Origin of the sequence: Vibrio sinensis, from assembly GCF_003605645.1 — a bacterium.
Taxonomy (GTDB): Bacteria; Pseudomonadota; Gammaproteobacteria; order Enterobacterales; family Vibrionaceae; genus Vibrio; species Vibrio sinensis.
The window spans coordinates 1-230,686 of record NZ_QVMU01000001.1 but is presented as its reverse complement, the minus strand read 5'-3'; the positions used below and the strand labels follow the sequence as shown (position 1 = coordinate 230,686).

The 230,686-nt window shown below is 41.6% G+C and carries 178 protein-coding genes, 2 pseudogenes and 1 riboswitch; of the genes and pseudogenes, 80 read left to right on the top strand and 100 right to left on the bottom strand.

Features of this window, described 5'->3' with window-relative positions:
* Positions 1 to 11: 11 nt before the first annotated feature.
* The 10 genes from DZ860_RS00900 to DZ860_RS24345 all read right to left on the bottom strand — a co-directional run bounded on the left by DZ860_RS00900 (position 12) and on the right by DZ860_RS24345 (position 13,256).
* Entirely contained in the window at positions 12 to 1,193 is a 1,182-nt protein-coding gene (locus DZ860_RS00900) for an MFS transporter (protein WP_120029031.1), read from the bottom strand.
* A gap of 98 nt (positions 1,194 to 1,291) precedes the next feature.
* The gene (ptsP, locus tag DZ860_RS00895; RefSeq protein ID WP_120029030.1) at positions 1,292 to 3,850 is read right to left on the bottom strand and encodes a phosphoenolpyruvate--protein phosphotransferase; all 2,559 of its coding nucleotides are present in this window, start codon (positions 3,848 to 3,850) and stop codon (positions 1,292 to 1,294) included.
* A gap of 80 nt (positions 3,851 to 3,930) precedes the next feature.
* Positions 3,931 to 6,561: a glycoside hydrolase family 38 N-terminal domain-containing protein gene (locus tag DZ860_RS00890; RefSeq protein WP_120029029.1), complete on the bottom strand. Its 2,631-nt coding sequence runs from the start codon at positions 6,559 to 6,561 to the stop codon at positions 3,931 to 3,933.
* A gap of 125 nt (positions 6,562 to 6,686) precedes the next feature.
* Positions 6,687 to 7,799 carry a PTS fructose transporter subunit IIC gene (locus DZ860_RS00885; RefSeq protein ID WP_120029028.1) on the bottom strand — a complete coding sequence of 371 codons (1,113 nt, stop codon included), beginning with the start codon at positions 7,797 to 7,799 and terminating at the stop codon, positions 6,687 to 6,689.
* A complete protein-coding gene (locus tag DZ860_RS00880) occupies positions 7,799 to 8,107 on the bottom strand; it encodes a PTS fructose transporter subunit IIB (protein ID WP_120029027.1) in 309 nt (102 codons plus the stop codon). Before DZ860_RS00880 ends, DZ860_RS00885 begins: the two co-directional genes overlap by 1 nt.
* Positions 8,089 to 8,580 carry a hypothetical protein gene (locus DZ860_RS00875; RefSeq protein ID WP_120029026.1) on the bottom strand — a complete coding sequence of 164 codons (492 nt, stop codon included), beginning with the start codon at positions 8,578 to 8,580 and terminating at the stop codon, positions 8,089 to 8,091. The genes DZ860_RS00880 and DZ860_RS00875 overlap by 19 nt, the downstream gene beginning before the upstream one ends.
* A gap of 326 nt (positions 8,581 to 8,906) precedes the next feature.
* Positions 8,907 to 9,782 carry an endonuclease/exonuclease/phosphatase family protein gene (locus DZ860_RS00870; RefSeq protein ID WP_120029025.1) on the bottom strand — a complete coding sequence of 292 codons (876 nt, stop codon included), beginning with the start codon at positions 9,780 to 9,782 and terminating at the stop codon, positions 8,907 to 8,909.
* An 85-nt stretch (positions 9,783 to 9,867) separates the two neighbouring features.
* Positions 9,868 to 11,943, bottom strand: coding sequence for a metallophosphoesterase family protein (locus DZ860_RS00865; RefSeq protein ID WP_120029024.1), 2,076 nt, complete (start codon positions 11,941 to 11,943; stop codon positions 9,868 to 9,870).
* A gap of 168 nt (positions 11,944 to 12,111) precedes the next feature.
* Positions 12,112 to 12,654, bottom strand: a complete 543-nt coding sequence (locus DZ860_RS00860; protein ID WP_133305426.1) for a hypothetical protein — start codon at positions 12,652 to 12,654, stop codon at positions 12,112 to 12,114.
* A gap of 455 nt (positions 12,655 to 13,109) precedes the next feature.
* Positions 13,110 to 13,256: a hypothetical protein gene (locus DZ860_RS24345; protein ID WP_165862824.1), complete on the bottom strand. Its 147-nt coding sequence runs from the start codon at positions 13,254 to 13,256 to the stop codon at positions 13,110 to 13,112.
* Between the two features lie 370 nt (positions 13,257 to 13,626).
* Between DZ860_RS24345 and DZ860_RS00855 the strand changes: the two genes are divergently transcribed.
* From DZ860_RS00855 to DZ860_RS00785, 15 genes are all read left to right on the top strand, one after another.
* The gene (locus tag DZ860_RS00855) at positions 13,627 to 14,577 is read left to right on the top strand and encodes a hypothetical protein (RefSeq protein WP_120029022.1); all 951 of its coding nucleotides are present in this window, start codon (positions 13,627 to 13,629) and stop codon (positions 14,575 to 14,577) included.
* Entirely contained in the window at positions 14,567 to 16,942 is a 2,376-nt protein-coding gene (locus DZ860_RS00850) for a polysaccharide lyase 8 family protein (protein WP_120029021.1), read from the top strand. The genes DZ860_RS00855 and DZ860_RS00850 overlap by 11 nt, the downstream gene beginning before the upstream one ends.
* Positions 16,943 to 16,947: 5 nt before the next feature.
* Positions 16,948 to 19,311, top strand: coding sequence for a polysaccharide lyase 8 family protein (locus DZ860_RS00845; RefSeq protein ID WP_120029020.1), 2,364 nt, complete (start codon positions 16,948 to 16,950; stop codon positions 19,309 to 19,311).
* A complete protein-coding gene (locus tag DZ860_RS00840) occupies positions 19,308 to 21,434 on the top strand; it encodes a cadherin repeat domain-containing protein (protein WP_120029019.1) in 2,127 nt (708 codons plus the stop codon). Before DZ860_RS00845 ends, DZ860_RS00840 begins: the two co-directional genes overlap by 4 nt.
* A gap of 1,104 nt (positions 21,435 to 22,538) precedes the next feature.
* Positions 22,539 to 23,318, top strand: a complete 780-nt coding sequence (locus tag DZ860_RS00835; protein ID WP_120029018.1) for a DeoR/GlpR family DNA-binding transcription regulator — start codon at positions 22,539 to 22,541, stop codon at positions 23,316 to 23,318.
* A 29-nt stretch (positions 23,319 to 23,347) separates the two neighbouring features.
* Complete coding sequence (locus DZ860_RS00830) at positions 23,348 to 23,833, top strand: PTS sugar transporter subunit IIB (RefSeq protein WP_120029017.1); 486 nt, start codon at positions 23,348 to 23,350, stop codon at positions 23,831 to 23,833.
* A gap of 10 nt (positions 23,834 to 23,843) precedes the next feature.
* Entirely contained in the window at positions 23,844 to 24,617 is a 774-nt protein-coding gene (gene agaW, locus DZ860_RS00825) for a PTS N-acetylgalactosamine transporter subunit IIC (protein WP_120029016.1), read from the top strand.
* Positions 24,607 to 25,482 carry a PTS system mannose/fructose/sorbose family transporter subunit IID gene (locus tag DZ860_RS00820; RefSeq protein ID WP_120029015.1) on the top strand — a complete coding sequence of 292 codons (876 nt, stop codon included), beginning with the start codon at positions 24,607 to 24,609 and terminating at the stop codon, positions 25,480 to 25,482. The genes agaW and DZ860_RS00820 overlap by 11 nt, the downstream gene beginning before the upstream one ends.
* 11 nt (positions 25,483 to 25,493) lie before the next feature.
* The gene (agaF, locus tag DZ860_RS00815) at positions 25,494 to 25,931 is read left to right on the top strand and encodes a PTS galactosamine/N-acetylgalactosamine transporter subunit IIA (protein ID WP_120029014.1); all 438 of its coding nucleotides are present in this window, start codon (positions 25,494 to 25,496) and stop codon (positions 25,929 to 25,931) included.
* A 51-nt stretch (positions 25,932 to 25,982) separates the two neighbouring features.
* Positions 25,983 to 27,017, top strand: a complete 1,035-nt coding sequence (locus DZ860_RS00810; protein WP_120029013.1) for a glycoside hydrolase family 88/105 protein — start codon at positions 25,983 to 25,985, stop codon at positions 27,015 to 27,017.
* Positions 27,018 to 27,031: 14 nt separating this feature from the next.
* Entirely contained in the window at positions 27,032 to 27,793 is a 762-nt protein-coding gene (gene kduD, locus DZ860_RS00805) for a 2-dehydro-3-deoxy-D-gluconate 5-dehydrogenase KduD (protein ID WP_120029012.1), read from the top strand.
* Positions 27,790 to 28,329: a YgjV family protein gene (locus tag DZ860_RS00800; RefSeq protein WP_165862823.1), complete on the top strand. Its 540-nt coding sequence runs from the start codon at positions 27,790 to 27,792 to the stop codon at positions 28,327 to 28,329. Before kduD ends, DZ860_RS00800 begins: the two co-directional genes overlap by 4 nt.
* Positions 28,326 to 28,970, top strand: coding sequence for an RpiB/LacA/LacB family sugar-phosphate isomerase (locus tag DZ860_RS00795; RefSeq protein ID WP_120029011.1), 645 nt, complete (start codon positions 28,326 to 28,328; stop codon positions 28,968 to 28,970). Before DZ860_RS00800 ends, DZ860_RS00795 begins: the two co-directional genes overlap by 4 nt.
* 59 nt (positions 28,971 to 29,029) lie before the next feature.
* Positions 29,030 to 30,586: a 2-dehydro-3-deoxygluconokinase gene (kdgK, locus tag DZ860_RS24900; protein WP_120029010.1), complete on the top strand. Its 1,557-nt coding sequence runs from the start codon at positions 29,030 to 29,032 to the stop codon at positions 30,584 to 30,586.
* Between the two features lie 286 nt (positions 30,587 to 30,872).
* The gene (locus DZ860_RS00785) at positions 30,873 to 31,529 is read left to right on the top strand and encodes a CatA-like O-acetyltransferase (protein ID WP_120029009.1); all 657 of its coding nucleotides are present in this window, start codon (positions 30,873 to 30,875) and stop codon (positions 31,527 to 31,529) included.
* Positions 31,530 to 31,725: 196 nt separating this feature from the next.
* Here the strand turns inward: DZ860_RS00785 and DZ860_RS00780 are convergent, their stop codons facing one another.
* The 3 genes from DZ860_RS00780 to DZ860_RS00770 form a co-directional block, all read right to left on the bottom strand.
* Positions 31,726 to 32,040, bottom strand: a complete 315-nt coding sequence (locus tag DZ860_RS00780; protein WP_120029008.1) for a DUF202 domain-containing protein — start codon at positions 32,038 to 32,040, stop codon at positions 31,726 to 31,728.
* Complete coding sequence (locus DZ860_RS00775) at positions 32,021 to 32,377, bottom strand: YidH family protein (RefSeq protein ID WP_120029007.1); 357 nt, start codon at positions 32,375 to 32,377, stop codon at positions 32,021 to 32,023. Before DZ860_RS00775 ends, DZ860_RS00780 begins: the two co-directional genes overlap by 20 nt.
* 72 nt (positions 32,378 to 32,449) lie before the next feature.
* A complete protein-coding gene (locus DZ860_RS00770; protein ID WP_243641781.1) occupies positions 32,450 to 32,668 on the bottom strand; it encodes a hypothetical protein in 219 nt (72 codons plus the stop codon).
* Positions 32,669 to 32,926: 258 nt separating this feature from the next.
* On the opposite strand from DZ860_RS00770, the gene DZ860_RS00765 reads away from it, so the two are divergent.
* Positions 32,927 to 33,187 (top strand): HP1242/YdcH family protein, encoded by a 261-nt coding sequence (locus tag DZ860_RS00765; RefSeq protein ID WP_120029006.1) that lies wholly within the window; start codon positions 32,927 to 32,929, stop codon positions 33,185 to 33,187.
* A gap of 131 nt (positions 33,188 to 33,318) precedes the next feature.
* On the opposite strand, the gene cspE is transcribed toward DZ860_RS00765, so the two are convergent.
* The gene (cspE, locus tag DZ860_RS00760) at positions 33,319 to 33,531 is read right to left on the bottom strand and encodes a transcription antiterminator/RNA stability regulator CspE (RefSeq protein WP_120029005.1); all 213 of its coding nucleotides are present in this window, start codon (positions 33,529 to 33,531) and stop codon (positions 33,319 to 33,321) included.
* A 433-nt stretch (positions 33,532 to 33,964) separates the two neighbouring features.
* The gene (locus tag DZ860_RS00755; protein ID WP_120029004.1) at positions 33,965 to 34,834 is read right to left on the bottom strand and encodes an AraC family transcriptional regulator; all 870 of its coding nucleotides are present in this window, start codon (positions 34,832 to 34,834) and stop codon (positions 33,965 to 33,967) included.
* A gap of 212 nt (positions 34,835 to 35,046) precedes the next feature.
* Here DZ860_RS00755 and DZ860_RS00750 point away from each other — a divergent pair, with 212 nt between their 5' ends.
* The gene (locus DZ860_RS00750) at positions 35,047 to 36,198 is read left to right on the top strand and encodes an aminotransferase-like domain-containing protein (RefSeq protein WP_120029003.1); all 1,152 of its coding nucleotides are present in this window, start codon (positions 35,047 to 35,049) and stop codon (positions 36,196 to 36,198) included.
* Positions 36,199 to 36,286: 88 nt separating this feature from the next.
* Here the strand turns inward: DZ860_RS00750 and DZ860_RS00745 are convergent, their stop codons facing one another.
* The 6 genes from DZ860_RS00745 to DZ860_RS24330 form a co-directional block, all read right to left on the bottom strand.
* Positions 36,287 to 36,550 carry a hypothetical protein gene (locus DZ860_RS00745; protein ID WP_120029002.1) on the bottom strand — a complete coding sequence of 88 codons (264 nt, stop codon included), beginning with the start codon at positions 36,548 to 36,550 and terminating at the stop codon, positions 36,287 to 36,289.
* Between the two features lie 253 nt (positions 36,551 to 36,803).
* Complete coding sequence (locus tag DZ860_RS00740) at positions 36,804 to 37,205, bottom strand: DUF4156 domain-containing protein (RefSeq protein ID WP_120029001.1); 402 nt, start codon at positions 37,203 to 37,205, stop codon at positions 36,804 to 36,806.
* A 276-nt stretch (positions 37,206 to 37,481) separates the two neighbouring features.
* A complete protein-coding gene (locus DZ860_RS00735; protein ID WP_120029000.1) occupies positions 37,482 to 37,871 on the bottom strand; it encodes a ribosome recycling factor family protein in 390 nt (129 codons plus the stop codon).
* Between the two features lie 110 nt (positions 37,872 to 37,981).
* Positions 37,982 to 39,859, bottom strand: a complete 1,878-nt coding sequence (locus tag DZ860_RS00730) for a putative bifunctional diguanylate cyclase/phosphodiesterase (protein WP_120028999.1) — start codon at positions 39,857 to 39,859, stop codon at positions 37,982 to 37,984.
* A 200-nt stretch (positions 39,860 to 40,059) separates the two neighbouring features.
* Entirely contained in the window at positions 40,060 to 40,794 is a 735-nt protein-coding gene (locus DZ860_RS00725) for a chromosome partitioning protein ParA (protein ID WP_120028998.1), read from the bottom strand.
* A gap of 19 nt (positions 40,795 to 40,813) precedes the next feature.
* Entirely contained in the window at positions 40,814 to 40,972 is a 159-nt protein-coding gene (locus DZ860_RS24330) for a hypothetical protein (protein ID WP_165862822.1), read from the bottom strand.
* A gap of 618 nt (positions 40,973 to 41,590) precedes the next feature.
* Positions 41,591 to 41,688: riboswitch (glycine riboswitch) on the top strand.
* A 126-nt stretch (positions 41,689 to 41,814) separates the two neighbouring features.
* Here DZ860_RS24330 and DZ860_RS00720 point away from each other — a divergent pair.
* Complete coding sequence (locus tag DZ860_RS00720) at positions 41,815 to 43,188, top strand: alanine/glycine:cation symporter family protein (protein WP_120028997.1); 1,374 nt, start codon at positions 41,815 to 41,817, stop codon at positions 43,186 to 43,188.
* A 124-nt stretch (positions 43,189 to 43,312) separates the two neighbouring features.
* Here DZ860_RS00720 and DZ860_RS00715 read toward each other — a convergent pair whose 3' ends face one another.
* Positions 43,313 to 43,942 carry a LysE family translocator gene (locus tag DZ860_RS00715; RefSeq protein ID WP_120029516.1) on the bottom strand — a complete coding sequence of 210 codons (630 nt, stop codon included), beginning with the start codon at positions 43,940 to 43,942 and terminating at the stop codon, positions 43,313 to 43,315.
* Positions 43,943 to 44,167: 225 nt separating this feature from the next.
* Here DZ860_RS00715 and DZ860_RS24325 point away from each other — a divergent pair, with 225 nt between their 5' ends.
* Together DZ860_RS24325 and DZ860_RS00710 are read left to right on the top strand one after the other, a co-directional pair.
* The gene (locus DZ860_RS24325) at positions 44,168 to 44,332 is read left to right on the top strand and encodes a hypothetical protein (RefSeq protein ID WP_165862821.1); all 165 of its coding nucleotides are present in this window, start codon (positions 44,168 to 44,170) and stop codon (positions 44,330 to 44,332) included.
* A 156-nt stretch (positions 44,333 to 44,488) separates the two neighbouring features.
* A complete protein-coding gene (locus tag DZ860_RS00710; protein WP_120028996.1) occupies positions 44,489 to 45,976 on the top strand; it encodes a carboxypeptidase M32 in 1,488 nt (495 codons plus the stop codon).
* A 99-nt stretch (positions 45,977 to 46,075) separates the two neighbouring features.
* Here the strand turns inward: DZ860_RS00710 and bla are convergent, their stop codons facing one another.
* The 5 genes from bla to DZ860_RS00680 form a co-directional block, all read right to left on the bottom strand.
* A complete protein-coding gene (gene bla, locus DZ860_RS00705) occupies positions 46,076 to 46,945 on the bottom strand; it encodes a class A beta-lactamase (protein ID WP_165862838.1) in 870 nt (289 codons plus the stop codon).
* 281 nt (positions 46,946 to 47,226) lie between these two features.
* Positions 47,227 to 47,607, bottom strand: coding sequence for a cyclic-phosphate processing receiver domain-containing protein (locus DZ860_RS00700; protein ID WP_207890573.1), 381 nt, complete (start codon positions 47,605 to 47,607; stop codon positions 47,227 to 47,229).
* 253 nt (positions 47,608 to 47,860) lie between these two features.
* On the bottom strand, positions 47,861 to 48,295 hold the full coding sequence (locus DZ860_RS00690; RefSeq protein ID WP_120028993.1) for a hypothetical protein: 435 nt from the start codon (positions 48,293 to 48,295) through the stop codon (positions 47,861 to 47,863).
* A 67-nt stretch (positions 48,296 to 48,362) separates the two neighbouring features.
* Entirely contained in the window at positions 48,363 to 48,890 is a 528-nt protein-coding gene (locus tag DZ860_RS00685; protein WP_120028992.1) for a hypothetical protein, read from the bottom strand.
* 2 nt (positions 48,891 to 48,892) lie between these two features.
* Positions 48,893 to 49,873 (bottom strand): helix-turn-helix transcriptional regulator, encoded by a 981-nt coding sequence (locus DZ860_RS00680; RefSeq protein WP_120028991.1) that lies wholly within the window; start codon positions 49,871 to 49,873, stop codon positions 48,893 to 48,895.
* A 619-nt stretch (positions 49,874 to 50,492) separates the two neighbouring features.
* On the opposite strand from DZ860_RS00680, the gene DZ860_RS00670 reads away from it, so the two are divergent.
* The gene (locus tag DZ860_RS00670; protein ID WP_120028989.1) at positions 50,493 to 51,188 is read left to right on the top strand and encodes an SIR2 family NAD-dependent protein deacylase; all 696 of its coding nucleotides are present in this window, start codon (positions 50,493 to 50,495) and stop codon (positions 51,186 to 51,188) included.
* A 1,075-nt stretch (positions 51,189 to 52,263) separates the two neighbouring features.
* Here the strand turns inward: DZ860_RS00670 and DZ860_RS00660 are convergent.
* The 3 genes from DZ860_RS00660 to DZ860_RS00650 all read right to left on the bottom strand — a co-directional run bounded on the left by DZ860_RS00660 (position 52,264) and on the right by DZ860_RS00650 (position 54,839).
* Positions 52,264 to 52,911 (bottom strand): hypothetical protein, encoded by a 648-nt coding sequence (locus tag DZ860_RS00660; RefSeq protein ID WP_120028987.1) that lies wholly within the window; start codon positions 52,909 to 52,911, stop codon positions 52,264 to 52,266.
* Between the two features lie 542 nt (positions 52,912 to 53,453).
* Complete coding sequence (locus DZ860_RS00655; RefSeq protein WP_120028986.1) at positions 53,454 to 54,317, bottom strand: alpha/beta hydrolase; 864 nt, start codon at positions 54,315 to 54,317, stop codon at positions 53,454 to 53,456.
* A gap of 330 nt (positions 54,318 to 54,647) precedes the next feature.
* The gene (locus DZ860_RS00650) at positions 54,648 to 54,839 is read right to left on the bottom strand and encodes a hypothetical protein (protein WP_120028985.1); all 192 of its coding nucleotides are present in this window, start codon (positions 54,837 to 54,839) and stop codon (positions 54,648 to 54,650) included.
* Positions 54,840 to 55,240: 401 nt separating this feature from the next.
* Here DZ860_RS00650 and DZ860_RS00645 point away from each other — a divergent pair, with 401 nt between their 5' ends.
* Positions 55,241 to 56,572 carry an MFS transporter gene (locus DZ860_RS00645; RefSeq protein WP_120028984.1) on the top strand — a complete coding sequence of 444 codons (1,332 nt, stop codon included), beginning with the start codon at positions 55,241 to 55,243 and terminating at the stop codon, positions 56,570 to 56,572.
* A gap of 214 nt (positions 56,573 to 56,786) precedes the next feature.
* Here DZ860_RS00645 and DZ860_RS00640 read toward each other — a convergent pair whose 3' ends face one another.
* The 4 genes from DZ860_RS00640 to treR form a co-directional block, all read right to left on the bottom strand.
* Positions 56,787 to 57,632, bottom strand: coding sequence for an endonuclease/exonuclease/phosphatase family protein (locus DZ860_RS00640; RefSeq protein WP_120028983.1), 846 nt, complete (start codon positions 57,630 to 57,632; stop codon positions 56,787 to 56,789).
* A gap of 407 nt (positions 57,633 to 58,039) precedes the next feature.
* The gene (treC, locus tag DZ860_RS00635) at positions 58,040 to 59,719 is read right to left on the bottom strand and encodes an alpha,alpha-phosphotrehalase (RefSeq protein ID WP_120028982.1); all 1,680 of its coding nucleotides are present in this window, start codon (positions 59,717 to 59,719) and stop codon (positions 58,040 to 58,042) included.
* A 79-nt stretch (positions 59,720 to 59,798) separates the two neighbouring features.
* Positions 59,799 to 61,223 (bottom strand): PTS trehalose transporter subunit IIBC, encoded by a 1,425-nt coding sequence (gene treB, locus DZ860_RS00630; RefSeq protein WP_120028981.1) that lies wholly within the window; start codon positions 61,221 to 61,223, stop codon positions 59,799 to 59,801.
* A 157-nt stretch (positions 61,224 to 61,380) separates the two neighbouring features.
* Positions 61,381 to 62,325 carry a trehalose operon repressor TreR gene (treR, locus tag DZ860_RS00625; RefSeq protein ID WP_120028980.1) on the bottom strand — a complete coding sequence of 315 codons (945 nt, stop codon included), beginning with the start codon at positions 62,323 to 62,325 and terminating at the stop codon, positions 61,381 to 61,383.
* Between the two features lie 613 nt (positions 62,326 to 62,938).
* Here treR and DZ860_RS00620 point away from each other — a divergent pair.
* The 4 genes from DZ860_RS00620 (at position 62,939) to DZ860_RS00605 (ending at position 68,303) form a co-directional block, all read left to right on the top strand.
* Complete coding sequence (locus DZ860_RS00620) at positions 62,939 to 64,042, top strand: efflux RND transporter periplasmic adaptor subunit (protein WP_207890572.1); 1,104 nt, start codon at positions 62,939 to 62,941, stop codon at positions 64,040 to 64,042.
* Positions 64,043 to 64,052: 10 nt separating this feature from the next.
* Positions 64,053 to 67,208, top strand: a complete 3,156-nt coding sequence (locus DZ860_RS00615; protein WP_120028979.1) for an efflux RND transporter permease subunit — start codon at positions 64,053 to 64,055, stop codon at positions 67,206 to 67,208.
* A 216-nt stretch (positions 67,209 to 67,424) separates the two neighbouring features.
* Positions 67,425 to 67,718 (top strand): SemiSWEET transporter, encoded by a 294-nt coding sequence (locus tag DZ860_RS00610; protein ID WP_120028978.1) that lies wholly within the window; start codon positions 67,425 to 67,427, stop codon positions 67,716 to 67,718.
* 21 nt (positions 67,719 to 67,739) lie between these two features.
* A complete protein-coding gene (locus DZ860_RS00605) occupies positions 67,740 to 68,303 on the top strand; it encodes a cysteine hydrolase family protein (protein WP_120028977.1) in 564 nt (187 codons plus the stop codon).
* Positions 68,304 to 68,512: 209 nt separating this feature from the next.
* Here the strand turns inward: DZ860_RS00605 and DZ860_RS00600 are convergent, their stop codons facing one another.
* From DZ860_RS00600 to dsrO, 3 genes are read right to left on the bottom strand one after another with little or no spacing between them, the layout of a single operon-like run.
* The gene (locus tag DZ860_RS00600; protein ID WP_120028976.1) at positions 68,513 to 71,608 is read right to left on the bottom strand and encodes a tetrathionate reductase subunit A; all 3,096 of its coding nucleotides are present in this window, start codon (positions 71,606 to 71,608) and stop codon (positions 68,513 to 68,515) included.
* Positions 71,609 to 71,625: 17 nt separating this feature from the next.
* Entirely contained in the window at positions 71,626 to 72,753 is a 1,128-nt protein-coding gene (gene nrfD, locus DZ860_RS00595; RefSeq protein WP_120028975.1) for an NrfD/PsrC family molybdoenzyme membrane anchor subunit, read from the bottom strand.
* Entirely contained in the window at positions 72,750 to 73,517 is a 768-nt protein-coding gene (dsrO, locus tag DZ860_RS00590; protein ID WP_120028974.1) for a sulfate reduction electron transfer complex DsrMKJOP subunit DsrO, read from the bottom strand. Before dsrO ends, nrfD begins: the two co-directional genes overlap by 4 nt.
* A gap of 171 nt (positions 73,518 to 73,688) precedes the next feature.
* Here dsrO and DZ860_RS00585 point away from each other — a divergent pair, with 171 nt between their 5' ends.
* Positions 73,689 to 75,671, top strand: coding sequence for a sensor histidine kinase (locus DZ860_RS00585; protein WP_120028973.1), 1,983 nt, complete (start codon positions 73,689 to 73,691; stop codon positions 75,669 to 75,671).
* Complete coding sequence (locus tag DZ860_RS00580) at positions 75,672 to 76,292, top strand: response regulator transcription factor (protein WP_120028972.1); 621 nt, start codon at positions 75,672 to 75,674, stop codon at positions 76,290 to 76,292.
* A gap of 135 nt (positions 76,293 to 76,427) precedes the next feature.
* Here DZ860_RS00580 and DZ860_RS00575 read toward each other — a convergent pair whose 3' ends face one another.
* From DZ860_RS00575 to DZ860_RS00565, 3 genes are read right to left on the bottom strand one after another with little or no spacing between them, the layout of a single operon-like run.
* Complete coding sequence (locus tag DZ860_RS00575) at positions 76,428 to 79,487, bottom strand: efflux RND transporter permease subunit (protein ID WP_120028971.1); 3,060 nt, start codon at positions 79,485 to 79,487, stop codon at positions 76,428 to 76,430.
* A complete protein-coding gene (locus DZ860_RS00570) occupies positions 79,487 to 80,548 on the bottom strand; it encodes an efflux RND transporter periplasmic adaptor subunit (RefSeq protein WP_120028970.1) in 1,062 nt (353 codons plus the stop codon). The genes DZ860_RS00575 and DZ860_RS00570 overlap by 1 nt, the downstream gene beginning before the upstream one ends.
* A complete protein-coding gene (locus DZ860_RS00565) occupies positions 80,548 to 81,621 on the bottom strand; it encodes an efflux RND transporter periplasmic adaptor subunit (protein WP_120028969.1) in 1,074 nt (357 codons plus the stop codon). Before DZ860_RS00565 ends, DZ860_RS00570 begins: the two co-directional genes overlap by 1 nt.
* A gap of 162 nt (positions 81,622 to 81,783) precedes the next feature.
* On the opposite strand from DZ860_RS00565, the gene DZ860_RS00560 reads away from it, so the two are divergent.
* The gene (locus DZ860_RS00560; RefSeq protein ID WP_120028968.1) at positions 81,784 to 82,515 is read left to right on the top strand and encodes a TetR/AcrR family transcriptional regulator; all 732 of its coding nucleotides are present in this window, start codon (positions 81,784 to 81,786) and stop codon (positions 82,513 to 82,515) included.
* 393 nt (positions 82,516 to 82,908) lie between these two features.
* Here the strand turns inward: DZ860_RS00560 and DZ860_RS00555 are convergent, their stop codons facing one another.
* From DZ860_RS00555 to DZ860_RS00505, 11 genes are all read right to left on the bottom strand, one after another.
* Entirely contained in the window at positions 82,909 to 85,533 is a 2,625-nt protein-coding gene (locus DZ860_RS00555; RefSeq protein WP_120028967.1) for an ATP-binding protein, read from the bottom strand.
* Positions 85,534 to 85,543: 10 nt separating this feature from the next.
* Positions 85,544 to 86,287: a phosphate/phosphite/phosphonate ABC transporter substrate-binding protein gene (locus DZ860_RS00550; RefSeq protein WP_243641798.1), complete on the bottom strand. Its 744-nt coding sequence runs from the start codon at positions 86,285 to 86,287 to the stop codon at positions 85,544 to 85,546.
* A 415-nt stretch (positions 86,288 to 86,702) separates the two neighbouring features.
* Positions 86,703 to 87,371, bottom strand: coding sequence for a TorD/DmsD family molecular chaperone (locus DZ860_RS00545; protein WP_120028965.1), 669 nt, complete (start codon positions 87,369 to 87,371; stop codon positions 86,703 to 86,705).
* 48 nt (positions 87,372 to 87,419) lie between these two features.
* Positions 87,420 to 89,843, bottom strand: coding sequence for a DMSO/selenate family reductase complex A subunit (locus DZ860_RS00540; protein ID WP_207890571.1), 2,424 nt, complete (start codon positions 89,841 to 89,843; stop codon positions 87,420 to 87,422).
* Positions 89,844 to 89,874: 31 nt separating this feature from the next.
* A complete protein-coding gene (locus DZ860_RS00535; protein ID WP_120028964.1) occupies positions 89,875 to 90,717 on the bottom strand; it encodes a dimethyl sulfoxide reductase anchor subunit family protein in 843 nt (280 codons plus the stop codon).
* Between the two features lie 2 nt (positions 90,718 to 90,719).
* A complete protein-coding gene (locus DZ860_RS00530; protein ID WP_207890570.1) occupies positions 90,720 to 91,349 on the bottom strand; it encodes a DMSO/selenate family reductase complex B subunit in 630 nt (209 codons plus the stop codon).
* A 91-nt stretch (positions 91,350 to 91,440) separates the two neighbouring features.
* The gene (locus DZ860_RS00525) at positions 91,441 to 92,091 is read right to left on the bottom strand and encodes a response regulator transcription factor (protein ID WP_120028962.1); all 651 of its coding nucleotides are present in this window, start codon (positions 92,089 to 92,091) and stop codon (positions 91,441 to 91,443) included.
* A 10-nt stretch (positions 92,092 to 92,101) separates the two neighbouring features.
* Positions 92,102 to 93,844 carry a sensor histidine kinase gene (locus tag DZ860_RS00520; RefSeq protein WP_120029513.1) on the bottom strand — a complete coding sequence of 581 codons (1,743 nt, stop codon included), beginning with the start codon at positions 93,842 to 93,844 and terminating at the stop codon, positions 92,102 to 92,104.
* Between the two features lie 461 nt (positions 93,845 to 94,305).
* Complete coding sequence (mtnK, locus tag DZ860_RS00515) at positions 94,306 to 95,508, bottom strand: S-methyl-5-thioribose kinase (RefSeq protein WP_120028961.1); 1,203 nt, start codon at positions 95,506 to 95,508, stop codon at positions 94,306 to 94,308.
* Positions 95,509 to 95,514: 6 nt separating this feature from the next.
* A complete protein-coding gene (locus tag DZ860_RS00510) occupies positions 95,515 to 96,567 on the bottom strand; it encodes an S-methyl-5-thioribose-1-phosphate isomerase (RefSeq protein ID WP_120028960.1) in 1,053 nt (350 codons plus the stop codon).
* A gap of 14 nt (positions 96,568 to 96,581) precedes the next feature.
* On the bottom strand, positions 96,582 to 97,889 hold the full coding sequence (locus tag DZ860_RS00505; RefSeq protein WP_120028959.1) for a Na+/H+ antiporter NhaC family protein: 1,308 nt from the start codon (positions 97,887 to 97,889) through the stop codon (positions 96,582 to 96,584).
* Between the two features lie 908 nt (positions 97,890 to 98,797).
* Here DZ860_RS00505 and DZ860_RS00500 point away from each other — a divergent pair.
* A complete protein-coding gene (locus DZ860_RS00500) occupies positions 98,798 to 100,033 on the top strand; it encodes an ROK family protein (protein ID WP_120028958.1) in 1,236 nt (411 codons plus the stop codon).
* A gap of 163 nt (positions 100,034 to 100,196) precedes the next feature.
* Here DZ860_RS00500 and DZ860_RS00495 read toward each other — a convergent pair whose 3' ends face one another.
* From DZ860_RS00495 to pduA, 21 genes are all read right to left on the bottom strand, one after another.
* Positions 100,197 to 100,826 (bottom strand): class II aldolase/adducin family protein, encoded by a 630-nt coding sequence (locus DZ860_RS00495; protein WP_120028957.1) that lies wholly within the window; start codon positions 100,824 to 100,826, stop codon positions 100,197 to 100,199.
* A gap of 2 nt (positions 100,827 to 100,828) precedes the next feature.
* Positions 100,829 to 102,004, bottom strand: a complete 1,176-nt coding sequence (locus DZ860_RS00490; protein ID WP_120028956.1) for an iron-containing alcohol dehydrogenase — start codon at positions 102,002 to 102,004, stop codon at positions 100,829 to 100,831.
* Positions 101,991 to 103,526, bottom strand: coding sequence for an FGGY-family carbohydrate kinase (locus tag DZ860_RS00485; RefSeq protein WP_120028955.1), 1,536 nt, complete (start codon positions 103,524 to 103,526; stop codon positions 101,991 to 101,993). Before DZ860_RS00485 ends, DZ860_RS00490 begins: the two co-directional genes overlap by 14 nt.
* Positions 103,527 to 103,600: 74 nt before the next feature.
* Positions 103,601 to 104,929 (bottom strand): Na+/H+ antiporter NhaC family protein, encoded by a 1,329-nt coding sequence (locus DZ860_RS00480; RefSeq protein WP_120028954.1) that lies wholly within the window; start codon positions 104,927 to 104,929, stop codon positions 103,601 to 103,603.
* A 21-nt stretch (positions 104,930 to 104,950) separates the two neighbouring features.
* A complete protein-coding gene (locus DZ860_RS00475; protein WP_120028953.1) occupies positions 104,951 to 105,988 on the bottom strand; it encodes an NAD(P)-dependent oxidoreductase in 1,038 nt (345 codons plus the stop codon).
* Positions 105,989 to 106,538: 550 nt separating this feature from the next.
* Positions 106,539 to 109,637, bottom strand: a complete 3,099-nt coding sequence (locus DZ860_RS00470) for a DUF748 domain-containing protein (protein WP_120028952.1) — start codon at positions 109,635 to 109,637, stop codon at positions 106,539 to 106,541.
* Between the two features lie 490 nt (positions 109,638 to 110,127).
* Positions 110,128 to 110,379 carry a DUF2999 family protein gene (locus tag DZ860_RS00465; RefSeq protein WP_120028951.1) on the bottom strand — a complete coding sequence of 84 codons (252 nt, stop codon included), beginning with the start codon at positions 110,377 to 110,379 and terminating at the stop codon, positions 110,128 to 110,130.
* 55 nt (positions 110,380 to 110,434) lie between these two features.
* The gene (locus tag DZ860_RS00460; protein ID WP_120028950.1) at positions 110,435 to 110,989 is read right to left on the bottom strand and encodes a BMC domain-containing protein; all 555 of its coding nucleotides are present in this window, start codon (positions 110,987 to 110,989) and stop codon (positions 110,435 to 110,437) included.
* A 23-nt stretch (positions 110,990 to 111,012) separates the two neighbouring features.
* Positions 111,013 to 112,197, bottom strand: a complete 1,185-nt coding sequence (locus DZ860_RS00455) for an acetate/propionate family kinase (RefSeq protein ID WP_165862820.1) — start codon at positions 112,195 to 112,197, stop codon at positions 111,013 to 111,015.
* Positions 112,198 to 112,208: 11 nt separating this feature from the next.
* Positions 112,209 to 112,571, bottom strand: a complete 363-nt coding sequence (locus DZ860_RS00450) for a BMC domain-containing protein (RefSeq protein ID WP_120028948.1) — start codon at positions 112,569 to 112,571, stop codon at positions 112,209 to 112,211.
* A 27-nt stretch (positions 112,572 to 112,598) separates the two neighbouring features.
* Entirely contained in the window at positions 112,599 to 113,696 is a 1,098-nt protein-coding gene (locus DZ860_RS00445) for an iron-containing alcohol dehydrogenase (protein ID WP_120028947.1), read from the bottom strand.
* Positions 113,697 to 113,708: 12 nt separating this feature from the next.
* Complete coding sequence (locus DZ860_RS00440) at positions 113,709 to 115,109, bottom strand: aldehyde dehydrogenase family protein (protein WP_120028946.1); 1,401 nt, start codon at positions 115,107 to 115,109, stop codon at positions 113,709 to 113,711.
* A 26-nt stretch (positions 115,110 to 115,135) separates the two neighbouring features.
* A complete protein-coding gene (locus tag DZ860_RS00435) occupies positions 115,136 to 115,420 on the bottom strand; it encodes a EutN/CcmL family microcompartment protein (RefSeq protein ID WP_120028945.1) in 285 nt (94 codons plus the stop codon).
* Positions 115,371 to 115,910, bottom strand: coding sequence for a PduM family microcompartment protein (gene pduM, locus DZ860_RS00430; RefSeq protein ID WP_120028944.1), 540 nt, complete (start codon positions 115,908 to 115,910; stop codon positions 115,371 to 115,373). Before pduM ends, DZ860_RS00435 begins: the two co-directional genes overlap by 50 nt.
* Positions 115,911 to 115,913: 3 nt before the next feature.
* Entirely contained in the window at positions 115,914 to 116,543 is a 630-nt protein-coding gene (gene pduL, locus DZ860_RS00425; RefSeq protein ID WP_207890568.1) for a phosphate propanoyltransferase, read from the bottom strand.
* On the bottom strand, positions 116,540 to 117,049 hold the full coding sequence (locus DZ860_RS00420; protein ID WP_120028943.1) for a BMC domain-containing protein: 510 nt from the start codon (positions 117,047 to 117,049) through the stop codon (positions 116,540 to 116,542). The genes pduL and DZ860_RS00420 overlap by 4 nt, the downstream gene beginning before the upstream one ends.
* Before the next feature lie 19 nt (positions 117,050 to 117,068).
* A complete protein-coding gene (locus tag DZ860_RS00415) occupies positions 117,069 to 117,905 on the bottom strand; it encodes an MIP/aquaporin family protein (RefSeq protein WP_120028942.1) in 837 nt (278 codons plus the stop codon).
* A gap of 13 nt (positions 117,906 to 117,918) precedes the next feature.
* A complete protein-coding gene (locus tag DZ860_RS00410) occupies positions 117,919 to 118,833 on the bottom strand; it encodes a glycyl-radical enzyme activating protein (RefSeq protein WP_120028941.1) in 915 nt (304 codons plus the stop codon).
* 109 nt (positions 118,834 to 118,942) lie between these two features.
* Positions 118,943 to 121,471 carry a glycyl radical protein gene (locus DZ860_RS00405; protein ID WP_120028940.1) on the bottom strand — a complete coding sequence of 843 codons (2,529 nt, stop codon included), beginning with the start codon at positions 121,469 to 121,471 and terminating at the stop codon, positions 118,943 to 118,945.
* A 14-nt stretch (positions 121,472 to 121,485) separates the two neighbouring features.
* The gene (pduB, locus tag DZ860_RS00400; protein WP_120028939.1) at positions 121,486 to 122,322 is read right to left on the bottom strand and encodes a propanediol utilization microcompartment protein PduB; all 837 of its coding nucleotides are present in this window, start codon (positions 122,320 to 122,322) and stop codon (positions 121,486 to 121,488) included.
* Positions 122,322 to 122,612, bottom strand: coding sequence for a propanediol utilization microcompartment protein PduA (gene pduA / locus DZ860_RS00395; RefSeq protein ID WP_120028938.1), 291 nt, complete (start codon positions 122,610 to 122,612; stop codon positions 122,322 to 122,324). Before pduA ends, pduB begins: the two co-directional genes overlap by 1 nt.
* 318 nt (positions 122,613 to 122,930) lie before the next feature.
* Between pduA and DZ860_RS00390 the strand changes: the two genes are divergently transcribed.
* Complete coding sequence (locus DZ860_RS00390) at positions 122,931 to 123,815, top strand: PocR ligand-binding domain-containing protein (RefSeq protein ID WP_165862819.1); 885 nt, start codon at positions 122,931 to 122,933, stop codon at positions 123,813 to 123,815.
* A gap of 722 nt (positions 123,816 to 124,537) precedes the next feature.
* Complete coding sequence (locus DZ860_RS00385) at positions 124,538 to 125,800, top strand: hydroxymethylglutaryl-CoA reductase (protein WP_120028936.1); 1,263 nt, start codon at positions 124,538 to 124,540, stop codon at positions 125,798 to 125,800.
* A gap of 63 nt (positions 125,801 to 125,863) precedes the next feature.
* Here the strand turns inward: DZ860_RS00385 and DZ860_RS00380 are convergent, their stop codons facing one another.
* From DZ860_RS00380 to DZ860_RS00370, 3 genes are all read right to left on the bottom strand, one after another.
* Entirely contained in the window at positions 125,864 to 126,649 is a 786-nt protein-coding gene (locus DZ860_RS00380) for a class I SAM-dependent DNA methyltransferase (protein ID WP_120028935.1), read from the bottom strand.
* A gap of 212 nt (positions 126,650 to 126,861) precedes the next feature.
* Positions 126,862 to 128,070, bottom strand: a complete 1,209-nt coding sequence (locus DZ860_RS00375; protein WP_120028934.1) for a NupC/NupG family nucleoside CNT transporter — start codon at positions 128,068 to 128,070, stop codon at positions 126,862 to 126,864.
* 418 nt (positions 128,071 to 128,488) lie between these two features.
* The gene (locus tag DZ860_RS00370; protein WP_120028933.1) at positions 128,489 to 130,564 is read right to left on the bottom strand and encodes an alkyl/aryl-sulfatase; all 2,076 of its coding nucleotides are present in this window, start codon (positions 130,562 to 130,564) and stop codon (positions 128,489 to 128,491) included.
* Positions 130,565 to 130,727: 163 nt separating this feature from the next.
* Here DZ860_RS00370 and DZ860_RS00365 point away from each other — a divergent pair, with 163 nt between their 5' ends.
* The gene (locus tag DZ860_RS00365) at positions 130,728 to 131,636 is read left to right on the top strand and encodes a LysR family transcriptional regulator (RefSeq protein WP_120028932.1); all 909 of its coding nucleotides are present in this window, start codon (positions 130,728 to 130,730) and stop codon (positions 131,634 to 131,636) included.
* Positions 131,637 to 131,752: 116 nt separating this feature from the next.
* Here DZ860_RS00365 and DZ860_RS00360 read toward each other — a convergent pair whose 3' ends face one another.
* Complete coding sequence (locus DZ860_RS00360) at positions 131,753 to 132,103, bottom strand: hypothetical protein (RefSeq protein ID WP_120028931.1); 351 nt, start codon at positions 132,101 to 132,103, stop codon at positions 131,753 to 131,755.
* Positions 132,104 to 132,454: 351 nt separating this feature from the next.
* On the opposite strand from DZ860_RS00360, the gene DZ860_RS00355 reads away from it, so the two are divergent.
* Together DZ860_RS00355 and DZ860_RS00350 are read left to right on the top strand one after the other, a co-directional pair.
* Positions 132,455 to 133,300, top strand: coding sequence for a helix-turn-helix domain-containing protein (locus tag DZ860_RS00355; RefSeq protein ID WP_120028930.1), 846 nt, complete (start codon positions 132,455 to 132,457; stop codon positions 133,298 to 133,300).
* Between the two features lie 173 nt (positions 133,301 to 133,473).
* Positions 133,474 to 134,082: a GNAT family N-acetyltransferase gene (locus DZ860_RS00350; protein ID WP_120028929.1), complete on the top strand. Its 609-nt coding sequence runs from the start codon at positions 133,474 to 133,476 to the stop codon at positions 134,080 to 134,082.
* Between the two features lie 27 nt (positions 134,083 to 134,109).
* Here DZ860_RS00350 and DZ860_RS00345 read toward each other — a convergent pair whose 3' ends face one another.
* The 6 genes from DZ860_RS00345 to DZ860_RS00320 all read right to left on the bottom strand — a co-directional run bounded on the left by DZ860_RS00345 (position 134,110) and on the right by DZ860_RS00320 (position 146,011).
* Positions 134,110 to 135,651 carry a response regulator gene (locus DZ860_RS00345; RefSeq protein WP_120028928.1) on the bottom strand — a complete coding sequence of 514 codons (1,542 nt, stop codon included), beginning with the start codon at positions 135,649 to 135,651 and terminating at the stop codon, positions 134,110 to 134,112.
* A gap of 2 nt (positions 135,652 to 135,653) precedes the next feature.
* Entirely contained in the window at positions 135,654 to 136,775 is a 1,122-nt protein-coding gene (locus tag DZ860_RS00340; RefSeq protein WP_120028927.1) for an HD-GYP domain-containing protein, read from the bottom strand.
* A gap of 155 nt (positions 136,776 to 136,930) precedes the next feature.
* Positions 136,931 to 142,258 carry a response regulator gene (locus DZ860_RS00335; protein WP_120028926.1) on the bottom strand — a complete coding sequence of 1,776 codons (5,328 nt, stop codon included), beginning with the start codon at positions 142,256 to 142,258 and terminating at the stop codon, positions 136,931 to 136,933.
* A 261-nt stretch (positions 142,259 to 142,519) separates the two neighbouring features.
* Positions 142,520 to 143,356 carry an SDR family NAD(P)-dependent oxidoreductase gene (locus tag DZ860_RS00330; protein ID WP_120028925.1) on the bottom strand — a complete coding sequence of 279 codons (837 nt, stop codon included), beginning with the start codon at positions 143,354 to 143,356 and terminating at the stop codon, positions 142,520 to 142,522.
* 110 nt (positions 143,357 to 143,466) lie between these two features.
* Entirely contained in the window at positions 143,467 to 144,885 is a 1,419-nt protein-coding gene (locus DZ860_RS00325) for a permease (RefSeq protein ID WP_120028924.1), read from the bottom strand.
* A gap of 238 nt (positions 144,886 to 145,123) precedes the next feature.
* A complete protein-coding gene (locus DZ860_RS00320) occupies positions 145,124 to 146,011 on the bottom strand; it encodes a PA4780 family RIO1-like protein kinase (protein ID WP_120029511.1) in 888 nt (295 codons plus the stop codon).
* Between the two features lie 482 nt (positions 146,012 to 146,493).
* On the opposite strand from DZ860_RS00320, the gene DZ860_RS00315 reads away from it, so the two are divergent.
* The 17 genes from DZ860_RS00315 (at position 146,494) to DZ860_RS00235 (ending at position 178,370) form a co-directional block, all read left to right on the top strand.
* The gene (locus tag DZ860_RS00315) at positions 146,494 to 146,913 is read left to right on the top strand and encodes an Hsp20 family protein (RefSeq protein ID WP_120028923.1); all 420 of its coding nucleotides are present in this window, start codon (positions 146,494 to 146,496) and stop codon (positions 146,911 to 146,913) included.
* 258 nt (positions 146,914 to 147,171) lie between these two features.
* A complete protein-coding gene (dnaK, locus tag DZ860_RS00310) occupies positions 147,172 to 149,064 on the top strand; it encodes a molecular chaperone DnaK (RefSeq protein ID WP_120029510.1) in 1,893 nt (630 codons plus the stop codon).
* Between the two features lie 133 nt (positions 149,065 to 149,197).
* On the top strand, positions 149,198 to 150,097 hold the full coding sequence (locus tag DZ860_RS00305; RefSeq protein ID WP_120028922.1) for a DnaJ C-terminal domain-containing protein: 900 nt from the start codon (positions 149,198 to 149,200) through the stop codon (positions 150,095 to 150,097).
* Between the two features lie 577 nt (positions 150,098 to 150,674).
* Complete coding sequence (locus DZ860_RS00300) at positions 150,675 to 153,191, top strand: DNRLRE domain-containing protein (protein ID WP_120028921.1); 2,517 nt, start codon at positions 150,675 to 150,677, stop codon at positions 153,189 to 153,191.
* Positions 153,192 to 153,546: 355 nt separating this feature from the next.
* Positions 153,547 to 156,258, top strand: coding sequence for an endo alpha-1,4 polygalactosaminidase (locus DZ860_RS00295; RefSeq protein ID WP_120028920.1), 2,712 nt, complete (start codon positions 153,547 to 153,549; stop codon positions 156,256 to 156,258).
* A gap of 53 nt (positions 156,259 to 156,311) precedes the next feature.
* Positions 156,312 to 159,824 carry a tetratricopeptide repeat protein gene (locus tag DZ860_RS00290; protein WP_120028919.1) on the top strand — a complete coding sequence of 1,171 codons (3,513 nt, stop codon included), beginning with the start codon at positions 156,312 to 156,314 and terminating at the stop codon, positions 159,822 to 159,824.
* Positions 159,825 to 159,837: 13 nt separating this feature from the next.
* On the top strand, positions 159,838 to 160,368 hold the full coding sequence (locus tag DZ860_RS00285) for a hypothetical protein (protein WP_165862818.1): 531 nt from the start codon (positions 159,838 to 159,840) through the stop codon (positions 160,366 to 160,368).
* 51 nt (positions 160,369 to 160,419) lie between these two features.
* Entirely contained in the window at positions 160,420 to 161,811 is a 1,392-nt protein-coding gene (locus tag DZ860_RS00280; RefSeq protein WP_120028917.1) for a PelD GGDEF domain-containing protein, read from the top strand.
* A complete protein-coding gene (locus DZ860_RS00275; RefSeq protein WP_120028916.1) occupies positions 161,747 to 162,715 on the top strand; it encodes a HEAT repeat domain-containing protein in 969 nt (322 codons plus the stop codon). Before DZ860_RS00280 ends, DZ860_RS00275 begins: the two co-directional genes overlap by 65 nt.
* Positions 162,712 to 164,256 (top strand): GT4 family glycosyltransferase PelF, encoded by a 1,545-nt coding sequence (pelF, locus tag DZ860_RS00270; protein WP_120028915.1) that lies wholly within the window; start codon positions 162,712 to 162,714, stop codon positions 164,254 to 164,256. The genes DZ860_RS00275 and pelF overlap by 4 nt, the downstream gene beginning before the upstream one ends.
* Complete coding sequence (gene pelG / locus DZ860_RS00265; RefSeq protein WP_120028914.1) at positions 164,237 to 165,607, top strand: exopolysaccharide Pel transporter PelG; 1,371 nt, start codon at positions 164,237 to 164,239, stop codon at positions 165,605 to 165,607. The genes pelF and pelG overlap by 20 nt, the downstream gene beginning before the upstream one ends.
* A 501-nt stretch (positions 165,608 to 166,108) precedes the next feature.
* Positions 166,109 to 168,694, top strand: coding sequence for an Agd3-related carbohydrate deacetylase (locus DZ860_RS00260; RefSeq protein ID WP_165862817.1), 2,586 nt, complete (start codon positions 166,109 to 166,111; stop codon positions 168,692 to 168,694).
* 411 nt (positions 168,695 to 169,105) lie between these two features.
* On the top strand, positions 169,106 to 171,850 hold the full coding sequence (locus DZ860_RS00255; protein ID WP_120028912.1) for an endo alpha-1,4 polygalactosaminidase: 2,745 nt from the start codon (positions 169,106 to 169,108) through the stop codon (positions 171,848 to 171,850).
* Positions 171,851 to 171,890: 40 nt separating this feature from the next.
* Entirely contained in the window at positions 171,891 to 175,445 is a 3,555-nt protein-coding gene (locus tag DZ860_RS00250) for a tetratricopeptide repeat protein (protein ID WP_120028911.1), read from the top strand.
* Between the two features lie 14 nt (positions 175,446 to 175,459).
* The gene (locus tag DZ860_RS00245; protein ID WP_243641780.1) at positions 175,460 to 175,990 is read left to right on the top strand and encodes a hypothetical protein; all 531 of its coding nucleotides are present in this window, start codon (positions 175,460 to 175,462) and stop codon (positions 175,988 to 175,990) included.
* A gap of 42 nt (positions 175,991 to 176,032) precedes the next feature.
* Entirely contained in the window at positions 176,033 to 177,421 is a 1,389-nt protein-coding gene (locus DZ860_RS00240; protein WP_120028909.1) for a PelD GGDEF domain-containing protein, read from the top strand.
* Positions 177,357 to 178,370, top strand: a complete 1,014-nt coding sequence (locus DZ860_RS00235; protein WP_120028908.1) for a HEAT repeat domain-containing protein — start codon at positions 177,357 to 177,359, stop codon at positions 178,368 to 178,370. The genes DZ860_RS00240 and DZ860_RS00235 overlap by 65 nt, the downstream gene beginning before the upstream one ends.
* 139 nt (positions 178,371 to 178,509) lie before the next feature.
* On the opposite strand, the gene DZ860_RS00230 is transcribed toward DZ860_RS00235, so the two are convergent.
* From DZ860_RS00230 to DZ860_RS00215, 4 genes are all read right to left on the bottom strand, one after another.
* Positions 178,510 to 179,178: a hypothetical protein gene (locus DZ860_RS00230; protein WP_120028907.1), complete on the bottom strand. Its 669-nt coding sequence runs from the start codon at positions 179,176 to 179,178 to the stop codon at positions 178,510 to 178,512.
* Positions 179,178 to 180,101 carry a hypothetical protein gene (locus tag DZ860_RS00225; protein ID WP_120028906.1) on the bottom strand — a complete coding sequence of 308 codons (924 nt, stop codon included), beginning with the start codon at positions 180,099 to 180,101 and terminating at the stop codon, positions 179,178 to 179,180. Before DZ860_RS00225 ends, DZ860_RS00230 begins: the two co-directional genes overlap by 1 nt.
* Before the next feature lie 60 nt (positions 180,102 to 180,161).
* A complete protein-coding gene (locus DZ860_RS00220) occupies positions 180,162 to 180,914 on the bottom strand; it encodes a hypothetical protein (protein WP_120028905.1) in 753 nt (250 codons plus the stop codon).
* A gap of 178 nt (positions 180,915 to 181,092) precedes the next feature.
* On the bottom strand, positions 181,093 to 181,995 hold the full coding sequence (locus DZ860_RS00215; RefSeq protein ID WP_120028904.1) for a LysR family transcriptional regulator: 903 nt from the start codon (positions 181,993 to 181,995) through the stop codon (positions 181,093 to 181,095).
* A gap of 125 nt (positions 181,996 to 182,120) precedes the next feature.
* Here DZ860_RS00215 and DZ860_RS00210 point away from each other — a divergent pair, with 125 nt between their 5' ends.
* Entirely contained in the window at positions 182,121 to 182,642 is a 522-nt protein-coding gene (locus DZ860_RS00210; protein WP_120028903.1) for an NADPH-dependent FMN reductase, read from the top strand.
* A 131-nt stretch (positions 182,643 to 182,773) separates the two neighbouring features.
* On the opposite strand, the gene cra is transcribed toward DZ860_RS00210, so the two are convergent.
* Positions 182,774 to 183,754, bottom strand: coding sequence for a catabolite repressor/activator (gene cra / locus DZ860_RS00205; RefSeq protein ID WP_120028902.1), 981 nt, complete (start codon positions 183,752 to 183,754; stop codon positions 182,774 to 182,776).
* Positions 183,755 to 183,995: 241 nt separating this feature from the next.
* Between cra and fruB the strand changes: the two genes are divergently transcribed.
* Genes fruB through fruA form a run of 3 tightly spaced genes read left to right on the top strand, consistent with a single transcriptional unit; the run spans position 183,996 to position 187,868 of the window.
* Entirely contained in the window at positions 183,996 to 185,156 is a 1,161-nt protein-coding gene (gene fruB / locus DZ860_RS00200; protein ID WP_120028901.1) for a fused PTS fructose transporter subunit IIA/HPr protein, read from the top strand.
* A 9-nt stretch (positions 185,157 to 185,165) separates the two neighbouring features.
* Positions 185,166 to 186,107 (top strand): 1-phosphofructokinase, encoded by a 942-nt coding sequence (pfkB, locus tag DZ860_RS00195; RefSeq protein WP_120028900.1) that lies wholly within the window; start codon positions 185,166 to 185,168, stop codon positions 186,105 to 186,107.
* A gap of 39 nt (positions 186,108 to 186,146) precedes the next feature.
* Positions 186,147 to 187,868, top strand: a complete 1,722-nt coding sequence (gene fruA / locus DZ860_RS00190) for a PTS fructose transporter subunit IIBC (protein WP_120028899.1) — start codon at positions 186,147 to 186,149, stop codon at positions 187,866 to 187,868.
* A 107-nt stretch (positions 187,869 to 187,975) separates the two neighbouring features.
* Here fruA and hmpA read toward each other — a convergent pair whose 3' ends face one another.
* On the bottom strand, positions 187,976 to 189,160 hold the full coding sequence (hmpA, locus tag DZ860_RS00185) for an NO-inducible flavohemoprotein (protein WP_120028898.1): 1,185 nt from the start codon (positions 189,158 to 189,160) through the stop codon (positions 187,976 to 187,978).
* Positions 189,161 to 189,281: 121 nt separating this feature from the next.
* On the opposite strand from hmpA, the gene nsrR reads away from it, so the two are divergent.
* From nsrR to DZ860_RS24935, 9 genes and pseudogenes are all read left to right on the top strand, one after another.
* A complete protein-coding gene (nsrR, locus tag DZ860_RS00180; RefSeq protein WP_120028897.1) occupies positions 189,282 to 189,707 on the top strand; it encodes a nitric oxide-sensing transcriptional repressor NsrR in 426 nt (141 codons plus the stop codon).
* Positions 189,708 to 190,062: 355 nt separating this feature from the next.
* Complete coding sequence (gene arsB / locus DZ860_RS00175) at positions 190,063 to 191,118, top strand: ACR3 family arsenite efflux transporter (RefSeq protein WP_120028896.1); 1,056 nt, start codon at positions 190,063 to 190,065, stop codon at positions 191,116 to 191,118.
* Between the two features lie 753 nt (positions 191,119 to 191,871).
* Entirely contained in the window at positions 191,872 to 195,507 is a 3,636-nt protein-coding gene (locus DZ860_RS00170) for an Ig-like domain-containing protein (protein WP_439333088.1), read from the top strand.
* A 457-nt stretch (positions 195,508 to 195,964) separates the two neighbouring features.
* A complete protein-coding gene (locus DZ860_RS00165; RefSeq protein WP_120028894.1) occupies positions 195,965 to 197,113 on the top strand; it encodes a sugar diacid recognition domain-containing protein in 1,149 nt (382 codons plus the stop codon).
* Positions 197,114 to 197,317: 204 nt separating this feature from the next.
* Complete coding sequence (locus DZ860_RS00160) at positions 197,318 to 198,481, top strand: M20 aminoacylase family protein (RefSeq protein WP_120028893.1); 1,164 nt, start codon at positions 197,318 to 197,320, stop codon at positions 198,479 to 198,481.
* A 58-nt stretch (positions 198,482 to 198,539) separates the two neighbouring features.
* Complete coding sequence (locus DZ860_RS00155; protein WP_120028892.1) at positions 198,540 to 199,688, top strand: glycerate kinase; 1,149 nt, start codon at positions 198,540 to 198,542, stop codon at positions 199,686 to 199,688.
* Between the two features lies 1 nt (position 199,689).
* A complete protein-coding gene (locus DZ860_RS00150) occupies positions 199,690 to 200,907 on the top strand; it encodes an MFS transporter (RefSeq protein ID WP_120028891.1) in 1,218 nt (405 codons plus the stop codon).
* A gap of 55 nt (positions 200,908 to 200,962) precedes the next feature.
* Positions 200,963 to 201,583 (top strand): trimeric intracellular cation channel family protein, encoded by a 621-nt coding sequence (locus tag DZ860_RS00145; protein WP_120028890.1) that lies wholly within the window; start codon positions 200,963 to 200,965, stop codon positions 201,581 to 201,583.
* A 342-nt stretch (positions 201,584 to 201,925) separates the two neighbouring features.
* Positions 201,926 to 202,183 (top strand): annotated as a pseudogene (locus DZ860_RS24935) (LysR substrate-binding domain-containing protein); the annotation flags it as partial.
* Positions 202,184 to 202,278: 95 nt separating this feature from the next.
* On the opposite strand, the gene DZ860_RS00135 reads toward DZ860_RS24935, so the two are convergent.
* The gene (locus tag DZ860_RS00135; RefSeq protein WP_120028889.1) at positions 202,279 to 203,166 is read right to left on the bottom strand and encodes a LysR family transcriptional regulator; all 888 of its coding nucleotides are present in this window, start codon (positions 203,164 to 203,166) and stop codon (positions 202,279 to 202,281) included.
* A gap of 104 nt (positions 203,167 to 203,270) precedes the next feature.
* On the opposite strand from DZ860_RS00135, the gene DZ860_RS00130 reads away from it, so the two are divergent.
* Entirely contained in the window at positions 203,271 to 204,572 is a 1,302-nt protein-coding gene (locus DZ860_RS00130) for a serine hydrolase domain-containing protein (protein WP_120028888.1), read from the top strand.
* A gap of 389 nt (positions 204,573 to 204,961) precedes the next feature.
* Entirely contained in the window at positions 204,962 to 205,588 is a 627-nt protein-coding gene (locus DZ860_RS00125) for a cytochrome b/b6 domain-containing protein (RefSeq protein WP_120028887.1), read from the top strand.
* Between the two features lie 98 nt (positions 205,589 to 205,686).
* Here the strand turns inward: DZ860_RS00125 and DZ860_RS00120 are convergent, their stop codons facing one another.
* The 7 genes from DZ860_RS00120 to DZ860_RS00090 all read right to left on the bottom strand — a co-directional run bounded on the left by DZ860_RS00120 (position 205,687) and on the right by DZ860_RS00090 (position 213,700).
* On the bottom strand, positions 205,687 to 207,747 hold the full coding sequence (locus DZ860_RS00120; protein ID WP_120028886.1) for a sialidase family protein: 2,061 nt from the start codon (positions 207,745 to 207,747) through the stop codon (positions 205,687 to 205,689).
* A gap of 261 nt (positions 207,748 to 208,008) precedes the next feature.
* Positions 208,009 to 208,689 carry a porin gene (locus tag DZ860_RS00115; RefSeq protein WP_120028885.1) on the bottom strand — a complete coding sequence of 227 codons (681 nt, stop codon included), beginning with the start codon at positions 208,687 to 208,689 and terminating at the stop codon, positions 208,009 to 208,011.
* Between the two features lie 106 nt (positions 208,690 to 208,795).
* Positions 208,796 to 209,902, bottom strand: a complete 1,107-nt coding sequence (locus DZ860_RS00110; protein ID WP_120028884.1) for a Gfo/Idh/MocA family protein — start codon at positions 209,900 to 209,902, stop codon at positions 208,796 to 208,798.
* Positions 209,903 to 209,975: 73 nt separating this feature from the next.
* Entirely contained in the window at positions 209,976 to 211,298 is a 1,323-nt protein-coding gene (locus tag DZ860_RS00105) for an MFS transporter (protein WP_120028883.1), read from the bottom strand.
* A gap of 11 nt (positions 211,299 to 211,309) precedes the next feature.
* Positions 211,310 to 211,789 (bottom strand): N-acetylneuraminate anomerase, encoded by a 480-nt coding sequence (nanQ, locus tag DZ860_RS00100; protein WP_120028882.1) that lies wholly within the window; start codon positions 211,787 to 211,789, stop codon positions 211,310 to 211,312.
* Positions 211,790 to 211,925: 136 nt separating this feature from the next.
* Positions 211,926 to 212,621 (bottom strand): N-acetylmannosamine-6-phosphate 2-epimerase, encoded by a 696-nt coding sequence (locus DZ860_RS00095; RefSeq protein ID WP_120028881.1) that lies wholly within the window; start codon positions 212,619 to 212,621, stop codon positions 211,926 to 211,928.
* Positions 212,622 to 212,830: 209 nt separating this feature from the next.
* A complete protein-coding gene (locus DZ860_RS00090) occupies positions 212,831 to 213,700 on the bottom strand; it encodes a MurR/RpiR family transcriptional regulator (RefSeq protein ID WP_120028880.1) in 870 nt (289 codons plus the stop codon).
* Between the two features lie 235 nt (positions 213,701 to 213,935).
* Here DZ860_RS00090 and DZ860_RS00085 point away from each other — a divergent pair, with 235 nt between their 5' ends.
* The 11 genes from DZ860_RS00085 to DZ860_RS00035 all read left to right on the top strand — a co-directional run bounded on the left by DZ860_RS00085 (position 213,936) and on the right by DZ860_RS00035 (position 225,180).
* Entirely contained in the window at positions 213,936 to 214,829 is an 894-nt protein-coding gene (locus DZ860_RS00085) for a dihydrodipicolinate synthase family protein (protein ID WP_120028879.1), read from the top strand.
* 190 nt (positions 214,830 to 215,019) lie between these two features.
* Positions 215,020 to 215,733 (top strand): alpha/beta hydrolase family protein, encoded by a 714-nt coding sequence (locus DZ860_RS00080; protein WP_120028878.1) that lies wholly within the window; start codon positions 215,020 to 215,022, stop codon positions 215,731 to 215,733.
* 383 nt (positions 215,734 to 216,116) lie between these two features.
* Positions 216,117 to 216,623, top strand: a complete 507-nt coding sequence (locus tag DZ860_RS00075) for a general stress protein (protein ID WP_120028877.1) — start codon at positions 216,117 to 216,119, stop codon at positions 216,621 to 216,623.
* A 298-nt stretch (positions 216,624 to 216,921) separates the two neighbouring features.
* Positions 216,922 to 218,028, top strand: a complete 1,107-nt coding sequence (locus DZ860_RS00070; RefSeq protein WP_120028876.1) for a tetratricopeptide repeat protein — start codon at positions 216,922 to 216,924, stop codon at positions 218,026 to 218,028.
* A 19-nt stretch (positions 218,029 to 218,047) separates the two neighbouring features.
* The gene (locus DZ860_RS00065; protein WP_120028875.1) at positions 218,048 to 219,562 is read left to right on the top strand and encodes a 4Fe-4S dicluster domain-containing protein; all 1,515 of its coding nucleotides are present in this window, start codon (positions 218,048 to 218,050) and stop codon (positions 219,560 to 219,562) included.
* Entirely contained in the window at positions 219,562 to 219,873 is a 312-nt protein-coding gene (locus DZ860_RS00060) for a VcrB family reductive dehalogenase putative membrane anchor (RefSeq protein WP_120028874.1), read from the top strand. The genes DZ860_RS00065 and DZ860_RS00060 overlap by 1 nt, the downstream gene beginning before the upstream one ends.
* A gap of 76 nt (positions 219,874 to 219,949) precedes the next feature.
* Entirely contained in the window at positions 219,950 to 221,224 is a 1,275-nt protein-coding gene (locus tag DZ860_RS00055; protein ID WP_120028873.1) for an FMN-binding protein, read from the top strand.
* A gap of 2 nt (positions 221,225 to 221,226) precedes the next feature.
* On the top strand, positions 221,227 to 221,445 hold the full coding sequence (locus tag DZ860_RS00050; protein WP_120028872.1) for a hypothetical protein: 219 nt from the start codon (positions 221,227 to 221,229) through the stop codon (positions 221,443 to 221,445).
* Positions 221,446 to 221,510: 65 nt separating this feature from the next.
* Positions 221,511 to 222,389, top strand: coding sequence for an AraC family transcriptional regulator (locus DZ860_RS00045; RefSeq protein WP_243641779.1), 879 nt, complete (start codon positions 221,511 to 221,513; stop codon positions 222,387 to 222,389).
* 207 nt (positions 222,390 to 222,596) lie between these two features.
* Positions 222,597 to 223,640 carry an HlyD family secretion protein gene (locus DZ860_RS00040; RefSeq protein ID WP_120028871.1) on the top strand — a complete coding sequence of 348 codons (1,044 nt, stop codon included), beginning with the start codon at positions 222,597 to 222,599 and terminating at the stop codon, positions 223,638 to 223,640.
* A 1-nt stretch (position 223,641) separates the two neighbouring features.
* Positions 223,642 to 225,180, top strand: a complete 1,539-nt coding sequence (locus DZ860_RS00035; protein ID WP_120028870.1) for a DHA2 family efflux MFS transporter permease subunit — start codon at positions 223,642 to 223,644, stop codon at positions 225,178 to 225,180.
* A gap of 101 nt (positions 225,181 to 225,281) precedes the next feature.
* Here the strand turns inward: DZ860_RS00035 and DZ860_RS00030 are convergent, their stop codons facing one another.
* Positions 225,282 to 226,052: a phospholipase A gene (locus tag DZ860_RS00030; protein ID WP_120028869.1), complete on the bottom strand. Its 771-nt coding sequence runs from the start codon at positions 226,050 to 226,052 to the stop codon at positions 225,282 to 225,284.
* A 172-nt stretch (positions 226,053 to 226,224) separates the two neighbouring features.
* Positions 226,225 to 226,602 carry a PH domain-containing protein gene (locus DZ860_RS00025; protein WP_120028868.1) on the bottom strand — a complete coding sequence of 126 codons (378 nt, stop codon included), beginning with the start codon at positions 226,600 to 226,602 and terminating at the stop codon, positions 226,225 to 226,227.
* A gap of 209 nt (positions 226,603 to 226,811) precedes the next feature.
* Between DZ860_RS00025 and DZ860_RS00020 the strand changes: the two genes are divergently transcribed.
* Complete coding sequence (locus tag DZ860_RS00020; protein WP_120028867.1) at positions 226,812 to 227,762, top strand: endonuclease/exonuclease/phosphatase family protein; 951 nt, start codon at positions 226,812 to 226,814, stop codon at positions 227,760 to 227,762.
* 499 nt (positions 227,763 to 228,261) lie between these two features.
* Positions 228,262 to 229,041: a hypothetical protein gene (locus tag DZ860_RS00015; protein WP_120028866.1), complete on the top strand. Its 780-nt coding sequence runs from the start codon at positions 228,262 to 228,264 to the stop codon at positions 229,039 to 229,041.
* A 292-nt stretch (positions 229,042 to 229,333) separates the two neighbouring features.
* Here DZ860_RS00015 and DZ860_RS00010 read toward each other — a convergent pair whose 3' ends face one another.
* Both DZ860_RS00010 and DZ860_RS24595 read right to left on the bottom strand, forming a co-directional pair.
* Positions 229,334 to 230,296 (bottom strand): transposase, encoded by a 963-nt coding sequence (locus DZ860_RS00010; RefSeq protein ID WP_207890585.1) that lies wholly within the window; start codon positions 230,294 to 230,296, stop codon positions 229,334 to 229,336.
* Positions 230,297 to 230,445: 149 nt separating this feature from the next.
* Positions 230,446 to 230,686: pseudogene (locus DZ860_RS24595) on the bottom strand (hypothetical protein); the annotation flags it as partial.

The window sequence follows — 230,686 nt, the reverse complement described above, 5'->3', positions numbered from 1 at the left end:
TTGTTCTCAGATTACGCTTGGGTCATTTCTCGAGTCATCGATGAACTCGATAGCCACGCAAACCCTGCGATTGCCATGTACCCGAACATTGGAACGACATAACTATACACGACTCCCAACGACGCAATGGTACTGGCTTGCAACATAGGAACCACCCCACCACCAATACCGCACATAATTAAGATTGCCGAGGCTGCCGCGGTAGATTCACCCAAATTTTCAATCGCGCGAGAAAAAATGATTGGATACATAAACGAATTACATAATCCTACCATGACCAAGGCGATGCCTCCGCTAAAGGAACCACTGCACATCGCGAACACAATTAAACTCATCGCACACAGCGCTCCAAATAATAGTGTTCTAAGTGGTTGATAACGATTTGCCAACCAACTGTATGCCATTCTTCCGACTAACGAACCAGCCCAATACAAACTCATTAACGTCGTCGCTGTTGCTGCGCTTAAGCCTGCAATATTAGAATCCGATAGATAGCTAATAGTGACTGTCCCGACAGCCACCTCGACGCCCACATAGGTAAAGATCATCAACGCGCCAAACAAAAACTGCGGCTGTTTAGCTAAATTACCTAAATGTGCCGACACTTTCATTTGCTGCTTCGGTGTAACATCCACCAGCGCAGAGCGATAAATCAACAGTGCGATGGTCGCTATCACCAAAGCCAACAGAAGATAAATATTCGCCACACCAACGGTAACCATCGCAATAGCCAGCAATACGGGTCCCAATGTTGTACCCGTAGAGTTGAGCGTTGATGCTATTGTCAAACGACGCGTTGCTGCATGGCTTTCACCAGTGATTGTTACATAAGGATTCGCCACCACTTGTAATGCTGCGACTCCCATCGCCACCACAAATACAGAGACTAAAGCCCCGGTAAAACTTAATACGGAGAGCGTGGTATAGAGACTGAGGCACCCCATAACTGTCAGGCCCAATGCGCCACCTAAGCTAAATTTATAGCCTCGCTTAGCCATACAAATAGAAGTAGGAATACTGACTGTAAATGGCGCAATATAGAATGCCAACTGCACTAACATGGATTGCTGATAAGTCAGAGAAAAGAGAGCCTGAAAATGAGGTACTAGAATACTGTTGGCTGATGTAAGTACACCCCAACTAAAAAACACTAATGAGAGCAGTATCAGTGAACGCGTTGATTGATTTTTCATATTAAAATAGGCTCACATTTCTATGAGCCTCCTTAATAACAGTGCGATTGAAGAACAAAACCGCCATCAATTGTTAAAGATGACGGCAAAAGTAGCGTTTAAGCCTCTAATGTCTTGGTCAAAATATCGATAACCTCTGACGGCTCTTTGGCTTGTTTTAACGACTGTCTAAACTCTTCATGCATTAGTTTTCTCGCAATCTTAGAAAACACTTTCATGTGGGTATCTTTACCCTCATCCGTGACAGTCAACATAATGATCAAATCTACGTCGACGTCATCACCCCACGCAATTTTTTCATTTAAAGTAACAACCGAAACGCTGTTGTGACTCACATGTGATGATTTACAGTGAGGAATCGCAACCGAAAACCCTAGCGCTGTCGAGAAGACCGCTTCTCGGTCCCAAATAGCCTGTTCGACCGCTTGCGCGTTCGGGGCTCGCTCGTTGACTTCTAAATTATCCGTTAACAGTTTAATTGCTTCGGCTTTACTGCTTACATCACGTTGTGTGAAGACCAAACTCGTATCTAACGTCGGTAATGCTTGGCCCTGATTAAGGAACGCTTCGACTGAAGAAGCCACTTGCACACCACTTTCTAGCTCCACGACTTCATTTAGTAGTGTTTCGCAATGTCTGGTATTTAACTGGGCTAAACGGCGTTTGCTCGAGGCCACTTTTGATGCCGCCATTGAGAATTGGCGAAGCCCTGCCCCAAGTAACAAAGGTTGCGCTTTTGCATCGGCTGCCATTTCACCACATAAGCTCACAGCAATACCTGCTTGTTGTGCCCTTGTAATAATGTCGCGCACAAAAGCTAAAAAAGCAGGGTTAAGATGGTCGTATAGATGAGCAATAGCTTGATTGCCTCGATCACAAGCAAAGAAGTATTGAGTTAAGTCATTACTGCCAATCGAAATAAAATCAATATAGTGACTCGCTTGCTTAAGCAAATAAGCAATAGATGGTACTTCAGCCATCACACCCAACTTCACGCAACCAAGTTGATGCCCCTCATTAAGTAAGTCAGACGTAACTTTCATCAGTAGTTCATGGCACCAACGAACTTCATCAAGGTTCGCAATCATAGGCACCATAATGGACACTTCACCAGCACTGCTCGCACGAACTAGTGCTCGAAACTGTGATTCAATGATCGACAGATACTCTGGATACATGCGAATTGCGCGATAACCAAGAAATGGGTTCTCTTCCTGTGGGAAGCCCATATATTCACAAGGCTTATCTCCTCCAATATCCAGTGTTCTAATGACGACTTTTTTGCCCGCGCTGGCTTGAACAACGCTTACATAGTGCTGGAATTGTTCCTCTTCACTTGGTGGCGTCGCTCGCTCACAAAACAACATTTCGGTGCGAAATAAGCCCACACCATCAGCGCCAGCGTTAAGTGTGCCAGCAATTTCCTCACTGGTGACAATATTAGCAAGCACATCCAACGTTTGGCCGTCTTCGGTCGTGACCGCTGTGTGTTTAAACGCAGCATTTTTGGCTTCAATACGAGCGAGCTTATCTTGTTCCAGTCGGTAAAAAGTTTCTGTTTGCGAATTAGACTCTAAAATCAATACACCATGAATGGCATCGACCACTAAATCTTGATTTGAAACGACATGTTCTGTCAGTGATTCAATGCCCACTAATGTAGGAATAGCAAAAGAACGAGCAAGAATAATCGTATGCGAGGTTGTGCCGCCCTCCCCCATGATCAAACCTTTAATGCTCTCTTTTGGCAATGCCAGTAACTGGCTCGGGGTTAACAATGTCGGTGAGACAATCACACTGTCGCTTTCAATTTTAGGTGTCGTGACGAGTTCAACCCCATAGCAAATCGATGCCAACTGTAAGCAGATATCTTTAATATCGAGCGCACGCTCTCTTAGATATTCACTGCTGCTTGCTTCTAATGGTTCGCAAAGGTCACAACATGCCAAAGCGATTGATCGCATTGCATTATTTCCATTCATCACAGTTTGTGCATGCTTGAGCAAAGCATGGGCTAGCTCGCTGTCTTGGGTGATTTTTAAATGAGCCTCAACAATATTACAAGCATCACTATCACCAGCATCGCTCGAATCTAACTGACTCTGTAAGCGGTCCGCTAGCGTTTTCAATCCAAAATCGAGCTTAGTTTGAATCTCACTTGCTGATTCAGTCCCATAGTTTGGAGCAAGTGTGAGTAAATCAACCTGCTGTATCACCACCGCTTTTCCTGCTCCTATTCCTGTAGATGCCGCGGTGCCGCGTAGAAGTTTCGGCGCTGATTGTTCAAGAAAGACTGGAAGTGCCTTAGCTTGCTTACCGTGAGCGTGACCAGAAAACTCATTCGTTTCATCGTTCTTTCCATCAACGCCACCTTCAACGTCTCCATCAATCCCCGCCAATTCATCTTCAATGAATGCGCTAAAAAAGGCCTGTGCACTCTCTGCATCTACTCCTGTAAACTCCAAGCAGCATTCATCATTTAATAAAATATCAGCACTGATCAATGACAATACACTTTTTGCGTTTGCGACCTTATTTTTGGTTTTATTTAGCAGTCTAATATCCGCAGCAAACTGACTTGCTCGCAGTTCAATCTCTTTTGCTGGTCTTGCGTGTATCCCATTCGCTAGAGGGCAAATAAATTCAATCTTGTTCATGGCTATTTCTCAATACTTTAGTGTTTGGCTTTATTATTTACGGCTTATAATTACGTTGAGTAAGGTGTTTAAGCTATGTATCAATGATCGCTGTCAGCCAATACGGAAATACTCACAGAGAGTGGACTGCTTGGTTGTACCTTATCGCTGAATGGCGTTTTATCACTTGATAGCACCGGCGTTGTTTCATCTAATTGAACTCGGCGGGTTTCATATTTGCAGTTCAACTCACCAACTATTTGTACTGTTGGTGTCGGGTTATAAGCACGAAGAATTAATGCATCGCTTTCTTCTGCTTTTTTCAAAGTACTGAAATGGAGGGAGCTCTCCCAACTCAATAGGCTTTGAGAAGCCGGGAAGTGGGTATCTTGTTTATTCAAACGAAATCGCGCCCAATCGGTCCCAACATGCGCAATAACAGGTGTATTGATCATTTCAATCGTACGCCAGAAAGACTCTTCATTACCCATATCAAAAGGAACCAGCGACAATTCAAAGCAATGTTCGCCTTGAATTTGAGAATCAGGAGATGGCAAAACCATACCTGATGCTCGCCCTGGACGATAAGTAAGGTTAGGTTGCCCTAGCCAACCAACGCTACGCATCAAAGTAATCGCTAACACTTGAGGTTTAGCACGATCAATTTCATATTCACGCAACCCCTTGGTGACAATACCTAGACCACGCTCGTCGTCTCGCTGCAGCACCATTGACTGCATTGGGTAGTTAGCAATTGGAGCTTCTGTCCACCCCTCTTGCTCCCACAGTTCTAATTCTTGCGGAATGGTTTGTCTTTCAATCAAACCGAATGGTTGATCGGCAAAGTGGGTTTCTTTAACAATACCCGTAGGGAAATGCATCTGAATGCGGTGATCGCAAACGGTATTATCCAACTCAACTTTGACATCAATACTTGGTCTGTCATTACGCAAAGTAAGATGCAGCGATACTGGCAGTTTGACCGATGTAATCCCTTGCTGACGCTCATTCAAATCGGCAGGCAAAGAAAATTCAAACGCGACAGTTAGCGAACTGAACAACTCTCCTTGAACCGTTGTGACGAAATGCTCACACTCTCGGTTACTGATTATCCAGTCGTCTGCCAACGGGGAGAAGTTGTAATTATCACCTTGATCTGAACCATCTGTGAGTTCAAATACGTTATGGTATTGATGACCATTTCGACGATCTATCAATGAGATTGAGTTATCGGCCAAGTGTTCAATGTCGAACCATTGATTTGCAATGTGTTTTGTATCAGACGGCGATGTAGTCGCTTGACTGCACACACCCATCCCCTCTTGTAAATAAATAGTCGTGTATCCACATGCAGGGATTGCTTTTAGCTCAACCGCTAGTACTAGTTTGCGATACCATGTCGTTGTGGTGTCGTTAGACAGCTCTTGGATAATAGTCGACATGTCCTGTTGTGACTCATGAACGATCTGATAAGGAAGTAATGATCCTGTTCCATCCACAAATGCAATCGTGTCAGCCGCCGTATAAATCGTCAGCTCAACTAAACTGTCGCGCAACTTAGGAACACTGTTAAAGACCACCACTTTGGTGCCATCAACTTGCGCTTCGATACCCTCAGCCAGTTTGCGGAAATTGAGTTCTAATAGCTGCTCTGCCATTTCAATTCCTGACTCTAAGCGATTCAAGACCATGACATTCACACGGTCAGAATTGCAGCCGCCAATACTATCGTGAGCATGGCTCTTCATTGCAGAACGCCAAATCGAATTAATTGCACTTTGTGGGTACGGCAATCCATTGGCAAAGTTAAGGGCTGCCAAAGGCTCTAAGTGACGGCTAAGTAGTTGTTCTAAACGCGCATTGGCGAGCTTAATATCCATACGTGTTGAGAAAATTCCACGATGAATGCGCATGTATTTAGGGTCGAGCATCTCTCCGCTAAAACGAGGCAATTTATCTTGCTCATGTTCCAACGATTTAAAATAGTTATCGAATGAACTATTTACGAAATGAAACTCATCCTGGCTCTGATTTACATGATCGAGTAAACCTGGAATTTGATATTCAAAAGGCGATTGATCATTACCATTTGGTAGCATGACAGACTGAGTAGCAGCAAACTGGCACTGCTTACGTGCCCGCTCAACGATTGCATCTGTGATGACATTTTTATCGGTTGGTAGCCATTTAGCACAACCATACCCCCAAGGGAAAACTGCCGTCGTCACTTCGCTGCCATCTTGGCTCTGCCAAGTAAATTCCGTATTAGCCACTAAACGCTCTGACCAGCCACGCCAAATAACCGCTTTATTGATGTTAAATTGCGTCAGCAACATAGGCAGTTGTGCCATCTGACCAAACGAATCCGGTACGTAACCGACTTCCAAGGTTTCACCCATACGACGGCAGTCAGCCAAACCCAATAACAAATTGCGTGCAATCGACTCAGCACTAACGGTTAGAAAATCCGTTTGCGTATACCAAGGCCCAATCAAAATACGGCGACTTTTAATTAGTTTTTCTAATCTATTTTTATTTTCAGGCGCCACTTCAAAATAATCATCAAGCATCACTGTTTGGGCGTCTAAAATAAAAGGACCAATCGTTTTATCTGATTCCATTCTAGACATTAAATCGTCCATAAAATAATAAAGAAGTGCTTTTGAATCATTCTCGGTAAAATACCACTCACGGTCCCAATGAGTGTGTTGAATTAAATGTATCGTTTTCATAAGACGTCATAACCCCTGAAGCAAAGTGCTCCATGTATAAATTTGAGTGGTAATTGGGCTATTCCCGTTCTACTCCAAGTTCTTTGGATTTAGAGATATAGCCCTGTAGTTAGATAGGCTGAAGATTAACGAGAAACGGTGAATTTTGGTGCGTTCTCTTTCTTCACTTCTTTTTTAGTTTCTTCACCATTGAAGACCAGCAATGAGCCCACTGCAATAATAGCGGAGCCTGTTGCAATGGCGAGCACATAAACAAACCAACTTTCCACTGCTAGCCAGCCATAGAAGCCTGAAATAGGCGCCTTATTTACAGCACCTAGGCCAACTGCCATTGCCGCTCCAACTGCAGAACCAACAACGTTTACTGCGATGATTTTAGGGTTAGCCAATGCAAATGGAATCGCACCTTCAGAAACACCGATCAAACCCATCAATGTTGATGCCTTACCCGCTTCTTGAAGTGATTCTGGGAAACGTGATTTCCAAATCAGGGTCGCCATACCAATACCAATTGGTGGGATGATGATCGCCACTTGCGCTGCGGTATTAGGATCGTAAATACCCGATGCTAATAACGCCATTGCAGTGGTTACGGCCGCTTTGTTGATCGGGCCACCAAGGTCGAAACCAACCATGCCACCCACTACCGCTGCCAATACAACTTTGTTGCCATCAGACATAGACAATAGCCATGTTTCAAGTCCACGGTTAAGCGCGGCCATCGGGTCGCCGATAACGTAAGACATCAATGCACAAACGATTAGCGTGCCGCCAACAGGGATAATAAAAATTGGACCTGCAGACGCTAATGCTTTCGGCAGTTTAATATTGTTTGCTAGGTAACGAACGATGTAACCTGCAATCAGACCCGCGGCCAAGGCACCAAGGAAACCAGTACCCAGTTTTCCGGCCAATAAACCACCAATCATACCCGGAGCAATCGCTGGTTTATTTGCAATCGCAAAACCAATGTAACCAGCCACTATAGGAAGCATTAGTGATAGCGCTAAACCACCAAATCCATCGAAGTCATGAAAGATTTGCACCAAGCTATGTACAGATTCAGCGTGGCTTGAATCCCATATATTATCAACGCCATAAAACGATGCACCAATACGTGCAATCCCCATCAACACCGCGCCTGCGATAATGAAAGGAAGCATGTACGACACGCCAGTCATAATGGCATTTTTCACTTCGGTGCCGACCGATTTTTTCCCTGCGTTAAATTGAGTCATTATTGAACCTCCGCGGTCAGTGCCTCAAATAGTGCATCCCCATGTTTAATTGGATCGGCAACTTTACATTCGATTTTTGGTAATGAAGAGAATCGCTCAAGCCCTGTAATAGCGACGTCAGCTGCAATGATCGCTGCATCTGCACGAGCAATGTCTTCAGCGGTAATTTCATTTTCTACGCCCATACTACCCTGAGTTTCAACTTTAACTTCGATCCCCAGTTCTTTGCCTTTAACTTCTAGTGCTTCAGCAGCCATATAAGTGTGTGCAACGCCTGTAGGGCAAGCAGCTACGCATACGATGTACATAGTGTGTTCCTCTTTTTATTGTAAAAAAAAACACACAACAGCGGGAACGCTTGTTGTGTGTTTTTGATATATCTATTGATAAATTTAACGAAAGTTGACGCTTTATCCAGCACTGAATACTGACATGCTTTTAAAACCTCTGTAAAACAAACCATTGCAATGAAACTCAATGCATTCAACGTTAATGATGCATGTTTTACAGCAACAGAATGATCATGATGAACATTGACATCAATCAGAGATCGGAATAGATGACGGAATGGTGGAATCAGTTCTGCACTTTTGTTCCAGAGATTTGCGTATTGTTCCGCTAAGTTAAGTTCGTCTTGCTCCATCTCAGAGACTGGAGCAACTGACAGTTTTTCGACAGATTCAATCGATTGAGGAATAAAAAACAAACAAATAGCACGAAGCACAAGCGAAAACTGCTTGAGAACCTCCATGGCTACTTCTTTGTTGATCATATTATTCATCGATTTATCTACCTATTAAAATTACTGTTTCAATATATATTGAAAAATAAATTAAATCCGTGATTCAATTCTCATTGTTAATTTAACAAAACAATAATTCCTAATTATTTCCAATTAAAACCCATCGCAAGTAGTCATTATAAAAACTAATTTGAGTTTCACCTGTTGTTTTATTCGCACTTGTTAAGCATCAGAGTATAAAAGATGCCATACAAAGCCAGATTACTACCACCATCATTACACTATCTGCATTACAGTTTGCGCATTTATCTCCATGACTTTAGGTTGTAGGCCGACGACATCTTTTAGACAAATCGCAACAAAGACTACTTATCCTCAAATGACAGGTTTGCCATCACAACAAGGTGATCCGATGCATAAATGCCATCTTTAATCACATTCTTATACTCAAAAGTATTTACGGCCAGCTTGTCGTTAACGAAGATGTAATCGATATCTTCTGTTTTAGCATTATCATAGCCATGGTAGGTATAAACTGCATTTGCATCACCATTAACCCCATTAAAAGGTTGCTTGGTAATCACTCGTGCATCTTTGTAGTAAGTAGAAATTGCGTTGTAAGAAGCTGTATCTGCGCGTTCAAAGTTCAAATCACCAAGAACTATCACCGCATCACCATCTCCGCCAGTAATTTGCTTCGCTTTTTCACTGAGTAGTTTTGCACTCTCTTGGCGAGCAAGTTTTCCCATGTGGTCAAAGTGTGCATTAAATACGAGAACTCGTTTACCCGTGTTAATTTCTTCTAAACGAACCCAAGTGGTAATGCGGGTCAGCTCTGCATCCCAACCGACGCTGGCAACCACTTGCGGGGTTTCTGACAACCAAAACGTTCCGCCCGCCAGTTTTACGTATTTATCGTTGAGGTAGAAAATCGGTACGGCTTCGCCTAAAGCGTTACCATCATCACGCCCTACGCCCTCCCAACTGTATTGTGGTAAGTGACGCGCCAAATATTCAATTTGGTCACTAAATGGTTCTTGTAAGCCGGCGATATCTATCTCTTTATCGGCAAAAATGTTAGTGACAATCTCCTTTCGATTCTGCCAGGTGTTTTTACCGTCATATTCACTACCAGCGACGCTATCTTTGCTATTTCTCACATTGAAAGACATCACGTTAAAGTCAGCCGCAATAACTGGTGCACACAAGACACAAGAAACCATTAATGCTAATTTTTTCATAATATTAACTCCATTTATTTTTGTTTGATGAGCGGGTAGCTCCCCGCTCATTTATTTTCCAAGCTAGTTCTGTTTACTTTCAGGGTTACTTTTTCAAATCTGCAATCGTGCCTTTTTCAAGATCGAGCTTAAAGTGATAGCTAGGCTGACCATTAGCAAACTTAGTTAAGATGCCAAATAAGCCACCAAAACGTTGTTTAAACACATCGCCAAACTCAGTTGAAGTCGGGTTGTTAAGAGCTTCTGCTGCAAGCGTGCTCGCAATCAATTCGTATTGAGGCATGCGATTACGATCAATATCTTTAAATGCCAATTCATCGGCATTACGAAGACGATAAAAATCAACCGCAAGGTCAAAGCCGTTCCAAGCAGCAAAATCATCGAGCTTCATGCCATTTTCGGCTGCCAATTTGGTGGCCTGACTTTCAGCCTGTTGCCATGCTTTGGCAAACTTCGTATCTGCAATCTCTGATGGTTTAAATTCAACAGGTTGTTCTTGGCATATCTCGATAGACTGGCGTCCTTGCGTTAGCTGCGCGACTTGCTCTTGCGTTAACCCTGTTTCCAATTGACTTAGAATCATCATTTGACGGCCATCCAACGCAAATACCATCTGTTTCAAGTCACACGGCCATTCGCTTGGTAAGAAGCGCATACGTGTGAGTTCAGTGATGTGCCAGTTGGTAAACTCGTAATAATCTTTCGACGATAGTACCGCTTTGTTCCAAATGTCTTGTTTGCCTGTCGCATTGAGATGCTGCCACTCTTGCTCGTAGTGTTCGAACAACTCGTTGAAGCGAGGCACATCATCCAAAATGACCGTTTCGACTTCGACCTTGTGCTCTGGACTAAAAGTCAGAAGCTTATACGCAGGTACATATGCCGCCATTGACGGCGCTTGGATATTAAATAAGAACGAACCATCCTCGTAATGCTTCACTCCGGTATCGTTGAAGTGCATATGGCCACCAACATGGAGCTTGATCCCGGTTTTTGCTAGCGCTTCACTGACATCTTCTTTTGGTGAGCGAGCAAGTTGGAAATTGCCTGCCCCGAAAATATCTTCAATTGTTTCAGCCGCGCCGTTATAGAATTCCGTCATTGGGAAATGGCTAAACGCTACCAAGGTTTTTCCTTGTTCATCAGCGCGCTTCACTACTGTTTTCATCCAATCGATGACTTGTTCTTTATGGGTCAACATTTTGTTATAGCCAGAATTACCCGAACCACCGAAGTTCGCGGCCAATTCAGGTTGTTGGGTGTCTGCATCTGCATTTGGGATGTACACGTTGGCATCAATTGCGAGTAACCAAAGCCCTTCGACTGGCTCAACTAGGTAAGTGGTATCTGGAACCATGAAGCATGAGGAATAATCTGCTTTTTTATACTCACCTCCAGTCCCTTCATGGCAGATTTCATACTGACGTTGTTGGTACTTTGATTGCTCTTTGGCTAAGTCAAACTGGTAATTTTTTTGATTGTAAGATGAGTATGGAGTTTCCCAATACACATTGCCTTTTTGTGGGAAGAAACCAAAATCACTCAAGTCAGCCATTAGGCCTTGGTAGCCAAGCTCACGAATATCTTCAGTACAAATGGTTGGCAACTCATACCCAGCGTCAATAACCGCTGTCGCGCCTTGATAATTTTGACACTCCTGCGCCCCTTTGCTGTATATGCGTTGAATCTTGCCATCTTTTCCTAAGAAATCTCCCTCACCACTTGGACGGTCAAACGGGCGGACAGGATCGTGGTTACCCGGTGCAGCAAAGAATTCAATGTCATGTTTCTGAGCGTATTGATCCAATATTGCTCTCAAGCCGCGGATATGTACTGGTTGACCGTCATCACTAAAATCCCCCGGGAGAGCGATATATTTCACGCCACGTGCAACGGCATCATCGAGCGCAGCCAACAAGGCAAAATAGTTTTCGTTAAAAAGGCGGGTTGACGTCAACTGCGCATGCATTGAGCGAATGGTGGCATTCTCACCACTCTTACTATTTTTTATTCCCTCGAAACTGCCATCCTGAAAGTCTCCATAGACATCATGGAAGTGAATATCAGGCATAAATGCGACCTGAACCTGATCTGCCGCTAATGCTGTGCCAAAGCAACTAGAAAGCACCAGAGCCATCGTGCTCAATTTAAATTTATTCATAGTGTAAATCCCCAGTTATTGAATAATTAAAATAAAAGTAAAATCAAAATAAACATATTTACCACCATTAACTTCAACAATAAATAGATGCAAAAATCCCTTAGCAACAATATATTTAAGCTAATTAAAATTTTGTTTAAATAATGGGGGCAATTATATTTAGATCATTTATGGAGGGCGCAGAAGTAAACGTTCACTACAAACCATAGAGCTTGAGTGATTAGTAGATGTGATGAATTGTAAGGTGACGAACGAAACGAAAAAGGAAGAAACTGATACAGATAAACGAGAAAGTAGTGTCAAATGAACTGGACGATATGTAAACGAAACCCAAGCAGCAGGATCACCAAGTTTACGCTGACAAGAAAGCATTCGACTAATTGACGACCCTTGCTGAATATGTGAAAGCATCTTAAAATCAGCAACTTGAGCCTTAGACAAGGCAACTAACTGAGCTTGAACCATCAAGGTTCGTGCGGATTTCTTCGTTGGTTTTCGATGAGAACGAATAACGACCGCACGGCTCCATAATTGTGCCCACTGTTGTGCATATAGATCTAAGATATCTAATTCAGCATGATCTGATTCATTAAGGTTAGCGGTTTCAGGGACTAATGACACACCTGCAGATTCCAGCAACGCAAGCGTAGAAAAGAACAATGTCTTCCCTTGCGCTAAAGCTGAACTGAAAATGGGTGTCATTCGAATCAAAACGAGTTCCTAAATGAATTAAAGTAACGGATAGATATTATCAGTAATTTTAATAATTAATCTAATAACTAGATCACATTCGTGTTTTATTTTTAAAAACAATATAAACATGAAATATAAATAATCTTGACGAATATGGATATTAAACTTGTCGAATCAAATAACCATAAACTATCAAGTATCTGTACCCATACGGCTTAGAGATACAGGCAAGCTGAAAGCGAATACAGCTTTTGAGAATCAACGACCCACGCGCTAACGGTTGTGAGTCCCCCATTCAAGGTCATGAGCAGCAATAGACGAATCTCGCCACTTAAAGTTAATGTAAGAACACTCAACGAGGCCGTAAGCATCAATAGTTACACCGTAACCTAACTCAAGCATTTACCCGCAGGCAAGTTTGCTGAAAAACCGTAGCCCTCATCGGTTAAGTCACTATCAATTATAGGGGGTTCTTAAAACAATCTAAACTCAGCACGAGTTCTTGATCCTATCAAACCGAACTCAATCGCCCACTCGTCAGCATGTGCTTTACTGTTCACACCCACAAGATTGGTAATTTCGAATCTACACTCTAACTCCACTTTCACGTTAATTTTCATTTTGTTTTGCTTTTTGTTTGAAATTTTTACTAACGCCCAAGATGGCTATAGATTTTTTCATTTTCAATCATGAATCAGCATCACGATTATTGACTGACACGGACAATAAATAGGGTTTAACTAGTAGTTTGGCGCCTATTAATTTCAATTTTTCAGCGACACTTCCATTATTTTTCGCCCTTTTGTATGAAGCATCACAAACTTCATGACTGAAATGTAATTGTGACAAAGGTCATTAATTTTTCATTTTAATGCATGGATTTTCATTTTTTATCGAAAATTGTGATGTAAATGAAAGCATTTGAACGAGATTGATAATATAAAGAGCACCCCCGTTGATTTGTAATCAGCAATTTTTGAAGGATTGAGAATGAAGCGAAACGCTTTGGCTTTAGCAATGTTAGGTGTGCTTTTCACAGCGCCAACGATTGCACGAACTATCGTCGAGGTTGGTACGGAATATGACCATTATTTCAACGAAGTAGACATTAACGGTAAGCCTCAAAACTATGCAATGAATAATGCAGTTGTGCCTTACATTCGTTTTACACACGCTCCAAATGATCAAAGTTGGAACATGTGGGGTCGTTATTTTAAAAAGATTTACACTGAGGAAAATTTATTTCCAACAGGTGTGACTAGTGGTATGACCGATCGTTACGAGTTACATGCGTTTAAGGTTGACCGTTCAGGTGACTTACGCACTCGTTTTGGTGTCGGTGTACGTCACAACGATTATGAATCTGATCGTCGGGAAACAGAGTATCGTTTTTATCCCCAGTTTGACTACTTTGTAAATTCGACTAACCAATTTTTCTTGAATGGCCACGTTTATTTTGGTGATTCAAAAGGTAAACGTTCAACAGATAAAGTTGAAGAAGATTACGTCGATTGGGGTTATGAAGCTGAGTTTGGTTTAATTCACAGACTAAGTCCAACTGCGTTAATTAAACCGACTTTCTTTACTGAGTTTGATTCGTTTGAAAATAACTACGACGTTGATTACTGGCAATTCCGATTGGTGTACACACAAAAAATTGGTCGTGCAACTATCAACCCGTTTGTTCGTGTTGGCTTAGGGCGAGATGTTCAAGAAAAGTCTCACTACGATTACAGTCGTTGGGGCACAACGATGGACAAAAACTACAGTCGTGCGGGTATTTACGGAAATATTGGCATTTCAGGTAAGTTGAATTTTATCTACGAAACTTATTGGCAGGTCGAAGATAACAGTTATTACGATGCCAACGCTGGCGAAATAAAATCGTTGCCAGATCGTGACAAGTTCTTTGCTAAAGTGGGTATGCAATATGTATTCTAAAAAGCTTTTCAAAACATCTTTAATTGCAACTTCAATTGCATTAAGTATTGCATCAACAACTGCAATCGCGACTGAATTAGTTCAACAAGTCGAAGTAAAGCAAAGCGTTAATGAAATTAATTCCATACGTGAAAAATGGGCTTCATATTTCTTGGGTGATGTAAATCAACCGATTACCGAAAACATGAAAACTCAAATCATTGAAATCAACACTCAAGCAAAAGAGTTGTTGAACACAATGACACTTGATAAAAATGGTTTATGGGAAGAACTACCATTACATAAAGATAGTGCAGCTGAAAAACAAAAACTAGGCGTGAATCTTTATGCTACGTACAACAATATTTTTACTCTTGCTCGTGCTTATAAACTGCAAGGTGGAGAATTGTATCACGACAGTGATGTACGTGAAGCGATCACCGAAAGCTTAGTATTGTTGAACGAACATCATTACCATGTGGGCACGCCGGAATATGGCAACTGGTGGCATTGGGAATTAGGTATCAGCCGTACAGCGCAAAATACATTAGTGGTAATGTACAATGATATTCCGTATGAAATCGTTAACAACTATGTTGATGCAAGTCGTTATTTTGTACCTGTTCCAACACATTTAAGTGTGGGTTATGGCGCGCCTTATTCGAGTGCTCCTTTAGCATGGGAATCGACTGGCGGCAACCGTACTGACAATGCACAAGTTGTTTTAGTTCGTGGTTTGTTAGAAAACAACAAAGATGAAATCAAGAGTGCTATTGCAGCATTACCAAGTGTGATTCCTTACGTTGAATCAGGAGATGGTTTCTACAGCGATGGCTCATACATCCAACACAAAGATTTACCATATTCAGGTACTTACGGCCAAGTAATGCTTGAGGGTTTAGGCATGTTGTTAGGTGCAGTGGCAAACACTGAATATCAAGCGACCGACCCTGAACTACAAAAAATCTATCCATTGATGCTGGAAACGTTCGCTCCGTTACTTATTGATGGTCGCATGTCTGACATGGTGAATGGCCGTGCCATTAGCCGTATGACAGGTCAAAACGATGAAATCGGTGAATCTGTACTTAGTGCGATGTTGCTCTATGTTGACGGCGCCCCTTTAGAATATAAAGAACAGTTAACATCATTTTTGAAGCATCATTTCGATGCGAAAGGTGGGTTAGAAAAAACTCGTCTAATCAACAATCACCAAATTGCTGATCGTATGATGATGACTCGTGAAGTCAAAGAACAAAGCACAGTATCACATAAACAATTCCCAAACATGGACCGTGTGATTCACCATCGTGATGATTGGTCGTTTGGCATTGCAATGCACAGTGACCGTGTAGGTAACTATGAGTCAATCAACGGCGAAAACCTAAAAGGTTGGCATACGGCTGATGGTATGACTTACCTCTACAACCAACAAAAGCATTACAGCAATGGTTACTGGGTTGCAGGTGACGCATTCAAACATGCTGGTACTACAGTGTTATTGACTGAACGTGAGAATGCAACTGGACAATTATCAGCACAGCGCAACGGTCGTAATGGTGCAATGGATTGGACAGGTGGTGCATCGCTTGGCGATTATGGCGTAGCCGGAATGAAGTTTGTAAACTTCAATAGTGATTTGTCAGCAAACAAATCATGGTTTATGTTCGACAACGAAATTGTAGCATTAGGCTCAGACATCAAAAACAGTAGTAGCGATCAAGCAATCACGACTGTTGAAAACCGTCAAGTAGAGCAAGCGGCATCGTTGATGGTCGATGGATTGACGGTTGAGAAATTCAATGGCAATCCAAAATCATTTGAAATCACATACAACACAGACGCCCCTGTTAACGAACATTCAACTATTCAATACAGTATCTTAGATGATTCTGTAGTTGATATTCAAAAACAATGCCGTTCTGGTGATTGGTCTGATATTGGTACTAGTCAAGGCTCAGTCACTGCGTGTTTCTATGAAGCAGTTATCAATCATGATGATAACGATAGCTACGCATATATGGTTACACCAAACCGCACCGAAATCAGTGACAGTGTAACTATTGTAAAAAACAGCAATGGCGTTCATGCAGTTGAGCATAAAGAACTAGGTATCTTTGCGGCTAACTTCTTTGAAGATGGTAAAGCTGGGTTCATCACTGCTGATGACCAAATGTCTATTATGACTCAAGAAAAAGATGGCTTGCTTTATGTAGCAGTATCTAATCCAACTCGTTCTTGGTTTGATATTGATTTCACTGTTGATGGTTCAATTGAATTGGTTGAAGACTCTGACAAACGTGTTGAACTTAACGACAACAAACTTTCAATTGATATGAATGGTTTGGCTGGTTCTAGTTACAAATTCGTTATTAAGCGCAAGTAATCAATATGAAAACCTTTAAATTTAGCTTAATCGCTATTGCTTTAACTAGCATTGTCGCTTGCGGTGGCAGCGGTGATAATCCAAGCGCAACTCTACCCGATGTTGGTGTGACACCGGATACAGGCAATCAATACCAACAAATTATTGCGCACTGGAACAGTTATTTTATTGGTGACTCATCAACATATGATTCTGAACTACAAAACATTGTTGATTCGAAAGATTCTCAAGTAAAAGAGTGGCTGAAAAGCCACTCTCTATCTGAATCTGGTTTGTGGTCGGATATCAAAATTGATGTGACTAATGAAAGTACTTTAGGTTCATCACTTCGCCAAACGTACCAACGTTTGTTCACAATGGCTATGATGTATAAAACACCTACAGCTAGTGTTTATAATAATAATGATGTTAAGAAAACCATAATTGAAAGTATGGATTTTCTTAATAGAAATTATTACAACACAGAAACTGAACAAGTCGGTAACTGGCACAACTGGCAGATTGGTATTCCAAAAGAAGCGAATAACATTCTTATATTAATGAATAGTGATTTTGACACTGATAATAACAAACATATCATTCAAAATTATGTTAATGCAACTCGTTATTTTGTACCGAGTCCTAGCGAAATCATTATCCAAGGAAAACCACAGAGTGCGACTGGTGCAAATTTAATTGATGTTGCTCAAGTTGTATTAATTCGCAGTATGTTGTCCAACAACGCTGATGAATTTTCAACGGTCATCGATGCACTTGTCCCAGTAATTCAACACGTTGAAAATGGTGATGGTTTTTATCAGGATGGTTCATTTATTCAACATAAAGATATCGCATATACCGGAACTTACGGCAATGAATTGCTGAAAGGTTTAGGTATGATTATCGGGTCATTAAATGCCAATGATGATGTTGATGTCACTGAACTTAACAAAATATATCCTATTTTGTTGCAGTCATTTAAACCATTATTTACTGATGGCCGAATGATGGATTTTGTAAACGGCCGTGCTATTAGTCGTGCATCAGGTCAAAATCACAAAGTTGGACATTCGCTTCTCAACTCTATCGTTTCATTTGTGGAAAGTGCTCCTAATAAATATAAACAAGAGTTAAAGTCATTTATCAAAACCAACATTGTGAATGATGCTGAACAAGATTATTTTGATGTTGTTCTGACAACTAAAAATTATCAGACAGCAAGACAGATCGTGGCTGATGTGGATATTCCAGTTATTAATAATATCGAATATCACAAACAGTTTATTAATATGGATCGCGTCGTACATGCACGCAACAATTACACATTTGGCATTGCTATGCACAGCAACCGAGTAGGTAATTATGAATGCATCAACGGTGAAAACCTAAAAGGTTGGTATACCGGCGATGGTATGACTTATCTTTACAACAGTGATGACCAATACACTAATTATTGGGTAAATGCTGATCCTTATTTAATGGCTGGCACAACCGTTGTTGCAAGTGATTACAATCAACTGCAAGATTGTTCAAACCAACGTAGCGAACAAAAAAAGAGCACTCAACAGCTAATTGAATTTGCTGGTGGTGTTTCCCAAAATCAATATGGCGTAGCCGGATTTGATTTTTGGAATGCTGCGGATACGTTAAATGCAAAAAAATCATGGTTCATGTTTGATAATGAAATTGTGGCTTTAGGTTCTGCAATTGATAATAGTGATTCTTATACTGTTATTGAAAACAGAAAATTAATCGGTGAACAAGCATTTTCTACTGAAACAAGTTTAGATAAGTTTGGCATTCGCGGCGAATTAACACATATCAGTATTGATGCGAACAACAATTATGGATCAATTAATTATTTGGTTTTAGGTGCAGATCAACCGACACTAGAAAAAAAATGTCGCAATAATAATTGGTCAGACATCGGAACTGGAAATGGAAATGTAGGAAACACTTGTTTTGTTGAGTCAAAAATAAGTCATAACATTCGTGATAATTATGCTTACATAATTATTCCAGATAGCGACATGACCAATTATACAAATCAAGTTGATGTTTTAATGAATAGTCGCACAGCTCATGTAGTGCGTCACAATGATTTAAATATCTTATCAGGAAATTTCTTTGATGCAACGAACATAGAAAATGTGATTCAAACATATACGCCTATGTCGATTTTCATTAAAGAAACAAATGATGAGTTAATTATTTCAGTTTCAGACCCATTAAGAACTGCAACACCAATTAAATTCGAATTAACAAATGCATCAGATATCTCGGAAGATATCGATCGTCTTGTTTCAATAAATAACAGTCAAATCATGGTGAATACCACAAATCTTGATGGTATGACGTACACATTTAAATTAGTTAAGGTAACACAATGAAATCAAAACATTTATTAGCACTGAGCATTGTATTTGCTCTTGTTGGTTGTGGTAATGATAGCGATGACAAACCATTACCACCAGTTGTGACTGAACCTGACAACCGCCCTACTATTGACGGCTTTGAAAATAACTCAAGCATTAATCTTAATAGTGAAATGGTTGGCTTAGAGGGGCAAGAACTAATTGATGCTCTTACCGTCGAACTTAATAAAGGTTTGACAGCAAGAACAGGTTCGTTCCGTATTTTACCTAAATGGGGTATGGGTGAAGAGTCATGGGACAACTTGAATTTCACAGTTGTTCAAGATGGTGAAGATTTTGTTTTCAAAACAACTGTTGACCAAAGTATTTTTAATATGCCGTCGGCAGAAAATCCGAACATCAACAACGGTTTCAGTTTCCTTATTGAACTTCCTAATGGCTTAGTTAGAGAAGCAGCCATGAAGTATCAGGTAAAGTGGGAACATAGTTTCAAACAGTCACCTGATTACACTTTTTTTGGTGGCTTTACATCTGGCGATCCTTTAGTTGAAAACAAACCAACTGTTAATGGTGCTGGTTTTACTTATAAGTTAAACCTAGACAAATACGGTTACATGAATACTCGATTTGCTGACGCAACTGACGATGGTAAGCAAGGCAAATTCTTTAACACCCAACTGCAAATGAATGATTTGGGATTACGTGTTGATAGTGCGAAATGGCATCAATTTCAGATTGATATGATCACTAACAATTACGTTGGCAACGCAAACACGAAAGATGGGGCTGTCAATATATCGTATAACGGAGTACCAACGACAAACACCAAGGGTGCAGTTACTGACCGTACTATGATTGATTTTACGCATAACTACAAACTCGCTGCGTTGTTCGAGTTCTATCGTCACTACAAACATACAAATGACACATCAGACCAATTAAAACAGCAAACCATTTACGTTAAAGACTTAGTGATCGCATGGTCGACCGATAAAGTCACGTTGCCGGATCAAACAATTCCACCTGTGGTTGAAGCGGAAGCTCCAGAAGTTACACCAATAGGTTTGATCACTATCGAAGATTACGGACATATTGATTACCAAGTTGTGGCTGATGATCCAAATGGGCTCGTTATGACATTTTCTATTGAAAACGCGCCAAGTTGGGTAACCATTGATACAAACACTGGTTTGATCTCGCTTGCACCTACGGGTGACGTAAAACTCGGTTTACATTCGTTTAACGTTAAAGTAGCTAACGAAAATCTATCCACCACTGTTTTAGCTCAAGTTATGTTAACCGAAGCCGGAAGTGTTGTACCGACGCCAAACGCATGTTCTGATACAGGTGAAAAAAGCCGCGTGTTAGACTTAGAGAAAGTGAAAGGTTTGACTGGTCAGGGCCTTATTGATGCTATTGCTTACCAGTTAAATGGCGCAAAAAATGGTTCAACTCATTATGATGAAAATCGTGTCAACATGGCGGTTGTTACTCTTCCTGATGGTGAACTAGTTCTTGAAGTTAACTTTCCACAAAATGTTCGTGGTAATTCGACTCCAGACAATGGTACGAGTTTTAAATTACCATTCCCGGCACAAGATATTGCACCGACAAATGCATGCATCGCGTATGATGTTATGTTTAAGAAAAGTACCGCAACAGCAGCTAACTTTGATGAAATTTATGTACCGAACCTAATCATTGCACATGGTTCAAGGGTTTTCCGTACATTGCAATACACATCAAACAAGTACGAGCGTATGTCTGCTAACTTTGGTAATGCACCTCATTCACACATGGGATGGTTAGATAACAGCAGTAACACACAATTTAAGGCAGGTAGCTGGTATACAACCAAACAAACGGTAACTGCTGACGACACCGGTAAAGGGTACATCGACTTGATGAAGAAAGACGCTGCTGAATCTAACAATGCTTTCGCGTCTTATTTCAACGCAGACCCAGGCAAGTTTGATGGTAAGCCAATGAATGAAGTCCAAGTTCAACTATCAGATGTCAAAGCTGCAGAACCTATGTCATTTATGGCAAACTTCGATATCTACCGTCGTCCTACAGCTGGTACAGGTAAAGAAGATCAGTCGTTCTACTTCAAAAACATTGCTATTGGTTGGAATTAATTCAACAAAAAAGAGAATCGTTTGATTTTATGTTAATGAGCTATATGTTCAAAAACTGATTGAGCATTCCCCTGATAATGTCAAAGTCCGAGTGTTACATTAACACTCGGACTTTTTCTATTTCTTTAGATAAGGCTTTATTAACAGCAAAACAGTTGAGCCAATCACCCAGAATTAAGACGTATATTGGTTACCAAGGATTCCCTAGAGTTATTAATATAACTGCATGCAGTGCATACAAGCACAACTCCGCTATCCCGAATCACATAGACTTAGAACCCATTGCTAGTGCGACAGGCTCTGTTACGAGCTAGTGTAGCGTTAGGGTGTATTCCAGAGGCTGTATTGGATATATCTGAGAGAAAGATGTGAACTAGCCGCTGCTATTCCCTCAAATCACGGCATCAGCTATCAGCGTAGCCGGTTACTTTGTTGTTATGTACAAGTCTTAATTAGAGGGTGATCTAGGGTGGGATATTGAATATCAGAGTTTTCTACGAACTATAAACGAAACACTACGTGAACTTTGTGGGTTAAGCCAAATTCTGCATTGTATCGAATCACATAACCTTAAGCGGGTTCGGCACCTGAGCAACGACCTCCTGTATCATTCAAAATAACAACTGTCATTTAGACACAACTGACCGGACACACAAATAGTATGGCTATATATGCCTAGACTGCCGATAGACTACCCTACCGCTTACGACTGCCGCGCTTAGCTCCATTGCCTCATCGTTTAAAAGAGGACGTGAGGTTTCCACTACTTTATCTATTTTCATTATAGGCACATTCATTTTCACTTAATTTTAAGTAAAATCGCAAAATGAAAATAACAATTTCAATACGTGTACATATTTGTGAAGCTGATCACTTTTGTTCTCATACGTATTCTTACTGCAAATCATTGAAATAAAATATAATTAAAACTTACATGTGTCACATAAATGTTGTTTTTTGGTTCTTATTTTTATTTAAACAGTATGAAAAGCACCCAAGTTGACAAGCATAAGTGAAAATGTTGTGATTTACCCCACGCTTATACATAAAAGCAATTGAAAAAATATCGCACTCAAACCAAAATTTAAAAAGAAGTGAAAAGACATGAAAAACGATATGAAAACCTCACTAGAGAGAAGATTAGAAATTGCTAACCTAGTGGGCCTAAATGGAAAGATGCACGTTGACCAATTAGCTGAAACTTTCAACGTGACGGGTGCGACAATCCGTGCAGATTTAAGATTCCTAGAACAGAACAATTACATTATTCGTTCACATGGTTATGCATTGGTTAATAAGGTTGCATTTGCAAAATTAGCAAGCAACAAAGGTGCTGAAGAAAATAACGGCTACTCCATCGTAGATTTTATGGGAAATGCCATCAGCAATTTCATTCAGCCTAACGATAGTATTTTCATTCATAGTAACAAGTTTATTCGTCAGGCTTTAGAAACGATTCAGGATTTTAAAAACACAACGGTATTGAGTAATGACTTACGGTTGGTAAATAAATTTATAAATGTTGACACAGCGAAGTTTTTTATGACTGGAGGATGTTTGGGAAGTGAGATGAAGTTCATCGGAACCCAAATGATAAACAGCCTAAGACAGCATAGATTTAATACTTCTTTCATATTTATAGATGGGTTTAATAGCAAGTTAGGCATATTTTCCAAAAGTGAAAATGATGCAGAACTAATTAAAATTTTATGTGAAATTTCAGAGCGAATCGTTGTTGTTTCTGATTCGGCTTGTTTTTCATCTAATAGCCCTTTTTGGGTTTGTGAAACGAATTCAATTGATGCAGTGATCACTGAAGGACAGATTCCTCAAGAGGTCATTGATGCCATGGAATTAAATAACGTAAAAATTATTAAACAATAAAAATATTCATATTTATAAGGAAAATTAAAATGGCTATTGTTTTAGCTAGAATCGACGAACGCTTGTTACACGGTCAAATCCGCCTTCAATGGGGTAAACAATCGGGTGCGAATACTGTGCTACTTGCTAATGATGAGCTTTCTGAACAAGTTGCGTTACAAGCCCCATTTAAAGCAGCTGCAGGTGGTGAGTTTGCTGTTGTATGTCGTTCGATTGAACAGACTATTTCTAACCTACCAAAAGCAGGTCCAGATCGTAAGATTTGCCTTATTTGTAAAACACCAATGGACTTTGCTCGCATCGTTCAAGGTGGCGTAAAGCTGCCTGAAATCAACATCGGCAACATGCACTTCCACCCAGGTCGTGTGATGGTCGATAAAAATGTGAACGTAAACAAAGAAGACATGAAAGCGTTTGAAATTTTGCGTGACCATGGCTCAGTTTGTACAGTTCAACATGCTCCAGAAAGTGCAAAACAATGCATTTTCGAAATGACCAAATCGTTAGATATCTAAGGTGATTTAAATGTTAATGGAAGCAATTTTAGTAGGCGCTTGGGCGTTCCTATGCGGTATTGATAAATTTGATATATTTACGGGTATTCACCGTCCGCTTATTACTGGTACGGTTGTTGGCCTAATCATGGGTGACTTACAAACAGGTCTAATCGCAGGTGCTACATTTGAACTTGCATGGCTTGGTTTGATGTCTAACGCGGGTATTCAGCCACCTGATACAACCATCGGTGCTATCGTAGGTACTATGTTTGCAATCAAGCTAAACATGTCTCCTGAAGCAGCACTTGGTTTTGCAGTACCTTTCGCTCTTGCGATGCAAACTTTAGTAATCTTCCTTTTCACATCTTGCGCTCCTTTAATGGCGAAAGCGGATGAATATGCTGACAATGGCGATTTAAAAGGTATTGACCGTTTACTTTACATTGGCTTATCTGCTCGTGGCATGCTTTACGCTGTCGTTGGTTTCAGCTCTATTTACTTCGGCGTCTCTGGTGCTCAGTTTATCGAAGCTAACCTACCAGAAAACATCGTTAAAGGGATGTCTATTGCCGGCGGTATGATGTCAGCAGTTGGTTTTGCAATGCTACTTCGTGCAATGTTCAACGTGACAATTTTGCCTTACTTCTTCTTAGGTTTTGTTCTAGCTACATACTTCAACATGCCGATTCTTGGTGTTGCCCTAGTGTTCACCTGTATCGCGGTTCTTGATTACATGAACAACAACAAAAACTCTGGTCCAACTCAAACTTCTAACGCACAGGTATTCGACGATGAGCTCTAGTACTGCAATCCCTATGGATGAAGATTATTCAAATGATCACACTATCAATTTAAATACTGATCATTATCAAGATCAATCAGTTAAAAAAGTTATCACTAAGAAAGATTTATGGAAAATTGGTTTCCGTGGTCTTTTGATGGAAGGCAACTTTAACTACGCGAGAATGCAAGCCGGTGGTTTCTGTTACTCAATCAGCCCTGCGCTGAAGAAGATTCACCAGAACCCTGAAGATTTAAAGAAAGCTTTGAAGAACAACCTTCAGTTCTACAACGCAAACCCTAAATTATTCACTCTTCCACTTGGTCTTGCTATCGCAATGGAAGAGAACAAAGAGAAGCCATCGACCATCGCATCGATTAAAGCGGCAACAATGGGATCGGTTTCAGGCGTGGGTGATGCACTGGATCACTCGGTAATGATGCCACTAACTTTGGCTATTGGTTGTTCAATTGCACTGCAAGGCAACCCACTAGGTATCTTAGTGTTCTTCGTTTTGTACCAAGGTTACCGTATCCCGATGTACTTCTGGTTACTGTTCTTCGGTTACAACGCTGGTGTGGCAGCCCTTGAGAAGCTTTCTGACCAAGCTGAAAAAGTCGGTCGTGCTGCAAACCTTATCGGTTTGGGCGTAATTGGCTCAATGACTGCGAAGTTCGTTAAGTTAAAAACCGCATTAGTGGTTGAAGCAGGTGCAGCGTCAATCAGCATCCAAACTGACATGCTTGATAAAATCATGCCGAACCTATTACCAATGCTCCTTGTTTGGTTGATGTACTACCTGGTTAAGAAAGGTAAATCACCAACAGCACTTATTTTCGGATGTTTGTTTGCCGGTGTTGGCGGCCACTTAATCGGTCTTCTATAAGGATTTAAACCATGATTGGTATCATCGTTTCAGGACACATTAACTTCGCGACAGGCATTAAATCAGCTGTAGACGCGATTGTTGGTGAACAAAGCTCTATTGAATTCATTGACTTTGTTCCGACCATTACCACTGAGCAACTTGAGCTTCAAATGCGTGACGCAATTGAGCGAGTGAATACAGGTTCAGGTGTTCTATTTCTGACTGATGTTGTAGGTGGTACACCTTGTAATCGTGCAGTGGCTATCATGCTTGAGCGCGACGACATCAAAGTGATTGGCGGCACAAACTTAGCCATGATCACAAACGCATGTTTTGAACGCGATGGAGTTTCATTGGAAGAACTGGCTGAAATCGTATTAGAGATTGGTCAATCAACAATGAAAGACATGCACGCTGAACTGAAAGCACTGGAATCAAACTCAGACGAGTTCGAAGACTGCCTTTAACAAAAATCAAAGGTGCGTGGAAACGCGCACCTTTCGACATGAGATTTTGAAATGACTCAAGACCACATCAAACAACTAATGAAACGCGTGTACACGTGGCAATTTAATAACCGCACTCGTTTTGTTATCCGTAGCACTGGTAAAAAACGCTTTTTACGTGCAACAGATTGGGAGCGCGGCGTTTTCTGGTTATCTGTTGCTGATGCATGGCAAGCAACCGACGATCAGGAATACCTAGACGGTTTGATGGACTGGACTCTTCATACGGGTTTCCGCGCTGGCCACTTACCTCGATTCGCTGATGACCATGTTTGTATGCAAGCATACATTCCTATGTATCCACTAATGGATTCACCTGAGCTCATCGAATACGCACAAAAAGCGTTAGAAGTTATGATTGATGCACCAAAACCAGGTCGTGAAGATTGGTGGTGGTGTGATTCACTATTTATGGCTCCACCAGTGTTCGCTGCAATCTCTTCAGTCACTGGCGATAGCAAATATATTGACTACATGGACACGGCATTTTGGGATGCAGTAGACAACCTATATGACGCAGAAACAGGCTTGTACTACCGTGACCAACGTTACATTCCAAATGCAGAACAAACAGAGTTCCGTGAAGCAAACGGCGAGAAAGTTATGTGGTCTCGTGGCCTTGGTTGGGTGTTAGGCTGTGTGCCACGCATTCTTGACCACATGCCAGAAGACTACCCTACTCGTCACAAGTACATTGAGATGTTCCAAGCGCTTGCTAAAGAAGTCATCAAGTACCAACAAGAAGATGGTTTCTGGCGTGTATCGCTACTCGATCCAGAAAGCTTCCCAATGCCAGAATCCAGTGCAACATCACTGTTTGTTTATGGCCTAGCATGGGGTCTAAACCAAGGATTGCTTGACCAAGAAACTTACATGCCAGTTGTGACTAAAGCATGGTCATCACTGGAAACATGTATTCACGAAGACGGCATGATCGGTTGGGTTCAACTTCCAGCGTATAACCCACGTAAAGTCGAATTTGACCACAATATTGATTACGGTGCAGGCGCATTTTTACTTGCAGCAACCCAAATGATGAAACTTTAATAAGGTATATAACAATGATTTTAAATACATTCGATTTAAGCGGTAAGATTGCGATTGTAACGGGTTGTGATACCGGTTTAGGCCAAGGTATGGCTCTGGGTTTAGCAGAAGCGGGTTGTGATATTGTTGGCGTAAACATTGTTGAACCAACTGAAACTATTGAAAAAATCAAAGCAACAGGTCGCAAGTTCTTAGACGTTCGAGCAAACCTAATGGCGATGGATGATATTTCATCTATCGTTGAGCAAGCTGTTGCTGAGTTTGGTCGTATCGACATTCTTGTAAACAACGCAGGTATTATTCGCCGTAACGATGCTATCGAGTTCAGTGAGCAAGATTGGGATGATGTAATGAACATCAACTCAAAAACTGTATTCTTCCTATCTCAAGCTGTTGCGAAGCAATTCATTGCTCAAGGCAATGGCGGTAAGATCATTAACGTTGCATCAATGCTTTCTTTCCAAGGCGGTATTCGCGTTCCATCTTACACCGCTTCAAAATCAGCGGTACAAGGCATCACTCGTGCAATGGCTAACGAATGGGCACAACACGGTATCAACGTGAACGCAATCGCACCAGGTTATTTCGCTACCAACAACACTGCACAACTGCGTGCTGATGAACAGCGTAATGCTGCTATTGTAGAGCGTATTCCTGCTCAACGTTGGGGTAACCCAGAAGACCTACAAGGCCCTGTTGTTTTCCTAGCATCACAAGCATCTGATTACGTGAATGGTTATACTGTTGCTGTCGATGGCGGCTGGTTAGCTCGTTGATCGAAAACAATTGGGTTGATGTTTTTTCTGTTACTCAACTACTTGGCATTCTCAGTTTCGTTATTGGCATTGCCGCGTTTTATCAAAAAGACGATAAACGTTTAAAAGTTTTAGTATTAGTTTTAAACATCAACCATATGGTCCACTACTTATTACTCGGGTCAGTTGTTTCTGCAATGAGTTCATTGCTCTCAGCAATTAGAACCACGACGGCCATTTTTGTCCGAAATGCTTATGTTGCTTGGGGATTTGTTTCCGCGAGTTTAATCATTGGTTATGTTACCTCTGATCACTTATGGCAACTATTTCCTATTTTTGGAACAGCTATCGGAAGCTACGCCATATTTATGCTTGAGGGCATTAAAATGCGTTGCTGGTTTTTTGTCGGTGCGACCTGTTGGCTAATAAATAATATCTTAATTGGCTCCATTGGTGGGGTTCTTCTAGAAATCACCTCCATCTCTGTGAACCTAATTACCATAATTCGCTTGTATAAAGACCAGCGAAAATTAGAAATGAATTTGGAATTAAAATGAAAATTGCATTAACTCTAGAAAACAGCCAAGCAGCTAAAAACGCTGTTGTACTTAACGAACTAATGACAGTTGCAGCACAAAGCGGCGATGAAATCTTTAACGTTGGTATGTGTGATGCAGAAGATCACCACCTAACTTACATCCACCTAGGTATTCAAGCATCTATCCTACTTGCTTCTAAAGCGGTTGATTTTGTTTTCACTGGTTGTGGTACTGGTCAAGGCGCACTAATGAGCTGTAACGCTCACCCGAACGTAGTTTGTGGTTACGCACTAGAGCCATCTGATGCTTTCCTATTTACTCAAATCAACAACGGTAACGCACTATCTTTAGCATTCGCGAAAGGTTTTGGTTGGGCTGCTGAATTGAACATCCGTAACATCTTCGAAAAAGTGATGATGTCTGGCTGTGAAGGTGGTCAAGGTTACCCAGTTGAGCGTGCTATCCCACAACAACAAAACGCTGCGATCTTAAACGACGTGAAACGCGCTGTAGCAAAAGACAACTACATCGACACGCTAAAAGCGATCGACCCTGAGTTGGTAAAAACAGCAGTAACTGGCGAACGTTTCCAACAGTGTTTCTTCGAACATTGTCAAGTTCCTGAAATCGCAGACTACGTGCGCTCTATCCTAAACTAATGCATGCACTCTAATTCAAATGACCGCCTTAGGGCGGTCTTTTTTTTGAAGGCAACAAAATGAACAAAATCAAAGTGGCGATCATCGGTGAATGTATGGTCGAGTTAAAAGAAATCGATGATGTCATCTATCAAAGTTTCGGTGGTGACACCCTTAATACCGCCATTTATCTCTCGCGCTTAACACCGAAAATAACCGTTTCTTATCTCACAGGTGTTGGCAAAGATCACTTCACAACAAAAATGCTTTCACAGTGGCAAAGTGCGGGGATCTGCATCGATTATGTTCGCCACTCCACCAACAAGCAAAATGGCATTTATTCAATACAAACTCGTGACAATGGCGAACACTTTTTCAATTATTGGCGCAACGACTCTGCCGCCAAATATTGGGTCCAAAAAGAAGATATCGACCATTTAATCGCTGAACTCTGTTCTTTCGACCTGATTTACCTAAGCGGTATAAGCCTTGCGATACTCACCACAGAAAGCCGCAACAAACTATTTTCAGCCTTGTCAGTTTGTCAATTAAAGGGAATAAAAATTGCCTTTGATAACAACTATCGCCCCACTCTCTGGGATGACGATATTGAAACAAGAAATGTGTACAGTGCGATGTTAAAGCTCACTGACATTGCATTTCTTACCTTTGATGACGAACGTAAACTTTGGGGCGATACAACGAAACAGCAAGCGATTGAGCGCACTCAGGGTTTTGGTGTAAATGAAATTATTGTACGCCAAGGAAAACATGATTGCTTTGTTGTCGCGGATAACGCCATGTACACAATCCCAGCGCAGCGCGTAAGCAAAGTAATCGACACCACAGCTGCCGGAGATGCATTCAGCGCCGGATATTTAGCTAAACGTCTCACAGGCGGTGAATACGAACAATGTGCAGCAATGGGGCACCTATTAGCCAGTAAAGTCATTCAGCATCATGGTGCCATTATTCCTGAAACAGAAATGCCCATCATGCACAACGCGATGACTGAGTTAGTCAATCAACTCGCTAACTGCCAAATTGTGCCTATTGCTGTTGTCGATGACCCTAAAAAAGCCATTAAGGTTGCACAAATATTGATTGAAAATGAGCTGCCTTGTATTGAAGTCGCATTTCGATCAAATAAAACGCCAAATATCATCAAACAACTTCGTGATACCTATCCACAGATGCTCATTGGGGCAGGGTCAATCACCAAAATAGAACAAGTAGATTTAGCGATTGAAGCCGGTGCAAATTTCTTGGTAAGCCCATCAATCAATCCCAATGTTGTTCATTATTGCCAGGAAAAAGGAATTGATCTGATTGTCAGTATCAATAGCCCCTACCTCATCGAAAAAGCAATGGAAGTTGGGGTCATGACGATGAAGTTTTTCCCAGCCGAAGCATCAGGTGGTGCGCCAATGTTAAAAGCCATTTCTGCTGTTTACCCTGACGTTAAATTCATACCTTCAGGTGGTATTAATCCATTTAACTTAGTTAACTACCTCTCCATTTCTAATGTTGCCTGTGTAAGCGGAACTTGGCTCATTCCCCCAGCTTTAATAGAAGCTGAAGAGTGGCAACAAATAGCGGAATTTATCGAAGACGAACTCAGATTTGTACGTGAATAACACTCAAAGAAATCGCGACCATTGAGGAAACGAGCTATTTGCATCACCAAAGCGGCTGCTGAGGTGATGCCATAAAAGGCAAATTAAGCCGATTAGAGATAAAACCGACTCAAACATCTATTTTCATAAGATAAATGCGTCAAATTGATCAAAAACTATCAATTAAATTTTTAATGCGTTCAAATAAACACCACTCTCCTTAGGCTCACCAAATCCTCCTTGAAGATGACCTCATAACTCCATAGAATCAGCCGTTATCGCGCTTAATGGTTGATATGGAAATTCAATGAGCTATCACGTTTTAAACACTAATACTTGGTCACGAGCAGAACATTTCAAATTTTATCAAGGCTTTAGCCACCCTTGGTTTAACATCTGTTCAAACATCGATGTCACAGCGCTTTATCAGTACTGTAAACAACACAACCATCGTTTCTTCCATGCTTATCTTTATCTTACGCAACAGGCTCTCAACCAGTCTCAGACAATGGCTTATCGGTTAGTTGATAACCAAATTCGGGTCTACTCTCCCATTTGTGTCAGTATTGCTATTCTTGCTCAGGATGACACTGTTCGATTTTGTGACCTCGATTATTGTGTCCCTTTCTCTTGTTTCAATGATATGGCACAAGAGACACAGCAGCGTATAAAAGCAACACCATTCATCTTGGAAAAGTTCATTGGCCAAGAAATGAAACAGAACACCATCCATTTAACAGTATTACCTTGGGTGGACTTCACCAGTATGACTCATGCGCGTGACACGCAGTTTCCCGATAGTGTCCCTAAAATGGCATTTGGTAAGTTAACGCAAGAAGACGACCGTTGGCGCATGCCGATGTCTATCGAAGTTCATCACGGACTGATGGATGGGCTCCATGTTGGCCAGTTTATTCAAACCTTGCAGAGTTTGTTTAATCAACCCGAACTTTTAGATGCCTAAATAAGCGGTCAGTTAAGCGTCTATATATTTAAAAGACTCGATTTTTTAAGTGACTTGGTATTTAGCTTGGTATTTAGATAGCTGAATATTGAACACGCTAGATGCGAGGCTTGGAATAACGGACACATTGGGCTGTCCGTTATTAATATTGAATAAATACGATAATCGTTAAGTAGAAATTAGAGCTAAAAGTAGCTCAGAAAAACAGTTCTAAACCATAGAAAATTGCCGAACTAGCCAACGAAACCACGATAGTGCAATAACGCCTTGCTTTGCATGAAATGCTCAACGTCGCAACACCGATCCCTGACATGTTAATAGCGATGCACGCAACAACAGCGAAAAATAGCGCCATTAGTAACCAAATAGAATGGGTATCGAGCAGTAACTTTGCTATAGCCAACGTAATAAGAACTGAAACAAACAGTGTTCGGATCCAAGATAAGGTCGTTCTTTCTACTTGTAACCCTGAATCACTTTTTAAAACGCGCTCAACCGATGAGTATGTCATTGTAAATACTACTCAATAAGACAGCGATAACTAATACCATTAGCACCGGTATCACTTTAATCGCATTGGAATAAGTTAAATTCGTGTTCAGTCGCATCGCAATTTCATTGCCGCGCCAATTAGCATAAGCAAAAACAGAACAAAGTACTGAAATAACGAGCAGTGCAATACAAATTAATGGCTTATAAAATGCCCCATCAAGGCTACTGGCCAGTTGATCAACCGCAATCGCTGCGGTAAAAAAGCCCAGAGCAGTCCGCACCCAAGCTAAGAAAGTTCTTTCGTTTGCCAATGTAAATCGGTAATCCGGATCATCTCCCTGTTTTTTCCAGGACATGGATACAACTCCCGTTAAAAAGCGGGATAATCCCGCTTTCTTTATTCAATAACTATACCAGACAGGCCAAACCTAAGCTGGTTTCAACATCTGCATATCGCCATTTTCAACTGGTAAATAGCGCGCATTGTGCAGACGATATGAGCTCCAATACCCCATCCAACGAGGATCGGATTGCAGCAATTTAGCCGCCTGTGCAACAATGGTTTCTTTGTACACTAGGTAAGCATCCAACTCCAACAAATTTGTTTGATCGTCTTGATCTAAAACTACCCCAGTTCTGGCATGCACTCATTCTATCAGCACGCAGTTCCCAAACTGCGGCAACTCATTACAAAAATGTATGGATAGATTACGGGAGTTAATTAAATGGCGATAGTTAATTAGAAGAAAATAGTTAATTAGAAGGAAATAGTTAAAAGGACGTTCGATAAATTCTGCGCTCTGTGTCTGTATCTGTCCCTATAGTTGTGGCTTTGTGTTTTGAGCCACATTTATCCTCTTGGATTACTTCTATACTGATGAAAGTCCGACAAAAGAGGAACTGCAATGCTAAATGAAAATCATGCCCTTATCTTAGATTTTCCTGATCTAAAATTAGACATAGTGCAGCTTAATCACGATGACCCAACATTCAAAAGTGATCTTCAGAAATACCACCAATTGGATTATGACATTCGCCAACTGGAGATTTTAGGCAGTCCAATCGATGACGAAAACATGCATAGCCTTAAGTTTCAGCGTATGGAATTAAAAGACAGGCTACATCAGCAGTTAGTCCAACATCACGAGGTAAACGGGACAAAATAGCTGAGTTTTAGAATATAAAAAAAGAATATAAAAAAGGCCGCTAGAAACTAGCGACCTTTAAGTATTTGAAAGAGCTTACGCTGCTATCATCTCATTAATAATAACGGTTTAGCTAAAAACCGATAAATTAATTAAAGAGCGATAACGTTGTTTGCTTGTAGGCCTTTTTGGCCTTGCTCTACTTCGAAAGACACTTTTTGGCCTTCGTTAAGAGTTTTAAAGCCCTCAGATGCGATAGCACGGAAGTGTACGAATACGTCTGCGCCGCCGTTATCTTGAGTTAGGAAACCGAAACCTTTAGTTTCGTTGAACCATTTAACAGTACCAGTAGTTGTGTTAGACATTTGATGCCCCTTGTTTATTTAATTTAAGAAAAGTTCAATATTAACGCTATGTTAAATCGTTGAATTATATCATGTTACGCTAAAATAAAAGGGAAACGCCTAACTACAAAACGGCTGTTGAGTAGTTGAAGTTTTACTTTGTACTTGATGCTGCATTTAATAACTCTCTGAACAACAGGCGACATAATAACGACTGTTTATTTTTTGTACAACTATTTTTTTGCTTTCGTTATTTTTCTTATGACGACGAGCATAAATTTACACACAAGCTACTGTTTTAACTCATTATACTCTAGATTTTTCGTTCATATTTTGCACTGACTTTTCAAAAAATTCATACTATAAAATCAGCAAAAATTTAGAAAAATGCTGACCTAATAGGGAGTTATAACTTTTCAAGACGCTGCCTCTTTTCATCGAATGATGACATCTGCTAGAAAAAACCAATTGGCAGGAAAAAATCCAATTCAAACTGCTCAGTATCATTTAAAAAGTGATTGTTGTAGTAGTGAGCATATGCTGGGGTTGAACGCAGCTTAAAACCTGAATCAGGCAACCACTTTTCTAGAATCATACTAATTTGTGGTAGTAACTCACCATAGACCCCCTCAAGACGAAATACAGCATGTAGACCACCGGGGATCACCAATTGATTTACAATGCCACGAACCTTAACGGGTTTATCTATCTCTAAACAAGCAACATAGCGGCATTGATTTAACTCGACCCATGCGGGATTTGAATGGTGAACGCCAAACTGATTCGAGAATGCTCTGCCCTCGGCATTGGCCCACGCTCGAAGAACCAACCAAGCCTGACGGATAGAACGGTTATAGCCGACGTGACGCACATAAGCAGCCAGACGTTGCGGAACTTCGATTATTTTTGGCTGCGGCAACGGATATTGAGCCACACGACGATAACCAGCTGCGACCTCAGGATCTTTCAAGTAAGGCTTTTCAGCCACTTGTAAGTCTTGTTTTCTCCACTCACCAGGCGCCATATTAAATGTCGCTTTAAAAGCCCGGCTAAATGATGAAAGAGAGCTAAAACCACATTTATGTGCAATTTCTTCCACTGATGCTTTGGTATCAAACATTAACTGGTTAGCGGCGTATTCCATGCGTGTCCTGCGAATGTATTGATGAATAGACTCTCCCACCACCTGCTTAAAAATCCGATGGAAGTGTTGCTCTGAATACGCTGCAATCTTCGCTAACTCTCGTCCGGCGAGCGGTTGGCTGATATCTTGATGAATATAAAAAAGCACATCATTAATTCTGGATATGTGGTGTTGGCTCATCAATCAAATTCGCATAAATGGACATATTAGACAGCATAAACGGACAAATATTTTGATACAACAACAAGTACTATCAAAAGACACAACAAAATGGTTCTACTTCCCAATAAACCGTTCTCCAATAAGGGAAGAGAGCCACGATAACAAAAATATTAAATAGAAAAATACTCACTATCAAAATAATAATTAATCGAAGAACAGACAGGTAATCAATGGAAATCGCGCAGTCATTACAACAAGTAAAATCTTCCTACATCCGAGAGATCCTTGCCGCTGCTTGTGACAAAAATGTCATTTCGCTAGCAGGTGGATTACCCGATGAGAGCACTTTTCCCATCGAATTGATGAAACCGATGCTCAATAGCCTTGCTACCATGCCGGAGGTTTTTCAGTATGGTTCTACTGCGGGCTATCAACCATTACTGGATCATTTACGTAGCGTTTATGAGCTAAAAGATTCTCACCAAATTATGATTACTACCGGTTCACAGCAAGGCTTAGATCTTATTGCCCGCGCTTATATAAACCCCGGAGAAAGTGTCGTGATGGAAGCGCCAAGCTACCTTGGAGCGATGCAAGTTTTTGGGCTAGTGCAAGCCAACTTACTCACCGTATCACAAACTGAATTTGGCCCTAATCTCGCAGAGCTTGAGCAATGCTTCGCCCAGCATAAACCGAAAATGTTTTACGCTGTGCCTGATTTTCACAACCCAACAGGAGTATGTTGGACATTAGAAACCAGACAGAAAGTCGCCGAGTTGTGTTTACAGTATCAGGTGACGTTTATTGAAGATGCGCCTTATCGTGAATTGCGATTTGAGGGAGAAGCTTTACCTATGGTCTCAACATTTTGTCCAGACCAATCCATTGTATTGCGCTCTTTCTCTAAGATCGCATCGCCAGGTTTACGTATTGGTGTTGTGACTGGCAAACAAAGCTTGATTGAACCATTAATTAAGATTAAACAAGGTGCCGATCTGCATTCAAGCGTCCCGATGCAAGCTTTACTACTCGGCCTACTACAACATGATGGTTTTGAGGCTCACATCGATTCAATTCGCTCGCTGTACAAAAACCGCTATGAAACACTCTATCGTGAACTAAAGTGCCAACTACCAAGTCATTGCCGCATTCAATCAGTTGATGGGGGGATGTTTATATGGGTGACGTTACCTGAGTGCGACACTTTCGAACTCGCCAAGCAACTGTTAGCGAATGGCGTTGCCGTTGTGCCCAGCCCAGTATTTTACCCAGAACAGGATCAGTCAACGGCAGCACTGAGACTCAATTTTACCAATGCAAATCCTGAAGAATTAACCGAAGCGGTCAAGCGCTTAGCGCAAGGTCTCACGGCTTTCATTTAATGAAACAAAAAGGTCGCGATAGCGACCTTCTTGTTTACACATCTCATTTAAATCTAAACTAAACGCTCGATTAAAGCTGAATTATTGCTTATCGGTATCGGCTTAACCAACGTGAAATGATCTTTCCCAGCAGGTAACCTGAAACCGTAACCGCTATGAAAGTAATGATCGATAACACATAAGCTAAAGACTTCGATGCGCCAAAACCCCAAGCGAATGTGAAAGCCGCGCCATGCAATGCTTCTAATGGCCATTGCCATAATGGATGTGATGATCCGTGTCCCAACAGGTAGATATAGCTAAGCAAACTACATACCGCACCTAAGAGATCTAAGCGTAAAAACTTCTTCATATAAATTCAGTTAAGAAAGGGCCGTTAGAATTTTAGCTCTGAACCGAACACTAAGCCAGATAATAGTCTTGATGATGCATGCTATTAACAATGCAGAGTCATGATCAAGCATAGGCAGAATTCGATATATAAGAGCTTAAATTGATATATCCAACTAAAGCACTAACTAAAGGGAATGCATCAGAAATTGGTTATATCCTAACAATTTGGAGTTATAGGTTGGCTACAACTCCAAATTGAACAAATACATTAACTAATTACTTGTCGATACGGTTAGCGCTTGTGTCGTTTCTGCTTGGATTTTTTCAGCCACGACGGAGTTTTTCACACTGCAGTCGTAAGCGTTACCAAACATAGTCATTGATGATAAGAAACCAAGAGGCTGGTATAAATACAACGTATCTGCACCTTGTTCTGCTGCTTTAATGCGCATTTGGTTCAGCGTTCCCCAAACCATATCTTTGTCTGCGTGTAACCAGTAATCGTAAAAGTGTCCTTCAGAGCCAATTACAGTGCCCTTGTGTTCACATCCTTGAAGTGCAGCAGTATCATCCCAAATAACATCCACTTGTTCTGATTCATCTGTCGGAAATGTCACACAGCCAGTTAACGTCGTTGCAGTAATCAGCATTACACCAGCCAATAAGCTCTTCATTCAAATACACCTTAGTAAAAATAAGCTGGCGAATTTTAGTCATAGTTTACGTAAAGGCAAGAAAAATCGTTTCTGAGCGGCTGATAGCTACATTGGGCTATACTCAGCACTATGCGATATCTAAGTACTTATGTTCAAGTAACCTCAAGGTACAGTTCAGCGGGCTTGGTAGAAGAAGAAGAAGAAGAAGAAGAAGAAATGGGTTGCACTGATCGTGCGTTATACAAAAGAGAGTGTATTTGACAATTTTAATTGACCACTACAAATCGAATGCGGTTAAAACTCCGCTTCATCACGCGCAATTCTCGCTTCTATAAGAGAGCAATGTGTCATTGACATCAATTCTGCTAACGTGATTGCTGGGTTATTTTCAATCAAACGTCTCAATTTTACATTCAAAGGCTCATGGGTTAATTCTATTTGATGAATATGCGCTTCCATTTTTGTATACACAAAACGAAAGTCATCATAGCTTTCCAATTTAAGCATAGCGAATAGCTGCTTTAAATCGTCAAATTCACCAGTGACTTGCCAATGTCTTGACCGACGAACTCGCTGCATCCGGCAATTGCATTGCTCTGCAAAAGCTCGCGCTATTTTAGTGTTATCTCCCCCAATACGATGAATCAATGAGGGTAACGAGATAGTAATAGGTTCTAGATTCATAAGATGCGGTGATGTTAGCGCTATTTCAATATCCCAAGCACTCTATTGTATACCTAAGCCGCATCAAGATGCTTGATTAAGTGACAATAGTTTTTAAATTCATTGAATGTTCAATGAACAAAATCTGGATACACCTCTTTAGGATAAGTTACGGCGTCAATAACAGACTCCGATTCGGTTTTTATCTCGGTTTGACGTGCGTTCTGCCGTTGTGGTTCTCTCTTTGGCTCCGGTAATAAACTCGTAAACTGAAGCGCTGAAATCGGTTTGGAAAATAGATACCCCTGAAACTCATCACACCCCTCTTGCTTCACAACATCAAGTTGAGCTTGGGTCTCTACCCCTTCAGCAATCACCGTTTTACTCAAATTTCGTCCCATCTGAATAATGGTTCGTACTAACATTTTATCTGTTAGTAACTCCACACAATCATCAATAAAGGTCTTATCTATTTTTAGAACATCCACAGGTAAATGTTTCAAATAATTCAACGAAGAATAGGCGACACCGAAGTCATCGATAGCAATGGATACACCCAATTCACGAAGTTTTTTACAGGCATCCGAGACTCGTTCAGGACGCTTCATCAAGGTCGTTTCTGTGATTTCAATTTGCAATAAATTCGCTGGTAGGTGATAGCGTTCCAAGGCTTCTCTAACGTAAGAATAGACATCATCGTGTGCAAACTGAACTGATGAAACATTAACCGCCACACAAATATGATGCCCTTGGCTGTACCACAATTTGGCTTGTTTACACGCTTCATTTATTACCCAACGACCAATAGGGATGATCTGCGCTGTTTTTTCAGCAATACCAATAAATTCTCTTGGAGAAATAACACCAAGTTGTGGATGAGGCCAACGAATTAATGCTTCTGCACCGACAATTTGATCGTTTTTAATTGAAACTTTAGGCTGATAAACCAATACAAATTGATTAGCAGCAATCGCTTGTTCTAATTCTATTTCAATCTGATTTTGGCGAATTGTTTCATTAAGTAAACTATCATCGTACCATTGTGCTGTCGCACATCCTGTGCTCCTCGCTTTACACAAAGCGATATCAGCATTCTTACCCCACAAAGTCGTGTTATAAGCCGCATCACTTAATACCGCGACACCAAGACTAAAATTCAACATCAATGAAGTATTGCTCACTCGATACATACCGTTATTTAATCGGGTAATTTTGCGAACTAAACGTTGAGCTTTCGCAACGACATTCGTGGTATCTGAAACCAATACGATAAATTCTGTTTCGGTGAGTCGGTATAAATGCCCTTGATCAATAATGATCATATTCAGTTGGCTCACGAACTTCTTTAGCAACTTATCGCCGTTATTATGACCAAAATTCTCGTTCACATTTTTTAGATCGTTGAGTCCAATTTGAATCGAGACATAGTCATAACCTCGTTTTAAGCCTATTTTCCTCAAATCAGAAAAAAAGGCTTTACGATTAGAAACATCAGTTAGGCAATCGGTCAAACTCGCTCGTTTATACAGGGCCGCTTGTAACGTTAACTTCTGCTGAAAATAACTCATTACAGAGGCAAACAAAGTAATTAAGCAAAGCTTTATTGCATCCCAACTAAAGTCCCCCATCCGTTCAAGAGGAAGATCAATATAACAACTAAGCAGTAAAGCGACCGAACCGGCCAAAGGCCAGAATGACCCAGGAAACAGAAAGATGTAACACAGAGGGAGAAGAATAAAAGTTTCTTCAATGACATCAAATTCTAACGGTTCAAATAAACCACCAATAAAGAGAACAGCAAATGAAATTTGTGCTGCTATTTGTTTTCTCTTCATCGTTTTACTCAGTAATGCCATTAACATAGCAACTGGAAATACGAGATAAAAACCTTTAATCAATTCATGCTCTGATATCAACGTATTGCTAATCAATAACACTGACAGCACATACAACAACATGATCAATTGACGCAGTTTAGACAGTAATCTCTCACCTTGAAATGCTAGCATTCCGTTTTCACCCTATAGTCCCTAAGTCAACCTCGAAAGATAGACCCAGTGAATTAACACTAATACTCAGTTCATCCTGACTTATGAGGTTAAGCTACTGAGAAATTTGTAAATTTCATCTAGAGGGTGCATTTGATGAGAGCGATTACACATTAAAAAGCCTCAATCGCTTGAGGCTTTGCATCAGGATCACAAAGAAATCACAAACCAATTTGCTCGGAAAGTGACTTAATTTGCTCTAAATCCATCTGATGGACACGGATCATTTGATCGATTTGACTTAAACGAGAGTTCGCTTCGTCTTGCTTATCACATGAATCTGATTTTACATCCCAAGACGTGCCATCTAAGAACAAGTCACACTCCTCCTTTAGTTTAGGCAGTTTAGGCTCTAGCAGATCCCGCTCTTTTTGGAGCGCTTCTAGCTGTTGCTTAACTTTTAACTCACGTTGGAATAACTCACGTGAACGCTCAAGCAATGTTGCTTGGACGTCTGCTTGATGATTCAATTTAGTATTTTGATTATTCGCGTCAGCAATCTGCTTTTTCTGAGCCGAAACCTGCTCTTCCAGAGACAAATTTACTTTTTCAAGCTCTTGCACTTGTGCTTGTAAACTTAGCATTTGTTTTTCATGCTCAGCTTTTGCATCCACCAGCGCCATATCAAGCTTATCCTGCACTTGCGAATGAACGGTTGCGAGCTCATCTTCAACGCGACTGGCCATTTGCTCTTTATCACGATGTGCTGATTGATATTGAGTTTCTAGCTTTTGGTAAGCCTCCTGCCACTGATTCGCCGTTAACGATGAACCAACTAAGCCACCAAGCGCCAACCCCAACACACCTGCTATAGCAATGTAGATGTAGGTTTTTTTATCGCGTTGTTCAATGACCACAACATCATCATTTTCATCATGATCTGTTACTTTATTCACTTACGTTACTCCAACTTGCCTAACGTATGATTTCGCTAAACATTAAGGTCGCGGTATAGATAAAAAAGGCAGAAATCAAAGTGACAATAACCCATTTCTGAACGGTCTGATTGGTGCGATAACGAAACAATAAAAAGGCCAATGCACCGAGCAAAACAATCGCAATTAATCTGGTCATAATCACTCCTTAACTTCTTCTTTTCTGTACCATCGAGGCGTTCACCGCCATCTCTGTATACATCCAAACTTATTCTAAGTTTAGCGACTTAAATCAATAGAACTCTCTGCTTAATATTCTATACCCAAACAACTTGGTGTTGCAGGTAAGCCAATAAATCCCAATCAAACTAAACAAACGCAGTAAAAAAGGAACACAACTTCAGCTTCGAGTATATGTAAATAGCAATACGTCGATTCTCACTCCAATTTATACCATTAAACGCGCTCAAAAGGTCAGAGTTAGGTCGTTTTCTTGTTTGAACGCTGAAGATTCATTCACTATCAGCGTCTTAAAAAAGGGCAGTGTTCTATAAAGCAGCAAATGCTTCTTCATAAAAGTGAACAAATAGCTCGAAAATCCGGTTGATTTCGTCAATAAACATGATATTGTTCACACTTCGTTAGTGACCAGCATTAACGACTTACTTTTACTCACTATGTGAGTAATCGTTCCGATGAAGACTGCAGGAGAGTGGATACGACCTAATTGTAACAATTTGGCAACGTATCCTACCGAAGAAGTAAATCTTTCAGGTGCCTATATCTAAAACTGTTTAGATGGGTGAGGACTGTAGTTGGAGGAACCTCTGGAGAGAACCGTTAAATCGGTCGCCGAAGGAGCAAGTTTCGCGCAAGCGAAGTGAAACTCTCAGGCAAAAGGACAGAGGAGTGGAAAGACTTTTATCCAGCTATGGACTTTGCTGCTATGGACCTCGTGCCTATAGCATTGCTATGAGATCCTTTTGATCTTAGCCCTTTCCCTCTTCTCCTTAGTATTGCTTTATCAATTAAGGGGAAACCATGAACAACGTTCAATCACTACTGACTACCATCGACAATTTTGTCTGGGGACCACCACTGCTTATCTTGTTAGTGGGTACCGGTGTCTACTTCACTTTTCGTCTCGGACTTATTCAATTTAGACACTTACCTAGCGCGTTAAAAATGGTCTTCAGCAAAGAAGACAATAACAAACAGGGTGATGTATCCAGCTTTGCTGCCTTATGTACTGCACTTTCTGCCACCATTGGTACGGGTAACATCGTAGGTGTTGCTACCGCGATCAAACTTGGTGGACCTGGCGCACTATTTTGGATGTGGCTTGCTGCCCTATTCGGCATGGCAACCAAGTACGCTGAATGTCTACTCGCCGTTAAATATCGCCGAGTTGATGACAATGGCCAGATGATTGGCGGACCAATGTACTATCTCCAATATGGTGTTGGCTCAAAAGCTCTCGCTATTATGTTTGCGATATTCGCGTTGGGCGTAGCTTGTTTTGGTATTGGCACTTTCCCTCAAGTCAATGCCATCTTAGACGCCAGCGAAATTTCATTCGGTGTATCTCGTGAACTGTCCGCTTTTGTACTCACAGCTTTAGTCGCTTTTGTCACTCTTGGTGGTATCCAATCTATCGCAAAAGTGGCAGGTAAAGTCGTTCCGACCATGGCGCTGTTCTATGTTCTTGCTTGTTTAAGCGTGATCATCATGAATGCCGATCAGCTTATCCCTGCCGTCGAATTAGTTCTGGTTTCAGCCTTTACTTCAACAGCAGCAACGGGCGGATTCCTAGGGGCTAGCATTATGTTGGCAATTCAATCAGGTATTGCTCGTGGTGTATTTTCAAATGAATCTGGCCTAGGTAGTGCACCGATGGCGGCGGCCGCTGCAAAAACGGACTCTTGTGTAAAACAAGGCCTGATCTCCATGACGGGGACGTTTTTCGACACCATCATCATCTGTACCATGACAGGCTTGACCTTGATTTTGACTGGCGCATGGCAAAGTGACCTTGCTGGTGCCGCGATGACCACTCACGCATTCGCCGTAGGTCTGAATGCGAACACTGTCGGTCCACTGATGGTTTCAATCGGTCTGATGTTCTTTGCATTTACTACGATTTTGGGCTGGAACTACTACGGTGAACGCTGTGTTGTTTACCTAATGGGTACCAAGGCTGTACTGCCTTACAAAATATTCTTCGTAGTTTTGGTTGCTTCAGGTGCTTTCTTACACCTTGATATGATTTGGTTAATTGCAGATATCGTGAATGGTTTGATGGCGATTCCAAACCTCATTGGTTTGATTGCATTACGCCACGTTGTGGTTGAAGAAACTAAACGTTATTTCGAATCTGCGGTGGAATTAACTCGCCAACCGGAATTACAAAACTAAACCGTTTCACTCTTTATGAATGAAGCAATAAAAAAGCAGCCCCTAAACCAAGGGGCTGCTTTTTTCATTTCTCATCGCTATGTCGTTCAAGAGAGCATTCGATAGACTGATTGTCTAAACAAACCTACTCTTTTTCAAATAACAATTTAAAGCCCAGTGCCACCATTACAACACCTGTAGTGCCTTCCATCCAAGTCATAAAGCGAGCACTTTTAAGTAACTTCTTGGCTGAATTTAACGCACCCGCCAAACTGCACTGCCAGATCATCGCAATCACAAAGTGAATCGAAGCCATTAAAAAAGACTGCGTAATCGCTGAACCTTCTGGATTAATAAATTGAGGTAAAAATGCTAAGTAAAAGACGGCAGTTTTCGGATTCAATACATTAGACAAAAAACCCTCTCGCAGCGAGCGACGCCAATCAAGCTTGTGTTCATTAGCAGTATTGACAGCAACACTAACGTCACCTCGAACAATGGCTCGTAAACTCGATACCCCCAACCAAATAAGATAAATCGCACCAACCATTTTCACTGCTTGAAAAGCTTCTGCCGATTGAGCCAATACTGCCGAAATACCCACCGCTGAAAACATAGCGTGAACAAACAAGCCTAAACAAATACCCAAACTGGTAGTGACCCCGTCCGGCATTCCACCCCGAGAAGAGTTACGCAGCACAAGTGCCGTATCCACACCCGGTGTTAGCGTCAAAATCGTAATCGCTATAATAAATGCTTCAAAATTAACAATCATAAGTACCGTGAAATAAATCATCCATTGATAGGGGCTATATTGGCACAATTCCTATAAAACCTAACAGCATTTTTATTTCTCAAAAAATGAGAATTAAAGCCGATATTCTACAAAATACCCGCTTTTACGTGCCTCTTTTGTTTATAAAATCACATACTGAATACAGGGTTTTTAGTATAGTCAGGGCAGATGATTATATAAACATATGCACCCAAAGGAATAAAAATGGAAATTGTAACTCTGCAGTATAGAGTGATGAATATTGGTAAATGGACCGAAGCTCGAGTGAGCCTCGATGTAGCAAATGTACTCGCTGAAGAATACAGCAGCTACGGTTGGTCTACTAAAATTATGTTCGAGCAAGCAGCTGCCCTCGAAGCTGAAATCTAAAATACACGGCTATTTTATCTAAATGGTCCAAGTAACGTCTCGATGTTAGTTCTTATTCCTTAATTCCTCATTTGCTAAAAACTAGCGTCTGTAGCTTGGTCTACCTTTCATTGATTGGTAGACTTTTATGACACTGACTCGCTAAGGCATTAAAATATGAGCGCATTCGAAAAACTTCTCTCTCATTCCAAAACCATTTCTCATTACAATCACCTTGCTGCTATTTGCGGTTGGGACCAAGCTTCCATGATGCCATCAGGTGGTAACCAAGCACGTTCTGAAGCTATGGCACAACTATCTGTTCATATTCACTCTTTACATACACAGCCTCAACTTACTGATTGGTTTGCACAAGCAGAGCAAGAAAGCCTCTCACCAGATCAAAACGCGAGCCTGCGTGAATTAAAGCGTCAATGGCAACAAGCCAACCTATTGCCAGAACAGTTAGTTCAAGCGAAATCACTCGCTGGTTCGAAGTGTGAACATGCTTGGCGTACTCAACGTAAAGAAAACGACTGGAAAGGTTTTGAGAAAAACTGGGCTGAAGTGGTAAAACTTTCGCAAGAAGAAGCTCAAATTCGCGCAGAAGCAAATAACCTAACACCTTACGATGCAATGCTCGATATCTATGAACCGGGCACCACTTCTGCATCACTTGATTGCTTATTCAGTGATGTAAAATCATGGCTACCAGACCTAATTGATCAAGTGATCAACAAGCAATCACAAGAACATGTGATTGAGCCTACAGGTCAATTTGCGACAGAAACGCAAAAAGCCCTTGGGTTAGAAGTGATGAAATTGCTGCAGTTTGATTTCAACCACGGTCGACTCGATGAGAGCGTACACCCGTTTTGTGGTGGTGTTCCAACAGATGTACGTATTACCACTCGCTACGATGAGAACGAGTTTGTTCAGTCGTTAATGGGGATTGTCCATGAAACGGGCCATGCTCGTTATGAACAGGGCTTACCAAAGGCACTCGCTGACACACCTGCAGGCGAAGCGCGTTCAATGGGCATTCATGAATCACAATCGCTCTTTTTTGAAATGCAAGTAGGTCGCAGCGATGCATTCATTGAACATTTAGCACGCCTAGCAGGCCAGCATTTCAATACAGCTAATTCCGAGCTATTTTCACAACAAAACTTCCAAAAACTTTACACACGAGTGAAGAAAGATTTTATCCGAGTTGATGCTGATGAGCTCACGTACCCTGCTCACGTCATCTTACGTTATGAGATTGAACGCGACCTCATCAATGGCAACATCAAGCACACAGATGTACCAGAGTTGTGGAACGTGAAGATGCAGCAATACCTTGGCCTTTCAACCAAAGACAACTTCAAAAGTGGTTGTATGCAAGACATTCACTGGACAGATGGCGCCTTTGGCTACTTCCCATCGTACACGTTGGGAGCAATGTACGCGGCGCAATATATGGCAACAATGAAGAGTACTGTTGATGTGGATGGCGCTATTCGCAGTGGCGACCTAACTCCTATCTTCACTTGGCTATCTGACAACATCTGGAGCAAAGGTAGTTTGCTGACCACTGATGAGTTAGTGAAGCAAGCAACAGGCGAAACACTGAACGCGGCCCACTTCAAAACACATTTGATGAGTCGTTATTTGAAAGGCTAATCAAGAGGCCAGCAGGCTTTAAAGCGATAGCCTGCTGGTCGTTTTGGGACATAGGTGATTTAGAGTTGGAGCACCAAAACCAATCTCTGAGTTTTATGATTATGGCTTGGTACTATCAGTGAAGAGGTCGAAAATCGATTTGCCTATTTCGACTATTGCCAGATTGCGCTGATCCATTGAAGCATCAGTCTGACTAACATAAATGCTAACAATGAGTGGCGATTGTTTGTCTCGCCAAACTACAGCAGTAATACTCCTTGAACCGAAACCACCAGCACCTGAGCGGTCTCCAATTTCCCAGCCAGAAGGTAATGCAGAACGCAGTAAGTTACCTGTCACTTCATTTCTCTTCATCCAATCGATTAATTGCACACGACTGTCTTGAGAAAGTACCGGCCCGAATAGCAGCTCACTTAAGGTTTTTGTCATAGAAATTGGTGTTGTCGTATCCCTTAGATCGTGTGGTAATGCTTCGTTCAGTTCTGGTTCAACACGATCTAAACGAGTATTCATATCGCCGATATCTCGTAAAAAACTTGTAATACTTTCTGTACCGCCGACTGACTCAATAATAATATTTGCTGCGGTGTTGTCACTTGTCAGCATCGTGGCCTGGCAAGAATCACCTAGTGTAATCTCCTTTTCGGCGTATGCTTCTAATATTGGAGAATAAGTAACAAGATCATCGCTGCTAACCGTCACTGTTTGGCTTAGTTCATTTCTTTCCTGATCAACATCATAGAGTAACTTTGCACAGGCAATAGATTTAAACGTGCTAGTTAATGGAAAGCGCTCATCACCTCTAAAACTATATAGTGCACCGCTTTCAACATTCAAAACAGCAACACCAATACGAGCGGAGAGGGTTTCTTCTTGCATCTTTATCGCTTTCTCGGCTTGAGAAAAATCTATGATGGCAGCAAACGAAAAAGAAGGAACGAGAAGATAAAGCGCTAAAAGCAGGATTATTGAATTTTTCATTTTGGGCATTCAGTAGAATTAAGGCGGGAGATTATAGTTATAGTGATTTCGAAGCGCCACACCTCACGAATTAAAAACCGTAGGTAGTAGTTAATGATAGTTGCTTTCGCCAACACAATTTGGGGCACTTACGAGTTACGAAGTGCCATCAGTGAAAGTTCTGGACAATTCCGAGTTAGGAGTTACTTTTATGAGCAATCAGTTCGAATAACTTCAAATAAGGGATATTCAGCAATTTATCTTCTATTGCACCACCAACTAACATTCTTCTACTCATCTTGGCTAGGCTTTGGATCGTACAAGGTGAAGTCCTCATTATCAGGGGTTACTACACAGATATGCCCTTTCACTACCTTTTCTCGGATTCTCTTTATCTGAAGAATGGCTGCATTCATCTTTTCTTTTGCGCAAGAATTTGAACTATGAAGCGCAATCACTTTTGGAGGAATAAAACCATACCAAAAGACTCTTTCTTCCAGCCATAACAAAACGTCATATCCCGTACCTATGCCATCATCATCGCCTAAGTCGTGATCTAGGCTTAGTATTTCTACATGACCTGTTTTAAGTAAATCAATGGTTTGCTGTGGCGTATACGTCCTCGTCCAGCCACTTGGTGTAGTTCGACAATCATCAAGAAAGACTTTCATAGGGGCACCGTATGGAATTTGAAATATCGAAAATTATGGCAGCTAAAGCCGCGGCTTGTGCTGATGAGTAACCACTCACTATTAGCCGCTTTTGGATACCATCAATATCTAACACAAATTCATTTTTTTGAATCAGATACAGCTCTCGTACCAGCGTAGCTGACTGCCTTTTGCTCAAGCCTGTTCGTCGCAGTCTTAGTATTTTTTCATAACGGATTACACCGCTATTGAACAGCGTCTTCATCCGAATTTCTCATAGACTCACGACTGAAAATACAAAATGTGATTGCTGATGAACACTGGGAAAAAGTGCATATTCTCTCCTTACCACAACGGTTAGCAGTAACTGCCATGTTGGAAATTGGTAGGAGGTAATTTTCACCACTAGGGCATTATCCGCGAAATAGACTATCTCTCCCTTGAAAAATCTCGGTCCGTCATAAAGTGGAATCAACTCAGGTGGTTGGAACTGCGGTAATTCGAAATCCAAAAGCTGGTGTGCAATCGTCAGTAAATTCTCGCAGCAAGAATGTGATTCAAGCTTTTCAACCAAATGGGACAAAAACAAGTATTCGGTAACGCACTCACCGAGTTCTGCGTACAGCGCGCTTATATCCCCATCATAGCCAATGATTTGGTGCTGAATGGGCAAGTAGTGTTCGGCTAAGCGAAAGGTGTTGTTGGACATAAAACTCTCTCCTGTTGGTTGGAGAGAGTATGCATTAAGGATGCGACAGAGGCTGTCGTATTTAATGCTAATCGGACTGTTCAAGTTCCACTGGCAGTGCTTGCTTACTATCAGAATAAAACTGTGTACTTACTTCTGGTAGCAACAATGCTCTTTTACCTGAATTAAACAGGCGAAATGGCTTCGCCGCAAAAGAAGTCGACTTTAAGCCTGCACTATTGTAGCTCGGCTGGTGCGCATAGATTAATAGTGATTCGATAGCTGACAGGGTAATGTTCTTGGATTCGTTACGGTCATATCGTTTTCTCCCATCCTTTCTCCAAGCTTCCCAGTTAGCAAAATTACCACAGGAAGCAATGTAAATTTGACAAAGATCAGCTTGGTTCTGAATCCAAGTGTGCTCCTCGAGTCGTTTAAATATTTCATCCCTATCTGACAAACCAATGTAAAGTAAACTATCACGACCATAGACAGGATGGCTGCCATAAATTTGATAGAGACAATGCCCCTTAATCCCCTCAAGTTTCTTTATTGCTGCTGATGAGTATGGTCCTTCCCAATAAGCATCAATAATAGGCACAACTTCACTACACATCTTTAATCCTCATACCACGAGAGACTATCTCTAAGGGTTTCTTTTATTTCTTCACGTAATGCCAACGGTTCTAAGACTGTCGCGTGGTTACACACAGACAGCAGCCAATGGCGTAATTCATCGGTGTCATCCACCCTTGCGTGAACGACAAAATCGTCATCTTTGGGTTCAATTAACTGATCTTCACACAGCGGTGTTTCATCAAGGATCTTTGCGAAAACAGGCGTGACCCATAGCTTAATCACCAGTTTATCTAAACTGCGGGTAACCCCCATTTCCCCCTGCTGGACGTACTTCTCCAGCGAGAAGTCTTCGTCAATCATCGCAGGGAAGTATGAGGACTCTGCGCTGATCACGCGGTTGAACGACAACTGGCGAACATCACTGTAGCCGTCAAATTTCCCGACCAGATAATTGCGCTCACTGCGCACAACGATGCCATAAGGATGAAACATGACACGCCGCTCTTTGTCAGAGGACATTGAGCGATAAACCAGTCTAATGCACTTTTCTTTAAGTACCGCTTTGTAAATTGTGTTTATCGTCTCTACATCAAGCTTTGAGGAAAGTAAAGGCATGCCTTTTTGATGCACATACACCTTACTTGGCCAGAGACCTTGAGGCGTTTTGTTTTCATAGCGGAGATAGTACCGAGCACCGTTAAAATGAGACTCCAAATTTCGGAACAATGCAGGAGGAAAAGCTTGTTCGAGGTATTTCTCTGCAAGGTTTAGCGTGATGGCGGTACTCAAGTCCATCTTCGTTAAGCCTAAATCAAGTCCTTGTTCTCGCGTCCATCCAATCGGTTTCCCTGTATCTGGTTCAACGCCGTATTGAGCTAAGCTATTCAGAATGCGTTGCACACTTCTTAGTGACAATTTCTTGCCTTCTACTTCCAGTTTTTCCTGAATTTTCTGCGCGGTGATTTTACCTTTGGTTGGTACTTTTGCGAGCACTGCCCGTTTGTTCTCGAAACTTTTCATCAAGATTTAATGCATAGATTCTAGTGAGAAATCGAATATATACGATTATTCATTTATTGACGACAGAAGCTGTCGTTATCAATGCGTAACATGAGTCCATCGTTACAAATTACGTAAAATAGGAAGCAAAATGACAGAGAAATACTCATCTGGGCCTTTTACAAAAAACGAAGTTATCGCACAGCTAGGAAAAGACTATGATGCTGACACTGACTGCTACGAATGGTATGGATTCAACTGTATTTTGGGCTTTTATGAAATGTCGAGTGGCTATTACTGTGCACATAATTATTGCTCTCCGTACTGTGAATATTGCCTGCACTATTGCTGCGCTACCTTCGGCTCTATCGAGGACCAGAGAAAATTTAATCGAAATGTAGTTTGGGCTGGAGAAATAGAACTTCGGTATCTGTTCGTAACCAACAAAAAGGAAAAAGCCGCATTAAACAAAATCTTGCGCAGAATTAAGAAATTTCCCCGCAGGAGACTGTTTAAATTCTCCAACCGCCGATCACTTAAGTGGTGGAGAAAAAATAAACGCACTTTCTAACTCAAACGACAACTGTTGTCGCAAACTCTGGATAACCTAATTTTATTGCGACGAATCAGGAAGATAAAAATGAAAGCAGATAAAAAGAAAATTGTGGTTTTTACTGGCGCAGGCATCAGTGCCGAAAGTGGCTTAGCAACTTACCGTGATAGCGACGGACTTTGGAATCAACTGCCTGTAGAGAGTTTGGCAACCAAACAAGCATGGCAGCAAAACCCAGAACTTGTATTGGCTTTTTATAACGACCGCATTGCTAAAGCTAATTCAGCGCAGCCAAATGCCGCCCATCTAGCGATAGCCGAGCTTGAGAGATCTTTTGATGTCACTGTCATCACTCAAAATGTCGATGACCTGCACGAAAGGGCTGGTAGCACAAACGTGATTCACTTACATGGCCGACTCAACTTTGTACAAAGTAGCTTAAATGCATCTATGGTGTACCCATGGCATGGAAAGCCTATTTTGATCGGGCAACAATGCGAGCTAAATAGCCAGCTTCGCCCCAACATTGTTTTGTTTGGTGAGCCTGTTTTGTATTTGGATGAAGCGAGAAAGATCATCAAAGAGGCTGATAAAATGCTCGCTATTGGTAGTTCATTGACGGTTCAGCCTGCTGCGAGATTGCTGAACAAAGCTCGCTTTCACGCAGAGAAAATCCTTATTTCAAAAGAGCTAAAGAAAAAACCATTTGGCTACCAATTTATTCGTGGCAATGCTAACGAGTTAGTGCCTTCCGTGTGCGCCAACTGGTTGCGTGAAAGCTGAACGAAACCCTGTAAATAATTCTTAATGTCAGAGCTGATTGTCTTGATTGAAGTGAAAGATTAGGAAAAGTATCGCAAATTACAAGCGAATTTGACGAACTTTCAGATTAAGCCGAACGACCCCTCCTAACCTCCCCTCATGGGGTTGTAAGATCCATTTGCTACAGCACTTGGGGAAGGACTCGATATCGAACGCTGAAAGTGCAGCGATAATTTTGTGTCTTAGATTAACAACACTAATTGAAGATGATGGGATATTGATTGTCGTAATTAGCAAAAGATAGCCACTACACAAGGTAAAAATTCATGGACGAATTTTTAAGGTTTTCGGCGTCGGGAACGCCTAAAACCGACCGGACAACGACGACCAAACCAAAGCGCCTTTCTGGTTACTCTTTGGCAAGACAAAGAGTAACTGGGCCGCTTACAGATAAGCTAATAAGATGCACATTAGTACATAAGCGGAACATACAGCAATGCTATTACTTTTTGAATAGAGAAAATAGCCGACTATCTGTAACGTATTTAAAGGCGTAACAAACTTTGGAGCATCGACTTCTCAGTCAGCAAAGTGCAATTCGCACATTACTGACTGCTGAATTTTTAAATCATGGGTAAGTGATTCATCCTAATTACTCATCCTTAGTGTTCCCCAACTTTTTATCGCACCAAGCTGTAATTCGCTCAGAATATAGTGTGAAAACACCTGCACAGAGCATTAGGATAATATAAAGCCACCCAAGCACGTAAAACAAAGTAGGTACATTGGGAGCAATTATCACGGCGATGCTGCCGAACGACATTAGTGAAAAAACCATTTCCCACAATACTTTCTTCATAGAAAACCTCTAACTTAAGCTAATCGAGTACCCAAGTTAGCATGTCTTTTTTATCTCCAAAGTCAGCACAGTAGACTAACAAAACTCATTTTTGGGCAGAAGTTTCTAGAACAATGCAATGTTTAAAAACAATGTCAATTAGCCCAAGATAAATATCACTCTAGGTGAAAATTCAGGACGAGACCGGGCCTAAATTATAAAAGACGCTAAAAGCGCCTTTTATTTTCTGTTCATCTATTAAAATCTAGATAGACTAAATTCAGATAAAAACCAATAGAAACTATCAAAGTATAGGGTGACCAAATATGTATGAGAAGCAGAAAACATAAAATAGACACCAACGGCCATGAATAGACGCCCATAGTAACCCATTGAGCGAACCATTAGATGGAATAAGTACGACCAAATACAAATTAGAACCAAACCTGAGATCGCAACGGCATCGTTCAAATAATCATCCCATCGGCCGAAAATAGTACCGCCATACATGAGGGCTCGATCCGCTCTCATTGGTAAAACAGGAATGAGCAGATGAGATATTACTAAAATCACAAATGGAAGCGCCATTATAGGAACGACAACTGGACTAAAAACTGCTTTTGAGTGATAGAAGCTCTCTAAACCATTAAGCCTTTTAGATAAGTAGTATTTTTCTCTGCGAAAGGTTTTTAGGCGAATGGCTAACCAAAACCAACTCCCCACAACGGCAGTAAGAGCAGGATAAAATAGATCAACATGATAATTAAAGAAGTATGATCTTAGCCTATGGGCCACCACATCTACACCAGTGGCATCTAAGTATAAAAACAGCAAGTATGGCGAAACAAAACCAAAAATAGCACCAGCGACTAACCCACACACAACTCTAGATAATGAGCTAAACATACACTCTATTCACTCTCGAATTTAGATAATAAGTGCGACACATCATGGGTAAGACAGAGGAATAAAGCCACTTGTTGAGATTGCTATACTCTTCTGACCAAACAAGTAGTTTCAACATGAAGCATCAACAGTTGACAAAGGGTGAAATGTACTTTATTTCAGTATGTTAGGGCAAGATGTATTAATGGAAAAAACGCCACAATGGCAAAGCTTTATCGTCATTGAATATACTTGTAGTACTGATAGCGTCTCTTAGAACTAAAGTGGGCAACGCACTCTGGTCAAACGGTTAAAGTTTATTGATGAAAATACGACTTAAATGCTCGCTAGCAAATGAAAAGAGGTACTTTCGACCGAGAAGCTATCAACTGTAACGATTCTGGACATTTTCGAATTGTGAAATACTATCTATGACGGGTTCGAGTAAGAGTCTTTCTACCAAAAATTACACATCATTTACTTTGATTTACATCACACACTTTACTATGCCCCAAGCTATCCCCCTCATAGCACTTCCATACCATGAGGGGCAAACCTAACAGTTATAGCTTTTCGTTAAACCACTGCACCGTTGCTGGCATCACCAATTCATCTAAGGTCGTTGAACCGGTAAAAACATCCCAAGTATGGTTAGTATCAAACTCAATTAGTTTGGTTTCACCAGGGTGGTATTTCACCCAACCCTCACCAGAACCATCAAGAACAAGATCATCTTTCTTGCCCATAATGACTAAAAGCGGAGACTCATAATGGCTAATTGCAGCGAGAGATTGCGTATTTAAAATGCCTTTGAAAAACTGGGCACGAAGTTCCGCATCAACACCCCATGATGTTGTAAAAGGAAAAACTTTATCATCAGCGCTAACTAGAGCCTCATCGATAAGCTGAGCACCAAATAGTTTAGAGTAAGTGATATAAGGCTGAGTTACTGGCGTCCAAAGTACGGTGGTTTTCACGTCATCATTGTCGCTAGCAACGTGACTTGCGACTAGCCCACCTTGACTCCAGCCTAATAAACCCAATGACTCCGCTTTGTACAGAGAATTGTGGCGCAACCAATCTAAAGAGACATTAGCATTGTCAATCAAGCGATTAAACGTCGTGTCTTTAAATTCACCGCTACTCTCGCCAGCACCTTGAAAGTCAATGCGCAGGCTCGCGATACCGTTTTGAGCCAATGTTGCAGCTGCTCGCTCTAATACACCCTCATTAGTATTTGCTATCTGAAGTTCATTTTTATTGCCCATAAAACCATGCAATATAAGTACGGCAGGTCCTTTATTCATCCCTTCCGGAGTTTCAAGAATGCCAACAATACTATTATCGATAACGACACGCTGCTCCTGTGCAATAGCATGACAACTTAATACCGCTAAGCTTGCACCGATAACATGTTTTAATTTCACTACGAACTATCCTCATACGGTTTAACTAATAGAGCATAAATACTCCTAAACCGAAGTTGTTCACAATGATAATTGCCATTCATGTAACGTAGCCGTCAGATACGTGATCGCGATCAACAATATTACTCCACCATTCGTTTGCTTCTTAAGCACATCAGCGATGTCACAAATATAAAAGGGATAGTGTTTGATGGTAATTTGCGACAGTGATTTGCGATAGTGATGTTAAATAGTGTCGCTAGGACTCACACTTACTGAAAGAGCAAGTAGTGTAAGGACACACACCACCATTGTATTGTTGGTGTGAATAGTATTATTTATAGCAGTGATCTAACTAGAAGCTTTGTTCTTTTTAAGGTATTTAAATGCTGCCCAGACGACGTAAATCGCTACGCCAACGATGAGTGCAGAGCGAATGAGAATAGGTGCATCATGCTCAAGTTGGGTAACATGAGGTCCAATACTAGCAAACAATCGAGTGGTAAAAAGCAGCCCCATAACTAACATAACAATTTTATTCATTTATTTTTACCATTCAAATAGATGCGTTGCACAGAACCAACCACGGTCAGATTACTCGATTAATAAGTAGCAAACTTTGTTCTGCTCAGGCCTAAAAGGATGCGCTTCTCGAACGTAGCCGTCAACGCTACTTCCATCTAAAGCGGGTAAGCTAAAATTGCATTTTTGAAATTGGTTCACTCAAAAATGGAAAGCGAATAGATACGGAATAGGAAAAACGGGGCGAGTAAAAAAATAGGGATTTCTGTGTTGCACGTATTAATAATGGAGCAAATATACTCACACTCCCCAAAACGGTTCTTTTTTACAAAAATCTTCTGATTTCAAATCACTAAACTATTACTATCAGACAAAAAAACGGTTATACATAATCTTATATAATTCAATGTACTGAATATTTCATGACGCTCAAAGAAATCCTACAAATTCGCAATGTCCGTTACTTCTTAATGTTTCGAAGTAGCTACTTTGCGCGCTTTTACTACCCGATCTTCACCCTACTCTATTTAGATTATGGCTTAACCCTTTCTCAATTCGCCATGCTCAATGTAGTTTGGGCGGCCACGATTGTACTTGCCGAAGTTCCCTCAGGAGCATTTGCAGATACATTAGGTCGCAAAAAGCTCGTCGTGCTTTCTTCGATTGTCATGTTTATTGAAATCGCAATGATAGCCGTTGTTCCTACCGGTAACCCAACGTTGGTGTTCAGTGTATTTTTGGTCAACCGAATATTAAGCGGCTTGGCGATGGCTTTAGCAAGCGGCGCAGATGAAGCCTTGGCATACGACACCTTAAAAGAGCAAGGTCAAGAAGATTTATGGCCGAGAGTTTTACAAATTCAGCTTCGTATTGCGTCTAGTGTCGGCATTGTTGTCACCTTAGTTGGTGCAGCTATGTATGACGTTAACTTTATGGCTAGCGTGTTCAACTTTCTAGGACTAGAAACGCCACAAAACACGCAAGACATTATGCGCATTCCTGTTTTTGCAACCCTGATTGTTGCAATGATTGCTATCTACTCTGCACTCAGTATGCGAGAAGCGAAAAAGATACTACCACCTAATACCACAAAATGGGCAACAACGGTTTCCAGCCTTAAGCTAACGTTAAATACGGGGAAGTGGGTACTTTCTACTCCTTATGTGCTGTTTATTTTGCTTTACTACAGTTTGTTTGAGCACACCTCACGAATGTTTTTAACGATGAGCAGCCAATATTATCTCGCGATTAATATCCCGATTATCTATTTCGGTTTTATTGGTGCCGGGATCAGTCTACTCAAAATCATTTTGGCTGGACAAAGCCGTCGACTCGCAGAAAGCCTGGCCCCGAAGCCATTTATTGCTGTCATGGGGATTGCAACTATAGCGACTTACTATTGGATTAGTCTCGGATGGTCAATTTACGGGGTGCTGCCAGCTCTGCTGCTCATTTTTATTATTATGACTATGAACATTTTTATTAGTTATCACCTTAATAAAAAGACAGAATCACACAATAGAGCAACGGTACTGAGCTTTAAAGGCTTGATGTTCAATCTCGGATACGGGCTAATTGGTATTTTATACGCCTACTACTATAAGTTGGTTTCTCAAAACTATACCGAGCAACAGATCGCAGAGCATGTCGACTTCATCGCTTCACTCTCTTCTTTTGTCTACTATTTCGCGTTTATATTTATCACGATCAGTGCTGCTTTCTATTTAAAGGAGAGGAAGTTGATGATTTTTTAAAATCACCTCAGGCTATGTATGCTACTACGCAAAAAAGTTAGCGTTTAAGTATCACGGACTTATTTCTAACAAAAATAAGTCCGTAACTTAGAGTACGTAGCACAAGATAGATGGGAGTATGAATAAAAATTGCACTCAATGACGATCGTGCCATAGTCGTTACATTTTTTAATTTACCAAAAGATCCTGAAGATATAGCTTAATAAATACCATGTTATTGCTCAAGCAAATCCATAGTAAGGACCACCGGAATATGATCGCTGACCTCATTCCAGTTTTTGTTATAACTACCATTTGGTTTATTTGGAATAAATACTTCTTTAACATCCCACTTTTGGGCCTTCGACGTAAAAATATAGTCTATCCCAATTTCTGGGTTATTAGCTGGCCACGTTCTAGTATCGACACTTTCGTCACTTGTAGCTGGTGAATCCCAATGGCGCATAATTTCATTAAACAATACGGAATTCTTCGTATCATTGAAATCACCTAACAAAAACTTAATGCCACGAATGTTAATAGCTTTCTCATTAATTGCTCTAACCTGCTTCATGCGTACAGTTGGATCTTCATGCCAATCAAGATGAGTTGCTATGAATGTTATTGGCTCTTCGAATCCGTCAATGCTAGCACTTACATACATCGCGATACGCTGCTCATAGTCATCTGATGGTAATTTTTGTATTTCCTGTAGTTTTATCGGATATTTAGACAAAACGGCCATGCCATACTGTCCATTATCAAAATCAATAGCCTTGCCATAAATGTAATTATAACCTGTCAAATCAGCTAGTATTTTTGCCTGATTTATTTTCCCACTACGATTTGTATCTACGTCAACCTCTTGCAGAGCAATAAAATCAACATCCATAGATCTAATCGTTTTTGCTGTCTCTTTTAAATCAATCTTAAATCCATTTGCAGCACCAGCAATATTATATGTCGCCACTTTAATTTCAGGTTTTACCTCATCATAGACCTTATTCAACAATTCAGCATTAATATTAAAAGATACAAAACTCACTAAGCATGCAAGACTAAGCATATATTTTTTACACATTTAAACATTCACCCTTGAAATGGGAACATTCCCAGCAAGTTTTAATATTACATAAGAGTAGGTAATATTAAACAAAATCAATCTATTTTATTGACCGAAGTCTCTATAATGTTATTCTTGCATTTCTAAATCCATGTTTTTGTTGATAACTACTGCGAAAGAATAAATATTACATATAATAATGGTAGATTTACATAAGCAAAACAGATTGAAACCATGTTAGTTATAATGCATGAAATACAAGCATTTCAATTTTATACCTAATTAAGAATTACTAAAAATGCTAAAGACCTCATTAACGAGGTCTTTAAAAAGAGGTTTTGGTTAATTATATAACAAATATTTTATCACACTCTATTTTCAAGATAGAGAAAGTTCTACATATCTAACTTTATAATTAAGCCACTTTATTTATCTATAAGGAGTATTCGTGTTTCATACGGCTTTAATAGTACAGATTCCTCTTCTACCTTGAATGCATGTTTATAATTACTTAACAAACACTGGGATTTATCCCACGAGATCTGCGTTGGCAATTTGCATTTTACGGTCTCTGCATAATAGTTACTAATTGAAATAAGTTGTTGGGTAGCTGTTTCTCGCAAATAAACATAGCAGTGTTTATCTAACGGTAACAAGTCACAAAATGAACCATGAGTAATTATCGACAGATTTTTACGAAGTTCGATGAGCTGTTTGTAAAAGTAAAATACAGAATTTACATCAGCAATAGCTGTTTGTGCATTTATATGTAAGTAATTACTTGCGACTTCCAACCATGGTTTTGCTTTAGAAAACCCAGCGTTCTCTGAACTATCCCACTGCATTGGAGAACGTGAATTATCTCGTGATTTTCGAGCTAAAATGGCCATCATTTCATTATGTCCAACGCCCTGCTTATTCACCATAATATCGTATATATTGATACTTTCTACATCCCGATATTGTTCAATATCTTGATAATTCGGGTTAGTCATACCAAGCTCTTCTCCTTGATAAATATAAGGTGTCCCCTGCATCATATGCAGAGAAGCTGCGAGCATCTTGGCTGATTCTATACGAAAACGTTTATCATCACCAAAACGACTGACGACGCGGGGTTGATCATGGTTACACCAAAATAGGGCGCCCCATCCGTTACCGCTTAGTCCTGTTTGCCAGTGATTGAATACTCTCTTTAGCTCAATGAAATCAAAGGGGGCTTGAGTCCACTTTTCGGCATTTGGATAATCGACTTTTAGATGATGAAAATTAAACACCATTGATAGTTCTTTACCATCTAATGATGAATATTTTTGACAATGTTCCAGAGTAGTAGAAGACATTTCTCCTACGGTAACACTGCCGTATTTTTGGAATACTCTCTTACTAATATCTTGTAAATACTCATGAACACGAGGGCCATCAGTATAAAAACGACGTCCATCGCCATTAGTGTCATTTGCAAAATCTTGCTGCTTTGAAATTAGATTAATCACATCTAAACGAAATCCATCTACACCTTTTTCTGCCCAAAAACTAATGATATTTTCTACTTCTTGGCGTACGACTGGATTCTCCCAATTTAAATCAGCTTGCTCAATAGCAAACAGGTGCAAATAATATTGATTCGTCGTTTCATCTAGTGCCCAAGCAGTACCTCCAAATTTAGATTGCCAGTTATTAGGAACCCCTTCATTCACGGGATCTTTCCAAATATAGTAGTCACGATAAGGGCTGCTTTTGTCACCCAATGCAGATTGAAACCACGCATGCTCTGTTGAAGTATGATTAACTACTATATCCATAATAATTCGGATATCACGCCGATGTGCTTCTACAAGTAACCGTTCAAAATCTGCCATTGTGCCGAATAAAGCATTAATCGTATAGTAATCAGAAATATCGTAACCATTATCTACCATTGGTGATTGATAGATTGGTGTCAACCAGATAGCCTCAATACCCAAATTTTTCAGGTAGTCGAGCTTCGAAATTATACCTAAAATATCGCCGGTACCTTTATTAGTCGAATCACAAAAGCTCTTAGGATAAATTTGGTAAATAGTGGCCGTTTTCCACCAATGCTGTTGTGTAGTTGTAGTCATTATTATCACTTACCTATATGGGCATCATTAGGCCCAAGAAAGCTCGCGGTAACAGTCTAGTTTACCGCGAGAAATTTAGTTACGCAGTTACTGTTTCTAATTTACCTGCCGTTTGTGCCCGCTTATAAAAGAACAACGTACAAAGGACTGGGATAACCATGGCAACTAACATTGCAATGGCATATACACTCCAATATTGTGGCTGAATCGACAAAATTCCAGGTAAACCACCTACACCAATACCGTTTGCCATGACACCAACCGACCCACAAATTGCTGCTGCCGCTGCTGACCCTATCATTGCACTTAGCATAGGAAACTTATATTTTAAGTTTATTCCATACATGGCTGGTTCCGTAACGCCGAGGTAAGCCGAGATTGCCGCTGGTACTGAAATATCTCTCTCACCATGCTTCTTACTTATCAGAATAATACCTACGACGGCCGAAGCTTGAGCGATATTCGATAACGCTATAAGAGGCCAAATTGGTGTTCCTCCCAACTCTTGCATCAATTGTAAATCGATAGCATTAGAGGTGTGGTGGATTCCAGTTATCACGAGTGGAGCATACAAAAAGCCGAAAATCACAGATCCAATAATCGCAAAATCTCCCATCATGGCGGCTTTAGCTGCAAGTGCAACGCCATCTCCCAACATACGTCCGAGTGGGCCAATAATAGAGTGTGCTAATATCACTGAAACAATAATTGAAATAAATGGCACAACGACTAAATATAGATAAGACGGAACGATACGTTTCAGATTGTTTTCAATAAAGGCTAACGCAACACCCGCTAACATTGCCGGAATCACCTGTGCTTGATAACCAACTTTTTCGATTACAAATAAGCCAAAATCCCAAACTTCAGGAGCTTGTTTACCTATAAGATAAGCGTTCATCAATTGAGGAGATACTAAAGTAATACCAAGCGTAATACCTAAAATTGGCGTACCACCAAGTTTTTTTACTGTTGACCAACACACTCCAACTGGTAGGAAAAAGAAAATAGCTTCGCCGATGAGCCAAAGGAAACTATGTACTGTTGCCCAGAATTGACTGATTTGGACAAGTGTTTGTCCATCAAACATCTTTATGTCACCAATGACATTTCTGAATCCAAGAATCAAACCACCTGTAATAATCGCCGGTAATAGAGGAACAAATATTTCAGCTAGATGAGAAATGCCACGTTCAAGAATATTCATATTTTGACGAGCGACACTTTTCGATTCTTCTTTCGATGATTCACTTTTTCCAGTAAGATCAATCAAAACTTTATATACATCATCTACTTCAGTACCAATCACAACTTGAAATTGACCTGCGTTTGTAAAGCATCCCTTTACCATCGCTAACGCTTCAAGCCCGGCTATATCGGCTTTTTTCGTATCATTCAATACAAAACGCAATCTCGTTAAGCAATGACTTACAGCGGCGATATTTTTCACTCCACCCACGAGTTCGATCAAATCCGCCACTTCTTGCTTGGCTATCTTACTCATAACTTTGTCAACCCTAATTGGAATTCAAACGTTATTGAACTAAAATGGGAACATTCCCATGAATTGTGCTTATATTGACAGAAGCCAGAGAACCATTAAATGGGAACAATCCCATAACTTGAATAAGATCACGCAAAATTCTGAATTGTGTAAAATCCTATGAAATAGGGGACTGAGTGATATGCGAACGTGACTCATCACCATTTATTTGAGATATCAGAAGCTTAGCTGCCTTTACCCCTGCTTGTGTATAACCAGGGTCAACACTAAATACTTTAGGAAACAAAAAAGATAATAATTCACTACCGCCAACGCCTGTCACCGAAATATCTTCACGGTCAAGCTCTTGTAGCCGTTTTATAACGCCAAGAGCTAAAGTATCACTTGCACAGACGATCGCTTGGGTTTTTGCAGTTAAAATTTGGTCCACCAATTGATAGGCACTTTCATGGTGTAAATCTCCAGTTTGATAATTAGGCTCAATGTCATGCTCGTGGCACCACTCTAAGTAAGCATCAAGACGCAACCTGCCTGTGGTACGGTCTCGCACATTTACACCAATATAAGCGATTGCTTGAATTGATTGTGCTTGTAAATAATCAAGAGCTTTGGTGATGACGCCTTTGTTATCATAATTAATTGAAGAAATCTTTTGCGTATCCATCGCTATCACAATCGCACGATTTTGCCACTGTGATAATTGACTCAAATCCAGTTCACTAAAACCAAATACAATAACACCATCAACATTGCGACGCTTAAGCACTGTAAGGTGTTCATTCGTCTTTTCTGAATCAAACTGGCTTTCCATAATTACTACGTCATACCCAGATTGGTAGAGAACTTGCAGCATACTTCCCACTGCTTTATTTTCCGATGGCGAATCTAACCGAGAAATGATAACTCCGACAACTCGCTGACTACCTCCTCGCATAGATTGCGCGGATTTTAACGGGACATAGCCAGAATCAGCTATCACTTTCTCCACTTTAGCACGAGTGTCAGGCTTTACTTTCGGATCGTTAGTTAACACACGTGATACCGTAGATTTTCCTACGCCAGCTAATCGTGCGATATCTAAAATGGTCAGTTTTTTATTCATATTACAAAAGCTTTCATGGTGTGAGAATGAGAGTGAGTGAGAAGCTAAACGTCGTAGCCAAATTTAGAGCTAACAGTATGTGGTTTCATCATTTTTGTAAATCAAAAAACTTTTCATTTGATTCATGATTAAAACACTTAATGCACAGATGAAAACGCATCACCATCGCCATAAAAATTACTGATAAAAACGAATGTCATTGATAGTATGGTTTCACTATTTTTAGCTTCAGAAATTAAACGTTACTTAGGCTACTTAAAATGAAAAGGCTAAAAAGGCACACTATAACGATTTTCAATCTATTTAGTTACTGGGGGTAACTAGTATATAATTTACTTAAGATACACTCTGGGCACTATCAAGAAGCCCCAAACGCGACCAATACACCTAGTCTCGTTGTTCAATTCTATTTTTCTATAGATTCAAATTTGCATTCTTATATTCGCTACCTAGACTTTTTAGATACCAGTCGCAAAATAATGCAACTAAATGCAATGCCCTGATTTAGGTTGCATTGACCGCAAAGGCCATTCCTAACCAGACCGCATTCCATTTCTCTCGTTGCTATACACATTATTGCGACACACTTTTCTAAAAATATGGAGAATTACCTGTGAATAAATGGGTTGTAGGAATGATCCTAGCCGTTCTTATCGCATTCGGATCAGTGATAGGATTTAACATCTTTGTTAATCATAAAATAGAAAATACCCTCGCAAATCTCCCTGAACCTAACTATCCAGTGACAGTCGAGAAACTCACCCCATCAACTTGGAAACAGAGTATCGACACCATCGGTGTTATTGAACCATTTCAAGGCGTAGCAGTTTCCAACAAAGTCGCTGGTACTGTTGACGCGATTCATTTTAAAAATGGTGCAGTGGTAAAAAGTGGTACATTGCTCGTCAATCTCGATAACGCAGTCGAACGTGCGCAACTGAAAGCACAGCAAGTTCAGTTGCCATCAGTACGTGACGACTACCAGCGTTTAAAAAAACTTTATGCTAAAAATTTAACTTCACAACAAAGCCTTGAAACCGCCCAATCAAAATATGAGACCTTAGTTGCGAATATAGCAATGCTGCAAGCGACGATTGAACAACGTCAAATTAAAGCGCCTTTTAGTGGTGTTTTGGGCATCAAGAATATCAATTTAGGCCAATACATCCCTGTTGGAACCAATATCGTTAGATTAGATGATCTTTCTGTTATGCGTGTTCGCTTTAACGTACCACAAGCACAATTTGGTCATCTCCATATCGACCAAGCTATCAATTTAACGGTTGAATCTTACCCTGGTCGTATTTATCAAGGTCACATCAATGCCATTGAACCTGTAATAAACGATCAAACGGGTCAGATTATGGTACAAGCTGAGATTCCAAATGATGACCGTTCACTACGTGGCGGTATGTTTGCAGATATTAGTGTTGAACTCCCATCACTTAATGATCAATTTGTCGTTCCACAAACAGCGATTGTTTTTGCGCTTTATGGCAACTCCATTTTCGTCGTCGATGAAAAAGACAATCAGACTCGCGTACGCCAAGTTTCCGTTGAAGTATTGAATCGTAGTGGTGCGAATGCGCTCATTAAAGGCAAAATTAACTTCAATGAACAAGTGGTGACAACTGGCACGCTTAACTTGAGTAATCATACACAAGTGACCGTCGTTGCCAACCCGCTAACTCTGCCTAAATCCATGCCAAAACTATAGGATGTGAACGATGAAATTCACTGATATTTTTATTCATCGCCCGGTCATGGCAGCATCGTTAAGTTTTTTGATTTTGTTACTTGGTCTGAATTCAATCAAAGACTTACAAGTTAGACAGTACCCTGAGATGACGAATACCGTAATTACGGTATCCACGGCTTACCCTGGTGCTGATGCCAACTTAATGGAAGGCTTTATCACCGAACCTCTCGAAAAAGCGTTATCCCAGGTGGATAACCTTGATTTTATGACCTCTGCAAGTGAACTGGGTACGTCGACGATAACGTTGAATATGTTACTTAATACCAAGCCTGAACAAGCACTGGCAAGCGTATTATCACAAATCAACTCGGTAACTAACCAGTTACCTAAAGAGGCTTATAACCCATCGGTGACATCATCGACCGGTGCTACCACTTCAATCATGTACTTATCGTTCTATAGTGACGAGTTAAATTCTAGTCAGATTGTTGATTACCTAGATCGTGTGGTGAGCCCACAGCTATCGACGGTAAATGGGGTATCAAGCATCGATATGATTGGCGGGGCTCCGTTTGCTCTGCGAATTTGGCCAGACCCTAAAAAACTGGGACAACTAAACATCTCAACGGCTGAGTTAAGCCAAGTATTGCAACAAAATAACTTCCAAGCGGCGGTAGGCCAATTCAATAGTTACTTCACTCAACTCAACGGCACCATCAATAGCCAAATCGATAACATTGAAGGTTTAAAAAATCTGGTCATCAAAAGTGACAAGGGCCAAGTTGTTCGTTTGGGCGATGTTGCCGATGTTACGATGAGCAAAAGTAACGATGCGACTCGCGCTCTTGCCAATGACCGTGAAGCGGTGATCATTGGTATTAATGCTACGCCAACCGCTAACCCTCTTAAAGTGGCGGAAGGCATTAGAACGCTCTATTCATCAATTCAAACTAACTTACCATCCAATATCCAAAGCAGTTTGCTCTATGATTCAACGTTAGCGATTACCGACTCAATTAATGAAGTAGTCAAAACCATTGCTGAAGCGGCTATTATCGTTATCGCGGTTATCTTGTTGTTTATGGGCTCGTTTCGAGCGGTACTCATTCCAGTCGTGACCATTCCGCTTTCTTTGATTGGTGTGGTTGCTGTCATGCAGGTGTTTGGCTTTACGTTAAACCTTATGACACTACTGGCGATGGTATTGGCCATCGGATTAGTCGTGGATGATGCGATCGTAGTCGTAGAAAACGTCGATAGGCACATCAAGCTTGGAGCGACGCCATTTCAGGCTGCCATCGAAGCCACCAGAGAAATAGCAATACCGATCATATCAATGACGATTACTCTCGCGGCGGTTTACACCCCTATCGCATTAATGGGAGGGGTGACCGGAGCGTTATTCAAAGAGTTTGCGTTAACCTTGGCTGGGGCCGTGGTTATTTCAGGCTTCATTGCTCTTACGCTTTCGCCAATGATGTGTTCTAAGTTACTCGTTCATAAAGCGCAGCCTAGCCGATTTGAAGCGACCGTTGATAACACACTAAATGCGCTAACCCAACGCTACCAGCAAGCGTTACACGCTATTCTTAACCATCGTAAAGTGGTCGTAGCATTCGCGTTAGCTGTGCTTGTGTCACTGCCAATTATTTTTAGTTTCATTCCATCACAACTTGCCCCAGATGAAGACCAAGGTGTGGTTGTGGTTATTGGTAGTACACCATCAACGTCTAATAATGACTATATTCAAGCCAATATGGCGTTAATTTCTAAGATCATTAAGAATCAACCTCAGGCTGAAGCTTCTTTAGCATTGATTGGTGTACCAAGTAGCAATCAAGGTATCGCTATTGGTCCGTTGGTACCTTGGAGCGATCGCAGTTTAAGCCAGAAAGAAATCTCTGCAAATATCAACGCACAGGCGAAGAAAATTCCAGGAATCAACGCGACAGCTTATCAAATGCCATCGCTTCCAGGCGCTTCTGGCGGCCTACCAGTGCAGTTCGTGATAACCAGTTCTGCGGATTTCCAATCACTGTATAAAATTGGACATAAGATCTTAGATAAAGTGAAAGCCAGTCCGCTTTTTGTTTATTCTGATCTTAACCTTAAATACGATTCAGGATTAGTAGAGCTAAAAATTAACCGCGAAGCGGCAGGCGCTTATGGCGTCACAATGCAAGCGATTGGCGAAACTCTTGGTAATATGATGAGTGGTGGTTACATCAATCGCGTCAATCTCGGTGGTCGAGCTTATGAAGTAATTCCCGAGGTAGAAAGAGTCTATAGAGCCAATCCTGACCTCATTAGCCAATTTTATGTTAACGCGCAAAATGGCAAAGCAATCCCTCTGTCTAGCTTAGTAAGCTATACCGTTGCAGGTCAGGCCAAATCATTGCCTCACTACAATCAAATGAACTCTATCTCGGTAGAAGTTGTTCCAGCGCCAAATGTGGCGATGGGTGATGCGATTAACTTCTTTGAACAAACAGCGAAAACGGATCTTCCTCGTGGCTACACCTATTCATTTATGGGTGAAGCACGCCAGTTTGTTGAAGAGGGAAGCTCACTATATATGACCTTCGGCTTAGCCCTAGCGATTATATTCCTAGTTTTAGCTTGTCAATTCGAGAGTGTACGCGATCCACTTGTGATCATGTTTACCGTACCACTGGCCATTAGCGGTGCGTTAATTGCGCTAGGCTGGACGCATATCTCAGGCGAAACTTCATTGAATATTTATACGCAGGTTGGGCTGATAACCCTGGTGGGCTTAATCACTAAACACGGTATTTTGATGTGTGAGGTGGCCAAAGAGGAACAAATAACTAAAGGTGTATCCAAAGCAGAAGCGATCATCGAAGCGGCGACGATTCGATTAAGACCAATCTTAATGACGACAGCGGCAATGATTGCAGGTTTAGTTCCATTGCTTATCGCGACCGGTGCAGGCGCCGTATCTCGCTATAACATTGGCCTTGTCATTGTTGCCGGTCTTTCTGTCGGTACGCTGTTTACCTTATTTGTACTGCCGGTAATGTATACCTATATTTCGGCAGGACATCACTACCATGAGGGAATGGACTCAGAAAGTTCAGTTAATGATTCAAATAACAATTCAGCTAGCCATTCAAATCAGAATGTACCGGCTGTAACCGATACGACCCAACATCGTTTAGATTAAACCCGAACGATATGTCTGCTAAAATCCCGATCTTTTTCAGGTCGGGATTTTTTTATTTTATAACAGCAATACCGAAATAACCGTATCCAAGTCACCTCGAGAAACTTGGATATTCTTGTCGCTAAAAGGCTTTAGAACAATAGCAGATAACCAGAATTACGTTTCACCACTTATCACTATACTTTTAGTCTAGTTAGGTAAGAATAAGGAATGCCAATGTCTCTTATAGAACGAATCGGTAAAGCACTCGAACCCCTAATGTTGTTCATGGGGTTAATCAGCCCAATCGCCACAATACCCCAACTCTATAAGCTGTATATTTCTCACAGTGAACACGCTGACGGGCTATCCATCACGACCTGGATACTCTATGCCTTTATTGCTCTACTCTGGAGCATCTACGGCCTCTACCACAAAAACCCAACTATTTGGGTGGGTAATGGTTTAGGGTTTCTCATGTATATCGCCATGGTCGTTGGCATCATTATTCATACCGGTGGGACTTACTAGAGATAGCGAGGAAAATAAAAAATGCCCATAACTCAACTTGATAATAAGACCGCACTAATTGTGATTGACCTGCAAAATGGCATCGTCGCTTTGCCAGAAAAGCAAACCGTGCAGACTATCATTAGAAATACCAATCAATTGATTGCAAAGTTCCACCAACGTAATTTGCCTGTGGTACTCGTTAATGTTTCAGGCCGCCCTATTGGGCGAACCGATCTCAAACCAACCACAGTAACGCCTCCCCTCGATTGGTCAATATTAGTCACTGATTTAATTCGCAATAACGAGGAGATCATCATCACGAAGCAAACTTGGGGCGCTTTTAGTCAAGACGAGTTGCAATCCCAACTTCAGAAGTTAAAAATCTCGCAAGTAGTTGTGGTCGGTATAGCGACCAGCATGGGCGTCATGTCAACGGCCATGCAAGCTTATGAACTTGGCTATAATGTCACGATATGCAGCGATACAATCACTGATGTCTCGGAGACTAATCATTTGCATACCCTTAATTTCGTTTTACCGAAAATTGCAGAAGTTGGTACCACTCAAGATTTGCTCCAGCTTTTAAACAATTATTCCCATTGAATATTTCCTACTCCCTATCAATATCGCTTACTGTATTCAGCATTTAACAAATCGACTCTTATGGCTAATTGTCGAGCGAAATAACAAAACCGGCGTTTCTATCTTTCGATTAAGAATCCGCCGGCTTTCAACAAGCTCGTTGCAGCTGTTGTTATATTGATTAAATATGGATGCAGCTAAGTTTGTAGCTATGTCTTACGACATATACCTTACGAAACCTTACGGATCTTCGCTGGAAGCGCTTGACGCGCAGCCGCACCCACAACCCAATCGAGCATCACCCCTTTGCCCTCACGAGTTGGATCGATCAAACCGATATCATTGATGTTCACACCGTCTTGTTCACTGATTTTGACTGGTTGCTGTTTGTTGCCAATCCAGTGTGCGCGCTGTCCAAGCTCTGTGTGCCCAAATCCATGCTCAAGGCCCAATGTCCCTTGACGAATACCAGATAAAACCATCGCCAAAGCCTTAGTGCTCGCACCTGGAGTTTCAATGATAAATTCATCACCAGTCTGAATATCGGCTTGCGCCGCATCATGAGGATGAATATAAACCGGGTTAACCCCTTTAATCGAATTCAACCGTGGCGATAGATTTGATACCGCGCTATGAATGTTGGATTTAAAGTTAGTTAAACTAAATGGCCATTCCGATTTCGGATATTGAGTATCCAGTAACGTACCATCCGCTAGCTTTTGAGGATGCCAAGTTGGGCAACCGCTATAGAACTCACCCGTCATGGTGTTTCTAGCACTGCCGACACGCTCGTTCCAAATGGCGATAGGACGCGTCCACCTGTACTTCATCTGTTCACCTTGGTAAGCCTCACTGGCATTTTCAAAACGCCCGCCACGGGCAAAAATAAATCCGACTCGTTTCACTTCATCCGGCGTCAGTGTTTTTTGCATACTAGGGAGCAGCCGTTCAAGTCCCGACCATGCGATATCTTCTGCGCTAACTTCAGGCACTCCGCCTTTCACGTAAGCTAGGTTAGCGGCAGAACGCAGGTAAAAATCTTCGGCAGAATGGATTCCATGCCATTGCCCTTTGGCATCTTTGATCACCTTGTCACCAAAGCCACCTAGTTGCATTTTCTTCGCGACATCAATCAGGAAGTTTTCTAAACAAATATTACGACCATCCGCTGTCTTTTCAGTACGTGCTTCCACGATTGGCCAACGTGCTGTCACTGTTTTGACCGGAACATCATGCCATGGTGTTGCCATTCCCCAGCTTTCATAAGTCACAGTATCCGGCACAATATAATCAGACAAAGCCGTGGTTTCATTAATGAACGCATCGATTGAAACGATCAAACCCAACTGTTTTGGATCTTGCAGCTTCGCTTCGAGTAGATTTCTCAACCCAGGAACACCGTAAATTGGGTTTGCCATATGGTTGATCCATGCTTTGACTCTGTATGGATAACCATCAATTGCAGCAGACAAATGCTCTGTCAGTAACGGAGCGGCAAATGGGTACCAAGGTGCGCGCGTTGGATATGGTGATTTCCCAGCAGCAACTAGTCGTTTGTACTCACTTGTTTTTTGATAAGGAAATTTACTCCGTGATAGGAACACACCTTTCGGCGCTGTTTTGCCAGCGAATTTTGTGAAGTCATAACGTGGTCCATTAGCCGATGTTGGATAACCACCCGCTTTTGCCATCGCTCCCCCTTTCATGTTGATATTACCAATCAGGGCATTGAGCATTAAGATAGTAAACGCATTATAAAAACCATTGGTGTGCATGTTACCACCATGAGTATCAACTACCGCTTTAGTCCCATAGCTAGTAAAACGTTGTGCTAACGAAATGATTTGCTCAACGGGTATTTCACACTGAGCGCTGTAGAAGTCTAAATCATACTTAAATGCTTCTTCTTTCAAACGTTGCAAAGAAGACTTCACACGAACAATACCGGTATTAAGTTCGACGTCGCGATCGACAAATAGCTGCGCTTCCCCAGTTTGGTTATGAACGCTGAAGTCGCCACTGATAGCATCGATAATAACGTACGGATCGGCTTCAGATAGAGCATCGCCGTTGAACGCTATATTCATATCAGAGGCGCGCAAGAAGCTACCATTGCGAGGGTGGTTTTCATCGCTTATCACTAGGTGAGTTGCGTTACACCAATGGGCTGTCCCCGCTCGTTCCATTGCTTTTTGTCCCGGTTGAGCGAGGAAAAGTTGGTTATAACGTTTATTGCTGATGATCCACTGAATCATGCCAAGTACTAATGCGGAATCCGTACCTGGTTTGATCGGTAGCCAATGGTTAGTATCACCCGCAGCAAGGCTTGATGAACCCGCTGGTAAACTTGGAGTAATAATGGTGTATTCCAACTTCCCCTCTGTACGAGCTTTCGCTAACTGACGCGCCTGACGTTTAAATGGATTACCGGCTTGAGCGGGAGACATACCGATAAAAATGATGTATTCCGCATTATCAAAATCCGGCTTCAAGTGTGCGTTTTTATCCAAGTCATTCATCAACGCGCCACTACCCGCTCGGAATGCATAACCGCAATAAGAACCATGATGACCAAAATTACGAGTACCAAAGCTATTAAATGCAAAACGCTTGAAGATATCGTCACGACCTTCATTGCCCGCGTTGGTCATCAAGAGTTGGTTAGCCTTAGGGCCGTATTCAGGGTTTTGTGGGTCTAGTGGTGTGGTGATGTCACGAATGGCTTTTAATCCCTCCACGTGGCCCTCACCAAACAGATCGCCGCCCTCGACAACCTCGTTGATCAACTGCTCGTAGCTAATAGGTTCCCATTTCCCTTCACCCCGTTTACCCACACGTTTAAGTGGTTGAGTAATTCGATATGGGCTGTTGCGGATTTCTAGCATACCGTTTCCACGAGCGCAGGCAGTCGAACGTCCCTCTAGGCCAGATTCACCAGCCATACTTAAATATGCCTCTTTTACTGGCGTTTTAAATGGAATGTGTTGTTGGTGAGACAATGGATGATATGGGTTACCCGCGATGCGTAAAATCTCATCGGTTCGATTATCAATTCGAACTCGCAAACCACACAAGCTCCAACAACCAAAGCACATGGACGGTGCAACACGTTGATTTGGGTTTGGGATTAAATTGCCTGTCCCTTTAACCGTATATTCTGGCTCAAGTGAGTTTCCGTGGTGAATATCACGAGTTTTCTCACCTGCCGTACCCTCGAGTGCACCTACAACAATGTGTTTTGTTGTTGTCGCATAGCCAGCGGCAAAGGCTCCTAGACCTCCCACTGCAAGGCCCGATTTCAACAACTGACGGCGTTTATTATCCATAATGAAATCCTCTTAAATCAGTGTTTGGTAACGGCTGTTTCATTAGCCAATGTGTTTGTATCGCGCTTTAGCTTTGACTTTAGTTTTGGTTTGACTAACTCAGAACCAAATAACGCTAGCGCAAGCCATAGGCCAAACATACCAATAATGCCGAGCAATCCATTCCCCCCAGAGGGTAAGTCATAGGGATACGGTCCAACATCAAATTTCGCGATGGTTTGTACTTCCATCATTGTTACCCAGCGCACTGCCCATGCAGTTGTAATCGCAATAAGGGATGTAATAAGGACACCTATCAAGTGACGTTTCGTATCGCGTAAGGTAAATAATGCCAACAATACACAACCTAATAAAAGCGTCGTGAGTAACGCAATGTGCTTGACCCATATCGGGCTACCATATAGCGCGAAGTTGGCGTTGTTTGAAGCCCAAATTGGAATAAGTAGCAAGGTTAACACGCCACTTATAGTGGTGGTTTGTCTTAGCAGGCGAGTATCACTCGAGGTCAATTTTTTTGACGTTGATGGAATCATTAACCATATCAGTAACGAAAAGCCTATCGCACCCAAAAATGCAGTAATGAACCAAATCACAGGTGATGCGGGTTGATTCCATAGTGAACGGGATTGTACTATCGCAATTTCAGCGCCAGTGTAGAGCGCGATAGAAAGACCTGAAAAAACAGTGATAACAGCACAACTCAACATCAGTTGACGACTTGTTTTCCAACGACCTAGCGACAGCTTAGATAATAATGGGAAAATCTTGCCTGATTGCGTTTCTAAACTCATCAGGTCATCACGCAAATACAACCACGCCGTCGCGACGGCTAAACCAGAAAATAACGGTAAGAAAAGTGACCCAAGTGACATCCATGACCACGGTGTCAAATGTGCGTAAAAATGCCAAGCACGTCCAGGCTGATGTAGATCACCCGTTAAAGCTAACGGACCAACTATTGATCCAATGGCGAGAGTCAGCACCAAGGCTGCGCGAAGTCGATGACTAGTGTGAGTATCAAATAGCAACGCAATCAAAAATAAAATAGCCGCCGCGTATGCTGAACCAATATATAAAAAGTATTGAACGGCCCACGGTAGCCAAGCAATCGCCTCAGGTTGTACGAGTACTTCGGTTATATTCATGCTTTTTCTCCTTGCGGATCATAAATAGCAGCCTGCCCCTCAATATGCTGAGTAAAGCGTTCATTCATGCCGATATAGAACACATGGGGTTTAGTCCCCTCATTAGGTTTGAGTACTTTAATATCGGCGTGGTGCAGACTCATTAGACGACGAATTTCACTGTTAGGATCGTTGATGTCTCCAATGACTCGCGCCCCTCCAACACAAGTTTCTACGCAAGCGGGCAATAAGCCCTCTTCAAGACGATGAGCACAGAAAGTGCATTTGTCTGCAGTTAAGGTTTCTTCATTGATAAAACGCGCGTCGTACGGACAAGCTTGCACGCAATAAGCACACGCAACACAACGACTGTTATCGACCATAACAATGCCGTCTTCACGTTGAAAAGTAGCTTGTACTGGGCATACCGCAACACAAGGCGGATTCTCGCAATGGTTACATAAGCGCGGCAACATAAAAGCTTGCACTTCCTTGGTTGTGGCAGAACCATCATCAAGCATCACTTCATACTGCTTAACCGTGGTACGAAACTGACCGATAGGCGCTTGGTTCTCGATGCTACAACCGACTGTACAAGCCTGACATCCGACACATTTACGCAAATCAACCACCATTGCATAGCGCTTGCCTACGTCTCCTTTGCGTTCTAATTCATTGTTATTGCGTATTACCGTCCCTGCCGTCGCCGTTCCTATCCCTGTAATCGGAATGAGCGCAGCACCGGCACTGACGGCTCGGAGAAAAAGACGTTTGGTGCTATCCATAAATCACCTACTAAAGTTGAAGAGAACTTATGGTCATTGTCAGAATTGTTGTCTCCTATCGATATTGTGGATTTCCACATACCGCCATCAAAGTTGATCTAAAACAAAGGTGGATCAGACCATGTTGCTGTTATTCTCTCGTTTAAATACAGAGGATTAAAAAAGTTCTGAATGAAGACCACGCCCAATGTCATTCGCTTATTGATTATTGTTATTCGCTTATGGACTGTTGTTATCGGCTTAATCGCCGGAATAGCTTACGCGCAGCCACTAAAACTGGACAAGGCACTAAAACCGGACGCGGCACTAAACACCGTATCAAGTGAAAGCTCAGCCGTAAGTTCAATAGTGAAACCGCAAGTTAATGTCGGCGTATTAGCTATCCGCGGCCATCTGTATGCGATGCAGCGTTGGCAACCTACGATTAACTGGTTAAATCAGCAAATTCCCGATACGCATTTTGTGCTCACACCACTCGACCTAGATGGCATGACTAAAGCAGTGGAAAAGCAAAGCATAGACTTCATTCTAACTAACCCAGGCCAAGCGGTACGTTTAGGCCGTCAATATGCTTTATCTTGGATAGCGACACTCACCAGCCAAGCGCCTGAAAATTCCAACTACGGTATTGGTTCAGCTTTGGTCGTACGCTCAGATTCAAACTACACCGCTTTAAATCATGTTGCGGGTCAGCCCATCGCGGCCGTGTCTGAGAATGCTTTTGGGGGCTACCTAACCCTGAGGTACGAAGTGATCGAGCAAGGGTTAAATCCCAATGATTTCTTTTCAGATGTTCGTTACTTAGGCTTTCCAATCGATGCCAATCTATATCAGTTACGAGATCGCACTGTCGAAGCGGCGGTCGTGCCCGCCTGCCTTTTGGAACAAATGGAGAGTGAGGGTTTAATCGAGCAAGGCCTGTTGCGCGTGCTGACGCCCTCCAATATCGTGACAAGTGGTTGCGCTGTCTCGACACCGCTTTATCCGAATTGGTCGTTCGCTAAAACGGAACGAGGATCGCCGCAATTAGCCAAAAAAATCAGCCGAGTACTGCTTGCGATGCCTGAAGATAACCCAGCAGCTATTGCTGCAAAAGCTTCTGGCTGGACCTCGCCAATGAGTTTGTTATCAATCGATAAGCTTTATCAAGCAATGGATCTTCATCCGTTACAACAAGCCTGGTGGAAAGATGGACTGCGTTGGTTACGTACTCATCAGGAATGGGCATGGGCACTGTTTCTGTTTGTTATTGTGCTTAATATTTACCACTTCTGGCTTGAATATCGTTTTAGTAAGAGTAAACAAGCATTAGCGCAAACCTTGTCACGTTTAAAAGAAAAAAGTGAGATGCTAGAACACTCACAACGTGTCGCCATTGTGGGTGAACTGGGCAGTAGCGTAGCCCATGAAATCAATCAACCATTAGCTGCCATTCGAAATTATAGTGAGGGGGGCTTATTGCGCTTAGCAAAGAAGCGTCCATATGAAGACATCATTCCCGTATTAGAGAAGATCCAAACCCAAGTTGATCATGCTGATGCGATTGTTCGTCGCTTAAGAACACTCATCAAAAAGCGCAGCGTGACCATAGAAGCTTGTAACATCGAGCAATTAATTGCAGACACTCTCGAACTACTTAACTTTCGTCTGCAAAAACAAGGCATCGAAATTGTTCGTCATTGCGATGGACGACGACGAGATTTAACTGTTGATACTGTGGGTTTGCAGCAAGTACTGGTTAATGTCATCAATAACGCTATTGATGCTTGTATCATGTATAGCGACAATGACAAAGCAAGTCAGAACGGATATTTTATCGCTCAAATTTCGCTACATACCCAGTATCTCGCGCATGGCGTCTCAATTGGAATTACTGATAATGGCACTGGTTTAGAACATGACAACCCGACTCTCGCATTCACAACAACAAAACAAGATGGACTCGGTTTAGGTTTGGCAATATGCCGCGATGTGATGGAAGCACATGGTGGGGAATTTCTCATTCGCTCAATTCAGCCACATGGTTGCTTCGTTGAGCTAACACTACCTTATCAAACCGTCGACCAAGCAACTAAAAATGCGGACGTAACAAACGCCATAACATTAGACGATGCCAAAAAAAGAAGCCACCATGACATTCCACAGGAGAAATAAATGAACAGCAGTGACAAAAACCTACCTGTTTATGTGGTCGATGACAACGAATCTGTTCGCGACTCACTGGCTTTTATGTTGGAAGAGCATGATTTCTCGGTGACGACATTTTCAGATGGTTTAGACTTTCTTAATAACGTGGATATTGCGAAAGCAGGTTGTGTCATTCTTGATAGCCGAATGCCAAATCTTCGTGGTCAACAGGTACATCAAATTCTTAATGATGAAAAAAGTCCACTCGCTGTTATTTACCTGACTGGTCATGGTGATGTACCTATGGCAGTCGATGCGCTGCAAGCAGGAGCCGTAAATTTCTTTCAAAAGCCGGTAAAAGGCGATGAATTAGCCCAAGCAATTTTGAAAGGGCAAACCCAGTCAGCTGCTAATGTAGATATTGCTATTGTCAAATCTGCTTATGAAACATTGACCCCCAGAGAAAAAGACATTCTACGTTTAATCATTGCCGGTAAGCGAAATATCCGGATTGCTGATGAGCTGTGTATTGCGATGCGTACTGTGGAAGTGCATCGTGCAAGCTTATTGAAAAAACTCTGCGCAAAAACGGTAGCCGAACTCGCTTATATTTATGGGCGACTCGATCTGCATATACCTAATAAGTAGTTAGCCAGATTACTGAAACTAGAGATGTCATGATGTGATCGTTTATCTCATCATTAATTGTTTATTTCTATGAGTTACGCCATCAAAAAAGCCCTGAGGAAAACCTCAGGGCTGAATGTTTATCGAATTGAACGTCTATACCGTAGCTGGTTTAATCCTGTACAAAATCGCAAACATGACAGGAACAACAATCAATGTTAGTACCGTAGCAAAACCAAGACCCGCCATAATCGTAATCGCCATTGAGCCGAAGAATGCATCAAACACCAATGGAATCATGCCTAAGATAGTCGTCAGGGCCGCCATACTGACCGGGCGAACACGGCTAATAGCACTGTCGACTATCGCTAAGTAAGGATCTTTTCCTGACTCAAGCTCAAGGTTTATCTGATCAAGCAATACAATACCATTTTTCAAAATCATACCGCTTAAACTCAATAGTCCAAGAAATGCTGTGAAACTAAATGGCATATTGGTCGTAAGCAGGCCAAACGAAACACCGATGATAGAGAGCGGTACTGTAAACCAAATAACCAACGGCTTTTTAACTGAATTAAACAGCAATATTGTGATGATAAACATCAACAAATAGCCCATTGGCAATGAGCCAAATAATCCCTCTTGTGCATCAACCGTAGACTCATATTCACCACCCCAAGTAATTTCATAACCTGCTGGTAGCGGCAATGCCATTATTTTAGGCTGAACTCGAGTAAACAAACTCGCTGCCGTGTCCTCACTCAACACATCATGGTCAGCAAGCACCGACAACGTACGTTTACGGTCACGACGTTGAATCAACGGCTCTTCCCAATCCAGTTTCACGCCATCAATAACTTGATCGACTGGAATGTAACTCTGTAACGATGGGCTCCAAATATTTACGTTTTGAAGTGATTCAAAATCAACACGTTCTGCTTCCGGAAGACGAGCCAAAATAGGGAGCGTATCTGTACCATCGCGCAAGAAGCCAAGGGTATTACCCCCAAATGCCATTTGCAGTGTTCTTGATAAATCCTCTTTTGAAATACCTAAGCGACGTGCTTTTGATTCGTTAAATACCGGTACCAATTCTTTGGTGCGTTCACGCCAGTCATGGCGGATATTACGTGCCCCCGGATCGGTATGAAAAACATCCTCAACTTGCACTGCAAGTTCACGTAAAACTTGAGGATCCGCGCCAGTAATACGTGCTTCGATTTTCGATGCTGGAGACGGGCCAAACTCCATAAGCTTAAGCTGGAATGTTGGCTTATCGAACGCTTTCGCTAAGTTTTTATCCAAATGATGCAGTAGCTCAAACATGCTCTCACGTTCGATAGTTCGAACTTGGAACTGTGCATAAGCTTCATAGCTTTTCTCTGGTTGATAAGTTAATGAGAAACGCTGCAAACCTTGACCAATCGAAGCGGAAACAAAATCAATACTCTCTTGCTGGCGAATATAGCTTTCAACTTCTTCAGCCTTTTTGATCGTTTCGCGAATATCCGTCCCCTCTGGCATCCACATATCAACATAGAACATCGGCGTATTAGACGGTGGGAAAAACTGCTGCTTAACACTGCCAAACGCTACAACGGCACCAACAAGTAATGCAATCATGCTGCCAACGGTTAACCAACGAAATCTCAATGCGAATTTTAGGATTATTTTGAACACAGCGAACAACCAACCTTTGTAAAGGTCTTCGTCTGAAATTTGTGCCCCTTTTTCCTCATCTTTTAACAGAAGATCCGCTAAGAACGGCGTCAGTGTAATGGCGGTAACCCAACTCAAGAATAACGAGAAACATAGCACCCAGAATAGCGACCCCATGAACTCGCCTGTCGCATCTTCAGACAAACCGATCGGGGCAAAAGCGGTAATCGCAATAACCGTTGCACCTAACAACGGCCATTGTGTCTGCTTTACAATGTCAGCAGCGGCTTGGATCTTCGTTCGTCCTCTTTTAATGCCTACCAGTATGCCTTCCACAACAACAATAGCGTTATCCACCAGCATCCCTAGCGCAATAATTAATGCGCCTAAAGAGATCCGATGCAATTCTATGTTGTTGTAGTTCATCAAAATAAAGGTGCCAAATACCGTCAGTAGCAAAACTAAACCGATAATCAATCCACTGCGTAGACCCATGGTAAATAGCAGTACAATAATCACAATAGCGACCGCTTCAAGCAAGCTAATTACAAATGCTTGAACCGAGTTATCAACCTCTTGTGACTGATTGTAGAAGTAACTCATATCGATGCCGGTAGGCTTAATGGTTTCGAGGCTGGCAAGTTCAGCCTCTACGCGCTGCCCTACTTCAACCACATTCACGCCCGCAGCAAACGAGATACCGATATTGATCGCTTTCTTGCCGTTAAACAGAATGACATTGCCCGGTTTTTCTTGAATACCACGGCTAATATCAGCAACGTCTTTTAAGCGAATTAAATTGCCCGTGTCACGCCCATGAATGATAAGGTTTTCCAACGCTTCTACTGAATTCAAGGTACCGCTTGGTCGGATCACGAGGCTTTCCCCGTTCACCATCACCTCACCAGCAGACACAACATTGTTCTGCTGGTTAAGCAGTGTCGCGATAACATTCATATCCAAATTCAAAGCAGCTAAGCGGTCGAGCGAAATTTCGACGAACAACATCTCTTGCTGGGCGCCAGCAATATCGACTTTACCAACCCCCTCAACCAACTCAAGTTCACGAGTCAATTGATCAGCGTAACGTTTCAGCTCAACATAGTCGTAATCATCCCCGACCAACATCAACATCACGCCGTAAACATCGCCAAAATCATCAATAATCTGCAGAGATTGCACACCTTGCGGTAAAGTTGGTCGCAGATCGTTGATTTTACGTCGCATTTCATCCCAAATCTGTGGCAACTCATCCGGGCCATAGTTCAGGCTCATACTGACCATGATCTGTGACATTCCATTTGAAGATGTCGATGTGATTTTATCAATATAAGGTAACTTACGAATTTCTTTTTCAAGCGGATATGTAAGTTCTTCCTCAACTTCCTGAGAACTCGCCCCTGGGTAAGTCGCAATTATCATCGCATCTTTGATGGTAAAAGCAGGGTCTTCTAAACGCCCAAGATCAAGAAATGAAATAACGCCGCCAATGGCTAAAATAATGATGAACAGCCAACTGATGACTTTGTTCTTTATTGAATATTCAGCAATGTTCATTATTGGTTTTTCTCCACAACATCGACATGTTTCCCTTCACGCAATTTGCGTAAGCTCGAATTGACTAATACATCTCCCTCAACCACACCAGAGGAAACGATAACACCACGGCCGTTCACCTGTTCAATCGTCACTGGGCGTTTCGTCACTTTATCGCCCACCAACTTCCAAACAAAAAACTCCCCCTCTTGATTGCCAGCTTGGAGTGATGTCATTGGTATGTTGTAGCCGTCAATTGCTGAAATTCCTGCTTTCACCATATCAACAGAAACACTCACGCTGGTGCCCGGCAAAATCTCATGCTCAGGTTGTAGCATCGTTAGGTACATCTGGTAAGTTTGCGTTTGTTCATTGGGTTCACTGGTATGCTCCAAGTAATCCAATGGATAGTTTTTTTCAACACCAGAAAACGTCGCTAATGGCTGGTAACTCATGTTTTGCGAATTAGGATTGACCATGGCTGATACGGTGTCAGAAAGCTCTATGCGAACGTATACCTTGTCGTTTTGGTAAACATTCAATACAGGTTCACCGATCGCGACACGTTCAAAACGTTCTTTAAACACATCTGAAACTTTGCCAGAAAATGGGGAGAATAGACTGGTATAGCTAAGTTGGTTCGTTGCATTATTGAAGTTCGCTTGTGCCAACGCTTTGTTCGCCATCAACTCATCCAACTCTGCTTTCGAAATCATTTGGCGGTCATAAAGATCTTGACCACGTTTAAGTTGACGAGTTGTCAGCGAATATTGTGCTTGTGCATCATTCAACGCCTGCGTCTCTTTATTTCCATCAAGCTTCGCGAGCAATTGCCCTTTTTCGACAACATCACCGGCTTTAACCAATACATGCTGCACTTCGCCCTCACGACGAAAAGCGATCTGAGTTTGCTCCGCCGGAACAACGGAACCTTTGAAAGTGCGATATTGACTTTTTATGGGTGCATCAACCGAAATTGTGGATACATATAGCGGCTGTTCAATGACTGCTTCTGTGTTCTCTTTACAACCCGTTAATACTGCCATCGCAATAGCAGAAACCATAAATAAAGATCGTTTCATTAAATTCCCGCCTCACGAACCCAAGCTTTAACTACCTGCCCTTCAACTAAACGCTCAACGCCGGCAACCACGACGTAGTCGCTATTGTCTAATCCTGATTTAACGCCACCATTAGCCGTCAACGGCAGAGTCACTTTGTTAACTTGATGCGTTTCACTGTCCATAACCCACACTTGACCATGATCGGCTTGTTTATTTACCCATGCCGCTTTTGGCAACGTCAGTGCTGTCGAAATATTTTGCTTGGCAATATGCACTTGGCCTGTCATTCCGGTGAGATAATTGCGATCCGATGGTCTGGCAATCGTCACGATCGCTTCATAGCTATTGGTGTCGCTATTAGGTTGAGTAGAGATCTCTTTGAAAATACCTTGGATACGATTGTTCGGTTCACTGTCCATGCTTACCCACATCTCTGTGTTCTTGAGCGTTTCAAGAGAGACGGACTCCATATAAGTCACGGGTAAAGTGAACGACACGTCTAAAGTCGTATTGTCGATTAAATTCAAAACCTGCTGCTTTTCACCAACAATTTGCGACGGTTTTACATAGGTATACGAGACAACGCCGTCAAAAGGCGCATGAATCTCTGTATAACTTAAGTCTGTTTTAGCTTGTTCAAGGTTGGCTAATGCTGCTTTGTATTGCGTTTCGTGCTGATCGTAATTATCGGTACTGATCAGTTTTTTACTGTACAAGCTCTTAGCGCGTTCCCACTGTGTTTTTGCCAAATCATATTTTGCTTGCGAAGCATCCAAAGCCAGTTGCAGGTCGGTAGGATCTAACATGGCAAGAATATCGTCTTTTTTCACTTCCTCGCCCATTCTTACCACTAACTTCTCAAGTTTCCCGCCAACCTGAAAAGAGAGTTGCGCTCTATAGGTCGCGTCAATTCGAGCGAGAAAGGCATCTGAATCCGCAACAATGAGATCGTGCACGGCAAGAAGTTTGACCGGTTTGATTAATGGCTCGGCCGGCTCTGAGACGGCTTTGTTACAACCAGTTAGAGCTGTAGAAAGACTCAACGCCACCACTGCTCCTATGATTGTGCGTTTTATGTTTCTGTTTCGCACTGGCTTTCTCCACTCAATTTATATACTACACAGTTGTGCAGTATATAAATATTATGAAAATGATCAACTTATTATCCAAGTGGATAGTAAAATAATTAGTCAAAGAGCTCCGTTTCTGGTAAAAACACTCAGATTGGTTCATATTGGGAAACATCCAAAACTATGCTAGAGAAAAAGCAAGGCCGACGAAGTGCCGAAGCCGCAGTACAAACTAAGTGTCTGATCCTTAAAGTGGCCGCTAATATGTTCTGTGAACTTGGTTACGAGCGAGTCTCGCTACGCAACATCAGCGAAAAAGCGGGTGTATCGCATAGTTTGATTCGCCATCACTTCGGCAGCAAAGAGAAAATTTGGCAGGCAGTCACCGATAGTCTCGATGAGTTTATGAAGAGTTATATGGCCGAACTCATCGACGAAATGCCGAAAGATATGCCATCTGATCAAAAAATATACTTGTTTATGGTACGCATGCTCGCATTCGCTCTTCTTAACCCGCAACCCGTGCAAATGATAGCGGATGCAATTCGACAAGATGATGAAGCTCTATTGCAATATTTCTTGAGATCGAAAGACGAATTTGAAGCGATATTTGCCGGTCTGTTCAGCGACTACAATGTGGCATTTCCAGGTTCACAGGTAGAAGCTTGGGAATCAAAATGGCAGATGTTAGTCTTCGCCCATGGTGCTCTGAGTTTAGCTCCGATGATGCAAGAAACCTGGCCAGAAGACGCAAATAACAGTGGTAAGCTATTGATTAATCATTGGGGACTTTTCAATACCATCATGGCGAATCAGTTCAATATAAGTAAAGCTGATAGGTTAAAACCAAACACGCTGGAAGACATTGTTATTGATATGTGCTGTCCGCTTAACGAATTAAGTGCTAAAGGTTAGAAAATACGAACGCTCACTTTCTTATGCTTTTGTTTTTATACAAAAGTCGATGAGAGAGAGACCAATAACAAGGCTCTAGGAATTGTTTCCAGAGCCTTGTGTATCAATATTTAATCATAGAACGCCAGCATGTTTATCTATTTAGATCACTTAAAAACGCATGCACATCGGTTCCCAGTTCTTCTCGATTAATGATTAAACTCGAAGCCAATTCAATCAATCTAGGTTCAACCGTCAAACGCTAATTGTTATCCGCAATCGTTTCAAGCTCTTTAACTTTAGTGTCACCAATGACTCGACGAATGATTTCAAGGCCGACATAACCTTTCGCGTCAGCGACGATGTGAACTTCAAAGACCTTGTGATTCCCAAATGACTAAATCATGCTTGAAATCATGTTGGCTTATCCAGTGATTTCAACTCACAAGTCCATTTAGATATCATCTCAAGGAGCTCTACTTTCTTAACTGGCTTAGTAAGATAGTCATCCATACCAAACTCCACACTTTTCTCTTGTTCTTCTTGTAACGCATGAGCTGAGAACGCAACAACAGGGCACCAAGGGTAGTCTCGGCTTTTCTGTAATGCCCGAATATCTTGGGTTAAGCTAAAGCCATCTTTATTAGGCATCGAAATATCCGTTATCACCAGATCCGGCTTAACTCGCTTATATAAATCGATAGCAATCTCACCATCCTCAGCCAATATCAAATTCACTCTGGTATCAGAAAGCATTTTAGAAATTAATATACGATTAACACTACTATCTTCAGCCACAAGTAGATTGATGCCAGAAAAGTCCGACCTTGTATTTAGGTGATTAATCTCATCAAATTCGTGATAAACCTGAAACAAACCCAATAATGTTTTCTGAGTCATTGGTTGAGGGATATATCTTACTTTATCAAATTGCTCATGATTTTTTTCTCTACGTTGCGTTGGCTCTAAATACAACAACGGTATCGTATGTTCGCAACCATCATTCCATTGAATCACCAGGTCCCTCGTACTTCGATCGCACTCTCCAATTATGATGCGATCATACGCAGGATGACCAACTGCTAATGCACTATTTATTTGCTCAGAAAAGACATGCGTCACCTGTAAGTTAATTTGCTGAGCCATGTTCTCAATTTGCTCGACTCTGGGCGCATAGTTATCAATGTACAAAATGTGCCGACTATCAAGAGTCATTTGATTTGCTTTTATCAATGCCTGCTGTTTTAAATTCAAGCAAAAGCGAAAACAGGAACCAACATTAAGTGTCGAATCGACCGTAAGTTCTCCCCCATACATTTGAATTAATCGCTTAGAGATAGCAAGGCCCAGACCTGTACCCTCATATTGGCGGGTAACAGAGTTATCGACTTGTTCAAATTTTTCCATGATGTAAGGAAGACGATCAGCAGGAATACCGATACCCGTATCCAAAACGTCAAACTGATATATGCTATCCATAGATTTTAGCTCTGTCACTCTCACCATGACATGACCATGTTCGGTAAATTTAAGGGCATTTCCTATCAAATTAAGCAAAATTTGGTTAATTCGACCTTTATCTCCTATCACAGCACTATTTGTTGAAAGTGGCATATCCACCAGCAGTATGATGTTATTTTTCGTCGCTTGATAGGCACACAAACTGGTGCAGTTTTCGATCAGCTCACGCAGGTCAAATGCTTCTTCAACTAAATTCAGTTTCCCAGCCTCCACCTTGCTATAGTCAAGAATGTCATTAATGACCGTAACTAAGTTATCGGCGGATTGATGAAGGAGAGTCAATAATTCTTTTTGCTCACTTCTAACTTCATTCTCCAAAAGCAATTCACTGATGCCCATAATTGCATTCATTGGTGTTCGAATCTCATGGCTCATATTTGCCAAAAACTCAGACTTAGCTCTTGATGCCTTATTGGACTGTTCAACCGCTGCCGATAGCTGCTCTTCAATTTTTCTTCTGCCAGTAATATCACGTTCAACCGCGATAAATCTCAACAGCTCGCCACTTTCATCACACACAGGCGAAAGATCGAGTTCAACCCAATACTTTTTGCCAGTGCGCGTATAATTTAATATCTCTACCCGTACTGGTTGCTTATTGCGAATACTTTCAGAAAGCTGGGCAATTGTTTTTCGATCCGATTCCTGCCCCTGCAGCAATTCAGCTGGCGTTTTATCCCGTGCTTGTTCTAAAGTGTATTCTGTTAATTGTTCAAAGGCGGGGTTAACCCAAGCAATTTTTCCATCTGGATTAGTAATAATAATGGTATCTCTCGCATGCTCAGCAACCTCAGCAAGCAATCTCACTTTCTCAGACAACAAGTTTTGCGTGCGATACTCTAATTCTAACTTTTCTTGTGCTTGAGCAAGGGAAGTAGACATCAAATTAAAGGCATCCCCAACTCGGTTCACCTCATCATTACCCGATATTTCTATTTGCGCTCCTGGACCTTGCTGGGTGACTTTGACTACTCCCTTTCGCAACATATCCAATCGCTTCATCAAATAGGTGCCCAGTGCGAAAGAAAAAAGTGCCACAAGTGTCATTTCTATAATCGCGATGATAATGCTGGCTCTCTTCGCGTAATTGAAAATTTGATGTATGTCATCCACTCTCACTCCCATCTCTACAGCACCGAAAGAGTGGTCTTCAAGCATGATTGGGCTTGCTACATCATATATTCCGTCAACAACATCAAATGGACGTTTAGAAGTGTCAACTCCCGAATACTCACCTTGCTGTGTTAATTCTGTACCATTGCGATCTGAAATTCGTATATAGGCGAGATTATGTTCACTGACGACCGATTGGGCAAAACTATCTAGATAGGCGAGATCTGTGGCGATCACCGCATCGCGTGATGCTTTCGCAAACACACTGACTAATTGCTTACTACCGATTTCGAGGCTCTTCTCATTCGAGCTTTTTAACCAACTAAGGCCGCTAACAATTAAGATACCTAAGGCAAGTGCTTCAATAAAAGCGATACCAATAATCGTTTTTGAACGAAGGGTCATATATTACCACTTACAGTGAAATGCCAAGCTGAACAATATCATTCCAATCGCTGTCTTTTGCCATTTGTAACCCTTTGATTTTTAGCATATCAAAGCTTTGCTTCGCCTGAGGATCTTGATTCAGCTTAACAACGGCATCACGCAGCGCATCTTTTGTTTGGGTATCCACCTGATTGAATACAGCAAAAGCATGAGGTGTATATGCTTCTGTTCGATAGATAATTTTTAAATCTTTCTTAGTCTCATCATTAAAACTATTAAAAGTTCGACCAACCCCGCCTCCTGCAGGGTACAATCCCCTCGCAACACTTAAATAGACAGAATCATGCGAACCCACATATTTAGCGTCAAAATCTACGCCATTTTGGCTTAATTCAGATTGATTAATTATCGTGGCACCAAAGGCTCTCGGTGCTGGAAAGGCGATAATTTGATTTTGCAAATCTTTTAAATCTCCATCCCAATCTTTCCGCGCAACTAAAATACCCGTAATTCGCTTATCTTTGGCACGAGCTAGCGCCGTATAACCAGGGGTGTGATTAACTAAGGTGAAATGATAAGGATTCATATATGCCATATCATACTCTCCTGCGGCTAGGCGTTTTTCGAACGTCGGAATATCACGCGCAGTAGCAAATTTGATATCGACTCCAGCCAGTCTTCCCCAGCTATCCAATAAGGGTTGCCATTGTTTGGCAAGCTTAGCTGCTGACTGCTGTGGTACAACGCCGAATGTCAACTCCTGTTTCGCCATGACATTAAATGTAAAAAATAACGAAAATAGACAGGTTAGTAACTGAGCATGTCTAAAACTAGCCTCAAATACACGTGATATTTTTTTTTTCATCATTCCTGCCTTTTCAACTGAAATTTCAATAATTGATTGTGAATCCCTACTTATTGATAGTAGTAAACTAATTGAATTAACGTAGTTTTTTCCAGGAATTTTTTTCAAAAACTAGATAATCCTCGTTCAGAACGTTCATCGCTTGAATATCATTGCTCTACTTTGTTTGAGATTAGATATGTTAACCAGCATAAACATATACCCCCAAGCAACCTCGTGATTGCTTGGGGGTATATGTAAAATCAATAGTGATATGCCACTAGTCTTACTGTGGCTAACAAATTGTTATGCGAATAGAACGACAAAATAATATATTAAAAAATTAATAGTACAGCTCTCTCTCTTCTATCGTTGCTTGAACTTCGCTCATTAGCTGATCAATTACAACCGCGGTAACATCACTGACCAGTCGATATAATGACGTCTCAGCATGCTGTTCCAACAGCTGACAGAAACGCGTTATCCAAGGAGATAAGTGTTCACTTAAAGCGATACGCAATGCTCGTAGAGCCGAATCAACATCGCCGTTGGATACTTTAGCCTGATGATATCGTTCATACAGCGTCGCTACCGCCGACAATATTAATCCAATATTATCTTGTGGTTGATTCTCTTCTAATACAAATCGTAAATTCTGATGTTTTAAAAAGTCCATCCATTCATAGGTCGATGACTGGAGTAATAAGTTTTCTTCATTCAAATAGACTGATCCCCAAGGAGGGGACAATGGCATGCCTATTCCAATAAAAAGAGCCAAATGATCCGCTTTCAACTGGTCGATCGCATCTTCTTGGTCGAGATCGCTTTGAAGTGTCTTTTGAACCTCTTGTGTTAGCTTTTGCCAAAGAGACAATAGTTCACTCTCTTGAAGTAACGAGATAATCTCGTTATTCGGCTCAAAACAATATAATTGGTATAGCGTTTTGAGCGTCAAATCTAGCTCAGAATATCGAATCAACATTAACGGTTTATGCGCATCATTTTTTTCCATTATTTCATTCCTCAACACTAAGCAACGTCCCTGTCAGCTTTATTTCGATTATACTGCGCGTACTTCTACAAGGTTTGTGCCTTGTGGATTCGCTTTCGCCAATGCTGTTGGTTTAAGGCGTGTAATCGTATTAATACATCCACCGACATCAACACCTGACTCATCAGGCTGATACCAAGCACCCTCCCCAAGAGCAACAACCCCTGGCATGATTCTAGGTGTAATTCTCAGCGGTACTTGAATGGTGCCTCGGTCATTGAAAATATGAATCAGCTGTCCTTGGGTTAGTTGACGTTCATTCGCATCCACAGGATTCATCATTAACGCGTCTTCAACCACTTCACGCAACCAAGGTACATTGGCAAATGTTGAGTGGGGGCGTCCTTTTGATTTAAATCCAATCAACTGTAGAGGAAATTGCTTCTTCGTTTCAATGTCGGTATAGCTTTCCCACGTTGGCGTATAGTTGGGAAGTGCGGTAATCGAATCTCCCTCAGGTAATAACCAAGTTTGCGCAATATTGGCAAGTTTATGACTATAAATCTGAATCTTACCTGATTCTGTCGGCAATGGATTAGCCAAAGGATCCAAGCGGAATTCTTTCATCGTATAGCGATCAGCTTCTGGATCGAACGGTAAGCGCACTGTTTTCTTTTCCGACAACTCTTCATACGTTGGGAAGTGCGGATGTTTTATGCAGCTTTGCTCATAAAGATACTGCTGCCAATCATCCCAAGTTCGCCCCTCTCGAAACGCTTCCCGAAGTCCAAATTTACCCGCTAGGTCCGCAAATACGTCATACGGGTGGCGACATTCATACATTGGATCTAATACATGTTCTGTTTTAGTGACATGTGTAGAAAAAGCAATAACACGGGAGTTTTCTAACCATGTGATATCGGGCAATAAAATATCGGCAAATTTTGCGCTCGCTGTCATGTGGTTATCCATGACAAAAATGAACTCCATCAACTTTTCATTTGCCAGCATTTTAGCGGTTGCATTACAATCAGAATGTTGATTTAACAACCAGTTTCCTTGATACATAAATACACATTTTACATTGGTATCTAGCTTATCGGCTTTCGCAATGCCGTCCGATAACGCTGTCATCTCTTGTCCGCGTACAACCGCTTCAGACCACTTAAAGCATGGAACTTGAGCTTTTACCGGGTTCTTTCCAGTTGGCATATTCATAATATCGGTAGTGTGAAATAGGAAATCTGAACCACCATTATTAGTACCTGGAAGACCTAGTTGCCCAAGAAGAATAGGCAACATAAAGATAGCGCGTGAAGTTTGTTCACCTGCTGCATGTCGTTGAGGTCCCCAGCCTTGTGCAATAAATGGGGCTTTCGCATGACCAAGTTCACGAGCCAATTGGTAAATTTTCTCGGTTGGAATGCCACAAGTCGAAGCTGCATACTCCGGTGTTTTAGCAATACCATCTGCTCCAAAACCTAAAATATAAGCTTTATAACCTAATGAAGCGTCAAGTGCAGGCAAGCCCTTTTCTGGCATCGCTGGTTCAGCATCGTATCCATAGCAGTATTGCGCTAAGAATGCCTCATCCACGAAGTTTTCTTTGATCAATACCCATGATAACGCCTCGATAAGCAGTGCATCTGTTCCTGGACGAATTGCTATCCATTCATCTTCTCGACCACATGCCGTATCTGTATATTGTGGATCAATAATTATTGTCCGAGCGGCACTCTTCGCTTTGCTCACCTGATAATGATAAGTGTCACTACCGCCACTCATACGAGTATTGGCTGGATTATTCCCGAAATACACAATTAAATCTGACCGTGACATTTCGGTAGGGGCGCTACCCATAGTGAACGATTTATTGCCGTACGTGTATGTTGAAGCAGTATCAATCTGATGGCTACTGTAGTTCCCTGCTGGCGACAAGAATCCCCCAATGAGATTAAGAAATCTTGGAACGTAATGGTATGGGCCATGTGGTTGACCGTAGCCGATTCGACTAAAAATAGCTTGGTTGCCATAATCTTTAATGATACGACTCAACTGACTATGAACTTCTGTTAATGCCTCATCCCAGCTAATACGCTTAAATTTACCCTCGCCTCGTTTTCCAATACGTTTCATTGGGTATTTAAGACGATCAGGAGAAAACGTGCGTTTATGTAAGGAACGCCCACGTAAACAAGCCCTAACTTGGTGTTGTCCAAATTGGTCATCACCTTGGTCATCCGTTTCAATACGCTTAATTTGGCCATCTTCTGTGACTATTTTTAAGAGGCAGCTTGAATGGCAGTGAGCCCAACAGTTATGCCATTTAGTAACTTCACCATGGTGAGCATCGATGACAGCGGCTGCAATTGCATTTAATGGCTGAGTGGATAAAAATGCGCCTGCACCTAAATAAGCACCGAGCTTCAAAAAACTACGACGTGATAGATCGCTATTCACAGCGTCAGAAACGTTTGTTTTATCTTTAATCATAAGAACAATTCTCAATCTCTAATTAATGCGATTACAAGTGATTCAACACACTCAGCTCATAAAAGACGATCCGGCCACATAACTCAGCACTGATTACCATTAACGTGGCAACAAAAACTGATGGCACATTCAATGATGTCTTGGATGAAACAAAAGCAAGCGCTATACACATTCCAAATGCACACACGATTAAAATAACTCGGATAATTTGCATTGCTATCATCCATCTAGGGAGTTCGATGTGTTGAATTGAGAGTAAATCGGCAAGATGAAATGAATATGCAGCACTGAGTAACAACGACATCACAACAGTGAATATCCAGACTGGCACCATTTTTTTGAGAGAATGTCGTTGAACACCGGTCACAATAAACAGTAGTGCGATCATTAAAGAACCACTAATAAAGCCACTCGCTATAAAGTTTACCCACGTCCATCCTGTCGCCCAAAGTGGTACCGTGTTCAAGTAGTACACATTAGCAATGGCAATCAATTGGAGAAATGCCAAGACTAACGCAGCAACATGACACACTTTACTGACCGTGTTTGTAATCCCTCTCCATGTAAAAAACAGCGTTCCTGTCAGGAAAAAACCAAAACACGAAACTGTAACGATTTCGACAGACATAGCAGACAGGTGCGCTAATCCAAACAGAACATTAGGCGCTCGTAACGGTAAGCCCAGATGCGTTAAAGCCGCTGCACCTGATAAGCCAAGTAAACAAAGTAGTAGAAAAATAATGCTTACCCGCTGTTGACGCTCAACGACTAGTGCATATTTTGAAGGTAATCTTTGGAGTAACTCCAAAATAACAAAACTAGCTGCAACTGCTTGTGCAAATACGGTAAAAATAACTAATGGAAGCTCATGCATAATTACCACTCCGCCTTGTTCACTACGTTGCCTTTATGATCCGGCGTTGATTTAGCGTGACGATTATGACAAACAACTAAAGAGGGGTTCGTCAATCGCGAGTCTGGAAGAGGGGCGATATCAGCATTCTCGCCATATTTTTCGCGAAGTTCATTGATTGGACCAAAATCAAGCGCACGTAACGGACAGGACGAAACGCATATCGGTTTTTTATTTTGTTCCAGCAAATCAAAGCAACCATCACATTTAGTCATGTGCTTTTTTTCTGCATTATATTGTGGTGCTCCATATGGGCAGGCCATTTCACAGTAACGACAACCAACACAGAGAGACTCGTCAACGACAACCAATCCATCTTGTTCACGCTTATGCATTGCTCCTGTCGGACAAGCCTTAGTACAAGCGGGGCTACTGCAATGGTTGCAACTGATTGAAACGTAATACGCAAATACATTTTGCTTCCACGTATCATTACTTTGTTTTTCCCAGTCTCCTCCTGTGTATTCATACACTCGGCGAAAATTCACGCCGACTGGCAAATCATTTTTGTCTTTACAAGAAACTTGGCAGGTCTTACAACCAGTGCACTTACTCGTATCGACAAAAAAACCATATTGTTGCTTCATGATCATGTCCAAAATTAGATTTAAATTTGAAGCATGATCGATAAATCAACGTCGCATTTCTATTAGGGATTCCCACATAAAAAACATGGCTACTAATTTACTTACGTTTAATCCGAACAGGTGGTGGTGGTATTTCATCAAGCATTGGCTCAATGTATGCGTAGATTTTAACCATGTCAGCTAGAGTGAGTACTTCTAAATGGCGTAACAAATTGGCTTTGTGGACTTCAACTGTTCGCGAAGATATATGCAGTTCATTCGCTATTTGGATATTGTTTTTTCCAGCTGAAAATAGAGCCAACATATCACGTTCACGTTGCGTCAAATTTTGATAGCGTAAAATACAAGCTTGTTTTTTAAACAACTGTTCACTGTGACTCATTGCTTGCGTTATGGCCGTCAATAAGGCCTCACGGTCAATTGGCTTTTGTAAAAAATCCACCGCTCCCAGCTTTAAAGCATTAACTGCCATCGGAACATCACCATGCCCGGTTAGAAAAACAATGCCTAGTGAGCTAGATATTTGATTCAACTTGCTTTGTAATTCTTGCCCACTAATTCCAGGCATTCGACTATCAAGAATTAAACAGCCACAAACCATTTCCTGCTGTTGGAAATAGTGCCAGAATGCATCCGCTGAATTAAAACTAAGTGGCTGATACCCCTCGCCCTCCAACATAAATTCTAAAGCATCACGTACTGCGTCATCGTCATCAACAATGAACAGTAAATGGGGTAAATGTGTCATATTCGTATACCTATTTTACGATGGGAAAAATAACAATGGCTTGGCACCCACCAGTGTCGAAATTTTTCAATTCAAACTCGCCGGAATGTGTTTCTACAACCTCTTTACATATTGAGAGACCAAGCCCTATTCCCTCTGATTTTGTTGTAACAAACGGGGTCAATAACTCTTCAAAAGGTAGAGCAAGTCCTTTTCCTTGATCTCGAATTGAAATGTGAACTTTTTCGTCCGCTAAATAAACGAAAATAGCCACGTGTTCGCCACCGTGATCTGAAGTCGCATCAATAGCGTTGGTCAGTAGATTAATCAATAATTGCTCCATACCGGAACGATCACCAACAAAGAACACTGATTTTTCTCTAGGTTGCCAAACCAAAGCCACTTTATGCTGGTTGGCATAAACATCAACGAGGCTAATAGCATCACTAATAATCTGATTTACTTCCAACTTATCTATTTGTAGCGGTCTCTTTTGTAACAGCGAACGGAAACGATAAACGACTTTATCGATACGAGTCACCTGCCGACTAATTTTGCCCAATAATAAAGGAATATCTGTATCAGTTCGTCCCTGTTGGCGACGTGAAAGCTCTCCCTCAGCGTATAAACGAATCGCTGCTAATGGCTGATTTAATTCATGCGCTAAACTTGAACCTAATTTATCAACCAGTGCTCTTCGCTGTGCATGTTGTAGGTTTTGCTGAGACTGTGTTAGTTGTTGAGCATTCCGCCAGTAACGAATCGTTAAAAACACATATTGAATCGGCAAAATAGCCAATAGTAGTACCACAAAAATAGCAGCAACATAATTGACAACAATCCATTGCCAAAGCTGTAAATACCAAATTTTTTGTAAAGGGTGCACCCCTAAATCTGTAAATAAATTATCCAACTCAACGGCACTTTCTGGTACAGACCAACCTAATGATTGCGCATGCTTAGCGACGGTTGAGTCACTCGGTATTGATAACAGCGCCATGACAAGTTTTTTTGCTAATTCTCGATCAGCTATACTCGTCATTGCAAAGCTCCAGTTAGGATACATTCGAGTAGAGACACCACAATGGGCATTGAGATCATTTTTGTTTCCAATGATCTTTATCTGGTTAGGAGTCAGATCCCCTTTCTCTACCATCGATTCGGCAAGACACACTGGCAAAATGACACCTTGAACATCCCCATTAAGCAAGGAGTTCACGACTTTTTCATGAGGAAAACCAAGTTCAACTAGGTTCGAAAAATATTCTGAAGCGTCATAGCTTAAAGTGACCTCTCGCGAAAAAGCCATAAAACCACCAAAGGCTTGCTGACTAACGGTACCAATTCGAAGTCCTGATAGATCGTCTATCGAATCTATATCACTATCTTGATTGACCCAAACCGCAGAGCCTGTTGAATAAGTACTACCACCATTCATAGGGCTTATTAATGTCAACAACCAAGACAATGAGTGTTTGCGACCAATTCGAATGCTCTCAGACGGATTAACAATAATAAAAGGAAGTTGTTGCTGCGCTATCTCTTCTTGTAGTTGACCTAAAAGTAATGGTTTCAAAACAAAAGAATATTCCGGAATCTTTTCATTGAGCCAATCAATCGTTGGTTTCCAACGCTGGCGAGCTTCAACAACGCCGCGATCAGCGAACACACCGATGGTGACAGTTTTACTTGATTCCGGCTGTTGGTTATTAAAAGGAGGGTGTGCTGTCGAAGAAAAAGATAAGAAATAACAGATGAGCAATAGAATACGCATAAACGAAACATACATTAATAATCAATTGGAAACGGAGGAATTCTATCGTGTTCGTACGCATTACCATTTGATGAAACTCAATGTCGAGATGACTCTATGCAAAACGTTCATCAAGAATACTTTATATTAATCGGATTTGTTGGGAGTTGATGGGTAAGCATCACCACGTCCCCTGCTCACCCACTTGACAACCGAAATATTGTATACATTTTAATACGCTACCTACTTTACTAATACCTTTGTATTACTCTACGGCAAAATCTGACGATGATAGATAATTATCATCTTGAGGAATAAGACCACCGTGATTCACTGGTAGAACATGCAAGATTGAATTGTAACCAAAACAAAAAATACCGTGTCACATTACATAATAAAAGGGCTCTGAAAATAAATTCCAGAGCCTAGAGTCTCAATATTTAATAATTGGTCGTTAACACATTCAATAAGACTACAACGTATTAGCTATTTAAAGCACTGAGAAACGCATGCAAATCCGTGCCCGGCTCTTCGCGATTGATGATTAAACGTGAAGCCAATTCAATCAGTTTGCGCTCAACGGTTAAGCGCTGGTTGTGATCGACGATAGTTTCAAGCTCTTTGACTTTAGTATCGCCAATGACACGACGGATAATCTCGAGCCCAGCGTACCCTTTCGCGTCCGCAACGATTTGACGAGTATACCAATCGACAAACATCTCATTTTTTGCCACTTCTTCTTGCACAGAATCAAAGTAGGATTTTTTAAACTCTCTTTCAAATCCATACAGAATGGCGGGCACCGTCGATGCTACCCAGTTGATAAAGTTATCTTTAGTTTCAGACTCTTCATCCGTTACTTGGCAAACCATCGCTGGCACAATGAGGTGCGCGATTACGTTACCGATGTCATACCCGATAGGTCCATAAAATGCGAATTCAGGATCGAGAATCTTAATTCCGTTGTGGTTAATAAAGATCGAGCCAGAGTGCAAATCACCATGAATTAACGCTTGCGCATTATTCATGAAGTTATAACGCAGTTTCATCGCCTCAGAAACGAGCTGCAAATTAGAATAGACGCGTTCCTGAACGTATTCTTCATTGCCCTCTGTGACAATGTTTCTGCCTTTATAATTATTAAAAGGTTCAGTGAAAACCAAGTCTTCTGAAATATCACACAATTCGACATTGGTGAACTTAACCACGTTGGCTTTCTTCTCAGCACGATTCAATATCAAATCTGTCGTACCAAGCGCGGTCTTAGAGAAATAGTTAATGATCTGCTTATGGAATGAGGGAAACACTTGACGATCCATCATTTCGTATCGAAAGTTCTTATACTCCGACACGTCTTCCATAAAGGTCACAGACATTGCTGGATCATAAAGATAAACTTCAGGGATCATCTCTGGGGCCAATTTGTGCTGTATTTGAAGCATTGTGGCTTCAATTTCGCTGCGCTTAACATCTAAAGGCCTGCCGCTAGATCGTAGCACCACGTCCGCTTGCTTTAGTATTAACGAGCTGTTTTTTTCTCTATCAAAAATCTTATATACGTAATTAATATTCCCATCACTTAGCTCAGAAATTTCCAAACCTTCTGTTTTTCCGAAGAAATGCAGTTTTTCTTCAACATATGCAGGGATATCTTTAATATCGAGTTTGAAATGCGTAGAGTACATAATGAATCAGCTCCAGAATTTATTATTCTTTTGTGCGTAACTATTCAAATCATAAGGGCTAAAAATACCCAGATCAGTCACTACACCATTGACGAGTTTCGGATGAGTAATATCAAAAGAAGGATAAATGGATTGCACCCCCTCTTCGGTGATGCGTTGGCCCATTAAGGTCATGACTTCTTGCGGATCTCGTTGCTCGATAACCACCTGATCGATGGTAGCTAAGTCAACATCTGGGATCCCTGTTACGTAATACGGAATACCATAATACTGAGCGAGTATCGCGATCTGCTGAGTGCCTACTTTATTCACCACATGGCCATCAAGCGTGATGCTGTCGGCAGCGGAAGTAAATAAATTGATGCCTAAGTGCTCCATCGCATAAGCAATCATATTGTCAGCTAGCACAGTGACTTTAATGCCTTGGTTTTGCGCAACAGTGGCCGTAAATCGTGCTCCTTGGAAAAAGGGTCGCGTTTCTGCACAGAAAAACTCGATATTTTTACCTTGGCGCTTTGCTTCACGGATCATCGTGCCAATAATGGTTTCACCAAAGCACTGAGTTAAGATCTTACCGTTGTTAGGAATAAGCTTAACCAAATGCTGAGCCACTTGACCAATCGCACTGTAACGCTTGTTCAAAGAGTGAATGGCATGTTCAAAAATAGCTTGCGAAACTTGTTCATTATTCTGCATCGCGCTCTTAGCGACATCCAAGCACCCATTCACCACCGTTGTCATACGATTTACGGTGGTGGGTCGAGCATGAGACAGCGCGTACGCTGCCTCTTCTAGGAACGTCACTTGATTGTCGACCGGAAGTGTCTCACATTGCTTTGCGGCTAAGGCCATCCCCATCGCTGCTGCCGTATATGGCCCAGCACTTTGAGTCACCATATCAGCGATTGCTTGTGCCACTTCTTGGTAGTGAGTACAACGCACAAACTCTTTTTTATAAGGGTAAACACGGCGGTCTAATATACGCACCACCCCATCTTCGTACCATGCAACATTCTCATATTGCATCATAAAAGCCAGTTCGTAATCTTCACGTTCCATAACATTACCCCTAGCTACGCTTGCTTTTCAGTGAAAGAAACGGATTTCTTAGAGAAATAGACAATCGAAACCATCGCCATCACAAACATCATCATCGGGTAAAATGCATATGGCATCACTGAAATCGGTGATATTTTCGCTAAACCTGCAACCATTAAGAGCTGGCCAGCATATGGCATCAAACCGTTCATCGAACAACCACAAACATCAAGCAAAGAGGCCGTTTGCACTTTATCGATTCCATATTTCTCTGAAATATCTTTAGCGATAGTACCTGCGGTTAAAATACCAATGGTGTTATTGGTTGTTGCCAGCGTAATCAAACTCACTAGTGCCGCGATACCCATCTGACCACCGAATGTACCGCTAGAGCGCTCTGTGATTTTATCGAGTAGGTAATCAATCCCACCATAATGCTTCATCAAACCAACAAGACCTGAAACAACGATGGCAATGATGCCAAGGTTTTGCATCCAGCCCATGCCGCGCTGTACCGATTCAAGCGCCGATAAGTAATCTAAGCTGCCGTTCATAAAACCAATCACGATACCTGCCATCACACCAAGAGCGAGAACGCTCATCACGTGGATACCAGCCAGTGCTGCGACAATGATTAAAACGTAAGGGATAATGTTGATAAGTGAGTAGTCACCCACTGCGGTTTCAGCACCGTTGCCGAATGGCAAAATCGCCAGCAACACGATGGTTCCGATGATAGCTGGAAGAACCGTAATGATGTTGTATTTAAACTTCTCTTTTAAAGTAACACCTTGAGTACGGCATGCTGCAATCGTTGTATCAGATACAAATGAACAGTTATCACCGAACATCGCACCACCGACAACCGTTGCCATAATCAATGCTGGGTTACCACCGACTTGCTCAGCAACCCCAACACCAATCGGCGCGAGAGCGGTAATTGCCCCCATCGAAGTGCCCATCGCAAATGACAGCACACAACCGATAATGAAAATGCCGACTAACACCATATTAGATGGGATAACCGATAAGCCTAAGTTAACAATAGAACTTACCGCCCCCATTTGGTCTGTCACTGAATAAAAAGCACCGGCCAACAAGAAGATAAGTACCATCATAATGATGTCACTATCACCTGCGGCTTTAGTAAAGATGGTCATTTTTTCTTCAAACGTGGTTTTTTGGCCTTTAGGTTGAATTACCAAGGCCACCACCACTGCCAAGGTAAATGCGACGAGTAAAGGCATACTCGAAAAATTATCAGCATAAATGCCAGTTAATACATAAATTACTATAAAAAATATGAGCGGTAATAAACCGACAAAATTACTTTGCTTAGTCATCTTAAATTCCTTGTTTCATAGTCACTAAATTTTTTATGTAGACGCAACTAACCTAACCCGCTTATTCAAGCAGAGATAATAAAAACAAATAGAAAATATTCTTCAGCATTAAATCGATAATGCCTAAATGAATTATTTAAAATTATAACAACTATTACAGCAGTATTTATGCAACAGGCGAGCACGTAAGGTATTTCAACACTAAATGTTCATAAAGTATAAAGTTCAAAGAGCATAAAGTTCAAAAAATAACTAAGACCGTCATATTATTTGAACCTTGAATAGCCCTTAAACCTACCTAGACATCGCCATTCACTCCTCTCAATCACTTTTATAACACCTAGTGTTACAAAACATAACAATCCATGCCGTGACAGACTTCTAATTCCAAAATATAATTATTTTTAGTTTATTTTTTGCGCTTTTGATCACTAGAAAAAGTCAAGAAAACCTCAACTTCGTGTTAAGAACCCTGTACTTTCATATAACGAAATAAGAGAGTGATTGATGTGAACAATAAGAACAAACTAAACCTGAATTATTATTATAAAATGGCAACAAAAAATACATTACACCGCATTGTTATCTGATTTTATAAAAATACAGATTAAAACCACTTATAACCAATGCTATAAAAAACTCACGACTATAAAACTCATCACCGTAAATAACAGCGATATATAAACTCTATAAATCACTGATATACAATTATTTTCAATAGATACAATAAAAAATGCTAAGAAGATTATTATGATGTGGGGTATACTTAATTATTGCAACAACAATGAAATGTATAATATACATCTCATTAAATTCGGATCAATGAAACGCTGTACGGATTGAATAACTCCGTATAGAATCACGTAGTGCGACAATTAGAGATATAAAGTTAAAGGTAGATAAACGTTATGGATAGTCCAATTATTACAACCACTGGGTTGCTACAAGAGATGACAAAAATTGGCAGGGTAAAGAAACGTGACGTTGATAAATTTTCTATCTTTAACACTCTTATTCTTAGTGATCGCACCACACATAAAACCTTACAGAAACAACTTCAAATTAGACCCAACTCCATTAGCAAATACATTGACGAATTGATCGAGGTCGGCCTCGTGTCAAAGGAAAGTGCGACTGGAGAGGGTAATCGAGGTCGGCCTGTTACTTACCTAAGCATGAACAAAGACCGACTGGTCGCTTTAACCATTACCATTCATTCCCGAACACTCACATTACGTCTTATCAATAGTACCTCTGAGGTATTAGCAGAACATCGTCTGTCCATCCCCTACGATATAACCAATGAGGGAATGAATCGAATTCTCGATGACAATATCAGTCGCCTAATCGATTCGACACCTCTCACTTACCCATTGTGTGGCATGGTATTTTCGTTGCCTGGTTGGGTTGATCAAAAGAAAAAGCTCTGGGGACGAACAGCTCGATTTGAACATATTAGTGATTTAGATTTTTCCCACTATGAAGACCGTTATGGCGTTGAAGTGAGTGTCCGACCGATTCATGACACGGTTTTAAATTACCATATTCGTAATGATGATCGCTTTTCTAAAGGGAGTGTTGTGATGCTGTCATGGGGATGGCGGATTATCAACGGGTTAGGTATTGATGGCAAAGTCTTTCACCATATTGAACGACAGTTTGGTCATATTGGGCATAATATTGTTAACCTTGGCCCTACCGCTAAACAATGCAATTGTGGTTCTTTTGGTTGTTTAGAAACAGAAGCATCACAATGGGCATTGTTAGAAGAACTTCGCCATCATTTAGGTGATGTACCAGCGGATGAAATTGCATTTGCTCACTTTATTGAGCAGTGTGATGTATCAAATTTAGAGTGTATCGATAACGCATTGAATTATATCGTGGTTGCTCTGGTTAACTTATCAAGAATGTTTTATTCCGATCACATCATCCTAACCGGGGCATTTATTCATAACCCATGGATATGCGAGCAAGTCATGAAACGTTGGAATGACGCGACTCAGCACATTAGCACGCCTTGGCCTAACTTAACCTTAAGCCTATCTGCACACTATGAGTCAGAAGTTGGTTCTGTTTACCCGATTTTTGAAAAAACGATTAGACGTTTAATTGATGTCAATGATGGGGTTAAGATTAAGTAACATAAAGTCAGTCACTCATTCGATTTTACTTGGCAGCCTAAGATACTCAGCTCAACAGCAATAATCTAATAATGTCCCTAACAATGACTTAATAATGACTTGGGGATATTCGTTAAGAATCTCATGCTATCTACATAATGAGATAGCATGAGAAATGAGATGATTACCAGTTATCTAATTCAAGTTGTTGTTCACTGGTTAATTGACTAACGCCGCCTAAAATCGCAGCATTGATCGTCATTTTAGCCGAGGCTTCCAACAACTCCATTCGGTCATAAGCTGACAACAAGTTTGCACCAACGGTGGTGATGCCATGGTTTTTCATCACCACCACATTGGCTTCTTTCACGGCGTTACCAACAATTTTTGATAGCTCTACCGAGCCCATCAAAGCGTATGGGGCATAACACACTTTTCCAAGAACCAGATAAGACTCTGCCGTCAGCGCGGTATTGATTTTCTGTTCTACTGCTGTAAACGTGGAAGCCATCACTGGATGCGCATGCACGATGGCTTTGACATCCGGACGTTGACGATAAATCTCCAAATGCATCCCTGTTTCAATACTGGATTTTAAATGTGGCGTTAAGTTAGTCCCATCGATAGTCACTAAGCCAATTTCCCCGGCCTCAATCACTCCTTTATCTAAACTCGATGGGGTAATTAATACATGTTCTTCATCTAAACGAACACTTAAATTACCACCAGAACAGGTCGTTAATTGATTCTTGTATAGGCGGCGCATAAAGTATGCAAGTTCTTCACGTTCTGTTTTGCAAGCTTGATAGTTCATAATTAATCTCTTATTAATACGTTAGCCATAATTTGTTTAATGCAGTTTTGATCTAGTTTTTTCCTTTCGCCCAATGTTTGACCGTTAAATTGAGCAACGACGCAATCAACCACTGTTTCTGATTCGTTAGGATCAATAAACTCAAAAATATTGTCATTGACCCCCATTTCTTTGAAGAAGCCGCTAATAAGCCTAATCACTTCATTAACCACGGTATTAGGATCATCTTGAGCGCCGCATCGCAGCTGGAATACACGTTCTCCCAATTGGAGGATTTTATCGTGCTTATCTGCTTTGGTATAAGCCAGCAACTCAGGTAACACGATCGCCAATGTCGGAGCGTGAGGAATGTTATAAAGTGCCGTGAGAGCATGCCCAATCCGATGCGTTGCCCAATCTTGAGCTACGCCACATGCGATAAGTCCGTTATGAGCCGCTTGTGCAGCCCACATTATCGTTGCTCGTAGTTCATAATCGTTTGGATTATTGAGTAAGTGAGGTCCGCACTCTAATAACGTACTCATTACAGCTTCTGATTGCCGATCTTGCAGTGGCGCATATTCTACCGTCGTCAAATACTGTTCTAGTACATGAACAAAGGCATCAACGACACCATAAGCCGTTTGCTTTTGCGGCAATGTCAGCGTGTACATCGGGTTCATAATCGCAAATCGAGGGAACAGCAGTTCACTGTCTGCCGCGACCTTACTCTGAATATCGTTATTGGTAATCACCATGTTCGGGTTCGCTTCAGAGCCTGTTGCAGGCAATGTACAAATGACACCAATCGGCAACACACTGGTAATTAGACTATTATCAACCATCAAGTCCCAATAACGCTCAACTGGCGAGCTTAATGCGCTACCGATGAATTTAGACGCATCAATGATGGATCCACCACCAACCGCCAATATAAAATCAATCTCGGCACTTTTCACTGATTCAATAATAGTTTCACAATCTGCGACATCCGGGTTTGGACTTATCGAATCGACGATAAATAACTGTTTTTCCGGAAGCAGGCTTTCGATTTTATTCACCAAATCATTCGCTTGGCAGGCGCCTTTGTCACAAACCAAAAGAATGTTGTTATAACCCTCTAGTAATAGGGGTAACTCATCCAAAGACTCTTTACCAAATACAATTTTAGTTGGGTTACAATAATTAAAGTCTTTCATGTTTTGTCCTCTGATTTTTTAAACCATCATGAATCTTCCAAATTCCATCTAGCTGGGTTCTTATTTCTTTATAAACCTCGAAATACGCTTCATATATATCGGTATTGTGCTTATTAGGCGTGAAAGCTCGTTGCTCGCCATTAAATTTCGCGATGACTTGCTCTGCGGGACATTCTGGATTCACGGCCATAAATGCATACATGATTGATCCGTTTGAACAAGCCTCACTTTGTTTGGCAATCACAACACTTCGACCAGTACAATCCGCAATAATTTGCGGCCATATTTCGGACTTGGCACCACCACCCGCTAACAGTATTCTTCCTGTTCCCTCGCCAATACAATCTCGAATCGAGAACGCCACCCCCTCATATACCGACTTAAGCATATCCCAACGGGTTGTTTTGGTATCAATGCCGAAAAACTGCGCTTTGGCACCGGGATTATTAAACGGAGCCCGTTCGCCCGCCTCCGCAATATAAGGATGGAAAATGACGCCCCTAGAAACAGGGTCAAGTGCTTTAATATTGGCTTCTATAAACTCAAATACATCGCTTCTTTGACGCTCGCTCTCCGTTAGCAAAGAGCCAATTGCCCAATCAAGATTTGGCGTACCAGCCATTGCTGCGTTCACATTAACAACGAGACTTGATGGTTCAAAGCACTCCCAACCGCCTGACGTATTTGAGTCATATTTGGGTGCTTGATACAAAGATTCACAACAACAGGTCGTTCCAAGGATAACGCATGTATCCCCTTGTTGATGGGCCCCCATTCCAAATGCGGTCGCGACAATATCGAGAGCCCCAGTTGCAACCGGTAGCCCCTCTGGTAGGCCCGTCATTTGAGCCACTGTCGACTGCACATAGCCGGCAATATCATTGCTCGGTCTTAAAGCAGGCAGAGCTTGTTTCACTTCCTCGATATCAAGTGCAGCCAACAAGTCATGCGCCCAACCTTTAGTTTCGAGAGACAACATGGACGTGGAAGCATCGCTCGGATCGCTGCTAAAAGCCCCCGTCAAACAGTATCGAATCCAATCTTTACACCAAAACACCGTCTTAATGCGATCATAAGTGTTGCGCTCATGCTTTTTAAACCATGCCAGCAACACAGATGTAGCACCACTAAATGGCACACTGCCAGTAGTGTGTTGATAGATTTGCTTAACACCCTCATGGTTTAGCCATTGAGAAGCCGTTCTTGATGCTCGGCCATCATTCCACAATATTGCAGGTCCAATCGGTTGATTGTACTCATCAAGAGCCCATAACCCCTCACCTTGCCCAGAGACTGACATTGCAGCCAAGCACGCACTATTTTGCTCTGATAAAACGGTTTTTATCACCGTACAACAACGTTCAAATAACCCATGCATATCAGTCTCAGAATAGCCATCCTCAGTAATGGTAGGCGGATTCCTAACTTCTGCTTTAGCCACTTCGTTACCATGACTATCGACCAATATTGCTTTAATATTCGTCGTACCAACATCCAATCCTAGAAAAATTGAATTTTCCATCCGATAAACCTTCTAAAAATAAAAAACTCACACTATCTCAACGAATTTTCCGATACATCACTGCCAATTAGTTATCATTGATTCAATATTGCTTGTTTTGATTCCGTTTGTTTTATTGGAAATTTAGGAAAACCAAATGCAATGGATATTAATCCCATAACAAGAATCAACATGGGATAAAAAGCATAAGGCACAATAGCGATAGGCGATATTGCCGCTAATCCAGCCACCGCGAGGTACTGGCCTCCATAAGGAATTAATCCTTGAAAACCAGCGGCGAAAATATCCAGTAATGAGGCAATCCTGCGAGGATCAAGGTCAAACTGATTACCGAGTTTTTTCGCAATTGGACCAGCGGTAACGATAGCTATGGTATTGTTAGTAGTGGCAACATCCAAGGTACTCACTAAAAATGCAATTCCGTATTCAGCGCCACGTTTAGACTTAATTCGATTCGAAATAGATTCAAGCAGCCATTGAATACCGCCATATCGATTCATTAGCCCAACAATACCACCTACAATTAATGCGATAATCGCCAAGTCTTGCATCCACCCCATGCCTTGCTGCAATTTGGTGAACATCTCAACCAAAGTGAATGAATTGTTTAAAAGCCCTATTAAGCAACCAACAAATATACCGATACACAAAACTGCAATGACATTAATGCCAAGCAATGCAGAGACGATAACCGTCAGATAAGGCAACAAAAGAAGCAAATCAAATTCACCGCCCTCGATGATGGCCTTATTAACCTGCATCGACATCAGAGTGACCACAACGCAAGTAATAATCACGGCGGGCAAGACAATCAATAGATTAAATTTAAACTTATCCCGCATTTCGACACTTTGAGTTCGCACTGCGGCGATAGTGGTGTCGGAAATAAACGATAAGTTATCGCCAAATAGCCCACCACCGATTAAAGTGCCTAATGCCAGCTCCCTCGACACACCGGATTGATCCGCTATTTCAATCGCGATAGGCGCTAACGCGACAATCGTCCCCATTGAGGTACCGATCGAAAACGAAATAAAGCAAGCAATAAGAAACAAGCCAACTAGCAAATAGTCTGAAGATATCAAAGAAAGGCCAAAGTTAACCGTTGATTCCACTGCACCAATACTGCCAACAATAGAATAAAACGCACCAGCCAATAGAAAAACAATAACCATGAGAACAATGGTCGCGTCCCCACTCTCTCGGCAGAAAATATCCAATTTTTCAGATAGTGACAACTTCTCGTCTTTTGGGTTCATTGCCAATGCACATATGGTGGCCAACATAAAAGCAACCAACAGAGGCATGGAAGTAAATCCACCAGTAATAAAACCACAAACGGTGATCAGCACTAGGAAAATAATTATGGGTGACAATCCCCAAAAGTTTGGCTTATTTTTCATAATTGATATCTCAGACATAATTTAACGTATGCATGAATACTGTTTAGGTAATCCTCGTAAATACTGATCTATGGATACCATCACCATCCGAGTATGATGAGACACGACATTCCTACTGGCTCCACCTATGTGCGGCGTCAAAATCAGATTGGGTAAATCAATCAAAGCATTTTCATGACCAAGTGGCTCGATAGGAAAAACATCAACCGCCGCACCTTCAATGGTTCGCGATGTTAATGCCTTGAGTAAATCATCATAATTAACCAATGATGCACGCGCCGTGTTGATAAAATAAGCGCTTGGTTTCATTGCGCTAAACACATCTGCGTTAATCATATTTTGGGTCGCATCGGTTTCTTTGGCATGAATACTGATCACATCCGAAGTGGCAATCAGCTCATCAAACTCCACTAACTCTAAGCCCATGTCGCGAACTTTTGAAGGGTCAACATAAGGGTCATAAACTTTGACATTCATAGATAACGCTTTGGCTTTTTCAGCCACAGCTAAACCTATCGCGCCAAGCCCGATAAGACCAAGCGTCGCTTCTGCAAGCTCAAACGCTTTATATTTTTCATAAGGGATAAACGGCAAACTCGTATGTTGCCAAGTCACATCTTTAGTGTTGAACGATAGTTCCGATTCGGGAAGGGTGATTTCTCTTGAGGTAATGGCCGCCATAGATTGTGGAATACTGCGGGTAATTCCCAATATTAACCCCAACGTAAATTCAGCAACGGCATTGGCGTTTCTTGATGGTGTATTACACACATCAATATTGTGTGCTTTGCAATATTCAACATCGACGTTGTTTGGTGTACCTCGTGCACATATCACTAACTTTAGCGCGGTGGATGCAGCCAGCACCGCTTTTGTCGTGGGAGAAGAATCGACAATCAGCACATGTGGTTGATGTAAGGTCACTAATTGTTCAAGTTGGGCTTCAGGAAGTTCATCGTCTCCTGACAACGCCGCACCTGCAACAGTCACATCAAAAATTGTCTTAAGTTTATTGACTGCCTCTTGATCCAGCTTACATGTTAATAACGCCTTTTCCATACTAAAACTCCGTCAGTGCATTTTATATCACCAAGTGTTACAAAATAGAGTTATTAATATTGTGATAGAATTCGTATTCCCAATAAACGTCATTTAAAGTTTATTTATTTGTGTATTAGATCACCTGAATAAAAAATAGCAACACCATTAAGCTACTGATAGTTAATGGCTTTATTTTCTATCGATTTGCGTTATAAATATATCTTATTTAATTTAAAAAAATGCAACCTAAGGTGTTATTTATAAAGCATGGCGAGTGCATCGAGAGAATTGATAATTAATTGATAATTTATAAATAATCATCACTTATAGGAAAAACTACCACTCATAAGAATAGCTGTTGCTTACATGAATAATGGTTAGTGAAGCATTCTGTGGCTAAGTGCTCGCTGCTAGCACCAACACCAACACCAACACCAACAAAGCATACCCGTGTGAAATACCAATTTTAAGCCCCAATAAAAAGCCACCGCGTTATTACCAACAACGCGATGGCTCAATAAAGCTCGTTCTAAATACCGTGAGTAAACCGCAGAACGAGTGAAAGACTTTACTTCGCTTCTAGTGAAAGCAGTACGCTGCTGGTGTCTTGCTCAATATCAAATCGACTATCGAGTAAGAACACGCGTGAAGCATCGACTTTTACCACATCAACCAAATACGCTTTTACCATTTGCGCACGTTGCTGAGCCAAATGACCCAGTTCACCCTTATCGATTTCTTGGTGGTTAAGTACCAAGTTATACAAGGCGATGTGCCAGCGTTGGGCAAGATCTTCTGGTGTGAGTTCAACCCCTTTATCTTCTTGCTCCGTCTCTATATTCGCTTTTACTTTAGTGGCTTCTTGACCAAATTCTTCACGGTAAAGCGCCTGTAGCGCGTTTGATAATACGCCACTCGTAGGCATGGTACTCGCACTAAGATTATCTGGTAAGTCAGCTATGGTGATGTTCGCTGTCTCTGCCAACAATTGATTAAACTGTTTAAGTGCAAGTGCTTTACTGTCTGATTCAGCATCCACTGCACCATCTACCGTTAATGTCAGTTTAGGTCGGGTCGCTAACGCCTCACCTAGGGTTTTCAATTTTTCTTGTTCTTGCGCAGTTAACGTATCTGCTCCAGATTCAAAGTTAACAACATTAAGCTCTTCATCAGACCCAGCAAGATCCGAAATAAATGAGAACGGCGCGGTCACAGCTTTAGTAATGATATTAGAGATAGTATTCCAAATAACAGCACCTAAGCTAAACTCGGGATCGTTAACATCACCTGATACTTCAACACCGAGATCTATCACCCCATCGCTATCTTGCAACAAGGCAACCGCCAATTTAATCGGTAAAGAAGTGGCTAAATCACTGTCGCTCGCTTGCCCTAATTGCAATTGATCGATGACAACGTGGTTTGAACCTTTAAGCTGGTTATTTTCTAGTTGATAGTTCAATGCAAGGGTCAACTGACCTTTATCAATGTAGTGGCCTGCGTAAGTACCCGAATATGGGTTTACTGTGGTCAGCTCGACGCTTTTGAAAATAACGTCAAGGTCCAAGTATGGCTGTTCAAGCAGTGGGTTAATCGCGCCTTTTACTTTGACTGGTGCATACTTATCAATATTTCCACTTATGTCTACCGTTGCTTTCGTTCCAGGTACACTTGAAACATGACCAATTTGGCCTTTTAACTGTTCAATACCCGATGAGAAATTTGGCGTTAATGAGTTGTCTGCAAAGAATGCTGAACCGTCATTAAAAGCCACCTTGCGTACACTTAATGCGAATGGCTTCTCTTGAGCTTGGCTTTTCTTGCTCTGATCCTTCTTGCTACTCGATTGAGGCTGAGTCACCATTAGATCACCAATATTAGTGCTGCGATCTTTATTGATCACTACACGGGCATAAGGCTGGCTTAGAGTTAACGTATCAATAGCAAGCGTCGATTTCTGTAAATCAAAATTGAACTTATTGACCGCCAAAGAACGCCATTTAACGAACGGCTTTCTTAATTTATTGTCACGAATCGATAAGTGTTCCAATTGCACGCCACCACTCACGACAACTTTACCCACTGCGTTTGCATCCAACTTGGCTTGAGTGCTCACTTCTCCGTTAGTGAGTGTGGCATTCACCGCCGTAGCCAAATAAGGTTGGAACTGTGCCAGTTTTAATCCTTTCACATCAATATCAGCGAGCAAGGCTTGCTGTTTAGCATCGGTCTCGCCTTTTATGCTGATATCTCCCTTACCATTAACTGAAGTGGAAAAATCAAACGCTATCGGTTTTGATAAATCACTCACAATTTGGCTAGTAGAAAGATTAATCGGAGCAATCACCCATTGATTGGCTTTTTTAGTCGCGACGTTTTCGACAATATTGACCTGATAATCTGAAATTTCAACGCCACCTAACGTTAATAGCCAAGGCGATGCTGTTTCTTCTACGCTGCTTTGTGGTTGTGCCTCTTTTTGGGCGTTAAGCTCATTGCTAGGCTCACGTTGAGAGTCTGTCTTGTCAGTGACTGGTTTTTCAGATAGCGAACCTGTTGGTGTAAATAACCCAACTAAGTCGGCGCCATTTTTATCCAATTTCGCTGAAACATTCAGCCCTTGAGAAGTTATCGAGCCGACATTTACTGCTTGTTTTTCAACGTTCGTTGCGATGTCGTTGATTGCGAGGTTAACCAGCGACACTATCGACTTATCATTGGCATCAAAATTCAGTTGATTCAATTCAAACTGGCCATTCGACGTGATGATGCTCGTGGCATCATCAGCCTCGGTTTGACCTATCGTCTGAGTGATTTGATAGTCTGATGAAAAGCTCACATCGCCTTGAGTGAGTTTTGCTGTGATCTGTTTTTCAATAAATCCCCATAATCGCGGCAATTGAACATGTTGAACATCAATATCACCCACCACTTTCAACGGTTTTAATTGAACTTGGCCAGTAAGCTTAACATTGGCTGAATCCGCATCGGTGATCAGCAATTGATAATGGTTCTTTTGCTCAATATCACTCAATAGGCTTTGAGTAGAAAACTCACCAAGAGCAATACCAATATTTGGGTAACTCAATTGTGTTCCCGTTATCTCATCAAGAAAGCGTACATCTCCACCCGTTAACGCTGTGCGTTTAATCGTGACAGGGAACAATGGCGCATGGCGATCCACGACTTCTTCTGTATTGGTTTTAGGCTCTTGTTGTGGCGAACTATTGCGTGCCACAGCATCAACAATATCGCTGAAATTAAACAATAATTTATCGCTATTATTTAAGCGTTCGAGATTAATATAAGGTTTATCAAGCGTTACATATTCGACCGAAAGAGCAGCATTGAAAATAGATTCCCAAAAGTTCAGCTGAATACCAGCATGGTCGAATTTGATAAATGGAGTCTGATCCTGCTCAAGAATCGCAAACTGTTCGACATCAAACTGAAGTGTAAAAGGATTAATCTTAATGTCGGTAAGTGTGACAGGCCGTTCAATCAATTTAGAAACTTGTGGCCCTACTTGCTGTTTAGCAATGTAAGGGACTAGCAAGCCTAGAATAGCGGCATAAAAAAGATAAGCGCTTAGTGTATACGTTCCCCAACGAACAACTCGTGGAAGAGAACGAAACTGGGCCATGGTGGCTTTAAGTTTGCTCGGCATTATGACTACTACTCCTACGTCTATACCTGTCATACTTGAAATTGCAGCGCGGTAAGCTGCGTTCGTGCGTCCCTATCACATAGTTCAACTATAAACAGAGACTTTCTTACTTGTCGGCGAGCTGCATCTTCAAGTTTCTTGGGTGTATATCGACAGTGATTTGATACTTCTCTGGATAATTGTCAGTTAAAACAACTATCCAGATACGTCTCTACATCCAGTTTCTTTCCAAGGCTTCATTATCAGTCACAACTGTAGCACCAAAGCTAAAAAATTTTATTCTCACGCTCCAGTGATGTCTAGCACTGTCTATCTTGATAGTCGGTTAAAGCAACTATTAATGTACGAACTTGAGATGCAATCGATCGATACAAAGTGTCCTACATTTATGTGGCGATAGCATTAACTCAGGCGAGTAAAAACAAAAAAAGTCGCTAGAAGTATTCGGTAAGAACCCTCTAGGCGACTTTTTATTATGTTGCTGACAGCATTACTTTTGAAGTTGCTCTTTTGCCGCTTCTACTTTTGCGAAATCTAAGCCAAGTTCATTGACCGCTTCTTTGATCAGAGCTGGGTTTTGCATCACTTGTCCCAATAGCAACTGAAGCTTGTCTTGAGGTAAACCCAGTTGACTAATTGTTGCCATTGCCGCAAGAGGGTTTTGTGTCAGTACTTCAAAAAGCTCACTGATTTGTTGATCGCTAATATTGTTCTCTTTCAACATCGCAAGAATCGGGTTCATCACACTACCTTTTAAACACAAAATAAAATAGGCAGGCATTCTAACATAACAACCGTTAAATTCGTTTCCGATTCAGCAATTCTTGACTTGGATTTGCGATGACAGAAGTATGAAGCACTCGACCTTGGCTCTGCGCTGTCTTAGTGGCTATCTCAACAGCAGAAGAAACCGATGCAATATCACCAGTAAAAGTGACGACACCTTTACCACCGATACCAATAGTGGCGTTAATATTCAATATCTCAACATTACTCGACTTCACCACACTATCAGCGGCTTCAATAGCAGATGACAAGGAAAGTGCTTCAATTACCCCAAGTGACGATATTTTAGTTTTGGGTATTTTGCGCTTTTTAATCGCCTCAATAACATCTGGATGAATACGTGATAAAACCAGCTTATCGACGACTCGTTCCCCACCTTTCCGTAACCCTAAATCAATGGCTGAGTGTACCGAAGCGGTGTCGCCCAATATCATCAACATCAAGCGACCGGGACAATGGATCTCATTCCATACAATTTCAATGTTGGCTGATTTAATCATTGCATCAGCGACAGTGTATCCCATCGCTATCGAACTCAACTCAATACAACCTATTGAATTTGACATACTGCACCTCTGCTTTTTGAAATTCACGATGACAACAGTTGATAAGCGTCACGCGCTATCATCAGCTCTTCATCGGTATTAATAACCTTGACCAGTACTTTGCTTTGTTCTGAGCTGATATAACCGTTATTTGAACTTGAATCACCCACTAAATGAACACCAAGATAGCTTAGACTACTGCAGATTTCTCTTCTGACATGATCTGAATTTTCACCTATACCACCAGTAAAGGTAATTAAATCAACTCCATTTAAACTCGCAGCATAAGCACCAATAGTGGCAATCACGCGGTTGATAAACATTTTTAATGCTAGTTGAGCTTGTTTATCTCCTTTGTCTGCCATTTCTTGTACTGTTCGACAATCATTGGATAGTTGTGAAACACCTAACAAACCAGATTCAAAGTTCATTATTCGCACGACCTCTTCGATATCACACTCTTTTACTTGAGCAATATAAGCAGGAAGTGCAGGATCAATATCCCCACAACGTGTTCCCATCATCAAACCCGCAAGCGGGGTAAATCCCATACTAGAATCAACAGACCGACCATCTAACATTGCACAGATACTCGCCCCGTTACCCAAGTGGCAATTGATCACCTTCCAATCATGTTGCTCTGCAAATTCTTGCTTAACCACCAAACTAACGTATTGATGGCTAATTCCATGAAAACCAAACTTACGGATACCAAATTGCTGGTACAACTCATAAGGCAACGGATACAGAAATTTATCCTCTGTCAGTGTTTGATGAAATGCCGTATCAAACACTGCAACTTGAGTTGCGTTGGGTAGCACTTGTTGGAAGATTTTAATACACATTAAGTTATTTGGATTGTGCAATGGTGCTAAATTGCACAGTAAATCAATATCTTGAAGCACTTCTTGGTTAACAATGACGGAGTGATCAAACTTTTCCCCACCATGTGCGACGCGATGACCTACTGCGTAAATATCATCCACATTATCAATAAGATTATGATCTGCTATGAATGACAAAAGAAAGTGAGTCGCATAACTGAAATCTTGCTTTCCGATGAGTTGCTCACAGACACGATCATCGCCATAGCAAGCCTTAAAACACATTTGCTTGGTATTGATCTTATCAAACAGACCAGAGAGTAAGACCTGCTCTTGCGGCATCCCGTAGAGTCGAAACTTCAGAGACGAGCTACCCGCATTAATCGATAATACAAATTTATTCATTTTTCTCTTAACTAAGTTCTTGTCACTGGACATACTGCGAAATTCATACTTTTTCCCAGTATGTTCCGGACATCATTAAGGGCATATTCAACAGACGAAAGATCACCTTTTATTACCACTGAACCGCAATCAAAGTTCAGTTGCTCTATCATCACAGCTCCAGACTTCGCCGCTAGATCTGCAACTACAATCGCAGCTTCCCCGGGCGAGATAGTAATGATCCCGACGGAAGTTTCCTTTTGTTCACTGTGTCCAAGCATTGCAGCGACACGAGGTTCCAAATTTGCAATAAGATGAATCAACGTCACCTCTTTACCTGGTACATGTTCCTGAACAATACGATTTGAATTCGTGGTGATATTAGAGTCCATCATCTTTTTCGGTCCGTTAAAATTAGCCAGTTACAAAGCCGCGATTATTGCTTCAACACAGCTTCGTTTCGGTTGAATTGGATTCGTCGTTAATGTGATATCGTTTAAAACACAATCTGTCATATGTTGAATATGTTGCTGCTTTTCAGCCTCATCAACCACGCTAGACACATCAAAACCAACCTGTTCATACAGGCGACAAATTGCTTCGATTAATCGTTCAACACACTGAAGATCGTTCTCATAGGAACTTGCAAAACCAAGTGTACGAGCAAGACGTGCGTACCGAGCAGCCGCCTGTGTACTGTGACTGTTAAATCGAATCACAGGTAAAAGAACTAAACCATTAGCTCGACCATGGGGCACATGCATTGTCGCGCCAATTTGATGAGCAATGGCATGAGCAAGCCCCAATCCGGCATGGTTAAACGCAATGCCCGCTAAACAAGAGGCATTAAGTAAGCCACTTCTCGCTTGCTCATTATTGGGTTCAATTGTCGCCAATGCGAGGTATTGAAACACTAATCCAGCGGCTTTTTCAGCTAAAGCATCACTAAAGTGCGATGCGTTTATACCCACGATCGCTTCGATTGCATGAGTCAATACATCGATCCCAGTAGCCACGGTGACCTGAGATGGCACAGTGAACGTTTGCTTTGCATCCAAAATCGCTCGTTCTGGTAAAAGAGAACGGTCAAATAACGGGATTTTCTGATTCCTTTCAGGAATAGAAATTACACTGGCATTCGTCACTTCTGAACCAGTACCACTCGTTGTTGGAATCGCAATAAGGCTTAGCTTGTCGTATCCAAAATTAACCAAGGTATGGTTAATGGCCTTGGCTAAATCAATAGCCGACCCACCGCCATAAGCTATCAGTGTATTGGGCTTGAAGAGTTGCAATTCACGAATCCCAACCGCAATATCCGAAGCGGTTGGGTCCGGTTTCACTTTGGTAAATAGTTCTATTTTGTTGCGACTTGATAGAGAATGACAAATCTCTTTTAGATTCTCACTGTTAGCAAGAAAGCTGTCGCAAACAATTAAGATTCGTTTACCGTTCAAGTCTGAGAGCAGCTGGCTTGCATCTCCAATTTGTACTTCTGTGGGAATCGAAAAAGTAATCACTCTCCTCTCTCCTTATCGAACATTAAACGCTTTATTAAGGACACAGCGACGACTACGTGTGAATGTCGTTGCAGAAGTCGTTCCCTCACCCGTTGGGGTAGCGATAGTGAACGTGGTAAACCCTTCGCCGCCAACACCGATTCCCGCATAAGACGGAGCATTTTTCACGAAAATACTGGTTCTTAACGCACGAGCTGCGGTATTGAGATTATAAATATCTCTCGAGTGCATCGTAGCAGTATGCAAACACCCACGTTCTATTTTGACCGCGAGGCTTAGGGCTGCGTTAAAATCAGATGTGCGCACCATCGGCAATACTGGCATCAACTGTTCGATATAAAGCAGTGGGTGTTCCTCAGCCACTTCAAAGACCACTAATCTAGGCTCACCAGTGAACTCAATGTTGGCGGCTTTCAGGATTGTGGCTGGACTTCTGCCAATCATATCTTTATTGACGACACCGTTATCCATCACAATAGTGGACATTAAACGCGCTTTTTCGTCGCTATTTGTAATAACCCAAGCTCCATGATGAGCAAACTGATGCAAGAGCTCATCAGCGACACAACTCACTGCGACGCACGATTTTTCAGCAATACATGGCAAGTTATAGTCAAACGAAGCACCATCGATAATATCTTGAGCCGCTGTGCTAATGTCAGCGGTCGCATCAACGATTGTCGGTGGGTTCCCCTCACCAGCACCAATCACCTTTTTACCGGTTTTCATTGCCATATTAACGATACCGGGCCCACCAGTAACCGCCAAGAGTCGCACGTCTGCATGTTCCATCATCTCTTTTGTTGTATCAAATGTTGGCGTGTTAACACACACCACCACGTTGTGAATCCCTGTTACATTGAAAACAATCTCTTCAATTTTGCTAATTAGCCACATAGAGATATTTTTTGCACCAGGATGAGGGCTAAAGATAATGGTATTACCCGCTGCAACCATGCTAATCGTATTATTAATGATGGTTTCTGTTGGGTTTGTACTCGGTGCAATTGCTCCGATAACCCCATAAGGTGAGTGCTCGAATAGAGTCAGGCCATCATCACCCGTTAATGCGGTACTTCTCAAATCTTCCGTTCCAGGGGTGTTGTGCAGCGCCGCATGGTTCTTCTGAATTTTGTTTGGGATGTTGCCCATTTGGGTTTCATAGTGCGCATCTTCAGACAATTTAGGAATATACACATCCAACTGAACTCTAAGCTCATCGATAATAAGCTGACGCACTTTCAACGGTTGGCTGTCCAATGCATTGAACGCATCTTTACAGGCTGAAACTGCATCATTGACCAATTCAAAGTTTGCTCCGTAGCAAAAACCTTTTGCTGGAGAGTTGACTGAATAGCGTTTGCAGTTTTCTTCAATAATGTTATTTACCAACACACTAATGTCATCGGCCATTGGATTTTCCTTAAAATTCTATTTATTTAGTATTTATTCACCGTATCAACTATGCCAATCACGGCATAATCGATACCTTTATTGTTCGAATCAAAACATGACTGCGCTGGAGTGCCCTGAGACAGCAAAACCAAATCTCCTTTTCCACAACCAACCATGTCAACTGCAACTATTTCTTCATTCACCAAACTTTCATTACACACCCCCTCATCGGAGGTAATCACTTTATGTGCCAGCATCAATTTTTTCCCTGCAAGAGAATCAATTTTCTGTGTGACGACGACGGAGCCAACGATTTTTGCCAAGAGCATTTGCAAGGCCTCCCTTTTTGGTAATAAATGATATTTTGTGCCGCTGTATATGTTCCCTTGCCAAATAGGTCACCAAAGGCTTATCTACCGTTAACAGCCAACAATGCTCAAGCAAAGCGACATCTGAATAATCGATAATTGACGAGGTGATGGGCTCTACAGGCAATCCTTTATGATCTGTAATTTCAACAGGCAAGCTCACTAATGAATCCACAGACAGCATAGGTAACAGTTGTCTGTGGACCACCAGCTCAATTTTTATGCCTATGGCGATTGCATCAAAAAGGGTTTGAATTGCGGGCAAAGAAACATCAAATGAGAATAGTGCTTTTAGTAGAAAAGGATCCGGCAGTATTACACGAATTACTGTGATCAACTGTGGCTTCTCTATTTGAGTCATTAAGTGATTAATCCCTAATATAAGATCTTTCACTTGTACGTTGGCACACTCTCCATTCACAAAAATTTGTGTTGATGTCTGCTGATTCATCCGTTATTCGTCCCTAATAATGACCGCAAAATCTGCATTCCCAATCAATCCAGCAGCATTCGCTTCATCAGTATCTAAGTGCAGCTCCAGTGCACTGCTTGGATCCACTCTCACGATCACTTGATCAAAGCGAGTTTTTCTTTCGTCGCTATCAATGCCTACAGACACCTCTTGGTTGTCTGATAAACCGAAAATCAAAGCATCGAGAGGACTCATATGGATGTGTCTCTTCGCAACAATTACCCCCTCTTTGAGGGTGATTTCTCCACTATGGCTACGAATGGTCACGCCTGGCGTGCTCATAAGGTCACCCGATTGGCGTATCACCCCTTTAAGACCAAGCTCACGCGCATTAGTGAGAGATATCTCCAATTGCGAATACGATCTCAGTGGGCCCAAAATACGCACTCGTTCCAGCGTGCATTTCGGGCCAATGATGTCGACATATTGATTCGCAGCATAATGGCCCGGCTGACCTAACGGTTTCGCGACAGAAATAGGCTCATTGGGAAACAAGGTGTTATAGTCCTGCTCAGATAAATGAACATGCCTATTCGAAATCCCAATCGGTACTTTTCGGTTTCTTAGAACCTCAATAACCTCATTTGTTGCGGCTTCAATTTGATTCATCATTTACTGCTTCTTTTCCGTTTTGGGGCGTTTTTCTTACTATCACGTTTAACGGTTTCTGCCATTATTTCGAGTCCTGGCTCCACCTCTTCTGCAACCGTTTCAACCTGTTCTTTCGGCTCCAACACCTTAGCTTCAGGCAGCTTAATTATTAGCTCTTCGGTGTCGATTCGCTTTTGTTCGACTCCTTGGTCAATCTCATTAACCCGCTCAGCTAAAACAGGCTCAACTGGCACTACTTCGGTCAATAAACTCATCAATTCAGCATCCGGCCTCGCAATAACACGAAACGCAACTAACCCGTTATTTTTACGTGCTAAAGAGCTTCCGACATCAACAGCTGCTTTAACCGCACCAACATCCCCCATCACTTTGATTTGTATCCAAGCAATCCCATTGGCGTTTTCTGTACCAATCAATTCAACATTGGCCGATTTAACCATGGCATCAGCTACCGTGATGGCGAGTGCAAGCCCATGAACCTCTACAAACCCATAAGACTTTTTCATATAAATCTCTCTTTAATTCCTAAACAAATTCTTCCGTCACAATCTTTGGTGGCTCAATGTCATCAATGTTGGTGGCTTTAGGTTTGGAAAATGCGAGTAAATACAACTTAATCCCAATGAGTGCTCCAACTATAGGTGCGACGATTGGGACTAGGAAATACGGCACATCACGCCCCCCCGTGAATGCGATATCACCCCAGCCAGCTAGATAAGCGAACACTTTCGGCCCAAAATCTCGAGCAGGGTTCATAGCGAATCCAGTCAGCGGCGCTGTCGCCCCACCAATAACAGCAACAAGTAGACCAATCAGCATTGGTGCAAGAGGTCCTCTAGGGAGACCGTTATTGTCATCCAATAGCGCCATAATCAGCATCATTAACACGGCTGTTATAATGGTTTCGATCAACGCAGCATGAGCAACGGTTAAGTTAGGGTTGGCGTAAGTCGAAAAGATGGAAGCTAACGCTAAGCTCTCTTCTGAACCACGGGTGATATTGTTTGCTACCTCATAGGCTTCAAATAAACTGGAATAACATAGGTAGGCAAGCTCAGCGCCAATGAATGCCCCTAAAACTTGGGCGATGATATAAGGCAATACTTTCTTTCGATCAAAGCCAGCACAAGCCCACAAGGCAATGGTCACGGCCGGATTTAAGTGTGCACCAGACACACCAGCAGTTAAATAAATCGCTAGGGCAAAAGCGATACCCCAGATGATACATATTTCCCAAATTCCAATTGCCGAACCGGTGAGAGTTGCGACACTGACACATCCAGCCCCTAAAAATAATACAAAGGCTAAACCAATCATTTCAGCAACACATTGTCTTAATGTTTCTTTGTCTATAAATTTCATCGTTAATTCCTATTTATCCGCCAATTTGGCAAATGAACCCAAATGATTCGGCTATGCTTTTATAGCGTTCCATTTCTATTTTTGAAGGTGAATTTAAACCAATAATTTCGTAGTCTTTTCCAAGTAAATCATATTTATTCTGCCCATAATTATGGTATGGCAATAAATTAATCTTCTGTACTTTATTTAAATGCTTAACAAAACTTGCAATAGCTTTAATACTTTTATCATCAGCATTAAAACCGGGAATAACAGGGATTCTAATAACTATTTCTTTAGCAAGCTCTGCAATAATCAATGCATTTTTTAAGACCACTTCACTCTTTATACCTACTTGCTCTTCCATAGGTTGTGAGTAAAATGATTTAATATCTAAAAGCACTAGGTCAAGCTGAGGTATAATTCGGTGCAACACTTCAACTGGCGCTACGCCTGTGGTTTCCATTGCGGTATGTAAACCACGCCCTTTTGCACCAAGAATCAATGCTTCGGCAAAGTCAGGTTGAGACAATGGCTCGCCACCAGAGAGTGTAATTCCCCCTCCAGAACGGCGAAAATGTACAGAATCTTTAGTCACTTCATCTAAAATATCTTTAACTGAGTCTATATTTCCAGATTTTGTTAATGCCGTCGTAGGACAAATATCAGAGCAAGCACCGCAATTAATACACTTATCTCTATCTATTAATCCTTTGTTTTGAAGGCTAATCGCTTTGTGACTACAAATATCAATACATTTGCCACAGGATATACAACTACTTTTATCGAATAAAATAGTGGTTGAAAATTCTTGAGACTCTGGGTTGCTACACCATTTACAAGAAAGAGGACAACCTTTAAAAAAAACGATGGTTCTAATTCCTGGGCCATCGTGAATTGAAAACTTCTGTATGTTAAATACACAACCTTTCACTTCTTGCACATTCATTACACAGCACCTTATTATGATAGCTTTTAATAGTCCTAATAATCATGTCGGTGAATAAAACTAATTATTAGTAATGGCAGCCTACCAATTGTAGGCTGCCATGAGAGGGTTAGAACATGTGTTCTGTTCTCTCAATAATGTCATCTTGAATACTCTTATCGAGTGAGATGAACTGGGCGCTGTAACCTGCAATACGAACCACGAGATCACGGTACTTTTCAGGATCTTTCTGTGCTGCTTGCAATATTTCTTTATTAATCACGTTGAACTGGACGTGCATCCCTTTTTGGTCAAAGTAACCACGGATCAAACAGCACATATTCTGCAGACCTTTTTCACCCTCAAGAGCTGATGGGTGGAACTTCTGGTTATACAATGTGCCATTCGACGCTAAGAAGTGATCAAGTTTAGCGACCGAGTTTGTTGCTGCCGTAGGACCACTTCTATCCATACCGCGACTTGGAGATACCCCATCAGCCAAGGGTTCATTGGCCAATCGACCATCTGGAGTCGCGCCAACGACGGTTCCCATCAGTACGTTAATAGATGCTGGATACAAGCCTGCTTGGAACTGACCACCGCGAGGGTTGGTGTATTTTTCTACCTCACGACAATAAATCGCTGCACCTTCGCGAGTTAGAATATCAACCTCGTCGATATCATTACCAAACTTAGGAGCATCAAGTAATGATTGGCGGATACCATTGTCGTTATGACTTGATTGCGGCAGTGATGCTGATTGAGCCACGGCACCAGCAATAGAACTTATATCAGATGGCAGAGAACCACTCTCCTCCAGCACCTTCTTGACTGCTTCCATCACCGCGTCAAACGCTTGATCTTTGTTACCTACAGGTGCTGTTGCCCCTGCTGCGTAGCCAAAGTTGTTATCAATCGCTGTTTTCACTTGTTGAAGAGTCAATTTACCCTCATCAAAGACAAGTTTCTTAATCGCAGCAAATGAATCACCTACGTTTGAAGCGCCAACCCCTTGAGGGCCACTAAAGTTATAGACCGCACCACCTTCTTGCAGTGATTTACCACTACCGATACAGTCATCCACCATGCAAGATAGGAATGGCAGAGGGCAACGCTCAGCATGTGAAATATCAACACAGTTATCAGCGGTAATCATATGGAAAACAAAGTGCTCGGCTTGTTTTTGGTATGAAGCCAACAACTCATCCATGCTAGTAATGCTTTCCAAACTAGGCGTCACAGGACCTAATTGCTTGTCGCCTGACTTACCACCATTTAGGGTGATTTCTAGCAATTTACCAAGGTTGAAGAACGCGGAATCATGCCAACCTTCTGTCTTACCAGGACACTGTGGTTCCACACAGCCGATAATGCCGTAATTACGCGCATCTTTAAGCTCAAGGCCACGGCTTACCAATGCGGTAACAATGACTTCATCATTATAAAATGCAGGTACACCAAGACCTAAACGACTCAATTCAGATGATCTCAACAAAAACTCATCTGGTGATTTTGACCATACACGCACGGAGAATGAGGGTTGTGGCAAAGCTACGTGTGCTGTCGCTGTCATACTCATGTAAGACAATTTGTTGGTTGCATCTACACCGTTCGAGTTTTGACCACCTACGATCAAGTTCTGGAACATTGGGTAGCCACCAAACGCTTTCGTTGATACTTCGTCACGTACTTTGTTAATGTCGTTCAACTTAACCCAAATACTGTCAAGTAGTTCTTGTGCGTCTTGTTCTGAAATAGTTTTATCCATTTCAAAATATGGGTTCATATATTGGTCGAAGCGTCCTGGTGAAATAGAGTGGCCATTTGATTCCAAGCCAATCAGTAGTTGTACAAACCAGAATGACTGACACGCTTCATAAAAGTTTGTTGCTCCGTTTTCAGGAACTCTTTCACAGATATCAGCAATTTTTAGCAGCTCATCACGACGTACACCTGCTGCGGTTTGAGCCATCTCTTTCGCTTTAACAGCGTAACGGCGTGCAAACTGAATCGCCGCATTACAAGAGATGATAACCCCTTTTAGAAACTGCTCTTTCTTGATGTAGTCTGGGTCTGTTTTATCCGATTTTTGAATAACTTCAGCCACTTCACGAATGATACCGCCATAACCCATTTTCAGGATCTTCGCATAATCAACCGAAATATGACCCACACCGTTCATGTAGTAGTTACCAACTGTGAACACGTTCTCGCTCATGCACTCTTTTGTCGCTGTCGACATATAAGAGGTCGCTAGTTCACTGGTCGTTTTTCCTTGCCAGTAAGGAAAAACTACTTCGCGAAGTTTCTGTTTATCTTGTTCTGAAATCTGAAACGCATCGCCGTTACGTTTTCCAATGCGTTCAAATTCATCTTCAATCCAAGTATTAGAAAACTCAGGATAAACTTGAGAAGAGCGAGGCTCTACTGTCGCACTACCAACTATCAATTCGCCTTCACGAATAATGATAGGTAATTCAGCCAAAATACGCTCAAACGCTTTCGCACGGCGAATGATTGTCGGTAAGCCGTCTGTTTCCAGATAGGATTTTGTGATCGAAATAGCACGATCCGTTTCAATACGTGGGTTAGCACTCAGGATCTGTTCTTTCAGAGCCAAAATACGTGCCGTTGGTTGACCAAAACCTTTGTTCATCATGTCAGTGTCCTTACTTAAATGTATGACTTATCAGTGGAAGGTTTGACTTCACCACCCAAGGTACCTAGAAGATTAATGCCCACATCTCTCGCCGTGGCCACCGCTTGACGAACCGCTCCTGCATCACCAGAAACAACCAAAATGACTTCGTTAGAATAGCTTGTACCATTACCCGGAGAGCTAAATGCCACGGTTTCAACGTTGGCAGATTTTACTGCCGCATCCGCCATCAAAACGCCAATCGCAGCAGGAGCACCAACGATCACACCACACGCTCGACCAATCGGGGCACCAAAAGCTGTATTGAGTGCATGGCTTGCTCGCGCACTATATTGCAGCTCAATATGGCCCGCTTCGTTGGCATATACATCACCAAAAGTGCGCTCTAATTCATTAAGCGCAACTTCAACAGCGCGTTTAACATCAGAAACATCATGACCGCCAAATAAGATTAATGAACCGTGGCCCGCACCACCTTTCGTATCTCTTGGTAATTCAATCTTGATGACTTCAGTATTTGTGGCTTTTACCGCCTCATCAGCAGCCATAATATGAGGGCCTGCGCCGGTACGGGCACCAAGAATACCGATAGAGCGGTATTGCTTATCAAGCTTCATAATTTCAAGCAATTCGTTATCAACATTGGCAATAACTAAACCAATCGTGTCACCGATTGCGGTGCCGACGAACTCGGTCATCGCACTTTTTTTAATCGTCATAGCAGGCCCTTGTTTTACTTCTTGTACAGAGGTTTCAACATAAATGTTGTTTGATTTGTTACCATCACCGAAGTCACCGACTTGTTCCATAACTTGGGCAACAATGTCCTCTAAAGATGGTTGTGAGCTCATCACTTAGTATCCTTAGTCGATTTAGGTAGGATCGCTTCCACATCCGTATGTGGGCGAGGAATAACGTGAACAGCAATCACTTCACCTACATCTTTGGCCGCACAAGCACCCGCATCCGTTGCTGCTTTTACCGCACCAACATCACCACGAACTACCACTGTAATAAGACCTGAACCAATTTTTTCATATCCGACAAGATGGACATTAGCTGATTTAACCATTGCATCAGCGGCTTCAATTGCTGCAGTCAGACCTTTTGTTTCTACCATTCCTAGAGCTTCTTGTTGCATATCCTGTATCCTTTTTTAATAATGGGGGTAATTAGTTTTTTCCGACAAAAGAACAATAAAATATATGGATAGCAATTTGTTGTTATTAAAAATTATCTCAATAAAAAAATATTAACCTCGGATAGCAATATATTCTTATTTTTCATGTTCTTTATATTAATTTAAGAAATTCATATGAATATATTGTTTTTTTATTAGTTTTAATGATTTAAAAACGAGAGTTCTATCAAGTAAAATTTTTAAGGGTATTGTTATATTGTATTGGTCCAATCACATCTTTAGTTAGATTAAAACAATATGACAACGTTGAAAGATTCAATGGAAGAAGTTAAAAATATAGTTTATGACTTTTCGCATTCAACTGAGTTAGCGACTGTCTTAGTTGATATACAAGGGAATGAGATATCTGAAAGATCGAACTTCTCAGATTTTTGCAATAAAATCAGAGAAGACAATAAGTACTTTCAGATCTGCAAAAATTGCGACCGCACAGGCGGAATTAACTCATTGAAAGAAAAGAAAATAAAATGCTACACTTGCCACGCCGGTTTAGTGGACTTCTCTGTGCCTGTCATCCAAAATGGTAACCTTCTCGGTTTCATTCAATGTGGTCAAGCCAAGATTGAGAATCATAGTCAACCTAATATTGAACAATATAAAAACTCTCTACTCAGTCAATCCAGTAATTTACGAATCTTACATAATAAAATAAAATCAGTCTCCAGCAGTAAAATAGATTCTTCAGTTAATATTATTTCACGATTAGTAAATCATGATATACATCAAATATTAAAAAACATTGATGAAGATGATTTACTTTCCAGTAACGAAATACATACAATTCGATCATTGAACTATCAACTTCATATTAACGAAGCACAAGAGTTTATCAAAAAAAACCTACATTCTTCAGTATCTTTGGAGCATGTATCCCATCATGTAAACTTAAGTCCTCAATACTTTTGTAGAATATTCAAAAAGAATACAGGTATTGGCTTCAGCGATTATGTAAATAAGCAAAAATTAATTAGAGCGGATCGACTTTTATGCGAGGAGAAACTCACTATAGAAGAGGTAGCCAAAGCTTCTGGTTTTGGTAGCTCGAGTTATTTTATCAAACAATTTAAAAATCATTTCGATATGACACCTAAGGAATATCAGGTTTCTATAAAAAATAGAGAACATCCGATTAATTGTTGCTAGTGCACCGTATTAGTCTTCAATAAGCACTGCTTGACTACATTTATTGGCCGACAAATCTAGCTTTATGAGAAAATCCTCATAGATAAGAGATTATTCCACTACACACCCATCCAGACACAAAAACCAGTAGCGGAATTGGTTTAGAACGTTTATTAAGGATATTGATCCAATAAATGGTGTGCTACTGCCAATCCCAGAAAGAATGGTTCGCGCCAAGAATTAAGTAATCGAAAAGTAGTACTTATAAAATGAATTTCTAATTACAACGAGCAGACATATTCTAATGAAAAAAGTATCAAGCTTTCTACTGTGGCCGTATCCGATACTGTAGATAGCGATAGTGCATCCATCGCCATCAAAGTGAAAGGAGTACTCTATAGTAACGCTGTATCGAAACCCATTTTCAGCCAACGTTACCCATACAAAATTATTTGTAACATCTTAAATAGTATTTAACAGCACAAGTCCATTGAGATTAAGTCAATGATTTATCGATAAAAACCTCAATATATTATTTATTCCACTCCAATCTTGGGGATTTTCATCGTCCTGCTCCAACCACTTACCGATTCAAGTTAGTTAGAATAACGTACGACTCAACATAACCAGTACAAAATAACGAATACAAAACCTTGATTATAGAGTTAGCATCATAATCAAGCTCGATATCACTGAATTAAGCTGTGCCACTATCTAAGTTGTGCCTAGAAAGAAATATTTGTATGCCTAAACTGAATTTAAACAGTGCCCACAATGGTACTGCATTCTCTGATATTGATACCTGTGATAACGTGCGATCGACATTAGAACCTAAGTTCCACCAGCCAAGCAGAAAGCTATGCCGCAGCGGCTCTCTCACCGACAAAAATATTGAACGCCGCTGGCAAGTATTAGCATCTATGACAGATAAAGATCTGTTACTTGATCCTTTTACTCAGCAACATTGTCATCAGTATTCCCATAATATAGAACACTTTATTGGCACCGTTAACCTACCTGTTGGTATCGCAGGACCACTTCGTATTAATGGTTTATTCGCTAATGACGACTATCTCGTGCCCTTGGCAACAACAGAGGCTGCTTTAGTCGCCTCTTATCATCGTGGTTCACAGTTAATCACGGCCTCCGGGGGAGCGAGTGCCATGTTAATTAACGAGGGCGTAAGTCGAACCCCTGTCTTTGCTTTTCGTTCATTGTCGGAAGCGGCATTATTTGTCAGTTGGGTTGTAACGCAATACGAAACGTTCCGCACAATTGCTCAATCAACCACTTCTCATGGAAAACTCAAAGATATCAACGTTAACATGGAAGCAAATCATGTTTATTTGGTGTTTGAGTACCTAACGGGCGATGCATCAGGTCAAAACATGGTGACCATAGCAACACACAAGGTCTTCAGTTACATTCTAGAGCACAGCCCTGTCGCACCAGCCAATGCATACTTAGATGGTAACTTGTCTGGAGACAAGAAAGCTAACGTCTATACACTACGGTCAGTGCGGGGCAAAAAAGTATCAGCTGAAGTGACAATACCAGCGAGTTTAATCAACAAATATCTGCATACCACACCAGAAAATATGGTGAAGTTCACGCAAATCAATACCGTTGGCGGTTTGCTAAGTGGTTCTATTGGTATCAATGCTCATTACGCGAATGCACTAACAGCACTCTATATTGCTTGCGGTCAAGATGCTGCCTGTGTCGCCGAATCGGCGATTGGGATCACCCGTATGGAAGTCACCTCCAATGGCGATCTTTATGCTTGCGTTACCTTACCCAATATTATGGTGGGAACCGTTGGCGGCGGCACCGGATTACCAACGCAAAAGGCTTGTCTTGATATTCTAGGCTTACACGGAAATGGCAATGCTAAAGCTCTTGCTGAAGTTGCAGCAGGTTTATGTCTTTCAGGAGAGCTTTCCATTATTGGCGCGTTTAGTGCTGATCATTTTTGCCGAGCACACCATAAGTTAGCCCGTAAATAATCTTAAAATAGATAACAGCAGAGACAACAAAGCCAGCGGGGTATCGCTGGCTTCTAAAAAAGTTTAGCGCTTCACACACACAAAGAAAGCATTACCCGATTGACCATCCCAAGGTAAGATCTTCTCGTAATCGTGCTCAAAAATATGCACTTCAAAATAAGGTTCTAATAACGCACTTAACTCATCGTAGTTAACAGCAACCATTGGGTGCTCATCATTCCACATCTGTTTTTCTAGATCAGTATGCTTTTCAATGCTCAAGGTTAAAAACTGCTGTTCACCTTGTCCACTGTATTTCCAACCAGAACTGAAGACAAATTCACTCTCATCGTGCATCGCACTATGGCGTACGAAAGAACGGTTATCAATTTTGTTTCGATTGACTGAATTAAAACAAAGCATCCCGCCATCGGCTAATGCGGCATGAGCATGGGCAATGCACTGTTTTAAGTTTTCAATACCATCACTGTAGTGGATGGAATAAAGAAAACATGTAATCAAATCCAGTGGTTGTTCCACTGTAAAATTACACATATTGTGTAATATAAAATCCGCTTCTGGGCAGCGAACTTTAGCCAGATCGAGCATCGGCTGGTTAAGATCCAACCCGCTACTTTGGTAACCAAAATCAAGGAAATGTCGAATATGTGGACCAGTACCACAGGCTAAATCCAAATGTCGTTTACCTGAATTACCAAACAATTGGTGTAGTCTACGAACGTAGCTACTCTGGGCTTGGTAATCGATGTCAGCACACATCAAATCATAGTAACTAGAAAGGTCGGTATAAAGGGCGTTTGAAGGAATAGTACCCAATGTTAGATGCTCATAAATAATTCGGCTGCGCATCCTATATCAATTGCTCATATTTACGAAGAAAAATAATCACCCGTTGCTTTCGATTTATTCTTCGTTGTTAAATCCTTGCGAATTGATGGTAAAAAACAAGCATAAATTCAATGATATAACTAAGATAATGGCTTATGTAGCCTCTTCATTAAAGCCTGAACTAAAATCATGAGAGCCCATTACCATTAGATAATGAGCTCTCTATTAATCACCTACAACGCGACAAATAAACCAGCTAACGCGGCGCTCATCATGTTGGCCAGTGTTGCGGCAGCGACGGCACGAAAACCAAGCTGCGCAACTTCTTGTCGACGCTCTGGAGCCATTGCATTGATAGAGCCAAGCTGGATGGCAATCGAACCAATATTTGCGAAACCACACAATGCGAAAGTAATGATAATTTGGCTATGAGCCGATAAGGTCTCTTTGATTTGTACAAAATCTAAAAACGCAACAAACTCATTCAAAATAGTTTTTTGACCAATCAATGCTCCCGCTTGTAGCACTTCATTCATCGGGATCCCCGCGAAAAATGCCAATGGCGCAAATAAATAACCAAAGATAACTTGAAGTGTCAGGTTATCGATACCAAACCAAAAACCCACAGTTTCAAAGCCCGCATTAACCATCGCGATCACACTAACGAATGCGATCAGCATGGTACCTACCGCCACAGCGACTTTTACGCCATTCATTGCACCTGTCGCTAACGCATCAATAGCATTGCTGTCGGTACTTTTTTCCAACTCAATTTTTCCTTGAGCTGCCGAGACTTCACGCTCAGGAACCAATATCTTCGCCATTAATAGACCACCTGGTGCAGCCATAAAGCTAGCGGCAATCAGGTATTTAAGTTCGATACCAAGTGCCGCGTATCCCCCTAATACCGAGCCTGCTACAGATGCCATTCCACCAACCATAACCGCAAACAATTCAGAGCGTGTCATTTTAGGAAGAAATGGACGAACAACCAAAGAAGCCTCACACATTGAAAGGAAGATATTACTTGTCGCAGCAAGAGATTCGACTTGAGACGTACCAAGCAAGCGTGAAATTCCACCACCGATCACGGTAATCAGTTTTTGCATCACACCAAGGTAATACAACAGGGAAATAATTGAAGAAAGGAAGATAATTAAAGGTAGGACGCGAATAGCAAAAATGAAGCTTCCTGTTGCCAATTCCCCAAACATAAAGCCAATACCTTGATCGGCAAATGACAGTAGCCCCGATATGCCATTGCTGACTGAACCAAGCAATGATTGACCAAGAGGAAAATAAAGGACCAGTGCAGCAAAACCTGCCTGAAGAGAAAATGCACCGATTACAGTACGCCAATTTATGCTGCGACGACTGTCTGAAAGTGCATACGCACACGCTAATAAGACCAGTATGCCGGCCAAGCTGTATAAGAATTGCATTATGTTACCTTGCTATGTATCTGTATTTGGGCGGGGCAAAAAATTGACGCGCACAGGCATAAGCAACATGGCAATTTGATGCGAAATGTTGTCTTTACCCTAAGGCGAATTTCAGGCCCGTAATTGCTTACAGTTACGCTGGGCCCAGTTCCTTGGGGCAAGTCTCCATTTAGCAGCCGAGTGAAAGCTGGTTAAGTATTATCCGCGCCTTGTTGGTTTAAGTTTTCAAGACTGCGTACCTAACTGGGCGCGGAGTATACTGACAGTTATAACATGTGACAATGATCACTTTTGTTAAAAGATAATCCCGTGAGAATTTCACAGAAAATGGTTAAAAAACAAACTTCAAATAAACAAAAAATCTCAGCAAGAGTACTCTCTCTGAGATTTTTCGGTTTTGACTATCTAATGAGCGATATTAATGCACGTGCTGAGTGGATTCTTGTTGATATAACTGCGCATCGATTTCTTCACCTTGATTCGGGCGCGGCACAATCTCAAACGATGCATCAGCCTCGGTTAAAGAAGACAATAGTTTATTAATCGACGCACTATCCCCTTTCACTGTCGCGGTCTTACTCTCTAACAACGCCGTTAATGTCGTTTGATTGAGAATAATCTCTGAGACATTTTGCTTGTTGATGACTAACGTACTGTCTGCATCTTGTAACTCGGTCACCTGAATATTACTCAAATTACCGTTCGACATTTCAACATAGTAGAACTCATTCACATCTGGCAATTGGATGTTCATAGTGAACGGTGTATTTTGTGCTTTCAGTGAGTCCACTTTTACCGCTAAATAATCGAGCAAGTTTTCTATAGTCATATTAGCTAGGACATCTGGTGAAGCGGTTTTCGGTGTCCCTGGCTGAGTACCAACTCGCAACTCTTGGGCTCCCGTTAAGTAAATATTTCTCCATCCGGCCCCCTCTGATTGATAACCCAATTGCTCATACGTATCCGCCAAGAGACCACGTGCTTTTTTATTTTCCGGTTCTGCTTGTACGACTTTATTCAACACAGTCGCAACAAATCGGTACTCACCTTGTTTAAAGTCTTGTTTCGCTTTTGTAATGACGGCTTCGCTTCCCCCCATATATTCAACAAATTTAACCGATTCAGGGTGAACTTGTAGAGGGTTTAAGTTGGCTGGATTCATATCAAAATATCCAAGGTACATGTTGTATACTGCACGAGCATTGTGTGAGTAGGTGCCATGATAACCATTGGTGTGCCACGATTGCTGAATGCTCTCTGGCATTACTTTATAGATTTCATCACCAATGTCTTGCAATACAACACCATTGTTGGCTAATCGTAGCGTTTGATTGTGAGTGAAGCCGTAAGCATCACGCTGCATTTTGAGGTAAGTTTCAATTTCTTCTCCTCCCCAAATTGGCGCAGAGTGGGAAGCAAACAGAACATCGGTTTCATCCCCCCAAGTCACTAACATTTCATTGATCTTTTTCGACCATTTCAAACCATCACGAACTTTTGCACCACGCAGAGTATAGATATTGTGCATACCTTGATAGGTTAGCTCACCGCTCCAGAGCGCTTTCATGCTTGGTATATATGTCACCATTTCAGACGCAGCTTCTGTACCAGAGGAATCCATAAATTGCATTTCTAAACCATCAATAACCAGCGTCTCGATCTCTTGCTCATGATTTAGTTCATAGTCTGGTAGAACATAGGTAATGGTTCCAGTAGAGAGCCCTTTCGCAAGCGCAGCATCCACTATGCCATGTTCATGTCGATTGAGCGTAGAGCCATACTGATAAGCAGCTCTACGTGACATAGCGTTGCCAGCCAACACATTCTCATCAACAATTTCTTTGGTTATGTTTTTCGAACCATACACTTTGATATTAGGAAATGCTTCTTTAATCGCTCGAGCACCACCAAAGTGGTCAGCATGTGAGTGGGAATAGATCATAGCGACAACAGGAAGGTCCCCACCCTCTGGAACATTATTTTGGAAGAATTTAAGTGATTTTTCAGCGGCTTCTTGAGTAAGAAGTACATCATAAGCAATCCAACCATTATCACTACGAATAAAAGAAAGAGAGGCTAAATCAGCGCCACGCACTTGGTAAACTTTTCCGGGAATAACTTCATATAACCCCTCGGCTGCTTGATTGAGCACCGCTTGTCGCCAAAGAGATGGGTTGACAGAATCTGGAGCTTGGTCTGCGTTGGCAACACTTGGGTCAATGAAATCAAAACTGTTACGAATAATATCGCCAGTATCTTGATCAAAGGAAGCAATCAGGCCACGATTATTATTTTCAAATGCCCGGGTATCTGAAAAGTTAAGTGTTTGGGCAAACTCGCTATTGGCTTTGATTGTCATTTCAGTGGCATCTTTTCCTCCCTGCTCACCAATGTCGCTAAAGTGCGCATGGTTATGATCAGCAGCCGTGGCAGGAAAAGTCAGTGAGATTGCGATAAACAAAGATGCGTTTTTGAATGTGCGTGAAGTTGTCATAAGTGCCTCTTCAATCTGTTTTCATTACGATGTTCGATTTGATGAGATGAGTATATGGCGAAGACACATAGCTAAAAATAAAGTAAGCTTTATTTAACACATCAGATTTCGTTATGTGTCCGTATCAAAATGCGTACTTTATTCAAGACTAAGGAAAGTAGCGGTGAGTGAGTCTGGAAAGTTAGATTTGAATCTATTGAATATATTCCTTGAGGTGTTTCGCCTTAAATCGATCACGTTGGCAGCAGATTCTTTAGGAATGACCCAACCCGGTGTTAGCGGTGCGCTCAAACGCTTGCAACAACAGATAGGAACAGACCTATTTATTCGTGAGGGACGCGGGATCACTCCTACCAATGCGGCCATTCAGTTAGCCATACAAATTGAGCCAGCTTTACAAGGTATCAATAGTGCGATCGGTACTCTCAAGCAATTTGATAATCAGCAATATCGCCAATTTCGCATACTGGTCAATGAATCTGCGTTAGCAAAAATCCAGCCTATTGTCGAAGCCGATCAGACCTTGGGAAAGATAGCAATTGAATTCAATATGGTGCCGAATAACGAAGAGGATTTGCTAAACAGCTTAAGCATGCAAAAGGCTGATTTAGCGATCGATATTCATTATCCTAAAGTGAATGGTTATAAAACCCAAAAAGTGCAAGATGATGAACTGGTGCTTATCGCGAGGAAAGGCCATCCTAGAATTGATGGTACTATCGATCAAGTCCAGTTCTACAGTGAAAAACACGTCACTTTTAGAATGCGTCGCTCAAATCAATACACTGCTGACTACTTCACAACCCTGCCATTAAAAGAGAGAAAGATCAGCGCTGAATGTGATTCTTTGATTGCCATGTGCGCCCTTATTTCGGCTTCTGATTGCATCGGTAGCACTTCTCGATATATCGCGAATCGCTTTGCTAATCAGTTCCAGCTACAAGTCTTGGCACTGCCATTTGAAACCATTCCAGTCCAGCAATATATGATTTGGCATAAACGCACAGACAATCATCCCTCTCACCAGTGGTTAAGAGACAAGATTTTGCAATACTTAAAATCAAGCCAATGACTGAGTAAAGAGTCAGATCCTGGTCGCGCCTAGGTACAAGCACTAAACAAGTATCAACTTCTCGATGGTATCATGCTTAATGCTTATGTTTGATACGTATGTCTAACACTTAGTGTTTAGTGTTTAGTGTTAAAAGTATTCGCGTCACTAGGACTGTTTGCCGTGATATCACCGGCAGGGTTCAGCAAGTGCGGTAAGATTCGAGGTAAGTTCAGCTCAATATCTCGGTCGCTTACGGGGTTAATTACCTCATTGTACCAACCCAGTAAACCGAGAACCGCATAGCCAATCGCATCATCTTCATCACTGTGCTCAATAATGATTTGTAGGAAACGTAAAATCGCACGATCATTGGTTTGGGCCTGAGTTCGAGTTGTGTGGAATACGGCCGTCGCTTCAGCAATTAAACCCTCAAACTCGGTTTCAATCGCGACTTTAAATGAGCCACCATCAACAGAAATTCTCATATTTTTATACTCATTAATTATTCTAAAGCGTGATTTTAGCCGCTAATTACAGCCTAATCTGATATTCAGAGCATACCCACTTTTACTCTCCTTGTCGTGAAGCACTAGCTGATGACAATTGATCTAGATAAGGTAACTGATGCACATGATGGATTTGTCGCCAATTTAGTTTATGCCGCACCCCGCCTATCGTGATTTGTCCTCAGCCTAACGAAATAGTGGTTAATCGCCTTCAAGATGGCATAACGTCAGTGATATAAAATGCGCTAAAATCATCCCAGAGGATTAAAGCAATATAGATTCATTTTTTCGTCCATCTGTACGCACTACACTCATTCTATAAGGTAAATTATGATCGCTTGGAAACAATCATTGATAGGGTATGAATGGCTGATCCACCAGATCTGGTATTTGGAAGTTGGTGCAGAGGAAACCATAAGCCCTAAGCCTCACCTCATACCCAATGCTCGTGCACATTTATTGTTCACTCCACCCCATCAAAACTACAGCTATGATAATGGTGAAAATGCATTAATTGGGGCAGGTAGCCACCTACTGACAGCCAGCGAGCACCTGCTTTTATTGGATGACTATGCACCATTAAAACGTATCGGTATTACATTCCGGCCTGAATGTTTATATATCCTTAACGCCGCTTCCGCAGCTCATATTAATCAATGCCAATGGTTCGATTGGTTGACGCCTCTATTTAATCGCGAATTTCAGCAAAACTTATGGCAAAACACATCTGACCCACAAACACTAATTGCGTTGATTAAATCTCATTTTGATCAGCTAAACATCACACCAAACCAAAACCGTGCGTTCACTGTGGCACAAAAAGCCATTACGACGATTGAAATCTCACTAACTGAACATCACATTTCCGATAACTTGATTGATATTGAAACTTTAGCGGTGGCTTGTTCTTGTTCACGCCGAACATTAGAGCGTTATTTTAAACAGGTGGTAGGAATGAGTGTGAAACAGTATCTACAGATGATGCGGTTAGAACAAATAGTTCTCGCCCTATATGAACGAGAGCAAGATATCGATTGGGCAGCGTTTTCACACCAATTTGGATTTAGTGATCAATCTCATCTGATCCGCACCCTTAAACAACAGCTAAAACAAACCCCTTCGAAGTATCTTAAAAAGCGCGATCTCACTATCGATATTTATGGCGATTTTGAATAAACATCTGAACGCTATGTATTGCTAATTTGACAAGCACCTGTGTTTAAATCAAGTCGGAAAGATGCGTTTTTTCTCTCATTTTCGGCCTAAGATTCAAATTAAGATTTGTCGCAAAAGTCCAATTATCCTCTGTTAGAGTACGCTAATATGCGGCAAAGAAAACGAGGTAACTAATGATTAATTCACCACTTAACCACTATTCAGCCCTAAAGCAAGGCCACTCAATTCCTTTTGGCGACACATTAAATATTGCTCTTATTCAGGCAAGCGATCTTAGCGACATCATAGAGATGCTTAATGATGACAAAGTGAATACATACTTATTTTTTGCTCCTGCTGACGACAGTTTATATGAGGGTTTCTTTGGCCCTATCATCGGAAATACTCAGGAAGCTATCAAAAATAGCGAATGGCCAGAAGCACCAACGTTTGTTATCCGTGATGCCCAAGGGCAATACATGGGTATGACAGCCGTTACCCCCGTTATGTTCTTACAAGGTAATTTTGAAGTGGGTTATCAACTCCCGACTCATGCTTGGGGTCAAGGCCTTGCAACACGTGCTTGTCAAATGATGACCGAGATTGGCTTTACTGAACTAAACGCGCATAAAATCAGTGCTGACTGCTACGCTGAAAATATTGGCTCTTACAAAACCATGGAAAAATGTGGTTTTATTTTAGAAGGTCGTCAACTCGATTACTATAAAACTGAGCAAGGATTTGACGACAAAGTCTACTACGGTATAACTGCCAAACAATTTGCAGACCAAAAGCGTAAATAATTGCCGAATTAACCTTAAGCCGCCAAGCTAACTATTGGCGGCTTGTAGTTGTACTATAATTGTCGTGCTATTAGGTTGCTCTGCATTAAGTCTAATGTCACCATTTTGAGCCTGTGCGCACAGTCTCGCCGAATAACTGCCAATACCAGTACCTGTATTTTTGTTTGCCGAAGCGTACTTGTCAAAAAACTGATCACGGATATTCAAAGGCACTTCACCTGCATTTTGCAAAGATACCATCACATACTCATCTTCAGCCGCAGAAGTCACAGTGATCGCTGAATTTTTAGGTGCAGCTTCAACAGCGTTAACAATCAAATTACTGAACATGGTATAACTTAATAGCTCATCACCAAGGTAACGATGACTTGGATCGATATCGAGTTTAATTTCCAACTGCTTTTCTTGTGTTCTCGATTGATAGCTCGCAATCACTGACTGAATGGCAGACTCTAGCATGATATTTTCAAAGGGATTGCTGTACTCCCCTTGTTCTAGTGCCATCAATAACTGATGATTCTCAACCATTTGAGATAAGATTTTCACGCTCTCTTTGAGACAATCTATCTCTGGTTCATTGCCTTGAATATTAGTTAATGTTGCTTGAATTGCGCTCAATGGGTTGCGTAAATCATGAAAAAACATCTGGCCTGCTTCTTCTTTTTGCCGCGATGCTTGAATTAACTGTTCTACTTGCTCCGTTAATTTCTCCCGCTGGACTACTGAATTGATATGAGTCGCCACTCGCGCCATCACGATCTCGGGGATCACCGGTTTCATAATATAATCGACAGCGCCAAGTTTTAGCCCTTTAACAACATCATCAGTTTGCGACAATGCAGAAACAAAAATGATCGGAATAAATTCCGTATCCGGCTGAGATTTAAGTGACCGACAAACGGCTAAACCATCCATTTCAGGCATCATGATATCCAACAAAATCAGATCCGGTTTTTCTGCTTTCGCGCAAATATCGAGCGCTTGCGCACCACTTCGACAAACTTTGATTTTGTAAGATGGCTTAAGTAATTCTCCGAGCACTTGTAGGTTAGAGGGTTCATCATCCACGACTAAAATCGTCCGCTTTACCTCTTTTTCACTCGCACCATCTTGCTCGAGATCTTGAGTTTCACTGGGATTCGAATTTCTTCCACGAATCGGGGAGACAAATGCTTTGTGCACTCGTTCACTCAGCGTGGCTTTTGAAAACGGCTTAACTAAATATTCAGAAACGCCCGCTTGTATTGCTTCTACCACATCACTTTGATGGAGGTTTCCCGTCAACATAATGAAAGGAATATGCTTATGAGCATGGGAGCCTCGAACACGCTTCAGCAGTGTTAAGCCGTCCATTTTAGGCATTTTCCAATCTGAAATAATCATATCTACAGATTGTCGCTCTAGACACTGCCACGCTTCAAATCCATCCTTTGCTTGATGAATAGTTTTAAAACCAAGCTGTTCAAAAGCGCTACACAGCGTCCGAGTTATCGCATCAAAGTCATCAACGATTAAAACAGATAAGCCTTTGTACGGCGAATCAAAAGCAATTCGTCTATAGTTTTCCATCACTAAGCTCCTTTAGTAATCAAACTTAGATTACTAACGACATCCTTATAGGTTTCTGCTATTTCTCTAAAGTCCGCTGCGTTAGCCATAAAAATATCGACCATCAAAGGGTCAAAATGAGTACCTTTGCTACTCAATATAATCCCCAATGACTTTTCGTGACTAAACGCAGGCTTATAGACACGCTCAGAAATTAGTGCGTCATAAACATCTGCCAAGGCCATAATCCGTGCTGACAAAGGAATATCTTCCCCCCTCAGCCCCTCTGGGTATCCTGACCCATCCCATTTTTCATGGTGGGAATAAGCAATTTCCTTAGCAAATATTAGAAAATTATCTGCTACCCCTAATGAACTTTCCGCGGCTTCAATTGCATCATAACCATAGATGGTATGCCTTTTCATTTCAGCAAACTCAGCTTCAGTTAATTGACCTGGTTTAAGCAAAATTCGGTCAACGACCCCTACCTTTCCTATATCGTGTAAAGGTGCAGACTTGGCCATAGCCGAAATCACTTCTGGTGTTAAATAATCACGATACTTTTCTGTCTCGGACAATTTCTTGGCTAATAATTCGACATATTTCTGAGTTCGGCGAATATGATTGCCTGTTTCCGGGTCTCGTGATTCAGCTAATGCCCCCATAGCCACCATAGCCACATCTTGTAGGTCATTCAATTGTTGAGTACGTTGGCGAACCTTATCTTCCAGTATTTCATTTTGTTGAGCTAACTGGTCCCGTGATTTCTTGAGCAATAAATGATTTTTTACTCGTTCTTTTAATATCGGAGGGCTGATCGGTTTAGTAATGTAATCCACAGCTCCCAGAGATAGCCCCATAGTTTCATCCTCCTCTTCTGACTTTGCTGTCAGAAAAATAACTGGGATATCTCTGGTTTCAGCTGAAGCTTTTAGCTGACGGCAAACTTCATAACCATCAACCTCTGGCATCATAATATCGAGTAAAATCAGATCCGGTTTACGCTTCTCTACAATTTTCAATGCCGTTGCTGCGTTTAACGCTGCTTGAACTAAATACTCTTCTGATAAAACGCCTTTCACCACATCTATATTTACAGCCGTGTCGTCGACGGCCAATATCGTCGCTTTCTTATTTGTATCCATACTGACAACTCTCTTTTTATCCTAGCCTTAGCTGAAAACAACCCTTGTTAAATTTTAGGTTAGGTCGCTTCATTACATTTGAGTGCCGCTTACTCCAATGATGCCATCAGTTCCTTAGATGGCGTTTTTGTTTCTGATTATGCTTTATTTTCTTCTCATGTATTTGTTGCTAATGAAACTTTTGTTTCTGGTGAAACTTCTTCTAATAAAAGCTCTTCATCTGATAAAAATAACTCTTTCGACGCTTGTTGTGATTCACAGCTGTTCGTTAACTGTTCCAGCAGTGGTAAAGCAGCATCAAAGTCATAATTTGATATCGAAGTGGAAAGCTGTGAGGCTAAATCACGATCTAAACCACCTCCCATGCATTCGAGTATTTCATCGAACGTGTCCACTGCTGAACTATCGAAATCATCAAGTTGCTGATAGAGCAAGTGCGTTAGTTCGCGGAACTTATCACTGTCAATTTCAGCTATTTGATTTTGAACGATTGGTTCACTGCGTGCTAATGCTTCAGTAATAGCAGTTAACATCCTGTTAACTAACGCACCAACTTCCGACAGCATGGCTTGTTGTTGTTCACTCAATTGGATTTTTTCTTGAATGGCGTGATCCTGAATGGTCCGCTCTTGAGCAGCGAGAGAATGTTCCAATCGCTCTGTCGGCTCAATCAAATAGGTAGCTCCAATATTGCCAGCAATTCCTTTCAATGAATGGACTGCAATAACCGCGCTATTAATATCATTATCCTCTATCGCCTGATTCACTCGTTCCACGACATTCGCTTCACTTTGAATAACATGAGTTAGTGTCTTTCTGTAAGCTTTTACATTACCAGCCATACGAGCCAGTGCGCTTTCAGTATCAAAGCCATCAACATCAAAGCTCTCTGTATCTGCATCTTCAATCAAGACTGAAACAGATTCCCCCGTTGGTTCAATCCAATCCAACAACGTCTTAAAGACCTGGTTAGGGTTAATCGGCTTAGGTAAATGATCATTCATGCCAGCAGCGAGACACTTTTCTCGGTCGCCTGACATCGCATTGGCGGTCATAGCAATAATCGGCAATGCATCATATTGTCCCGTCGAGCGAATAGTTTTCGTCGCTTGGTACCCATCCATCACGGGCATTTGAATATCCATTAGAACCAAGTCAAAGGTATGTTTCTCGACCATTTCAACTGCTTGCTGCCCGTTATCAGCCGTCATCACATCAAGCCCAGCCAGATGCAGCAGTTCAATCGCAATCTCTTGGTTAATGAGATTATCTTCCACCAGCAGGATTCGCGCTCCTGCAATTCCCTGCGCAATAGAGAGATCAAGTTTTGTCGTAATAGATGGAAAACTAGGTCGGCCTTGCTGGGAAACAACACCTAACAAGGTATCGTGCAGAGTCGAAGAGCTCACCGGTTTTGTTATCGTTGCATCCACTTTAACGCCGTTTAACTGTGCCTTGATCTCATCGCGATCATAAGCTGTGACCATGACAAAATATGGAGGTTTGTTCAAATTCGGTAATAGAGCAATCTGACGACCCAATTCGATACCATCCATATTAGGCATCTTCCAATCCGCTAAAATAATGTCAAACGGTCGTTCCATTTGCTGCGCTGCAGCAATTTGTTCAAGAGCTTCTGCTCCCGATGAAGCCACTTCAGCTTTGAAATTAAGGCTTTTACACAACCCAAAGAGAATCCCACGCGCCGCCATACTGTCATCTACAATCAAAACAGAAATATCTTCAAGACTATCTGTCCCATGGGTTTGATCTCTCACCGCCTGCACCACACCCAATTGAGCCGTGAAGAAAAAGGTACTGCCCTTACCAAGTTCACTTTCTACGCCAATTGAACCATTCATCAGTTCCGATAAGGTTTTACTAATCGTCAACCCTAAACCTGTACCACCATATTTTCGTGTGGTTGAAGCATCAGCTTGACTAAACGATTGGAACAAGCGAGACATTTGTTCATCAGTCATACCAATACCGGTATCTGTGACTGAAAATTTCAATACCACGTCATCATTATCACTCTCCAGTAATATCACTTTGACAATGATCTCTCCTGAATCGGTGAATTTAATCGCATTGTTAGTAAGATTAAGTAAAACTTGCCCCAAACGAAGGGGATCACCAATAAGCTGTCGAGGAAGGAGCGGGTCAAGATCAACCAACAATTCAATATTTTTCTCTTGAATACGTTGCGACACCATCTGAACAAGATGTTCAATTGTATTTTCTAAATCAAACTCCATCTTTTCTAAATCGAGTTTGCCAGCCTCTATCTTTGAAAAATCGAGAATATCATTAATGATGCCGAGTAAAGATTCGGCCGACGTTTGTATTTTCCCAAGATAATTCGCTTGTTTTCTATTGAGTTCAGTCTGCATTGCCAAGTAACTCATCCCTATGATGGCATTCATTGGTGTACGAATTTCATGGCTCATATTGGCGAGGAAATCACTTTTCGCTTGTGTTGCTTCCTCAGCTTTTTGTTTTGCCAGCATCAACTCACGTTCAGCTTCTTTACGCTCAGTGGCATCTCGAACAATACCGGTAAATAAACATTCCCCTGCTAACACTGCTTCACTAATCGCAATCTCTAACTCTATTTCCTCTCCGTTCTTCTTATAACCGATCAGTTCCATCAACAAATGACTGCTCGTATCTCCTTTCGCGACTAATTCTAGATAAACTTGATGGAATGGTCTTGGCATCAAAGAATCAATTAAGGTTTCTGTCGAGAGTACTTCATCAGCGCGATAACCAAAAATGTCTTCTGCCGCTGGGCTAAATTCAACAATGATACCCTGTCGATTGACGACAATGATGCCATCTGATGCATTGTCAATTATGGTACGAGTTCGTTCAGCGTTGATTTGTAGTTCAGAAGTGCGCTCTACAACTTGCGCTTCAAGTTCTGCTTGTGATCGCGCGAGCGCTCCGGTTGCTCTTGTTCCAATACGCAGGGTAAAGAGACTGGTTCCCATCATCAGTATTAGGGCAATCGATAATATGGACCAAACTGTAATTTTGAATGTACGTAATAAAGCGAACGCTTCCTCTACATCCATTTCAGCCGTAATGCCTAGGTTTAGCTTTTCATCCCAAACCCAGTTACCAACAACCGGAATCCCTCGATAGTCATTATACCCCTCTAGGTTACGACCAGACATTCGCTCACTGACGCCTTGAGCCATTACAGTCAGTGGCCAATTTTGCTTGACTGTCTTAACTTCACCGGAGTCCGTATTAGCAGGAATAACACCTGAATAATTAGATAGATCATTACCAGGATCGGCAATACGGATATTAAGAGAAGATCGTTGATGGCTCTCCAGCAACCCAACTTGCTTTAGCTGATCTTCAAAACGTACATTCGAGAGCAATACTCCAGACTGATCAATGGCGTATGTTTCACCGCTTTTACCAATAAAACCGGCAGATAATACGGAGGAAAAAATACCATCGAAATTAACTCGTTTTGTTAGTACTGCAATCACTTCACCGGATGCATTAATAATTGGCACAGCAAAGAACATGGTTGGTGGGTTAAGTTCCTTATTGTCTAGTCCAAGTTCGACATCTGATTTTATTGGTGGAATGAAAACACTTTGTCCCGCCAATACCGATTGCATAAGGTCTGGTCGTTTAAGCTGAATAAGATTAATACTTCCAATATTACTATCACGACGAGACGACAAACTGATGCTATCTGGTGAAATAATAAAATAGCCAAATGAATTCGAAAGCCCAGCTTGGCTTTGAATAAATTGTCTTAACTGATGTTGAAGAGGTGCGTTTTTTAACGCATCTGAAGTACGAGGGACTTTAAGTAGCTCTTGAGTTAACTCCACTAAAGTTGGATTTCTGCCAAGTTGACTAAGGCTATCTAATTCAAGATCAACCCACCCAACAATTCGTTTGTGTGCTGATGCTAATACCGTTGATAGACTGTCATTAATGGATTCGATACTTTGTCGTTCAGCGTAACGCGTAACAATCATTGCTGTTGTCAGTAATGCGACACATAAACCAACTTGAACAATAATCACTGAACGCTTAAAACTTACGCTATTAAGTTTATCAGCCAACTGTTTGTCACTAACTCGAAATACTCGAGAAATCAGAAACATCAAAAGTACAATCATTAAGGAAACTGCGACAATCACATACTTTAGAGATTGATTAAAACTGACGTTGCTACCTGTTGATTGCGGTGACTTTTGTTTCTGAACATTCCAACCATTTTGTTTTAGAATTAAAGCTTCTAGTTCTAGAGAATCTAACCCTTTTTGCACAATAGAGTGCAGTAATGGGGTTTGTTTCTGCGTCCAAATATGAAGAGACGCTGGAGAAAATACATCTTCATTTATAGCATGTAACCCTGACATTTGATTTTGGCTGAGCCAATTCAAAATCACACTTTCAGCCCCCAACACGGCATCAGCGCGACCATCAAATACGGCATTAACTGCTTCACCTATACCTTCTGCCTCCAATATTTTCATATTGGGATAAAGATCTTTCACCTGACTCGCAGTGACATAGCCCGCTGAAATCGCCACCGTTGCGTTAGCTAAATCAGAGACCAAAATAAATTGTTCATCTTGGTCTTTAACGAAAAATAATTCACGTACCAATACATAAGGGGCCGAAAACTGACCATATGCTTCACGTGATGCCTCTTTATATGCATGAGGTAATAAGTCTATATCTCCTCGTTTAAATCTGTTAAATAACTCATCCCATTCCCCCTCTACCAACTCAACTCTCAAACCTGTTTTGTTTACAATCTGTTTAACAATCTCACCCGACAACCCCGCTAAACTACCATTTTCATCTCGATAAAACATCGGAGACCAATGCTCACTACCTACTTTCACTGTGTTATGTTGTATCCATTGCTTCTCTGCTGCAGTTAACGCAATATTACTTTCTTTATTATGTCCCGCGACACGCTGATCAATCCGATCAGCAAGATTAAGTAGAGCATCCATATATTGGCTTTTATAATGGTGGTACTCGTCCTGACTTATCAGATCCATCGCCGCTCGGCCTTGATCTTCTTTCACTAAATCTATGGCTTGCATCTCAAAAACAACCATTTCGAAATGGGCGCTTTCGAGTTCTTTAACGATATTGAAATCCGTTTCTGCTTGGCTAGCTAGCAACGCATTGATTAGTTCTGTCAAACGAGGCTCGTAATCGAAATATCGGTCAAGCCATTTATCATCTCTAGAAAAAGCATAACTCAATACTGATGAAGTCAATACTTCATCAAGATATTTAAGTTCTACTGCAATATTCTGAGCCTGGCTTTGCGTGAGATCGCCCTGCAACGAAGGCGGAAGACCATCAAAATCGGCCGAGGAAAAATGGGGATAAATTAAAGCAACAAAAGACAAGAAAAATGCACGTAGCCTAATTTTCAATATTGGAGTACATCTTCTCCATAAACGGGAGTGAAACCACATCATTAGCATTCCCTTGCATATACGACGATTAAAATAATTTAGATTAGGCCGCAAATTTCAGCAAGTTATTGGACTGATTAGTTATATGGTTTGTGGAGTTGGGTGTTATTTAATCATACTAAGCCCATTTTTCGATAACCCCATCACATATAGAGCATGTGCTCAAAAAACTATATTCAACATTCCATTCATTAAAAAAGCGGTCTACTAGCCGCTTTTTTAATGAATGGAATGTTGAACTAATTAGCTAACTTGACCGTAATCTCAGAAATTCACTTGGTTGGAGTCAAAATAGTACCGAGATGAAGCAATGTCCATTCCCCCTGTCACCGGTAAGCAAACGCCAGTAATAAAGCTTGCCTTTTCACTCGCTAAAAAACTCACCGCATTTGCGATATCATCTGGTTCCCCCATTCGCTTGATGGGTTGTGTCGCAAGAAAATGATCAATGTATTCTTGAGTGAGGTTTTTCTTCACCGCATCTGTGGCTATCATCCCAGGCAAAACCGCATTACAACGAATACCGAAGCTGGCATATTGAATCGCAATTTGTCGTGTCATGTGATTAATGGCATTTTTCGATGTCCCATACGCAATACTCGACATTTCAGCACTCAATGATGACAAGGATGAAATATTAACGATACTACCTCCTCCTTGTTTCACCATAGTTGGAATGACGGCCTTGCTTGGTATAAAAACACTGTTGATATTGGCGAGAATATTTTTTTCCCAGCTCACTAATTCGGTGTGAGCTAAATCTCTGTCTTGACGTAAATCGACCCCACCAAAGTTATTTACCAATACATCGATTCTCCCCTCTTGCGCTAAGATAGAATCAATCAATGCAGTATAGGTATCACTATCAAAAGCATTAAAAAATACACCTGACGCGCTAGAGATATTGCTGCTATCGGTATTGATCTCGCGTGCTGTCGCACTAGCAAGATCTAAGTCCCAATCAGCGATATACACTTTGGCTCCTTTTTGTGCCAAAAGCATACTGCAAGAACGACCGATACCTTGTGCTCCTGCTAGAACTAACGCGACTTTATTTGCAAATTCCTTTTGCTCAATATTGTTATTAGCAAATGATGACATATCAATTCCTCATCCGAATTTTATAAAGTAACCATACCCAAACAACCTGAGATATAGCTAGGTGTAAAGGGAGTGGATCCCTCCCTCATTAATCTAAATAGCCAACACCATTACATATTCATACCCATGCCGGAATTTGTCTTTTGACCTAAGCGGTAGTACCAGATAGAGAATGGGATAAAAATCAGATTCATTACGGTAGTCAAGTTCCAACCAAAGCCATCCTGATGAATAGCTCGTAGGCCCTGTGTGGTGACATCAATATTGAAACCATTGAAAATGGCGTCAACACATAAGCCTGTAAATAAAATAGACACAAACAGTAAACCGACCATCCATTTGGCTGGTCTTTGTCCATAGTATTTTTGGTAAACACGCATCATAGGAATAGTTAAAACATCGGCAAGGATAAAACCAATTACGCCACCAAATGAGATGCCGCCATGCCATAACGCTGCTGCTAAGAGCAAATTACCCACTGAACAAACATAAGCAATGACAGCAACAAAGATACCAATAATCACATCAAGAAATGAGTGTAACCAAGCAGGCAAATTCACATCATTGCTGATGAATAGCATTCGCCACCCTTCTATCGGCACGATGGCAATCAACAAAGAAGAAACGACGACCCCAATAAGGATCTCCTTCCCAATCATTGATAAGTCCATTTGAAAAAATCCGGCCGATTGGGTTACTTTGTCCATCAAGGACGACGTCGCGGGTTGATGTTTCATCTCCATCTTTTGATGAGACATCGATGGCATATCCATACCGCTGTCGCTTTCTTCGTGTTTCATGGACGACATATCCATGCCGCAATCGCTCTCTTCGTGTTTCATGGACGACATATCCATGCCGCAGTCGCTCTCTTCATGTTTCATGGAGGACATATCCATGCCACAGTCACTCTCTTCATGTTTCATGGAGGACATATCCATGCCACAGTCACTCTCTTCATGTTTCATGGAGGACATATCCATGCCACAGTCACTCTCTTCATGTTTCATGGAGGACATATCCATACCGCAGTCGCTGTGAGTTGCTGTCTTTGTCGATGCCTCTGCTGCAATATGCTCACGAAGTTCTGTTTCGACCTCTTTCGGATAGAAGCGTTGGAATAGAAAACCAACCGTTACAATCAAAATTAGCCCACCAAGCACCTCTCCCCAAAGGAACGTCCAACCAAGTAAAGCGACCAACACAATGAACATTTCAACAATCAAATTAGTACTAGCAACTAAGAAAGCGACAGCGTTAGCTAACGTCGATTTTTTGCCAAGTAGCGTATGAGACAAGGATGCAGCTGCGTAAGAACAAGAAGAAGAGACCATGCCAAGAGCGGTCGAATAAGATAAGCTTTTTAGATTAGTTTTACCCAGATGTTTAGCCACTGTTTCAACAGGCAAAAGGTGACGAATAAACGATGATAAGATAAGACCGAAAGCAAGTGGCCAGAAGATTTGCCACACCATGTTACTAAACACAGACACGATATGAATTAGAATATTACCCCCATCACTTTGCATAAGTGACCCCCTAGTATGCTGGGAAGATGAATGACTTTGTAAGCATAGTACGCCTAGCAAAATACTTTTTGGCGTAATGAAAGCTCAATCTATAAATGCAGATATAGGGGTGGATTTCATAACAAACATGGCGTTTGCAAATCAGGTGCTTTTAAGGAGTGTACGCCCAGTAGTCAAGGGATTGAACGACTACTGGTACGTTTCGATATTAGTTCTGGCGTAACTGTGTTTATTCTTGCTAGGTGTCAGCCCAATTAAATTGACTCTCGTCTACACCCTCTTTCGCTTCTTTTAAGCGCTCTCTACGGTAACGTTCTGCATCACGAGCTGCATCGATTTCTTGCATAATGGTAGCAAGATCAGCATCTACATCAATTTGAACAAATTCCCCCGTAAGCTCTGTTTCTGGGGTCAACTCCCCTTTTTCATACAAAGCCCAAATTTCTTTCGCATATTCTGTGTTTTTTAATTCCGGTGCGTATTGACTGTAATATTCACGAATGTTGTTGATATCGCGCGTTAACATCCATTCCGCATTATTGTTTGCTGATGCATCAACTGCTTGTGGTAGGTCAATGATCACTGGACCATTTTCGTCTACCAAAACATTAAATTCTGATAAATCACCATGAATCAGGCCTACGCATAACATTTTAACCACATAGGTCATCATCATCGCATGATCTTCGCGGGCTTGCTCTGCTGTCATTACAACATCGTTCAATCGTGGCGCAACGTAGCCTTCTTCATCCGTGACCAACTCCATCAGCAGTACACCGTCAAAGCAGCCGAAAGGCTTAGGCACTCTAACGCCGGCTTCTGCTAACTTATACAATGCGTCGACTTCGGCACTTTGCCACATTTTCTCTTGCTGCTCACGGCCAAAGCCTGAACCTTTTTCCATCGCTCGAGCTCGACGGCTATTTCGGACTTTGCGCCCTTCTCGATAAGCGACTGCCTTTTTAAAACTACGCTGGGTAATCTCTTTATACACCTTAGCGCAACGGATCGTCTCTCCACAGCGTACGATATAAACAGAGGCCTCTTTGCCACTCATTAGCTGGCTCACCACTTCATCGACTAAACCATCGTCAACTAAGGGTTGTATTCTTTTCGGTATTTTCATGGCGTCGTTATACATCAGTTCACAGTCAGATGTAATAGTCGATCTGCAAATAAAACCAACTAATTATCCGCTAAGCCCCGGTACGAGAATCAACTATTACTTAACGAGTTTAATCAAAGGGAATACTGACAGGTAAAAAGCAACGTCATCTGTAGCATCGGCAAAACGTATCAGTGAGTCAAACGAGTAATAAAACAAAAATAATCGTTATTTTTTCTAATGAATGTGTTGACAGGAATTTTCCGGAAGCATATATTGATTACACGAACTGCCACATGGAGTTCAATCATGATTTAATTCGCCTCTTAGAGGGAATGAAAATCATAGTAACGAAAGAAAGCGGCTGATCGCTCAGTCACGTACTTTCGATAATTAACCTTTGGACCTTATGTCTAAATAAGCTAGTTATAGCTTAAGAATATCGGTTCAATCTCTTCGCTTAATGCGTTGAGAACTATTGCTTACTTTTAAAGGATAGTATTATGCGTAATGTAGATATTTCTCCCCTATACCGTCATGCCATTGGTTTTGATCGCTTGTTTAACCTTGTAGAAAACAGTGCGAAAAAAACATCTCAAAGTGGTTACCCACCTTACAACATTGAACAGAAAGATGAGCACAACTATCGCATCACTATGGCTGTAGCTGGTTTCTCTGAAGATGCATTAACACTGACTCAAAATGAAAATATGCTGATTGTCTCTGGGGAAATTAAAACCTCTGATACGAAGCCAACGTATGTTTATCAAGGTATTGCTGAGCGCAACTTTGAACGCAAATTCCAACTCGCTGATTACGTCTCAGTAACAGCGGCAAGTATGGAAAATGGTTTGCTTCATATTGATCTAATGCGAGAAGTACCTGACGCTATGCAACCGCGTAAAATAGCGATCAATAAGTAGCATTTAATCGTCGTTGAACCTGACTTACAACAAAACGAAATCAGCCATATGAATAGCTAAAGGTGGGACATCCCCCCTGTTCGTTATTGTTGCTTGATATGCCCTTTCGGCCTGCTCAACGACGCATATCAAAACAGTATATTTCATTGAGAATAAACATAGCGATAGCAAAACTGCATTCTATGTTCTTAAAAACCAACATCGAAATTTAGATACTTTGGATTAATATAACTAATGCAAAGTACAGAGGTAATTATTATGGGTAAAATCATTGGTATCGACTTAGGTACAACTAACTCTTGTGTATCCGTTCTAGACGGAGATAAACCTCGCGTAATCGAAAACGCAGAAGGTGAGCGTACAACAGCATCAGTAGTTGCATATACAGATGGCGAAACGTTAGTTGGCCAACCAGCAAAACGTCAAGCTGTGACAAATCCAACCAATACGCTTTATGCAATTAAGCGTCTAATTGGTCGTCGTTTTGAAGATGAAGAAGTACAGCGTGATATAAAAATCATGCCTTATAAAATCATCAAAGCAGACAACGGTGATGCATGGGTAGAAGCAAAAGGCCAAAAAATGGCAGCTCCTCAGGTTTCTGCTGAAATTTTGAAAAAAATGAAGAAAACGGCAGAAGACTTCCTAGGAGAGAAAGTAACGGGCGCTGTTATTACCGTCCCGGCTTATTTTAATGATGCTCAACGTCAAGCAACAAAAGATGCGGGTCGCATTGCAGGCTTAGAAGTAAAACGTATCATTAACGAACCAACAGCAGCGGCACTTGCTTACGGCCTTGATAAAAAAGGTGGTGATCGCACAATCGCAGTTTATGACCTTGGTGGTGGTACATTTGATATCTCTATCATCGAAATTAATGATGTGGAAGGCGAACAAACATTTGAAGTACTTGCAACTAATGGTGACACTCACCTTGGTGGTGAAGACTTTGATAACCGTATGATCAACTATCTCGTTGATGAGTTTAAGAAAGAGCAAGGCATCGATCTAAAAAATGATCCTCTTGCCATGCAGCGTGTTAAAGAAGCGGCAGAAAAAGCGAAAATTGAGCTTTCTTCGACCTCTCAAACAGATGTTAATCTGCCTTACGTGACCGCTGATGCAACGGGTCCTAAGCACATGAACATCAAAGTAACTCGTGCTAAGTTAGAATCTCTGGTTGAAGATCTCGTGCAACGTTCAATCGAGCCATTAAAAGTGGCACTTGCAGATGCTAAACTCTCCGTTGAAGAAATCACGGACGTTATTCTGGTAGGTGGTCAAACTCGTATGCCGATGGTTCAAGCAAAAGTTGCTGAGTTCTTCGGTAAAGAAGCACGCCGTGACGTAAACCCAGATGAAGCGGTCGCAATGGGTGCTGCAGTTCAAGGTGGCGTACTCGCAGGTGATGTGAAAGATGTATTGTTGTTAGACGTAACACCTTTGTCTCTTGGTATCGAGACGATGGGCGGCGTAATGACGAAGTTAGTTGAGAAGAACACCACTATCCCAACTAAAGCAAATCAAACGTTCTCAACAGCAGAAGATAACCAAAGTGCAGTGACTATCCATGTACTGCAAGGTGAGCGTAAGCAAGCATCTTTCAATAAATCTCTAGGTCAATTTAACCTAGAGGGGATTCAACCAGCACCTCGTGGTATGACTCAGATTGAAGTAACGTTCGATTTGGATGCTGATGGCATTTTAAATGTCTCTGCTAAAGATAAAACCACAGGTAAAGAGCAAAAGATTACTATCCAAGCTTCTGGCGGTCTAAGCAACGCAGATATCGAAAAGATGGTTCAAGAGGCCGAAGCGAACAAAGAAGCGGACAAAAAGTTCGAAGAGCTAGCAACGGCACGTAACCATGCGGATCAATTGGTTCATAGTACTCGTAAGCAAGTCGAAGAAGCAGGTGAAGCGCTTCCAGCAGACGAGAAAGAGAAAATTGAAACTGCTATATCTGAACTTGAAATTGCCCGCAAAGGCGATGACAAAGAAGCAATTGATAGCAAAGTGCAAGCGTTAGCCACTGCTGCTCAAAAGTTAATGGAACTTGCTCAACAACGAGCTCAGCAAGAAGCTGGCTCAAATAACCAACAATCTCAACAAGATGATGTTGTCGACGCTGAGTTTGAAGAGGTGAAATGATAAGTTAGCTCAACTATTTGTTCTATCGAAGATAATTGAGCGATATCATTAGCACATCAACATTGGCATTCAGGGCGTAAGAGGCTACTCATACGCCCTTTTCCAGTTTAGTCAGGAATAAAAAGAGGCTGACATGTCCAAACGAGATTATTACAACGTGCTAGGTGTCTCTAAAGGAGACTCAGTTAAAGATATTAAAAAAGCATACAAAAAATTAGCGATGAAATACCACCCGGATAAAAATCCCGGGGATGCTACGGCTGAAGAAAAATTTAAAGAAATAAAAGAAGCCTACGAAATACTAACGGATGAAGATAAACGACGCGAATATGACCAATTTGGCCATGCCGCTTTTGACAATAGTCGAGGTGGTTTCGGCGGGCAGTCTCAATACCAAAGTGGTGGATTTGAAGACATCTTTGGCGGCGCATTTAGACAACAAGGCCAGGGCTTCGGTGGTGGTTTTGGAGGGTTTGAAGATATCTTCTCTCAAGGTAGAGGCCGTCAACCTCGCCCTCAAAAAGGTCAAGACCGCGAATTTACTTTAACCGTTGATTTTGTTGATGCTATTCAAGGCGCAGAAAAAGTTGTTGAATTGCCAATCAATGGCGAACAGAAAAAAATTAACGTAAAAATCCCTGCTGGTATCAAAGATGGTGAGAAAATTCGCTTCTCTGGCAAAGGAGGCAGCGGTGTTAATGGTGGTCCAGCTGGCGATCTAATGCTTGTTATCACAACTCGTCCTCATGCTTTCCTCAAGCGAGATGGTGACAACCTTACCTGTACGACACACGTTGATATGATTAGCGCCACTTTAGGTGGAGAGGCTGAAGTACATGTACTAGACAGTCACTTTAAACTGAAAATCCCTGCCGGGACACAAAGTGGACGTAAATTCAAAATGACGAGTAAAGGTGTTACTAACCGCAAAGGTGTCACTGGCGATTTATTCGTTACTATTCAAGTTGACACACCAACAAATCTAACTGAACAACAAAAAGAATTGCTAACTCAGTTTAAAGCGACGCTTTAAATGAATTAAGCCTTTGAAATTATACCCAAGTAACGTCGAGATACTTGGGTATAATTAAACGACATAGCTACACCTAGACGTTAGCATCAAATTTTCACAATCATATTTTAAAACCAACATATACTGTACCGGTCTCTTTATTGAAACCAATACAACACCTTCACATTAAAAGCATCGGGTAAGCAGACAATTAACGTCTAGTACTTAAGTTTTATTGAACATAAACTTATAGCTCATAATAAATTGATGACCTTTTAATACTAATAAAATTCTATTATTTAAATCTTGCTCATGCCTGAATAAGCTCTCGATAATGAGACAAATCTTATTTACTCCTCGTTATTCTCATCTATGTGATTTACATATGCATTTGCCATGTAGTATAAATTCACACAAATAAAACAACGTGTTGACAAACTACACCCAAGTTACCTCGAGGTACTTGGATATAACAACATGTGACAAGCGTGGAATGCTTGTTGAAGAATTTAGTGATTTTTTCATTGCCGCGTGATGAATTATACATTCATTGAAATTAGTGATGAGAAAGTTGCTTACTACTTATGGATAATAAACTATGCAGTTCAAAAACATCACTTCAGATATATTACCGAAGCTGGTTTGTACTACTTTATTTTTAGTTTCAACTCCCTCATATTCTGCTGTTCCTGATGTAGATCTAAAGGTGCTTGTCATTTCAACAGGTACACCCGAGCAAGATATCGGACTAGACTTAATCGATGACATGCTCGATGAAATGGGCGTACCTTACGATGTATTAAATGCAAGCCATGAACAACTAACTCAGGACAAACTGATCACAGGGAACAAAGGGAATTATAACGGTATCATCTTAACAGATGCTTCTCTTTATTATACCGGCCCGGATAACTACCTCTCTTCTGCATTTACACTGGAAGAGTGGAAAATGCTGCATCAATACGAAATAAATTTTAACGTTCGTGAATCAGTATTATCTGGTTATCCAGCATCAGGTCCCTATTACAAAAATAGTTACGACCTCGATTACGGAATGGATTTAGATACTGTCGAGTCTAGAAGTTCATTCTCTACTACTTGGCAAATTCCATCCGACAACAAAGAAATTTTCGAATATGTCAATCGTCAGAATGCTTTCGCCGTAAGCGATTATAGCCGCATGGCTCACCCCGCCAATAACTCCGATGGACCATCGGTCACCCCAATACTGACCGATTCGGAAACAGGAAAAACTCTTGTATCAACCATTCAGTACCCAGACGGTCGTGAAGTACTCCTATCGACTATTACCAACGCGTGGTATCTGGTTCATTCACAAGTGTTAGCGTATGAGTTCTTGAACTATGCGACTCAAGGCGTTTTCATTGGTTCGCGCAAAGTCTATCTCGCAGCTCACGTTGATGATCTGTTTATTGCTAGCGAACTGTGGGACGCTGATGCCAACGCTACGCCGGGAGATGTGAGTTATCGAACGACAAGCAATGACATAGAAAGTATTGTCGCAGCGAATAACCGACTACTAGAGGAAAACCCTAATTTACCTGATTTCAAATTGGACCTAGTCTTCAATGGCGGCGGCGCGAGTATTGGTCTTCCTCCGGTTGAACTAACGTCTTCACAAGATACTTACCTCCATTCGAGAAATAAAAAATATACCTATGGCGCATGGAGCACTGCGTATATTTCAAGTTCGAGATATCTAAAAAGACGAGGACTTTTTAACTTTGATTTACCAGATGATGTAAACAGTCCAACAGACAAAGCGACACTCACTTTAACCACTAAGCCTATTCGTCACCATTCTTCATCGCAAAATGCTAGAGGTTCTATCTGCCTTGTTACTCAGCAATGGACCGAATCTGCAAACTGGTATCGACGTTCTAACCACTCATGGTGGTCAAGGTATGGCGGCGCCTACGATAGAAACCACTGTGTCCCTTACAAAGAGAATAACGGCAAAATTACTGTGGATGTCACGCCTTTAGTTAATCAGTGGCAATCACAAGGAAAACCGAACTTTGGATTAATCATGCACGCCGCATGGGGTTACTATAATCTGGTCCAAGTACATACTCGCGAAGCAAGTAACGCTAATTATCGACCTCAGTTGACTATAGAGTTTGCAGCTCAAGAGGAGCCTTTAACGGCGACGGTTCTAGACAATAAACATGATTTCCGTTTCCTAAGCCACACATTGACTCATCGTGATATGTACACCAGTAGCGGTGCTACATTTGATGTTGCTTATGAAGAGATCGATGAGAACCTAAAAGTATGGCAACAGCTTGATTTACCAGGGTATAACAATGGCTCTCAAGTGCTTGTGACTGGTAACCACTCAGGTTTGGAAGATGCAGAAAGTTCAGAGGATACTTACCCACTACCTGAACTAACGCCATATCCTGAGGGATTAAATTATGAATTGGTTTACGCGATGGAAGCCCTTGGAATCAAATATATGGCTTCTGATTCTTCACGTGTCAATCAAGATGTTGAGCACTTCCTCCCGGGAAGCGACATTATGTTACTGCCTCGTTACCCAACATCGGTATTCTACAACGTAACTAATCCAGTCGATCTCACGGATGAATACAACTATGTTTTCTACGAACGCTACCTAGAAAATGGCGAAGATCCATGTACTATCAATGGCGCAATTTGCCAACCTCGTAGCTATGAACAGATTTTAGCAGCAGAAGCAGAAACCACGTTGCGTCATATGCTAACGTACAAATCTTGGCCTCACTATTTTCATGCTGCAAACTTGCATGATTATGGCGACGGTGCAACGCTACAATATGATTGGTTAACTGCAGTAACAGATAAATACAATAGCGTATTGAACCTACCTATTATTAACCTTGATTACTTCAGTATTGGTGAAATGAGCAAAGAGAAGTTATTCGCTAAAGAAGCCAATGTTCGAGGGACATGGAATAGAGACAACAATACCGTTACTTTAATCTCTGATAAGCCTGCAACCATTACCATTACCGGTGTTGTCAGTAACGACACCTATGGTGGACAATATATTCTAAAAACCAATACTGACCATTATTCTGAAACCTTTACCGTAGATCGTTTAATTGATTAGACAACGTCTATAAATAATCATTTAACAACTTAACCAGCCCTTTAGTTTTTAATTAAAGGGCTAATTTCATATCTGCCTCATTAGTGAGACTGCAAGGTTAAATTTGCATTTAATCAATAATATACTCGTATATCAATGCCGATGCTCTAGTGAGAATTATAAGGTTCGTGTTAGGCTCTAAGCTCTTCAATACTATGGATGTATTTTAATTATAATTTCGTTGTATCAACTTATAATCGCCGATGTTGAGGTGGATTAATCATGCTCAAAAACATTTTGATATTCGCGACAAACGTCGCATAAACATGAGATGAATACAATGAAATCCTAATATCTTTATTATATACAGGGTCGTATGCGTTCAATTGTTCCGGTTATTTTATCTCTTATTCTAGGTGGTTTATTTAATACCCCTGCGTTTGCTCGCACACCTAGCTCGGTCGCTTTTTATTACAACAAAATTGATTCTGTTCGTGAACTCATCAATTACCAACGCGTCGTTGTGACACCATCACTTATTTCTGATAAGCAGATTCAGACACTGCAGAAAGCCAATACCGCCGTATTTGCCTATATCAGTATTGGTGAGTTCAGTGGCCCGAATATGCCTGTGGCTTTACGCCAAGCTTCACCACTTAAAAATGGTAATTGGAATAGCCACGTCATGGATTTAACTTCCCCTGCATGGCAACGCTATTTAGCTCAACAAGCGCAACTACTGTCGGGTAGAGGTTTTGATGGCTTGTTCCTTGATACCTTAGATAGTTACACGTTGTTGCCAAAACAGACCTACTCCCATCAACAACAACTGCAGGCCTTAAGCGATATTCTGAGTACCTTACACAGCACATCTGAAGCGCCAGAACTGATGCTTAATCGAGGCTTTGAGTTGCTTGATTCACTCACATTTAAGCCCTATGCAGTTGTCGCAGAGTCGCTCTATCATCGTTATAACCCGGTCACTAAGCAATATAGTAATTCGACAAAAAACGATGTTCTATGGCTCAACACGCACCTCAATCGCGTTAAGGCTAAGGGGATTGAGACCATCGTCATCGATTATCTCCCAGCTTCTGACCGTAGCAAGCAGCAACAAGCGGCACAACGTTTGATTGATGAGAATCACACCCCTTATGTGAGTGATGGAATGCTGTATGAGTTTGGCGTGAGTACGATTATACCGAGTGCAAAACGTGTGCTTGGTTTATATGACGGTAACACTGTCAATCTCTCGTCTTCACCATGCCACCAGTTTTTAGCTATGCCGCTCGAATACCAAGGCTATGTACCTGAATGTGTCGATATTCGAAAGCTAGCAGCCAATAATTTGATCGCCTATACCGACATCACTCGCTATGCTGGCGTTGTCGCGTGGCTAGATGAACATTCTTACCAGCAAGTGCCCACCATCGAGCAATGGATCGCTCGACACATTGGCACGATTCCGTTTTTTTTTATTAACGCATTGCCCCCATCACCACAACTTCAAACTACGCTGGGTGTCTATGCGCAAGGAAAACTCACCGGAAAAATAACACAACGCCTTGGAAAGAAGTGGACAAAACATCACTACCCAGCTTCTTTTAGTCAGTTCATCCCCCCTCCTGCATGGCAAATCCAAGATGATATTAACCCTATTGTCAGCTTTGCCGATGAACAAGGTAAGGAGTCTCACGTTATCTTCAGTGCGCCATGGGGCGGCGCGGCACTAAACCCATTTCCGTTAATGGCACAAGCCAATGACCAGAAAACTTGGTTAATTGATCCTTTTAAGTTGCTCCAAGCCACCTTGAAGCTACCATTGATTCCTGTCGCGGATGTAACAACTGAATCAGGGCGTCGCATCGTTACCGCCCATATCGATGGTGATGGATTAGGCGCAAAATCATGGGTGACCGATACGCCTTATGCAGGTGAACTGATGGCTCAGCACATCATTCGCAAATCTCCTTTACCTATCACGGTTTCTGTCATCGTGAGTGACTTGTTAGAGAAAAACCCAACGGCTCTAAAAGCGCGAACCCTAAAGAAAATCGCGACAAACATATTTAAACGTGCAAATATCGAAATCGCTTCTCATACCTTTCATCACCCCGAAGACTGGCAGCCAAACGACCCTAATAAAGCAATAGATCTACCTCAAGAAATCATCGCAAGCACTCAATACATCAATACTCAGCTTGCACCAAAAGGAAAAAACACCCAACTCATTATCTGGTCAGGGCGCGCTAACCCAAGTGAAAATGCTTTAAACATTGCTGATAACGCCCAGTTATTAAATATCAACGGTGGAACAGCCCACCACGAGGGGGCAAATCACTCATTGGCTCATGTCGCCCCGACCATTCGTTGGTATCCAGGCAACGTTCAGGTCTACACGCCAGCTCCGAGCGATACAAATTATACCCAGCAAGGAACTCAACATCATGATGGTTATCGTCAAGCCATCACTACTTTCGAGTTTCTTGGCTCACCACGCCGACTAAAATCAGTCAGCCTTCATAACAAGATGTATTCCGCAACGTTTCCAGCGTCACTTAATGCTCTAAAACAAGTTTACTTATGGGCGTCGACTCAACCTTTCACCCCTCTCTACTTAAGCGAATACGCGCAAAGAGCTCGTAGCCTTTATGAAACGGGAATAGCTCAAACTCTTTCTGGAGAGTGGCAGGTCACCTCAACGGGGGTAAAAAGTGTGCGATTGCCTGATGAATTGGGTTACCCAAGCGGCTCAGATATTGCTGGCTGGACGCAAGCTGAAGATGGAAAGTACCTAATCTTAAAACAAGCACGCAGTGTGTTTAACGGAGAATCTCAGCCATCTACTGAGCTCCGCTTACAAAACGTCAATGGCGCAGTCATGCGGTGGCAACAAAGTAACGGAACTATCGACTGGGCTATCACGACACATATGCCGCTAAGAATGGAGATTTATGGCGCAAGAGATTGCCAAAGATTAACTGGCACACCATTAAGATCCCATAAAAAATCAACCAACATTATCCAACTAAGTTCAGCCAATAGCGGCGAACTTTCCGGAACCCTGCACTGCACACCAACACTTTAGAGTGAATACAAGTAAGCAACAATCAACATCAATGTGGGATAGAGAAGGATCTTATGCCAAGCAACGAAATTAAAAAACATAAGCCTAAAATCAGACTAGTAAATAAGTTCACGCTTGCTCTGTTGCTTTTCTCTTCTTTGAGTGTTCTATGGCTTGTTACTCCATCAAGTTCTAAATTAGTTCAACTGATTGGACAATCCTCCTCACCGGAGGTATCTCTTGCTTTTCTAAATCAAATCTCTGAACACAATCCAAATAATCAAGAGATAGAGAAGCAGATCGCTGACAACCATATCCAATTGGGCCAACTCGATGACGCCAATCGTGTATTGGAGTCAATGATCAGTCGCGAGGGCGAGTCCAATAATGAAACACTAGAAACCCACTTATCCCTTTTACTCGCACAAGTCTATCAATCCAATCCATCAACCCAACAAGACGCAACCAAAAAACTACTGACGTTACTGGATGATGTTGACCATATCGCAGACCCAAGTTTAGCCAGAAAATATGCCGATGCTGCTATTGCTTTTTCCTTACCAAGTAAAGGACTAAAGTACTTAACTCCTCACGCGCAAAACAACATCACTGATTATCAAGAATTAGTGTCACTGGCACTCCAAAGTGAAGACTATCCAACCGCATTAGTCTGGCAGCAAACTGCATTTGATCATACAGAAGATCTACCTCAAGCCCAGGCACTATTCAATCTCTATCTTTCACTTGATCAGCCCGAAAAAAGCCACTCTTTTCTGAGCCAATATCAGGGAACGTTGTCCAACGACGCTGATTTTTTAACTGCATCCATTCAACATTCAGAGAAGATAGGTAACCTTGATATCGCCTTAGCACAAGCAGAAAAATTACTGGCGATAAAGCCAATCGCTGAACTCTATCGCCAAGTTGCAGACCTCGCGATGTCCAATGGCAATCTTGAACTCGCCACATTGCGCTTACAACAACTTATCGTACTCGATGGACAAAAGCAGGATTATCAATCCCTGCATACCCTGTACCGTTGGCAAGGCGACATACGCAACGCTCAAGCCATCAGTATAAAACTGCTCGCCTTATCGCCAACCGAAAAACAGATCCGCAACGGAATTGAAGATTCGAAAGCACTTAGCGATCTTTATTATGAAAGTGAATTTTACGATGCACTAGCAATCAATAATCTCATTCGCCCACAAGAATACGTAGGCTGGCTAGATGCGCTTGAAAAAGCACAAGGAACTGATTCCGCATCAAAAAGCGTGGCGACACTCGCATACTTACGCCCTAATGATAGCTTACTCAAAGCTCATAAAATGCGCTTATACAGTTATCAACGAGACCCTGTCTCTACCACATCTGAGTGGTACAAACTATTGAGGTTGCGTACCCCGACTTATGATGAAGCATTGATTGCCTCAAACGCATTCTTAGATAACCATCAACCTGAATTGGCATTAAGAGCACTCACACTGCCAAAAGTATGGACCAAGGCTAATAATGACTATTTAACGCGAGTTTCACGCCTTGCTTGGGAAACCAACAATCGTGATATTGCCACACAGAGTTTTGAAGAACTAGCAACACGACGAGATCATCAGCTCGATATTTATCGGTATTTCCAAGTGCTTTCGCCACTCGATAAAAAGCAACATCAGCGATTACTCGCGCTCTATAACGAAACTGGAAACGATCAAATTCTGCTGATGCTCATTCGCGCAAACCAGCAAGAAAAAGAGATGAAGACGCTCACCCAATTGCTTGAACTCGCTAAAAAGAAACCACACTTGGTTGATACACTTGAGATCACTCATGCGCGTGTCTTTCGAGCATTACATCTTGGCGACACGAAAAAGGCCAAGTATCTATTAGAGAGCCTTCTTGAGCGCGTTCCATCTGAACCCCTAGCCGTCAATCAACTCATCTGGTTAGCAATAGAGAAAAATAACCGCAAACAGATGAAGAAACTCTATGAAACTCACAAGTTGCCTTTAGCAGATAACCCTGACCTATGGCTCGCTTTTGCGAGTGTAAATCAACAGCTAGGCAATCTAGAGCACGCACTTCTTTGGTACAAGCAGTTACTGACTCATACCACGGACGTCTCACCATCTATTCTGCTCAACTACGCAACGGTATTAGAAGAGAATGGCCAACTAGATACCGCATACCAGTTACGACACTACGTATTAACTCAAAAGCGTGCCGCCTTACTGGCGATGAAAGATGGAGACATAAACCACCGGGCTTTAATTGGCCTCTTTACCGACCCGCGCTTCGCACTATCGATGATTGAAGCGAAAGCTAGCCAAACGCCAAGTCCTGAACGAACCGCTGAACTTTTCAGTCACTATCTCGCAAATAATCAAACAGATCGCCTATTGTTCTGGCACCAGCGCACTACGCTAAGTCAATACCCCCTACCTGACTGGCAACGTCTTGCACTCGCGATGCAACGAGACGATCTTGCAACCATTGAGAAGCTACTTGAACAATCAGTCAACCTAGCAACAGGTGATCAATACGTCGCTTTACAAAAATTAGGACGCCATCAAAAAGCTTGGAAAAAGGGCGAGAGAAAGCTAGGTACAACATCTAATAAAACAAAAGAAGCTCAGCTACGCAAAATCCATGCTCAACAAAACCCAGATAAAAACCATAGTTTGAGAGGCCAAGCCGTTTCAATAAGCCACTGGGGCATCAATCGTTACAGTCTCGATTATTATGCGCCTCACCAATATGGTTTTTGGCGACTTGGGACAGACTACCAACGCGCTGATGCTCCTGACGTGTTAGGCCTCACCGTGATTGATGCTGAGCATCGTATCAGGGCCCGTTACCGTCATCAATTGCTCAAAAGCTACTTTGAACTCGGCCTTGATATTGCCCAAGGAGTCGGCGATCAACGATTGGGATTGAATGGAAACTATCACCTAATTATCGGTGATGCGCTGCAACTCAAAGTGAATGCCGGTGTAAATAGCCATATTGAAGCGAGTGATTTACTCACCATTGCAGGTCAAGACAACACTATCGGCATTCAAGCCATTTACCAACCAACGCTACGAGAATCGATTTCTTTGAGAGTGAACTTTCACGATCTAGAAACACGATTTGGTGATGCTATCGGTCAAGGCTGGGACATAAATTTTCGCTTAACGGAGCATCTCTATTTTAATGATCCCGCGTGGCAAGCTTATCTGGATATTTCCATGCACGAAATTACTCAAAATCACGGCCCATTAAAAGGCATCAATCAATGGGCTAAAAGCGGTAACACCATCACGAGCCAAGACTTCATTGCTCAACAATATCAACGAGTGGCGATTGGTCAGCGGATTTCTCGCGGTGTTCCCGGTCAACCAGGTTCCAATGTTCCCACTATACGTTATTGGCTCGATACCTCGTTAGGCTACAACCTACTCAATTCAGAGCCCGATCTATCCATTGATGCCGGTTTAGGTATCCCGATATTAGGGAGTGATGAGCTTTATTTATCAACTCGCTGGCAAACCCAAGATCGTAATGGCAATGAAGCATTACAGCTTTCGTTCGGTTACTACTATTCATTTTAATTAGGACACAATAATGAAACAGTCTCTATTACTATTAAGCTGCCTCGCTCTTTCAGCGTGCAGCACTTACCAAGTCCCAGATAGCCCCACGTTTACCATCTCAGGACCGTGGGCCATTATGCCAATGGAAAACCATTCCAACACCCCTCTCGCGTCACAAAAAGCAGAGCAGTTACTTGCCACCGAGTTATACGTGAAAGGTGTAGCCACCATCCAATACCCTGCCACTATCAATCAAGACTTACGAAGCATTTTAGATTTCAGCAGTAAGCAGCAGCAAGCACAACAATGGTTAGCCACTCAACCAATAGAGTATGTGATCAGTGGTTCCATCGAGGAGTGGCATTATAAAAGCGGCTTAGATGCAGAACCAGCCGTCGGTGTGACGATAGAAGTTAAATCTGCTCAAACTGGAGAGGTTTATTGGCGAGCTTCTGGCAGTAGAAGTGGCTGGGGACGAGAGAGTGTCACTGGCTCTGGTCAAGTCGTCATTGAACAGCTCCTAGACGGTTTAAATATCGAGAAATCAAGATCAACAGATTAATTTTTTGACTGACTTTTTGAACAACGAACAATAAAACAGCTGGTGTAAACCATGAGATTATCGAACCATAGAACAAAGATCGTTGGCCATCAACGTCCCTACTTTGCTTGGCTAGAGACAGGGGGAATGACCTTAATCACCCTCTTTATTTGGGCACAATCAGATTTGATTAATCCCTCCATCATCGAATCTGGTAAAGCCACGGTAACGAGCTTTTTCTGGCCTATTCTTGGCCCTCTCTTAATTGCGTTGCGCTATGGTCTTCACAAAGGGATGACCTGCGCTTTAATCGCTTCCATCGGCATTGCCGCAATGATGCACCTTGCTGGAGATAGCGCATTTTTTCCACTATCTCATGCTATCGGTACGATTATTTTGACTATGATTGCAGGTGAATTTCACCATCACTGGCACAACGTCAATCGTCGTCATGCCCTAGATCAAGAATCTATGAACAGTAAACTGGAGAGCTTTACCAAGCACTACCATTTACTCAAGGTATCTCATGATCAACTCGAACAACGTAATGCAGGACAGACCTACAGTCTGCGCACCAGCATTCAGGCGCTGCGACAAATAGCGACTCAATACGCAGAACATCGTTTGATTTATCTAGCTCACCCTATGCTTAATCTATTAGCGGAGGTTGGCGGATTAGAAGTTGCTGGGGTTTATCAAGTAGAGAAAGGTCGTGTCGAATCCAAAGCTGCAGCGGTGCTCGGTGATCACCACCAGCTTGAAAAAAATGATCCTATGCTCAAAGAAGCACTAGAAAGCCAAAAGCTTCTTTCAGCGGCAACCTTAACTGAAAAACAAGAACACAAATCTCGCTATCAACTGTGTATCCCTTTGGTCAACACCCATGGTGTAACCCAAGCGATAGTCGTGGCTGAAAGTGCCAAATTCTTCATGTTAATCCCAGCGAATATCGCACTACTATCGCTCATCGCTAATCACTCTGCCGATCTATTGAGTGATGAAGTCGTCGCTTCTACCCTGCAACATAACCAAAAATCTTATTTTACAAGTTACCTCCAACGCGCCAAGTACAATCACCAGCATTATGGTGCTAATAGCTCAATCATCATTTGCATTGACCGTAATAACCAATATCCATTCGCGCTTAATTCTATGTCCAAATATCGCCGAGGAGCCGATATCTATTGGTCATGTAAAACAAACTCAGGACAAAGTGCCTTGGTTGTGTTGTTACCTCTCACGACACCGGAAAATGCCCAACAATACTCAAAGCGTTTAAGGGAACAAATCCATACAGAAGTCCCGACCGAACATAATGACTTTGACATGCACGGACCACTTTCAATCGCAACTGATTGGGCTCAAATCCAAGATCAAATGGCACAACTAGGAACTTACGATGAAAATCTGGCTGATCATTCAGACGGCAATATTACAAAGCTTAAGCGTATTTTTAGTGTTTAATCAGCCAATGACTCCGTTACTTTGGGGTGGAGTCTTTACTCTGCACGCTCTCGCTTGCGCCAGCTTTAGCTGGATTTGTTGGTTACTACTACCTAGTAAATACCAGTATCCCATCAAAAGCTCGATTAGCTTTTTGTTTTTGTTTAACTTACTACTCCCAATTATTGGAATCATTGGTACGATGTGCTCATTGGTCATCGCCCTATACCTCCCTCGGAAGACAAACAATATTACTTGGGAAAACGCTCAAAAGAAGCCGCTTTCTCAAACACCCGGGGCTCATGAAGTCGCTGACTTTGGAGTGGGTGCCCTGCGTGAAATCTTAATTTATGATACTGACGCTAAACGACACTTTCTCGCTATCTCAGCTATTCGTAACCTACCTCAAAAAGATGCCGTACCACTATTGCAACTCGCGATCAAAAACCTATCCGATGACGTCCGATTACTCGCTTATTCCTCTCTCGAAAGTATTGAAACCGAAATAAATGAATCAATCGCATTAATGAAAAAACGTTTTGAGCACAAAGCGACGGCGATGAAAGCTTATGAAATTGCACAGCAATATTGGGAACTTTGCTATTTAGGTATTGCGGAGGGAGTACTGCTCAGCCATTACCTCACCCAAGCTGAGCTATATTTAGTGCAAGCTAACCAAATTCAGGAAAGTGCCTCAACTAACTTATTGCTCGGACGTGTGTTCCTAAAACAGAACCGTCCGTCAGAAGCCAGTTTTGTGCTTAACAAAGCCAAAGAGGGAGATTTGATGAGCAAACAGGTTACTCCCTATCTCGCTGAAGCGGCTTACATGGTTGGTGATTATTACACTGTGCGCCAACTTTTAACTTCTTTTCCCAATCATCAGGGTGATCAACTGAGCCAAATAAAGGAGTATTGGCAATGAGGTTTTTAAAACGCAATAAAGCACCCGATATGCCAGAGATCGATATCTGTTTATTACTCGAGGGTACCTATCCATATGTCCGTGGTGGTGTATCAAGCTGGGTACATCAAATAATTTCCGGCTTACCTGAATATACGTTTTATATTATATTTCTCGGGGGACATCCTGATTTCTATGAAGAACCGGCTTATGAACTACCCGATAATGTTGTTGGGATTGACGTTCACTTTCTGCTATCCGATTCAGAACATATTAAACCGAAACGATCTTCAGGGAATCGTGCTTTGTTTGAAACGCTGCGTGATTTCTTATCGTATTTTGAAAACAGTAGCACGCCAATCCCAAATGAACTTTTACAAAGTATCTCCACCGTTTTAGGTAAAAATGGGCAATTAACCCTCAAAGATTTTCTTTATAGCCAAGCATCTTGGGAAGTCTTGACCGATCAATATCTTGAGCATGCAGAGCATCTCTCATTTGTTGATTATTTCTGGACGTATCGCAATATCTATCAACCTCTATTTATTCTTGCCGAAATATCGCAGCACCTTCCCAATGCCAAAGTATTTCATAGTGTCTCGACAGGTTACGCTGGCTTTCTTGGCGCACTTTGCCATCAAACAACTCAGCGACCTCTGCTTTTAACCGAGCATGGTATTTACACTAAAGAACGCAAAATTGATTTATCACACGCCAATTGGGGAAGCAACCATCGTTGTGCCCTTGATATTTCCATGCATAAAGGTATGGATTTAACACGCAAAACATGGATTCAATTTTTCGAGCAACTAGGACTCACCGCTTATCACCAAGCCGATCAAATCATCTCCCTATTTGAGGGGAATAGACAGCGGCAACACACTGACGGCGCACCATCTGATCGTACTAGCGTGATTGTCAATGGAATCAATATTGAACGCTTTGAAAAAGCTTATCAACTAAGGCCAGAACAGCCCCCAATGGTGATTGGTTTAGTTGGTCGCGTTGTCCCAATTAAAGACATTAAAACTTTTATTCGAACCATTCGTATGGCGGTAGAGGTTCTTCCTGATCTTGAGGGATGGATTATAGGCCCAACAGAAGAAGACCCTGACTACGTTTATGAATGTGAACTTCTGATTGAAAGCCTTGGGATGACCAGTAATGTCAAAATGTTGGGGAGCCAAAATGTAGCAGAAATAATGCCTCAACTCGGCATCATGATGCTGACATCCATTAGTGAGGCCCAACCTTTAGTTCTACTCGAAGCGATGGCAGCAGGGATCCCTTGCGTGGCAACCGAAGTAGGAGCCTGTAGGGAGATAATCAAAGGGGCTGAAGGCGAGGACGCCAAACTCGGTTCTGCTGGAGAAATCATTTCTATTGCAAGTCCTATAGAGGGAGTGGACGCTATCACTCAGCTATTAGGGGATGCCAATGCATGGAAAAAAGCTGGGGACGTAGGAAAAGCCCGCGTACTTCGTTACTACGACGAGAAAAAAATGTACGGCGCATATCGTAACCTTTACAAGGAGGCCATCAATGGCGGGCATTGGATTTGAGATAAGAAAAATTCTCCAAAAAAACACTCTACTTTCGGTGGTTGAAGCGTATGGACTCGCGGGCATTATTAGTTCCGGCCCATGGGTATTATCGATCCTAACTCTATTGGTGATTGGTTTAATCAGCATGGGGATGGCGATCCCAACCGAAATTGTGATTCAATTTTTGGTGATAGTGACCTATCTCATGGCAGCGTCTCTCATCATCAGCGGACTATTTCAACTGCTGGTCACTCGTTTTATCTCCGATTTGGTCTCGATACAGCAAGAGCATCGAATTGTACCAAACCTATTAGGATCAATGCTGGTCACAAGCTTACTGGCAGGCCTCATTGGTGCTGGTGCTCTCAGCCTATGTGAGACGATTCCTCCTGAAGTTAAAATAGTCATCTTCGCCACGCTAATATTACTTTGCAATCAATGGCTTACAATAATATTTCTGAGTGGAATGAAAGAGTACTATAGAATCTTATTTACCATGGCAGTCAGTTATGGGTTGATGATTATTTTATGTCTGACGCTTCCACCCTCTGGGCTATTTGGGCTAATGCTGATTTTCGGTAGTTGCCAGGGTATTCTGACGTTTGCATTCCTTTATCACATCATCCGTGACTTTCCTGCTGAACGCTTAGTTTCTTTTGAGTTCCTAAACTTTAAGAAAACGTTTTTCTCTCTGATGCTTTGTGGTGTGCTCTACAACTTCGGAGTATGGTTAGATAAGTTTGTCTTTTGGTTTAGCGATGAGACCTCTCATCAGGTTATTGACTTATTTAGGGCTTCTTACATCTATGACTTACCTATTTTTATCGCTTACCTCGCTATTGTTCCTGGCATGGCAGTCTTTATGCTACGGATGGAAACCGATTTTGCTGGTGCTTGTATTACCTTTTATCACGCAGTTCGAGAGGGTGAAACGCTCAGCACCATACAGTCATTAAAAAACAAAATGATCGTCGCATGTCAACAAAGCCTCTACGAAATTTTCAAAGTACAAGGCATCACACTGGCTCTACTCATCTTATGGGCAGAAGATATTCTGAAGATGTTGAATATTGACTTATCCTACTTGCATCTATTCTATATTGATTTGGTCGGTGTAAGCTTGCAGGTTCTACTCATGGCGGTACTCAACGTCATGTATTATCTTGATAAACGTATTGCAGCGCTCGGCCTCACAACATTAATGGTTGTCGGTAATTTTACTCTTGCTCATGTAAGTATTTTGCTTGGCCCTATATTCTATGGCTATGGGTTTGCTGCGACGATGTTAATCTCATCGATTGTTGGGATGGTCATGTTGGATAAACAATTTGATGACCTTGAGTATCAAACATTTATGTTACAACGCTAATCATCATAATAGCTTAGCGATTAAAGCAAATAACAAAAATGGCTAAATGTTTATTGCAATTAGCCATTTTTACTCACTAAATATAAACGAATATCAAGAACATCGTAATTATCAAAATGCGAAACCAGTAAACATTAGGATGATTAATTACAGTTAACAGAACTCCGTTACAATATTGATTTATAATACATTTTAATTGAATCGAAGTGTTCTCGCGTAAGACCGCCACACCTATTTTAAATGATTTCTATGTGAATTCTTATTTCTATATGCAATTTGCACAATCCATAAGCTTGTATAAGCTTAGATCAATCACACAAAAGCCATTCTGACTCTGAGGTTATCGTCTTTCTTAACTTTAGTACTAATAAAACTATCAATGACTCTAGGTGTGAATAAACTTATGGAGTAAATCAGTGGTACTCGTATCACTGAAGGTGAATTTTATCGTGTTGTAAGACGTTATGGCAGAACTCACCTACTGACTAGTGGATGAAAATTATGCAGTTGAACAATATAACTTCTGACGTCACATACTCAGACGTCACATTCCCAAGCATTACTTTCTCAAGCACTACTGTCTCAAGCATAGTGGCGAGGCTAGCTCTAACCGCTTTTTTGTGGGTCTGTATCTCAACCCCCTCATTCGCTGCTCCCCCTATTGTTGATTTAAAGGTACTGGTGATTTCGTCAGGAACATCTGAGCAAGATCTAGGTCTTGATTTAATCGATGATATGCTTGATGAAATGGGTGTTCCTTATGACGTACTTAATGCGAGTGAAGAGACTCTCACTCAAGAGAGATTAGTGACTGATGGTAAGGGAAATTATAACGGCATCATCTTAACGGATGCATCCTTGTACTACACTGGTCCAGGGAATTACCTTGCCTCTGCATTTTCCTTAGATGAATGGAAAATTCTACATCAATACGAAATTGACTTTGAAGTACGCGAATCAGTTTTATCTGGCTACCCGGTCTCCGGTGCATACTACAAAATAAACTATGATCTCGACTATGGAATGGACCTAGACACGATTGAAGCGAACAGTTCATTTTCAGCCAATTGGCAAATTCCCGCAGAAGACAAAGAAATATATGAGTATGTGAATCGCCAAGGCGCTTTTGTCGTCAATGACTATAGCCGAATGGTCCACCCGCTAAATGATCCTGAGGGGCCAACTGTGACTCCTTTACTAACAGAATCCGAATCAGGAAAAGCGCTCATTTCTGTTATTGAGTATCCTGATGGACGGGAGGTGCTCCTTTCTACCATCACCAATGCGTGGTACTTAATTCACTCACAAGTACTAGCCTATGAATTTTTGAATTACGCGACTCAAGGGGTGTTTATCGGTTCGCGTAAAGTGTATCTCGCGGCTCATATTGATGATATTTTCATAGAAAATTATATTTGGGACCCAGTTTTGAACCAGACGACGGGAGATATTCGCTATCGAACTACAGCGCAAGATATCGAAAATCTCGTCACCGTAAATAACCAGTTTATTGCAAACAACCCCAATATTTCTGATTTCAAACTCGACTTTGTTTTTAACGGAGAGGGAGCCGCCGCTGCGCCACCAGAGCCGGTTTCACTCATATCAGCTCAAGATACCTATATAAACTCACTCGCTCCGACCAATATTTATGGTTCACAAAAAAGTGCTTATGCTTATAAATCACGACTTCAAAAAGAGCGAACTCTCTTTTTCTTTGATTTGCCGAGTAATATCGATAACTTAGCCTCTCAAGCTATACTGACGCTAACCACTAAAGATATTCCCAATATGACATCCACGCGAGATCCTAAAGGGACTATCTGCCTTGTTACACAAGAGTGGGATGAATCGGCATCTTGGCTAAGCAGCATGGAAAATGTACTGTGGTCTCGCTCAGGCGGACGCTTTAATCGCCAGTCATGCGTTCCTTATCAAGAGAGTAACGACCTCATAACGGTCGACATAACATCAATTGTTAACCTATGGCAAAATGGCGATCGCGACAACTTGGGTTTGATCATGCGAGCTAAACGACGCAATTACAATCGAGTTCAGGTGCATACAAGAGAAGCGGATAACGCGAATTACCACCCTCAATTATCGATTGTATATCAACAAGAAGCAGAGCCTCTAACTGATACCGTCGTTGCTAATAAAGATGAATTTCGTTTCTTAAACCATACCCTGTCTCACCGCGACATGTACACAAGTTCTGGAGCGACTTACGATATTGCTTATGAAGAGATCAATGAAAACCTCAAAGTATGGCAAAGACTTGGTTTTCCCGATTTCGCCCATGCGTCTAAATCGCTAGTGACCGGTAATCACTCTGGTTTAGAAGATGCGGAAAGCTCTGACGATACTTACCCGCCGCCCGAGATAACGCCATATCCAGAGGGTTTGAATTTTGAATTGGTGTACGCAATGCAAGCACTTAATATTGAATATATTGCTTCAGACTCTTCTCGGGTTAATCAAGATTATGAGCACTTTATTCAAGGCACCAATATTATGTTGCTGCCTCGATACCCAACAGCGTTATTTTACAACGCAACAACACCCACTGAATTAACGGATGAATATAACTACATTTTCTATGAGCGCTATATCGAAAATGGTGAAGATCCTTGCTTCATCGCAGGTGCTATATGTCAACCACGTAGCTATGAGGAAATTTTAGCGGCAGAAGCTGAGATTACTTTGCGACATATGCTGACGTACAAATCTTGGCCTCACTACTTCCATGCCGCCAATTTACGGGATTATGGCGACGGTGCCACGTTACAATATGATTGGCTTGAAGTCGTCGCTGAAAAATACAACTCCGTACTCAACTTACCCATTATAAACCTCGACTATTCGACTATTGGAGAAATGAGCAAAGAGAAGTTGCTCGCTAAAGAAGCTAATGTCCGTGGATTCTGGAATAGGGATAATAATACCATCACCCTAATCGCTGATGAACCAACGACCGCTCGTGTAACTGGGGTTACAAGCGATGATAATTATGGTGGTCAATACATATTGAGAACAGTGATTGATCAAAATGGCGAAGTTTTAGAGGTCAATCGTTCGCTTGATTGATTGTTTCGCTAGTTGACAGAACATATTTATCATCATCTAAGTATATGCAGTTCTTTATTCTCTTGAACAAGGGGCTGCATTCTTTCCCCCTATGTTTTCAATAATATGAATTGAAAGACGCATCCACTTTTAAGTGATTGACTTTAATTTATTCATGACCTATCGGGGACTGTTGATCTTTCAGGTTAATTTGTCCTTAGTACTGTTAGGAATTTATACAAGACTGAAGCTGTAAACCAACATAAAACGTCGGTAGCACAGTTGAAATAACTAACAAATAGCGCCTGACGAGTATACCTATTTAGGCTTAGGAGTTATGTCTATGCAAAACAAATTTATTCCTCAAATTTTGCAAAAGCCGCATTCGGGATACAGAATTAATAACATTACTTCTATTCGTTGCAATCTTATATGTGCTCTATTTACCGATTAATTTTATTATTTATTCTAACCATTGCTGTCAGTGCACCTTCTTTTGCGCGCTTACCTGCCTCTGTCGCTTTTTACTATAATAAAATCGATTCTGTTCGTGAGTTGATCAACTATCAGCGTGTCATTGTGACACCATCACTTATTTCCGATAAGCAAATACACACACTACAAAAAGCCGGTACTGCCGTGTTTGCTTACATTAGTATTGGCGAGTTTAGTGGTCCAACTCTGCCTCTCTCTCTAAGCCAAGCTTCCCCACTTAAAAATGGCAACTGGAATAGCCATGTGATGGATTTAACCTCGTCCTCTTGGCAGCACTATTTAACTCAACAAGCCCAACAACTCACAACAAGGGGATTTGATGGTTTGTTTCTCGATACCTTAGACAGTTACACCCTACTACCTAAGCAGACATATCCTCACAATGAACAACAACTAGCCTTAAGTGGGATATTGAACGCATTGAACAAGGCGTCAGAGCAGCCAAAGTTAATGTTCAATCGCGGCTTTGATTTACTCGACTCACTAACATTTAAACCCTATGCGGTCGTCGCTGAATCGCTTTACCACAGTTATAACCCAGTAACCAAGCAATACAGTAACTCGACAAAAAATGACGCCTTATGGCTCAACACCCATCTTGATCGCGTTAAAGCCAAGGGGATAGAAACCATTGTCATTGACTACCTCCCTGCTTCGGACCGAGCAAAGCAACAAGTGGCAGCACAACGCTTAATAGATGAAAAACACACGCCTTACGTCAGTGATGGAATGCTGTATGAATTTGGTGTCAGTACCATCATTCCAACCGCTAAGCGAATACTTGGTTTGTATAACGGTGCATATACCGATCTCTCTTCTTCACCATGCCATCGTTTTTTGGCTATGCCAATTGAATACCAAGGCTATGTCCCTGAGTGTATCGATATTCAAGCTTTCTCTACGGATGATTTAGCAACTCACATCGATATCACCCGTTATGCCGGTGTCGTCGCTTGGCTTGATGAATATTCCTACCAGCAAGTGCCTATTATTGAACCTTGGATGAGTCAGCATATTGGCACCATTCCATTTCTGTTTATCAATGCTCTTCCCCCGTCAGCTCAACTTCAAACAAAGCTTGGAGTACACGCTCAAGGGAAGTTAACTGGCAAGGTGACTCAAAATTTCGGAAAAACATGGACAAAAGGCTATTACCCTGCCTCATTTAGTCGCTTCTCTCCTCCACCAGCTTGGCAAATCAACAACGACATTAATCCTATTGTCACATTCATCGACGAAAAAGGTAGTGAATCTAACGTTATTTTCAGTGCATCTTGGGGAGGAGCAGCCCTCACGCCCTTTCCTATAATAAGACGGGCCGATGAACAACAAACTTGGTTAGTTGATCCTTTTCAATTGATCGAAGCGACTTTAAAGCTGCCACTCATTCCTGCTGCTGATGTCACCACCGAGTCTGGTCGTCGCATAGTTACCGCTCATATTGACGGTGATGGGTTTAGCGCAAAATCATGGGTACCCGATACACCCTATGCGGCTGAACTAATGGATCAATACATTATTAATTCATCCCCTCTACCTATCACGGTCTCGGTAATTGCGAGTGAATTTACTAATCAAAATCTAAACACTTCGGTGAGTGCAACGGCTCTCAAGAAGACGGCTAGACAAATATTTAAACGCCCTAACGTTGAAATAGCCTCTCACACATTTAATCATCCTGAAAATTGGCAACCCACAGACCAAACCATCAACATAGATTTACAAAAAGAAATCATCGCAAGCACTCACTACATCGATACTCAGCTTGCACCACAAAGAAAAAAGACCAAATTGATCTTATGGTCGGGCGACGCAAACCCAAGTGAACCCGCTTTAACAATGGCTGATAATGCACCGCTTTTGAATGTAAATGGTGGTATGTCTCACCCTATAAATCGCCACCCAACTAATGAGAAAAACACAAAGAATAACGACCAATTGGCTTACATTTCTCCGGCCATCCGTTGGTACCCTAGCAGCGTTCAAGTCTACGCAGCAGCACCAAACGATGCACACTATACACACCAATGGACACAGAACCATGATGGTTATGCTCAAGTGATCACAGCTTTTGACTTACTCGGTCATCCACGCCGATTAAAACCAATCAGCCTCTATCACAACATGTATTCGGCCACTCTTCCGGCTTCACTTAATGCCCTAAAACAAGTCTATCAATGGGCCAAAACACAGCCTCTTACGCCACTTTATTTGAGCGAATACGCACAGCGTGCCAGTAGCCTCTATGAAACTGGGATTGCTAAAACTCTCTCAGGGGAGTGGCAGATTGTCTCGACTGGCGTGAAAAGTATCCGATTACCAGACACACTTGGCTACCCAAAGGGTCAAGCTATTGCCGGATGGGCGCAAGCCGAAGATGGTAAATACTTAATCTTAAAACAAACACGTAGCGTGTTTGATAGCAAGATGACAAACACCCAAAGCATCCGCTTAAAAAGTGCTAACGGCATCGTTTTGCAATGGCAGCAAAGCAGCAAGATCATCGACTGGACTATCAAATCTCATGTGCCTTTGGAAATAGACATTTCTGGTGTCACCCATTGTCAAATCCTTACAGGTAATAAGCTGAACTCACGTTTGATATCCAAGAATGTCATCCAATTTTATTCAAGCCAAAGTGGCACTCTTTCAGGAACGCTACGCTGCTCACCAAGCCCATAACATCAAACCGGAATATAACACCCAAATATAAAAGGAATTTATGTCGAAACAGAGCGCTAAAAAGAACAAAGCAAAAGTCAGGTTGTTGAACAAGTTCACGCTGACATTGCTAGTACTCTCATCTTTGAGTGTACTGTGGTTTGTCGCGCCATCGAGTTCAGTCTTAATTCAGCTTATCGAGCGTTCTTCTTCCCCTGAAGTTTCCCTCGCCTTTCTAAAACAGCTTTCTGAGTTCAATCCAAAAAACCGAGAGATTTCCAAGCAGATCGCAAACAATCACATTCAATTAGGTCAACTTGACGATGCCATCGAAATTTTAGAGTCGTTACTACCAAGAGAATCTAAGGAAAATAATACTAGTGAGAAAGAGTGGGAAACGTTAGAAATTTACTTATCTGCTCTGCTCGCCAAAGCACATCAATCCAATTCCAACACCACACAAAAATCGACTGATAAACTACTCGCTTTATTCGATGAAGTAGAAACTATTCCAGATCCTGACCTAGCCCGTAAATTTGCTGATGCCGCCATTGCTTTCTCGTTACCAAATAAAGGTTTGCAATACTTACGTCCGCACTCTCATAGTGGGATAACCGACAACCAAGAGCTCATTTCTCTCGCACTACAAAGTGAAGATTACGCCACCGCAATCGCATTACGGTTGGAGGCATTTCATCGCACCGAAGAAATACCTCAAGCATTGGCATTGTTTGACTTATTTGTCCTCATTAATAAGCCAGATATCAGTCGTTCATTTATTGCTGAGTATCAAGGCAAACTTGCCTATGACCCAGAGTTTTTGAGAGCTTCTATCCAACACGCAACAAAACTTGGAAACCTAGATACCGCACTAAAGCAATCAGAGAAACTGCTATCTATCGAACCATCAGCTTCGCTTTATCGTCAAACCGCCAAACTCGCAATCGCAACTAATGACCTATCATTAGCAACCGAGTTATACCTGGAAGCCATCAAGCTTGAGGGGGAAAAACGAGATTACCAAGCGCTGCACACGCTATATCGTTGGCAGGAAAATCCTCGCGAAGCACAAGCTGTTAGTATTGATCTCCTTTCTCAACCTTTTACAGAAGCGCCGACAGAGAAACAACTGCGCAATGGTGTTGAAGACTCACAAGCTCTCAGCGATATCAATTATGAAAGCGTATTCTACGATGCATTAGCCCTGAGTAATTTCATTCAACCAAACGAATACCAACTGTGGCTAAACGCAATTGAAAAAGCAAAAGGAACCGATTCGGCTTTAGACAATGTCACAACACTGGCCAACTTACGTCCCGACGATAGCCAGTTAATCAGCCACAAAATGCGACTTCACCATTATCAACACAATAACCTCGCAGTCATTGCCCAGTGGCGTAATTTGGTCGCACTACGCCCCCCAACACACACTGAAGCTCTCATGGCATCTGATGCATTCATATTTGAACATCAGCCGAAGCTCGCATTGGGCGCATTAACCACCCCCAAGGACTGGCTTGATACCAATAGTCTCTATTTGAATCGAGTGGCACGCCTTGCTTGGGAAACCAACAACCGTGACATGGCAATACGCAGTTTTGAAGAACTAGCGACACGTCATGATCATCCACTTGATCTGCATCGATACTTCCACGTTCTTTCACCTCAAGATAACCAGCGTCATAGGAAATTACTCGCCCTTTATGACGAAACTGGCAATGATCAAATTCTATTAATGTTGATCCAATCCACTCTTCAAGAACAAGACCACGAACAAAGTATTAAGGCGCTCAGTCAACTGCTGCAACGAGCTGAAAAGCAGCCAAGTATCACCAATAGTTTTGACGTTATGAATGCTCGTGTACACCTCGAATTACTCAGAGGAAACAATCAGAAAGCGAACACTTTATTAGAAGAAATTCTCAAACGCTTTCCTGCAGAGCCATCTACGGTCAATCAGTTGTTTTGGTTAGCTATCGAGGACAATGATACACCACGTCTTGAGCAACTTTATCAAACTTACAAATTGCCATTAGCAGACAATTCTAGTGTGTGGCTCGCTTTCGCAGGTGCAAATCAACAAATGGGGAATATTGAACACGCATTACTTTGGTATCAACAACTCTTAAACCATACCGACTCTCCAGATCCATCAATCTTGCTCAACTACGCCAACTTGTTAGAACAAAATGGCGAATTAGATAAAGCGTATCAACTACGCCGTTATGTATTAAAGGAAAAACGCACCGCGCTATTAGCGATGAAAGGAGGTGACGTTAGCTATCGAGCTTTAATCGGCCTATTTACGGCCCCTCACTTTGCTCTCGCAATGATAGAAGAGAAAGCCACTCAAGTACCGAGCCCAGAGCGAACCACTGAACTTTACAGTCACTATCTCGCTAATAACCACACCGACCGACTGCTGTTTTGGCATCAACGCACCGCACTCAACCAATACCCCCTACCAGATTGGCAGCGTCTCTCTCTCGCTCTAAAACAAAATGACCTTGAAACCATCGAACAGCTTCTTGAACAATCGTTAAATCTTGCAACAGAAGATAAATATGTGGCTCTGCAAAAATTAGGACGTAATCAAGATGCATGGGAAGAGGGGGAAAAGAAACTTGGGACCACCTCCAACAAAGCTAAAGAAGCACAACTTCGCCGATTGCATGCTCAGCAAAACCCAAGCAAAAACCATAGTATACGAGGGCAAGCTCTATCAATCAGTCATTGGGATATAGATCGTTACAGTCTCGATTATTATGCACCGCATAAAAATGGTTTTTGGCGACTTGGCAATGATGTTCAACTCTCTGGTGCACCGGATTCGTTAAGTCATACCACCATTGATGATGAATATCGATTGAGGGGGCTTTATCATCACCAATTACCCAACCACTCTCTCGAAATCGGTTTTGATATCGCCCAAGGCGTGGGCGATCAGCGACTAGGATTTACCGGCAACTATCACATTACCATCGGAGATGCGTGGCTACTGCGCTTCAATTTAGGACTAAATAGCCACATTGAAGCGAGTGACTTGCTGACTATAGCAGGCCAAGACAACACGTTCGGTATTCAGACTATTTATCAGCCAACCACGCGAGAGTCTCTCTCACTGCGAGTAAACTATCACGATCTTGAAACTCGATTTGGTGATGCGATTGGTCAAGGCTGGGACATGAATTTTCGCCTAACAGAACAACTCTTCTTTAATGATCCCGCGTGGCAAGCTTACCTAGATCTCTCTTTACACCAAATTGACCTAAACTCACAACCACTGTTTGGTATTAATCAATGGGCTCATAGCGGCGATACCATCACTAGTGATGATTTCATTGCGCAGCAATATCAACGTATCGCGATCGGGCAGCAAATATCACATGGTATTCCTGGGCAACCGGGCGCTAATGTACCTGCGGTTCGCTATTGGTTAGATACATCCATTGGCTACAACATTGTTAATGAAGAACCTGATATCGCCATCAGCGTAGGAGTCGGCATTCCAATCTTAGGCAGTGATGAACTCTATTTCACTACCCGTTGGCAAAGTCAGGATCGCAATGGCAATGAAGCATTGCAACTTTCATTGGGTTATTACTATTCATTCTAATTAGGACAAAAATAATGAAAAAATCCTTATTACTCTTGAGCAGCCTCATCCTTTCAGCTTGCAGCAATTATCAAGTCCCTGAAAGCCCAACATTTATCCTATCGGGGCCATGGGCCATTATGCCGATTGAAAATAATTCCAACACGCCACTCGCTGCGCAAAAAGCGGAGCAACTGGTCGCGACAGAACTCTACGCAAAAGGTATCTCTACTATCCAGTATCCAGCGGTTATTGGCCAAGATTTGCGCAGCATTTTGGATTTTGGCAGTAAACAGCAACAAGCGAATCAATGGCTCACTTCTCAACCGGTTGAATATGTAATCACAGGATCCGTTGAAGAATGGCATTACAAAAGTGGTTTAGATGCAGAACCCGCTGTAGGTATGACCTTAGAAGTAAAATCAGCCCGAACCGGAGAGGTTTACTGGCGAGCGTCGGGCAGTCGCAGTGGTTGGGGGCGAGAAAGCGTTACTGGAACCGGGCAAATAGTCATTGAACAATTACTTGATGGCTTAACCATTGCGCAGCCATCAAGCAGTGACTAGCGTGCACAATAAATAAAGCAATATAAACAAATGGTGTAAGCCATGAGACGACCAAATAAAGAAACAATAATTGTGGGGACTCAAAACCATCGTTTTGCTTGGCTTGAAACAGCAGGTATCACTGTACTCACTATTCTTGTCTGGTCTCAGTCTGAGTCAGTAAATATCTCGAGTATTGAATCTGAGACTATAACGGAGTCGAGCTTTTTCTGGCCTATCATCGGGCCTCTTCTGATTGCGTTACGCTATGGACTCGGTAAAGGGTTAACCTGTGCGTTAGTTTCTTCCATTGCCATTGCCGCAATCATGCACCTTGATGGACAAACATTACTATTTCCACTATCCCATGCGATCGGAACGGTAGTCATCACAATGATTGCCGGTGAATTCCACCAGCACTGGCACAAAATGAATCGTAGCCACGCCTTAGATCAAGAATCCATAAATAGTAAGTTAGAGAGTTTTTCTAAGCACTACCACTTGCTCAAAGTCTCTCATGATCAACTAGAACAACGAACTGCGGGTCAAGCTTACAGCCTACGCACTAGTATTCATGCACTTCAGCATATTGCCACCCAATATACCGACCATCGTTTAACCTATCTCGGTCATCCCATTCTCAATCTGTTAGCAGAAGTTGGGGGATTAGAGGTTGCTGGAATCTATCGAGTCAATAAAGGGCACATAAAACCTCAAGCTGCAGCCGTTCTTGGAGATAGTCATCAGCTAGAACAAAATGATCCCATGCTAAAAGAAGCACTAGAAAGCCAAGACGTCTTTTCGATAGCTTCCTTATCAGAAAATCAAGAACACAAATCTCGTTACCAAATTTGCATTCCATTGGTCAACACTCATGGCGAAACACAAGCGGTCGTAGTGGCTGAAAGCGCTAAATTCTTTATGTTAATCCCAGCAAACATTGCGTTGCTATCACTGATAGCCAATCATTCTGCCGACTTATTGAGTGAAGAAATAATTGCTTCGACCTTACAAGATCATCAAAAGTCTTACTTTACCAATTACTTAGAGCGAGCCAAATATAACTACCAACATTATGGTGCCAATAGCTCAATCATCATTTGTATTGATCGCAATAGCCACAATACCAATATCCCTAATTCCGTATTTAAACATCGTCGTGGTGCGGACATTTATTGGTCATGCACTAACACCGGTCAGAACGCACTGGTTGTGCTACTCCCCCTCACCACCCTTGAAAACGCACAACAATATGCCAAGCGATTAATGGAACTCATTCACGCAGAAATCCCTGCCAAAGATCATCAATTTGAAATGATAGGTCCGCTTTCCATCGCAACCGACTGGCCTCAAATTCAAGATGAAATAGCACAATTAGGAGCCGATGATGCAAGTTTGGCTGATACTTCAGACGGTAATATTGCAAAGCTTAAGCGTATTTTGGGTGTTTAACCACACAATAACGCCAACACTTTGGGCCACTATTGTTGTAGTGCATGTCTTTACTTGTGCCAGCTTTAGTGCGTTTTGTTGGCTGATGTTACCCAAAAAATACCAACACCCAATCGCAAGCTCAATAAGCTTCTTATTTTTGTTCAACTTGATGTTGCCTATCGTTGGAATCATCGGTACGACATGCTCACTACTTATTGCTCTTCACCTGCCACGGAAAGTGCATAACGTGACTTGGAAAAATGTTAAAGAAGACCCGTTATCTCAAAACCTTGATACGCCGGATATTACTGATTTTGGCGTTGGCGCTTTACGTGAAATTTTAATTTACGATACCGACCCAAAGCGGCATCTCCTCGCGATTTCAGCCATTCGTAACCTACCGAAAAAAGACGCAGTTCCTTTACTACAACTGGCGATAAAAGACCTATCTGATGATGTCAGATTGCTGGCGTATTCGTCTCTTGAAAGCATCGAAACTGAGATCAATGAGTCTATCGCATTAATGAAGAAACGTTTTAAACACAAAGCGACAGCAATGAAAGCCTATGACATTGCACAACAATATTGGGAACTTTGCTACTTGGGCATTGCGGAGGGAGTATTACTGAACCACTACCTAACAGAAGCCGAACAATACTTATTACAAGCGAACAAGATTGAGGAAAGAGCTTCGGCCAATCTACTACTCGGAAGAATTTATCTAAAACAGAATCGCCCATCAGAAGCCAGTTTTGTACTCCATAAAGCCAGAGACGGAGACCTGATGAGCAGACAAGTGACTCCGTATCTCGCAGAGGCTGCCTACATGGATGGTGACTACTATACGGTGCGACAAATTCTAAGTTCCTTTCCGAATCACCAAGGGGAACAATTGAGCCAAATAAAACAATATTGGCAAACAAATTCAAACCCAAAAACCAATAGCTTAACGATTATCCCCAAGTGACGTCTGCATTCAGAGCTTTGTTATTAAGTCCAATGATGTGAAGACAACGCCATGCAATAATCATTTAATTTATCGAGTCTAGCTCTAATCAGACTGCCACAAAAACGGAGCCTGTACAGGCTCCCAAGGAACAAGCTAGTTATCTTTTGACAATCTTATACTCTGTCACACACAAATAGTCTTCTTTAAACGAAGGAGACTCAAGCATTAGCTTAGGCACAGGTAGACGCAAAACAGAGTCAGCGAGTATTATCGACTTCGAATTTAGCCCAGGAATGTAAGTGATATCGCCTTTTTTCAGAACCACATTTCTATGAAGAATCGGGGTATGGTTGATGTTCAAGCCTTTGACCAATTCAAAGCCAAATAGTGTCAAACTTTTGCTCGGTTGAGATATCGTTTCTTTGAATTTAACCTCAACTAACACCACTGGAGAGTGAACGATTTGACCCAATTGTTCAACGCGGTCTTGTACTGATGCAGAGAATACCCATTCACCAAGAATAGGTTCCCATTTCCCCCCTAACTTTACGCACGCTTTATAGGTAAAGTTATTTTTCTTTCCCGCATTTAACGTGCAAATAGCAATAGAATGCTGCTCAGCAAAGGGTAATGTCAGCTTAAACACCGCATCCATCGCGTAATGTTTATACTTGTCAGAAATTTCCTCTACATGCAGGCGATGCTTCCCAAGCGGAAGATCCTGACTAAAAACATCAATAAGAATCCGGCAATGTTTACCCGCATCACCATCAACACAGCAGCGAAAGTAATGATCACATCGTTCTAAAACCTCAAACTCTCGCATTAATCTTCACCAATATCCTTTCTAATTCGCGCGGCTAAGCGTTGTTGTTCTTTACGTAGTTGCTCAATATTTTGTACTTCCTCTGGACCCACTTCTTCCACTTGCGATTTTTTCTCTCTCATCGCTTCAAGGATTTTTTGTCCAAATTTATTGTCGAAAGCCTTACCTTGAGCAATATTGGCCTCTCTTTGCTTATCGTGTTCCGTTGCATACTCAACATCAAGAAAGCGCTTCATTTCGCTCTGTTGTTCATCAAATTTAATGTCCATATCATCAAGCAACACTTCTCGAAACCATTGTGTATATTTGCGATTAAACTCGGACTCAAAATTACGTTCTGAAAAATTTTTCAATTCACGCATTTTGTATTTTCTAATGAACAACTCTACTCGTCCAAGCTCACTACTAGGAACTGGATTATGAAATAAATTCTGACGCGCGATATACATCACTTCTTTTGTCGGTGAGTTTGCAAGCTGGCGCAGACGAATTAGCGATGGCGGCCATTCACGATCTTCATCAAGACGCTCCAACAAGTTAGCTTCCAAACGCTTATACGATTCAGGGGTCAACGCAACGGCAAACTTCATGAAATGAACATCGGGTTCTTCACCAAAAAAGTGCTTCATTTTTGAGTCAAAAGCTTGCATCAACATAAACCAAACTTTCAAAATTTGGTTACTTTGGCCTCTCTCTTTGTATTCTTCTAAAGCTTGTTTTGACCTTGAGCTCATACCTCGAGAGTCTGAATTAAATGATTGACCCACTCCTCGATTGTGATTAGTAGCCATCTGGGAACGGTGACTAGAAGATAAGTTAGTTTCTCTCGACTGCTTTGATAATTTACCCAATTGCTCAAGACGCTCTTCAAAAGAGACGCCGAGATCAGTCATATTTTTTGGCTTGTTGAAGTTATCAGTCATACATTTAACCTACTTTCAATATCAATCGAGTCGATAGCTTGAATCATAATGTTGTCACCACTAGTAATCATTGTCGTCATCAGACAAATAATCACGGTACCTTTCTTCAAAATCACTCAGTGCAGACTGTTTAACCGGTCGATTATGCGCACTTTCTTGCGAATTAGAGAACGACTGTTGTTTGAAGTAGGCAATTTTTTGATGTAAGCGATTTGTTAATAGCGTTTGGGTGAATATTTTTTCACCTGTTTTATGCACATCCACAACAAATGAATCCCAAATATCTTTTCGGCCCTGAACACCCGCTTTGAACATCACGCCTTCCGCCCAGTTTGGAATTTCCTCCATATGGATTTCCAAAACGTTATATTGTTTTTCATTAGTTGGGCGATGCAGAGGTGCAATTTGAGCGCGTTGGGAGCGATTCAGTTTCCCTCGATTGTTCTGTTTGTTTTGTTGTAAGCGTTCATTTTGCTCTTGAACTTGGGCAAGTAAATCCAATTCATTAAACGCTGATTGAGAATGAGCTGTCGTAGTTGCGACACTATTTTCGATATGCAAACTCGCACTAAAGCAATCACTGTTTTGATCACGTCGATTCAATCTTACCAGTTTCACTTGCGCACTCATAAAGTGATGAAGCGTAGTACTAATAACGCCATCACTCATTCCTGTCAGTTCACGAAGTTCGGTAATCGATGTTTGGAAATTGCCGTTTCTATCAGCCAGTTCAGCTAAGGCTAGAAGAAGTAGCTTGTCCTCTACTTTTATTGTTTTATAACCCCAAACTAAATGGGTCAGTTTCGAAGACATGGAAAAAACCTCTGGTACTTTTACTATAGATTATCGATGAGAGTAAAAAGATAATCAATGGCTTTGGCCCTTGATACTCCTTGTCTTTCATCGATACTTTTTCGGTAACGAGACTCCTAGTGCAAGCTCGCAATACACGGCGCTCTTTTTTGTCGAATATATCAACACCTAATGAAGTCTATCGCAGTTCTTCAACCACCAAATCAATAAACCGTCGAACCTTAGTCGACATGTGTTTACGACTAGGATAAACCAAGCACATCTCGATTTTATGTACGGGTAGATCGGTAAACAGCTCCACCAGTTCACCACGAGCAATCCCCTCTAATACCAAAGCCTCCGGTAAACGGCAGATGCCCTGTCCTAAAGTACTCAGGCTTAAAGACATTTCAGGACTATTGGTTGTCATCACACTCGTCACATCAACGCGCAACAAAGAGCCATCAAGGTCAATGTAGTTCCAGACATAAGGTTGTTTATGATTGCTATAACAAATCAATTTATGTTTAGTGAGGTCATTGGGATGTTTAGGCGTACCATGCTGTTTCAAATAGCTAGGTGACGCTACAGTTCTAGTGCAAGAGCGCTGAACTAGGCGGCTGATTAAGCTCGAATCAATCGCACTCGCGGAAGAGCGAAGCACAACATCATAACCCTCGCCAATCAAATCAACCTTATGATCGCTGGCAAACACCTCAATTTTCACCTTAGGATATAGCTGCATATATTTCGCAAGCACTGGACTGAGCTGCGCGGAACCAAAATTAACAGGACAACTAATTTTCAATAAGCCAGTGGGCTCTTGCTGTTGACCACTGATGACCAACTCTAGCTCTTGAGCACTTTCAATCAACTGTTTGCTGTGTTGAAAGTAGTGTTGACCTTCTGGGGTCAAGCTGAGGGTTCGAGTGGTACGGTGTAACAAACGAACTCCTAATCGTTCTTCTAGTTTATTAATTTCTTTGCTAATAAACGAGGTCGAATGCCCAGTCGCGTTCGCTGCATTGGTAAAGCTGCCCTGCTCCACGACTGTAGTAAAAATCACCATACCATCAAGTAGGCTTGTATTTGAAAGCGCCATATTTCACCCTCAATTAGAAGTCATATGGAAATAATCATTGCACACTAACCCTATTAATCAAAGTATGGAATCAAAGTAAACTTGCCTCATCAACTGAATTAAATAGCAACACTGAGGAATACAAGATGAAAGTTTTAGCATTTGGCGCGAGCAACAACCAAAATTCAATCAACCAGCAATTGGCACACTACGCAGCAAAACAAGTTCCAAACGCTGAGATTACCATGTTGGATATCCACCAGTTAGAAATGCCAATCTTTAGTGATGAGCGCGAAAAAGAGCTAGGCCAACCAGATCAAGCAAAACAATTTTTCCAAGCAATCAGTGATGCCGATTTAATTGTAATCTCTTTTGCTGAACATAATGGCTCATACACAGCTGCATATAAAAACGTGTTCGATTGGACGACTCGTATAGATATGAAAGTATTCCAAGGTAAACCGGTTATTATGTTAGCGACTTCTCCAGGTCCTGGTGGCGCAGGTAGCGTACTGGCAGCAGCGTCTGGCTCAGCGCCATATTTTGCTGCCGATGTAAAAGCCAGTATCTCTTTACCAAGTTTCTACGAGAATTTCGATATGGAAACCGCACAAGTAACGTCTGACGAGTTTAACCGCCAACTTCTCGATGCGATCGAAACGCTATAACGGTCTTAAAAAAACGATCTTAAACATAGTCAACCTCAGAGCTTAGCTATTAAATGAATCGCTTATAACGACAAAAGCCCACCATGTGGGCTCTTTAATCGTTTAATAGTGATTTTAGCTAACTCAACGAGTTAGTTTCTAACAACGATTTGGCGTGGTACCAGTTCAACACCCGCCTCATAACGCTTCGCCGCTGCGTTTAATGCAAGGGCAAGCGCACTGTCAGCAATGATCTCAAACTGCTGAGGCAGTGAGTTCACTTTAAATGGCAAGAAGTCCAATAATCGATTGTCACCAAATGTCGCTAACTTCAGCGTCGACGAGATATCTGGATGACTCAGTAGTTCATCGAGAATCCCCTCTAATAAAGTATATGAGGTCGTGATGATCGCCTCGGGGACATCCCCCTGCTCCAACCACTGCGCAAAGATACGTTTACCTTCCTCACGATTAAAATGCTCACCATAACCCACTTTCACATCCAAATTGCGTGTTTTAGCAACCGAGCGAATCCCCTGCTCACGAACTTTGGAAACGGTAAGATCTGGTAAAGCACCTATCACCCCAATGGTTTTCACTCGTTCCGAAACAATGGATTGGGCTAATTCATAAGCGCCACCAAAATCCTCACTAAGTACACAACAAAAATGCTCATCATCTAACGGACGATCGAGCGCAACGACTGGTGTGCCACGGTGTTGCAAAGCAAGATAAAAATCATTGGCGTCGGGAATACAACTTGCCACAAATAACGCATCAATTTTTCGGCTTACCAAGGCTTCCACTACCGATTTTTCTGTTTGAGCGTCATCATCGGAACATGCAATTAGGATCTGATACCCAGCTTTACGTGAATTTTGCTCTAACAACTTAGCTAAACGTGCATAACTGGTATTTTCCAAATCAGGAATAATCAAACCAAAGGAACGACTGCTACCAACACGGAGTGAACTCGCCGCGACATCTGGACGATAGTTATATTGTTCAACGATCGCCATCACTTTTTGCTGGGTTTTCTGGCTGATTCGATACTGTTGAGCTTTACCATTGATGACATAGCTCGCTGTTGTTTTTGATACACCAGCCAGCTTGGAAATTTCGTCTAATGTCATGCTTAATCCAATTTTATGTGCATTAGATCAAAGTTTAAAAACGATGATCGCTAACTTATTTGCATTATAAGCTGAATCGATACAGCATAAAAGCTGAAAGGATTCAGCAAAGGTTCAAACTGTAGGGAATGTCTCAATCTCTACTAACCTCAGAGCATTTGCTGAATTTTTTTACTCATTAGCTGAATCGATTCAGCTTGATTGATACTCTATTAAACAATGACAGGTCGAGGCTCATCATATGCTTAAGCTTTCTATCCAAGACATCTCGCTAAACCAGGCGCATGAGAATAAGCAATCCGCTATTGCATCTTTAGCAGAACAATTAACCAATAAAGGCTTAGTTGAAACCAACTACATTACGGGCATGCAAGCGCGCGAAGCGCAAAATTCAACCTATCTAGGCAATGGTATTGCCATTCCACACGGTACGACAGATACCCGCCACTTAGTGAAAGAAACGGGTGTCACTATCAGTCACTACCCAAATGGTGTGGATTGGGGGGATGGCAATACGGTTTATCTTGCTATCGGCATTGCAGCAAAAAGTGATGAACACTTAGGAATATTGAAGCAACTCACTAAAGTATTAGGTGACGATGGTGTAGAAGATGCGCTCAAAAATGCGCAAAACGGCGAACAAATTATCGCTTTACTCAACGGCGAAGCTCAATTCAACATTGATTTTGATGCGAGCCATATACAGCTCGATTTTCCAGCCAGCGATATGATTCAAATGGCCGCTGTATCTGCTGGATTATTAAAAAATAGCGGCAGTGTAACCACTGAGTTTGTTGCCGATATCGTTTCTAAAGCACCAACACATTTAGGTGAAGGTGTTTGGTTAGTCGCCTCAAATAAAGGTGTCGAAAAAACAGCAATGGCGTTTGTTACCACAGCAAATCAGTGCCATTACGACAATCAAGACGTCCATGCTCTTATTACGTTTTGTGGTTGCAATGCTGCCCACCAAAAGCAACTAACACTGATCACTGAACTCATCGCCAACAAATCCATTGGAAGCCTTTTAGGAAAATCAGCACTTGAGCTTATTGCGCTTTTTAATTCTGAAACTGAAAACAGTAAAGGCGATGTTAACAGCAGCGAACAATTCGATCAGCAAGATGGACAAGTCGCCGTATTTAAAATCAAAAATGCACATGGATTACATGCTCGTCCTGGCGCTATGTTAGTCGCGTGTGCGAAAAAATTCGATAGCACCATTACAGTGCGTAATGTCGACAGTGAGAGTAAAGCGGTGAATGCAAAAAGCTTAATGAAAGTCATTGGACTAGGTGTAAAACATGGTCACCATCTTGAGTTTTCTGCCCAAGGCTCTGATGCAGTTGAAGCCATCAATGCGATTGGCCAAGCGATTGAATCTGGATTAGGTGAAGGTTAAGGAGCAGATATGAACAACAAAGTCGTTACGATCACATTAAACCCTGCTCTCGATCTTACGGGGTCACTTGATTCACTAAACCTTGGCAGCATAAGTCTTGTTAACCACAGCGATTTTCACGCGGCGGGCAAAGGCGTCAATGTAGCAAAAGTACTGTCCGAACTAGGTGCAGACGTCACTGTCACAGGGTTTCTTGGCGCAGACAACCAGAATCTGTTCTGTCAGCTATTTGAAAAAATGGGTGCCGCTGACCATTTTGTCCGTGTTGCTGGTTCAACTCGTATCAATGTAAAACTGGTCGAAAAAAATGGTACCGTCAGTGACATTAACTTCCCTGGAATTTCAATAAACGCAGCAGCTATTCAAGCCTTTGAAGAGACTCTCGATAAGTTATGCCAAGACCATGAATATTTTGTTCTTGCAGGAAGTCTCCCACCCGGTATTACACCAGAGCAATGCGCAAACTGGATATCAATGCTGGAACAACGCGGTAAGAAAGTCCTTTTTGATTCAAGCCGTGCTGCTTTAGAAGCTGGCATTAATGCGAAACCTTGGTTAATCAAACCCAACGATGAAGAGTTATCTGAACTGGTTGCTAAAGATGTCAAAACACAACAAGACATCGTCGATGTGGCAGAAAAAATTAGCCAAAACGGAATCGATAATATTGTTGTTTCAATGGGCGCAAAAGGCGTGATGTGGCTAAACCAATCGCAATGGTTTTGTTCAACGCCACCAAAAATGGACGTTGTTAGTACGGTTGGCGCAGGTGACACCCTCGTCGCAGGCTTCTGTTGGGGCCATATGCAAAACATGAGTAAACCAGAAATATTACGTTTTGCGACAGCACTGTCCGCTCTAGCCGTTAGCCAAGTTGGTGTCGGCGTAAGTGATGCTTCAGCACTGAATACTTTACAAGAAAGAGTCGAAGTTAAACCTCTTTCTCTTTAACCGAATAGCAAAATACTCGAATATCAAAAGGTCGATGTTATGAATGTAACTATTATTACCGCCTGCCCTAGTGGTGTTGCCAACAGCATCATCGCTGCCGGACTTCTTGAAAAAGCTGCACAATCTTTAGGATGGACGGCAAATATTGAATGTCAGTCAGATATTATTCCATCTCAAGCTGTTTCTTCACAACAAATTGAACAAAGTGATTTTGTTTTAATTGCTGCGAATCGAGACGTTGATGATAGTCGTTTTGTCGGAAAGAAAATGGCACGAGTTTCGATTGATCAAGTGCTCACCGACGCAGAACAAACATTAAAAATCAGTGCTGAGCAAGCTCAATTACTTACATCAAGCTCAGTTGTCGCTATTTCTGAAGAGCCACAAGTTAAAAAAATAGTCGCGATCACCGCATGTCCAACAGGTGTTGCTCACACGTTTATGGCAGCCGAAGCACTTGAGGAAGAGGGAAAACGTCGTGGTCACCAGATTAAAGTCGAAACTCGTGGCTCAGTGGGTGCGAAAAATCAATTAACAGAACAAGAAATAGCAGATGCGGATCTAGTCATTATCGCTGCGGATATTGAAGTCCCTCTTGACCGTTTTAGCGGTAAAAAGATGTACCGAACTAAGACAAGTCTTGCTTTGAAAAAAACCGCGGAAGAGATGGATAAAGCGTTTGAACTCGCGACGATATACCAACATTCAGGTTCATCAAATGCTTCTTCATCTGAAGAGAAGAAAGGCGTCTATAAACATCTAATGACCGGTGTTTCTCACATGCTACCTGTGGTAGTTGCAGGTGGTTTGATCATCGCGCTCTCTTTTGTGTTCGGTATCGAAGCATTTAAAGTTGAGGGATCATTAGCTGCGGCCTTGATGACGATTGGCGGCGGCTCCGCTTTTGCTCTGATGATCCCTGTACTCGCTGGTTTTATCGCGTTCTCAATTGCTGATCGCCCGGGTCTTGCACCTGGTCTTATTGGCGGTATGTTGGCAAGCTCAACCGGCGCCGGTTTCCTCGGCGGTATTGCAGCAGGTTTCATTGCGGGTTATGCGGCAAAATTTATCGCAGATAAGGTTTCTCTTCCTCAATCTATGGAAGCGTTAAAACCGATTCTAATTATCCCATTTGTTGCCAGTTTATTTACTGGTTTAGTGATGATTTACATCGTAGGTGGTCCTGTCTCTAGCGTGATGGCTGCGATGACTGAATTCCTAAACAATATGGGTTCAGCGAATGCCGTGCTACTTGGCGTCATTCTAGGTGCCATGATGTGCTTTGACCTCGGCGGCCCAATCAACAAAGCGGCTTACACCTTTGGCGTTGGTCTACTTGCATCGCAAACTTACGCGCCAATGGCCGCAATCATGGCTGCAGGTATGGTTCCAGCAATGGGCATGGGGTTAGCGACATTCTTAGTTAAAGAGAAATTCGAAGCGAGTGAACGTGAAGCTGGTAAAGCATCATTTGTTCTAGGTCTTTGCTTTATTTCAGAAGGTGCAATCCCATTTGCAGCTAAAGATCCAATGCGCGTCATTCCATCGTGCATGTTAGGCGGAGCATTGACCGGTGGTTTATCGATGTTATTTGGTGCAAAACTGATGGCTCCACACGGTGGCCTCTTCGTTCTGCTTATCCCGAATGCGATTTCCCCGGTGCTAATGTACTTAGTCGCTATCGCAGCAGGTACCCTGGTTACTGGCTTTACTTACGCGTTCCTAAAAGCACGTGATAAAAAAGTGGCAACCGCAGTCTAACCACGCGATAAGCTAGATCATAAGCTCATTCAACAACAAAGCCTACATAATGTAGGCTTTGTTTATTCCCAATAAAGGGGGCTTTCTAATTCTATTCTAACTTGGTTTTACACCACCTTATGTGGCCCAAAACATTCATAATGAAACTGCGTCTGAGACACTTCCAGTGCCATCAACTGTTTCGCAATAGACTGCATAAAGCCAACGGGTCCACAGAAATAAACTTGGACATTATCTTGTTTTAACTCCGCTTCAATCTCATTCAGGTTCACAAAGCCTGTAAAATCAAAATCGAGACCTTGTTTGTCTTCCTCAGTCGGTTGGTTATACCAAACTACCGCGTTCATATTTGAACGTGCGTCAACGAATTGCTCAACATGCCCTTTAAACGCATGCTGTTGGCCATTCTCTGTCGCGTGTACCCAAGTAACAGGTGCTTGATGATCCGATAAGCTTTCCAACATTGACAGCGTCGGGGTTAACCCAACTCCCGCAGAAATCAAAACAATAGGCGTAGTCGTAGTGGCATCCATAAAGAAATCTCCCGCTGGAGCGGCTAGATTGACTTTATCGCCAAGGTTTAGGTGATCATGAAGAAAGTTTGATACCTTGCCCCCCTCCTCACGCTTAACTGAAATGCGATAACGATCCTCGTATACAGAAGAAGATAAACTGTATTGACGGATCTCTTGGTTTTCAAATTGCTCAGAATTAATATAGATACCTAAATATTGACCCGGTTTATAAGCCGACACACCTTTGCCATCAGTCGGCTTAAATACGAAGCTACAAATGTGTTCGCTTTCCGGTTTCTTCTCAACTAACTCAAATTCACGCAATCCACGCCAGCCGCCTAACTGACTCGCGTTCTCTTGATAAATTTGTTCTTCACGCTGAATGAATACATTTGCCAATACACCATAAGCTTCGCCCCAAGCATCTAATACTGCCTGACCCGGTGAAAACAACTCATCAATCGTTGCGAGTAAGTGGGTACCAACTATCTGATACTGCTCTGCTGTAATCATAAAACTAGTATGCTTATGCGCGATTTTTTCGACAGCACTAAGTAGAGCACCTAGATTGTCAATGTTAGCGGCGTAAGCACAAATCGCATTGAATAGAACTTCGCGTTGATCGCCATTACGCTGGTTACTCATATTGAAAATATCTTTTAATTCAGGGTTATGAGTAAACATACGATCATAAAAATGAGCGGTTAGTTTTGGTCCTGTTTCAGCAAGCAAAGGGGCTGTTGATTTTACAATTTCGATAGTGTTAGTGCTGAGCATAGCGACTTCCTTTTATTATTTGTTTTAAGTTGCATTTAAAATGCATGTTTAAAGTTGTATCTCAAATATATCTTTCGATCAAGAATAGAATTACACTTTGATTTCTATGGAGGAGAGCCCCATGCAGCTAACCAGCTTTACTGATTACGCGTTGAGAACATTAATTTACCTCGCATCACTGCCCGATGACGAACTAACAAACATAACAGAGGTTACTGATTTATTTGGAGTTTCTCGCAATCACATGGTCAAGGTGATCAATCGACTTGGTCAACTTGATTATATCCATACCGTACGTGGTAAAAACGGCGGTATACGCTTAATGAAACCAGCAAAAAATATTACTGTTGGCGGTGTAGTCCGTGATTTAGAACCACTTGAACTGGTGAATTGTTCAGCTGAATTCTGCCATATAACGCCGGCATGTCGCCTAAAAGAGACCTTAGCCAAAGCTAAAATGGCTTTTCTTAATGAACTAGACCGCTGCACTATTGATGAATTATTGAACGGTAATTCAGAGTTATTAATCCTACTTGCGCGACCTTAATTCGCTGGCAGACCTCTTCTGCCCACATCTAGGCACCTTGGTTTGTCTACATTTTTGATAGCTCATACTTCTCTTTGTTATGGTGAGACGCTTTCAATCGCTAATAACTAGCGTAGACGACAATCGTCTCCTCTCCCTAAAAAGCCTTAAGTGTCTTCTCAAACGCCCCCCAATAAGCGTTCAAAATTTAATCCATAAAAATCAATAAATAGAGATGGAAAGCCATGTTAAAGCCGACTATTTCCATCTTATTCCTCCATCAAAAACTACAACAAATACGAATTCTTTCCTTGACCGGTTTTTACTCTACAACTAATATCAATCGTAATTCGACGATAAACGATTAAATGTTATTATGATAAATGTAACTACTGCACAATCTCAACCAAAATTGAAGTTATTAGATCGATACTTAACCGTATGGATTTTTCTTGCTATGGCGGTTGGCGTGGCACTTGGGGCGCAATTCCCTCAGATTGCCGAATGGAACCAAACCATGTCTGTTGGGAGTACCAACATTCCTCTTGCTATCGGTCTAATTTTGATGATGTATCCCCCTTTGGCAAAAGTGGACTACAGCCTATTGGGAAAAGTTCGTAAAGATAAGAAAGCCATCAAACTATCTTTGTTCATGAACTGGATAGTTGGCCCTATTTTAATGTTTATCCTTGCTATTACTTTCTTAGCCGACAAGCCTGGTTATATGGTGGGTATCATCCTTATTGGGCTAGCTCGTTGTATTGCCATGGTTCTAGTTTGGAACGATATTGGTGGCGGGAATAAAGAGTATGGCGCCGCATTAGTTGCTATTAACAGTGCTTTTCAAATTGTGACTTATAGCTTTATGGCATGGTTGTTTATTAGCGTTCTGCCTCCGCTATTTGGTTATCAAGGATTTGATGTTGATATCTCTATCCTCGATATCGCAGAAAGTGTGCTTATCTATCTTGGCATTCCATTCTTAGCGGGTTTTTTAAGCCGAAAAGTGCTGGTCAAAGCCAAAGGCTTAGATTGGTATAACGAAGTATTCATCCCAACCATCTCCCCCATCACACTGATTGCCTTACTAGGCACCATCGTTCTGATGTTTAGCCTCAAAGGAGAGATGATACTGGAGTTACCCTTTGACGTAGTTCGTATCGCGATACCTCTGACCATTTACTTCTTTGTGATGTTCTTTGTCAGCTTTTTCGTGGGCAAACGCATAGGCATCGAATACGACAAGAATGCGTCGATTGCTTTTACCGCAACAGGGAACAACTTTGAACTCGCTATTGCCGTTTCCATTGCTGTATTTGGATTGAATTCAGACCAAGCTTTTGCGGGTGTTATTGGACCTTTGATCGAAGTTCCGGTGCTCATTGCGTTGGTGAATATCGCACTGAAGTTAAAGCAACGTTATACAGAATAAATAGCTGTGGAATCATTGGCTATATAACGCGCAACTGACGTTTGATTGCCCATCAACTATCGATAATCGATAAGCCTCTTACTTAAAGGGGCTTTGCTCTATTCTTGATTTCTACACTTATACAATTCAACATCACACTTTTCATATTAAATCTAAAAATCAGAACTAATATGAGGATTTGGGCATTAACACCAAAAAATAAACTTAGCTTATATTTTAAGCTAGGTTGAAAAATATTTGGAATTAATATCATATAATTTCAAAAAACACGCCAAGATATAATCCACCAATAGGCATATTTCACCCTCCTCAAGATATAAGTTTGTTGGTAATTAATAACAATAATGAATAAATATTAACAGGCTCAATTTTACTCTTGATGTTAATTAGCGTTATCTCATTGATACTAATAGCAGTTTCCTGCCACAAAACAACGATGATAATCAAAAATGCAGCCTGTAACACAGGAAAAGAAACAACGACTTAAGTCATTGATTACAAACAACTTAACAAGAGATTAATCACAAGCACTCATGAGAGTCTACTGCTTATATTTATACATGTAGGAAATAACTGACAGACGAAACGGTGGCAAAAAATGTAACCGTTCATTTATACTTTCTATTATAGGCATAGAGTCCACGCTAATAATGCCTGCTTCCTTGATTAGAGATTTATTACAAATCGCATTTACACAACTAATCACTTATACATTGATGCTCGTGGATAACTAAATAATAGAAGAACTGAATCTTGAGAAAAATAAATAAAATAACAGTCGCACTAACTAGCGTTATGTTCAGTGGATACCTTTACGCCGCTGACGCATCAGCGACGTCTGGTGTCATTACTTTTGTTCCTGGAGAGACAAAAGTTCAAAATGGAGAAATGGTTGCTTACAATGGTGAATGCTTTATCGCCAAAAACAACCCAGGCGTTTGGGAAGCTCCAAATGCTAGCTCATGGTTTTGGGATTTAGCGGTATGTTCAGGTGAACCTGAGCCAGAACCAGAGCCTGAACCGGAGCCGGGACCAAACCCAGGCGACATTATTCCTTTTATTCCTGGTCAAACCAAGGTTGATAACGGCGATGTTGTCTCTTTTGACGGACAATGTTTCATCGCGCAAAACAACCCAGGCGTATGGGAAACACCAAGTGCTAGTTCATGGTTTTGGACACTAACAGAGTGTTCAGACGAACCGGGTCCTGGCGAACCTGAACCTACAGAACTGGCAGTTATCGCTCCTGTTGCAGGTCAAGTATTAAAAGTTGGCCAACCAGTAACGATCAAGGCAAGTGTTGACGGCGAACTAGCAGCAAAAGTTGAATTTTGGGTGAACAACACCAAACTTGCGCAAAAAGCTATTGATCAAAGTCAAACGTTTTATTCACACACGTGGACACCTAAAGACGCTGGTAACCGCACGGTTAACATTTTTGTTTTTGACAAAAATAACCAACAGCTTAAGCAGCAATCCGTTAATGTCACTGTAGAAGCAGATATCAACGACGACTTCGTGGCACCTGTCGTGAACTTCGTAACACCTGCAAATGGTTCAGCGGTAAAAGTAACTGAATCTGTTGCTATCTCTGTGAATGCAACTGATGCTGACAATGACTTGGCGACTGTTGTCGTTAAAGCGAACAACAAGCAAATCTGTTCATTTGATGCTGCGAGCACAGACACATTCGCATGTGACTGGCAACCAACTCAAGAAGGTCAGGTGACGCTTCAAGCCGTAGCGACTGATGCTGAAGGTCTATCTTCAACGACAAAAGTGAGCATCACTGTTGAAGCTGAAGAAGAGCAATTTACTGCACCAGTAGTAAAATTCCTCTCACCAAGCAATGGCGCAACCATTAAAGAAACTGAAACTGTTTCTGTATCTGTCAACGCGACCGATATTGACGATGATTTGACTCAAGTTGTTGTGCAAGCAAATAACAAACAAATTTGTTCATTTGACGCAACTCAAGTTGATGCTTTTGCCTGTAATTGGCAGCCAACTCAAGTGGGCAAAGTTACACTAAAAGCTATCGCAACTGATGCACAGGGTCTAACTTCAACGGTAAACCGTAACATCACAGTTGAAGAAGAAATCGTTTTACCGCCAGTAACACCTCCTGGCGAATTATGTGCAGACTTCAATGTTTACCCAGACTGGACCCGTGGCGATCACGCGACAGGTGGTGACATTATGGTTCACAACAACATCGCTTACTCTGCGATTTACTGGACTCAAACGATTCCAGGTAGCGACAGTTCATGGTCTCTTCACCTAAACTGTGATGGCACAGAACCAGGTACAGCGCCGCTTCTTTCATTGCCAAACCCAATGGACCCAGTTCGTCTAGAAGTAGCAGGTTGGCCAAATACATTGGTTATTGCGAGCCCATCTTCTTCTGCACCTGCGATGCTAACGATTGAAGCAAGCAACAGCGCAGACTTGACTGATATCGATGCGCTAACAAGTACGTTTGTATCAATCATTGAAACTGCTGCTCAAGCAGGTTCGGCATCAATCATCATCAACAGCGATGTTCTTGATCAAGCAACACAAGATAAAGCTCTTTCTTCAAGCAGCATCGCTGTTAAAGAAGCACTAACTAAAGCGATGGATATCACTGGTCAGAAGATTGACATTGATGAAATCAACGCGCTAAGCGATAACTTGAACGGCTGGGCTCAAGCTCATCACCTCATCATTTCTACGCTAGCACCTGAAGCAAACTATGGTTGGTCTCTAAGCATTGGTGATTTTGCTTTTGATACTCACTCTGGTCGCCAATCAGTTTGGGATGAAGCATCAAGCTATTCAGCGGATCTTCTAGACAAACTAGAGCTTTACAAAGCAGACGTAGCAACTAAAGCTGACTTCATTGCATTCACTAAATCAAGCTCAACTGCAGCATTGACTAGCGAGCAGTGGCACAATGCTCTTGAGTACGTTAAACAAGTTTCTGACTTTGTTAAAACGCCAGTGATGCTAAATAACATCCCAACCGAGCAGGCTTCGGCTTACTTCATGGGTAATGGCGCGAACAAACCACAAATTCGTAAGGCTGCGTTTAGCAACGTATTTGCTATTTTGTTTGACAAAGATACTGCTGAGTTAACAGGCAAAATCGAGCAGTACCAAAATGCTAAAATGCCGTTGTACTATGTTGGTGAATCAACAGAAAACGGCCAGTTAACCATCATTGATGCATTAAACCAAGAATTGGCAAATGCAGAAGATTTGATGAATAACACCGCATTCTTGTACGAAACGCCTCAATCACAATGGGTTCCGTCTACTGTTTATAAGTGGACAGACTTCATGACAGGCTTGAATGCAATGCATAACGTTGGTGTTGCAGGCAACAAGTTCTGGCTACTTGATGAAAACTTTGATGATGCAACTAACATCAAATACGCAAAAGTAGCGATTGCCGCTTTCCTAGCGCAAAGTATGCAAGAAACCATTCGTTACAACGCTTGTGATGAGAACAACTGGGCTGAAATCAAGTACGGTGCGCCGACTGATTACCCAATGACGGCAAGCTGTGGTCAACTTGATCAGAAATACGCAGATTACGGTGTAAACCCTGTTTCTGGTCTTGATCACGCATACTCTTGTCCTCGTGATAACAAAATGGAAGTAAGTGCTCTGACACACGCTAAGTGGTACGGTGCTCCAGCACCAGTATTCGCAGCACCAGATGCAGTACTTGAAGAGCGTGGTCTGTTAGTAAACGGTGCTGTTGGTCGTTGGACAAACAACGGTCACTGTAATGATGTCCCTACTTCTGTAGATACCTCTAAGCAAGTTTGGGAACGTGACGATTGTAAGACTTACGTTGAACAAAAAGCAGGTAAGTTTATTTGGGATGGCAGCAGCCAAGATACTGTTGAAGGTTGCGGCTGGTGGGGCCGTGGCGTAATTCAAACAACCGGTCGTCAAAACTTCGGTACTTTGAACCACTACTTAGGTCGTTCACACGTTGATCCAGAAACAATCGGCAAAACCATTGATGGTGTTGTTGTTGAAGCGCCACCTGAAAACCCGCTATACGCTGAACTTGATTTCTGTTCAAACCCAGGTCTAATTTGTAGCTCTGAAGAGAACCGTGAAATTAAGTGGATTGCAGGTCTATTCTACTGGGTAACATCTGTACAGGCTTACTCAAATGAAGGCGGTCAATATGCAGATTGGAACTACCACAACGAACTGAAGAAGTACGTTGATAACGGTCTTAAAGGCTCTGACTTCATCGATGATGTATCTGGTATTGTAAACCGTGGTTGTCCAGATCTAACTTGTTCAACTGGTGATGTTCACAACGTTAAAGAGCGTCGTGCTAACTTTAAGCTAGTACTAGAGCAATTAGGTCTTAATCCACAATAATTTGGTTAATGCGCTAATCAGCGAAAGAAAACTACTTTCTTGCTAATAAAACCAGTCAGTTTCTACTGACTGGTTTTTTTTATCTGTTTTCGCCAAAAATCTACCGAGCATCTCCTATCTAACTGCCCACCTCAAAACTCATAGTGACAAAACCTTAAAGAAGATACACCTAAAAATGATGTGTTTAGTCACCTATTACAAGGTGATTTCGTGCAATTACAAACTTAAGTACGGTAAAATACTTAGTGAATAACATCGCATAAAAATTTAAGCCTTTTCTGATTATATTTTTTCTTGATGAGAATAACACGATCACCAAAGCGAGAATAACTTTACCCGTCAGTTCATGAAAAAATTGGCTCGCAACAAGTCTTATTCAAACGATTTAGATAGCGTAATTGCTTGATCTAAAACGTCAATTAACTGCTTGCACGTGTCAAAGTGGAAATGATTTTATATGAGATTGAACGAACACATAGCAACTCAAATTGTAAGCCGAGTTGTTAAGATAATCCCTTATAGTATTAATGTAATGGACGAGCTTGGCTTTATTATTGGCTCAAGCGATCCATCTAGGTTAAATAAACGCCATGAGGGGTCGATAATTGCTATCACCGAGAACCGCATCGTTACGATAAGCCCCGAAACCTCGATAAATCTTAAGGGTGTTAAATCAGGGATAAACTTACCAATACTCTATAAAGAGAAAGTAATTGGTGCCGTTGGTGTATCTGGTATTCCAGAAGACGTAAAGCCTTACGGCGAACTGGTTAAAATGACGGCTGAATTGATTGTCGAACAAGTTTCTTTGCTGTCCAAAATACAATGGCACAAGAGACACAAAGAAGAACTTGTCATGAAAATCATTAAAGAAAATGAATTTGATGAAGAGCAGTTCAATATTGTTGCTGAGTCACTGGATATCGACCTATCGAAACCAAGGGTTGTATCAATAATAAAAGTGGTACCTATCGGAAGCTATCGAGTCTCTTTAAATGATATGCAAACTATTGCCAACTTTCTCGAATTCCCAGAACGAGGAAATTTAGTTGGAGGGATCTCTGCTTATTCAAACAAGATCATTGTGCTCAAGCCAATTGATATCATTAACTCTGAATGGTCTGTAATTAATGAACAAAAAAGGGTCAACGATTTCCTGAATCAAACTAAACATATAAAAAATGTAAAAATATTGATCTCTGTAGGGGATTACTTCCCAAATTTAGACGGCATAAGTAAATCGTATAAAACAGCTAAATTAACTTTAGATTTCATGTCCGATATAAAAAGCGGTTCGTCATTTTATCAAAACAATAAATTACCAATTTTGTTAAGTGAATGTTTAGATGACTCATGGAAAGCTCAACAAATAAACAAACCTCTCGATACTCTTCGAGCTTCTGATAGCAAAAAAGTATTAGAAAAAACACTGGTCGAATTTTTTAACCAGAACTGTGATATATGTCAAACAGCCAAAAAAATGGGAATTCACAGGAATACTCTTAGGTATCGACTCGATAAGATAGAAGATATAACCTCATTAAAAATCAGCAACATAAACGAACTTATCACATTATACATCCCATTGATATTGAGCTCTCGTTAAATTGCTTTTTGTTCAAATGCACAAAAATCTCAAACTTATACCCATAGTAATTTGTAACTATGTCCAAAGACCCACTTAGTTTCCAAGGTCATAATAATCACACTTGTAGGGAGAACCTCCTTGATTTGTGCTCTTGGAAATTACCCCCTTTATAAGACTCTGTATTTATTTTCTCGAATCATAATTATTTTTATAGGAAATCCAATGATTGAAGCAATCAATAATAATAAAGCGATGTTCGTTGAATGGCGTCATGAATTTCACAGATGCCCAGAAATCAGCTACAAAGAATTTAAAACGTCAGAAATGATCGCCGAAAAACTACGAGGCTTTGGTTTCGATGAAGTTCACACCGGTATCGGTGGTACTGGTTTAGTTGGTGTACTGAAAGGAAAATCCCCATCAGATAAAGTCGTTGGGCTTCGTGCTGATATTGATGCTTTAGCGGTAAAAGAGCTGAATCAATTTGACTATATATCAGAAAATGAGGGGGTAATGCACGCTTGTGGTCACGATGGGCATATTACCATGCTTCTTACAGCAGCATGGTATCTATCACAACATCGTGAATTTAGCGGTACAGTAAACTTCATATTCCAAAGCGCGGAAGAAGAGTTAACGGGTGCCAAAACAATGATTGATGATGGCCTATTTGAACGTTTCCCATGTGATTGTATCTACGGCATTCACAACATGCCACATGTGCCAGAGGGACATATTTGGGTTTGTGAAGGCGCATTCATGGCAAGCTGTGACCGCTTCGATATCGAGATAACGGGTAAAGGTGGCCACGCTGCAATGCCTGAAGACATGATCGATGCGCCTGTCATTATGAGCCATGTCATTCTTGCTGCACAATCGATTGTATCTCGTAATATTTCTCCATTGGAATCAGTTGTTCTTTCGTTCGCAGACGTCCATTCAGGTCATGATACATACAACATCATGCCTAAGACCGCAACGATGAAAGGTTGTGTGCGTGCATTTAATGAGGACATTCGCCAACTCACTTTAAAACGCCTTCGTGACATCGTTGAAATGACAGCTCAAATGTATGGAGCAACAGCAACCCTGACACTTCGAGATGGAAGTTGCCCAGCCACCATCAATAATCCAGAGCAAGCCAGACTCGTTGCTCAAATTGCTAGCGAAGCATTTGGTGAAGAAAAAGTAAATGCAAATTGTCGTCCTTTGTCAGGTAGCGAAGATTTTGCTTGGATGCTTCAGCATGTTGAGGGGAGCTATATGTTTTTGGGTAATGAAGGCGCTGCACTCCACAACCCGAACTATGACTTCAACGATAACATTATCACTCTTGGTGCAACCATGTTCGTCAAACTCGTAGAACATAACCTACCTATCCAATAATCTAAATGCACAACTGAAATGGCCAAATTGGTGGCTATTTCAGTTAAGGACCAATACTTTGAAAATTGTAATCGCACCCGATTCATACAAAGAATCTTTAAACGCAAATGAAGTTGCAGACGCTATCCAAACGGGTTTTATGTCGGTATTTCCAGACGCTGAATATATCAAAGTTCCTATGTCAGATGGTGGTGAAGGACTGGTTAAAGCTCTCGTTTCCGTAACGAATGGTAAATATCGTACAGTTCGAGTCACCTCCCCTGTCATTGGACTCGAAGTCGATGCCACCTATGGCATTCTCGGCGATAACGAAACAGCGATCATTGAAGTTGCCGAAGCTTCTGGGCTACACCTTGCCGTTGGCGAGCACCGAAACCCTCTACTAACCACGACATTTGGGACTGGCGAACTGATCAAAGATGCACTAGATCAAGGCTTGAGAAAAATCACATTAGGCTTAGGCGGAAGTGCGACTAATGACGGTGGTGTTGGAATGGCAATGGCACTCGGAATTGTTTTCTTAGATAAAGATGACGAAAGCATTGGACTAGGTGGAAGTGCACTCAGTTCTCTGAAAACCATCGATTTCAGCAATATTGACCCTCGTATCAATGAGTGCCAAATCAATATTGCTTGTGATGTGGAAAATACTCTGTGCGGGCCTTCCGGAGCTTCTCATATGTTTGGTTCACAAAAAGGTGGCTCAAACGAAGATTTGGTTTTCTTAGACAAGTGCCTAGATAACTTAGGTTCCGTTATTCAAGAAACGCTCAATATTGAATTAAAACACACCAAAGGGGCCGGTGCTGCGGGAGGCCTTGGTGCAGGGGCCATCGCTTTTCTGAATGCGAAATTAGAAAAAGGTATAGATGTCGTCATAAAAGCGGTCAATCTCGTTTCTATTTGTTCTGACGCTGATTTGCTAATAACTGGCGAGGGGAAAATTGATGGTCAAACTGTCTATGGGAAAACGCCTATCGGTGTCGCTAAATGTGGAAAAACCTATGACGTACCGGTCATTGCGATCGCTGGATGCTTAGGTAAAGGCTTTGAAGATGTATACGAACATGGTATCGATGCAGCATTCTCGACCATGATCTCAGTGGTTGACTTACCGACAGCACTAGCGAATGCGAAACAAGATTTAACGTCTACGGCAAGAAATGTCGCCACGAGCGTATCAATGTTTATGAATAAGGAACACTAAAATGAAATGGGAAAAATACATTGTTGAATTTTTGCTATTCACAGTTTACTTAGTATTTGGCGCATCATGGGCTACTACTGGTGCCGTAGGCACACAAATTATGCAAGATTTTGGCGTCGGTGTTGCAGAATCAGCAATGATGACCAATGCGATTTTGTGGGCTAAGATCCTTGGCGCACTATCGATTGCTGTCGTGACCTACAAACTAGGCATTAAGAAATCTTACTTCCTTGCATTAGTATTAGTCGGTACCGCTATTTTCATTCCATTTACAGATGACTTCTACGTATTGATTCTCATCCGATTCTTAAATGGTCTAGGTGGTGCCATGTGTCTAGTTTCGATGGTTCCAGTCGTTTCTCACTACTTCGATGCAAAAACCGCATCAAAGTTGAATAGCATAAATGGAATTCCAAACGTCATTGGTTCTGCTATTGCACTTATGTTTGCTATTCCTTTAATGAATTATATTGGTGGCTGGAAACCTCTACTTGCTGCTTATGGTTGGATCACTTTGGCTTTTGCAGCAGCTTGGCTAATATTCTTTAAAGACTTTCAACAAGCATCAAATAAGTCAGATTCAGATAACGACAAACACTCAGAAGTTAAAACTGTACTCCGATCTCGCGTTGTTTGGGGAATGGTAACGCAATACATCGGCGGTCTTTTAATGCTACTGGTACCATTTACATACTTGCCAACATACTACTCGCAGTATGCTAACTTGTCTGCTGACAGTATTGCTTTCTTCGCTCCATCTGTTAATCAATTTGGTATTATTGCAGGCGCGTTCCTTTCCATCTGGCTGAAAGGAAAAAATATCCCATACAAAAAGCTATTCGCTTCAACGTCTGTCTTAATGGTGATCTTCGTTTACGCTATGTTCTTTGGTGCTAACGAGTACATTATTGTTATGGGCGCATTTGGCTCGGGTATGATGCTTTCATCTTGGTTTAGCTTTATTTTCTCATTACCTCGTGAACTCATTAAAAATCCATCGACCAATACAATCATGTATGCGATGTCTACGTTCTGGTTGTCTTCATACATCTTAGCAACGATAAACACGCAAATTGTTGGCTATTTAGTCGATTTAACGTCTAGCTTCACCAGTGCGTTCTATTATGTTCTTATGCTGTTGGTCGTTTGTCCAATATTGGCACAATTCGTATTCCCTGCATCTAAGAACCATTCACTTGTTGTCAGCAACGCAGTTTAAAACTTCAATCATCATAAACCCTCGAAAGAGGGTTTATTTCTAGGTGTCATCTAAGATGTCAGTAATTTATTTTTTCGATATTTTTGGAACAATTATATTTGCTATTTGCGGCGTTATCGTTGCTTCAAAATTTGGTATGGACGCTTTTGGGGCTATCGTTCTTGGTGGATTGACAGCTATAGGCGGTGGAACATTCAGAGACATGGCACTTGGCGCTACACCTGTTTTCTGGATGAATGATACAACTTACCTTTGGGTTATTTTGGTGACCTGTTTGATCACCATGATTATGTTTCAAAAACTCGATAATATCCCTTCGTGGATTTTACCGGTTTCCGATGCGATTGGGCTTGCCGTGTTCGTCGGAATCGGATTCGAAAAAGCTATACAGTATCAAGACTCTATGATGGTCGCTATCGTGATGGGTGTAATAACAGGTTGTGGTGGTGGAATTATCCGAGATGCGCTAACGAGCCAAGTCTCCAATGTCCTAAAGCGGGAAATATATGCAACTGCATGTTTAATTGGTGGCATTGTTTATTCGATAGCCCTATCGATGGGAGTCGATAATACAATTGCATTTATGCACTGTGTTATTACGACGTTAATCGTAAGATTGGCAGCCATTCATTTAAATCTATCGTTGCCTACTCTTTCCACCAAAGATAAGTGTTAAATAACAATCCAAAAAATAACCTCGAAACGTTAAAATCAACAAGAATGGTTAGGCTCCTGCCCTATGAACCTAACCAGACTATTTTAGGAGGCGACTATTTACCTTATTAACATTCCAGATTGGAATGCTCATGGATAAGTTACATTGTTTAAAGGTTTTTACTTGAGTTGCTTACTCTGGAACATTTACTACTGCAACAAATGAATTCAATACAAAAAGATTGCTTGGTTAAAATATTGCGATTACCTGGTTTCACCGTCACGCCCACGCTATTAGTCTAAGTGACAGTGAAAAACAGTATCTGGCGTTAGCGTTGAAGCTAATAGAATAGATGCGGTTAATCGAAGTGATAACCCTGAGATGCTCGTACAAATGGCAAAACTAGGACGAGGCATTGCCGCAATGCCTAAGTGGATGATCGAGAGAGAATTAGAGGTCAACTCATTACAACTAATATTAGAACAGTATCAAACATTTAAGCGTCCCATGTATCTCCTGTATAAAGATGCAGAGTACCAACCTCAACGTATTCGTACATTTATCGACTTTCTTTCCAACTATTTTGCTCACAATGACGGCGGCACCAAACTCCCTCAATAAAGGCAAAATTCAAAGCAAAAATGGGAAGGCGACCGAGGACATGTTGTGAATCTGAAATTCATCATGTGGCCTCAGGTATCGTCTCTCATTTAGCACTAAAGGTTTAGTTTTTTCGCCACCCTCGCGACCACATCTAAGATTCGAGATTCTTGTTGAGATGCTTTTGAGGACATGTTGTAAAACAAGATACAGTCTTGTCTAACCATTCTAGGCGCTTCTTCTAATTCAATTTCTCGAATATCACCACTGGTAATATGTTGTTTCATATTATCAGGTGAACACACAGTCCACCCGTCAACTTTTAGCTTATCAACAAGCAAGTTTTGCGAAGTCACTACTTCAAATTCACAACTAAGTTTAGTGTGCCTCAGTTCGTTAGTGATGTCGTTTTCGGCAATGAGCTGTCGAAACGTCGCTAATTCCGCAATGGAAATAGGTTCATCCGGAATAGCTGAATGAACGGAGGTAAAAATACTAAGCGGAAAAGAGCCTAAATTGATATTCCCAATACCAGCACTAGGGTGCAGATTTCCCATCCCTGGCATGACCGCAAACAACGCCTCCCCTGCTTCTATTTGCTGTAGGCAATGGTTTCTATCTCTTTGCAGCCAATTAATGATGATCGTTGGATGCAGAGACTTAATATCGGCCTCTATTCCCAATAAGAGTTTTGATGGTATAGAACTGTCATGATAAGCGGTAATGTTGTTCAACTCGCCTTGGTAGGCAGACAACGCGATATTTTCAAATTCTAAAGATTGCCTTGCTAATAACCTCGCTCGAGGATAAAGACGATGTGCAACATTGCTCGGGATTGCTTTCTTTCCTTCGATAGAAAATAGTTCCACTCCCATCATATCTTCGAGTGCATTAATACGTTCTCTTACCGTAGAACGCGCCTTGCCAAGTCTCTGGCTCGCCGCGCTGTAGCTTTTAAGTTCATAAACACTCGTAAAGCACGCAACCTGTTCTATCGAAATCATCACATCACCTTTGTACGTCTTGAGCGTACATTATGGATTTATATGTTTGAACTTATCAAGTTAATCTACTCCCGTACACACAAGATTGTTAACGGGGATTTCAAATGAAAAAATCGATGGTTTCACTCATTGTTGTCGGTCTCACCTCGACTGCTGTTGCAGCCGAAACTAAACCCATGTCGACTGTACCTGCCCAACCCAAAGAACAAGTCACATTAAGCAATTATACCCAGACTCCATTCAATAAGTGGGCATTCAAAAATATGGGAATTCATCCAACCGTTATGGTCGCGCGTGACGGTGCCATCAATGGACTTCCCCAAGCATTAACGCCTAAAATCGTCAACCACAAATTTACTTATTCCGATGAGGAACTTTCATTTCGTGACGCAATGGTGAACGACCATACCGATGGCTACATTATTATTAAAGATGGTAACATTTTGCATGAGGAATATTTCGGCGACTTTACCGCCAAAGATCATCATATGTGGGCATCGAGTACAAAATCACTGGTTGGTCAGGCTCTAGGCCTATTGGTTGAACAAGGTAAAATCAACGTTGACGAAAAAGTCAGTACTTATATTAGTGAGCTCAACGGAACACACTTTGGTGAACAAACTTTGCGAACGATTTTGAACATGACTTCGGCAATTCACTATAGTGAAGACTACGTAAACATGGCACCTGGTGACGTACATTTCGAGTATTTTCGCCGATTAGGTTTCATACCAGCGTATGATTTGATGGCACTAGATCCGATAAACACAAATACACCTCGCGATTTATTGAGCTTCGCCTCAATATTTGAAAAAGCTGAAAACTTGGATGTAAATCATAAATTTGAATACCACAGCCCAAATGTTGACGTGATTGGCTGGGTTATCGCTCGAGTCTCTGGTCAGCCATTAAATACGTTCATTGCTGACAATATATGGAGCAAGCTTGGTGTAGAACATGATGCTTTCTTTATGACCGATATGAACTATAACCCTGTTGCAACTGGCGGTTTCAACACCACGTTGAGAGACTTTGCGCGTGTTGGCCTCGCCATGGTTAACAATGGTCAATATAACGGTGAACAAGTTTTTTCTGAGAAGTGGGTTAAAGACAGCTTTAACATCACGGAAGAAGAAAACGCTCATATGTTAAATAGCGTTTATAAAGACTCCAATAACGAGGTATTTGACTCTCACTTAGAGGGCTATAAGAACTTCCTTTGGGTACATGACTCAAATAAAAACATTGCAACGTATCGTGGTGTCTTTGGGCAATTTCTATATATCAACCAAGAGAAGAATCTTGTCATCGCGACATTCTCTTCAGCTGACAGCGCATCAAACGCGGCCAGAGACAGCTCAAAAGCAAGAATTCAAGCATTTGAATCATTGGCAAGATCGCTATAAGTATCAATAAAACGACATTTAACGGGCACCTAAGCTGCCCGTTAAATGTATAGAATCTCGATCGTTTAATTTCCTATTAATCTTCCCTCTAATCAAAACCTCACAGCAAAGCCATCGATTACGCTCTATATGGAAACAATCATTACTCATCTAGGCTATTAATTAATTTTTGTGTGTAATTTATAGTGCCGCCATCGCAACAGAATCACCAACAAGAACCATCGACCTGACAAAAATGTAGCCCTATCAATCTCTGGGTGTTTTTCATTCTTTATGTCTTATTCGGTCTTGTTCATTTTATCAGGTGCTTAAGATACTCACTAATTACAGGGGCACATGGCGCTCAGTGAGTATCAAATTAGTAAACTCTCTATTATTCAGGAACAACCATGAAAATTTGGGATCTACCCACTCGTTTATACCATTGGCTTCAAGCTCTACTTTTTATCGGACTAATGACCGGATTAGGACCGCATCTCTATTTAGGCTTAGCACTTTTCACTCTTATTCTATGGCGCATCATTTGGGGTTTTGTCGGTAGCGATACCAGCCGATTTAAACACTTCATATCTTCACCTACACGGACGATTCGTTACTTGCAAGGGAAAGCATCATCGCGCATCGGTCATAACCCTGCTGGCTCTTGGATGGTTATTGCGTTAATAGGAACAATATTTGTGCAATGTATGACCGGGATGGCTTTAGTCGGTTTCTTTGACCAAATCCCATACGCTAATCTTGTTCTCAGAGAGAGTAATATGGGGTATTTTCGAATACTTCATGGTGCATGTGCTCATTTACTATTGCTCTTTGTTTTTCTGCATATACTCGCTATCGTGGTTTACAAATTACGTTCAAAACCGCTATTGATGGCAATGATTACTGGTAAGCAAAAAAGTATTACAGACAATCAAACTCACTCTCGATTAGTCTTTGCCTCAAATAGACGAGCTTTGTTTATTCTTATCGCTATGGGACTAGTGACGTTATTAATATTCACAGGCTCAGGGATGTAAACATCAAGAAATTCCCATCGTAATCATTAAAAGCTCCTGTAACGGAGCTTTTAATGTCTAGACTTATACGAAAGATTATTTTCTTAATCCATTGAAAACTAAGGCAAGAACTTTAATGAATCTAACGTAAATTCACTATAGACCAAATGGAACAGTTTATAACGAGTATTGCTATCTTCATACAAAATAGCGATATTGCCATTTTCTAATTCGGTTAAATTGGAGTATGCAAACTCATCAGGCACAATAATTCGCGCATACTTCCACGTAAAGTGGTAACGAGGTTCCCCATTATCGTAGTAACCATCTTCACTGATCAGTCCCACCCGTATCGTACCATTCGCTCTTTTGGTTGCTGCTGGATTACTGAAGATCACAGCAGGTTGTCCATCGACGTAGCCAGAATAGTTAATGATTGATAATTGACAGCCCGTTGTGTTGCTCATCACCAACGTGGAATCATATTCGACGTCATCCAACCAAGTGACACCACCGTCCAAGCTCGTTGCGATAGCAGCGCGGCCGATACTACGCGCAAACATCTTAATCTGACCATTAGGCATTTCAACGAATTGTGCCTCATGCAGCTTCTCAGCCCCACCAATACGACCATCATTTGGTGATTCACCTAACTGCCATGTTACACCGTTGTCATCACTGTACATCGCACTTGCATATTCAGTCGTGTTATTTGTCGACGTATAGTACATCGGAACTAAAATTCGACCTTGATGCGCTCCATTTTGAATAATAATTGCGCCGCCAGGTGACACGCCAAGGAATTTCATGTCTGAGGTTTTTATCTGATCATTTACGATGGTTGGCTGGCTCCAAGTCGCCCCCTCATCGTCTGAATAAATCATGACAATAAATGATGTAGAATCAACAACAAGTGGTGAACGTTTATAGAAAATATTACTTACTTCAACACCAGCATCGAAAAGAGCAAATCCGTCGCCAACCGTATAATCCGTTGCTACTCCGTCCATGGTGTATACCGTATTATCGTTACCTAGATAGAATTTCTGTGTTGGCTGGCTAGTACTGGTTAATGTTAGGTATTTCTCGCCATCGATTTCTGAGTATCCAGTGCCCGATGTTGAGTTCGCTTGTCCAATTCCACCTTTAAACGCATCTGCAAATAAGAACACTCGATTGTTGTGTCCCTCGACGATCACTGAGTCGATATAGGATGCGCTATCTGTGATTTGACTAGATGGAATACTCGGATAGTCATTAAACTGCAAAATAACTTCAGGATCTGTCCACGTTACACCATTATCTGCACTACGACGGACGCCAACATCAATGTTGTTTGGGGAGTCATTACTATCACCATAACGAATATCAGCGGCTGAAATAATCGTATTGTTTTTGGTTCGGATTAGAGCAGGAATACGGAAAGCGGCAGTATTCCACTCTTCCTTGTCATACAACTTAAAACTCTGAATAGCGGCTCTATCGGAAACGTCTAAGAATGTTTTCTCTTTTAATGTTTCATCATCAAGCGCAACATTATAGAGTTCTAATTGATCGATACGACCGGCATAATTGTATTCATTGGCATTGTGACGGATCGTTTTTCCAACGTGAGCATTATCAATACCATTGATGTTATTGATCAAACCGTAATTAGGTGGTGCGGGTATATCTAGGATTTTTTCGCCATTCAAAAACAATCTATAACCGGTAACTTCTGATGCAGAGAATGCCAAAATGTTATCTGTGCCACTCAGTAAGTTGATATCAACTTTATTGCTCTTATAGATATCGCCACCTCGATGACGTCTAATCTCGAAACCTAATTTTAAATCTGACACATAAACATGAAAGTAAGAGTTAGGGTAACCAGGGCGGCTATCACTTGCGCCGAAAACCGAGTGATAACCACTAATTTCTGGGTTAATTTTTGCAATTAGAGTCATAGACTCAAGTACTTTCACTTGGTCGACGATTGCTCCTGGCAAGGTGACAGCATCACTCGGAGTGCTTAAAGATAAATTTGATACCTGATAAAAAGGCGCTGAGTTTTTCAGCTCAGACTGAATACTCCTAGACAGTTCATTTTCATTTAAAGACCGATGGTCATTAGTAGTAATAATTCCCGCATTTGCTACCGAAATAGATAGAGCAAGCGCTGTACTTAATATCAACTTCATTGAAACCTCTCATTGTAATTAACCCTAACACATAAATAATTTTTATTATTTTCATTTAAAATTAAACAGAAAAAACAAAATTAAACATCAATGGACAAATGGCATTACTTAAAATATGAATACGATTACTTAAACTTGATAAAACAAATAGCTAACTAATTTTAAAATGTAAATCTTAACTATTAAAATAACTATATTGTGAAACGGTACTTATTGAAACTAAAGGAGGTAGTGCATTAATTAGCTATTTAATTCTAATAATTAGAATGCGTATGATGCACCAAATACAAGCGCATTATTTACTTTCTTACCAGAGACTCCGTGTCCTTGGCTACGGTTTTCAAAGTAAGGTTGAACACCATCACGAGTCCACTGAATACGGACCTCATGATCCATTGGGTTATCTCCCTCATCATTAACATGGTAAACGTTGTTATAGTGAACTCTTACTGGAATATCTTTAAATGAGTAGCTAATTTTATTGTCATAACGGACTTGGAACATACCTTTATCAGCATCCGTTTCATCAATGTGGAAACGAGTTCGGTTAGAAAATGCAAAGCCATTTTCGAAGTTATAGCCAAATTTCAATAATGGTCGAAGCTGAACAGTTTCACCAGCTTGTAATAAGTGGTGATAGCCCAATGCTACCCAAAGTTTATTAGTAACTGCGTAGCTTTGCTCTAGCCCCAATGTAATATATGGGTCGTTTGCTTTACCCTCTTCACTACTGTAACCACCAATTGGAATAGAAGAGAACTCTACAAATGCGGTCATATTACCGATTGAATTTTTAAATACATGTCCGGCTTCAATTTTTGAAGTTTCATCCGAAGTCACCGTTTTATTATTATGGAATTGAATATTACCTGTAACATAAGAGGTTGCAGATGCAGCAAACGGCGTTAACAACAACGCGCCAATCAATAAGGAACTTTTCATTTTTCACCTTTATAATATAAATAAAATCTTCTCGAACAAATATATAGCCGAATTATTATCCGGCTATATATCGTTATTTATTTTTTGTTTTTACTTATTGAAACAACTATTTTGATAGTATTTCAGATACTTTAACTTTGCGGTCTTCATATCGAGAAGCGGTAGCAGCATCAGCTGTCGCAATGACGGAAGTAGCGGCTTCGCCTGTAATTAACGCAACAAATTCTTCTGATGGTTCCATACCATTCAATAGATCATGCAAATATTGCATCTCTAACTTCATCACCGATGAAAGCCACATTGGCGTTTTCTTACCAGGTTTACCGTATGCTATTGCACCATCCATCTCACTGTTGGTATTGCCTGCGCGACGATCATCATCTTCTTCTTGACTCTGATGGACAAGGAAATGCTCATTCTTACCATTAATACGCAAAGTACCGGCTGTTTCTTGCATATCAATCTTAATCGCGCCTTTCTCGCCTTGAATTAACACGTAATGCTCTGGCCAATGGAAAGCGCCGCCCCACTCTAGAGTCGCAAAACGACCATCGGCAAACTCAAGATTTAAGAACAACATGTCATCTTCGTTACCAAAGCCTGGTCCCTTATGTGCAAGGTTGCCAGCGGTCATGGTCACTTTTTCTGGCCCACCACCCATTAAAAACTGAACACAGTCGAGCTCGTGAATGTGGTGGTATAGGTGTCCGCCAGAAATTTCACGCATCTTCTTCCATGAAATTGTCGGCTGCTCATCTTCCCAACCGTTACGCTTGGTGTGACATGAGAGTACGTTACCAATAACGCCCTCTTTAATAAGCTGCTTAGCATGACGAACACCGTTAAAGAAGTTCATCACGTGACCCGCCATAAACTTAACACCAGCCTGTTTACAAGCTTCAACCATTTCACAACAGTCTTGATAGTTTAGAGCAATTGGCTTCTCACAAAAAACATGCTTTCCATGGCGAGCTGCTGCAAGTACTGGCTCTTTATGAGCATTATTTGGTGATGCGACAATAACGCAGTCAACATCATCTCGAGAGACAAGATCTTCTAATGAAGCAGTCGCGACACAATTTAATTCTTCAGCGATTAAGGCTGCATTTTCAGGATCGTAAATCGCTGTAATTTCAGCGCCTTCGACTTCTTTCATAAAACGAGCCAATTCAGCACCAAAATAACCTGTACCTACTACGCCATAACGAGTCATATCCATATCCTTTTTAAATAAACTAATTTTTTTTGACTGTGCGACGAATACATCGCACAGCCTGGTATTTCACTTATTTCAACACTTGTGCAGTTTCAAGTTGTGCCGCTTCCACTTGGGCTGCTTTTGCTGCGCGTTTTTTGTTAGCGCGAACGAGTAGCCAATCTGGAATACCGAAGCCGATAATCGTAACTAATGTAAAGGTCCAGAATGAAACAACGAAAGTCAGTGCTGTACCTAGGCCATACGTAAGGCCGATATAGGTTGCAGCCATTGAGTTAAATGTGCCCGATGTTGCTGCAAGGTTATAAATTAAGCCAGTACCTAAACCACGTACTTCTAATGGGAAGTAATCATAAATAAACTTAGGCATAAGTCCGCCAACACCAACGTTAGTAAACATCAGGCCGAATAGGCATAAACCTAATAAGAAGTTATTACCTTCTGGAATCATGAATAATGGAATAATGAAGAAGAAAGACGATAACAAACCAAGAACAAATGTCTTTTTCAAACCAAATCGGTCAGCAAGTAGACCCCACGTAATGTTACCTGCTACGGTACCAAATGCAGCAGCAGTCATCAGTTTAGATATAACTGCAGTTTCAAAACCAACACCTGCCATGTAGGTCGGTAATAGACCGAAGATAGGCCAGTTTGCACCAAAGATTGAGAACAGCACGACAAACACGACTAAAGTAAGTGGCAATTGTGTTGGATTAAATAGACCTTTTAGAGCGCCCCACAATACTGAGAAGAAACTCTCGTATTGGCGAACTTCACCAGAAGCTTCACGCGCTTTTTTAGCATCTTCCCATTCTTTTGATTCAGGCGCTTTAGAACGAATATAAAGGACAAGAAGAATTGGTGTTAAACCGACGAAGAACGCCATACGCCAACCAAATGCCTCTGCGAATGCAGGCATGAAATAAGCAGCGATGATGTTACCTACGCCAAAACCACTCACAAGGAACGCACTTGCTTTTGCTTTAAGGTGCTTAGGAAAACTTTCAACAGCATAAGTTGATGCACAAGCATACTCACCCGCCATACCCATGCCTACAACGAAACGAGCAAGGGCTAGAGTCAAACCACTGACGGCAAGTCCACTTAAACCAGTACCGACTGAATAAGCAACAATAGCCCACATCATTAATGGTTTGCGCCCATAGCGGTCAGCTAACAAACCAAAAATTGCACCCCCTAATGGACGGCCGACAAATGCTGCCGTTGCGAGAAACGCGCCCTCCATATCAGTTAAACCAAGCTCTGGCTTAATGAGATACATAATGTAGAAGATGAGCATGAAATCGAAACCATCAAAAACATACCCGAGCCAAGCAGAAAATATGGCTTTTTTCTGCGGTGATGTAACTTCTTTATACCACGCAAACATAGTGAAACCTCTTAAATTAATTTCTGTAAAAAATTAGTGTGTACTTTGAGCACTGCTTTCCTAATTGTTTTTATTTCATTAATGAAACAAGTCGGCTTATGAGGCTCATTTGGGTAAAAAACAGCAAACATATTCGGTTTTAAAATTAGGGTAGAAACACCACCAGTCGGATTTATTGATTGAAAATCGTTGGTAGCATCATATTCAGTTACTGGCAAAAATTCTTCTCTCGAGGTGGCATACTCCATTAATTCTTCACCTTCGATTAGTATTTGAATGTCGGCGTAATTACGATGTAATTCGCAAGACTTCGAATCTTTTGACACTGAGTCAACGGTCATTACATTGATAAAAAGATTATCACCATCGATGTTGTATCTACCGTCATCTAATTTATTTAAATCATTATCTCGAACAAATTTAAGAGCATTCCAAATTTGCTCTGGTATATCATTCTTTAGATTAATATCGTTTAAATTCCCTAAAATCATGCAAACTCCAATTTATTTTTAATGCCTAGAGATCTACCCTAAACAAGATTGATACTTTCCCCGATATCGTTTTTGTCGGCGTATTTGTTTTACACTTACGACACTTTCACTGATGGCTATTAGCGTTTTTGTTTCATCAATATAAAGACTCTCTGACAATCCGCGCTTCACTGATGCTTTCATTGAACCATTCGCAAATGTATTCAATTCGTGTAATCGCAGAGCCGATCGTGACACAGTCCGCACCAGAGATAATGGCTTGGGCTGCTAATTCCGGTGAATTAAAGCGTCCCTCTGCCATGACAAACATATCTGTATTCGCAAGTGATTTAATAAAATCAAAGTCAGGTTCTTTTGGTGTTTCTCCGCCGCAATATCCTGATAGTGTCGTACCGATAATGTCAGCACCTAATTCGAAGCAAGTTTGAGCATCTTCGACATTTGAACAATCAGCCATTGCTAAACAATCACAAGCATGAATAGCAGCAATCAAAGATTTGATATCATTTGGCCGAACTCTCCCAGTGCCATCAAACGCAATGATTGTTGCTCCTGCATCTGATAGATCAGCAACATCGGTTAAAAAAGGCGTAATTCTTACCGGTGACTCAGTTAGATCTCGTTTAACAATACCAATGACTGGAATTGAGACGACTTTTACGACTTCTTTTAGATTATCAATTCCCTCGATACGTAAGCCTGCTGCGCCACCTAATTCACTAGCAAGTGCCATGGCGGCAACAATACTAGGCGTGTCCATAGGGCTACCGTCTACCGGTTGGCAGGATGATACAAAACCACTTTTTAATTTGGATAAGATCTCGGCTTTCATAAAGTTAAACTCCAAAATGAAACCTTGGTAAGTAAGTTTTCATTCAATCTATATATTTTGAAGTAAAACTTCAATCTGGATTTTAACAATTATTGACAAGTATCACAGGTGGACTAAGGCAAATCGGCTAGTTCTGAGATATAGGTAGGATTATTTGAGGTTGGGTAGAGTGACAGAATACTCACTCTACCCACTTTGGATATGAAGTTTTACTTTACCACTACTTTAATGGTTCTCGATTTTTTGCTCATTTTATCAGTCATGTCAGTTTTGACTAACACGCTATAAATTAGATCAACAACAAATAACTGAGCAATCTTAGTTCCGATTGAGTCACCTTGTAGTTGGCTTTGTCTATTGCCGTTAATTAGAACATAGTCCGCACACTTAGCCAGCGCAGAACGAGGGTTATGTGTAATCGCTACCGTCGTGACCCCGCTCTCCTTTGCTATCTTAAACGATTTAATAAGCTCATTGGTTGTTCCAGAATGGGAAATCCCCAGGAGAACGTCGCCTTGATTCATCAAGGCAGCTTTCATATACATGTTGTGTCCATCGACAAAAGCATCAACATTCATACCAATACGCATGAACTTGTGTTTAACCTGAGCGGCGGTAATGCCGGATGACCCTACACCAATAGCAGCAACGGATTTGGCCTGGCTCATGCACTCCGCCACCTTATCGAGCTCACTGAAATTCAATAGATTAATTGTTTCAGAAATAACATTATCTAATCGAGACTTTAGCTTCATGGCAACAACGCTCGATTCATCGCTTGGCTCAATATCGGTGTCTAATATAGAGTCATCAAAATTCAGTTTGGCGATCTCAATACCTAACCCAGCTTTGAAGTCTTTCAACCCATCAAAACCAATGTAACGGCAAAACCGAATAATGGATGCATCACTCGAATCAGTCACTTTTGAGAGTTCAGAAACCGATAACTCTGACGCTTCACTTGGTGACTCGAGCACAAAGTCTGCTATCTTTTTTTGAGCTGGAGAAAGACTCTCATACACACTGTTAATCGTTGGAATGATCGCTCCAACGTTCGTTTTTATTCTCTTCTCAGCCATGACTAAAATCCAATTATAATTAATTTTCTACTGAATATATTAACGCAGCCAATCTGATTAATGAAGTAAAGCTTCACCTTTGAAAACGAGAAACGTCAAAGCACAACACAAAAACCATCATTACATCACATTTCAAAAATAACCCTGTTGAAAAAGACTAAAAACGCTATAGCATAAAGTTTAACTTCACAAGTTTGCTTAATTTTAGAAATAAAACTCCACAAAGGAAACCACTATGAAACGTCTTAAAGGGTTAATTGCAGCGCCACATACTCCATTTAATGTCGACGGTAGCGTAAATTATCCAGAGATCGATAAGATCGCGAAGCATCTGATTGCTACTGGCGTCAAAGGCATCTACGCATGCGGTACAACTGGTGAGGGTATCCAATGTAGCGTCGCTGAACGTAAAGCCATTGCAGAAGCATGGGTTGAAGCCATCAACGGAAAAATGGATATCATTCTTCATACTGGTGCTCTATCAATCGTTGATACTATCGAATTAACTAAGCATGCAGAAACATTAGATATTCTCGCCACATCCGTTATAGCACCGAGCTTCTTTAAACCTGGTTCAATCGCTGACCTTGTTGAGTACTGTGCGACAGTTGCTGCTGCGGCTCCATCAAAAGAGTTCTATTACTACCATTCAGGTATGTCTGGTGTAATGTTAGATATGGAGCAATTTTTGATCGAAGCGGATAAGAGAATTCCAAATCTTGCTGGTGTTAAATTCAACCATGTTGATATTTACGAATACCAGCGTTGCGTTCGAGTTCTAGATGGCAAATTTAATATTCCATGGGGTGTTGATGAATTCCTACCAGCCGCATTAGCAGTTGGAGCAGAGAGTGCTGTAGGCAGTACATACAACTATGCTGCAGACCATTTTAACTCAATCATTGAATCATTTAACGCTGGTGACATAAAAGAAGTTAACAAGAAAATGGATGCTGTTATCGCTTTGATCCGTGTTCTAGTCGAGTTTGGTGGTGTCGCCGCTGGCAAAGTCGCTATGCAATTACACGGCATTGATGCTGGTAATCCTCGCTTACCAATCAGAACACTCACAGAAAGCCAAAAAGAAGTTGTTTTGAATAAAATGCAGAATGCAGGATTCCACCAATAATCTTTTTCCAATCATTATGTAAACTTGGATGTTGCAGGCGGTGATGAGTAAACATAGAAGAGCTATATAATTATTATGTGTCTACTATGTAATTGAGGCTCACGAACATAGCCAATATCGCTACGACTTCAAGGAGAACGGGTATACTAAAAGGCTTCTTTAGAAGCCTTTTTAATAAGGATGCTCATAAATGAAATTTTTCTATGGCAAACATGATAAACAATTTGGCGATCTGTATGTTCCTATATCAGATGAACCAGTTCCCATTATCGTTGTTATTCATGGGGGATATTGGAAAGATAAAAATACCTTAGATATCTATCCGACCAAAGCTATCGTCAATGAGTATAAACGTAATTGTGCCATCTGGAATCTAGAATATCGCGGTATGCCTGAGACCGGTTCAATTGCTTTGGAAGAAATATTAAGCGATATAAGATCAGGATTTGAATACCTTTTCAGCTTAACTGAACATAATCTAGATTTTAGTAAATTATTAATCATTGGTCATTCAGCAGGTGGTCACTTAATGACTTGGCTGTTAGGCGAAGAACTCGATATTAGACCCAAAAAAGCAATCAGTATTTCTAGCGTACTGGATTTGAACCAATATCATCTTCTCAATGAACCACAGCAAGTTGAAAAACTCCTCAACCAAGATTTAAATAAGATGTCACTGGCTAACCCTATCAGCCGTGGACACGGAGCAACACAACTTACTGTTATTCATGGCTTAGAAGATGAAACTGTACCTTACTCTATGGCTAAAAGTTATGCCGAAGCTTGGGATTGTGAACTCATTCTATTTAAGAACTGTGGCCACTTTAGCATGCTTCCATTGGATACTGGAGAATATTGGGATTCATTAAAATCTATCATTGAAGAAAACGTCAATAATTTATAACCAAGCTAGGGATCATTAGGTCAATTACATTGACCTAATGACTTATTTTAGGGTTATAACTATTATCCTAAAATAAGTGACGCAAACAGCATAAGAAAATCCAATTTAAGTATAAACGTCACTAATTATCATCAAATCCTCGCCTATCAAAAAAATTTAAATATATCACTTTTTACTACTTAAGATTATGTATGAATTATGAATAGAAAATGAACATTCACAATCTATTAATATTAACCTTACCAATAATCTATAAATAAGATCTTAGAATTCAAAAATATCAGTTTATCTAAAATGGCGCTGGTGGGAGTATCAACTCAGAGACATTAACGTTGAAACGCAAATTAAAATAAAAACATCAAATTTCAAAATGGAGATATGATATGAAACAACAAGAAAAAATCATCACAGTCGTAAATACTCACCTAGAAGCTGAAGCAGTCGTTAAATTACTGCAAAGTGAGAAATACGATGTATCAAAAATCTCAATTTTGGGTAAAGGCTATCACAGTGAAGAACACGTAGCGGGTTTTTACAACACCGGTGACCGTGTTAAAACATGGGGTAAAACAGGCGCATTTTGGGGCGGTCTATGGGGTGCACTAGTTGGTGCAGGTCTATTTTGGCTACCTGGCGTTGGTGCCCTAATGGTTGCTGGTCCTATTGTGTCGACTTTCGTTGGTGCGATTGAAGGTGCTGTAGTGACAGGTGGTTTAGGCGCTATCGGTGGTGCACTAGCAAGTATCGGCATTCCTAAAGACAGCATCGTAAAATACGATTCTGCAATTAAAGCTGACAAATTCCTTGTGATTGTGCATGGCGACGCTGAAGACATCATCAAAGCGAAAGGTATTTTAGCTGACTACGAACTTGATCATATCAAAGGCTAAACTAGCTAGATAATAATATTTACACTCGTTAAGAGTATTTAGATTAGAGGCAGCCTAACGCTGCCTCTTTTATTTTCACGGTCCCATTTCGAAATGGGTTTCCACCTTGTTTCCAATTAACTACAACCCTCTTACATCTTCCTATCCACAACGCTCATGATTTAGACACAATAGAGTTTGATCAAAATCATGTTTGATTTCAAAGGGAATAAAACTACCTCTTAAGGGGTAAATACGACCTTTTAGCCACTAACAAAATACTCAATATTAACGCTGAAATTTAAGTAGGACGTTATGCATGATTAGCAGTAAATGGCTCGAACTATATCAATACCTCAATAGCCAACTCCCTTCACTCCCATCACTACAAGACGTTGAACCAAAGCTCAACGACCGTTTGATGTTTTTGAATGCGCAATTTGGCCAACGTGGCCAAGAGCAAGACAAAAATCAACTCGATTGGTTAGAGCATGAAAGCTTTACTCTCGTGCTAAGTGAGCTATTTGAATCAATCTCAATCACCCAATCTCAGTTGCAGTTTCTCTTTGAAACCTTAATGGCAGCGCAGATGTGTCAACTCGCTATGATTGCCACTAACCTATATAAAGCTCAGCTTCCTGACGATGAATTCAAAAGTAAATGTGGGTTGGTCTACCAGCAGCTTGGTGATTACGAAATGGCCAAAGCGATGTTACAAGAATCTATTGAACTCAATGCCCAAAACCCGATGGTCTATTGTCATTTGGGTTTTAACTTTCTCTATATGAATGAAAGCGAATTGGCGATTGAGCAATTTCAGCGCTGTATCGATATCGCTCCTGATTTTATAGGTGGATATCAAAACCTTGCTGGTCTTTATTATCAAGATAGCCAATTTGAGCTGGCAGCTAAATTCGCAGAACAAGCATTCGTCTGTGATAAATCATTGGTTTCCACTTACATCACTGCCGTTAGTTCTTACTTAGCACTTGGTCAAAACGATAAAGCTGATCAGTGGATCAATACCGCATTCAGCAACGATATTTCATCAATTGAGCTAGTACGTTTGGCCGGTATTACTGCGCATCAAAACGGTCGCTTTGAAGAAGCTCTCGATGCGCTCGATCATTACTTACTTCTAAAACCAGAAAGTTATGACGTAGTTAGCATTCGTGCCCGAGTAAAAGCCGATCTCGGCCAGTATCACGATCTTGAGGACGACATCAAACAACTATTGATCTTTGAACCACACGATGAATGGTGTTTAGAGCAACTGTTCCTATGCTACTTCCACACCGAAAGATGGGCTGATGCTCAATTGGTGATGGTTGAGCTGAATAAGCTAGCAGGACATTACAAAATAACTTATCGAGAGCAGCTTAATACCATCAATAAAGCGCTGAGCCTTGATTTAGTAGAAATATAATTAGAAATCTGGAGTTAATGTGAAAGAGCAAGTTGAATCAGGCGTAGCTGATACCTCTCGCCGTGACTTTTTGAAGCTGGGCGGCGTAGCCGCTGCCACCGCGACAATTGGCGCAGCTGCTGGGGCTGGATTTGTATTAGGGCGAGATCCTGATGCTAATGTTGGTTGGGGCCGAACTGAATCAGGCCACGACATGTACTTTAACCGTGAGCCGTTTCGAGTTGATGTGGCACCAACTATGGAAGTAGCCGGCGAACTAACTCGTCCAGAGTGGAGTGATTTCTTGTTCCACCGCACGCGAGTGCTGGGCGCAGAAATAAAAAACGGCTGGGTGCCGACCAAAGACTGGCGTGAAATTCCCAATGAAAGAGTGCGTGAGTACTATTCTCGTTACCCTGAACGTTGGGATGATATGTATCAGTCCTTTGAAGAAAAAGCAGAGCATGCGCAAAACTTTGAACAACATCGCTCTCGCTTTGCACTTGGCTGGGCATACTCTGCGGCTTACATGCGTGGTGTAAAGAGTGACTTTCCACCAAGTCCAAAAGGCCACCCAGATGATGTCGATTTCCAGTGGGTTAAACGCACTAAGCAAGAATTTAAATCGCCAAAACATGCATCTGATCTAATTAAGAAAATGGCATTCAAATTTGGTATGAGCATTGTTGGTATTACTAAAATGGATCCTAACTTCATGTTCAAAAACACCATGCGTGGTATGCCAGATTGGGACGAATCCGTACCGAAACATTGGAAGAATGTGATCATTTTTGGTACGCCAATGAACTGGGATCCAATGTACGCTGCTATTGGTTACTCTACCTCTTATGATGGCTACTTCCGCGCCAAAAATGCTTCAGGTTTAATGGCGGCATTCCTTGGAGAATTGGGGTATGCAGCACGTCCACAATGGCCGGGGTCAGATTACGAAATCGTGGTACCACCGCTTGCCATCCAAGCGGGTATGGGTGAAGCGGCGCGAAATGGTATTTTGTTAACGCCAGAGCTGGGGCCAAATATCCGCCTAGCGGCGGTAATAACTGAACTGGATCTGGAGGCGGATAAGCCAATCGACACTAAAGTTAAGCACTTCTGTGAAGAGTGTAAGATCTGCGCTGACTCCTGCCCTAGTGGCTCAATCAGCAAGGTGGATAAGCCCGATGTCGTTGTTCGTGGTTATCGCAAATTTGATTTTAACCAAGACAGTTGCTGGACAATGTGGCGTCAAGGTCCAACCGAAACAGCAATGGGTTGCCGCGTGTGTATCGCTGTGTGTCCTTATACGCGTAAGAACAACTGGATCCACGCATTGGTAAAAGAAACCGATCCTCGTGACCCAACTGGCATGACTCGTAAAACGCTGTTAGCAATGCAACATAACTTCTTCTATTACCCTGAGGCCGAAGCCTACCATGGCGATTGGAATGGCGGCCGCTTTGCTGGCTACCACCAACCACCAGAGTGGATGCGCAGCGAAAATTACCTCAAGGTTGAGAAAACTTGGGAATACGACGGTAACTGGGAGGGCTTCTAATGTTTCCACAATCAACGGTACTTGATCCTCTATTTTGGATGGCGTTTGGTGCACTACAAGTGTTAGTTTTTGCTGGTGCCAATCAATGGGCAAAGCAATTTAACCTAGGCATGAACTGGTGGAAGTGGGCATTGGTTGGCAGTTGGTGGGCTTCCATCATTCTAACTGTCGCAGGTGCCTTTACTCTACTCGGTGAAAATGAAGGCTTAGCGGGTTGGTACTTCCTTGGTTTTGCGGGTACTGGGCTTATTATTGGCGGCGCAATTCTATTGCGTGTGTTAATTGCTCTCAAACCGAAAACGGCACATTAATCCTATCTATCGTTTTTTAGCACTATCTTAAGGAGCAAGTCACCTGAATATAAACTTCTCGTGGCTTGTTTAATTTATGTCTATAAAAAAGCCAAAAACTGCAAATCGAAATAAACACTTCGAGAAGATTCTCAGCATCTTGTCGATTTTACTGCTGCTTGTCGCCTGGTACTTAGGTGGCTTGCGACCAAATAATTCCCAACAACAATTTTTTGAGCATATCGTATCTTCAGAAAATCAGTTGCTCGAAATATCCCCAAACGTATACAAGTTAGTAAGGACAGACGGTGATAAGTTAGTAGGGACAGACGCTGATAAAAACGCCAAGTGGGTCAGCTTTGGGACGGGCATTGGTTACGGTGGTGAACTCACTGTCGGAGCTGTCTTTAGCCATACAGGTGAAGTCGAAACCATCTCGCTACTGTCCTCAAAAGAAACATCATCTTATTTTGACAAAGTCGTCGAAGAAAAATTGCCCGAGGCCCTACTGGGCAAGAATATAAAAACTTCAATCCACATTGATGCAATTTCAGGTGCAACACTGACCTCCGATGCCTACACTCACGCTCTTGATCAAGCTGCCGATCCAATTCGTGAAATCATTTTTGGTTATCATCTTTCTGAACAGACATCTGTATGGAGTTACTTCAAATGGCTCGACGCTGCAGCCTTAATTTTATTTGCAGTGGCGATCTGGGTCAACCGTACACGCTCTAAGCACAAGGTGAAAATGAATGTCGTGTTACTAGCAACTTCAACACTATTATTCGGCTTCCATTCAGCTTCACTCTACTCCGCCTCAACGATTGGTGGTTTAATTGACGGATCATGGATTTCCGGTGTTGCCAACTACACACCATTTATCTTAATAGCACTCAGTATCGGTTATATTTTCTATTACAATCGTAATGTATATTGTCAAAGTCTATGTCCATTTGGCGCTGTACAACAATGCCTCGCTAAAGTGGGCAACGCCAAATCATCACCAGTACGTCATCAATTCTTTATTTGGTTCCCACGTGTATTACTGTTGGTGACGTTATGTTTAGGCGCGTATTTCCGTAACCCTGCGGCTTTCGTTTACGAACCCTTTGGCATTGCTTTTGGCATGATTGGTGGCATGTATCTATTTGTGCTCACTGTGATGATTATCTTAACTTCATTGATAGTGCGTCGTCCTTGGTGTCAAAGTCTATGCCCTATTAATGCCATGACAGATTTTTTGGTATTCAACAAAAACTGGTTCAAACAGGCACGCAACCAGAAAGGTAGAAAAACACCTCAGAATAGACACAAAGCGCCGAGAAAAAGCACAGTGAACAACGAAGCCATTAAACAAGATAAGGAATAATCATGAGACAACATATCTCGATGGCATTTTACTGTTTAGCTTCAGTAGTAATTGTTTTGCAACTTTCAACTAGCTTCATTAGTTTAAGCAATGAGCAAACAACTCAGCAATTGTTGCATACTGTGACCAAACCAGTAACAAAAGCACCTGTAGTAGTAGAGAGTAAGCCCAAAATCGACTATAAGCAGATGGCCGAAGATATGGCGCTAGAAAAATACTAGTCCTATTAGCACATTTATATTAATAATTAAGAAGAATTTCAGGAGCTTAATCTTAAGCTCCTTTTATGTTAACTATGAATTGTAAAAGTATCCCTCTAGAGCGAATGCGCTCTGAATCTGGTTTAACCAATCCTTATCTTTTCCGAATTTCAGATCTATATGCTGAGCGAGGGATTGAAGAAGTGTCACGTCACCATCGCCTCAACTTTAGCGCTCTCATCTACATCACAGAAGGCAAGGGACTGCATTATGTTGACCACCAGCAGCATCAAGTCCGAGCAGGTACTCTACTAACACTAGGAAAAAATCAAATTCATGCCTTTGCTAAAAATCGCACCGTTGATGGCTTTGTGATGCCATTTAATTGTACTTTCCTCGCTGAAAATGGCCACGACCCCTATTTCGATTCAATCATTGCGGCCTTAGTACAAGTGAACTGTATTCACAATATCAGTGAAGATATTGATGCGCTATTCCGTATCATGGTGAATGAATTCTACTCGGAATCTGAATTTCGTGGCGAGATCATCCGCAGCTTGCTACGATCGGTATTGTTAAAAACTATCGTGCCAATCTACAAACGCAACGCACAGCAAAATCAGTTGGGCGCGAGTGATTTTTACCGCCTTAAAAACCACATCGATGAGCACTTTAGCTTACGTCCATCGGTGACAGAAATCGCTTTTTCGATGGGTAAAAGCGTCAAGCAGTTAGATAAGTTGGCCAAAGATAATGCTGGAATTAGTGTCAAAGAACTGCTTGATGAACGAGTGCTAATCGAAGCCAAACGTCAACTCGCTTTTAGTCAGTATTCTATCGCTGATATAGCTGAACAACTTGGCTTTAACGAAGCAACGAATATGACTAAATTCTTTAAACGCCATACCGACGTAAGCCCAAAAGATTTCCGCCAACTTTGCCGTATGGGACTGAGACAGAAGTAACCATCCTGCTCTCGTATCAATACACGAGAGCTACTTTATTTTACAAGTGTAAAATAAACGTACCAATTCACATGCTACTTTTTTAACTTAAGCCATTGTTAGGTTTGAGAACTAGGTCTAGTATTTATGTAAGCAATTGTAACTGCGCAGTTCTGCGTAAATTTCAAACGTCCATTAAAGGGCGACTAACCTAGTTGGTTTATAACAATGAGTGAAAATCCGTCAACTTCCCATTTTGTTCGCAATATCATTATCGCAGCTATTAGTGCAGCGGTTCTTGTCACCCTTAGCTACTTCTATGTAGAGCATCAAAAAAACTACCCAAGTACGGATGATGCCTATGTCCACGCCAATATCATCTATATTGCACCGCAAATCAGTGGCAAAATTATTAGCGTAAACGTGTCGAATTACCAACCTGTTAGCCAAGGCGATCTTCTCTATCAAATTGATCCAGCCCCTTTTCAAGCTCAGCTCGATGAAGCTCGCGCCGCTTATGAAATAGCAATCCAAAGTAATGCCGCTAGTGATGATGCCATTCTTGCAGCCAGCGCCAACGTAAAAAGCACCGTTGCCTTACTCGCTGATGCCCAATCGACTTATCGCCGCATAAGTAATCTGGTTAAAAAACAGTTATTGCCAGCTCAGCAACTTGACGATGCTAAAGCAAAACTCTCTAGTGCAGAGGAAAATGTGATTGCTGCTCGTGCCAAAATGTCGCAGTTGATCAAAGCGCAAGGTGCACAAGGTACAGCGGCACCTGAAGTCAAGAAAGCTGCTGCTGCCCTTAGTCAGGCAACATTGTCACTTTCCTATACCAATATCTTTGCGCCTAAAGACGGCCATTTAGGGAAGCTCAGCGCCCATATCGGCAGTATTGTTTCACCCGGTCAGGCAATGGTTCCACTCATTGAAGACAATACATTCTGGGTACAAGCTAACTTTAAAGAAACTCAGCTTGAACGCATTACCACTAACATGCCAGCGACGATCGAATTGGATCTCTATCCTGATGCGAAATATCACGGTACCGTTGAAGCGGTTTCATTTGCTAGTGGCTCGTCTTTTTCATTACTTCCACCGGAAAATGCCACCGGCAACTGGGTCAAAGTGCCACAACGCTTCCCAATTTTGATTCATCTAAGCAACGAAGCTGAGCATCCCAATTTTCCTTTACGTGTTGGGGCAAGCGCCACTGTAACCATCAATACAGTCGCCAGTCACGACCAATCAAGCCAACAAGAGCAGTAATATGGCGGAACTAGCACAAACAGCTTCCGAAGAGGAAGAAGCTCATGTAATGAGTGAGGGTGCCCGTAAGTTGGTAACATTGGCTGTGATGTTATCTGCGATAATGGTCCTGCTTGATATGACTATCGCCAACGTAGCGCTCCCACACATGATGGGCGCTTTGGGGGTGACTTCCGATCAAGTCACTTGGGTTCTGACCTCTTATTCTATGGCGGAGGCCATCTTCATTCCGTTAGCGAGCTTTCTAGCGCTCAAATTTGGCGTTCGTCGTTTGCTGCTTATTTCCGTCAGCGGTTTTGTATTAACTTCCGCAATGTGCGGTCAAGCGGACGGCATTGTAGAAATGGTCACCTTTCGTGTGATGCAAGGCGCATTTGGTGCATCCGTTATCCCACTATCGCAATCAATTATGGTGCAGATATATCCGAAAAGTCAGCGCGGTAAAGCAATGGCACTGTTTAGTGTTGGTGTGTTGCTTGGCCCAATACTGGGACCTACTTTAGGGGGGATTATCACTGAAAATATGGACTGGCGATGGATCTTCTACGTTAATATGCCCATTGGTGCAATCTGCCTAGCCCTACTTTATTTCTTCGTCAAACTTGATGGTCGTGGTCCAAGTAAGATTGACTGGCCATTAGTAATTGCCATGACAATAGGCATTGGCTTGCTACAAATGGTACTCGACCGTGGTAATGAAGAATCATGGTTCCAATCGAACGAGATCCTTTTAGCTGCGATTATTAGCGGTATAGCGATTGTATTTTTTGTTGCACGATCCATCTATACTAAGGGCGATATCGCCCCAGTATGGCTGCTTCGCGATCGCAACTTAGCCATGTCATGCATTGTTATGGCTGGTTTTTCTATGGGGATGTTTGGCATCACCCAATTACAACCAATGATGCTTGAGCAGTTGCTCAATTACCCCGTTGAAACAACGGGATTTCTAATGGCCCCCCGTGGTTTAGCCGCTGCAGTCGTACTGTTGGCATTAGCACGTTACATGGACCGAATTGATGCACGGCTGTTGATTGTCATCGGTTTGACACTGAACGTCATTGGCACCTATTTAATGACTCAGTACTCGATGAACATCGATATCTATTGGATTTTATTGCCGAGTATTATTCAAGGTGCCGGAATGGGGTTAGTCTTTGCTCCATTAAGCCAATTAGCTTATGCGACTCTCGCGCCGAAAGATACCATCGGTGGCGCTGTTGTCTTTAACTTATGTCGTACTATTGGTGGGTCGTTTGGAATTTCTATCGTAAACACTTACTTCTCGCGCATTCAGCAGAAAGAATGGAATGAACTAGGGGGTTCACTTTCTCTGGATAATCCTTTACTACAGCAAGCTGCGCATGCTCAAGGGACAACGATGACTGATCCGTCCTTTTTAGCGCAAATTCAAAACCTAGTTCATCAGCAATCAACGTTATCAGCTTTTGTGTTTACCTTTGGTTTCTTAATGTTCTCGTATTTCTGTTTGATACCTTTATTAGCGTTATTCAGACCTAAGCCAAATACAGATGCCTAACTCAGTTCACTCATTAGCAAACTGATGACAAAAATGGAGCCCATCAAGGCTCCATTTTCTTTAATCAGTTCGTGCGATACAAACCAATATGGTAGTAAATATTAGAAATTAAAGGCTAACCCAACACCATAAGCACTTTCGTCGAAATCGTAATTAGAAATCGTCAACCCGTAACCAGTTTCTGCTTTCATATACGCGTGCAACCCTTGGTATAAAGGGAAACTCCACGACAAACGATAAAAGCCACGTTCCCAATCTTTGCTAAAAAGGTTTGCTAAAGTTAGTGTCAATTCATGTTCACCAACGGGTAGCCAGCCAAATTCCAATTCACCGTAACCAAGATAATCAGTAATATCTGGGTTGTACTTCAAGTTACCAACATCTAGCCACGGCTTAAAGCGAATAAAACCCGAATCAAACGCCCACTTTGCATCTAAGTAAGTACGATTCCAGCTCACTTCATCACTTCCACCAGCACCATTTGATTGATGCTCAAACCCTAGCGACAACTGCCATGGTTCAAAATTAACGCGATAAAAAATCTCGGGGTTATATTGATCATCTCGAAAATAAGCCGAATCATCATATGCTTCCCAATTGGAACGCTGAGTATAGGCAATGAACAGACCATCCTCATCAAACGTTAACAGTTGATATTTAATGCTTATCTGAAACTGAACAAAGGTGTCTTTTGCGGCATGCCCATTGGGATTGAGCGGCTCATAGCGGCTTTGGTTAACTTTAGATTCTTGATAAAACGGTAGCAGATAATTATCTTTGTGGGCAGATAAAGGGCTCTCATCCGCTAGCGCAACAGGCGCCGTAATGAGAGACATAAAAACCGCAGCCCATCGACTAGTAAACGTTAACATATGGGTCCTTATACTTAACGACATTCATTGATACTCTATTACCAATAATATTGGTAATAGAGTATCAAAATGAAGTATAGAAAATCATTCTAATCAGCCATTATTTGTTTTGTCTCAATCACCTAATCATCGTCTTGCTTTATTTGCAAACCAATAGAGGGACAAAAAGTGATTAGGCAAGAACGTATTCACTGATCATACGATTGAGTTGGACAATATCGAATGAACCTTTTATTTCAAAGCGAACACACCCCAACTCGCTAAGATATAGCTCAATTTCACAGTCTAAATCAAAGGTACCTGAAGTCTCGATAGAGAACGCGTTAATCTTACTGTAAGGCAATGATGTATAGTCCACTTTAGAGCCGGTAATACCTTGGACATTGGCGGCAATCACTCGTTTATTAGTAAAAATTACTTGATCGCGGACAGTCTTAAACGCACTGGAAATATACTCCCCATCGATCAAAAACTTGTGAAAGTCTTCTCTGGCTTTTTCTGTTTCAATCGGCTTCAACTTAAATACCGACGAGTTCTTAAAATCAATCATCTCAATGCCTTTTTATCATCAACCTGTTTGCTATTGTGGCACAAATCCAATCACTTAGTCGTGATACTCTTGTAATCAGATTCTAGGGCAATGCTCTCATTCGTAAAATAATCGCCACAATAGAAAGCAACAAAACATTAATTTTTCTGCGTAACTTGTTCCTCTTTTGATTACACTAGCAACCAACCGCTGTTAGTAGGGAATTTCCATTGATTACAGATAAAACCCTCACCTTTGCTAGCGCAAATCTATTTAATTTCATAGAACCGCCTGGTGCGTTTTATGACTTCGAAAATATTTATGAAAGTGATGCATGGCAAGAGAAATGCAGATGGATAGCATTACATTTTGAACAACTCAATGCCGATGTGGTTGGAGTTCAAGAAGTATTCAGCGTTGAGGCGGCTCGGGCTCTGTTCGAAACATTGGGCTACCCTCACTTCGCATGCATTGATGAGCCACATATTGAAAGTGAATATATCTACTCTCAACCGGTGGTAGCTCTCGCTTCAAAGTACCCAATCACATTTGTTGAAACAGTCACACCACCCACAATAATCGAACAAAACTATTCGACTGTGACCCCTAAATTTAGCCGAAAACCTCTTTCTGTGATTATCGACGTGCCGGAAATTGGCGAAGTTGCCGTCTATGTCTGCCATTTAAAGTCACAGCGGGCGACGGATAGTGTATCACCTGACTATAGCCATCAAATGATTGGGCAGTGGCTATCAAGCCAACAACGAGGCTGGGAAGCCTTGATGCTACGGGTTTTCATGGAACAAAGTTACCAAAAACATCCGATACCCACCGTACTCATGGGCGATATGAACCAGCCACTCGTCAGTGATATTACCGGTTTGCTTACGCACAATATCGAACAGCCACCACAGCGCCTGAAACTACAAGATAGTTGGGATATCTTTAGCCTAAATAAACCCGAAATTGAACGTAGCCCTACCCACTATCATTTTGCCAAAGGTAACGTGCTGGATTACATTTTGCTCTCACAAGAATTCCAGCCAAATTCACAATACTCCATGGCGGAAGTCACAGCATATCAAGTACTGGATCAACATTTAATTAACCCAATCTATGAACGAGACAAACAAGCCAGCGATCACGCATTTGTTGGAATAACAGTAAGGTTTGTACTTTGAGCGCCAAGAAAATAGAGAATAGCCAATCAAATTCAAAACACCGTAAAGTTAGACATATCTCCTTAAACAGATGCTCCGTACTTTACTGACTTTGTAGTGACTGTCCCTTTATTTGTATTTCTGTTTAAAGAGGACAGGCACCTTAATACTTGCTTTTTAAAGAGAACAAGCATTCTAAGCCCCGATATTTCGAGCGTTTTTACTGACTTTGTAACGTTTTTCAGTGTCTGTCCTTTTAATTTTGTGCCTGTCCTTTTAAGTCTTTTAACTCACTAATGAGCTTCTCTTTCCTCTTCTAGTGAACCATAACTATAAAGAGTGATTGTGAGATTGCTTCGCAGAACATTATGCTACAACACTACCATCCATCGACGTTTTGCACCAGTATCTCAATATTGCATTCACCTTTCTCTAAACAGTTGCGAGATCAAGGGTTTTCACGCAATTTGCTGATCAGACTCTCTTGTTAAATTAATAAATCTCCAACAAAGGTGTGATCATGAAAACCAATAAGTCGTTTACTGCCTTATTTATTGCTTCAGCACTCTCTCTAAGTTTGGCTCAACCAACACTAGCTCACGAATATACCCTTTCCGCACAAGATGCTGAACGTTATGGCATCAATGTACCAATGATTAAAGTTAATTATGATGTTCTTCCCTATCAGCACATTTTATATGGTTTCCAACTGCATATTGAGTTAGAAGGAGCAACATTAAACACAACGAACGTCAACACACTGCGCGACGCTACTAACCTCTCAACTCACAATGTTGTTCGCCCTTATCGTGCCAGCGCAAATACAATCAGTTACCGTATTTCGGGAGAATTAGACCATCGTGCTGTGAACTTCATTGATTTCACTCTCGATAAAAGCGTACTTTCAACTGATCATGATTTGAGCATTCGTATTCCGGTAGAAATCGACGTAACTCCATCAGATACTCCGCATCCCCTTGCTAACCAAACTGCGACCTTAAATGTAGACAGTGTTTATGCTGATGACTTTCATATTGATTCAAATCGTACCTTGTACAAAATCACTTTGAATGAGGGTGAGTTCTTGCCTGGCTGTGCAGACCCGGTTGCACACAGCATTATCCGAACTAGCAATGTAGAGGGATTGGTACGAATCTGGAAGAAGACTAATAAGACTGTCGAATTTATTGTGGAGGGTGGATATCACACACCAATCGTTGGTAATTGGAACTTTGAACTTGAGCCAAGTACTATCACTTTAAACAAAACTCTCTATATCAGCACGCCAGTTCAACACTAAGCGTTTTACTTGATTATCGAAAGTACTCGTTAGCGAGTAATGCCAGTCAGTTCACGACTGGCATTTTTTGTAAGGACACACACTATAAAGCTAACATTTTTATAAGGACAGACACTTATAAACTTAATAAGTAATCTATAATTTTCAACTTTCTGACCACAATTGACAATTGTTCTACATTGGGGTGGGTTATAAAAGTATAGTGCCTAACAGTGCGAAAACGAAGATACCGGAACTAGCCTGGCATGATTTGAGGGATTTGTTTTAGGTATACACTAGTGGCAGAATTATTTCATCCATCCAAGCGAAATAGCTGTATCCGTTGTTTATTTAAAGCATTTTTAACTGCTCTTAAATCCTGAATGCAGCCCACTGCAGAACTCCGATGCTTTTCCAATTCAGTGCAAGCTCTTAGCCAATTACTTTGGTTTATATTGAGCCGTTGTAAGATTGGCGGTGACGTGATGTTTAAACAAGCTTTTCCCTCTCGATATTGACGCGCAGTCCAGTCAACCAATTCAATATAATCCATTAAGCGAAATGGGATACCGTCTAGTTTGCTATTGGTTAGGTTTCCGATGAATGGGTGAAGACAAGATGCGGTTTCTTGCTGATGGTTTAAGGCCTCTAATCTCGCCCGAATAGAAGTGAACTCCGATGTTTCTGGCGTTGTAGCTACACCCGCTCTTAATGGATTTAAGTCGACATAGGCCATCGCAGCGACTAAAGCCTGTTCATCTAGCAAAGCTTGGCTTTTAAAGCGACTCTCCCAAAAGTGCCCTCGGCACTCATCTTCCCTATTGGCTTGGCAAGCGATATCAAAGTTGAGCTCTTTCATGAACCAACTCAGGTTCCACAAGCGTGCGCGCCAAGAATTGATTATCGCTATGCACGCTTCTTTTTCTATATCGGAGGCCAATTGTCCGCTTAACCAACGTTCTATTAAAGCTGGAAGTTTATGGTCTTGTTGCCAGCGCTCTACCACCTCATAGTCGGACAGCGCTTGCGCCTTATCTCGATTGATATGAATGACTAAATGATAGTGATTGCTCATGATTGCGTAAGCGCAAATATCAATGCAGTAGACTTGAGATAACGCATATATTTTTTGCTCTATCCAGTCACGGCGATGCTCGTAATTCTGGTCAGTTAGCGGGTCAACACCACATAAAAAACTGCGTCTAACACAGCGAGAAACGCAATGGTAATACGGTGTTACATCGACTGAGATTTGCTGTTTTCTGGCTGTCGTCATCATTGAATTTCGGTTGTTGTGCTTTGTTCATTCAGCATAAATAGACGACAAACAACGGCAAGATTGAATACGTCAACTTACAACAGAGTTAACAGCAATTCATACTTTGCTTACTTTATGGTGCCTGTCCCTGAGGGATCCCCACAAACTTAAATCCTAAGCTCTTGAGCCAACTGTATTTTTTGGCAGAAGGTATTTATAGTTCTTCGCCAAGATGACATTGTTATAACTAGATATTTGTTTTTTAATACTTGTTTCCCAAGGGTGAAGTAACTTAATACTCTTCTATTTTTAACTGTATTGGCTTGAAATTTCATATGAATATCAAGAACTTCAGAGAGCAGTCCTAGTAAGATTAGATAGGTGTGAGCAAGCGTTCCTATTAGGATT

Bases quoted from the DNA above. Each gene is read 5' to 3' on its own strand.
- DZ860_RS00900 (WP_120029031.1), bottom strand. From the start codon at position 1,193: ATGAAAAATCAATCAACGCGTTCACTGATACTGCTCTCATTAGTGTTT.
- ptsP (WP_120029030.1), bottom strand. From the start codon at position 3,850: ATGAACAAGATTGAATTTATTTGCCCTCTAGCGAATGGGATACACGCA.
- DZ860_RS00890 (WP_120029029.1), bottom strand. From the start codon at position 6,561: ATGAAAACGATACATTTAATTCAACACACTCATTGGGACCGTGAGTGG.
- DZ860_RS00885 (WP_120029028.1), bottom strand. From the start codon at position 7,799: ATGACTCAATTTAACGCAGGGAAAAAATCGGTCGGCACCGAAGTGAAA.
- DZ860_RS00880 (WP_120029027.1), bottom strand. From the start codon at position 8,107: ATGTACATCGTATGCGTAGCTGCTTGCCCTACAGGCGTTGCACACACT.
- DZ860_RS00875 (WP_120029026.1), bottom strand. From the start codon at position 8,580: ATGAATAATATGATCAACAAAGAAGTAGCCATGGAGGTTCTCAAGCAG.
- DZ860_RS00870 (WP_120029025.1), bottom strand. From the start codon at position 9,782: ATGAAAAAATTAGCATTAATGGTTTCTTGTGTCTTGTGTGCACCAGTT.
- DZ860_RS00865 (WP_120029024.1), bottom strand. From the start codon at position 11,943: ATGAATAAATTTAAATTGAGCACGATGGCTCTGGTGCTTTCTAGTTGC.
- DZ860_RS24345 (WP_165862824.1), bottom strand. From the start codon at position 13,256: ATGAAAATTAACGTGAAAGTGGAGTTAGAGTGTAGATTCGAAATTACC.
- DZ860_RS00855 (WP_120029022.1), top strand. From the start codon at position 13,627: ATGAAGCGAAACGCTTTGGCTTTAGCAATGTTAGGTGTGCTTTTCACA.
- DZ860_RS00850 (WP_120029021.1), top strand. From the start codon at position 14,567: ATGTATTCTAAAAAGCTTTTCAAAACATCTTTAATTGCAACTTCAATT.
- DZ860_RS00845 (WP_120029020.1), top strand. From the start codon at position 16,948: ATGAAAACCTTTAAATTTAGCTTAATCGCTATTGCTTTAACTAGCATT.
- DZ860_RS00840 (WP_120029019.1), top strand. From the start codon at position 19,308: ATGAAATCAAAACATTTATTAGCACTGAGCATTGTATTTGCTCTTGTT.
- DZ860_RS00835 (WP_120029018.1), top strand. From the start codon at position 22,539: ATGAAAAACGATATGAAAACCTCACTAGAGAGAAGATTAGAAATTGCT.
- DZ860_RS00830 (WP_120029017.1), top strand. From the start codon at position 23,348: ATGGCTATTGTTTTAGCTAGAATCGACGAACGCTTGTTACACGGTCAA.
- agaW (WP_120029016.1), top strand. From the start codon at position 23,844: ATGTTAATGGAAGCAATTTTAGTAGGCGCTTGGGCGTTCCTATGCGGT.
- DZ860_RS00820 (WP_120029015.1), top strand. From the start codon at position 24,607: ATGAGCTCTAGTACTGCAATCCCTATGGATGAAGATTATTCAAATGAT.
- agaF (WP_120029014.1), top strand. From the start codon at position 25,494: ATGATTGGTATCATCGTTTCAGGACACATTAACTTCGCGACAGGCATT.
- DZ860_RS00810 (WP_120029013.1), top strand. From the start codon at position 25,983: ATGACTCAAGACCACATCAAACAACTAATGAAACGCGTGTACACGTGG.
- kduD (WP_120029012.1), top strand. From the start codon at position 27,032: ATGATTTTAAATACATTCGATTTAAGCGGTAAGATTGCGATTGTAACG.
- DZ860_RS00795 (WP_120029011.1), top strand. From the start codon at position 28,326: ATGAAAATTGCATTAACTCTAGAAAACAGCCAAGCAGCTAAAAACGCT.
- kdgK (WP_120029010.1), top strand. From the start codon at position 29,030: ATGAACAAAATCAAAGTGGCGATCATCGGTGAATGTATGGTCGAGTTA.
- DZ860_RS00785 (WP_120029009.1), top strand. From the start codon at position 30,873: ATGAGCTATCACGTTTTAAACACTAATACTTGGTCACGAGCAGAACAT.
- DZ860_RS00780 (WP_120029008.1), bottom strand. From the start codon at position 32,040: ATGACATACTCATCGGTTGAGCGCGTTTTAAAAAGTGATTCAGGGTTA.
- DZ860_RS00775 (WP_120029007.1), bottom strand. From the start codon at position 32,377: ATGTCCTGGAAAAAACAGGGAGATGATCCGGATTACCGATTTACATTG.
- DZ860_RS00765 (WP_120029006.1), top strand. From the start codon at position 32,927: ATGCTAAATGAAAATCATGCCCTTATCTTAGATTTTCCTGATCTAAAA.
- cspE (WP_120029005.1), bottom strand. From the start codon at position 33,531: ATGTCTAACACAACTACTGGTACTGTTAAATGGTTCAACGAAACTAAA.
- DZ860_RS00755 (WP_120029004.1), bottom strand. From the start codon at position 34,834: ATGAGCCAACACCACATATCCAGAATTAATGATGTGCTTTTTTATATT.
- DZ860_RS00750 (WP_120029003.1), top strand. From the start codon at position 35,047: ATGGAAATCGCGCAGTCATTACAACAAGTAAAATCTTCCTACATCCGA.
- DZ860_RS00745 (WP_120029002.1), bottom strand. From the start codon at position 36,550: ATGAAGAAGTTTTTACGCTTAGATCTCTTAGGTGCGGTATGTAGTTTG.
- DZ860_RS00740 (WP_120029001.1), bottom strand. From the start codon at position 37,205: ATGAAGAGCTTATTGGCTGGTGTAATGCTGATTACTGCAACGACGTTA.
- DZ860_RS00735 (WP_120029000.1), bottom strand. From the start codon at position 37,871: ATGAATCTAGAACCTATTACTATCTCGTTACCCTCATTGATTCATCGT.
- DZ860_RS00730 (WP_120028999.1), bottom strand. From the start codon at position 39,859: ATGCTAGCATTTCAAGGTGAGAGATTACTGTCTAAACTGCGTCAATTG.
- DZ860_RS24330 (WP_165862822.1), bottom strand. From the start codon at position 40,972: ATGACCAGATTAATTGCGATTGTTTTGCTCGGTGCATTGGCCTTTTTA.
- DZ860_RS00720 (WP_120028997.1), top strand. From the start codon at position 41,815: ATGAACAACGTTCAATCACTACTGACTACCATCGACAATTTTGTCTGG.
- DZ860_RS00715 (WP_120029516.1), bottom strand. From the start codon at position 43,942: ATGATTGTTAATTTTGAAGCATTTATTATAGCGATTACGATTTTGACG.
- DZ860_RS24325 (WP_165862821.1), top strand. From the start codon at position 44,168: ATGGAAATTGTAACTCTGCAGTATAGAGTGATGAATATTGGTAAATGG.
- DZ860_RS00710 (WP_120028996.1), top strand. From the start codon at position 44,489: ATGAGCGCATTCGAAAAACTTCTCTCTCATTCCAAAACCATTTCTCAT.
- DZ860_RS00700 (WP_207890573.1), bottom strand. From the start codon at position 47,607: ATGAAAGTCTTTCTTGATGATTGTCGAACTACACCAAGTGGCTGGACG.
- DZ860_RS00690 (WP_120028993.1), bottom strand. From the start codon at position 48,295: ATGTCCAACAACACCTTTCGCTTAGCCGAACACTACTTGCCCATTCAG.
- DZ860_RS00685 (WP_120028992.1), bottom strand. From the start codon at position 48,890: ATGTGTAGTGAAGTTGTGCCTATTATTGATGCTTATTGGGAAGGACCA.
- DZ860_RS00680 (WP_120028991.1), bottom strand. From the start codon at position 49,873: ATGAAAAGTTTCGAGAACAAACGGGCAGTGCTCGCAAAAGTACCAACC.
- DZ860_RS00670 (WP_120028989.1), top strand. From the start codon at position 50,493: ATGAAAGCAGATAAAAAGAAAATTGTGGTTTTTACTGGCGCAGGCATC.
- DZ860_RS00660 (WP_120028987.1), bottom strand. From the start codon at position 52,911: ATGTTTAGCTCATTATCTAGAGTTGTGTGTGGGTTAGTCGCTGGTGCT.
- DZ860_RS00650 (WP_120028985.1), bottom strand. From the start codon at position 54,839: ATGAATAAAATTGTTATGTTAGTTATGGGGCTGCTTTTTACCACTCGA.
- DZ860_RS00645 (WP_120028984.1), top strand. From the start codon at position 55,241: ATGACGCTCAAAGAAATCCTACAAATTCGCAATGTCCGTTACTTCTTA.
- DZ860_RS00640 (WP_120028983.1), bottom strand. From the start codon at position 57,632: ATGTGTAAAAAATATATGCTTAGTCTTGCATGCTTAGTGAGTTTTGTA.
- treC (WP_120028982.1), bottom strand. From the start codon at position 59,719: ATGACTACAACTACACAACAGCATTGGTGGAAAACGGCCACTATTTAC.
- treB (WP_120028981.1), bottom strand. From the start codon at position 61,223: ATGAGTAAGATAGCCAAGCAAGAAGTGGCGGATTTGATCGAACTCGTG.
- treR (WP_120028980.1), bottom strand. From the start codon at position 62,325: ATGAATAAAAAACTGACCATTTTAGATATCGCACGATTAGCTGGCGTA.
- DZ860_RS00615 (WP_120028979.1), top strand. From the start codon at position 64,053: ATGAAATTCACTGATATTTTTATTCATCGCCCGGTCATGGCAGCATCG.
- DZ860_RS00610 (WP_120028978.1), top strand. From the start codon at position 67,425: ATGTCTCTTATAGAACGAATCGGTAAAGCACTCGAACCCCTAATGTTG.
- DZ860_RS00605 (WP_120028977.1), top strand. From the start codon at position 67,740: ATGCCCATAACTCAACTTGATAATAAGACCGCACTAATTGTGATTGAC.
- DZ860_RS00600 (WP_120028976.1), bottom strand. From the start codon at position 71,608: ATGGATAATAAACGCCGTCAGTTGTTGAAATCGGGCCTTGCAGTGGGA.
- nrfD (WP_120028975.1), bottom strand. From the start codon at position 72,753: ATGAATATAACCGAAGTACTCGTACAACCTGAGGCGATTGCTTGGCTA.
- dsrO (WP_120028974.1), bottom strand. From the start codon at position 73,517: ATGGATAGCACCAAACGTCTTTTTCTCCGAGCCGTCAGTGCCGGTGCT.
- DZ860_RS00585 (WP_120028973.1), top strand. From the start codon at position 73,689: ATGAAGACCACGCCCAATGTCATTCGCTTATTGATTATTGTTATTCGC.
- DZ860_RS00580 (WP_120028972.1), top strand. From the start codon at position 75,672: ATGAACAGCAGTGACAAAAACCTACCTGTTTATGTGGTCGATGACAAC.
- DZ860_RS00575 (WP_120028971.1), bottom strand. From the start codon at position 79,487: ATGAACATTGCTGAATATTCAATAAAGAACAAAGTCATCAGTTGGCTG.
- DZ860_RS00570 (WP_120028970.1), bottom strand. From the start codon at position 80,548: ATGAAACGATCTTTATTTATGGTTTCTGCTATTGCGATGGCAGTATTA.
- DZ860_RS00560 (WP_120028968.1), top strand. From the start codon at position 81,784: ATGCTAGAGAAAAAGCAAGGCCGACGAAGTGCCGAAGCCGCAGTACAA.
- DZ860_RS00555 (WP_120028967.1), bottom strand. From the start codon at position 85,533: ATGACCCTTCGTTCAAAAACGATTATTGGTATCGCTTTTATTGAAGCA.
- DZ860_RS00550 (WP_243641798.1), bottom strand. From the start codon at position 86,287: ATGGCGAAACAGGAGTTGACATTCGGCGTTGTACCACAGCAGTCAGCA.
- DZ860_RS00545 (WP_120028965.1), bottom strand. From the start codon at position 87,371: ATGGAAAAAAATGATGCGCATAAACCGTTAATGTTGATTCGATATTCT.
- DZ860_RS00540 (WP_207890571.1), bottom strand. From the start codon at position 89,843: ATGATTAAAGATAAAACAAACGTTTCTGACGCTGTGAATAGCGATCTA.
- DZ860_RS00535 (WP_120028964.1), bottom strand. From the start codon at position 90,717: ATGCATGAGCTTCCATTAGTTATTTTTACCGTATTTGCACAAGCAGTT.
- DZ860_RS00530 (WP_207890570.1), bottom strand. From the start codon at position 91,349: ATGATCATGAAGCAACAATATGGTTTTTTTGTCGATACGAGTAAGTGC.
- DZ860_RS00525 (WP_120028962.1), bottom strand. From the start codon at position 92,091: ATGACACATTTACCCCATTTACTGTTCATTGTTGATGACGATGACGCA.
- DZ860_RS00520 (WP_120029513.1), bottom strand. From the start codon at position 93,844: ATGCGTATTCTATTGCTCATCTGTTATTTCTTATCTTTTTCTTCGACA.
- mtnK (WP_120028961.1), bottom strand. From the start codon at position 95,508: ATGTACTCTACGCATTTCAAACTCGATATTAAAGATATCCCTGCATAT.
- DZ860_RS00510 (WP_120028960.1), bottom strand. From the start codon at position 96,567: ATGGAACGTGAAGATTACGAACTGGCTTTTATGATGCAATATGAGAAT.
- DZ860_RS00505 (WP_120028959.1), bottom strand. From the start codon at position 97,889: ATGACTAAGCAAAGTAATTTTGTCGGTTTATTACCGCTCATATTTTTT.
- DZ860_RS00500 (WP_120028958.1), top strand. From the start codon at position 98,798: ATGGATAGTCCAATTATTACAACCACTGGGTTGCTACAAGAGATGACA.
- DZ860_RS00495 (WP_120028957.1), bottom strand. From the start codon at position 100,826: ATGAACTATCAAGCTTGCAAAACAGAACGTGAAGAACTTGCATACTTT.
- DZ860_RS00490 (WP_120028956.1), bottom strand. From the start codon at position 102,004: ATGAAAGACTTTAATTATTGTAACCCAACTAAAATTGTATTTGGTAAA.
- DZ860_RS00485 (WP_120028955.1), bottom strand. From the start codon at position 103,526: ATGGAAAATTCAATTTTTCTAGGATTGGATGTTGGTACGACGAATATT.
- DZ860_RS00480 (WP_120028954.1), bottom strand. From the start codon at position 104,929: ATGAAAAATAAGCCAAACTTTTGGGGATTGTCACCCATAATTATTTTC.
- DZ860_RS00475 (WP_120028953.1), bottom strand. From the start codon at position 105,988: ATGGAAAAGGCGTTATTAACATGTAAGCTGGATCAAGAGGCAGTCAAT.
- DZ860_RS00470 (WP_120028952.1), bottom strand. From the start codon at position 109,637: ATGCCGAGCAAACTTAAAGCCACCATGGCCCAGTTTCGTTCTCTTCCA.
- DZ860_RS00465 (WP_120028951.1), bottom strand. From the start codon at position 110,379: ATGAACCCGATTCTTGCGATGTTGAAAGAGAACAATATTAGCGATCAA.
- DZ860_RS00460 (WP_120028950.1), bottom strand. From the start codon at position 110,989: ATGTCAAATTCAATAGGTTGTATTGAGTTGAGTTCGATAGCGATGGGA.
- DZ860_RS00455 (WP_165862820.1), bottom strand. From the start codon at position 112,197: ATGAATAAATTTGTATTATCGATTAATGCGGGTAGCTCGTCTCTGAAG.
- DZ860_RS00450 (WP_120028948.1), bottom strand. From the start codon at position 112,571: ATGATGGACTCTAATATCACCACGAATTCAAATCGTATTGTTCAGGAA.
- DZ860_RS00440 (WP_120028946.1), bottom strand. From the start codon at position 115,109: ATGGCCGATGACATTAGTGTGTTGGTAAATAACATTATTGAAGAAAAC.
- DZ860_RS00435 (WP_120028945.1), bottom strand. From the start codon at position 115,420: ATGCTCTTGGCAAAAATCGTTGGCTCCGTCGTCGTCACACAGAAAATT.
- pduM (WP_120028944.1), bottom strand. From the start codon at position 115,910: ATGAATCAGCAGACATCAACACAAATTTTTGTGAATGGAGAGTGTGCC.
- pduL (WP_207890568.1), bottom strand. From the start codon at position 116,543: ATGATGAATCAAATTGAAGCCGCAACAAATGAGGTTATTGAGGTTCTA.
- DZ860_RS00420 (WP_120028943.1), bottom strand. From the start codon at position 117,049: ATGAAAAAGTCTTATGGGTTTGTAGAGGTTCATGGGCTTGCACTCGCC.
- DZ860_RS00415 (WP_120028942.1), bottom strand. From the start codon at position 117,905: ATGAAATTTATAGACAAAGAAACATTAAGACAATGTGTTGCTGAAATG.
- DZ860_RS00410 (WP_120028941.1), bottom strand. From the start codon at position 118,833: ATGAATGTGCAAGAAGTGAAAGGTTGTGTATTTAACATACAGAAGTTT.
- DZ860_RS00405 (WP_120028940.1), bottom strand. From the start codon at position 121,471: ATGATGAACAAAGGTTTTGGTCAACCAACGGCACGTATTTTGGCTCTG.
- pduB (WP_120028939.1), bottom strand. From the start codon at position 122,322: ATGAGCTCACAACCATCTTTAGAGGACATTGTTGCCCAAGTTATGGAA.
- pduA (WP_120028938.1), bottom strand. From the start codon at position 122,612: ATGCAACAAGAAGCTCTAGGAATGGTAGAAACAAAAGGTCTGACTGCA.
- DZ860_RS00390 (WP_165862819.1), top strand. From the start codon at position 122,931: ATGGAAGAAGTTAAAAATATAGTTTATGACTTTTCGCATTCAACTGAG.
- DZ860_RS00385 (WP_120028936.1), top strand. From the start codon at position 124,538: ATGCCTAAACTGAATTTAAACAGTGCCCACAATGGTACTGCATTCTCT.
- DZ860_RS00380 (WP_120028935.1), bottom strand. From the start codon at position 126,649: ATGCGCAGCCGAATTATTTATGAGCATCTAACATTGGGTACTATTCCT.
- DZ860_RS00375 (WP_120028934.1), bottom strand. From the start codon at position 128,070: ATGCAATTCTTATACAGCTTGGCCGGCATACTGGTCTTATTAGCGTGT.
- DZ860_RS00370 (WP_120028933.1), bottom strand. From the start codon at position 130,564: ATGACAACTTCACGCACATTCAAAAACGCATCTTTGTTTATCGCAATC.
- DZ860_RS00360 (WP_120028931.1), bottom strand. From the start codon at position 132,103: ATGAGAATTTCTGTTGATGGTGGCTCATTTAAAGTCGCGATTGAAACC.
- DZ860_RS00355 (WP_120028930.1), top strand. From the start codon at position 132,455: ATGATCGCTTGGAAACAATCATTGATAGGGTATGAATGGCTGATCCAC.
- DZ860_RS00350 (WP_120028929.1), top strand. From the start codon at position 133,474: ATGATTAATTCACCACTTAACCACTATTCAGCCCTAAAGCAAGGCCAC.
- DZ860_RS00345 (WP_120028928.1), bottom strand. From the start codon at position 135,651: ATGGAAAACTATAGACGAATTGCTTTTGATTCGCCGTACAAAGGCTTA.
- DZ860_RS00340 (WP_120028927.1), bottom strand. From the start codon at position 136,775: ATGGATACAAATAAGAAAGCGACGATATTGGCCGTCGACGACACGGCT.
- DZ860_RS00335 (WP_120028926.1), bottom strand. From the start codon at position 142,258: ATGATGTGGTTTCACTCCCGTTTATGGAGAAGATGTACTCCAATATTG.
- DZ860_RS00330 (WP_120028925.1), bottom strand. From the start codon at position 143,356: ATGTCATCATTTGCTAATAACAATATTGAGCAAAAGGAATTTGCAAAT.
- DZ860_RS00325 (WP_120028924.1), bottom strand. From the start codon at position 144,885: ATGCAAAGTGATGGGGGTAATATTCTAATTCATATCGTGTCTGTGTTT.
- DZ860_RS00320 (WP_120029511.1), bottom strand. From the start codon at position 146,011: ATGAAAATACCGAAAAGAATACAACCCTTAGTTGACGATGGTTTAGTC.
- DZ860_RS00315 (WP_120028923.1), top strand. From the start codon at position 146,494: ATGCGTAATGTAGATATTTCTCCCCTATACCGTCATGCCATTGGTTTT.
- dnaK (WP_120029510.1), top strand. From the start codon at position 147,172: ATGGGTAAAATCATTGGTATCGACTTAGGTACAACTAACTCTTGTGTA.
- DZ860_RS00305 (WP_120028922.1), top strand. From the start codon at position 149,198: ATGTCCAAACGAGATTATTACAACGTGCTAGGTGTCTCTAAAGGAGAC.
- DZ860_RS00300 (WP_120028921.1), top strand. From the start codon at position 150,675: ATGCAGTTCAAAAACATCACTTCAGATATATTACCGAAGCTGGTTTGT.
- DZ860_RS00295 (WP_120028920.1), top strand. From the start codon at position 153,547: ATGCGTTCAATTGTTCCGGTTATTTTATCTCTTATTCTAGGTGGTTTA.
- DZ860_RS00290 (WP_120028919.1), top strand. From the start codon at position 156,312: ATGCCAAGCAACGAAATTAAAAAACATAAGCCTAAAATCAGACTAGTA.
- DZ860_RS00285 (WP_165862818.1), top strand. From the start codon at position 159,838: ATGAAACAGTCTCTATTACTATTAAGCTGCCTCGCTCTTTCAGCGTGC.
- DZ860_RS00280 (WP_120028917.1), top strand. From the start codon at position 160,420: ATGAGATTATCGAACCATAGAACAAAGATCGTTGGCCATCAACGTCCC.
- DZ860_RS00275 (WP_120028916.1), top strand. From the start codon at position 161,747: ATGAAAATCTGGCTGATCATTCAGACGGCAATATTACAAAGCTTAAGC.
- pelF (WP_120028915.1), top strand. From the start codon at position 162,712: ATGAGGTTTTTAAAACGCAATAAAGCACCCGATATGCCAGAGATCGAT.
- pelG (WP_120028914.1), top strand. From the start codon at position 164,237: ATGGCGGGCATTGGATTTGAGATAAGAAAAATTCTCCAAAAAAACACT.
- DZ860_RS00260 (WP_165862817.1), top strand. From the start codon at position 166,109: ATGCAGTTGAACAATATAACTTCTGACGTCACATACTCAGACGTCACA.
- DZ860_RS00255 (WP_120028912.1), top strand. From the start codon at position 169,106: ATGTGCTCTATTTACCGATTAATTTTATTATTTATTCTAACCATTGCT.
- DZ860_RS00250 (WP_120028911.1), top strand. From the start codon at position 171,891: ATGTCGAAACAGAGCGCTAAAAAGAACAAAGCAAAAGTCAGGTTGTTG.
- DZ860_RS00245 (WP_243641780.1), top strand. From the start codon at position 175,460: ATGAAAAAATCCTTATTACTCTTGAGCAGCCTCATCCTTTCAGCTTGC.
- DZ860_RS00240 (WP_120028909.1), top strand. From the start codon at position 176,033: ATGAGACGACCAAATAAAGAAACAATAATTGTGGGGACTCAAAACCAT.
- DZ860_RS00235 (WP_120028908.1), top strand. From the start codon at position 177,357: ATGCAAGTTTGGCTGATACTTCAGACGGTAATATTGCAAAGCTTAAGC.
- DZ860_RS00230 (WP_120028907.1), bottom strand. From the start codon at position 179,178: ATGCGAGAGTTTGAGGTTTTAGAACGATGTGATCATTACTTTCGCTGC.
- DZ860_RS00225 (WP_120028906.1), bottom strand. From the start codon at position 180,101: ATGACTGATAACTTCAACAAGCCAAAAAATATGACTGATCTCGGCGTC.
- DZ860_RS00220 (WP_120028905.1), bottom strand. From the start codon at position 180,914: ATGTCTTCGAAACTGACCCATTTAGTTTGGGGTTATAAAACAATAAAA.
- DZ860_RS00215 (WP_120028904.1), bottom strand. From the start codon at position 181,995: ATGGCGCTTTCAAATACAAGCCTACTTGATGGTATGGTGATTTTTACT.
- DZ860_RS00210 (WP_120028903.1), top strand. From the start codon at position 182,121: ATGAAAGTTTTAGCATTTGGCGCGAGCAACAACCAAAATTCAATCAAC.
- cra (WP_120028902.1), bottom strand. From the start codon at position 183,754: ATGACATTAGACGAAATTTCCAAGCTGGCTGGTGTATCAAAAACAACA.
- fruB (WP_120028901.1), top strand. From the start codon at position 183,996: ATGCTTAAGCTTTCTATCCAAGACATCTCGCTAAACCAGGCGCATGAG.
- pfkB (WP_120028900.1), top strand. From the start codon at position 185,166: ATGAACAACAAAGTCGTTACGATCACATTAAACCCTGCTCTCGATCTT.
- fruA (WP_120028899.1), top strand. From the start codon at position 186,147: ATGAATGTAACTATTATTACCGCCTGCCCTAGTGGTGTTGCCAACAGC.
- hmpA (WP_120028898.1), bottom strand. From the start codon at position 189,160: ATGCTCAGCACTAACACTATCGAAATTGTAAAATCAACAGCCCCTTTG.
- nsrR (WP_120028897.1), top strand. From the start codon at position 189,282: ATGCAGCTAACCAGCTTTACTGATTACGCGTTGAGAACATTAATTTAC.
- arsB (WP_120028896.1), top strand. From the start codon at position 190,063: ATGATAAATGTAACTACTGCACAATCTCAACCAAAATTGAAGTTATTA.
- DZ860_RS00165 (WP_120028894.1), top strand. From the start codon at position 195,965: ATGAGATTGAACGAACACATAGCAACTCAAATTGTAAGCCGAGTTGTT.
- DZ860_RS00160 (WP_120028893.1), top strand. From the start codon at position 197,318: ATGATTGAAGCAATCAATAATAATAAAGCGATGTTCGTTGAATGGCGT.
- DZ860_RS00150 (WP_120028891.1), top strand. From the start codon at position 199,690: ATGAAATGGGAAAAATACATTGTTGAATTTTTGCTATTCACAGTTTAC.
- DZ860_RS00145 (WP_120028890.1), top strand. From the start codon at position 200,963: ATGTCAGTAATTTATTTTTTCGATATTTTTGGAACAATTATATTTGCT.
- DZ860_RS00135 (WP_120028889.1), bottom strand. From the start codon at position 203,166: ATGATTTCGATAGAACAGGTTGCGTGCTTTACGAGTGTTTATGAACTT.
- DZ860_RS00130 (WP_120028888.1), top strand. From the start codon at position 203,271: ATGAAAAAATCGATGGTTTCACTCATTGTTGTCGGTCTCACCTCGACT.
- DZ860_RS00125 (WP_120028887.1), top strand. From the start codon at position 204,962: ATGAAAATTTGGGATCTACCCACTCGTTTATACCATTGGCTTCAAGCT.
- DZ860_RS00120 (WP_120028886.1), bottom strand. From the start codon at position 207,747: ATGAAGTTGATATTAAGTACAGCGCTTGCTCTATCTATTTCGGTAGCA.
- DZ860_RS00115 (WP_120028885.1), bottom strand. From the start codon at position 208,689: ATGAAAAGTTCCTTATTGATTGGCGCGTTGTTGTTAACGCCGTTTGCT.
- DZ860_RS00110 (WP_120028884.1), bottom strand. From the start codon at position 209,902: ATGACTCGTTATGGCGTAGTAGGTACAGGTTATTTTGGTGCTGAATTG.
- DZ860_RS00105 (WP_120028883.1), bottom strand. From the start codon at position 211,298: ATGTTTGCGTGGTATAAAGAAGTTACATCACCGCAGAAAAAAGCCATA.
- nanQ (WP_120028882.1), bottom strand. From the start codon at position 211,789: ATGATTTTAGGGAATTTAAACGATATTAATCTAAAGAATGATATACCA.
- DZ860_RS00095 (WP_120028881.1), bottom strand. From the start codon at position 212,621: ATGAAAGCCGAGATCTTATCCAAATTAAAAAGTGGTTTTGTATCATCC.
- DZ860_RS00090 (WP_120028880.1), bottom strand. From the start codon at position 213,700: ATGGCTGAGAAGAGAATAAAAACGAACGTTGGAGCGATCATTCCAACG.
- DZ860_RS00085 (WP_120028879.1), top strand. From the start codon at position 213,936: ATGAAACGTCTTAAAGGGTTAATTGCAGCGCCACATACTCCATTTAAT.
- DZ860_RS00080 (WP_120028878.1), top strand. From the start codon at position 215,020: ATGAAATTTTTCTATGGCAAACATGATAAACAATTTGGCGATCTGTAT.
- DZ860_RS00075 (WP_120028877.1), top strand. From the start codon at position 216,117: ATGAAACAACAAGAAAAAATCATCACAGTCGTAAATACTCACCTAGAA.
- DZ860_RS00070 (WP_120028876.1), top strand. From the start codon at position 216,922: ATGATTAGCAGTAAATGGCTCGAACTATATCAATACCTCAATAGCCAA.
- DZ860_RS00060 (WP_120028874.1), top strand. From the start codon at position 219,562: ATGTTTCCACAATCAACGGTACTTGATCCTCTATTTTGGATGGCGTTT.
- DZ860_RS00055 (WP_120028873.1), top strand. From the start codon at position 219,950: ATGTCTATAAAAAAGCCAAAAACTGCAAATCGAAATAAACACTTCGAG.
- DZ860_RS00050 (WP_120028872.1), top strand. From the start codon at position 221,227: ATGAGACAACATATCTCGATGGCATTTTACTGTTTAGCTTCAGTAGTA.
- DZ860_RS00045 (WP_243641779.1), top strand. From the start codon at position 221,511: ATGTTAACTATGAATTGTAAAAGTATCCCTCTAGAGCGAATGCGCTCT.
- DZ860_RS00040 (WP_120028871.1), top strand. From the start codon at position 222,597: ATGAGTGAAAATCCGTCAACTTCCCATTTTGTTCGCAATATCATTATC.
- DZ860_RS00035 (WP_120028870.1), top strand. From the start codon at position 223,642: ATGGCGGAACTAGCACAAACAGCTTCCGAAGAGGAAGAAGCTCATGTA.
- DZ860_RS00030 (WP_120028869.1), bottom strand. From the start codon at position 226,052: ATGTTAACGTTTACTAGTCGATGGGCTGCGGTTTTTATGTCTCTCATT.
- DZ860_RS00025 (WP_120028868.1), bottom strand. From the start codon at position 226,602: ATGATTGATTTTAAGAACTCGTCGGTATTTAAGTTGAAGCCGATTGAA.
- DZ860_RS00015 (WP_120028866.1), top strand. From the start codon at position 228,262: ATGAAAACCAATAAGTCGTTTACTGCCTTATTTATTGCTTCAGCACTC.
- DZ860_RS00010 (WP_207890585.1), bottom strand. From the start codon at position 230,296: ATGACGACAGCCAGAAAACAGCAAATCTCAGTCGATGTAACACCGTAT.